Genomic DNA, 228,079 nt, shown 5'->3' with positions numbered 1-228,079 from the left:
GGCCGCCGCCGCCACGCTCGCCGAGCACGATGGGCAGCGGCGCGAAGCGCTGGCCGCCGTGCAAGCCATCGACGGACAGCTGCTGCAGGAACAGCGCGGACAACTGGAAAACCATGCGCGCCAGTTGAATGCGGCGGAAAAGACGTGGACGGAGCTGGCGCGCCAGCAGCAGGCGCTGGCGCACGGACAAGCGAGGGCCGCCCAGCTGGCGCAGGCCGCGCAGACGGAAAACGCGGCGCTGGCCGCGGCAGCAGCACAAACAGCGCTGCTGGAAGCGAGCCTGGCGCAGGCGGAAAAGTCCTTGAAAGGCGCGGAAGCGGCATGCGCGGCCAGCGTCGAGCAGCTGCGCGCCACCTTGCAGGACGAGCAGCCCTGCCCCGTCTGCGGCGCGCTGGAGCATCCGTACAGCCACGCCGACCACGCCTTGCAGGCGATGCTGGCCAGCTTGCAGGATGAGGTACTGGCTTGCCGCGCGCAGGCGCGCAGCAATCTGGAACGGCTGGCCACGCACAAGGCGGCGCTGGCCGCGACCGCGCGCGAACAGGCGCAGACGGATGCGGAACTGGCCGTCCTGCCGCCCGCCATCGACAGCCTGCACGCGCAATGGCAGCCGCATGCCGATACCCTGCATCTGCCGCCGGAAAACCAGCGCGCGCACTGGTTCGCGCAGCAGTTGACGGCCAATGCGGCAGCCCTGCAAGCGCTGGCGCAGCAGGAGGCGGCGCTGCGCCAGGCCAGCGCGCGGCGCGAGCAGGCGCAGGCGGCGCACGAACTGGCCGGCGCGGAACACGTGCGCTGCACAAGCGCCGTCGCCGAAACGCAGACACGGCTGGCGCAGTTGCAAGCGCAGCAGGCGGCCAGCGTGGACAAGGCGGAGACGTCGCGCAGCGCGCTTGACGGCTTGCTGGCGCAGCTCGATGCCGCGTTTGCCGACGTGGAAGGCGCCGAAGGCTGGAAGGACAACTGGCGCGCCGGCCCCGCCGCCTTCCGCGCGGCGCGCGAAACGGAAAGCCGGCAATGGCTGAAACAGCAGGCGGACCAGGACAATCGCGGTCACGCGCTGGCGACCCTGGCCGCGCAACTGGAAGCGGCGTTGCTGGCCGCCGGCAAGGCACAGCACACGGCGCAGGAAACCCACGCCGCCTTTGCCGCCGCCGACAAACAGCGCACGGCATTGCAAACGGAGCGTAACGCGCTATGGCAGGGTCAGAACGTGGCCGAGGTGGAACACAGCCTGGCTGGCGCCATCGCGCAGGCCAAGGAACTGCTGGCACAGCAGCAAACGGCGGCGCAGTCGGCCAGCCAGCAGCGCACGCGCCTCGATGAAGCATGCGTGCAGCTGGCACAGCGCCTGGCCGCCCTGCATGAACAGGAACGCGGCGCCACCGCCGCCCTGCACGACTGGCTGCAGCAGTTCCGGCAGCGTCACTCCGGCCATGCGCCCGCCACGCTCGACGAGCTGCGCGCGCGCCTGGCCATCGCGCCGGACGCCATGCGCGCCGAACGCGACGCCCTGCAGATGATCGCCGACCGCCACACGGCGGCCGTTTCCGTGCTGGCCGAGCGCCGGCAGCAACTGGCGGCGCATGTGCAACAGCCTCCGGAGGCCCTCGAAATGGACGAGGCCGTGCTGCAGGCGGCGCTCGACGCGCTTGGCGCCGAACGCCAGGCGGCCAACCAGGAAGCGACGCGCCTGCGCCTGGCCATCGCGCAGGACGACGCGCGGCGCCACAGCGCGCAAGCTATGCTGGCGCAGATCGAGGCGCAAGCCGTCATCGAGCGGCGCTGGGCCAGCCTGAATGAATTGATCGGCTCGGCCGACGGCAAGAAATTCCGCAACTATGCGCAGCAATTCACGCTGGAAGTGCTGCTGGGCTATGCCAATGCACACCTGAACCACCTGGCGCGCCGCTACCAGCTCGAACGCATCGACAACCCGAACAATCCGTCGCTGGGCCTGATGGTGCGCGACCAGGACATGGGCGGCGAGCTGCGCTCCGTGCACTCGCTGTCGGGCGGCGAATCGTTCCTCGTCTCGCTGGCCCTGGCGCTGGGCCTGGCCTCGCTGTCCTCGAACCGGGTACGCGTGGAATCGCTGTTCATCGACGAGGGCTTCGGCAGCCTGGACACGGAAACCCTGCGGGTGGCCATGGATGCGCTCGACGGCTTGCAAGCCATGGGCCGCAAGGTGGGCGTCATCTCGCACGTACAGGAAATGACGGAGCGCATCGCCACCCGCATCCTCGTGCAGCCTGGGTCCGGCGGCAAGAGCGTGGTGACGGTGCGCTGAGTCACTAGCGGCTGGCCGGCTCCCGGCACAGTCTGAGCATATCCCAGCCCAGTTCGCGGCGGATCTGCTCGGGGTCGGGCGGGGGCCGGCGCTGTTCCAGCTCCGCTTTCAGCCACTTCCTGACCAGCTCCTTGGCGGGCTGTACAGGCTTTTCCTTGTCATGCTTGTCCATGGTGCTACCTCTTCAATGGCGGTCAGACGACCTCCTATATACGTTCAACGTCACGGCGCGGATTCAGTTGACGTGCGCGTGGCGCAGATGCAACAACGTGTAACGATGGCCGGAGTACGTTAAAATCGCCGCCTTCGCGTAGACGAACTCTACGCCCCGCAACAGTTCAAGGAACCCCATGAAAGCCGCCCGCAGCCTCACCTTCAAGTGCGTAAAATGTCACAAATCCATGCAGGTTTACCTGCAAAAAGTCTCCGCCTGCTCGCATATCCAGCCGTACCAGGGCATTTGCGCATGCGGCGAACTCAAGCGTCACGCCACGGGCCAGGCCGATGCCGTCAAATCCTACCTGGAATCGGCAGACGGTAGCTGGTCGCACCACCACTGATGGTTAAAGAATGGGGCGATATTGCCGTTAATTCGACTATCCTCTCCATTTGAACCGACCATGTCCCAGCTCCCCGCCCTTGCCAGCCGTCAATCCGCCTCGAATACGCTGGCTGGCCAGCAGCCGTCCCGCACGGGCAGCAGCGCCACGGGCCTGGCCGCTTCGCCCCTGATGCAGCGCACGGCGCAAGACGTGGTGGCGCTGTCAAAGAATGGCCTGGACCTGTCGGCCAAGGGACTGTCGCAGCGGACCGATGCGCTGGGCAACGCGACCGTCGACGTGGCGCAGGATTTCCTCTCCACCATGACGCACCAGCTGTTCGGCGACGGCGCCAGCGTCGCCTTCGATTCGGTCGACTTGCAGGCCGGCTCCAGCTTCAGCAGTGGCAGCGCCAGCGTCTCGGGCGCTGGCGGCAGCAGCCGCGCGGCCGCCTTCAGCCTCGATGAAAACGCGCATTTCATCGGCAAGGGCAAGATCACGACGGCCGATGGCCAGACCTTCGACTTCGAAGTGGAAGTGCAATATCAATCGAACATCAGCGCGGGCGTCCTTGAGCAAACGCAGAATGCCGCCGAGGAAGCAGGCTCCGCCGATGACGCAGAGTTGCCCGCGAAAGAGTTGCCCGCCACGCACTTCGGCGGCAATCTGCACGACCTGTTCAAGCTGCTGAGCCAGCAATTGCAAAGCAATCTCTACCAGGGCACGTCCGATGGCGCCAGCGCCAGCGGCAAGGATGACGGCCTGGCAGGCAGCCTGAGCTTGCGCTTGCTCAAGCTGGTACAGCCGGACCATGCCACCGAGACCGCCAAAGCCGACAGGAAAGCCGTGGCAACCACGCCAGAAGAGCAGGCGCGCGCCCGCGCGCTGGCACTCGCCTACGGTACGGACACCGCTGGCAGCACGGCCAGCAACGTATAATGGAAGACGGCCTGCGCAGGCGACCATGCCGCGCGCCACCTTCTATCGATTGAATCCCATGTCCGACACTTCTTCACCTACCGTTCATCCGCAGATCCACTGGAGCGAAAACGGCGCCGAGCATTCGGCCCGCTGGCGCTCGGAAAGCGGCATGCCGCCGCCCAAGCGCGTCGTCATCGCCGATGACCGCACGACGGCCGACCAGGCTTACCGCCTGGCCTGCGAAGGCACGGCCATGCTGTGGCGCGGCGACTTCCAGAACGCGCGCCAGCTGCTGCAGGCGCTGGCGCGGCGCGCCGACCACAAGAACGACAAACCGAGCAAGAAGGCCAAGGCCGCCAAGCTGACGAAACCCGAACCGTCCGCCACGGAAGCCTTCCACTTGCACCGCCAGGCCCAGTCGCAACGCGCCCGTACCCTGGCCATGCTGCTGCTGCCTTTCGAGGCCGACTACACGATTCCGCTGCGCCGCGCGCCGGACGTGAAACTGGCGTGCAATGAAGCGTATGGCCGCGGCGAAGAACCGTTTATCGCCTCGCTGCGTGAATTGCTGGGCCTGATCGGCGCGCACGAATGGCGCCGCACGGGCGTGGAACTGCCGGCCCTGGGCCAGCGCATCCACCCGCATTACGGCGTGTTCGCGCCCATCCGCGGCGAATACGTGGGCCTGGTGGCGGAAGCGCCGCTGCCCGCGCGCGCCAAGCTGGCCTTCGATATCGGCACCGGCACGGGCGTGCTGGCCGCCGTGCTGGCGCAACGCGGCATCGAACGCATCGTCGCCACCGACCAGGACCCGCGCGCCCTGTCCTGCGCGCGCGAAAACCTGGCCCGCCTCGATTTGCTTGACAAGGTCGACGTGCTGCAGGCCGACCTGTTCCCTGCGGGCCGCGCGCCGCTCATCGTGTGCAATCCGCCCTGGCTGCCGGCGCGCCCAAGCTCGCCGATCGAATACGCCGTCTACGATCCGGACAGCCGCATGCTGCGCGGTTTCCTCGCCGGCCTGGCCGGGCACCTGGAAGCAAACGGCGAAGGCTGGCTGATTTTATCGGACCTGGCCGAGTACCTGGGCCTGCGCCCGCGCGCGCAATTGCTGGAATGGATACAACAGGCGGGCTTGAAAGTCATCGACCGCCTGGACGTGAAACCCACGCACCCGCGCGCGCAGGACGCCACCGACAGTCTGCACGCGGCCCGCTCGAAGGAAATCACCTCGCTGTGGCGCCTGGCGGCGGCGTAATCCAGGGTCTGAAACCCGGCCATTGCGCATTGCAGCAAACCCCGCTATAATTCGCCTGCGGGGTGGAGCAGTCTGGCAGCTCGTCGGGCTCATAACCCGAAGGTCACAGGTTCAAATCCTGTCCCCGCAACCAATATATGAAAGCCGCTGATTCTTGCAAAGGGATCAGCGGCTTTTTCATTCTCGCCCATTTTGTACAATCATGTTAAATTGAAACTTTAAATGTACAAGGGCCACGCCTTGAAAGCCTGCCGCACTATCACCCTGCTTGCCGTCCTGTGCTTTTCCGCCACGGCACAAGCCCAATCCCAGGCACAGAGAGATACCGAATATCTGCAAGAGTTCGTCGTTCCTTTGGCCAAGCTACAACTTGAAAAGCAAGGCCATTTCCTCCCGCTCGGCGCGGCCCTGAAGCAGGCCGACAAATTCGTCCTCATGCCCGCAAGCACAGCTGCGATGTCGCTACTGCCGGCCGACATCATCAAGCTGATACAGGAAGCCCTGGTGCAAGGCGCCGTCGACGGCGAATACAAGACAACCGCCCTCGTGTATGACGCCACCGTCCCCCTGCCCTCGTCCGGCAAACAATCAGATGCAATAGCCGTAGCGCTCGACCATCGCGATGGCTATTCAATCATCACCTTTCTGCCATACGAACTGCGCGGCAAGAAAGTCCATATGGGCACGCCGTTTACACGCCAGGGAACGGCCACGGTTTTCAAGCAACAGTAAGCGATGCGGCAGGCCTGACAAAGATCATTCCCGCAATGCAGCAAACTCGTATATAATTCGCCTGCGGGGTGGAGCAGTCTGGCAGCTCGTCGGGCTCATAACCCGAAGGTCACAGGTTCAAATCCTGTCCCCGCAACCAATACATAAAAACCGCTGACTCCCGCAAGGGATGCAGCGGTTTTTTCATTCATGCCTGCCCTGCCCCGCCTTTACGCGGTGACGCTGGCCCTGATCTGCCTGGCCGCCGCGTGCAGGCTGGCCGCCACTCGTTCCAGCTTGTCGGCTCCCGCCGTTTCGGCCAGGGCGGCAAACGCGCTGATATGAAACGTGGCCACCATCGCCGGCGACACTTCGAGTTCCAGCGCCGTCTTGCTCAGTTCCGTCGACGCCTCGAGGTAAGGCTCGCTGCCCGCCTCGAAAGCCTGCTTCGTTTCCAGCAACTCCTGGCCGCCCTCCGCCTTGGCCAGGCAAGCATCGACCTTTTGCTGGAAGGCCGGCAAGGTATCGCGCACGGGGCCAGCATCCGGCGCCGCTTCCGGTTCCGGCTCCGCGGGCGCAGGCGCAGCTGCGGCTGGCTTGTCCGCCGCCGGCATGTCGCGCAAAGTCAGCCAGCGCTCGACGGCGAGGAAATCGGCGAACGGCTCGGCCACCTTGGGATTCATCAGCCAGACCTCGCCCGTGCGCCAGTCGATCCTGGCGCCGCGCTCGTTTCTCGCCAATAAAATATCCTTGCCGCCATCGGCATTCGACACCCGGCCGATGTCGAGCCAGTTCATCAACTCCGCCTGGCGCGACATCGCGTTGACCCGGTGAAAGTAGGCCAACCATAAGAATCTGGCGACCAAGAGGACCAGGGCACCGCCAACCATCCACATCATTTTTCGCTCCGCTCCGCACCACATCGACAGCCCGCATTTTCTCACATGAAAGCTTGCGCCAAGGAAACTTTTACATCTGCCGTGCGGCAGCGCAAATCCGGCGCCGCGCGCGGTCCGGACACGCAGTCGCATTTCAGCAACGCCGCGTTTTGCTGATTGCCGGGTGCGCGCCGCTACGCTATTATGAGAACAATTCTCATTTAGATTAAACCAGACTGTACGCATGCTGTCCGCCCCTTCCCCGCCATCCGATTTCCAGGCCCTGTATGCCGAGCACCACTCCTGGCTGCTGCACTGGCTGAAACGCCGCCTGCACGATGCGGGGCTGGCGGGCGACCTGGCGCAGGATACCTTCATCAAGATCTTCGTTGCGCGCAGCAGTGCCGGGATCGCGCAGCCGCGCCCTTTCCTGGCCACCATCGCCAAGCGCCTGCTGGCCAATCACTGCCGGCGCGAAGAGCTCGAACGGGCCTACCTCGACGCCCTGCTGCACCAGCCGCAAGCCTGCACGCCTTCGCCGGAAGCGATGTCCATCCTGCTCGAATCGCTGCAACGGGTCGACCGCGCGCTGGACCAGCTCTCCGCCAAGGCCAAGGCCGCCTTCCTGCTGGCCCACCTGGACGGCATGACCTATGCCGAGATCGCCGCCGAACTGGGCACCACCACGCATTCCGTCAAAAAATACCTGAGCAAGGCCAATCTGCTGTGCTTTTTTGCCGTGCCCGATTTTGCCGCGGCCTGACATGCGCGGCGCCACCGTCTACGCACAGGGCCAGCCCATCGACCTGGCGATCGCCATGCAGGCGGCCGAATGGCTGGCCACCCTGATGAGCGGCGCAACCACGCCTGCGGAAAAAACGGCCTGGCAGCAGTGGCGCCAGGCGCATCCCGACCATGAGCGGGCGTGGAAACACATCGAAAGCGTCAGCGGCGGCTTGCGCGAACTCGATGCGCAGGCCAGCCGCAAGGCGCTGACACAGCGCTCCCGCCTCGCCTCGCCGATCTCGCGCCGCAACAGCCTGCAACTGCTGGCGTGGGTATCGGCCATCGGCATCACGGGCTGGTTCGGCGCGCGCTCGGAATATGCACCCGACGTGGCCCGCGCCGCGCTGGCCGACCTGTCCACGGGCGTGGGTGAGCGCCGCGAGCTGACCCTGCCCGACGGCAGCCGTTTGCACCTGAACAGCGGCAGCGCCGTGAATATCCGCTTTAGCGGCACGCAGCGCCTGCTGCAACTGGTCCAGGGCGAAGTCTTCATCGCCACCGCCCGCGAAACGGGCATGCCCTACCGCCCCTTCCTCGTCGAAACCGCGCATGGCCAGGCGCAGGCGCTGGGCACGCGCTACTCGGTGCGCCAGGCCGGCGGCAGCACTCTCGTGTCTGTCGAGGAAGGCGCCGTCCGGCTGATGCCGCGCCATGGCGATGGCAATCTGCTCATCCGTGCAGGCCAGGGCGGCGGCATGACAGCGCGGCAGCTCTTGCCCGCGCACGCCGTCTCGCCCGACATCTGGGCCTGGCGCCAGGGCTTGCTGCTGGCCGACGCCATGCCGCTGCGCGACTTCGTGCATGAACTGAGCCGCTACCGCCACGGCTTGCTGGGCTGCGACGATACCGTCGCCGGCCTGCGCATTTCCGGCGTCTTCCCGCTGGCCGACCTGGACGCCGTGCTGCTGTCGCTGCCCGACTCCCTGCCCGTCGATATCCGCCTGCGCACGCGCTACTGGGTACAGGTAGAGGCGCGCCAGCAGCGTTGAATATTTATTTAGACGCCAACGAAAAAAAGGTACCCGCTTTCGATTCTCGCGTGACCTGTGTAGGCAACGTTCTTTTTGACGACTACACCACAAGGTAACCATGTCTCCTGCCATTCATTCCAAGCCGCGCATCAAGCGCATGGCGTATGCCATCCAACTCGTCTTCATCGGTTCGGCCCTGCTGCTGAACGCCCGGGCGCCAGCCATGGCGCAGGAAAGCGCGGCAGCGCCAGCGGCCAGCCAGAACATCCAGGATTTCCAGGTACCGGCCGGCGACCTGGCGGCGGCGCTGCGCCAGGTCGCCAGCCAGTCCAGGGTCATCCTCAGTTTTACGCCGGAACAGACGCGCGGCAAGACGTCCGCAGGCTTGAGCGGCCGCCACGACGTGCTGGCCGCCCTGAACGGCGTGCTGCGCGGCACGGGCCTGAAGGCCGAGCGCAGCGCCAACGGCAGCTTTGTCCTGCGTCCGGCCGATGCGGCGGCGGGCGGCGAAGCGCTGTCGATGATGCCGGAAGTGTCGGTCAAGGCGCAGCAGGATGCGACGGAAGGCTCGGGCACATATGTCTCCACCCTATCGATCGCCACGGCCACGCCACTGGGCCTGTCGATCCGGGAAACGCCGCAGTCGGTCAGCGTCATCACGCAGCAGCGCATGCAGGACCAGGGCCTGAACACCATCGCGCAAGTCATGGCGCAAACGCCGGGCATCACCCTGTTCTCGCTGGGCAGCGAACGCTCCGGCTTTACTTCGCGCGGCTATGCGATTACCAACTACCAGCTCGATGGCGTCAGCACGCATTCGGAAAACCTGGGCCTCAATGCGATACCGTCGCAAAGCCTGGCCGACATGGCGCTGTACGACCGCATCGAAGTACTGCGCGGCGCCTCGGGCCTGATGACGGGCGCGGGCGACGCCTCGGGCGCCATCAACATGGTGCGCAAGAAGCCCACGGCGCAGTTCCAGGCGTCCGTCGAGGGCGAGCTGGGTTCCTACGATGAACGGCGCGCCATGGCCGACATCGCGGGTCCGCTGAACGAGGCGCGCACCGTGCGCGGCCGCCTGGTGACGCTGTACGAGGAAGGCGACGGCATCATCGACGGCTACAGCCGCGACAAGAAAGTGGTATATGGCGTGATCGAAGCGGACCTGTCCGCCGACACGAAACTGACAGCCGGCATCACGCACCAGCGCAAGCGCTCGAACGGATCCTTGTCCTACCTGGGCTTCCCCCTGTTCTACAGCAATGGCGCGATGACCAAGCTGCCCCGCTCCTTCAGCCCGGCGGCCAAGTCGAATCGCTTCGGCACCAATTCGACCGACCTCTTCGCCACCCTGGAACACGCGCTGGCAAACGACTGGAAGCTGAAAATCTCGGCCAACCGCGTGCAGTCTTCTCAGGAAGAGCGCTCCGTGTTCATGAACGTGAGTACCGCCTTTGCCGACCAGGCCACGGGCGATGGCCTGCGCATGAGCGCCGACTACCGCGATTACCAGTTGCAGGTCAACAGCGTGGACGTCAATGTGCGCGGACCGTTCAACGCGTTCGGCCGCCAGCACGAACTGGTGCTGGGCCTGGACTACAACGAATTCCAAAGCACGACGGATGGCCGCCGCGACAAGGACATCCAGGGCGCTCCCGTCAACCTGTACCGCTGGAATCGCATGGCAACGCCCGTGTTTGGCGGTACCTTCGTCACCTACGACAGCACGCGCCGCCAGGCCAGCGCCTACGCGGCCAGCCGCCTCAACCTCTCCGAGCGCCTGAAACTGATCGCCGGCGCAAAAGTACTGCGCTACAACGAAAATTACATCTCGGACGCGCCTGAGGCGCAATTTTTCAGCGCATCCCCGGCATCGGACAGCAGCGTCTTCACGCCATACGGCGGCCTGGTGTACGACATCGACGCCACGCACAGCGCCTACGCCAGCTACTCCACCATCTACCAGCCGCAAGCCTCGCAAGACCGCTACGGCAAGCTGCTGGCGCCACGCGAAGGAAAGACCTATGAAGCGGGCGTCAAGAGCGGCTGGTTCGATGGCCGCCTGAACACGTCCGCCGCGCTGTATCTGATCCGCCAGAAAAACCTGGCTGAAACGGACCCGGGCCACACCCTGCCCGGCTCCAACGATCCGGCGTTCCGCACCATCAAGGGCGCAGATACCAAGGGCATCGACCTGGAAGCGACGGGCGCCCTCACGCCAAACTGGAATGTGGCGGCGTCGTGGTCGTACAGCCAGACGGAAAATGCGGAGGGCAAGGCGATCCAGACCACCTTCCCGCGCCACCTGGTGAAACTGTGGACCACGTACCGCCTGCCCGGCGAGCTGAATCGCCTGACCATCGGCGGCGGCATGAACTGGCAAAGCCGCGTGTATTCGGACATCGACGCGTGGCAGATCAACAGTACCCTGCACTGGGAACAGAAGGCGTACTCGGTGGCCAGCCTGATGGCGCGCTACGACGTCAGCGACAAGCTCTCTGCCACCGTGAACGTGGCCAACCTGTTCGACAAGCAGTACACGGCTTCCGTGTCGGACTGGTGGTACTCGGGCATGTATGGCCCGGCGCGCAAGGTGTCGCTGAAGGTGCGTTATCAGTTCTAAGAGCGGCTGAATAGTTCACAGGGGCGCGGAGCCGGTGATACAATTTTCCCGCTTCACGGGCGTTGCCGGCGATTGCCGCCAACGCCCGTGCCCATAGAGACACCCAAGGAGAATGTGTGAAGGACCTCGCCCCCGCCCTGCCAGCCGATCCGGCCGACCAACCCGCCAATCCCTCGCGCCGGCGCATTTTCCAGGCCGCTTCCGCAGTCGGCCTGGCCGCCAGCATGCCGGCATTGGCCGACGCCGCGCCAGCCAGGAAGACCATCGCCAAAGGCTCGCTCGACGCGAAACTCAAGGCGCACGTCAAGAACGTGGTCGTGATCTACCTGGAAAATCGCAGCTTCAACAACCTGTTCGCCAACTTCCCCGGCACCAGCGCCCCCCTGTCCGCCGTCACGGCCGAACAGGCGCAGCAGCTGGACCGCGACGGCAAGCCGCTGGCTACCCTGCCGAAAATCTGGGGCGGCCTGGTGCCGAACCAGCAAAATATCGGCGGCATCGATTACCTGATCAAGGAAGACCAGATTTCCGGCCTGCCGAACGCACCCTACAAATTGAGCGATGCGGCCGGCAAGCCCCTGCCCGAGAGCATCATCACGCGCGACCTGGTGCACCGCTTCTATAACAACCAGATGCAGATCAACGGCGGCAAGAACGACGGCTTTGCCGCATGGGCCGACAGCGGCGGCCTGGTGATGGGCCATTACGGCGAAACGTCGAAAAACCTGAACCTGTGGCAGATCGCCGAACAGTACACACTGTGCGACAATTTCTTCATGGCGGCCTTCGGCGGCTCCTACATGAACCACCAGTTCCTCGTCACGGGCCGGGCCAACGAATACTTCAACGCGGCCGAGACGGCGGCAAAGAAAAAGATCGCCGTGCTGTCCGACGGCCCGCAAGGCGTGCGCCTGGCGATCTCGCCCGACTGCCCCGCCTCCGCGCTCGATGGCAAGCCGAAATACGTCAATGACGGCGCCCTCACGCCGGACGGCTATGCCGTCAACACCATGGCGCCGCCATACCAGCCCAGCTATATCCGCCCCGCCTTCGACGGCGACCCGCTGCACGCCGATCCGGCCGACGCGAATACCCTGCCGCCGCAAACCTACGACACCATCGGCGACCTGCTGTCGCGCAAGGGCGTCAGCTGGGCCTGGTATGGCGGCGGCTGGCAAGCGGCGCTCGACCACAAGGGCGGCGGCAGCAAGCCGAATTTCCAGTTCCACCACCAGCCGCTGAACTACTTCAAGCAGTTCGCACCCGGCACCGCCGCGCGCGCCGAGCACCTGCGCGACGGCGGCACGGGCGACAGCCCGATCTCGAACAAATTCCTCGCCGCCGCCGTGGCGGGCAAGCTGCCGTCCGTGACCTTCTACAAGCCGCAGGGTAACCTGAACCTGCACGCGGGCTATTCGGACATCGAGTCGGGCGACCAGCACGTGGCCAACGTCATCCAGCATCTGAAGGAGTCGCCGCAGTGGAAAGACATGATCGTGGTGATCACGTTCGATGAAAACGGCGGCTGGTGGGACCACGTGGCGCCGCCGAAAGGCGACCGCTGGGGTCCTGGCACGCGCATTCCCGCCATCGTCGTCTCGCCATACGCGAAGAAAGGCGCCGTCGACCACAGTTTTTATGACACCACGTCGATCCTGCGCCTGATCACGCGCCTGCACGACTTGCCGCTGCTCGACGGTCTGAAAGTGCGCAATGACGCCTTTGCGTCACGCGGCGCGCTGCCGCCGGGCGACTTGACGGGCGCCCTGAGCTTCCGCTGACACAACAACAGCGCATCCCACAATGCGGCACGCCTGTGATACACTGCGTGCCGCACTTTAATCCGCAGGTCTGCTTTTCCTGCCGATGATATTCACAATGAGCCCGACTCCTGTAGCCGGGCTTTTGTTTTGTGGATGAAGTTAAAGCGTATGGACATAGGCGGACAGCATGCTGCCCGCCCCTTGGCCTTCGCAGGCCAGGGACAGAGGTTATCAAATGAGAGATAAAAAAGACAACGCCACCATCGACTTGCCCGGTTTCGGCCCGCCGCCAGCGCACGATGCGCCAGAGCCGGCGCCGGAGCCACAGCGCCGCGCCCGCCCGCGCAAGGTGGCGCTGAAGCAAGTGCAGCTCGAATTGCTGGAGCCGACCGACGCCACGGGCCTGCCCGTGTGGACGCGCGACGCCGGCCTGGATCTCACCGGCTTGCCCATCTGGGCGCCCGACAATTAATACCACGCGCGGGCGGCCGTTTGCCGCCAGCTTCCACACCACCATCCGCACAAGGGCGTAGAACGCCTGTAGACTGTGCCCATCCACCCGCTTTTTACCGGCTCCGCCCCTATGAACACCACCACTGACACCACCACTTCCTTTGCCAGCCTGCCGCTGACGCCCGCCTTCCTGGCCAACCTGGACTCGCTCGGCTACCACGAGATGACCACCATCCAGGCGCAAAGCCTGCCGGCGGTGCTCGACGGCCGCGACCTGATCGCCCAGGCCAAGACGGGCAGCGGCAAGACCGCCGCCTTCGGCATCGGCATCCTGCACAAGCTCAATCCGGCCTGGTTTGCCGTGCAGGGACTGGTGCTGTGCCCCACGCGCGAACTGGCCGACCAGGTGGCCAATGAGCTGCGCCGCCTGGCCCGCGCGGCTGGCAACATCAAGATCCTGACCCTGACGGGCGGCGCGCCGATGCGTCCGCAAATCGCTTCGCTGGAACACGGCGCCCATATCGTCGTCGGCACGCCGGGCCGCCTGCGCGACCATCTGGGCCGCGGCACCATCAACCTGAATCACGTGCAGACGCTGGTGCTCGATGAAGCGGACCGCATGACGGACATGGGCTTTTACGAGGAAATCGCCGGCATCGTCAGCGCCTGCCCGGCGCGCCGCCAGACCCTGCTGTTCTCGGCCACGTATCCGGAAGACATCCGCCGCGCCACGGCCTCGTTCCTCGTCAATCCGCTGGAAGTGACGGTCGAGGCGCAGCACGACAACGACAAGATCGAGCAGCGCTTCTATGAAATCGGCTTCGACGAGCGTAACAGCGCCGTCGGCAAGCTGTTGAAGCACTTCAAGCCGGAATCGACCCTGGCCTTCTGCAACACCAAGGTGCATTGCCGCGAACTGGCCGAGGAACTGCGCCAGCAAGGCTTTTCCGCGCTGGCCCTGTACGGCGAGCTGGAACAGCGCGAGCGCGATGAAATCCTGGTGCTGTTTGCCAACCGCAGCTGCTCCGTGCTGGTGGCCACCGACGTGGCTGCGCGCGGCCTCGATATTTCCGACCTAGGCGCCGTGATCAACGTCGACGTGTCGAAGGACACGGAAGTGCACATCCACCGCATCGGCCGCACGGGCCGCGGCAGCAAGAAGGGCCTGGCCCTGTCGCTGTGCGCGCCGAACGAGAAAAAATGGGTCAAGCTGATCGAGCAGTACCAGAACAGCGCCGTCGAATGGCACGACCTGAAGGAACTGGCGGAAGATGACGGGATGGAGGCGCTGCCGGCGCCGATGGTCACCCTGTGCATCATGGGCGGCAAAAAGGACAAGCTGCGTCCGGGCGACTTGCTGGGCGCGCTGACGGGCGACGCTGGCCTCACCAAGGAACAGGTGGGCAAGATCAACGTGTTCGAGTTCATGACATACGTGGCGCTGGACCGCAAGGTGGCAGAAGCAGCCTTCAAGCGCCTGAACGCGGGCAATACCCTGGGCCGCGACTTCGGCAACATCAAGGGCCGCAGCTTCAAGATGCGCTTTATCGAGGCGTAAGCCGCTGCAATGCACGCAGGGCCGCCATGGCCCTGCACCCCGGATAATCCTCCCACACGGGGTGCTGCTTGCGGTAGTAACAGCTCCAGTAACTGACGGCGCGCCGCTGCAGCGTATCCACATACGCGGGGTTCTCCCGCAGGTAGCGCGCCAGCGCCTGCGCATTCCATCCCGGCAGCAGCGCGCCAATTGCCTCGACGATCTCCAGCACGTATTCGCCGCACAGGTGCACGACGAACGGCACCGTCCACGCCCGCTCCTGCAGCAACAGCTGCCTCACACACGCTTCGCGCAGATGGCCATCGTGGTGGCGCGTGCCCAGGCACAGGGCGATCACGCCCGCGTCGCCCGCCAGCCGCGTACAGGCCAGCAGCCGCTCGCGGTCGTAATAGGTGCGCGTCGGGATCAGCAAGGCCTCGCCATTCAGGCATACGGCAAATGGCGGGTGTGCCCGGCTGCTGCCCAGCGCGGGCAGCAGCTGCGCCACAGTGCCGGCCAGCGCCGCCGGAAAGGCATCCGCTTCAGCCATCGCTCCCCTCCCGGCACACTTTGCGCACGCCCAGCGCCGGCTTGTCCATCTTTTCAAAGATCACATTCGAGTACCATGCGGCCGGATCGCCTTCGGTGGGCTTGCCCAGCGAGATATAAAAACCGTCATGTGTGAACAGGGCCGTGGTTTCCTTGCCTGGCCTTGCGGTCTTCAAAAAGGCCGGCCAGGCCGCCTTGTCGACAGGCGCAAACCGCGCGGCCAGCAGCGCCAGCAAACGCGCATGCGAGGCCGGTGCATACGGGAACAGATACAGGTACTCGATCAGTTCGCCGCCGTCCGCCAGGCGCGTGACGGCGGATGTCGCCGCATCCACTTCACCGCCAAAACTGCACAGCACTCCGCCGCTGTAGGCGAAATCGATGACGGTCGCCGGCGCACACGCCTGCCGTTCGCGGTCCACAGCGGCGGGCGGCAGCGCGCGCACCTGCGCCAGCAGCGCCTCGCTCGATGTAGCCAGCGCGGGAAAACCGGGGCAGGCGCTGGCCGCCTGGACGGAGTTCGACAAGGCAAGGCAAAAACTCAATAGCAGCAAACGACGCTTCACGGCATCTCCAGTTTCATCAGGCGGCCATTATGCAGGACATCTTCACAAAGGCCGCGCCTGTTGCCCTTGCGGCGTATCGTCGATGTCATAACCGACCGCGCGCGCCAGGTCGCGCAAGCGGTCCGCCTCGGCCCACTGGCGCTGCGCGCGGGCGATAGCCCGTTCCGCCATCCACGCCTGCACTGGCTGCGGCACTGCCACCTGCGCCGGCTGCCAGGCCAGCAGATCGAGCCCCAGGGCCGCATCGAAGCGGGCCATGGTGGCCTTTTTCACGGCGTCCAGCAGCCCGCTTTTCAGCAGCTCCCAGGCCACCGCCAGCGCGCGCGGGTAGTTCAGGTCATCGTTGACGCAGCTCATGAAACGCTCATGCCATGCAGGATCGGCCTCGCCTTCCGCAGCACCCAGGCCATGCACGGCCACGCGCAGGCGCGCCAGGCCGCTGGCGGCACCACGCAAGGCATCGTCCGTGAAATTGAGGCTGCTGCGGTAATGGGCGCCCAGGCACAGGTAGCGGTAGGCCAGCGGATCGAAGCCCTGCTCCACCAGGCTTTGCAAACGCAAGAAGTCGCCCGTGGATTTCGACATCTTCGCATCCTGGGTCTTGAGGAACGCGCCATGCAGCCAGAAATTGGCCAGGCGCGTGCCGTGGCGCGCTTCCGTTTGCGCGATCTCGTTGCTGTGGTGGACGGCCACGTGGTCTTCACCGCCGCAATGGATGTCGAAATACGCGCCCAGGTGTTTTTCCGCCATCGCCGAGCACTCGATATGCCAGCCAGGGAAACCCAGGCCCCAGGGGCTGTCCCACTCCATTTGCCGCTGGCCCGGCACGCCGCTGAACTTCCACAGCGCGAAATCGCAGATGTCGCGCTTCTCGCCCAGGTCCACCCTCTTCCCCGCCTGCAGGCCGTCGCGGTTCAGACGCGCCAGTTTTCCATAGCTGTCCTGGCGCGTCGTGTCGAAATAGATGCCGTCGTCCGTGCGGTAGGTATAGCCCTTCGCTTCCAGGTCGAGGATGAATGCGATCTGCTCCGCGATGTGGTCCGTGGCGCGGCACCAGACGGTGGGCGGCAGGATATTCAGCGCGCGCAGATCGCCCTCGAACGCGCGCGTGAATTCGGCGGCGATATCCCAGGCCGACTTGCCGCTGCGGGCGCTGCGCGCCTCGATCTTGTCGTCGCCGCTGTCCGCATCCGACGTCAGATGGCCCACGTCAGTGATATTCATCACGTGGCGCACCTGCAAGCCGTTGAATTCAAGCGCCCGGCGCAAGCCGTCGACGAACAGATAGGTGCGCAGGTTGCCGATGTGCGCGTAATCGTAGACGGTGGGGCCGCACGCGTACATACCGGCATGGCCAGGGACGATGGTCTCGAAGGGCCGCAGGTTGCGGCTATACGTGTCGTACAAATGAAGTGTCATGCAGGACTTTCATGCGCGTTGCGGAAAAAGAAAATGGCCACAGGTTTTTCAACACTGTGGCCATCGGAATGAGGAGTAAAAAGTTTAACGGCGCCGGGCCGCATCCTCGCGAAGCCAGGTACACGGACACAGCGCAGCGGCGGCGCGGTATGCAAGGACTGGATGGAGGATGGAAGAGTTCATGAAGAGAATATCGCATGCGCGCGGGCGGGCCGTCAAGCCCTCCCGCGACGCTGGCCTACTTTTTCGCCTGCTCGATATGCGGCAGCAGCACCGTCAATATGCCCAGCAGCGGCAGGTAGGAGCAGATTTTATACACATAGGCGATGCCCGACACGTCGGCCAGGTGGCCCATCGCCGCGGCCGCGATGCCCGACACGCCAAACATCAGGCCAAAGAATATCCCCGCGATCATGCCAACCTTGCCCGGCACCAGTTCCTGCGCGAAGACGACGATGGCGGAAAACGCGGATGAAATCACGAAACCGATGATCACCGTCAATACAGCCGTCCAGAACAGGTCGACATATGGCAGCAGCAGGGTAAATGGCGCGGCGCCCAGGATGGAAATCCAGATCACGCGCTTGCGGCCGATGCGGTCGCCGATGGGGCCGCCCATGAAGGTGCCGGCCGCGACGGCGGCGAGGAACAGGAACAGGTACAGCTGGGCATCGCCGAGCGACAGGTGGAACTTGTCGATCAGGTAAAACGTGTAGTAGCTCGACAGGCTGGCCATGTAGATGTATTTGGAAAACACCAACAGGGCCAGCACGCCCAGCGCACCCATCACCTTGTTGCGCGACAAGTTAGGTCCATGGCCGCCCGCCTTCGGCTTGAAGCTGGCCAAGTGGCCGCTATACCAGTGGCTGACCTTGTACAACACGCCGATGGCCAGCACAGCGAGCAGGCTGAACCAGGCGACATTACCGTGGCCACGGTTCACGATGACGGCCGCCGCCAGCAGCGGACCCAGAGCGGAGCCGACGTTGCCGCCCACCTGGAACAGCGACTGGGCAAAGCCGTAGCGTCCGCCCGACGCCATGCGGGCCACGCGCGACGCTTCCGGGTGGAAGGTCGACGAGCCGACGCCGATCAGGCCCGAGGCGATCAGCAGGGTCGGGAAAGTCGAGACGATGGACAGCATCAGCACGCCCGCCAGGGTAAAGCACATGCCAACGGGCAACAAGAATGGCAGCGGACGGCGGTCCGTGTACAAGCCGATCCAGGGTTGCAGCAACGATGCCGTGCACTGGAACGTCAGGGTTATAAGGCCGACCTGGGTAAAACTGAGTGAAAACTCGGCTTTCAGCATCGGATAAATCGACGGCAATAATGCCTGGATCAAGTCATTAAGCAAATGCACGAAGGCGACGGCGCCCAGAATGTGCATGGCCAGACCGGATTGTTGTTGGGAACTGTGAAGCGAGGGAGCCGCCGGCACTGGCTTGGCCAGTGCTGGGGCAGGTGTGGTTGTGTGCATGTGTCATCCGCAATAATCGGGCACGGCAGGCGGCCCGGCAAAGAAGCCAGTATAGTATGGTCACTGAACTGACAACTTCCAATAATCGTCGCCCAAGTGACAACTAAGTGACAATCAGGTGACAATCCAACGACCCACATGTACACCCACCACCCCGCCCAGACCCACCCCGATGGCGTGCCGTTCAGCCGCAGCACCAGCTCGCACGATTACCAGCACGTGCCGCGCCCCGTGACGGCCATGTCCAGGCAATACGTGGCGGGCGACTACACGGCGCCGCACAGCCATGTGCGGGCGCAACTGCTGTATGCGACGGAAGGCGTGATGCGCGTCTCCACCGGACACGGCGTGTGGATCTTGCCGCCGCGGCGCGCCCTGCTGATCCCCGTGGGCGTCGTGCATGAAGTTCACATCTTGAGCGAACTGAGCATGCGCACCGTGTACATCGATGCGCAGGTAGCGGCCCAATATGGCGCCGATTGCAAGGTACTGGAAGTGAGCCGGCTGTTGCGCGAGCTGATCCTGGCCTTGCTGGCCGAACCGATCGAATATGCGCTGGCGGGACGCGGTGACTGGCTGGCGCATTTGATCCTGTCGGAACTGGCGGGGGCCGATACCGTCCCCCTCGCCATCCCCTGGCCGCGCGACCGCCGCCTGGTGGCCGTCTGCTCGGCCATCATGAGCGCGCCCGGCAGCCGGCGCAGCATCGAGGACTGGGCGCAGGACGCGGGCGCCAGCGCGCGCACCCTGATCCGTTTATTCCCCAAGGAAACGGGCTTGCACTACCGCCAATGGCTGCAGCAAGTCCACCTGGCCGAGGCCTTCTGCCGCCTGGATCGGGGTGAAGGCGTGGCGGCCATCGCCTATGCGCTGGGCTACGCCAGCCCCAGCGCCTTCAGCGCCATGTTCCGCCGCATCCTGGGCCGCACGCCGCAGCATTACCTGAGCGAGTGGCGCGGCGCCGATTAAATGAAAAAAGCAGCCCGCGGGCTGCTTTTTTACATGTTGAAGCCTACTCTTTTTCGCCTGCAATCAAGCGGTATGCCAGCGCGCCCAGCAAGGCGCCGATAATCGGTGCCAGCCAGAACAGCCACAGCTGGCTCGTCGCCCAATCGCCCACGTACAGGGCCACGCCCGTGCTGCGGGCCGGATTGACGGAGGTATTGGTGACGGGAATGCTGATCAGGTGGATCAGGGTCAGCGCCAGGCCGATCGGCAGCGGGGCGAAGCCGGCCGGCGCGCGCTTGTCGGTGGCGCCCAGGATGACGATCAGGAAGAACATCGTCAGCACAATTTCAATGACCAGCGCCGACAGCATCGAATAGCCGCCCGGCGAATGGGCGCCGAAGCCGTTCGAGGCAAAGCCCTTGCTGACATCGAAACCGGCCTGGCCGCTGGCGATCACGTACAGCACGCCGCCGGCCACGATGGCGCCCAGCACTTGCGCAATGATGTATGGCAACAGTTGATTGGCGGGGAAGCGGCCGCCGGCCCACAGGCCGATCGAGACGGCAGGATTCAGGTGACAGCCCGAGATGTGGCCGATGGCGTAAGCCATGGTCAGCACCGTCAGGCCAAAGGCCAGTGCTACGCCGGCAAAGCCGATGCCGAGGCCGGGAAAGGCAGCGGCCAGCACGGCGCTGCCGCAACCGCCCAGGACCAGCCAGAACGTGCCGAGAAATTCGGCGCCATATTGTTTCATGATGTATTCCTTTAAAGTGACGAGAAAACGTGCCAGGGACGACCAATCGGACCGCTCACCACCTTTGCCCCGCCAGGTAGCGACGGCAAAGCACAGCACCAGCAACGCACCGCTGCGTAAGCTGCAGAGCGCGCATAATGACATGATGTCATTATCAATGCAACATTATTGCGTACAATAATGTTAATAGTTCTCTTGACACCTAAAGGTTGTTTTGATAATTCTCACGCTGCAGGACGACGCATATACTTGTGTGGCGCCTCCAGTGGCGCAAAACCAAAGCTGGCATACAGGCCGTGCGCGTCATCGGTCCCCAGCATCCAGACGACATCGCGCACACGCGCATCGCCGAGCGCGGCGGCCACGATCTGCTTGCCATAGCCGCGCCCCTGGTATGGCGGCAGCACAAACACGTCGCGCAGGTAGGCAAAATCCGTGTAATCGGTGATGACCCTGGCGAACGCCACCTGCTGCCCATCCACATAGCCGCCGAAACACAGCGCGTTGGCGATCCCCTTGCGCACCGTTTCGATCGCCACGCCGCGCTTCCAGTACGATTGCTCGCTCAGGTAGCGGTGGATCATGGCCACGTCCAGCTCGCCGCGTTCGCTGGAGATGCGCAGTGGCGCGTGCATCAGTTCTTGAACAACAGGTCGGCTTCGGCGATGCTGGGTTCGCCGAAGTAGACAGTGCGCAAGCCGCCCTTGCCATCGCTGCCCATATACACACCCGTCATGCTGCGCTCGGCCGGGTCGTACAGGATGGAGTAGCGGTGGCCGCAATTGTGCGGTTCGCAGACACTGCTCAGCAGACGCGCCTTGCCGTCGATCTCGACGGGCTTGAGCGGGCTGGCCACGCCATCCGGCACCCAGCGCTGCCGCTTCAGGCCAGCTTTTTTCAAGCCCACATTGAAGGCCTTGCGAAACGCGTAGTCCGCCTTGTAGACGTCGGGGAAATACGGGCAGGTGTGGCCGCCGTCGCAGCTTTGCGCCTGCTCGATCAGCGACAGCCTGGGCGTACGCGCGTGCGCCGGCAGCGCGGCCAGCGCCACGGCGGCACCAAGGAACAGGGGGAACAGCAAACGTGCTGACATGCAATCTCCTAAAAGCATCATGTAATGCCGGCAGCATAGCAGAATGGCATGCTTGCGCACCGTCTCAGGGAGAACAGCGGATACCGACGACCCCGTTGACCTTGCCTTCCGGCCAGCCCGTCTCGCGCCAGCGGTACACGCCGGGCGCGACGATGATCAATTGCCATTCCACCAGCTTGCCAGCGGCATTGAGGCGGGTTTCATTGTCATAGCGTAACGTCAGGCTGTGCTCCGTTTCCGCCACCACCGTCGCGGCAAAGCGGTTGGTTTCACCCAGCTTGCTTTTCCACGTACGGTCGTTGAAGATCGCCAGCCGCTGATGATCGTCAGACAGCTGCATGCGCGTAAAGTGCCGCGCCTCTTCGCAAACACTGTTCGTATTGACGCTGTCGGACCAGCTGCCAGACAATTGCGCGGCGTCAAAAGGAGTCGGGGTGGCGGTCACGGCCGCACTCAGCAGCAAGGTTGCAAGCATAGTTTATCGAAAGAAAACGAAAAGAAAATTCATGGCTGGCGCAGCGCCAGGGTGATGCTCGCCGGCAGCGCGGGCGTGCGCCGGTGCAAAGTCGCCTGCTCATACGCATAGGCCATCGCAATGAGCTGCATGTCGCCGTGGGCCGGACCGATGAAGGACAAGCCGACCGGCGAGCCCCCGGCCACGCCGGCCGGCACAGTGATATGCGGCAAGGCCGCCGGCGCCTGCGATACGCCATGGCAGGTAGGCCCCACCAGCGCATCGAGCCCATGCGAGCCCAGCAATGCTTCGATGCCGCCAGGCCCGGGCGCGGGCGGCATCTCGATCAGTTCCGCGCCCTGGTCGCGCAGTACCAGCAGCGCCTGCCCGATCACGGCATCGGTCCCCGCGCACAGGCCGAACAGGCTGCGCGCCACGCCGATGCGGCGCCCATGCAAGCCGGCGGCATCAAGCACCACGCCATCGGCCAGGCGCTCGCCCCTCAGGGCGGCGAGCAGCCAGGCCGCCTCGCGCACGCTGGGAGCCATCGGCCCGGCCATGGCTGGCTCGCCGCCCTGCCCGCCAGCGGCCCTGCCCGTGGGCTTGATGGCGACCAGGCCGCAGTCTGAAGCAGGCGCGACGATGGAACCGTCCGCGGCGCTGTCGACGGCCAGGATGGTCAGCCCGGCCCAGCTGGCAGTGGCATGCGGCACGCTGACGGCAGCCCACTGGCGTAAATTGCTTTTGCCGATGATGACGGCGCCGGCCGCGCGCAAGCGCGCCGCCACAAAGGAATCGCAGCTGGCCTGCGTGGCCTGGGGGGCTTGCGTGCGCGTCTTCATGCGGTCGCCCGTGGCGATATTGTCGCGCAAGACGACGGGAATGCCATGCAAGGGGCCGCGCACCTTGTACACCTGCCGCTCGCGGTCCATTTCCAGGGCAATTTTCAACGCATCGGGATTGATTTCAATGCCGGGATAGGTCCGCGCGCCGATGCTGCACAGCGAGCGGATGCGCCCTAGGTACTGCGACGTCAGGGCATGGGAGCTGAGTTTGCCTGCCTGCATCATTTGCTGTTGCGGCAAGACGCCGGCATCGAGCAGATGGGCCATGGGGCTGGCGGGCGCCGAGGCACGGGCCAGCACGGGACGCGCCACGCCCCGGGACGCGCCACTGCGTAACATCTGACTGCGCTGCATGCTATCTCCAGGAAACTTCAATGTTTCTACCGCAATAATGTTCTAGCCATAGCATAGCAGTCCCTGCAACACAATTGTTGTTGAAGGGAATTATTTTTTAAGCAAAAAAAACGCCGCCCGAAGGCAGCGTTTCTTGATCATCCAGCACTGGAGCAAGCCAGGCCGGCGTATGCCGGGCCATGCGAGCGGCGCAGTGCAACGATCTATCAGTTGCGTACGACACGCTTGTATTCGTTGGTACGGGTGTCGATTTCGATGACGTCGTCCTGTGCCACGAACAGCGGCACTTGCACGGTGTGGCGGTGCGCGTCGATGGCGTTTTCGATCTTGGCTTCTTTCAGGACGTTGCCCGACGTGTTGCCCTTGACCGCTGGCTCCGAGTACACCACTTGACGGGCGATGGTCGTAGGCAGTTCAACGGAGATAGCTTTGCCGTCGTAGAAAATGGCTTCGCATTCCATGCCATCTTTCAGGTAGTTCAGCGCTTCGCCCAGGTTTTCTTCTTCGATTTCGTACTGGTTGTACTCAGTGTCCATGAAAACGAACAGCGGGTCGGCGAAGTACGAATACGTCACTGGCTTTTTATCCAGAACAACAACGTCGAACTTGTCGTCGCCGCGGAACACGTTTTCCATCGGGGTGTTCGTCAGAAGATTTTTCATCTTCCATTTGTAGGTGAAGCCCGTGCGGCTCGAACCGTTGACATCAGAACGCAACACGATCATTGGCTTGCTGTCGACCATGATGATATTGCCAACACGAATTTCTTTTGCGGGTTTCATAGGAATGTACGTAAAAAGTGGGTTGCATGAAGACCATCTGCCGCCTGTGCGCCATCAGCGCCGCAAGCTTGCGTTTGATCGGTTAAAAATACGTTAGAAATAACCGGGCATTTTACCTTAATTTTGAGCAAGCGCCTATCTCGTCGCGCCAGCGAACGCCAGCAGCTTACTTGCCAGATCGCCATTAGCCTGCATCTGCCGCTGCCAGTCCTGCGCGCGCGCCCTGATGCGCGGCAAATCGGCCTGCAATGCGGGCCACAGCTGCGACCACGGCAAGGCGTCCGCGCTGGCGCCATTCCAGGCCAGCGCCGCCTGCACCAGGCTGTCGATGGCGCCGTCCGCATCTGCCGCATAGCGCTGCAGGAAGGCGCGCAATTTCACGTGATGCAAGTTTTCATCCTGCAGATAGATATGCCAGAGAAACGGCTGGCCGGCCCATTGCGCGCGCACGAAGGAATCCTCGCCGCGCACGAAATTGACGTCGCAGGCCCACAGCAGGCGGTCGTAATCGTCTTGCGGCACGAAAGGCAGCACGCGCACGGTGAGCGCGCCGCGCGTGCGCGCCGCACCAGATACCGCCGCATCGTCGCCGATAAACGCTTGAACGGCATCGATCGCGACGCCTTCCGGCACCAGGCACGTCATGGGTTCGCTCCCTGCCTGCCAGGCCGCAAACAGCTCGGCGACCGGCGCGGACGGGTAGCAGAACAGCGATATTTTCAAGGCGCGCATTTCCGCCGCCGTCACGCCGAATTGACTCAGGAATGCCGCCATGGCGGGTGCATCGGCCTGGAACGCCAGCCTTTTCTCATCCAGCGCCGCTTCGCGCAGCAAGCCGCCCGTCTTGTTCGTGAAGCCGGGAAAGAAGAAATGCTTGATCATGCCGTGGCGCGGCGACGTCAGCGCGTGGCAGCCCTCGACCCACTCTTCCGCCGTCAAGCCTTCCAGGTTCAGCCACACGGGATGCGGCGCGCACTGCGCCATGGCGCTGATATAGCCGGGCGGAATGTCGCAGGCAAAGAATTCGATGACGATGTCGGCCACGTCGCCGGGCACGAACGCGCCATCCTGGCCGCGCCAGTGGCGTACCGTGACGCCGGAGACATGCTGCGCTTCGGCCGCCACGTCGATTTCCGGGCAGATGCGCCGGAAACTCGGCAAATCATCGACCCACAGGGTGACGGCCACGGCATGCTCGCCGCTCAACTGCCGCGCCAGGCGCCAGCAAATGCCGATATCGCCGTAGTTGTCGACGACTTTGCAGAAGATGGCCAGGGATGGTGCGCGATCGATAGGAAGTGGCATATTGAACGGAAAGAGAAAAACGTGGGCATGGCGACCCATAACAAAAAAGCCGCGCTGTTACCAGGCGGCTTTTTTGTTGGCTGATTCAGCCGGTCTGGCGTCCCCAAGGGGATTCGAACCCCTGTACTCACCGTGAAAGGGTGATGTCCTAGGCCTCTAGACGATGGGGACAGAAAATCTGTCCTGAATGCGCTGCTTTGCATCCCGACCTGTTACTACTTGCGAATCTGGCGTCCCCAAGGGGATTCGAACCCCTGTACTCACCGTGAAAGGGTGATGTCCTAGGCCTCTAGACGATGGGGACAGAAATCTGTCCTGAATGCACTACTTTGCATCCTGACCCGGTACTGCAGCAATATGGCAGAAACAAAAAAAGCCTGACTTGTCAGGCCCATTCAGCACTGCACTCTTACTTTACAACTAAATCCTGGCGTCCCCAAGGGGATTCGAACCCCTGTACTCACCGTGAAAGGGTGATGTCCTAGGCCTCTAGACGATGGGGACCTGTGCTGGCTTTACTCTCAGCGGACTCTTCGTTGAAGGCTTTGCTTAGCCCCTCAAAAAAGCGTGCGCGAAGTTTAACACGAAGCGATTCACGAAATCAACTGCTGGCCTTCTTATTTTCCACCTTTTTGCATCCCCCTTCCCTATGGAAACAAGATGATGGCAGGAAGATATGCAAAGCAACAGCACGCCAGGCATGCAGGAAAAACCGCGCCAACCTCCCGGCGCGGCAAAAGCACTCCTTAGCGCAAGATATCGTCCGTACTGGTGATGCGCACATCATGCATCTGGTTAAGATACGCCTCCAGATAGCCCTTGTGGGATGCGCCGACGATGACCAGCACGCGCATACCCGGGCGCGCCGCCATGATTTCACGGATATTCGACGCCATGCGCAAGTTGCGCACCTCCCAGGAGGCGACGTAGTTGCGGCCATACCGCTGCGGCGAAGGCTCTTCGAGCGCCGCGCCAAAATCGCCACGGAAGGCCAGATCCGCCTCGGCGTGTCCGTTATAGGCGCGATAGATCGCCAGCACACCGGCAGGCGTCGTCAATTGCTCCTCAAACCCGGCATGGATGCGCTTGCGCTCGGCCGAAAAGGAGTTATTCCAGGCCGCCCTGATCGCCTTGGCATACGCCTTTTCATCGTCAACAGGCATATCGGACGTATGGTCATCCATGCCATGCACCCGCTCGTGCCCGCTCTTCGCTGCCAGCACGGCAGCGATCTGATAGCTCTCGTTGCGCTGCATCAGCAGGGAATTGAGGTTTGCGGCCAAGGGCTCGCTCACGCCGTCACCGGCGCGCCGCTCATCCGCGGGCAGGCGCAGCCACTGCACCAGCGCCGATGCGCGCTCGCCACCGGCCAGGAACAGGGAGGCCAATGTACGCCGCTGCGCGGCAGACGGCGCCGCCGGCCAGGCGGCCAGCAAACCCTCCGCCTGCGCCGTGGCCGCGACCACATCGAGCCCCGTGGCGGCCTGCGCGGCGGAAGTGTCATAGCAATACGCTTTCACCGTATCGCCATAGCGCTGCGGATAGGCGCGCAGGTAAGCACACTGCAAACCGGAAAGCGCCTCGATCGCGATCGCATCCGGCCGCCAGTCCGCCAGGCGCTCATTGAGCAAGCTCAATTGAGACGGATCAAACGATTTTGGCAATTGCGCCAAATGGGGCGAACCGAGCACCAGCACGTCATTGAACGGGCCCTTTTGCAACTTCAGCGCACCGGGATCGAATTTCGCCGCAGGCGGCGCCTCCGCATGCGCGGGAACGTGCATAACGGCGGCAAGAAAAAAACTGGCAAAAAATACGCGGTGCATCCTGTCTCCTCAATGTGATGGTCCATTTTTTATCAGCAGGCTTGATGCAATCAAGCCGCCAGCTAAATGTAACCACTCCGTAAATCACTGTCAGTTATATCCATGCAACCAATAGGCACAAAAAAAGCCGCCGAGGCGACTTTGAATATCTTGTGACTTAATGCTATTGGCGGAGGTTGACGGCAGCTAACCACGACCACCTGCGAAGAAATCGACAGCACAAATAAAAAAAGCCGCTCGAGGCGACTTTGATTATCATGTGATTTCTGCGCTGTTGGTGGAGGTAAGCGGGATCGAACCGCTGACCTCTTGCATGCCATGCAAGCGCTCTCCCAGCTGAGCTATACCCCCCGGGCGCAGAAACACTGCTACTTCTTTACAACTACAACACCAGAATGAACTGGCGTCCCCAAGGGGATTCGAACCCCTGTACTCACCGTGAAAGGGTGATGTCCTAGGCCTCTAGACGATGGGGACCTCGGCACTACAGTTTTACCACCTTACTTCTGCGCTGTTGGTGGAGGTAAGCGGGATCGAACCGCTGACCTCTTGCATGCCATGCAAGCGCTCTCCCAGCTGAGCTATACCCCCCGGGCGCAGAAATAATAAAAGCCGCACTTGGCGACTTTGTTCCACTACTTGCTTTCCATCCAGATTCCGCTTTTTACGGGCCTGAATTTACAACAATCAGTACAAACAACTGCCACTACTATACCACAACTACCTGGCGTCCCCAAGGGGATTCGAACCCCTGTACTCACCGTGAAAGGGTGATGTCCTAGGCCTCTAGACGATGGGGACCGCGGAACTTCCAAACAACAACTGCACCACTTCAACGTCTAACAAAACCTGACTGCGATTTTGCTGCTGGTGGAGGTAAGCGGGATCGAACCGCTGACCTCTTGCATGCCATGCAAGCGCTCTCCCAGCTGAGCTATACCCCCGTTGGTGCAGAAACAAGAGTATAGCAAAGAAGTTTCACTCTGCAAATACCCTTTTTCGTCTATGAGCAACTTTTCATAGGGGCGGTTTCCGCACTCTCTTTTACGGCGATTTAATCGCGATGCTTACAACCACTTTGCCAGGCGCGCCAGCACGGCGTCGCGGCCGAACATCACCACTACCTGGTCGATGGCCGGGGTCTGCAACTGGCCCGTCAGGATCAGGCGCAAAGGCATGGCCAGCAGGGGCATCTTGATGGTGTTCGCGGCCAGCACTTCCTTGATCATGGCGGCGACGGCTTCCTTGCTCCACTCCACCGTGGCGATGCGCTCGGCAAACTGCGCCAGCACGGGCTTGATGGCATCCGTGATGTGCTGCGCGACCAGTTCCGCTTCCGGCTGCGGCTCGCGGAAGAACAGCATCGAGGCGGCAGCCAGTTCATTGACCGTGTTGGCGCGCTCTTTCATCATGCCCAGCACTTGCGCCAGGTCCGGCGCGCCTTCGAAGACGGCGCCGGCGGCGGCCATTTGCGGGCGCGCCAGGTCGGCCAGACGCGTGTTGTCGGCCTGCTTGATATAGTGGTTGTTCAGCCAGGCCAGTTTTTCATTGTTGAACTGGGCCGCCGATTTCGACAGATGGTTCAGGTTGAACCACTCGCAGAACTGCTCGGTCGAGAACACTTCATCGTCGCCATGGCTCCAGCCCAGGCGCGCCAGGTAGTTCAGCATCGCTTCCGGCAGGAAGCCTTGCGCCGGGTAATCCATCACGCTGACGGCGCCATGGCGCTTCGACAGCTTTTCGCCGTCCGCCCCGAGGATCATCGGCAGGTGGCCGTACAGGGGCAGCGGTGCGCCGATGGCGCGCAGGATGTTGATCTGGCGCGGGGTGTTGTTGACATGGTCGTCGCCTCGGATCACGTGCGTGATCTGCATGTCCCAGTCGTCGACGGCCACGCAGAAATTGTACGTCGGCGTGCCGTCCGGGCGGGCGATCACCAGGTCGTCCAGTTCGCGGTTCGAAATCGTGATCGTGCCCTTGACCACGTCATCCCAGGTCACGTCGCCATCGAGCGGATTCTTGAAGCGCACGACGGGCTTGCGGTCGGCAGGCACGGCCGGCAGGGTCTTGCCCGGCTCCGGGCGCCAGGTGCCGTCGTAGCGCGGCTTTTCGCCGGCGGCGCGCATGCGCTCGCGCATCGCTTCAACTTCTTCCGGCGACGAGTAGCAGTGATATGCAGTGCCTTCGGCCAGCATCTGTGCCACTACTTCGCGGTAGCGGTCCATGCGCTGCATCTGGTAGAACGGGCCCTCGTCGTGGTCCAGGCCCAGCCACTTCATGCCTTCGATGATGGCTTGCACGGCTTCCGGCGTGGAACGCTCCACGTCCGTGTCTTCGATGCGCAGCACGAACGTGCCGCCGAAGTGGCGGGCATACGCCCAGCTGTATAAAGCGGTGCGGGCGCCGCCCAGGTGCAGATAGCCGGTCGGGCTGGGAGCGAAACGGGTACGGACGGGAGTAGCGGTTGTGGTCATCGAAGTAATCAGGCTTGAATAAGTAAAACGCCATTTTACTCTGTTGACCGCCGCCGCTCCACAAGCGCCGTCACAGCTGCAGCAGCCGCCTTTTCACTTCGTCCGCCTGCGCATGCAGCGCCTGCTCGAACAGGGCGACAAGTTGCGACAGGGGTCGGTGCAAAGGTTTCACGAGATTCACCGTGAACGGCAGGGACACGGCGAAGCGGCGGATCTGCAAGCCCTGCCCCGCATAGTCGAAGGCCGTGAGCGGATTGACGATGGCCAGGCCCACGCCTTCGCGCACCATCGCGCACACGGAGGCGGCGCTGTGCGTGTCGAGCGCCATGCGCCGCTCCACGCCCGCCTGCGCGAAGATGGCGTCGATCTGCTGGCGGTAGGGGTCGACGGCGGCCAGGCTGATGAAAGGCTGGCCCGCGAAATCGGCCGGCTGCAGCACGGTCTTGCTGGCGAGCGCATGGCCGTCGGGCAGCACGCACACTTCATCGACGGACATCAGAGTGTCGAGCGCGGTGCCCGGCGGCGCATTGCCCACTTCCGTCAGGCCGATATCGTGCCGCTGCGCCGACAGCCACTCTTCCAGCAGCGGCGACTCCTGCGGCGTGATGCTGATGCTCACCTTGGGAAAATCGGCCACGAAGCGCTTGCACGCCTGCGGCAGCAGCGACTGGGAAAACACGGGCAGGCAGGCGATCGACAACTGCCCCTGGTCGAACTGGCGCAGGGCCGCCGCCGTGCTGACGATGCGCTCGAGGCCGAAATATGCGCGCTGCACTTCCTCGAACAGCTGCAGCGCCTGGGCCGTCGGACGCAACCGCCCCCGCTCGCGCTCGAACAGGATCAAGCCCGTCAAATGCTCGAGGCGCGCCAGTTCGCGGCTGACGGTGGGCTGCGACGTATGCAGCATGGCGGCGGCGGCCGTCACGCTGCCCGTCGTCATGACGGCGCGGAAGACTTCGATATGGCGCAGGGAGATAGTCATGGCCATATCATAAATGAATAAGGTAGGCCTAAATAGATATTTTATGTTTACAAAGAAAACCCGCATCATGGCCAGCATCGTAGGTCGGATTAGCGGGCAAAGCCCGCGTAATCCGACGCCACCCATCATATGACAAAGACCACACCATGAAACCAGTGCCAGACGCCACCCTCGCCCAACTCGCCCAGGAACACGGCACCCCCCTGTGGGTGTATGACGCGGCCACCATCCGCGCGCGCGTGGCGCAGCTGGCGCAGTTCGACACCGTGCGCTTCGCGCAAAAGGCCAACTCGAACATCCATCTGCTGACCTTGATGCGCGAAGCGGGCGTGCACGTGGACGCCGTGTCGCTGGGCGAGATCGAGCGCGCGCTGCAGGCAGGCTTTACGCCGGCGCAAACGAACGGCGCCGCCGGCGTGGTGTTCACCTGCGACCTGTTCGACCGCGCCACCCTGGCGCGCGTGGCGGCGGCGAAGATCGAAGTCAATTGCGGCTCCGTCGACATGCTGCGCCAGCTGGGTCCCGTGTCGCCCGGCCACCGCGTCTGGCTGCGCATCAATCCCGGCTATGGCCATGGCCACAGCAACAAGACCAATACGGGCGGCGAAAACAGCAAGCACGGCATCTGGCATGAAGAGCTGCCGGAGGCGCTGGCCGTCATCCGCGCGCATGGCCTGCACCTGGTGGGCCTGCACATGCACATCGGCTCGGGCGTCGACTACAGCCACCTGGAAACCGTCTGCGGCACCATGGTCGAGCTGGTCAAAAACATGGGCCACGATATCGAAGCCATTTCCACGGGCGGCGGCCTGTCCGTGCCCTACCGCGAAGGCGAGCAGCCCGTCGACACGGACCACTACTTCCAGCTGTGGGATGCGGCGCGCAAGCAGATCGAGGCGCACCTGGGCCATCGCGTGCACCTGGAAATCGAACCGGGCCGCTTCCTCGTGGCCGACGCGGGCTTGCTGGTGGCCGAAGTACGCGCCACCAAGCAAATGGGCGGCAACCATTTCACCTTGCTCGATACGGGCTTCAATGAACTGATGCGCCCTGCCATGTACGGCAGCTACCATGAAATGTCGGTGATCGCGCATGACGGCCGCGCGCTGGACACGCAGCGCGCCACCGTCGTCGGCGGCCCCCTGTGCGAATCGGGCGATGTGTTTACCCAGCGCGATGGCGGCGTGGTGGAAACCCGGCAGCTGCCGGCAGCACAGGTAGGCGACTACGTCGTGTTCGAGGGCGCGGGCGCGTATGGCGCGTCGATGTCGTCGAACTACAACAGCCGCCCCCATGCGGCGGAATACCTGGTCGACGGAGAACAATCCCGCTTGATCCGCCGCCGCCAGACGGTGGCCGAGCTGATCGCGCTGGAACAACTCTAAAACCGCGCCGCGTGCGGGCATGCGCATCTGCTAACATCGGGGCAACTCGATGAAAGCCCGCCATGCCCGCCACCACCCTTGCCCGCCGCAGCAGCAGTTCCCTGCTGCCCCTGCTGCTGTCCGCCGTCCTCGCCGGCTGCGCTTCACTGCCTTCGCTGGAGAGCCGCACTCCCTCCAGCGTCATCACCGATACGGCACATACCCAGCTGGCCACGGCCATTGCGCCCATGGCGGCGCAGCATCCGGGCGTGTCCGGCATTTATCCGCTGGTCGATGGGCGCGACGCCTTTGCCGCGCGCGCCCTGCTGGCCGCCGCAGCCCAGCGCAGCCTGGACGTGCAGTACTACATCTGGCACAAGGACATCACGGGCACACTGCTGTTCGACGCCCTGCGCCAGGCAGCGGAGCGGGGCGTGCGCGTGCGCCTGCTGCTCGATGATAACAACACGGCGGGCCTGGACCAGACCTTGAGCATGCTGGGCAAGCAGCAGAATCTGGAGATCCGCCTGTTCAACCCATTCATTCCCCGCGCGCCGCGCGCACTGGCCTTTGCCGCGGATTTTTCCCGCCTCAACCGGCGCATGCACAACAAATCGTTCACGGCCGATAACCAGGCCACCATCGTCGGCGGACGCAATGTGGGCGATGAATATTTTGGCGCGGCCGGCGATGTGCTGTTTGCCGACCTTGACGTGCTGGCCATCGGCCCCGTCGTTGACGACGTGTCGCAGGATTTCGACCGCTACTGGAACAGCGCCTCTGCCTACCCGGCCAGACTGCTGCTGACCAGCCCTGTCGAGGGCGACGCGGCCACCATCGCCGCCGAAGCGGACCGCATCGACGATACCAAGGCGGCCGAGGAATACGTGCAGGCGCTGCGCACCTCGCCCTTCGTCAAGCAGATGATGGAACGCACCCTGCCCTTCGAATGGGCCAAGACGCGCATGGTCAGCGACGACCCGGCCAAGGTGCTGGACAAGGCCCGGCCAGGCACGGGCGTGGCGGAAAACCTGCAAAACCTGCTGGGTGTGCCGGAAAAGGAAGTGGACCTGGTGTCGCCGTATTTCGTGCCCGGCAAATCGGGCACGCAAGCCTTTGCCGACCTGGCAAGAAAAGGCGTGGGCGTGCGCATCCTGACGAATGCGCTGGAAGCGACCGACGTGGCGGCCGTGCATGCCGGCTATGCGAAGTGGAGAAAGCCGCTGCTGGAAGCGGGCGTGCTGCTGTACGAGTCGCGCCGTTCGTGGGAACGGGGCGATGCGCGCGAACAGCCGGGCCGCTTCGGCAGCTCCGCATCGAGCCTGCATGCAAAGACCTTTGCCGTCGATGATAGGCGCATCTTTGTCGGCTCGTTCAACTTCGATCCGCGCTCGATCGAATTGAACACCGAAATGGGCCTCGTCATCGACAGCCCCGCGCTGGCCAGCCAGCTGGGGCAAGCCATGCGCACCACGATCCCGCAGCGCGCCTACCAGGTGCTGCTTGGCGACGACGGCGCGCTGTACTGGCTCGCGCGCGACGCCAGCGGCGCCACCACGCGCTACGACACGGAACCGGGCACCAGCGTGTGGAAACGCATGGGGGTGGCGATTCTGTCGGTGCTGCCGATCGACTGGCTGCTGTAAGCGGCTTGACCAACGATGTTGTCGGATTACGCGGCTTCGCCGCTAATCCGACCTACCGCACCGCTTCCGTCAAAACCCGCCCTTCCGACGCCGATGGCTGGCGTATGCGCAGCAGATGGGCCAGGGTCGGCGCGATGTCGACCACTTCCGCGTACTGGCCATACGCGCCCGGCTTGATCCAGCGCGGGCCGAAGACCATCAGCGGCACATTGGTGTCATAGGTATAGGGCGTGCCATGCGAGGTGCCGCCGCTGCCCTTGCCGAAGTACCAGGCAGGCTTTGTGACGACCATCAGGTCTCCCGACAACTGGCGGTTCCAGGCGCGGCGCATCAGGGTGTCCATGCGCGTGGCGACGGCTCCCGCTTCCATCTGCGTGCGCGTGTAGACTTGCGCCAGGCCGTCCTGCTGCAGCAGGAAGCGGGCCGCCGCGTCTTCCAGCGCGGCGCGATTGACGCCGCTCTTTTCCGCCAGCGCGTAATCGAGGTAGATATTCGGCAGCGACGACGTCGTCACCAGTTTATCGATGCCCAGGTTTGTCGCCAGGTGCCGGTTCAAGGCATCGACCAGTTTGGCGCCATCGATGCGTTTGGCGGAGAAGCCGCGCGTTTCGGCGAATTCCGGCACGTTGGCAAAGCCATGGTCGGCCGTCAGCACCACCAGCACGTTATCCATGCCGACTTTTTTATCGAGGTCGGCAAAGAAGCCGGCAAGCATGCGGTCCAGGCGCTGCAGGTGGTCGTGCGACATCTTGCTTTCCGGGCCGTAGGCATGGTTCACGTAATCGTGCGCGGACAGGCTCACGCCGAGAATATCGGGCACGCCGGCCGGGTTGCGGCCCAGGTTCTCGCCATCGATGGCGGCGCGGGCGAATTCCAGGGTCAGTTCATCGAGGAAGGGGCCGGACTTCAAGCGGCTGTAGTACTCGCCATCGAGCTTGCCGCTGTCGCTGTAGTAGGCGAACGGGAAGGTGTTGCGCGTGCCCGGCTTGGCCGCCACAAGATCATCACGGGCGTCCCGCGCATAGGCCGCATCGGCCAGCAGCGGCGTCCAGCTCTTGCCGTAGTAGCGGTCCTGCGGTTTGGCAGCCTGGTAGCGTTGCACCCATTGCGGATGCTGCTGCATGTAATAGGTGCTGCTGGCGAAATTGCCCGTCTTTTCCATGTACATATAGGCCGTGCCTGTTTTCCCGGCCAGCAGGATGGCGCCCCGGTCCTTGCCCGACACGGTGACGACCTTGGCCTGGTCGCCCGTGGAATAGCGCAGCTCGTCGCCCAGGGTGCTCACGCGCAGTTTCGTCGGCGCCGTGCCATCATCGGGCTGCGTGTCTTCGCCGATGTAATGGAAATTGCCATCTTCGGTGCAATACACGGATTTTTTCGTGACGGGATCGATCCAGTTATTGCCGATCACGCCATGCTGGTATGGATAGGCACCCGACAGCACGGCCGAGTGGCCGATGGCGGTAACCGTGATGCCATGCGCCTGGTGCGCATCGCTGAACCACGCGCCCTGCTCCAGCAGACGGCGGAAACCGCCCTGGCCGAACTGGTCGCGGTAGCGCGTCACCTGCTCCTGCGGCAAACCGTCCACCACCAGCACCACCACCAGCTTCGGCTGCGCCGCGGTATTGGGAACCGCCTTGGCCGCATGCGCCTGGCACGCCGCCACGCCAGCGACCAGCAGCAGCGCCTGCGCCAGTTGCCGGGAAAGGGAGAAATGTTTCGTCATATCCGCTCATCAAAAGTTAGGCCACCGGGCAGCATACGCCGACTATATGACGCAATGATGACAAAAAGCAATACCATAAAAAAGGCCGGGCTCCATCGCTGGAACCCGGCCTTTGCCGAAACAGATGAAAATGCCGGACTTACTTGACCGTCACCTTGATGCTTTTGCTCAACTCCGGCCCATACGACTGGTGCGCGCCATTGGCGAACTGCATGGTCAGGGTGTACTGGCCCGGCGGCAAGGTGACGTCCGTTTCCGTCTGCCCTTTGCCGAAATGCAAATGTTTTTCATCCATGGGTATCATCTCGCCCGCCTTCATCGGCCCCATATTGATGAGCAAATGATGGTGGCCCGTCTTTGCCGTCATGTCGCCGGCCGGCTTGACGTCCATGCCGCTGACGGCGAACTTGACCTTGAACGGGCTGGTCACTGTCGCGCCATCGACTGGCTCGACGAACGAAACGGATTGCGCAAACGCGCTGGCGGCCAGCAGGCTGCCGGCGATTACGGCTGCGGCTTGGCGCAGGAATACGGTGGTCAATTGCATGATGTCTCCTCTTGTTTAATAACAACACGGACTGCATGAAACCATATTCCTGCTGACACTGGCGCATGGGAGCGCCACATCCGACGTTTAATCGTTCTTGATGACGATGCTCGGGAACTTGCTGGTCATGTCCTTCGCCTTTTCCGCCACCTTGATCGCGATGGTGCGGGCGATCTGCTTGTAGATCACGGCGACGGGGCCTTCCGGCTCGGCCACGACGGTGGGCGTGCCCGAATCCGTCTGCTGGCGAATCGCCATGGTCAGCGGCAAGGCGCCGAGGAATTCCACGCCGAAGTCCGCGCACATCTTCGCGCCGCCGCCGGCGCCGAAGATTTCTTCCGCATGGCCGCAGTTCGAGCAGATGTGCGTGCTCATGTTTTCCACCACGCCGAGGATCGGGATGCCGACCTTCTCGAACATTTTCAAGCCCTTGCGCGCATCCAGCAGCGCGATGTCCTGCGGCGTCGTGACGATGACGGCGCCCGTGACAGGCACTTTCTGCGACAGGGTCAGCTGGATGTCGCCCGTGCCCGGCGGCATGTCGACGATCAGGTAATCGAGGTCGCGCCAGTTGGTCTGGTCGAGCAATTGCTGCAAGGCTTGCGTGACCATCGGGCCGCGCCACACCATCGGTTCGTCCGGATCGATCATGAAGCCGATCGACGACACTTGCAGGCCGTGGTTTTCCATCGGCTCCATGCTTTTGCCGTCCAGGGTCTTCGGCTGGCCGCTGATGCCCAGCATCATCGGCTGCGACGGGCCATAGATATCGGCGTCCAGCATGCCGACGGTGGCGCCTTCGGCCGCCAGGGCCAGGGCCAGATTGACGGCCGTGGTCGATTTGCCAACACCGCCCTTGCCGGAAGCGACGGCAATGATATTTTTCACGTTGCTCATCGGCTTCAAGCCGCGCTGCACCGTGTGCGAAATGATTTTCGACGACACGCCCACGCTGACATTGCCCACGCCGGGCAGCACGCGCAGGGCGGCCAGCACGGATTTGCGGATCAGGTCGATCTGGCTTTTGGCGGGGTAGCCCAGCTCGATGTCGAGGGAAATATCATCGCCATCGACTTTCAGATTCTTGACTGTTTTACTGGAAACGAAATCTTTATGTGTATTTGGATCAATAACCTGGGCCAGCGCGGCCTTGACGTCTTCTACTGTGATGCTCATGTAAATCTCCGTGTGTACTACATATGTGCAATACGCGCAGTCTAGCGCAAATTTGCAGGGCGCGATGGCGGCAAAAGCAGCACTTGCCGGCGCTGCATCTGCTCATATTGCCTTTCCGCTGTTAAAATGTCCTATTATCCATCCCAAAAGTGCATCAATCATGACTCGCAAGCTGTTCGTCACCACTGCCCTGCCTTACGCAAACGCCGCTTTTCACATTGGCCACATCATGGAATACATCCAGGCTGATATCTGGGTCCGGTTCCAGCGAATGCAACGCGATGGCGCAGCCGGCCGTGAAGTGCACTTTGTGGGCGCCGACGATACGCATGGCACGCCCATCATGATCGCCGCCGAAAAGGAAGGCATCACGCCGCAGCAATTCGTCGCCAATATCGCCGCCGGCCGCGCCCAGTACCTCGATGGCTTCCATATCGCCTTCGATAACTGGTACTCGACCGATTCGCCGGAAAACGTCGACCTGTCGCAATCGATCTACCGCAAGCTGCGCGATACGGGCCTGATCGTCACGAAAACCGTCGACCGCTTCTTCGATCCGGTCAAGGGCATGTTCCTGGCCGACCGCAACATCAAGGGCGAATGCCCGAAATGCGGCGCCAAGAACCAGTACGGCGACAATTGCGAAGTGTGCGGCGCGGCCTACCAGCCGACCGACCTGGTCAACCCGTTCTCCGTGTTTACCAATGCGACACCCGTGATGAAGCCGTCGGAACAGTATTTCTTCAAGCTGTCCGACCCGCGCTGCTTCGAGTTCCTCAAGGATTGGCTCAACACGCCAGGCCGTTTGCAGCCTGAAATGGTCAACAAGGTCAGCGAATGGCTGGGAGAAGCGGGCGAAAAGCTGGCCGACTGGGATATCTCGCGCGATGCGCCTTACTTCGGCATCCCGATTCCCGATGCGCCGGGCAAGTTCTTCTATGTGTGGATGGACGCCCCCGTCGGCTACCTGGCCAGCCTGAAAAACTATTGCGACAAGAAAGGCCTCGATTTTGACGCCTTGCTGAACGATCCTGCCACGGAACAGATCCACTTCATCGGCAAAGACATCGTTTCCTTCCATTTGCTGTTCTGGCCCGCCATGCTGAAATTCGCCGGCCATCCGGTGATCGACAAACTGAAGGTCAATGTGCATGGCTTCCTGACGGTCAACAACGAAAAGATGTCGAAGTCGCGCGGCACGGGTATCTCGCCGCTGCGCTACCTGGACCTGGGCATGAACCCGGAATGGCTGCGCTACTACATCGCCTTCAAGCTGAACTCGAAAGTGGAAGACTTGGACTTCAACGGCGAAGATTTTGTCGCCCGCGTGAACAGCGACCTGATCGGCAAATACGTGAACATCGCCAGCCGCTGCGCCGGCTTCATCGCCAAGCGTTTCGACGGCAAGCTGGCATCGACGCTGTCGGAAGGCGCGCAAAGCTGGATCAACCGCGCGCTGACGGTGGACGTCAACGGTGTCATCGTCGAGCGCCAGGCCAGCATCGCCGCGCACTTCGAGAACCGCGAATTCGGCAAGGCCTTGCGCGAGATCATGGAAATCGCCGACATCACCAACCAGTATGTCGATGAAAACAAACCGTGGATCCTGGCCAAGGACGCGGACAAGACGGCCGAACTGCACGACGTGTGCACCACGGCCCTGATCCTGTTCCGCCAGCTGACGATCCTGCTGTCGCCGGTCCTGCCGGGCGTGGCGAAGAACGTGGCCTCGTTCCTCAACGACGCCGAGTTTACCTGGGCCGATACGCAAGTGTTCGGCGACGCCGTCTCGAACAGCATGCTGGGCCGTACTATCGGCGCCTACAGCCACTTGATGACGCGCATGGATGCGAAGATGATCGAAGCGCTGTTTGACGCGCCGCAAGCGGCCGCCGCCATTGCCGCACCGGCTGGCGACGCCGCGAACGACGCCGCCGCGGTCGCTGAAACACCGGCCTCCGCCATCGAGGAACTGGCGCCCGAGATCAAGATCGACGACTTCCTCAAGGTCGACCTGCGCATCGCCAAGATCGTCAACTGCGAGCTGGTGGACGGCTCCGACAAGCTGCTGCGCCTGACCCTGGATGCGGGCGAAGGCCGCTTGCGCAATGTGTTTTCGGGCATCCGCTCGGCTTACCAGCCGGAAGAGCTGGTCGGCAAGCTGACGGTGCTGGTGGCCAACCTGGCGCCGCGCAAGATGAAGTTCGGCATTTCGGAAGGCATGGTCATGGCCGCCTCCGCCGCCGACGAAAAGGCGAATCCGGGCATCTACATCCTGAACCCGTGGCCAGGCGCCGAACCTGGCATGCGCATCCGTTAAGCCACCACAAGGACCGATGATGAATATCGTGGTGCGCGAAGCAACGAATGCCGATGCACAGCTGATGGCCGAGCTGACCCGCGCCGCGTGGGCCGGCAAGGTGGCCGCCTCGTCCAGTGGACACCACGAGACGGCCCAACAGGTGGAAGAGCAATTGCGCCACGGCGGCGGTTTTCTGTTGCTGATCGACGACATTCCAGCCGGTTCGCTGCGCTGGATGCCGCTCGACAGCGACCCCGCCATCTGGAAGATTTCGCGCATGGGCGTGCTGCCCGCCTACCGGGGCAGCCACGTTTCGCAGCACTTGCTGGAAGCCATCATTCATCACGGCCTGTCGTGCCAGGCCGAGGAATTGCGCCTGGCCGTGCGGCGCGACCAGCGCAAGCTGATCGATTTTTATGCGGCCTTCGAATTCGACCTGGCCGAAGAACTGGAATATTCGCACGCCAACCCCGCCGAACCGGCGCCGATGGTGATGCGGCGTTTGTTGCGTTATTGATTTTTAGCAATTTCGCCCCCGGACTTGCCGATACAACAACCCGCCAGGCGGCACGGCGCGGTAAAATACGGCCGGCTGACCTTACCGATAAGACACTCAGAAGAGAATATGAAACTGCCTGCAAAACACAACAACTACGTATCCGACCACACCTTGTTCATCGCTGAGCTGAAGGCCAAGAATCCTGGCATGGAAGCGGGCCAGCAAGCGGGCCGCGCCCTGCTGTGGGACAAGCCGGCCGTCAGCATCGACGAGCAGGAACGCCAGCTGGCGTCGGCCGTCAAGCAACAGGCTTACGTTTACCAGAACAAGAACTAAGATCTGGAACCGGCACGATGTTGCCTGAAGAGTCTGCAGTCACGCCGGAAGCCGATGCTCCCGGCGCCGGCGCAGTCATCGAGTCGCCCGAACCTGTCGCTGAAGGCGACGGCAGCGGCGACCCTGCAACAAAGGTAACGGACGCGGCGCCCGCCGCCGACCCGCTGGGCATCGCCCGCCTGTATGGCGAGCCGATGATGCGCATGCCGACGGATTTGTACATTCCGCCGGACGCGCTGGAAATCTTCCTCGAAGCCTTCGAAGGCCCGCTCGACTTGCTGCTCTACCTGATCCGCAAGCAAAACTTCAACATTCTCGATATTCCGATGGCGCAGGTAACCCTGCAATATCTGAAATATGTCGACCAGATCCGCGTGCGCAACCTGGAACTGGCCGCTGAATACCTGTTGATGGCGGCCATGCTGATCGAGATCAAGTCGCGCATGCTCTTGCCTTCGCGCAAGAGCGACGTCGAGGAAGATGGCGGCGACCCCCGTGCCGAACTGGTGCGCCGCCTGCTCGAGTACGAGCAGATCAAGCTGGCCGCCTACGACCTGAATGCCATCCCGCAGTTCGAGCGCGATTTCGTGCGCACGCAGATTTTCATCGAGCAAAGCCTGACGCCCACCTGGCCCGACGTGGAACCGGTGGACTTGCAGCAGGCGTGGCTCGACGTGCTGAAACGCGCCAAGCTGACCCAGCATCACCGCATCAGCCGCCAGGAACTGTCCGTGCGCGAGCACATGTCGAGCATCCTGCGCCACTTGCAGTCGTCGCGCTTCGTCGAATTCAGCGAACTGTTCGACATTGCCGGCGGCGTGCCCGTGGTGGTGGTCAACTTCGTGGCCCTGCTGGAACTGGCCAAGGAAACCCTGATCGAAATCACGCAGGCAGAACCGTTTGCCCCCATCTACGTCCGGCTGGCGTATTCGCCCGCCTGATATCCTTCCCTTTGTCACTGACCACCGTACAACGGGGTTTTAGCGAAAGCAATCCATGAAAATTATTTCCGACATCGAAGAATTGCGCGACCAGCTCAGCGGACAGCTGCGCACGGCGTTCGTCCCCACCATGGGCAACCTGCACGAAGGCCATCTGTCGCTGATGCGTCTGGCGCGCAAGCATGGCGACCCCATCGTCGCCTCGATCTTCGTGAACCGCCTGCAATTCGGCCCGAACGAAGACTTCGAGAAATATCCGCGCACCATGGCGGCCGACATCGCCAAGCTGGAAAAGGAAGGCGTGTACGTGCTGTTCGCCCCGACGGAAAAGGAACTGTACCCGGAACCGCAGGAATACCGCGTGCGTCCGCCTGATGACCTGGGCAATACGCTGGAAGGCGAGTTCCGTCCCGGCTTCTTCGAAGGCGTGTGCACGGTCGTCACCAAGCTGTTCTCGTGCGTGGGTCCGCGCGTGGCTGTGTTCGGCAAGAAGGATTACCAGCAACTGATGATCATCCGCAACATGGCGCGCCAGTTCGCGCTGCCGACGGAAATCATCGCCGCCGAAACCTACCGCGCAGACGATGGCCTGGCCTTATCGTCGCGCAATATGTATCTGTCTGAAAGCGAGCGGGCGGAAGCGCCGGAACTGTTCAAGGGCCTTAATTTCGTCGCCGAGGAAGTGCGCAAGGGTAACCTGGCCGTCGCTGAACTGGAACAGGCCAGCATGCAGCTATTGAACAGCCGCGGCTGGAAATCGGACTACATCGCCGTGCGCAAGCGCGCCAACCTGCAGGCGCCAAACGCCGCCGAACTGGCCGCCGGCGAACCGCTGGTGGTGCTGGCTGCCGCCAAGCTGGGCCAGACCAGACTCATCGACAACCTGGAAATTTAAGCGCCATCTCCAAGCGTCACCTCGACGGGGCCATTCGGCCCCGTTGCTTTTTCTTACTTCTCCATCCCCACCAGCTTGAGTTCCGCAAACAGCGGCTTGTTGCTGCCGCGTGCCGCTTGCAACATGTCATAGCTGGCCGCATCGAGCACGATTTCCTCTCCCGCCCACAGCTTGCGCTGGTGCGCAGGCAGCCTCAGGCTGCGCAGGATGGCCCGGACCTGGGCCGGATCGGCCGCCAGCAGGCGGATGGCGCGCGCATGGCGCTGCGTGCCCGTGAGTATCGGCAAGCCGCCCTCCGGGCCATTCTGGCTCAGGCTGACATAATCATGGCCGCCCACGCGGTGCAGATATGCATGCCGGCCATCAGCTTCGACAGGCAACGGCGCGGCCGGTTCCTGCATTTCGACAGACGCGACAGGCGTAACGGCGGTTTGTTCAAGGCTCACGCCACAGGCCGCCAACAGGGCCGTGCTCAGGGCAAAAAATAATACGGGTGCTCGGCGCATCGTGCGCTCCTTCTTGTCGGGGGCGGGGACAGAGGTGGAATACTGCAGCGATCATGGGCCAAATTATTTGACGTGTAAAGTTAACTTTAGGAAATATTTCATTCCTTTGCGCAATTACTTGTCGGCAGCGGGAGCTTGCCTGCCCATATCAGCCAGGCCCAGAACAATTGTTAATGAAATTTGCACACTGAAACCATCATCACTATCTTTATCCATGAATCAATAAAGATCACAATGGCTGCACTGGCTCGCAGCGACAGCATGCGGGCTTCCCACCACGACAGGAGAAACCCATGAACACAGCAACCATACCAGCCAAGGTCGCCATCGTCACAGGTGCCTCGCGCGGCATCGGCGCGGCCATCGCCCGCCGCCTGGCACGCGACGGCATGCAGGTCGTCATCAATTACGCCAGCGGCAAGGATGCGGCGGATGATCTGGTGGCGGCCATCGTGGCCGGCGGCGGCGCCGCCATCGCCGTCCAGGCCAACGTGGCTGACGCGGGCGAGGTGCAAGCGCTGTTCGATGCGGCAGAAGCAGCCTATGGCGGCATCGACGTACTGGTCAACAACGCCGGCATCATGCCGCCCGCGCTGCCGGCCCTGGCCGACACGGACGACGCCACCTTCGACAGCCTGTTCGCCATCAACGTCAAGGGCAGCTTCAACACCATGCGCCAGGCGGCGACGCGCTTGCGCCACGGCGGTAGCGTGGTCAACTTCTCCACCAGCGTGATTGGCCTGGCCCTGCCCGGCTATGCCGTCTACGGCGCCACCAAGGCGGCCATCGAAACGATGACAAATATCTTTGCCAAGGAATTACGCGGCAAGAACATCACCGTCAATGCCATCGCCCCCGGCCCCACGGCCACTGCCCTGTTCTTGAACGGCAAGACGGAAGAAACGATACAGCGCATGGGCAAGATGGCGCCATTGGAACGGCTGGGCACGCCGGACGATATCGCCGCCGCCGTGGCTTTCCTGGCAGGACCGGATGGCCGCTGGGTGAATGGCCAAACGTTACGCGCGAATGGCGGCCTGGTCTGAGTTTTTTGCGGACAAAAAAAACGCTGCCAATTCGCACTGGCAGCGTTTTTTTTGATAACGATCAAACCTGGATTAAGCGCCGGCTTTTTCCAGCTTCTCGAAAATCTTGTTCAGCTTTTCATCGAGGGTCGCGGCCGTGAACGGCTTGACGACATAACCGCTGGCGCCAGCTTGCGCGGCGGCGATGATGTTTTCTTTTTTCGCTTCGGCGGTCACCATCAGCACGGGCAGCTTGGCCAGTGCCGGATCGGCGCGAATATGCTGCAGCATCGTCAGGCCATCCATGTTTGGCATGTTCCAGTCCGAAACGACGAAATCGTACGATTCCGCGCGCAGCTTGGCCAGGCCCATCACGCCGTCTTCCGCCTCATCGACGTTGGCATAACCCAGTTCCTTCAACAGATTCCGGACAATGCGGCGCATCGTCGAAAAATCGTCAACGACTAAAAATTTCATCTTTGGATCAGCCATGAATAACTCCGTTGTTTCTGTAGCGGTTTGTTAATAATATCGACATGAATGCCGACATTATGGTCGACACTACGGCAGCAAGTTGTAGGATAGCATTTTCGTTGCTTTTAGGCGAACAAACTTGCCTCAGATCATATAAAACGTGGCTTACACGCGCAAAGCACGCATGCCATGCGCAGCCAGGTGTCCCAGCACCATGCCAGGCAACGCCGTCAAAGCGCCGACCTCATGCGTAGCACCGACAGCGATCGCCTCGCGCGGCATGCCGAACACCACGCAACTGGCTTCATCCTGCGCAAAATTATACGCTCCTGCGGCCTTCATCTCCAACATGCCTTGCGCGCCATCCTTGCCCATGCCGGTGAGGATCACGCCAACGGCATTTTTACCGGCCGATTGCGCGGCCGAACGGAACAGCACATCGACCGACGGGCGGTGGCGGTTCACCGGCTCGCCCTGGTCGATCTTGGTCATGTAATTGGCGCCGCTGCGCGTCAGAGTCAGGTGCGAATGGCCGGGCGCGATATAGGCGTGGCCCGGCAGTACCCGTTCGCCGCCTGCCGCTTCCTGCACCGAGATCTTGCACAGCGAATCGAGGCGGCGCGCAAACGAGCGTGTAAAGCCTTCCGGCATGTGCTGCGTGATCAGGATGCCGGGGCAATCGGAAGGCATCTGCATGAGAAATTCGCGGATCGCTTCCGTGCCGCCTGTGGACGCGCCCACGATGATCAGCTTTTCGCTCGACGTCAATGGGCTGCGCAGCGCAGGCAGCGGTGCAGCCACCTTGTCGCTGGCCGACGGCAGGGTGCGCGCGCGGATACGCGCCTTCGAGGCGGCGCGGATCTTGTCGGCGATCATGTCCGTGTACTCGCGCATGCCGCTCTGGATGGAAATCTTCGGCTTGGTGACGAAATCGACGGCGCCCAGTTCCAGCGCGCGCATGGTGATCTCAGAGCCGCGTTCGGTCAGCGACGACACCATCAATACCGGCATCGGACGCAAACGCATCAGCTTTTCCAGGAAATCGAGGCCATCCATCTTCGGCATCTCGACGTCGAGGGTCAGCACGTCGGGGTTGGTCTGCTTGATCATCTCGCGTGCCACCAGCGGATCGGGCGCCGCGCCCACCACTTCCATGTCGGGCTGGCTGTTCACGATTTCCGTCATCACGCTGCGGATCAGCGCCGAATCATCCACGATCAATACTTTGATCTTCATAGTTATCCTTCCAGGCCTTGCGGCCCTTATTCTTTATTAAATTAGTACACCGGACAAAACCATCGCAGGCCGCAAAGCACGACGCGCAGCAGGTTTGCTCTGGTGTTATCAGAACAGTTCGACCTCGCCGCCCACCGGCGCAACTTTCAAACGGCTGGCGTAATCGAGTTCGCGGCGTACCAGCGTATCGTTATGCGTCTGCATCAGCTTTTTCACCAGCACCTTGCCGCTGCGGGGGAAAAAATACACCTTGCGCGGGTGGATGTCGTTCAGGTCTTCCGCCACCACGCGCATCTTTTCCGCCTTCAGGTAATTGATGACGAAGGCCGCATTGCGCTCACCCACGTTGATCGCCGTGAAGCCGCGCAGCACGGCGCCGCCGCCGAACACTTTCGCTTCCATGTTCTCGCGCCGCGCACCGGCCTTCAGCAAATCGTTGATCAGGATTTCCATGGCGTAGGTGCCATAGCGCATCGACGCGGAAATCGGGCTATTCGGATCGCTGCCGCCATCGGGCAGCATGAAGTGGTTCATGCCGCCCAGGCCCGTGACGCGGTCGCGGATGCAGGCCGAGACGCAGGAGCCGAGCACGGTGACGATCAGCATGTCCTTGTTGGTAAAGTAATACTCACCAGGCAAGATCTTGGCGGCGTCACAATTGAACGTCCTGTCGTAATAGACGTTAGTGGCAAATTGCTCTTTGGATTCCAGGCTCATATTTCACTCTCATGTACGATGCGACGATGCCTTGGGCGCGGCGCCCCGAGGCTGATCGAGCTCATAGACTGTTTTACCGCGCAGCTTCAATGAATCCGACACGTACAGGAAATTCTCCGAATGGCCCGCGAACAGCAGGGCATCCGGCTTCATCAATGGCACAAAGCGCGACAGGATCTTGCGCTGCGTCGCCCTGTCAAAATAAATCATCACGTTGCGGCAAAAGATGACGTCGAACTGGCCCGTCAATGGCCAGCTGTCGGCCAGCAGGTTGAGCGGCTTGAAAGTGATCATCTGGCGCAGTTCCGGGCGCACCCGCACCTGTCCCTCGCGATCGCCCTTGCCGCGCAAGAAAAAGCGCCGCGCACGGTCGGCCGGCATCTTGTCGAGCCGGTCCAGGTTGTAGACGCCATTGGCGGCCGTGGCCAGCACGTTCGTGTCGATGTCCGTGGCGATGATGGTGACCGGCGGCGTGAGCGTATTGAACGCCTCGCACACCGTCATGGCGATCGAATACGGCTCCTCGCCGGTGGAACTGGCCGAACACCAGATGGTGATCGGCCCGCTCAGTTTTTTCACATGCTCGGCCAGCAGCGGGAAGTGATGCGCCTCGCGGAAGAACGACGTCAGGTTGGTCGTCAGCGCATTCGTGAACGCTTCCCACTCGTCGCCCATGCGGCCAGCTTCCAGGTCGTCCAGGTAACGGACGAACGAAGAAATGCCGGTCGCGCGCAGGCGCCGCGCCAGGCGGCTGTAGACCATCTCCTGCTTGCTGTCGGCCAGCGCGATGCCGGCCCGCTTGTAAATCATGGCGCGGACCCGTTCGAAGTCCTTGCCAGTGAAATCAAATTCCTTGACCGAATCCGTTTTAGTTTGCGGCATTTTGTTTTTACCTCTCTATGACTACTCTGACCAATGCCTTTGCAAGTATAACTAGCGGGACCGGGTTGGCGTCAGAACTCTTCCCAATCGTCGCCGCCGGCCGCCGCCAGCTTTTTCGCGGGCGGTGGCGTGCCGGCTTGCGCCGTCGTTGCCAACCGCCGTGTCGTTGCCGCCACGCTCGGCGCCGGCCGCGCCGCCGCCTTGACTACTGGCGCGGGCACGGGCACGGGCATGGCTGCCTGCGCCGCGCTCTCGCCATCGAGCTTGAAGATGCTGACGGCGTCGGCCAGTTTCTGCGCCTGGTCCTGCATGCTTTCAGCCGCCGCCGCCGCTTCCTCGACCAGCGCCGCGTTTTGCTGCGTCATCTGGTCCATCTGCGCGATGGCCTGGTTGACCTCTTCGATGCCATGGCTCTGTTCCTGTGTTGCCGCCGTGATCTCGCCCATGATGTCGGCTACCTGCCGGATCGACGTGACGATCAGGCCCATGGTCTGCCCCGCCTCGTCCACCAGGCGGCTGCCGGCATCGACCTTGTCGACCGAGTCGCCGATCAGGCCCTTGATCTCTTTCGCCGCGCCAGCGGAGCGTTGCGCCAGATTGCGCACTTCCGACGCCACCACCGCAAAACCGCGTCCCTGCTCGCCTGCGCGCGCCGCTTCGACGGCCGCATTCAAGGCCAGGATATTCGTCTGGAACGCGATGCCGTCGATGACGCCGATGATGTCGACGATCTTGCGCGAACTGTCCTTGATGGAACCCATGGTATCGACCACTTGCGCCACCACCTTGCCGCCCTGCTCCGCCACCGACGATGCCGACACGGCCAGCTGGTTGGCCTGGCGCGCGTTGTCCGCGTTCTGCTTCACGGTCGACGTCAGCTCTTCCATCGACGATGCCGTCTCTTCCAGCGAACTGGCCTGCGTTTCCGTGCGCGCCGACAGGTCCGCATTGCCGCTGGCGATCTCGCGCGACGCCACGGTGATGGTGTCCGTCCCATTGCGCACGTCGCTGACCGTCTGCACCAGGCTCTCGTTCATGTCCTTGAGCGCCTGCTGCAGCGCGCTCGTTTCATCCTTGCCTTCGACCACCACGCGCGACGTCAGCTCGCCGGCAGCGACCTTCTGCGCCACGGCCAGTGCGCCAGACAGCGGCACCGTGATCGAACGCGTGATGAAGATGGCGCACCAGGCGCCGATCGCCACCGCCGCGCCGCCCAGGATGAACAGTACCGTCATCAGGCGCGCATCGGCCGCCAGCGAGTCGTCCATGAAGCTTTGCTGCGCCACGTGCTGCAGGTCGAGCAGCTTGTTGATATCGGCCAGCGTCGTCTTGTTCAAGGGGTCGATGCGGGTGGCAATCACCTTCGCCGCGCCCTCGCTGTTAAACGCCAGCACCTGTCCCATCGCTTCCTTGAAGGCCGCATCGACATCGCCGTCGACCTTGGCGATATTGGCCAGCAGCGCCTTCTCGCCCTCGGACAGGCCCAGGCTGGACAGCTTGCCGCGCGCGCCGTCGTACAGCTTGCGCTGCTCGCGCACCTTGCCCTCTTCCGCCTGCATCAGCCCCACATCGCCCTGCAGGCCGATATTGCGCATGGCGATACCGGTTTCCAGCATCGCGCTTTTCATCAGCGATGCCTGCGTATTCTTTTCGCTTGCCAGCTCCAGGCCCGTGAGCAGCTGGGCCTTGTTACGGTAATTCAGTGCATTCGCCGAAACGATCACTACCACCAGGATGGCGAGGATGCTGCCAAAACCTATCCCCAGCCGGGTGCCTATCTTGAAATCGCGCAAACTCATTACAGTCTCCAATATTTATGTGAACGGCGCCCGTTCAACCGGACGGCGCCGTGTTGTGGCCTGGTCTCTGACGGACCTTGCAGCCTGCCGGCGCGCCTCTGCTCGCGCCGGTACATGCATATCTGTAGTGATTCTTTGCGTGCCAAAACGGCGGCGCACCGGGCGCCGCCTTGCTGCCATGCGGCCGTTTACGCCGCCAGCTTGTCGATCAGGCCCATCTCGCTGCTCGACATCAGCTTGTCGATGTCGACCAGGATCAGCATGCGCTCGTCGATGGTGCCCAGGCCGATCATGTAGTCGGTCGAGAAGGCGGTGCCCATTTCCGGCGCCGGTTTCACCTGCTCCGGCGTCAGGGTGGTGACGTCGGAAACGCTGTCGACCACCATGCCGACGATGCGGCCGCCGATGTTCAGGATGATCACGACCGTGAACTGGTCGTACACGGGCGTGCCCAGGTTGAACTTGATGCGCATGTCGACCACGGGGATGATGATGCCGCGCAGGTTGATCACGCCCTTGATGAATTCTGGTGCGTTGGCGATGCGGGTGACCGCTTCGTAACCGCGGATTTCCTGAACCTTCAGGATATCGATGCCGTACTCTTCGGAGCCCAGCGTGAAGGCCAGGAATTCACGGCCGGCGATGTCCTTGCCGTCGCCCGCATTGCTTCCGGATGTTTGTTGAGTATCTGACATGGTGCGTTTTCCTATCTTTATCTATCGGTATTACGAAAAAATGGACTCGTCGGCCAGCTGGCGAGAGGAACGGATCAGGGCGGCGACATCGAGAATCAGCGACACGCCGCCATCGCCCAGGATGGTGGCGCCGGAAATGCCCACCACCTTGCGGTAATTCGATTCGAGGTTTTTCACCACGACTTGCTGCTGCCCCACCAGGTCGTCGACGAACAGGGCCGCCTTGCGCCCTTCCGTCTCAAGGATCACGCAAATGCCTTCCGAGGGACTGGTAAAGCGCGGCGCGATGTCGAACATCTGGTACAGCGGAATCAAAGGCAGGTATTCGCCGCGCACCTTCACCACCTGGCCTTTACCGCTGATGTCCTTGATATCCTCAACGGCCGGCTGCAGGGATTCGATGACAAAGCCCAGCGGCAAAATATACACTTCGTCGCCGACTCTGATCGACATGCCGTCCAGGATGGCCAGGGTCAGCGGCAGCGAGATGGAAATCGTCGTGCCGAAACCCTTCGCCGAACGGATGTCGACGACGCCGCCCATGGCGCTGATATTGCGCTTGACGACATCCATGCCCACGCCGCGGCCCGACACGTCGGTGACCGCTTCGGCGGTGGAAAAGCCGGGCGCGAAGATCAGCTGCCACACGTCGGCGTCGCTCATCGTCTCGGACACGTCCAGGCCCTGCTGCGCGGCCTTGGCCAGGATGCGCTCGCGGTTCAATCCCGCGCCGTCATCGGACACTTCGATGATGATGTTGCCGCCCTGGTGGCTGGCCGAGAGGAACAAACGGCCCGCCTCGGTCTTGCCGGCTGCCACGCGGGCGGCCGGCATTTCCACGCCATGGTCGATGCTGTTGCGCACCAGGTGCGTGAGCGGATCGACGATGCGCTCGATGAGGCCCTTGTCCAGCTCCGTGGCGGCGCCGTTCGTGATGAAATCGACCTTCTTGCCCAGTTTCGTGGCCAGGTCGCGCACCATGCGCGGGAAGCGCGAAAAGACGAAATCCATCGGCATCATGCGGATCGACATCACCGCTTCCTGCAAGTCGCGCGTATTGCGCGTCAGGTGGCTGACGCTGTCGAGCAGCTTTTCATGCAGCATCGGGTCGAGCGCGCTGGCGCGCTGCTCGATCATCGCCTGCGTGATCACCAGTTCGCCCACCAGGTTGATCAGCTGGTCGACCTTTTCGATCGAGACGCGGATCGACGACGATTCGGCGCCGGCCTTGTCGCCCTCTTTCTTGGCCGGTTTCTTTTCCTGCTCCGCTTCGGCCACGGCGCTGGCCACGACCGGCGCGGCGGCGGCGCTGGCGTTGCCCGCCTTGGCGGCATCGGCGCGAATCTGTTCCAGGGGCTGGAAGAAACCATAGCCCTGTTCGGCGTCGCTCTGCACGCCGGCGGCGGCGCGGATATCCTCGAGCGGCTGGAAGAAGCCATAGCCAGGATCGGCTTGACCCTGCGCACCAGGCGCGCCTGGCAGCGGGTCGAAGAAGCCGTAGCCCTGGGCTTTTTCCTGCGCCGCGCGGACCGCATCGGCTTCGCCTGGCGCCAGTGGCGGCGCCTGCGTGATCACCATGTCGTCCGGGTTGAGCACGAACGAGCAGATGGCCAGGATATCGTCCAGGCTTTCATGCGTCGTCACTTCCAGCACCTTGCGCGCGTCGGGCAAGGTCGACACGGCGACGTCGCCCAGCAAGCCCAGTTCGGCCGCCAGCGCATCGACTTCGCGCGGCTCCATTGCCGGCAGTTCCAGGCGGATGCGATGGCCGCCGGCATGGCTGACGGCGGCCTTTTCCGCCGTATGGAAGGCCGGCGCGACGGGCGTGAGCGCGGCCACGGGCACGTCCTGCGAAAACGACTGCAGCATCATGCGCACATTGGCCACGGCATCCTGGTCGACGGCGCTGCCCAGGCGATGGCCGTCGAGCTGCATCTTGAGGATATCCTTGGCCGCCAAAAAGGCGTCGACGTGTTCCGCCGTCAGGGCCATCTGGCCCTGGCGGATGCGGTCGAGCAGCGACTCGAGGATGTGCGTCACCTCGCTCATGTCGGAGAGGCCGAACGTCGATGCGCCGCCCTTGATCGAATGGGCGGTGCGGAAAATGGCATTCAGGTCTTCGGCGTCGGGCGCCGCAATATCAACGGCCAGCAGCAGCCGTTCTTTTTCAGCCAGCAGTTCTTCGGCCTCATCGAAAAAGACCTGAAAAAACTGGCTAATATCGATGGTCATAGGGTGACTCCGTCAATTGCATCGTTGTGCTGCGCGGCTGGCATCAGCCGATCACCTTCTTGACCACTTCGATCAGGCGTTGCGGATCGAAAGGCTTGACCAGCCAGCCATTGGCGCCGGCGGCACGTCCCTTCGACTTCATCTCGTCCGACGACTCCGTCGTCAGCATCAGGATGGGTACCTTCTGGTAGGTCGGCAGTTCGCGCAGCAGCTTGATCAGCTCCAGGCCATCCATGCGCGGCATGTTCTGGTCCGTCAATACCAGGTCCACGGTTTGCAGCTTGGCTTTTTCCAGTCCATCCTGGCCGTCGACGGCCTCCACCACCTGGTAACCGGCGGCTTTCAGGCTGAACGCCACCATCTGGCGCAATGAGCTGGAATCGTCCACTGCAAGTATCGTTTTGGCCATCTTTGCTCCCACTTATTCCGGGCATCCTGCCCGAGTATTTGATTAATCAATCCATGCAACCACAAGCGTTCCGCACTGGCATGCTAGAACAGCTCGATGTCGCCACTTTCCAAATGCTGTTGACTGACAGCCTTGCGCAGCACGCTGCGCAACTCCAGGCTTTGAATCGCCAGCGCCATGCTGACCCGCCCCAGCAAGGCGACAATTTCTTCATTGTCGCTCTCCGGCAACATCTCCGCGCCATGCTCGCCCAGGGTTCCGAGGAACTCCCGCAAGCCCGTCACGCGCTTCAAGGTGCGCTCGATCAGCTGGCTGGTCATGTCCTGGAACTGCAGGCTGGTGATGGCGGCATTCACATAGCCCCCCACCTCATCCTGCAATGCCAGCAATTTTTCCCGCTGCTGCTCGGCTGGAATACCGCCGTCGAGCAACAGGGCGATGGTATCTTGCTGCGCAGCAACGGCCGCGTGTATCGCCATGAAATTGAAGGACAGCTTCTCGATCGCCTCTTCCAGCAAGATGCCGGTCTGCACCAGGTCGGTTTCCACCTCCGTCAAGTGCTTGCGGCCATGGTCCGACACGCCAGACAGCAGGCGCTTTACATGCGAGCCAAGTATTTTCTTTCTTGTCATAAAGGTCTCATTGTTTCAATACACCACGCGTCGACAGCCTTGCGTGTTATTTTTTCGCCGCTACCGGGCTGGGGGCTGGTGCCGCCGCGGGGGGCGCACCGGCCGCCAACCCGGAAGCGACAGCGGCGGAAGCGGCATCGGTCACCGGCAGCTCGATCGCCGAGCCATCGCGCAGGACATTTTCTTCCGTGCGTTTGTTCATGACGATGATGCTGATGCGCCGGTTGATCGGATTGAAGGGGTCGAGCTTGTCCAGGTGGGCGGCCGAGCCCAGTCCCACCACGCGCAATACTTTCTCTTCCTTCATGCCGCCAATCACCAGTTCGCGCCGCGACGCATTCGCGCGGTCGGCCGACAATTCCCAGTTGCTGTAGCCGGCATCGCTCATGTAGGGCGTCGAATCCGTATGGCCGGACAGGCCGATGCGGTTCGGCACTTCATTGAGCACGAAGCCGATGGCGTGCAGGATTTCCTTGGTGTACGGTTGCAGATTCGCATTGGCGAGCGCAAACATCGGACGGTTCTGCTCGTCGACGATCTGGATGCGCAAGCCCTCGCTGGTGATATCGAGCAGCAGCTGGTTCTTGTATTTTTTCAGCAGGGGATTGGCGTCGATGGTCGCTTCGATGCGCGCCTTGAGCGCCTGCAGGCGCTTGCCCTCCTCGCGTTCGAGCGCGGCCTTGGCGGAATTGAGGTCGAACGATTTGCGCTGCTGCTCTTCCTGCGCCTTGCGCACTTGTCCATCCTGGCGCGACAGGTCCTGGCCGCCGCCCTGGATGACGGAATTGCTTTCGCCGCTGCCGGAGCCGCCCGCCATCGCCACTTTCAAAGGCGTCTTGAAGAATTCGGAAATGCCGTTCAAATCGCCCTTCGAGGTGGAGCCCAGCAGCCACATCAGCAGGAAGAAGGCCATCATGGCCGTGACAAAGTCGGCGTAGGCGATTTTCCACGCCCCGCCATGGTGTCCGCCAGCCGTCTTCTTGATACGCTTGACGATAATCGGGCGCATGCCTTCATCGGCCATGGCGTCCCCCTTCCGTGTGCTGCAAATGACTCATGGTGTCCAGGCGTATATTCACTGCTTACTTCGTTTTCGATTTCTTGATGTGGTCTTCCAGCTCATTGAACGTCGGGCGCTCGGTCGAGAACAGCACCTTGCGGCCGAATTCCACGGCCAGCGCCGGCGCATAGCCGTTCAGGCTGGCCAGCAGGGTCACTTTCACGCACTGGAACATCTTGCTCGACTCTTCCAGCTTCTGCTCCAGCAGGCTGGCCAGCGGGCCGACGAAGCCATAGGCCAGCAAGATGCCGAGGAAGGTGCCGACCAGCGCGTGCGCGATCAGCATTCCCAGCTCGGCTGGCGGGATGCCCACCGATTCCATCGTGTGCACCACGCCCATCACGGCGGCGACGATACCGAAAGCGGGCAAGCCGTCACCCACCTTGGCGATCACGTGGGCCGGCACGGCGCCTTCGTGATGATGCGTCTCGATTTCGTTGTCCATCAGATTTTCGATCTGGAACGCATCCATATTGCCCGATACCATCAGGCGCAGGTAATCGGTCATGAATTCGATGATATGGTGGTCGGCCAGCACGGCCGGATACTTGGAAAACAGCGGGCTTTCTTCGGGCTTGTCGATATCGCCTTCGATCGACATCAAGCCTTCCTTGCGCACCTTGCTGAGCACTTCGAACAGCAGCGACATCAGTTCCATGTACAGCTCTTTGGTATAGCGCGAACCCTTGAACAGGCTGGGCAAGGCGGCGATCGTTGCCTTGATGGCCTTGTTATTGTTACCAACAAGGAAGGCGCCCAGGGCGGCGCCGCCGATCATCAGCAACTCCAGCGGCTGGAACAGCGCCGCCAGATGGCCGCCGGCCATTGCGAAGCCGCCAAAGACCGAGGCGCAGACGATGATGTATCCGATTATGACTAACAAGTGCCCTGACTCCCAATAATGGCCGGGGCTGTGTGCCCGGCATGTTCAAACCTGTTCCTGTCTTCTGGCGGCAGCGCCGCCGGCGGAGACAGCGGCAAAAAAAAGCAACCGGAAGTTAATTGAAATGCGCTGCTTTTCAATGCAATTCCGAGAAAATGCCGTGTGGAACTACAATAACGTGAGATTGCCCCACGGGCAAGCAAATAACGCAGACAATTGCTTAAAAGCACCATATGTAAAGTAAAGGGCCACCCTCTGTGGCGGCGATGGTCTTATCGGGCTCGCGTGCCGCAATCTGGAATTCGTAACTAAGAAGCATGCTACCGGGCAACATTTCCCTTTCCGCCTTGCTCCACAGGGCCGCCATCGCCGCCGGCGACAGGTAGGCAAACACGGCGTCGTAGCGGCCGAAATCGAGCGCTTCGTAGTCGCCGCGCAGGAAGCGCGCGCGGCTGCCCCCCAGCCATGCGCGCAAGCGACTTGCCAGCCACGGCAGCGGCGCCAGCTCGATGCCGGAAAACTGCCCGTCGGGGCGGCGCCGCGCCAGGTTGAGCACCAGGCCGCCCAGGCCGCTACCGATATCGATCAGCCGCACGCCGGGACGGTCCGCGATCAGCTCCGCCACCGCCTGCCATACCTTCGGCCCCGACGGGTAAAACGGCACTTGCGTGCGGAACGTGGACCAGTACAAACTCAGCAGGAAAACAAAGGCGACCAGGAACACGGCCGGAGGAAAATCGAGCCAGCTGGCCGCCAGCAAGGCGGGCGCAAACAGCAGGCCGATGGCGCACCACCAGCGCGCCAGTCCCGCTCGCCACGTGATGACAGCCGCCACCACGCCCTGCACCAGCGCCACGGCCGGCAGCGACATGGCCACGCCCGCGCGCGCCAAACCATATACCAATAGCAACATCAAGGGAAAGGCCAGCACCTGGATCAGGATGGCCTTGGGCGCGGGCGCGCGCAGGATCTGTTGCAGCATGGAATAACCAAAGGAGGAAAACGCCAGTGTAAGCGAAAGCAGCATGAAAAAGCCGGAGTGCGGTCAGGCGACCGGCTCCGGCTTGCACTCTGTCTTATATATATGTACGGCTCAGGCAACCACGCCCGGCACGGCAGCGGCCGCTTCATCGCGCGCTTTCTTGGTCTTGCCGGCACGCGAAGGCATGTGGCACAGGCCGCACACATAATCGGCGTTCAGGTCGAGGCAGTTGACGACAAACTTGCCGCCGCACTTGCCGCAGGGCGCCATGTCCAGCATCTTGCTGCTGAAAAAGCGCACCAGGGTCCAGGCCCGCGTCAGCGACAGCAGCGGCTCTTCACCCGCTTCGGGCGGCATTTGTTCCAGATACAGTTTATAGGCCTTCATCACGGCTTCGATGCCCGTGGCGCCGGCGTGGTCGACGAGGAATTTATGGATATTGATGAACAGCGAGGAATGGATATTCGGTTGCCAGGTAATGAACCAGTCGGTGGAAAATGGCAGCATGCCCTTGGGCGGCGAGACGCCCTTCAATTCCTTGTACAGATTCAACAGGCGTTCGCGCGACAGCGAGACTTCCGTCTCCAGCAGTTGCAAACGGGCGCCCAGCTGTATCAATTCGATGGCCAGCTGGATTTCCTGCGCTTCCGATACGACACTTTTTTTGGCCATGCTGTGTACTCCACTACTGACTGATACTGACTGATACTGCCTAACAAGGTTGCCAGAAAAATGTTCAGGGCAAGGCGCGTTGCAGACGACAGTACGAATGTACGGCGAGGCAATGCAACGCCGCCATGGACGTTTTGATGGGAAGCTTAGGCGATTTCTTCGACGCCCTGGCCGGCCATCAGGATGGCGGCATGCGATTGTGCCAGCGAGCGGTCTTTATTGTAGTTCGTCAACATGCCCAGAATGGCGCTGTCGTCGAAGCGGAAGCGGGCCAGCATCATGTTGCCGCCAGCCAGTTTCAGGATCTGCGCATTGCTCATGCCCTCGATCAGTTCGGCGATTTCGGCGGCAATGCCCAAACGGAAGATGGCCGTTACTTTGTCCGCACGAATCATTTGCTGGGCCAGCATCAGGTAGCTCAGGTTAGCGTCGCGAATCTCAGCCATCATGTCGTTAGCAGTCATTTCCATCTCCTCAATCCGTTGAATTCAGCTGGCGTTGTGTGTTGCCAGTGAGATACATTCTGCAGGAGCAACATTAAACGCAACAGAGGCGTAGCGCTGTATTTTTGGTCAGGGAATAGCGGATGGGATCGTAGGTGTTTGTCTGACAAACACTGCTCGATCATGGTCGCACGCCAGTAACGGCGCGGATGTGGGAGGTTGGCCCTGTGCCGGATTTGCCCGACTTTTGGCCTGTAAAAAATATCACTTTTTTACAACAACTTGATAAGAATCAAGCCTGTCTACTGAGATAACGGCCGCCCTGGCAGGAACTTTAGGGCTTTTTTAAAAAATATTTAAAATATTTCCAGCGCTGCCCTGACCGATTACCGGCGTTCATGTATGTGTTGTCGGCGGCGAATCGCAGAACTTTAGGGTTTTTTGAAAATATTTTTAAAAATCGTGATTTCTTTCGTTGACGCCCCACAAGCGGGCATTTTTCGCCGTCTTTCCATGCCCGGAACCGCGCTTCGCGGCAAGGATTTGCTACACTGCCACTTCCGCGTGATACTTTAAGCCTCAAGCAATATCATGCCATCCAGACAAGTATCAATATGAAAGCCACCATGATTTCTCGACAAGACTGCAGCGCGCGCGATCTCGATGATCCCCTCGCGCCCCTGCGCCAGCAATTCGATTTGCCGCAGGGCGTGATTTACCTCGACGGCAATTCCCTGGGTGCGCGGCCGAAGGCGGCGCTGGCCCGCGCCCAGCACGTCATCGCGGCCGAATGGGGCACGGACCTGATCCGCAGCTGGAATACGGCCGGCTGGTTCGACCTGCCCAAGCGCCTGGGCGATCGCCTGGCTCCGCTGCTGGGCGCCGGCACGGGCGAAGTGGTGATCACCGATACCACCTCCGTCAACCTGTTCAAGGCCCTGGCCGCCGCCCTGCAGATGCAAGCCAGCGATCCCGCGCAGGCCGCGCGCAGAATCATCGTCAGCGAACGCAGCAACTTCCCCACCGACCTGTACATGGCGCAAGGCCTGGCCGCCTGGCTCGACCGCGGCTACGAGCTGCGCCTGGTCGACAGCCCCGATGAACTGGCGCAAGCCATCGATACCGATTGCGCCGTCGCCATGCTCACGCACGTCAATTACCGTACGGGCTACCAGCACGACATGGCCGCCATCAGCAGCCATTGCCACGCGCAGGGCGCGCTGGCGCTGTGGGACCTGGCCCATTCGGCCGGCGCCGTGCCGCTGGACCTGAACGGCGCCGGCGCCGACCTGGCCGTCGGCTGCACCTATAAATACCTGAATGGCGGTCCCGGCTCGCCCGCCTTCATCTGGGTGCCGGAAAAACACCAGGCGCGCTTCCGCCAGCCTTTGTCCGGCTGGTGGGGCCACGCCACGCCGTTCGCCATGGAGCCGGGCTTCGCGCCCGCCGACGGCATCGCCCGCGCCCTGTGCGGCACGCAGCCGATACTCTCGCTGGCCCTCGTCGAATGCGGCCTCGATATCTTTGCGCAAACGAGCATGGAAGCCATCCGCCGCAAGTCGCTGGCCCTGACGGACCTGTTCATCGCGCTGGTGGAACAGCGCTGCGCCAGCCATCCGCTGGGCCTCGTCACCCCGCGCGAGCATGCGCGGCGCGGCAGCCAGGTCAGCTTCACGCACCCGCACGGCTATGCCGTGATGCAGGCGCTGATCGCGCGCGGCGTGATCGGCGACTACCGCGAACCGGCCATCATGCGCTTTGGCTTCACGCCCCTGTACACGGGCTTTGCCGACGTGTGGGATGCCGTGGAAATCCTGCGCGACATCCTCGACACACTAGCCTACGACATCGCCGCCAAGCGCGATGCGGTCACCTGAGCCATCCCATGAGCGACGACAAGAATATGAACAAGGAAAACACCAGCGGCTGCCCCATGCATGCCGGCGGCCAGGATGCGCAGTGGCATGGCGCACAGATGGATTTCAGCGAATCTATGAGCTACGGCAACTACCTGGCGCTGGACCGCATCCTCACGGCCCAGCATCCGCTGTCGCCGAACCACAACGAGATGCTGTTCATCGTGCAGCACCAGACGAGCGAATTGTGGATGAAGCTGATGCTGCACGAGATGCACGCCGTGCGCGCCAACCTGCAAAGCGGCGACCTGGCGCCCGCCTTCAAAATGCTGGCCCGCGTGGCGCGCATCATGGACCAGCTGGTGCATGCCTGGGACGTACTGGCCACCATGACGCCGCCCGAATACACGGCCATCCGCCCCTACCTGGGCGCCTCGTCCGGCTTCCAGTCCTTCCAGTACCGCGAAATCGAATTCATCCTGGGGAACAAGAACGCCGCCCTGCTCAACGTGCATACGACGGCGCCGGAAAACTACAAAGTGCTCGACGCCGCCCTGCGCGCGCCATCCGTCTACGATGAGTCGATCAAGCTGCTGGCGCGCAGCGGCTTGCCCATCTCCGCCGAGCGGCTGAACGCCGACTGGACCCTGCCGACCGCCTCCGACGCGTCGGTAAAGGCGGCGTGGCTGGAAGTCTACCGCGACCCGTCGAAACACTGGGCCCTGTACGAACTGGCCGAAAAGCTGGTCGACCTGGAAACGGCCTTCCGCTTCTGGCGCTTCCGCCATGTAACGACGGTCGAGCGCATCATCGGCTTCAAGACGGGCACGGGCGGCACGGCGGGCGTGAGCTATTTGCGCAAGATGCTCGACGTGGTATTGTTCCCGGAGTTATTCGCCTTGCGTACCGAACTTTAAGGAGCATCGATGTCGCCTCTCGTCCTGACCCTGGCCGGCCTGTGGAATTCCGGGCCGCAGCACTGGCAAACCCATTGGGAAGCGCGCCACCCGCAATGGTCGCGCGTGCCGCACCGGGAATGGCAGACGCCGGACAAGGACGAATGGGTGGCGGAACTCGATCGCGCCATCGCCGCCTGCGAGCGCCCACCCGTGCTGGCCGCGCACAGCCTGGCTTGCACGCTGGTGGCCCACTGGGCGGCCAGCGGCTCGCCGCACAAGATCGCCGGCGCCTTCCTCGTCGCTCCCAGCGATGTGGAAGCGCCCTCCTACCCGTCCGGCACGACGGGCTTTGCGCCGATGCCGCTGCAAGCCTTGCCGTTTCCCAGCCTGGTGGTGGCCAGCGGCGATGATCCCTACGTCAGCTTCGCGCGGGCACGCGCGTTTGCCGCCGCCTGGGGCAGCGATTTCACCATGATCGGCGACGCCGGCCATATCAACGGCGACGCCGGCTACGGCCCCTGGCCGGACGGCGAACAGCTGCTGCTGGATTTTTGCGCCGCGCACCAGCCGTGAACCAGGGCGCGCACGATAGGGGCGTATTTGCCCACAAGTAAGAACGCAGGCAGAATCGTGGCCTTTCCATTGCGGCGCCCCGGCGCCAGCCCCACGATGAAACGTCTGCTTCTGCCCTTGCTCCTCTGCTCCGCCCTGGCCCACGGCGCGCCCTTTTATGAAGGCAAGAGCCTCGCCCATCCGGCCATCAGCGCCTCGCAGGACAGCGGCCTCGATATCGCCTTCCTCAAGGAAAAAGAAGGCGTCAACGGCTATTACTGCGAGTGCAAGAGCGGCAGCGCGAAACCCATTTTGCTCGACCAGTTCGGCAACGCCGTCATCCGCTCCGTCTTCTACGCGTCGCTGGACCAGGAGACGGACGACAGCGTGCAAACCATGCTGGTGCTGCTGCGCCAGGGCGACAAGAACGGCTTGCGCGCCTACCGCTATCACCGCAGCTCCGGCAAATACCGGCGCCTCGATGGCTTGCAGCCAGCCTTGAACCGCATCGTGGCGCAAAGCAGTGCTCCCAACGCGGGCCAGGTCAAGGCCGCGCTGGCCAAGCTGGCGCCGATGGACTACAGCGTCCCGCGCGGCAAGAGCGGCAATGCGGACTTCGACGCCATCGACCATACGCAAGGCACCATCGTCGGCTACTACAGCGAGGACGGCAAGCCCGTGGCGGCCGGCGGCAAGGACGCCATCACCTACAAGAAAACCTTCCAGAAGAAAGGCGAGCGTTTTCTCACCGCCAGCTACACCCTGTACAGCGATGCGGGCGCGGGCATCCTGCCCAACTACCGCCTGTGGCAAGTGACGTGGGAAACGGCGCCGAAGCAATTCACGGGCAGCGCAGATGGCCCGTCCGTCATCTACAGCCTGGCCTGGGACGACGGCTCGGTGGTCGAGCGGGGAGAATACGTGAAAGGCAAGCGCCATGGACTGTGGGTGCGCGAAGGCATGCACGAAGGCAGCGAAAAAGGCCATTACGTCAACGGCCTGCAGGAAGGCATGTGGTACTTCAATTATCCCAGGCAGAGCGAGAGCGGCATGTACCGGGCCGGCAAGCGCGAAGGCCGCTGGACCGTCGTCAACTATGCCGATGCAGAAGAAGTGACGGGCTTCGACACCTACGCGGGCGGCCAGCTGAACGGCCCGCACGAACGCAGCATGGGCGGCAAGCTGCAAACGCGCGGCAACTACGTAAACGGCACGCGCCATGGCGCGTGGATCACGGAAGACGGCGACGGCAGCTTTATCGACGGCTTGCGCGACGGGCCGTGGAAGCTCAAGCTCAAGGACAAGGTCACGCAAAGCGTCACTTTCGTGCAAGGCAAAAAACAGGGCGAGGCCCTCGACAAGGATGCGCAAGGCGCGCTGCGCGTGCGCGACCATTACCAGGCGGGCGTGCTCGATGGCAGCCGCACCCGCTATCTGGGCCCGGCCGGCAAGGAATACGTGGTCTACACGGCTACCTACCGCAACGGCCAGCTCGATGGGCGCGAGCAGGCGTTCGACGACAGCGGCAAGATCCTGCGCCTCGATACCCTATGGGACAACGGCAAGAAGCAGGGCCTGGATGCGCGCTACTACCCGAACGGCAAGCCGGAACGCCTGGCTGTCATCGACCAGGGCCGCCTGCTCACGCACCTGCGCGAGTATTATGAGGACGGCCAGCTGCTCAACGACATCCACCGCTGCACCTTCAAGGAGTACGGCAGCACGCGCGACGACGTATGCGAGTACCACCACATGTACTACCCGGACGGCAAGCCGCAGTATTACTATGCATTCCAGTACGGCCAGCGCCAGGAAGGCTATTCGAACTACCCGAACGGCAAGCGCAAGGACGAACTGCTGGTCGACCGCGCCGCCGACACCTCCGTCGTCAACGCCTATTACGAAAGCGGCCAGCTCAAATGCACGGAGCCGCGCAGCGGCCACAGCACGCGCACGGTGAATGGCCAGACCATGATCAGCTATGGCTCGGCCGACCGCGACGGCGACAATATCTGCTACCACCCGAACGGCAAGGTGGCCAGCATCTACACCTTCCGCAAGCGCGTGCTCGTGGAGTGCGGCAAGCGCTACGACGACACGGGCAAGCAGACGTTCCCCGGGCCGGAAGGCTGCCCGCCCCCCAGGAAGGTGGACTACCCGATAGGACTATGACAATGACGCAAACAAGACAGCCGCAGTGCATCCAGAACCCCGAGCGCATCGACGCCGCGGCGATCCGCGCCGCCATCGCCAGCGGCCAGCAGGTGCTGGTGCAGTTCGATACCCTGGCCGAGCCGGGGCCGCTGCTGGCCGAACTCGACGCCCTGGCCGCCACCTGCGGCACGGCGCTGACCATCCGCATCTACGGCTATGACCCGAGGGTGTTCGATGCCCGCATCCTGCGCGCGCTGCCGCATGTGGCCAGCCTGTCCATCGATTGCCACTGGCAAGCCATCCATCTGGAAGTGCTGGGCGAGCTGCGGCATCTGAAGCGCCTGAGCCTGGGCGTCTACCAGCTGGCGGAGGGCGACATCCTGCAGCTGGATAATTTGCGCGGCCTCGAATACCTGAACCTGGGCGAATCGGCCAGGAACAATATCGACCTGGCGCCCCTGCGCCACTACGCGCACCTGGCCAGCCTGGTCATCGAGGGCCACAGCAAGCATATCGACACCCTGGCCGGCCTGCCGGCGCTGCACGAGCTGTCGCTGTACCGCATCAAGAACAAGGTACCGCTGGATTTCATCTCGGCGATGGACCGCCTGGACAGGCTGCTGTTGCAGCTGGGCGGCCGCGAATCGCTCGCGCACATCGAGGCGCCGCTGTTGAAGAAACTGGAAGTGATACGCGTGCGCGGCCTGGAAACGCTGGGCGATATCGGCCGTTTCCCGCTGCTGCAGGCGCTATGGGTGGAGGACCAGATCAAGCTGCGGCAGATCGCGCTGGGGGCCAATCCAGTGCTCGAACGCCTGAACCTGCACACCTGCAAGACACTCGACAGCCTGCCCGGCCTCGCCGCCCTGCCCGCACTGCGCCAGCTGTCGGCATCCGAGACCATGCTCGACGTCGACGCACTGCTGCAGGATATGCCCGCGTCGCTGACGCACGTGCGCCTGCGCACCGGCAAAAAAACACGCGACGACGACATCGCGGCGCAGCTGGCGGAGCGCGGCTACAGCAACGCGCGCCTGTAAGGCATCGCTCTTCTCGCACAGGAAGCACCCCATGTACCAGCCTCCCACCCAACACCGCATCCACCAGCCCGCGCGCATCGACGCGGCGGCCATCCGCACGCTCATCGGCAACGGCGAGCAAGTCATCGTCCAGTTTACGCAGAACCGCTTGCCGGCGCCGCTGCTGGCCGACCTGGACGCGCTGGCCGCCACCTGCGGGCCGGCGCTGGAAATCCGCTTTTTCGGCGCCAGTGCCGAACCGTTCGACGCCGACGTGCTGCGCGCGCTGCCGCATGCCGTCAACCTGTCGCTCGACTGCCACATGCGCGCCATTCACCTCGAACAGCTGGGCGAGCTAGGCCGCTTGAAGCGCCTGCGCCTGGGCGTGCATCACCTGGCCGAACTCGACATCCTGGCGCTGGACACCCTGCGCGGCCTGGAAGCACTGAGCCTGGGCGAAACGGGCAAGGGCCAGATCGACCTGGCGCCGCTGCGTCACTGGCCGCAGCTGGCGCAGCTGCACACGACGGGCCACGTGAAAAACATCGACGCCACCACGGCCCTGCCCGCGCTGACACAACTGTCGCTGTCGCAGGTCAAGAGCAGGGATGAGGTGGACTTCATCAGCGCCATACCGGCGCTGACGCGGCTGCGCTTCATCCTCGGTGGACGCGCATCGATCGCCCACATCACGGCGCCGCGGCTGGAGGAACTGGAAGTGGTACGCGTGCGCGGATTGGAAAATCTGGGCGATGTTGGCCGCTTTCCACTGCTGAAGCGGCTATCGGTGGAAGAGCAGATCAAATTGACGGAAATCAGCCTGGGCGCCAATCCAACGCTCGAATGGCTGGTTCTGCGCAACTGCAAGACGCTACAGCGCTTGCGCGGTGTCGCGGCGCTGCCTGCGCTACGCGCCCTGGCGGTGAGCCAGACGCAGCTCGATTTCGATATGCTGGTGGCCGACGGCTTGCCGCGCGCACTGCGACAGTTCAGCTTTGGGACGGGGAAAAGACGACGCGACGAGGAAATCGACGCGCAATTGACGCAGCTCGGCTACGCCAAAGCGCCCTACTATTGAAAACAGCGTGTTGAAAACGACGTTGAAATCAGCGGCCGGCCGCCAGCTTGCGCTGCCACAGCGCCACGTCGATCATCACGCCATCAGCGCCCGTGTTGCGGATGTAGACGCGGTAGCTGCCCTGCCCCATGTCGCCATCGAGGTAGGCCGTGCGCTCATTGCGCTGCAGCCTGGCGCCCTTGGCCAGCTGGCGGTAGCGCTCGACCACCGTGTCGAAGCTGGCATAGCTGCGCAGCGCCACTTCCAGGTCGCGCGGCGGGCGGCCTTCGGCATGGTCCAGCACATTGTTCTGTTTCTTGCCCTTCAGCGTGAGCGGATAGGCAAACACGCCAGCGCCGGCCGACGTCAGCACCGTGGATTTATCGAGCAGCAGCGGCAGCAGCGCCGGCGGATACGCGGGCGGCAGCTGGGCGCGGTTCCAGCCAGGCAAGGCCGGCTGCGCCAGCACATATTCGACGCTGGCGATCTTCTGCCCGTCGGCGCCCGCTTCCTTGTCGCCCGCGATCAGCGCCAGCATGGGCGGCAATTGCCGGGCCCAGGCCAGCAAGGGCGCCGCATCCCCGACCAGCATGCCCTTGCGGTGGAACACCGTCAGCACCGCATTCGGATCGGCATTGCAGACTTTCGCCAGCGGCTGTCCCTCCAGGCGGCAATGCCCGTTGACCAGGCCAAAGGCGATGATGGCGCCGCGCTTGTCGAGCAACATGGCACCCCGTTCGCGGCCCTGCTTGCGGTCATTCATCGAGGCCAGCAACTGGCGGCCATCGGCCAGCACGCTGCGCGTGGCGTCGCGCTTTTCGCTGATCGCTTCAAGCGCCTGCGCCAGCAGCAGTTCATCGTCTTCCGTGTAGCTGCCGCGCGCGTAACCGAAGAAATCGAACAGGGCGGCGCGCACTTGCGGGTCTTCGCTCAGGCGCGGCAAGGGGCCGCCTGTCAACAGGGAGGACAGGCTTTTCCCGGCCGGCGCCGAGGGTGCCGCCGTGGCGCGGGCAGGCTGGGAAAGGACGCAAGCCGCTGCCAGCAAGGCGCCGCCCAAGGTGCGGTAATTCGAAAAAATGATATGCATGTTTCTGTCTGTCGGTGATTTGACCGCGATTCCGGCCACGCATGGCGCGCCGGCGATTCTAGCATGGCGCCAGTCCCCATGCGGTGCGGCTGGCGGACGGCGCGTGTGCAGGCGCGGCTGTTATGATGGCCGCAATGACGATACCAACCCACGCCTCGCCCCTGCTTGTCCTCCTGCCCGGCATGGATGGCACGGCACGGCTATTCCACCGTTTTGACGCCGCCTTGCGCGCACAGGCCGCCATCGACACCCAAGCCATCGCCTATCCGGCCGCGCCACTCGATTACGCGGCGCTGGAAGCATTCGTGCGCGAGCGCTTGCTGCGGGACCGCCCCTTCGTCGTGCTGGCCGAATCGTTTTCGGGCCCGCTGGGCGCCGCCCTGCGCGCCGAGCCGCCGCCTGGCATGCGCGCCCTGGTCCTGTGCTGTTCGTTTGTGCGCAATCCGCGCCCGATGCTGGCGCCGCTGCGCCACCTGCTCGGCCTAGTGCCCTTTGGCGCCATGCCCGGCTTCGCTCTGCGCCAGGCGCTGCTGGCGCCCTGCTCCACGCCGCAGTTGCAGGATGAACTGGCAGCGGCGCTGGCGCAAGTGCCGCCCAGCGTGCTGCGCCAGCGCCTGCGCGCCGTGCTGGAAACAGACGCCTCGCGCAGCTTCGCGCGCGGCAGCCTGCCGGTGCTGTATCTGCGCGCCCGCCACGACCGCCTGGTGCCGCCCGCGAACGCCGTGCAGATACTGCGCCTGGCACCCGACGCGCAACTGGCCGACATCGCCGCACCGCACATGCTGCTGCAGGCGGCGCCGGAAGCGGCGGCCGTCGCCGTCACCGCCTTTCTCGCGGGCCTGTCAGCCGCGCAGGTATCCGCTTAAACGCGCGCTGGCCAGCACGGCCAGCCAGCTCACGCCGCCCGACAACACGCTGAAATAGATGGCCCGCAACGGATGGTGGGGCAGCAGGTACGCGAGCACGGCCGCACCCAGCAGACCGCACAGCGCAGGCTTCCACCAGCCGGGCGGCAGCAGCGCCAGCAACAGATTCGTGCCCGCATACACGTAAAACACCAGCAGCAGGGCCAGGCCGCCGGCCACGCCGCGCGAGCCCAGGCTGCCAAACAGCTGCGTGTAAAGGTAAAAACCCAGCCAGCTCAATGCGATAAACAGCAGGCAGCCCAGCGCATGCGCGCCCAAGCCGGCCATCAGGCGGATTTTCATGATGCTCCCTAAAAGAAAAAGCCGGCCCTTTCACGCAGAAAGGGCCGGCTTGCTTACGTCGACAGCCAGGCGTTTACTTCGCCGAATTGAGCAGCAATTCGTTGAGGCGTTTCACGAAGCTGGCCGGGTCGGCCAGCGAACCGCCTTCGGCCAGCATGGCCTGGTCGAACAGGATGTTGGCCCAGTCGCCGAACTTGCCGCCTTCGGCATCTTCGTATTTCAGGCGCGTCACCAGCGGGTGGTTCGGGTTGATTTCCAAAATCGGCTTCGATTCCGGCGCGCTCTGGCCAGCAGCTTTGAGCATGCGCAGCAGGTTGCCCGACAATTCGTTTTCATCGGCCACCAGGCAGGCTGGCGAATCGGTCAGGCGGAACGTCACGCGCACGTCCTTGGCCTTGTCGGCCAACACGGTCTTCATCTTGCCCACCAGGTCGGCGTACGAGGTTTCCGTTTCTTCGTGCTCTTTCTTTTCCGCTTCGTCTTCCAGCGCGCCCAGGTCCAGGCCGCCTTTTGCGACGGAGACCAGTTCCTTGCCTTCGAAGTCCTGGATAAACGACAGCATCCATTCATCGACGCGGTCCGTCAGCAGCAGCACTTCGACGCCCTTCTTGCGGAAGATTTCCAGGTGCGGGCTGTTCTTGGCGGCGGCGTAGTTGTCGGCCGTGACGTAGTAAATCTTGTCCTGGCCTTCCTTCATGCGCGCCACGTAGTCGGCGAACGAGGTGATTTGCTCGTCGCTGTCGTTGGCCGTCGACGCAAAGCGCAGCAGCTTGGCCAGGCGTTCCTTGTTGGCCGCGTCTTCACCGATGCCTTCTTTCAGCACCTGGCCGAATTCCTTCCAGAAGACGGCGTACTTGTCCTTCTTGTCCTGCTCGTCGGCGTTCGCCAGTTCTTCCAGCATGCCCAGCACGCGCTTGGTCGAACCTTCGCGGATCACCTTGACGTCGCGCGACTCCTGCAGGATTTCACGCGACACGTTCAGCGGCAGGTCGGCCGAGTCGATCACCCCGCGCACGAAGCGCAGGTAGGTCGGCATCAGCTGCTCGGCATCGTCCATGATGAAGACGCGCTTGACGTACAGCTTGATGCCGCCGCGCTTGTTGCGGTCCCACATGTCGAACGGCGCCTTGGCCGGGATGTACAGCAGCTGCGTGTACTCGCTGCGGCCTTCCACGCGGTTGTGCGTGTGCGTCAGCGGCGACTGGAAGTCGTGCGACACGTGCTTGTAGAATTCGTCGTACTGTTCCGGCGTGATGTCGGCCTTGTTGCGGGCCCACAGGGCGCTGGCCTGGTTGACGGTTTCGAATTCGTCCTTCAGGACGGTTTCTTTTTTCTCGTCGTCCCACTCTTCCTTCTGCATCACGATCGGCAGCGAGATATGGTCCGAGTATTTGCGGATGATGGACTTGATCTTCCAGCTCGACAGCAATTCGTCCTCGCCTTCGCGCAGGTGCAGGATGATGTCCGTGCCGCGCGACGGCTTGTCGATCGATTCGATGCTGTAATCGCCTTCGCCGGCCGACTCCCAGCGCACGCCTTCGGAGGCGTCCACGCCGGCGCGGCGCGTTTCGACGGTGATCTTGTCGGCGACGATGAAGCCCGAATAGAAGCCCACGCCGAACTGGCCGATCAGGGCCGCGTCCTGCTGCTGGTCGCCCGACAGCTTGCCGAAGAATTCCTTGGTGCCCGACTTGGCGATGGTGCCCAGGTGCGAGATCGCCTCGTCACGGGTCATGCCGATGCCGTTGTCGGAAATGGTGATGGTGCGCGCATCCTTGTCGAAGCTGACCTTGATCTTCAATTCGTGATCGTTGCCGTACAGGGCGTCGTTATCGATCGCTTCAAAGCGCAATTTGTCGGCCGCGTCGGACGCGTTCGAGATCAATTCGCGCAGGAAGATTTCCTTGTTCGAGTACAGGGAATGGATCATCAGGTGCAGCATTTGCTTCACTTCGGTCTGAAAACCCAGGGTTTGCTTTTCGGAGACAGCCATTTTTACCTCATAGTCTTGTGGATGGGACGGATTCTACGGAGTTGGGGATGGTACAAGCGATTTCAAGAGCCCCCGGCAAATGTGCTGTTTTAGCCCAGTGCGCGGGCAAAAAATGCCCAGATGCGCTCGTCCTGCACCGTGGCCAGGTTCAGGCGCATGCGGGTCGATGGCAGCTGGCGCGGCGAAAACAGGCTGCCCGGCGCCAGCACCAGCCCCTCGGCCAGCGCCTTCTCGGCCAGGACATTCGTGTCGCAGCCCGCATCGGCCCACACGAACATGCCGGCCGGTGCGGGATCGAAACGCAAGCCCGCCTGTTCGACCTTGCGGTACGTACACTCGCGCACCTTGTCGAGCCGCGCGCGCAGGCGCTCCGCATGCTTGCGGTACAGCCCCTGCGAGAGGATCTTATACACGACGCGTTCGCCGATGTCGCTGGTGGTCAAGGTGGCCAGCATCTTGCGGTCGGCCAGGCGCTGCGCCCGCTCCGGCGACGTGGCGATGAAGCCCACGCGCAGGTTCGCCGCCAGGCTCTTGGAAAAGCCGCCCAGGTAAATCACGCGGCGCAGCTGGTCCAGCGCGGCCAGGCGCGTGGCCGGCTGCACCAGACCGGCTGCGCCCGGGTGCATGTCGCAATAGATGTCATCCTCGACGATGAGGAAATCGTGCTGTTCGGCCAGGCGCAGCACCTGGAACGCCTTGGCTGCCGACAGCGAGGTCGAACTGGGGTTGTGCAGCACCGAGTTGATCACGTACAGCTTGGGGCGGTGCAGCGCCGCCAGCTCGGCCAGCACGGCGATATCGGGGCCGTCACCCAGGCGCGGGATGCCGATGACGTTCATGCCCATGGCGGCAAAGGCGCCGAACATCAGCCAGTACGCGGGATCGTCGACGAAAATGGTGTCGCCGGGGCGGGCGAACTCGCGCGCCACCAGGTCCAGCGCCTGCATCACGCCCACCGTGGTGACGATCTGCTCGGGCGGACAGGCGATTTCCAGTCCCGCCAGTTTCAGTTGCAACTGCTGGCGCAGGGGCAGGAAACCCTGCGGCGTGCCGTAGCCCAGCAGCAAACTGCCAGGCTGGCGGCTGACGTCGCGCAAGGCGCGCGCCACCAGGTCGCCATCGAGCCACTCGGCAGGCAGCATGCCGGTGCCGGGCGCGGGGATGGCCGGCGTCTGGCGGAACATGTTACGGATCAGCCACACCACGTCCATCGGCTGCGCCACCGCGTCCTGCGCGCCAGCGGGCGGCGCCGGCGTATTCAGGGGCGAGCGCTCGCGCACGAAAAAGCCGGCGCCGCGCCGCGATTCCAGGTAGCCGCGCGCCACCAGCTTGTCGTAGCTGGCCACCACCGTGGCGCACGACACGTCCAGGCTGGCGGCGCACTGGCGGATCGAGGGCATGCGCGCGCCGCCGCGCAGCAGCTTGTCGTCGATGCGCGCCGCCAGCGAGCGCGTGATCTGGTCGATCAGGGTTTCGCCCGAGGCACGCGACAACAAGGGAAGTGTATTGCTCATATGACCATGACAGTATGTGGAATTATGCGTGAAAGTGTATTTGTACTGTATTGCTATTGAGCCCTAGGATAGCAGTACCGGGCACATTCATCCACATCTGCCCGTTTTTATTCCACGCCACTCGCACCAGGACAGCCATGCCATCGCACGCCACCACCTCCCCCAGTTCCCTCCCGCGCCTCGGCGCCGACCGCACAGGCCTGTTGCTGGGCTTGATCGCCGTCGCCCTCTTCAGCCTGACCCTGCCCTTTACGCGGCTGGCCGTGGCCGAACTCGACCCCACTTTTGTCGCCCTGGGCCGCGCCCTGGTGGCCGCCGCCCTGGCCGGCCTGTGGCTATGGCAGCAGCGCGCGCCTATGCCGCGCCGCGAACAGTGGCTGCCGCTGGCGCTCGTGTCGCTGGGCTGCGTGCTGGGTTTTCCCTGGCTGACCTCGATCGCCATGCGCAGCCTGCCCGCCTCGCACGGCGCCGTGCTGGTGGGCATCCTGCCGCTGGCCACCGCCGTGTTTGCCGTGCTGCGCGGCAAGGAGCGCCCATCGCCGGGTTTCTGGCTGATGGCCCTGCTCGGCACGGCGCTGGTGGTCGCCTTCGCGCTGCGCCAGGGCGGCGGCAGCTTCCACCTGGCGGACTGGCTGATCTTTGCCGCCGTCCTGCTGGCTGCACTCGGCTATGCCGAAGGGGGGCGCCTGGCGCAAGCGATGCCGGGCCAGCATGTGATTTCCTGGGCCCTGCTGCTGGCCGTGCCTTTTGTCTTGCCCGTGGTACTGTGGAACGCCTGGCCGCAGCGCGCGCTGATGGCGCAGGCCAGCGGCGCGGCCTGGCTGGGCTTTGCCTACATTTCCGTGTTTTCCATGTTTATCGGCTTCTTTTTCTGGTACCGGGGCATGGCACTGGGCGGCGTGGCGCGCGTGGGACAAACGCAGCTGCTGCAGCCCTTCCTCACCCTGGTGGGCGCGGCCGTGCTGCTGAACGAGCCATTGACGGGCGAAAGCCTGCTGTTTGCCGGCGCCGTGATCGCCGTGGTAGGCATAGGACGCAAGCTGAAGTAAAGTGCCTTGACGCCCATTTGCAACGCCGTTGCGCGTGCGGATGGGCAGAGCAGCGTGCAAGCCGTACAATACCGCAGCACCATGGCGACGCCTATCCGGCGCCGCTTGCGCACGCACCGCCACAAGCGGGCCAACAAATCCAGCCGGCGCAGCTCGGCATCTTCTGTGAGACTCGTATGAAAATTGAAAATCCGAATCCGATCCAATGGCGCTTTGCCGAACGCGCGGAACAGCTGCAAAGCTCGTTCATCCGCGAAATCCTGAAGATCACGCAGCGTCCCGAGATCATCTCGTTTGCTGGCGGCCTGCCCTCGCCCGCCACCTTCCCCGTGGAAGAAATGAAGACCGCCTTCGACAAGGTCCTGTCGAACAATGGCAAAGTGGCCCTGCAATACGGCCCGACCGACGGCTACCTGCCGCTGCGCCAGTGGATCGCCGACTCGCTCTCCAGCAACGGCAGCACCATCATGCCGGAACAGGTGCTGATGACGTCCGGCTCGCAGCAGGCGCTGGACTTGCTGGGCAAGGTCCTGATCGACGAAGGCAGCAAGGTACTGGTGGAAACCCCCAGCTACCTGGGCGCCCTGCAGGCGTTTTCCGTCTACCGTCCCGAATTCGTTTCCGTCGACACCGATGACGAAGGCCTGGTGCCGTCGTCGGTCAACCCCGTCGCCGATGGCGCGCGCCTGCTGTACGCACTGCCGAACTTCCAGAACCCGACGGGACGCAGCCTGTCCGTGGCGCGCCGCGTGGAGCTGGTGGAAACCTGCGCCCGCCACGGCCTGCCGCTGATCGAGGATGATCCGTACGGCGCCCTGAGCTACAGCGGCGAGCCGTATCCAAAGATGATCAACATGAATCCGGACGGCGTGATCTACATGGGTTCGTTCTCGAAAGTGCTCACGCCGGGCATCCGCCTCGGCTACGTGGTGGCGCCGATGCCGCTGGTGCGCCGCCTGGAACTGGCCAAGCAGGCGGCCGACCTGCACACGTCGCAGCTGACGCAGATGGTCGTGCATGAAGTGATCAAGGATGGCTTCCTGGACCGCCATATCCCCAGCATCCGCAGCCTGTACGGCAACCAGTGCCAGGCCATGCTGTCGGCGCTGGAAGAGCACTTCCCGGCCGGCGTTACGTGGACCAGACCGGAAGGCGGCATGTTCATCTGGGTCACCCTGCCGAAGCACATCGACGCGATGACATTGCTCGATGAAGCCATCGCCAACAAGGTCGCCTTCGTGCCGGGCGCGCCGTTCTACGCGAACACGCCGGAAACGCACACCTTGCGCCTGTCATTCGTGACGGTGCCGCCGGAACGCATCCGCGAAGGCATCGCCATCCTGGGCAAACTGATCGCCGCAAAAATGTAACTCGCCTCTTCACGCCCCGCTGCCGCGGGGCGTGTCACTGCTGCCCCCAGCGCCAGAGGGCACGCATCTTTTCCGCTAAAAACCGCCTTCACGATGGCAACTGCGTGTATTTATTCATAAAAATATTAAAATAATAATATTTTACCGCCTCGTGCACCATCGATTTTTCCACCCAAAAAATTAGCAAAGCGGTATGATTTGACCGCTGTATCCGATTTGAACCCAGTCAGCATCACTTAAAGTGCAGCAAACGCTGGCATCGCAAAGTACATCGAGAAGGCCGGAAGCAATGAGTCCAGGCAGTGTGGAGCATTCCCAGAGGCGCAACGCCGCCATTTTGATTGTCGATGATGCGCCGGCCAACCTTGAGCTGCTGCGCAAGCTGATGAGCGAACAGGGTTATCAAACCTATGTCGCCACGTCCGGCGAGCGGGCGCTGGCGATCGCCCAGCGCGCCCACCCGGACCTGATCCTGCTCGACGTGCTGATGCCGGACATGGACGGCATCGAAACGTGCCGCCGCCTGAAGCAGCATCCGCTGACGCAGCGCATTCCCGTCATCTTCATGAGCGCCAAGACGGAAACGGAAGACGTGGTGGCCGGCTTCGACTGCGGCGCCGTCGACTACATCAGCAAGCCGCTGCGCATGGCCGAAGTGTGCGCGCGCGTGCGCGCCCAGCTGCAAATCCGCAGCAACAATGAAAACCAGCAGGAACAGGCCGAGCGCCTGCGCACCATCGTCAACAACATGGCCGAGGGTTTGCTGATCATCGAAGCCGATGGCCGCATCCAGTACACCAACCCGGCTTGCGACCAGTACCTGGGCTACCGCGAAAACGAACTGGCCGGACGCTCCATCGGCGAACTGCTCAGTCCCCTGGTGACGCAGGAATACCTCGATTACTTCGCCATGTACGCGGCCAATCCCGAGAAGGCGCACAACCACGGCACGCGCGAAGTGGCGATCCGCCACCGTAACGGCGAGACACTGTGCATGGACCTGACCCTGACGCCCATGTATCTGCGCCAGCCCCTGTATATCGGCCTGCTGCACGACATCACGCACCACAAGCAGTCGGAAGACGCCTTGCAGCGCGCCGCCTACCTCGATCCGCTGACAAAAATCGCCAACCGCCGGCATTTCGACAGCTTCCTGGAAAAGGAATGGCAGCGCGCCGTGCGCGGCGGCGGCGCCCTGTCGCTGGTGGTGCTCGACGTCGACCACTTCAAGCTGTACAACGACAGCCTGGGCCACCCGGCCGGCGACAGCTGCCTGCAGCAGGTGGCGCAGGCCATCGCCTCGCACGCCGCCCGCCCGGGCGACCTGGCGGCCCGCTACGGCGGCGAGGAATTCGTCCTGCTGTTCGCCGACACGGATGCCGAAAGCGCCCTGCACCTGGCCGAAGCCATCCGCGTGCACATCGAGGCACTGCAATTGCCGCACCCCCGATCTGGCACCTCGCCATGGATCACCGTCAGCATCGGCGTGGCGACCATCCACCCGCACCAGCTGGACGACCGCAAGGTGCTGTTCGTCGCCGCCGACCGCGCCCTGTACGTGGCCAAGGAAGAGGGGCGCAACCAGGTGCGCGCCACGCAGTCGGGCAGCACAGCCTGGGAAACGGTCAAGGCGCTCGTTTTACGTTAGAACTTTCTCGACACGCTCAGTTTCGCATTGCGCCCCACGCCCGTCACGGCTTCACTCAGGTACGGCATGTAGTTGCGGTTGAAGACATTATCGACCGTCAAGCGTACTTCCGTGCCGCGCCACACTCCCTGCCTGCCATGCCACGAAGCGAACAGAGTGTGCAGCGCATAGCCTTTCGATGGCGGCAGGCGGTAGACATTCCCCACCGGCAGGACGCGGTCCTGCTTCGCCACGAAGCGGCCCTGCCAGCCGATGCTGGCCCCGAGGTCGGGCATGCGCCAGCCCAGGCCCGCCATCAATTTATCCGGCGCGATGGTCGACACGGGTTCGTCCTGGCCCCACGGGTCGCGCTGGGAACCGGTGCGCGTGCCGCGCTGCTTCGACAACGAAGCGCTGGCAAACAGGCGCGGCGAGTTGTAGTAGGACTCGACTTCCACGCCCTGCGTGTGGAAACCGGCCAGATTGCGGTAGGACGACAGGGCTGGCGGCACCTTGCCCGATCCCGGCACATAGCCTTCGATCAGGATGCCCAGGCGCGGGCCGATATTGTCGCTGACCTTGTTGCGGTACGCCGTCAGGCGCAGCTGCACGTCGTCGCGCTCCATGAATACGTTCTGCCGGTGCAGCATGACGCCCGTGCGCACAGCCGTCACCCGCTCGACGGCCAGGTCGCGGCTGGTGCCCGGCGTCGATGAACCGAGCCTGGACGACACATAGTATTCGTTCGAATACATCTCGTCGATCGTCGGCGCGCGCCAGGTGCGGCTCAAGTCGCCGAACAGCGCCACGCTGCCCGACGCCTTCCAGAACAGGCCCAGGCGGGGAGACCAGTCCTCGTGCGTCTTTTCGCTGAAGTCGTGGCCAGCCGCCGCCAGCGGGCTGTTGTAGCGCGACGCCTTGTTCGGCACGCCCTCGGAAACGACCCGGTCGTGGCGCAGCGCCGCCGTCACCGTCAGGTCGCCATACGTCATCGCATCCTGCAGATACAGGCCCGTGGTTTCCTGGCGCCCGGCCGGCATGTAGTAGGGCTGGAAGTAGCCGTAGTTGTAGCTGGGATCCTTCAGCGCCGTCGACGACGGGTAGTACATCAGGGTGTCGCGCACGTTCTTGTGCCATTGCAGGCCCGTTAGCAGCACGTGCGAAATGGCGCCCGTCGCAAACACGCTTTCGTTGCGCACCTCCGCAATGCGGTCCACGTACGAGGCCCAGCTCTCGTTGCCCAGGGATCCCAGGTAGGAGCCCAGCGAAGCGGACGGCAGGCGCTTGTCATGCTGGTCCGTGTGCGAATAGCCGGCGCTGGCCGTCAGCTTGATCCATGGATTGTCCTGCGGCGCGTACTGCCACTTCACGGAATACGTATCGTCGTCCTGGTCGCGGTATACGGCCTTGCGCTGCCACGCCTCTTCCAGTCCGTACTTCCGGATCTCCGCCTCGGTCGGCGTGGGCACGTCCTCGCCCATGGCGGCGAACGGGCCCCAGCCCGTGCTGCCGCTCTTCATCGCCGTCAGGGTCAGGAGCTGTTCCGGCGTCAAACGGATATTCAGCTTGGCCAGGCTCGATGGCGCGTCGATGGCGGAAAAGCGGAATGGCTTGCCATCTGGTTTGCGCAAATCGTCGGACTTGCGCTGCGTGGTGAAGGCCATCGCATCGAAGCGACCATCTTCCGTGCGGCCGTAGACGGCCACGGTGGCGTCGTTTTCCGCATTGTTCGAGTGGCGCGAGTACTTCACCATGGCGCCCACTTTCTCGCCGCCTTCCAGCAAGTCTTGCGCATCCTTGGTCTCGACCGTGATGACGCCGCCGAAGCCGCCATTGCCGTACAAGCTCGTATGCGCGCCCTTGTTCACCTCGATCTGCTTGATCAGTTCCGGCTCGATGAAGATGGAACCCTGGCGGTATTTTTCAAAGCCCTTGGGCACGCCGTCGAGGATGACTTTCACGTCCTGGACTTTATTGAAGCCCCAGATATTGAGACTCTGGCCGCTGGGACGTGCCGTGCCGGCCAGGTCCACGCCAGGCAAGGTGTCGAGCAAGGATGCGACATTGTCGGCCTGCTGGCGTTCGATATCGGCGCTGTTGATGTACGAACGGCCGGCCGTGCCGGCGCTGATGGCGTCGCCAAACACGCTGATGGCGGGCATCTGCACGGCGTCGGCCTTGTCGGCCATCGCCGCCGCCCACGCATGGCCGTGCGCTCCGCCCAATGCCAGCGCCAGCGCGGCGGCCAGCGGGGTCAATCCATTTTTGCTGCTCTTCATCGCTATCCTTGCCTGGGTTTGCTTACTGCTTGATGCTTCTGGAATGAAAAAATGCTGGGGCAGAGGAAGGCGGTGCACGATCAAGCGGCGGCGTTGAAGGAAGCGTTGCGGCGAACTCTGCCCGCGCGGACACGCCGCCGGCGCATGGCCGGCGGCGCATTGCAGTCACCGGGATAAGTTGCCTTAGTGAAATGCGGAACACATCATATATCAAAATGCGAATGATTCGCAATACGATTTAATGCGTAGTTATTCCGGATAGCCTGTGATGTCGGCGATCTCGCGGTACAGGGGCTGCAGCCGCGCATACATCTTGCGGTACACGCGCCGGTACAGCTGTTCGTAGATCTTGCGGTGCTCGGGATGCGGCTGGAATACCTTGCCCTTGCGCGTCATCGCCTGCACGGCGGCGGGAAAGTCCGCATGCCAGCCCAGGCCCACGGCGGCGGCGATGGCCGCGCCCAGGCCCGAACTTTCATACACGTGGGCGCGCGCGGCCGGCAAGCCGAAGATGTCGGCCGTCAGTTGCATGGCAGAGTCGCTTTGCGAACCGCCGCCCGCGATGCGCAGCTCCGTGATGGCGATGCCGCTGCGCTGCTCGATGCGCTCCATGCCTTCGCGCAGCGCATACGCGAGGCCTTCGAGGATGGCGCGGTAGATGTGCGCGCGCGTGTGCACGTCGCCAAAGCCGATCATGGCGCCCTTCGCTTCCGGGCCCGGCACCTTGATGCCGGGACTCCAGTAAGGCTGCAGCATCAGGCCCATCGATCCGGGCGGCACGGCGTCGACCAGGCGGTCGAACAGCGCTTCGGCGGACAGGCCCGTGCCGTCTTCGGCGGCGGCCGCCCGTTCGCGGTCGCCGAACTGCTCCTTGAACCAGTTGACCATCCAGTAGCCGCGGAAGATCTGCACTTCCGTGCTGTAGGCGCCCGGCATGGCGGCCGGATACGGCGGAATGAAGCGCGTCACTTCCACGTACTTGCGGTTGGTGGTGTTGATCGTGGCCGTGGTGCCGTAGCTCAGGCACGCCACATGCGGCTCGACGCAGCCGGCGCCCAGCACCTCGCACGCCTTGTCGGCGGCCGCCGCCAGCAGGGGCGTGCCTTCCGGGATGCCCGTCGCCGCGGCGGCGGATGCCGTGATGGCGCCCATGCGCGTGCCCGGCGTCACCAGCTCGGGCAGCATGGAGCGCTTGATCGCCAGCGCCTGCCACTTCCAGTCGAAGCGCCCGGCCCACGCATGGCGCTTGTAGTCGAACGGGATGTACGCCACTTGCGAGCCGGTCGAATCGGCGTAGCACCCGCAGAGGCGATGGTTCAAGAAGCCCGACAACAGCAGGAATTTGTGCGTGCGGCGCCAGATGTCGGGCTGGTGCGCGCTGATCCAGTTGATCTCGGCCTCGCGGCGGAAGTACGCGATCGTGCCATCGAGGCGCGTGGCGCGGAAGGCGGCGCGCCACCATGGCGCCAGTTGCGGGATGTCGCGCGTGCTGCGCTGGTCCAGCCAGGTGATGGCGGGCCGCAAGGGCTGCCCCTCCTCATCTACATTGACGACCGTGCCGCGCTGCGTGGTCACGGCCACGCCGGCCACCGAGGATCGATTGATGTCCGTGCCGCGCCACAGCTGCTGGCATGCTTCGCACACGGCTTGCCAGTAGCCGTCGGCGTCATGCTCGGCCCAGCCGGGGTGGTCGGAATAGTACGCTTCCAGGAACACTTGCGCCTTGGCCGCCAGCTTGCCGTCCCGGTCGAACAGCAGCGCGCGCACGCTTTGCGTGCCATTATCGATGGAGAGGATATACGGACCATCGTCCGCCAGGGAAGCCATGGCTTATGCCACGCTGGCCAGCGCGGCGCGCAACGCTTGCAGCAGCGCCTGCGGATCCTTGTCAGGCTGCGCGCTGAACACGGGCGCTTCCCAGTCCTGTCCCCGCACGGCCACCACGCGCAGGCGTCCCTGCTCGCTCCATGCCGGATACCAGCCCACATCGACGATGTCGCCATTCGCGCAGGTGATTTGCAGCAGGTCTTCGCCCAGGTCATCGAGCAGGACGTCCACGGGCTGGCGCAAGTCCAGCGGCGACAGGCTGTCGTAGGTGATGCGGGCGTCGCCCAGCGCCAGGGGCTGGCCAAACAGGGTGGTTTCGATGATGTTCTCCTCTTTTATAGTTTTTATCGTTGCTTCATGCGCCTTGCGGCACGCTGTAATGGCGGCGCCACAGGGCAAGGTAACGCTGCCGCTCTTCCTCCCAGCGCGCGTCATCCCAGCCCAGTTCATGCTGGCAGATGGCACGCAAGCGCGGCATGATAGCAAGCGCGCCGCCAGCCAGCTGCAAACCGAGGCGCGTGCGCCGCAGCAGCAAGTCGTCCAGATGCTGCACGTCTTCCATGCGCGCGCCCCAGCGCAGCTGCGCCCACAGGGTCTGCGTGCCGGGAATCGGCGCCAGTTCGCCGTCCTGCGCCGCATCGCACAGCGCCTGCGCGGCAGCGCCATGACGGCCCAGCAGGCGTTCGCGCTGTTCGCCATCGAGCGCCAGGGCCTTGCCCGACAAGGGCGGCGTGGCGTCAAAAATCGGCAGCGGACGCAAATCCGCCTGCCAGCCCGGCAGCAGCGGGGCCGCGCGGCGCAAGGCGTCGAGGGCGATCACGCGGAACGTCGTCAATTTGCCGCCCGCTACCGTCAGCAAGCCGTTTTCCAGCCATAGCGCATGTTCGCGCGCTTCCTTCGACGGGTCAAGCTGGCCGCTGCCGATCACGGGGCGCACGCCGGCAAACGTGGCCAGCACATCGCCTTCGCCCAGCGCCAGCTGCGGGAACTGCCACTGCAATGCGGCCAGCAGATATGCGAGTTCGCCGCGCGTGATGGCCGGCTCCAGGTCCAGGCCGGCGCCATGGTCGACATCGGTGGTGCCCACCAGGGTCACGCCCTCCCACGGATACGCAAAGACAGGGCGGCCATCGTGCGGATGCATCAGGCTGACGGCTTGCGCCAGCGGCAAACGCCACGCGGGCAGCAGCAGATGGCTGCCGCGCAGGGGCCGCAGTTTCGGCTTTTCTCCCACCTGGCCGCGCAAGGCGTCGGCCCAGGCGCCCGTGGCGCTGATCACCAGGCGCGCACGCACGGTGGATACCGTGCCATCGAGCGCATCGTTCAACGTGGCGCCGGCGACCTTGCCGTCGTCATGCAGCAGCGATGCCACGCCCAGGAAATTGACGGCCACGCCGCCATGGCGGCGCGCTTCCTGCAGCACGCGCAGCACCAGGCGCGCATCGTCCGTCTTGGCGTCCTGGTACAGCATGCCGCCCCGCAGCCCATCGCGGTTGACATGCGGCGCCAGCATGGCAAAGTCGGACGCATCGACATAGCGGCGCGCGCGCCGCCCCGCCATCACGTCATAGATGGCCAGGCCCAGCATGAACTGGCGCCGCCCCGGCTTCCTGCCCGTGTAGTCGCCAAAGGCAAAACCCTGCGGTTCGACCAGCCCCGCCGCATCCGTCAGCAAGGCTTGCCGCTCATGCACCGACTCGCGCGTCATCGCGAACTGGCCCTGCTTAAGGTAGCGCAAGCCGCCGTGCACCAGCTTCGACGAGCGGCTCGACGTGCCCCAGGCGAAATCGCGCTGCTCCACCAGCAGCGCCGTCAAGCCGCGCCGCGCCGCTTCCAGCAGGATGCCGGCGCCCGTGATGCCGCCGCCGACGATCAAGATATCCCACTCGCGCGCCAGGATCCCAGGCAAATCCCCCCTGTTCACGATGGGCCTCCGGCGTCAGGCAGCAGTTTGCCGGGGTTCATCATGCCCTGCGGGTCGAACTGGCGCAGCAGCGCGCGCATGGCGGCGATGCCCAGTTCTCCCTTTTCCGCCGCCAGCCAGGGCGCGTGGTCCGTGCCCACGCCATGCTGGTGGCTGATGGTGCCGCCGTTGGCGACGATGGCCGCGCTGGCCGCGTCTTTCAAAGTACGCCAGCGCGCCATGTTGTCTTCAAAGGTCGGCGCCAGCCGGTACACATACGTGGTGTAGACGCTGGCCCCCTGCGCATACACGTGCGACAAATGCGTGTAGGCGTGCACCTGCTCGCCGTGCGCCGCCAGCGCATTGGCGCCCGCCTGCTCCAGCGCCGCCATCATCGCCGTGACGCGCGGCCAGTCGACGGCCGTTTCCACCGTATCGATGACATAGCCATGTTCCCAGGCGCCGTTGCGCAAGTAGACGTTGCGAAAGCGCCCCTGCTTCCACTTGTCGCCCATGTGGCGTCCCACGTGCACGCCCTTGTGCCGCCGCGCCAGCGCCAGGGCGCCGCGCAAGGCCGCGCGCGCCGGTTTTTCTTCTCCGCTGACGCCCACCATCAGCATGCATTTTCCCTCGCCGCAGCCGCGCAGGGACAAATAGCGTTCCAGCAGCCCCACCAGTTTTTTATGCCCGGCCAGGGTCAGCATGGTTTGCGCTTCCAGCGCATTCGACAGGCGCAGCATGCACAGCGGAAGGCGCGACTGGGCCAGCGCCCGCACGGCCTCCTGCGCCTGGCCCCAGTCGGCGAAAAACACGGCGTGGAATGCTTCATAAGGGGGCAGCGGCGAGACGCGCACCGTCGCCTGCGTCACGATGCCCAGTCGGCCCTCGGAGCCGAGCACCATTTCGCGCAGGTCGATGCCGGCCGCCGAAGCGGGAAACGTGGGGATGCTCAGGGTGCCGGCCGGCGTTTCCACTTCGCCGCCCGCGAACAGCTGCTCGATGCGGCCATAGCGCAAGGATTGCTGGCCCGACGAGCGCGTGGCGATCCAGCCGCCCAGGGTCGAGTACTCGAACGACTGCGGGTAGTGGCCCAGGGTGTAGCCGTGCGCGCGCAGCTGCGCTTCCAGGTCGGGGCCGTACACGCCCGCGCCGAACGTGGCCAGCTGCGCCTCGCGGTCCAGGTGGCCCAGCGCGCACAGGCGCGCGAGGCTGAGCGCCAGCACGGGGCGCGGCCCCGCCGCCACCGTCAAATGCCCGGCCACGCTGGTGCCGCCGCCGTGGGGAATCACGGCCACGCACGCCTGGCGCGCATACGCGAGCAGCTGGCGCACCTGCAGTGCGCTGTCGGGAAAGGCCACGCCATCGGGCACGGCGCCGATGCGGCCATGGCGTAATTTAAACCAGTCGGGCAGGCTTTGACCGAGCGCATGGCGCACCCGCGTGGCAGGCTGGGTGTCGATCAGCGGATGCGGCGCCAGGCGCGAAGCGGGCACTTGCGCACAGGCATCGTCGAAGGTGGCGTCGACAACGGCGCTGCCCGGTCCCAGGCGCGCGCGCAAGAAAGCCAGCGCATCCTCGCTCAGCGCATACGTGATGCTCTCGTCTCCCCAGCCATTCCAGCGTTGCATCGACATCCCCTGTGTTCGGCCAGTTGCGCGCCACGGCGGCTTGCTATACTGTTCTTGCCTGATTTTCTTGCTAGATCAATAGCATATGCCGCCACAGACGAAGGGTATTGGTTTTTCATGACAATCGCATTGTTCCATCATGACAAGTACTGACGGCCGGGTCGCCGGCGCCTATCTGCAGCCGCTGCTCGAAGCGGCCGGCGCGCACGGCATCGCGCCTGCCAGCCTGGCGCAGGCGGCCGGCGTGGCGCCGCACAGCCTGGAAGCATCCGCGCCCAGCCTCGCCGCGCGCGACTACGTGCGCCTGCTCGATGCGGGCGCGCAACTGGCGGGCGATGCGCATTTCGGCCTGCACGTGGGGCAGCGCGTGCGCATGGGCACCTACAGCGCGTATGGCTTGATTTTGCTCAGTTGCAGCAACGTGGGCCAGGCGCTGGAACAGACGGCCCGCTATGAACGGCTGGCGCACGACCTGGGCCGCTCGACACTGCAGCGCGATGGCGCCGTCGCCCATTACCGCTGGACCAGCAATTATCCGGGCGCCAGCCGGCACCTGGTCGACAGCGTCTTTGCCGGCATCCGCGTCTGCGGCGACTGGCTGGCGGGCATGCCGCTGCCGCCGGCCCAACTGGCGTTCAGCCACGATGGCGGCGGCGACCTGCTGCGCCACGCGGCGCACCGCGACGAATACCTACGCGTGCTGGGCAGCCTGCCCGCCTTCAACTCCCCCGCCAACACGGCCACCTTCGATGCGCAATTGCTGGACTGGCCCGTGCCGAACGCCGACGTCAGCCTGTACCCCGTGCTGTGCCAGCATGCGGAACAACTGCTGGCGCAGCGCGAAGCTGAAACAGACACTGGCGGCGCCATCGACGCGCAAGTGCACGCGGCCATCGTGGCGGGTTTGCGCCAGGGTTCGGCGCGGCTGGCCGCCGTTGCCGCCGCCCTGGCTGTCACGCCGCGCACCTTGCAGCGCAAGCTGGCCGACGCGGGCACCAGCTTCCAGGCCCTGCTGGACCAGGCCAGGTACGGCCTGGCGCGCGACTATCTGCGCGAGCCGGATTTGTCGCTGGTCGACATCGCCTTCCTGCTCGGCTACCAGGAACAAAGCGCGTTCAATCACGCGTTTCGCACCTGGGCGGGCACCAATCCCGGCGCCTGGCGGCTACAGGAAATGCTTGACAAGCGGCTTGACAAGCAGCAAGCCCCTTAGGCGTGCGCGGGGCATGCGCGGCCCGTTTTCTCGCTATACTGGCGCAGTCAGATTTTCCACGATCACTCCAACCCGCAATGCAAAGGATTAATATGCAACTCAAAGACAAAGTCGCACTGATTACCGGCGCCGCCAGTGGTATCGGCAAGGAAATGGCCATCGAATACGCGAAACAAGGCGCCAAGGTCGTTATCGCCGACCTGGCCCTGGAAGCGGCCAGCAAGACGGCCGAGGAAATCAAGCAGTCGGGCGGCCAGGCGTTTGCCGTCGCCATGGATGTCTCCAGCGAAGAACAAGTCGACAAGGGTGTGGCGGATGCGGCGGCCCACTTCGGCGGCATCGATATCCTGATCAGCAATGCGGGCATCCAGATCATCAGCCCCGTCGTCGACTACCCGTTCGATCAATGGAAAAAGATGCTGGCCATTCACATGGACGGCGCCTTCCTCACCACGCGCGCCTGCATGCGCGAAATGATCAAGGCCGGCCGCGGCGGCGCCATCATCTACATGGGTTCCGTGCACTCGCACGAAGGCTCGCCATTCAAGAGCGCCTACGTGGCCGCCAAGCACGGCTTGCTGGGCCTGGCCAAGGTGGTGGCCAAGGAAGGTGCGAAAGACGGCATCCGCGCCAACGTCATCTGCCCCGGCTTCGTGCGCACGCCGCTGGTCGACAAGCAAATCCCCGAACAGGCGGCCCAGCTCAACATCAGCGAGGAAGACGTGATCAAGAAAGTGATGCTGAAAGACACCATCGACGGCGAATTCACCACGACGCAGGACGTGGCGCAAACGGCCGTGTTCCTGGCAGCGTTCCCGTCGAACGCCCTGAGCGGCCAGTCAATAGTAGTGAGTCACGGCTGGCACATGCAATAAACAGGTAATGTATCCGGCAGGCGGCGCCGTCCGCCTGCATCACCGCATCTGAAAGTTCCCAATTGCAAGACAACACTTACCGCCACCCGCGCGCGGGCTGGCCAGGGCGCCTGTTTGCCGCGCTCGCCAATTCCACTCGTTTCGCCAACCTGCGCCAGGCCGTCATGTCGCGCCTGCCCTTCCTGACCCTGCACAGCGACGTGCGCGACGTCGTCTACGTGAGCTGGCTGGTCGACGCCGCTGCCGCGCAGCAACTGCTGCCCGCCGGCGCGACCTTGTGGCAGCGCGACGGCAAGACGCCATTTACCGTGCTGACCTACCGTCACGGGCATTTCGGTCCTGCCCTGCCGGGTCCGCTGCGCAAGCTGCTGCCATCGCCCCTGCAAAGCAACTGGCGCTTGTACCTGGACCACACGCCTCCGGGCGCGCCGGCCGTGCCCTGCGTGTACTTTTTGAAAAACATCATGGACAGCTTGCCGCATGCACTGGGCACGCGGCTGTTCAGCGACATCCTGCCGACCCACCTGGCCGACGGCATGACGCTGGAAGTCACGCCCACGCAAGCCCGCTGCAGCATTGCAGGCGGCGCCGGCAGCGCGCCATCGCTGGACGTTCAGGCGGACATCGTGGCCGACCATACCCTCGATGCCGACTGGCAAGCGCTGTTCGGCAACTGGCGCGACGCCGTCGCCTTCCTCGCTTGCCAGGATGCGGCCATTGCCCACGTGCCGCGCAACGGCAAGCTGGTCTTCGGCGAAATCGACTTGCCCGTTGACGTGGATCAAGTGCAAGCGCTGACGGCCTTGCGCGCCGACTGCGGCTTGCTGGGGCAGTTGCCACCCGTCTCGAAGCCGTTCGCCTTTCTCGTCCCCAAGGTTCCCTTCAAGGCCCTGTCAGAGCGGCTGCTGTAGCGCGGTGGCGACGCGACGCTCTGGCGCCCGCACGGGCGTAGCCGGGCCGCCGCGCCGCCGCTCCAGCTTGAACAGGGCCATCGCCTGCTCCAGCTGCAAGGTCTGGTCTTGCAGCGAGGCCGAGGCGGCCGCCGATTCCTCGACCAGCGCCGCGTTCTGCTGCGTCACTTCATCCATTTGCGTGACGGCCATGTTGACCTGGCCGATGCCGTGGCTTTGCTCGCGCGAAGCCGAGGCGATCTCTTCCATGATGCCATGCACGCCCTGCACGGCGCCCAGCATTTCGGCGCTGCTGGCACCCGCCTGCTGCGCCAGCTTCGCGCCCGCCTGCACCTGCGCCAGCGACGCCGTGATCAATTGCTTGATTTCCGTGGCCGCCGCCGCGCTGCGGTGGGCCAGGCTGCGCACTTCGCCCGCCACCACGGCAAAGCCGCGCCCCTGGTCGCCCGCGCGCGCCGCTTCCACGGCCGCGTTCAGGGCCAGGATATTCGTCTGGAAGGCGATGCCTTCGATGATGCCCGTGATGTCGCCGATCTTCTTCGATGAAGCGTCGATGTCCGCCATCATGTTGACCATCTGGCCGACGATCTCGCCGCCGCGCCCTGCCAGGCCGTGGACCTTGCCCGCCATGTCGCTGGCCTGCACGGCGTTGCCGCTGTTTTGCTGCACCGTGGCCGCCAGCTGCTCCATGCTCGACGCCGTCTGCTGCAGGGCCGACGCCTGCGCTTCCGTGCGGCCCGACAAGTCCATATTGCCGGCGGCGATTTCCTGGCTGGCCATGCTGATGCGCAAGAAATTGCCGCGCACGTCGCCAACGATGGAATGCAGGTTCACGCGCAACTGGCGCAGCGAGCGCAGCAACTGCCCCATCTCGTCGCGCCGTGTGGTGTCGAGCTCGCCCGTCAGGTCGCCGCCCGCCATCACGTCGCAGGCCTGGCGCGCCCGCTGCAAGGGTTGCAGCACGGCACGATGCAAGCTGTGCCAGAAATACAAGGTCGCGCACAGGGCCACCACGGACAGGCCCGTCAGCCAGCCGCCCGCACCGGCCGGCAACGCCCCCGCATTCCACGCCAGTTGCAGCAGCAATACCAGGCTGAGCAAACCCAAATTCCAGCCGATGCGCTCGCCCAGCGGCAGGTCGCGCAGGCTCGCCAGCCTGGCCAGCCAGCCAGTCCGCACGGCAGCGCCCTGGCTGATGACGATGCCATCGGCCTGCCCCGCCTTGATGCGCGCGTACAGGGCGGATGCTTGCGCCACCTGCTGGCGCGTAGGCTTGGTGCGCACGGACATGTAGCCGACGGCCACGCCGTCTTCCACCACCGGCGTCACGTTCGCCAGCACCCAGTAGTAATCGCCATTCTTGCAACGATTTTTCACCATGCCGCTCCATGAGCGGCCCGAGCGGATGGTGGCCCAGAAATCGGCGAACGCTTCGACCGGCATGTCCGGATGGCGCAGGATGTTTTGCGGCGCGCCGATCAATTCTTCCGCGCTGTAGCCGCTGACGGCGATGAAATACGGGTTCGCATACGTGATATTGCCTTGCAAGTCGGTAGTCGAGACGATGGTCTCGGTATCGCTCAGGTTGATCTCGGTATCACTGACGGGAAGATTGAGTCGCATGGTCGGATCCTTGGCTGTAGCCCGTGCGGGAGCGGGAAAGAAGCAAAACGCCGGACAACGCCGCGCCGGCGGCAGTCCGCATCGATACATTAATTTTAATATTTAATTATTAATTTAAATGGGCAATTTTTACTGGCGAAATTGCCTTGCGAATCTGCAAAGATTGCAGATGGCGGCGTGGCCGCTGGGGAATGGCGGGAGCGATGCCGGAACAGCGTGACTGTCCCGGCGGCAAACAGCGTAGCGTTTAGCGTGGCACGTAACGCCAGTTGCCGTTTTCCAGCATGAACGTCAGTTCCGTCTTGATGCCTTCTGGACGGCTCGGCACGCTCAATTCCGTATCGCATACGAGATAGCCCGTCTTGCGCTTGACGTCGCACTCATTGACGGCCTTGACCTGCATGGTCGTCTGCGCTTCCTGCATCTGCACATCCTTGGCCGCTTCCGGATTGCGCGCCACTTCGTCCTTGGCCCAGCTTCGGATCATGGCTTGCGCCTCGGCCGGCGACGGTCCCGCGAACTTGGCGTCCTTGCGCTCGACGCCCACCCAGCTACCGTTCTCGTTACGCAGCGGCAGCACCATGAAAGCATCGCGCATGCCGGCGCTCATGGCGACCAGGCACACCACTTCGCCCGGCACTTCCTGCGAATCCTGGCAGCCGGTCAAGCTGGTGACCTTGACGGCGATCGGTACCGGCACAGTCGATTGCATTTTGGCCCGGGTCTTGGCTACGCCCGCCTGCACGGCGGCGTGGATTTGTTCGAGCGTCGGCATGGTGGCCGCCTGGGCCGGCAAGGCGGCAAACAGGGCGGCGGCGGTCAGGGCGAGGGAAGTCAGGCGCATGGGTGTCGAGAGTAGTGATCAAAGGCCGGCAGTCTAGCACTTTGCATCAAATCAGCTGTTTCTATAGGGAATTATTCACCGCATCGGGCGCGAGAAAGGCGCCGCCCGCATCGGCCTGCCCGCGCAGGCGCAGGCCGATGCCCCGCAGCATTTCGACGAGTTCGCGCAAGCGCAAGCCCTCGTCCGTCAGTTGGTACTCGACCTTGACGGGCACTTCCGCGTAGATCGTGCGCGTCAGCAAGCCCGCCTCTTCCAGCGCGCGCAAGTCCAGGGTCAGCATGCGCTGGGAAATGTTCGGCACGGCGCGGCGGATTTCGCTGAAGCGCTTCGGCCCCGCCATCAGATAGCTGAGCAGCACGACCCGCCAGCGCCCGCCCAGCAGGCGCATGGCTTCTTCCACGGCGCAGCCGGAGACATTCTGTTTCATGATGGCGATCTGGTATAAAAAATGTACCTATACCACATTATTCTGCCTTCTTCCAAATAATAACCATAGCAGCTAGACTGCCCTTCCCTCAACCGACATGGAGTGTCGACTTGGAAACCACCCTGATCTACAGCGTGCCCTTCGGCTGCTCGTTTGCCGCCATCGCCGCCCTCGAATGGAGCGGCTTGCCGTATCGCCTGGCCCGCGTGGAAGCGCGCGACCCGGCCAGCAAGCAGCATCCCGCCTTTCTCGCCATCAATCCGCTGGGCCAGACGCCGGCCCTGCTCACGCACGCGGGCGCGCCGCTGCTGGAAAGCATGGCGATCCTGCTACACATCGCCGCCCGCACGCCGCACACAGGCTTGGGCTTTGCGCAAGGCACGCCGCAATACGACCGCCTGAACAGCGTGCTGTCCTTTTTGCACACGACCTTCCATGCCGCCTTCATGCCCGCCTTCCAGGCATCGCGCGCGGCACCGGACGATGCGCGTGCGGCCGTGTGGCGCGAGATGGCCGTCGACAAGGTCAACAAAAGCCTGGCGCACCTGGAGCGCCTGCTCGCTGGCCGCGCCTGGCTGGCCTCGGACACGGCACCGACCATCGCCGACGCCTACCTGGCCGCCACGGCGCGCTGGGCCGAACCGCTGCAGCTGGCCAGCCTGGCCCATTATCCGCACGTGGCGCGCCTGCTGGCCACGCTGGAACAGGACCCCGGCATCCGCTTTGCCCACGCCATCGAGGCGGGCTTGCCGGCCACCAGCCAGGGCGGCTTCCTGAGCCATGTGGCGCTCGACCAACTGGCACTGCCGGCCGGCTAACCGGCGGTCAACTCCCGCAGCAAGCGCGTCTTTATTGCTATGATGTCGGGCTGCCGGCGGTACAGCCGGCCACGTCAATACCATATCGATAACGTCGTCATAAGAATCGGGAGTTTGAATGAGTTTACGTCTGCTGCTCTTGGGAGCATTCAGTGCCGCCATGGCCACCACCGCAGCCATCCCTGCGCTGGCCGCGCCGCGCGGTTTCACCGTGGAAGACATGGTGGCCATGGAACGTGTGGGCAGCCCCGTGCTGTCGCCGGACGCCACGCGCGTCGTCTACACGGTGCGCACCACCAACCTGGACAAGAACCGCGGCAACACGCAGCTGTGGATGATCGACCTGCGCGCGCCGAACGCGGTGCCGCGCCAGCTCACGCGCGGCGATGCCAGCGCCAGCGACCCGCAATGGTCGCCGAACGGCGACGCCATCTACTTCCTCTCTGGCCGCTCCGGCTCCTCGCAAGTGTGGCAACTGCCCCTGAACGGCGGCGAAGCGGCCAAGGTCACCGACCTGGCGCTGGACGTCGACACCTACCGCTTGTCGCCGCAGGGCGACCGCCTGGCCTTCAGCATGGGCGTCTTCCTCGATTGCGCGGACATCGCCTGCACGAAGAAGCGCCTCGATGAAAAAGCAAAAAACAAGGCGACCGGCATGGTCTACGACCAGATGTTCGTGCGCCACTGGGATACCTGGGCCGATGGCCGCCGCAATGCGCTGTACTCGGCGCCGATCGACGCCACCGGCAAGGTCAGCGCCACGCCCGTGAGCTTGAGCGGCACCCTGGACGGCGACGCCCCATCGAAACCGTTCGGCGACAATGGCGAATACCATTTCAGCCCGGACGGCAAGACGGTGGCCTTCTCCGTGCGCGTGGCCGGCCGCACGGAATCGTGGTCGACCAACTTCGACGTCTACACGATTCCTGCCGCTGGCGGCCAGGCGCCACGCAATCTCACCGCCGACAATCCGGCCTGGGATGCCAAAGCCACCTACTCGCCCGATGGCCGCACCCTGGCCTATGTCGCCATGACCAAGCCGGGCTTCGAAGCGGACCGTTTCCACCTGGTGCTGATGGATGTCGCCACCGGCAAGAAGCGCACCGTGGCCGATGACTGGGACCGTTCCGTGGCCGACTTCCGCTGGACGCCTGACAGCAAGGCTTTCCTCGTCGCCGCCGATGACGTGGGCCAGCACCGCCTGTTCCACATCGACGCGGCCAGCGGCAAGGTCGCTGCGCTGACGGGCAAGGGCGCCGTGGGCGACTTCGACGTGCGCGGCAATACCATCGTGCTGGCGCAAGCCAACCTGGCCTCGGGCGCGCAGCTGTACACGCGCAAGCTCGACGCCAAGTCGGAAAACGCGCCGATGGTCCAGCTGACGAAGCAGAATGCGGCAGCCCTGGCCGACGTGCGCTTCGGCGAATATGAGCAGTTCTCGTTCGCGGGCGCGAATGGCGAAACCGTCTACGGCCACGTGATGAAGCCATGGAATGCCAAGGCCGGTGAAAAGTATCCGGTCGCTTTCCTCGTCCACGGCGGCCCGCAAGGCAGCTTTGGCAACAGCTGGAGCTACCGCTGGAATCCGCAAGTGTATGCGGGCGCCGGCTACGCCACCGTCTTTATCGACTTCCACGGTTCGACCGGCTATGGCCAGAAGTTCACGGATTCCATCAGCGGCGACTGGGGCGGCAAGCCGCTGGTCGACTTGCAGAAGGGCCTGGAAGCGGCCACCAAGAAATTCCCGTGGCTGGACCGCGAACGCAGCTGCGCGCTGGGCGCGTCGTACGGCGGCTACATGATGAACTGGATCGCCGGTAACTGGCCGGACGGCTTCAAGTGCCTGGTCAACCACGACGGCGTGTTCGACAACCGCGGCATGGCTTACGCAACGGAAGAACTGTGGTTCACGGAATGGGAAAACGGCGGCCCGTACTACGATGCGCCAGCCAAGCACGAGCAGTTCAATCCCGTCAACTTCGTGAAGAACTGGAAGACGCCGATGCTGGTGGTCCAGGGCGACCTGGATTTTCGCATCCCCACCGCGCAAGGCCTGGGCACCTTCACGGCACTGCAGCGCCAGGGCATCCCGAGCAAGCTGCTGGTCTTCCCGGACGAGAACCACTGGGTACTGAAACCGGCGAACTCGCTGCTGTGGCATCACACGGTGCTGGACTGGCTCAATACCTACACCAAGAAGTAATCGGATGAATGTCGGATTACGGCCTTTGGCCTCGGCGGCCCCGCCTAATCCGACCTACGTTCGCTCTTCATAACAAAAAAGCCGCACGGTGCATCCCAGCACCGCGCGGCTTTTTCCATGCATAGGTCGGATTAGCGGCACGCGCGCCGCGTAATCCGACACATCCACCATCGTTCAATACGCAGTGAGCGCCTTGGCAAACTTCACGATCCACAAGCGGCTTGGGCGTTCGCGGTCGTCGCCGCGCGCCACGCGGATGGTGTTGGCGGCATTGCAGCCGGCGGCGGCGCTGGTGACGATAGTACCGCTGGCATCGACCGTGCACTTGGTCACGTCGGCATCCGCCACTTCCACGCCGTTCGCGTCAAAGATCTTCGTCTTCAGGCCGAAGTCGTTGTCGTTGGCCAGCGCGATGGTGGAGTCGTCGATCAGGGTCAGGCCTTCCGCCTTTTCCGCCGCCCAGCCGATGGCATTCAAGTCCAGCAGCAGGGTTTTCTTCAGCGGCGTGACGGCGGTCCAGTCGGCGCCGTTGACGGCCGCGCCGCCCATGCTGCTTTTTTCCAGGTCCGAGGTCGTCGCGTTGAAGGCAGCGGCCGAGATATCGGTGGCGCCCTTCAATTCGACCAGCATCAGTTTATTGAACACCTTGCCCGACGGCGCGGCGCCCTGCTCGATGACGAGGAACTTGCCGCCGCCCAGCGCCACCATGTCGCCCAGCTTGGCGTTGCCCGTGCGGCTGTCCTGGTAGTCGGCCGCATTCAGCGGATAGGCGAACATCTTGCCGCTGGTGCCCGTCACCGGGTCGAATTCGATCCAGCGCGTGAAGCGGGCGAAGCGCTCGACCTGCTCATTCTTCTTCGTCACCGTGTATGGCGCCGTGCCGTCGGACAGGGGGCTTTGCAGGAAGGCGTACAGCTTGTCGTTGCTCGTATCGAGGGTCATGCCCTCCATGCCGCGGTTCGCGCGGCGCTTGGCGAACAGGGTTGGCAAGCCCTTGCCCGGTTCGTACTTGGCCTGGATGATGCCGGTGGCCGCATCGATCTTGATGATGAAGGGGCCGTATTCGTCCGAGACCCACAGCGCATTGCGCTTCGCATCGACGACGATGGCTTCCGAATCGAGGCCGCCCGCGTTGAAGACAGCCTTGCCGGCCGCATCGAACTTCATCGCATCCATGACGGGAATCTCGGCCGAATTGCCGACCGCGCCCACGGGCACGGGCAAGCCCGAGCTGTTGACGGTGGCCGACACCTTGATCGGCGTGCTCGACGCCAGCACGGCGCCGTTCTTGCCCACCGTGAGCACCCCGAACGAAGGCGTGAAGCTGGGCGACGGGAAGATTTTGCTGCCGATGGTGCCCTTGCCAGATGGATCGGGCACCAGCGGGCCGTCGCCGTTCGGGCCGCGGTCCGTCAAGCCATAGAATTCCAGGTCGCCGGCCGCATTCTTGCCCTTGTAAGCCAGGCCCGAGCCGTACGACGGCAGGAAGCCGTTCGGGAATTCGCCCTTGATCTTGGCGTTGGCGCCTTCGTACGGCACGTAGAATTTATCGGCCGCCTGGATCTGGTAGCGCGTCACGGTGACTTTCACTTCGCCGACCGGATTGGCTTGCGTCAGCGCCTCGTTGACGGGCGCGCCCGCTTTCGAGGCCAGGGTGTCTTCGAAATGCTCGCGCACGAGGGCGCGGCGCTCCGCATCGACCGTGCGGCCTGCGAATTTCCCGCCCACCGCTGCCAGATGCGCGGCCAGCGCCGCGTTGAAGACGGCCGGGGCGGCGGCAAAGTCCAGCGTCTTGCCGGCCAGCGCCGCCTTCACTTCGGCCGTCAGCTTGATGCCGTTCGACGGATCGCTGTCGTCATCGAGCAATTGCAGCGCCAGCAGGCGGTTGACGACCTTGTCGTCCGCCACGTTGGTGCTGGCGGCCAGCGCCAGCGGCGTGACGACGGCGCCGCATGGCGCCGAGCCCAGGGCCAGGCCGCCCACGCTGAAGGCGACCGTATCGCCCGGGTTGCACATGAATTCGCCCTTGGCATTGGTGCTGGCCTTGGCCGCGCTGCCCGCCACGTAATCGAGTCCTTCCACCGCGCCATCGAGGAACACGCCCGTCTGCGCCACGGGCTTGGAAGGCTCCGCCGGCGGATTGTCGCTGCCGCCGCAAGCGGCCAGGGTCAGGCCGGCGGCGATGGCCAACAGGGTCAGTTTCGGGATCGACGTTACAGCAGTGTTCATGCATTCCTCGGCTAAGGTGGGTGGGATAGCCGTGGAGCATAACCAGTCAAAGTGACAAGCCCGTGACAGTCGTCAGGCCTGTGGCATATCCGCCACGGGCCCGCCGATGCCGCCAAAGCGGCCATCTGCCTGGCGCCGGAATTCCTTGGGCGTGACGCCCTTCACCTGCAAGAAGCGGCGGTTGAAATTGGCCACGTTCTGGAAACCCACGTCGTAACAGACGTTCGACACATAGTGATCCGTATCCATCAGCAACTGGCACGCCTTGTTGATGCGCAGGCGGCTGATGAAATCCGTGAAGCTGTTACCCGTCGCCTTGCGGAAGAAGCGCGAGAACTTACTCAGCGACATGCCCACCTGATCGGCCAGCATTTCCGCCGAAATCGGCTCGCGGTAATTGTCCGTGATGTAGTTGAGCACGGAGTTGACCTTGGCCAGGGTGGCGTCATCGTCGTACGAGCGCAAGGAGGCGGTCGACAGCAAACGGTAATTGGCCGTGCGCGCCAGCTTGCTCATCATCTGGACGAATTCGGCGAAGCGTTCGGCGCCATGCGTGGCGCGGATACGCGCCAGGTGCTGCTCGGCCTCGTGGCCCATGTCGAAAAACTCCACGCCATAGCTGGAGCGCTCGAGCAGCGGCAGCAGTTCGCGCAGTTCGGGGATGACGCGCGCGGCACCGGCCAGCGGCGCATGGGCAAATTGCACGATCATATCGCGTAAGGCCACGCCGCCTTCGGGCATCACGTTGGAAATCCAGTTGTGCGGCAATCGCGGGCCCGTCAGCACCAGGTGGCCAGGCGAGAATTCGCCGATATAGTCGCCCACGAACAATCGTCCGCTGGTGGCGACGATCAGGTGCAGCTCATATTCCTCGTGACAGTGCCAGCGCACGCGCGAACTGGGATAGCCGTGTTCCAGGTAATTGATGATGCCATCGTAGCTTTCCCGTTCCAGCTCGGGCGCCTTGCGCTCGCTGTCCTTCTGCCATAGGTGTTCCATGCTTGTCTCTCCCAGGCTGTCCCCGCCTGTGCCATCCAATGTACCTCAAAAAGCCTCAGGCGCCAAAACGGCCCAGCGCCTGCTGGCGAAACTCCTTCGGCGTCATGCCCTTCAATTCCAGGAAGCGCCGGTTGAAATTGGCAACATTATTGAATCCCGCCTCGTAGCAGATGTTGCTGACATAGCGCTCCGTCTCCATCAGCAGCTGGCAAGCCTTGTTGATGCGCAGGCGGTTGACGAAGTCCGTGAAGCTGTTGCCCGTGGCGCTGCGAAAAAAACGCGAAAACGTCCGCTCGGGCATGTCCACCTGCTCGGCCAGCTGTTTCAGCGAAAACTGGCTGCTGTAATTGTGCACGATGAAGTTGATGGCCGAACTGATGCGCGCCAGGGCCACGTCGTCGTCGCTCGACTGCATCGGCACCGTCGACAGCAGCTGGTAATCGCTGGTCTGCGCCAGTTCGCCCAGCAGTGTCAAAAATTCGATGAAGCGCGGCAGGCCATTGCTGTCGCGGATGCGCTGGAAACGCCGCAGCGACTGTTCGCTGACGCCAAAAAATTCCACGCCGTGCAAGGCGCGCTGCAGCAGCGGAAAAATATCCTTCAATTCGGGAATGGCGGTGGCCATCGACGCCAGCGGCGCATGCGAAAACTGGACCACCATGTCGCGCAAGGCCACGCCTTCCGGCGGCGTGTCGAGCGAGACCCAGTTGTGCGGCACGCGCGGTCCCGTCAGCACCATGTGGCCGGGCGTGAACTGGCCGATGTAGTCGCCGACAAAGACCTTGCCGCTGCTTTCGACGATCAGGTGCAGCTCGTACTCGTCGTGGTAATGCCAGCGCACCAGCGAATTCGGAAAGCCGTGCTCCAGGTAGCGGATGAAGCCAAAACTGCCTTTCGGCTCGAAGCCTGGCGTGGCGTCGCGCTGCTGTTCCAGCTCCATCTGCGGCAGTGAGGCATCGGCTTTGCGTGGCATGGCGCGCCCTCCCCCGTCAGGCGACGATCTGTTCCAGCGCCGCGCGCGCACCCATCCCATACAGGCTGGCCAGCGACTGCCCCACCGCCTGCGTAAAGGCTGGCGTGTCGCTCAACTCGCCGAACAGCTCGCGCAGCGACAGCAAGGCCGTCGCGTCCGCCCCGCCCTGCAGCGCCAGTGCGCGCAGGCGCGCCGCATACGGGTCGTTCAAGGGCATCTCGCGCCCCTGCTCGTCGTGGCCTTCCAGGTAGCGGAACCAGCACGCCACGGTAAACGCCAGCAGCTTGATGGCGCCGTCACGGGCCAGTGCTTCGCGCACGGATGGCAGCACGAATTTCGGGATGCGCGCCGAACCTTCCGTGCCGATGCGCGCCAGCTGGTCGCGCACGGCAGGATTCGAAAAGCGCTCGATCAGGGTAGCCTTGTACCGCTCCAGGTCGATGCCTTCCACTACATCCAGCAAGGGCGTCACTTCCTCATCCATCATGCGGCGCACGAGCAGGCGGATGCCAGGATCGTTCATCGCTTCGTGCGCAAACGTGTAACCGAGCTGCATGCCGATGTAGCACAGGGCCTGGTGGCTGGCATTCAATAGGCGCAGCTTCATCTTTTCATATGGCAGCACGTCGTGCGTCATCTGCGCGCCCACCAGCTCCCAGGCTGGCCGCCCCTGCGGGAAGTCGTCTTCGATGACCCACTGGCGGAACGGCTCGCACACGACCGGCCAGGCGTCGATGATGCCAAAGCTGTCGCGCACCAGCGCCCGGTGTTCATCGGTGGTGGCCGGGGTGATGCGGTCGACCATGCTGTTGGGGAAGCTGCCATGCATGGCCAGCCAGCGCGCCAGCTCCCCGTCGCGCAGGGAGACAAAGGCCAGCAGCATCTTGCGCGTCACGTCGCCATTGTTTTGCAGGTTATCGCAGGACATGATGGTAAACGGCGCCAGGCCCCGCTGGTGGCGCACGGCCAGCGCCGCCGCCAGATAGCCGAACGAGCAGCGCGGCGCCTGCGGGTGCGCCAGTTCATACACGATATCGGCATGACCGGCGTCGAATTCGCCCGTGCCCTGGTTCACATAGTACCCCCCCTCGGTGATGGTCAGCGCGACGATGCGCGTGCCAGGGTCGGCCAGCTTTTCCAGTACGGCTTGCGGCTCGTCGGGTGCATACAGGTATTCGCCGATGCAGCCGATGATGCGCGCGCTGTCGCCGGCCGCGCTGCGCTCGACCACCGTGTACAGGCCATCCTGCGCCCGCATGGCGTCGCGCATGGCCGCGTCATGCGCCAGCAAGCCCACGCCGCAATAGCCCCACTGCGCGTGCTCATGGCCCTGGCCCTGCAGCGCCAGCAAGTCGTCGAGGTACACGGCCTGGTGGGCGCGGAAAAAGCCGCCCACGCCGATATGCACGATGCTGGGCACGAGCGCGCCGCGCGCATACGCGGGCACGGTTGCGTCCACCGGCAGCTTGGCCAGGTTCGCCTGGTTCAATGCGATGGCGTCCATTACAGCGCTCCTTTCGCCGCCGCGTAGGTCTTGCCGGCGCGGTCAAAATAATGGACGAAGCCCGGCTCGAACGTCAAATGCGTCTGCTGGCCCGGCTGCAGGCTGCTGCGCTCCGCCCCGCGCGACACCACCTGCACATTATTCGGCAAGCGCACATAGGTCAGGGTTTCCACGCCCAAGGACTCCACCAGGTCGACCGTGACGGGCACGCTGCCCGGCTGCGCCGCGCCCAGGTGCACGTGTTCGGGGCGGATGCCGACGAAGCCGTCCGCCTGCGCAGCGCTGCCCGCCTGCGCCAGCAGCTGCGGCGCCGCGTCAGCGGGCACCACGTTCATGCTGGGCGTGCCGATGAATTGTGCGACAAAGCGGTTGGCGGGACGGTCATACAGTTCCAATGGCGAGCCATGCTGCTCGATCTGGCCGTCGCGCAGCACCACCACGCGGTCCGCCAGGGTCATCGCCTCCACCTGGTCGTGGGTCACATAAATCGTGGTGGCGCCCAGTTCGCGGTGCAGCTTGGCGATCTCGATGCGCGTCTGCACGCGCAAGGCCGCATCGAGGTTCGACAGCGGTTCGTCGAACAGGAACACTTTCGGGTCGCGCACGATGGCGCGGCCGATGGCCACCCTCTGGCGCTGCCCGCCAGACAATTCTTTGGGCGTGCGTTCCAGGTAACGCCCAAGGTCGAGGATGGCGGCCGCCTTGTCGACTTTTTCGCGGATGATGGCCGGATCGACGCCGGCCAGTTTCAGCGCGAACGACATGTTCTGGAACACCGTCATGTGCGGATACAGCGCATACGACTGGAACACCATCGCCAGGTCGCGCTTGGACGATGGCAGCGCCGTGATGTCGCGCCCGTCGAGCGACAGATTGCCGCCGTCGATCGGTTCCAGGCCCGCGATCAGGCGCAGCAAGGTGGATTTTCCGCAACCAGACGGACCCACGAAGACGACGAATTCGCCCTGCCGGATCTCCAGGTCGATGCCCTTGATGGCGCGGTGCTCGCCAAAGAATTTTTCGATATTGCTCAGTTGAAGGTAAGCCATGATAGTCTCATTTCTGATTTGTTTTCGATGCTACTTGACGGCGCCAAAGGTCATACCCTGGACCAGTTGTTTTTGGCAGAACCAGCCCAGCGCCATGATGGGCGCGATGGCCATCAGCGAAGCGGCCGACAATTTCGCCCAGAACAAGCCTTCCGGGCTGGAATACGAGGCGATGAGCCAGGCCAGGGTGCCCGCGTTGGAGGCGCCCAGGTTCAGCGACCAGAACGACTCATTCCACGACCACACCATGCACACGAGGGCCGTGGAAGCGATGCCGCCCACGGACAGGGGCAGCACGACGTGGCGGAATTCGTCCCACACGGTGGCGCCATCCATGCGCGACGCTTCCAGAATTTCGCGCGGCAGCTCCTTCATGCTCGTGTACAGCAGCCAGATCATGATGGGCAGGTTCATCAGCATGAACATGATGGTCAGGCCGATGCGCGTGTCGAGCAGGCCGAAGTACTGGTAGCAGATATAGATCGGCATCAGGGCGCCCACGCCGGGCATGTAGCGCGAGCTGAGCATGAATTTCAGCAAGCCGATGGTGCCGCCCGTGGGAAAGAAGGCCATCGAATAGGCGGCCGGGATGGCGATCAACAGGCCGATGGCCGTCGAGAGCACGCTGGTAAACAGCGAGTTCCACGCGTAGCCGAAGTAATTGTCGCGTGCCAGCACTTCGCGGAAGCTGTCGAGCGTGGGCGTGAAAAACAGCAGCGGCGGCGTGGAAATGGCTTGTCCTTCCGTCTTGAAGGCCATCAGGCCCAGCCAGAAGATGGGAAAGAACAGCAGCAGCGCGAACAGCCAGGAGGCGGCCGTGCGGCCATACAGATTGAGTTTGCTATGCATCAAGGTCTCCTTATTTCGACAGATTCTTGCCGATGACGCGCATCAGGAAGAAGGCGGCGATGTTGGCGATGAGCACGGCGAACAGGGCACCGGCCGAGGCCGCTCCCACGTCATAGGACAGCAGTGCCTGCTGGTAAATCATGAAGGTGATGGTGGTCGTATCGAAGCCGGGACCGCCGCCCGTGGTGGTAAATATTTCCGCAAAGATCGACAGCAAAAAGATCATCTCGATCATCAGCACCACCGAGACGGCGCGGCCCAGGTGGGGAATGTAGAGGTAGCGCAGCTGCTGCAGATAGGTGGCGCCATCCATGCGCGCCGCTTCCAGCTGTTCCCGGTCCATCGACTGCAGGGCCGTCATGAAGATCAGGCAGGCGAACGGCAGCCATTGCCACGAGACCATCATGATGATGGAAAACAGGGGATGGGCCGACAGCCAGTCGACGGGCGTGGCGCCAAAGAAAATGCTGATTTGCGCGAACAGGCCGTAGATCGGATTGAGCAGCATGTTCTTCCACATCAGGGCATTCACGGCCGGCATGATGAGAAACGGCGAAATCAGGAGCACGCGCACGATGGCGCGTCCCGGGAACGCTTCATTGATCAGCAAGCCCAGCGCCGTGCCCAGCACCACCGTGACCAGCATGACGGAAAACAGCAGGGTAAACGTGTTCTGCAGGGCTGGCAGGAACGAGGCATCCGTAAAGAAAAAGTGGAAATTGGCCAGGCCATGGAAAGGATGGCCGCTCGGATCGAGCATGGAATAGCGCACGAACGAGTAATACAGGGTGATCAGCAGCGGGATCACGGAAATGACGGAGACGGCGACCACGGCCGGCGTCAGCAAAGTCCGGGGGATAATGCGTTTCATAGGATACTCTTGGGACGTGAGGGAGTGACGGCCCGCTGAACAGCAAGGCCGATCACATCACCTGTTGACAAAGCAAATGGCACAGCAAGACCGGAGACGTCTTATTTGTAGTACCCGCCTTTACGCATTTCTCTTTCCGCCGTCTGCTGCGACAATTCCAGCGCCTGGTCCACCGTCACCTTGCCCAGCAGCGCTGCCGCCATCTGCTGGCCGGCTGCCACGCCGATCACCTGGAATTCGGGAATCGAAGCAAATTGCACGCCCACGTAAGGCGACGGCGGCAAGGTGCTTTGCACGGCGCGCGTGGTGGCCAGGGCCTTGCCTTCGGCGGCGGCAAATTTCGCCACTTTCTGGAACTCGGGGCTGGCATAGGTCGACTTGCGCGTGCCGGTCGGCACGTTGGCCCAGCTCGTTTCCTTGGCTACCAGTTTCACGTAGTCGGGCGACGTGGCCCAGTTGATGAAGCGCTGTGCTTCATTCGGGTGCTTGGAACTCGCGGGGATGGCGAGCGACCAGATCCACAGCCAGTTCGCGCCCCGCTCCGTCACGCCGATAGGCGACTGGGCAAACGCCACCTTGTCGGCCACCTTGCTTTGCTTGGGGTCCGTGATGAAGGAGGCGGCAATCGTCGCATCGATCCAGATGCCGCACTTGCCCTGGTTAAACAGCGCCAGGTTTTCATTGAAGCTGTTGGCGGCCGCGCCCGGCGGGCCGTATTTCTTCATCAGGTCGACATACATGGTGACCGCGTCCTTCCATGGCTTGCTGGTAAATTGCGGCTTCCATTTCATGTCGAACAGCTGGCCGCCATAGGAATTGGCCATGGTGGTGATGAGTGCCATGTTGTCGCCCCAGCCCGGCTTGCCGCGCAGGCAGATGCCGTACACGCCGTTGGCCGGATCGTGCAGCTTGGCCGCCACGTCGCGCAACTGGTTCCAGGACGGACGGTCCTCGATCGTCACGCCCGCCTTTTTGACCAGGTCGCTGCGGTACATGATCATCGAGCTTTCGCCATAGAACGGCGACGCATACAGCTTGCCGTCGCCGGAGAGCCCTTCGCGGATGGCCGGCAGCAAGTCGTCGATATCGTATTTGGCGTCCGGCTTGATGGGGATCAGCCAGTTTTTCTTGCCCCAGATGGGCGTTTCATACAGGCCGATGGTCATCACGTCGAACTGGCCGCCCTTGGTGGCGATATCGGTGGTCATGCGCTGGCGCAAGACGCCCTCTTCCAGGGTCACCCATTTGAGCTTGATGTCAGGATTGGCTTGCTCGAAGAACTTGCTGAGCTTTTGCATTTCGATCATGTGGCCGTTGTTGACAGTCGCGATGACCAGGTCGGTGGCGGCAAAAGCGGACGAGCTGAGGCAGCCGGCGAACAGCGCGGCGATGGCGTAACGTTTCATTGTATGTCTCCAGTGTTTTTGTCGTTGGCAATGCTCAGGTACTTGGCACCACGACCACAATGTAGCACCGGACTTTGATACTTTCTGATACTCCAAAACCGCAATTCGATACTCTTTTGCAAGCCCGCTATGCGCAAGAGTATCGATATGTAGCAAAAACAACACTCTGAAAGAAAGTATCAGCACTTGCACGTTTTGTATCAGGGTGGTTAAAAAAGCGCTGCTAGACTTGGTTTTCGGCATTAGACCGCGTGCGGTGGTCGCCTTCAGGGGCGCCACCGCTACCACTTACATTCTTCTGGAGACCGCATGAACCGTACTGCATTGAAAACTTTACCTGCCCTGATCCTGGCCATCGCCAGCGCTTCCGCCATGGCCGACCCCATGTACCCAAGCGACGCCGAAGGCTTCCACGGCTACCTGCGCGCTGGCGCCGGCAGCAATACTTCGGGCGACGGCGGTTCGCAAGGCTGCTTCGGCCTGGGTGGCAATACCATGAAATATCGTCTGGGCAATGAGTGCGACGCCTACACGGAATTCGGCTACACCAAGTCTGTTGCCAAGTCCGGCGGCGTGAACTACCTGGCCACCATCTGGGTCAACGCTTACGCGCCAAACTCGGATTTCGGCGACAACAAGCTGGGCATCGTCAAGGCCTATGTCGAAGCGCAGGGGCTCGATTTCCTGAACGGCGGCACGGCCTGGATCGGTAAACGCTTCTACTACCGTCCTGACATCCACATGCTGGATCTGCAATACATCAACATGAACGGCACGGGCGCCGGCCTGGACCGCATTCCTGTTGGCCCGGGTAAATTCTCGTATGCCTTCTTCAAGGACAACGACATCAATGCCCGCGACAAGAACACTGGCGCCATCACCGGCACCCGTTCCGCCGTGCGCCAGAACTTCATCTATGGCGAAATTCCCGTCAATGAAAACGGCACCCTGGACCTGGCCGCGACCATCATCACGGCCGAAGGCAAGGACAACGACATCTACGGCCCGAAACATAACGGCTGGCAACTGTCGGCATTCCACCGTCAAGGCAAAGTCTTCGGCGGCGGCAACACCTTCGGCGTGCAGTACGGCGTCGGCCCTGGTGTTGGCGGTGACGGCAACGGACAGTTCGGCGCCTCGGGCAGCACTTCCTACGGTTCTGACCGCAAGCGCACGCGCGTCTTCAATGACATGGCGATCCAGCCGATGGAAAACTTCGGCATGGAATTCGTCGCCCTGTGGCAAAAAGACGAATCGACCGCCGCCGGTTCCTCGACCTGGACCTCGGTCGGCGTGCGTCCTGTGTACGCATTCACCAACAACTTCAAGCTGGTGGGCGAACTGGGCACGGACCGCGTGACGCAGTCGGGCGGCCAGCCAGCCAAGCGCCTGACCAAGCTGACCATCGCGCCGACGATCTCGGCCGGTCCTGGCCTGTGGTCGCGTCCTGAACTGCGCGCTTTCGTGACGTACGGCAAATGGAACGATGCGGCCACCGCCTCGGTCAACGCGTCGAACAACGGCGGCCCGATCTACAACAACAATACCAGCGGCACGTCCTACGGTTTCCAGGTAGAAACCTGGTTTTAAGCCAGCTTAGCTAACGCCAGAAACTAAAAAGGGCGGAACCGCGGTTCCGCCCTTCGCTGTTTACACTACCGGATTCAACTTATGGCAAGGCTACTGGCAATTCCGGATACTCCTGCGTCAGCGCATACTTGGTGCCGCCCACGGTGACCGTGTAGTTGGCCGGTCCCGAGATCGGCAAACGGTAATTCAAGGTCAGCGCCACGGAGCCGCCCGGCGCCAGCGATTGCCAGGCGGGAATCGCGAAGCGGGCCCGGTTGTAGTTCTTCGTGAAGCCGCCGATATTGTTCGGCCCCGTGTAGCCGGCATTGATCACCGTCAAACCGAAGCCTGACTGGTCGCTCATGTCCGATGGTGCCGAGACGGGATAGTCGAACTCCACCACGGTGCCGCCCGGCAGGGTCGACGCCGTATTGTTCTTCACCGTCATCACCGGGTTGATGGGGAAGTTGTTGTCGCCCAGCTTCCAGCCGCCCAAAGTGATGCTGACGTTGGCCGCCGTGCCCGGCATGGCGATTTCGGCGCGCTTGTTGCCATACACGCCAGCCGTGCGGAAGGCCTGGTACAGCACGTCCGTCAGGGTGGTGCCCATGAAATACTCGCCCTTGCCGCCGTTGCGCGTGGCATCCCAGGCATAGTCGCCCGCCATTTCCCAGATCATCACGCCGCCGATATTGTTGTTGACGATGTATTGGGCCTTGGCCGCGATCGACTGCGTGGTTTCCGTGGAAATGAACACTTTCTTGGTCGCATTCCACAGCCACGGCGCCACCATGGTGCTGCTGTAATGCGGCACATAGGTGCCCACCAGGGCCTTGTCCGTGACTTTATAGGCGTCCAGGTAGCTCGGCACGATACCGCTCTGCAAGTTCAGCGCATGCCAGATGGGGTTGCCGCCGCCTGGCGTGGGTTTACCCTGCGAGTCCAGGTCGTACCAGACGTTGTCGATGCCGGTGGCGCCCGTGCCGCACGTCTTGGTGCCGGCGCAGGTGACCGTGGAACTGATCAGTGGCGTCGTGCCCCACAAGCCATTCGTGCCACCCGTCACATCCTTCCAGCCCCGCGTGTAGAACGGCACGCCGATATTGATGCGCCCCGCCTGCATGGCACCGCGGTAGTAGCGGTAGGCCCAGTCCGTGTTCAGGTAGCCGATGTTCTGGAACTGGTAGGCGTTACCGGCACGCAATTCACCATCGTTGCCATCGTCAAACAGCGCCGCGTTCGGCCCCACATACTGGTTCCACGCGCCGTGCAAGTCGTAGCTCATCAGGCTGGCGTAATCGAGATATTTCAATCCCGACATGTTTTCCTCCCCGCGCAAGACCCAGCCCGAGGCGGAGCCGGCGATGGTGAGCAGATAGTATTTATTGTCCTGCACGGCCGCCTCGTCGAGCTTCTGGCGCAGCACTTTCAGCAGCAGGTTGTAGCTCGTCATCAGGCCCGCCAGGCGCGGCTTCGAGACGGCGAAGTCGTTCGGATTGCCCGCTTCATTATTGGTGGTCGGATGTTCGTAATCGACATCGACGCCATCGAAGAAGTTGTACTGGCGCACGAAGGCCACCATGGAATCGGCCAGGGTGTTGATGCCGGCCGTGTTGATGCTGCCGTCCGCATTCGTCGTGGCCGTGTAGAAGCCGCCGCTGCCGGCCCAGCCACCCACGGAAATCATCAGTTTCACGCCCGGATACTTCTTCTTGTATTGCGACAGCAAGTTGAAGTGCCCCTTGTACGGCAAGGATGGGTCCATGGCGGCGGCTGGCACGTTCGGCCACGTAAGGCCCGTGTCCGGATTGGCCGCGCCGCTGCCGATGGCGATTTTCGAGGTTGCCGGATCGACGGAAGCGAACGCATAGTTCAGGTGGGTGATCTTGTCCCACGGCAGATTGTTTACCAGATAGGTGGGGCTGCCATCGACACCGGTGCGCCAGCTGGCGAAGTAGCCGACGATGCGCCGGTTCAAGCCATTGCTCAGCACTTCGCGGCCATTCGCGTCGTACACCTTGCAATACGGCACATTCGGCACGGCCGAGATCAAGCCGTCCGGGCGGCAAGCCGTGGGCGTCGGGGTCGGTGTCGGGGTTGGCGTATCCGTCACGGCCCATGGGCCCCACTGGTCGGCGGCACTGGGGACATTGCCCTGCGTCCACCACTTGGCCTTGTAAGTAACGCCCTGGTAGAGCACGCACTGGCCGCCCGTGTAGACGGTGGCGGCGTCCCAGACGGCGCACGCTTCGACGGCGGCGAGCAAGGTGTTCGGGGTGGCGGTCGTACCGTCTTGGCCACCGCCGCCGCAAGCGACGAGTACGCCGCTGAGCAGGGCCATCAATAATGCATTCGATTTCATGTTGTATTGGTCTCCGTTATGGTTGTACAGGTTGTACGTTGTGAGCTGTTGCAGGCCCCTGAAGGGGCTCTTGTCAACTGTTATCCCTGGCCGGCTATTCCTGCATTTACTGCTACTGCAACTTCACATTCCAGTTGGCTTCCACGCATTTCACGTAGTTCCCGGCCTGCAAGGCGCTGTACGGGGTTTGATAGCTGACCAGCTGGCATTGGTTGTCGCCACCGGCGCTCCAGTTCTTTTCCCAATAGATGTTGTAGGAAGCGGAACTGGCCGGGGTGAAGCGTTGCATGTTGGCGCAAGACAATTGTTCGCCGGAATAATCCCAGCCCATGTCGGCGGCAAATTGCTTGTAGTAATCGATGCGGTTTTGCGCGGCCTGCTTTTCCGTGCCCTGCCCGCATTCGGCGTTGATGATCATGATGGTGGTGGCGAAATTATTGCCCGCGCCAGCCGTCGTATCGGCCGCGTTCGGCACCCACGTGCCGTCGAGCACATGCAGCATCGACGGCTTCGGCGGTTGCGGATAGACAAAGAAGAACGTGGCCGAGGCCAGGTTCAGCCAGGTCGAGGCCACCAGGTCCGGGTTCTTCAGCAGCACGGACTGGTCGCCGTCATGCATGGCTTGCGAGAATGGGCCGTAATTGTAGTTGTACGACAGCTGCTTGGCGCCGCGGCCGAAATACTTCTTGAAGCTGCCATCGGCGTTCTTGCCGCAGGTCCAGACCTTGTTGAAGACGGGATCGGCGCACTCGACGTTGTAGCCGCAGCCGGCGCCCGTCTCGTCGCAGCCCAGCTCGCGCAAATACTTCAAGCCCTGGCGCCATTGCGGCAGCGGGCTGCTGGCGTTATGGTCGCCCGTTTCCTGTACGAAATGCGCGAACATGGTGGCCAGGCTGTGGCGGCAGATGGCGTCCGCATTGCGCCCGTCGCTGTAGTCGTCGCACACGGCGGGGAACTTGGCTACGGCTTGCAGGAAACGCTGATAGGTATAACTGGTGTCGCGCGCGGCAAAATAGTAATCCCACTTTGCCGCCGGCAGCAGGCGCTCGACCCGCTTGACGTTGAGCGGATTGCTGGCCAGGCCGGGCTGCACGGCCTCGACGGCCGTATTGCCCAGGGTGCGGATCGACGCCTTGACCTTGCGGAAGAAATCGTTGTTCGTCAGCGCCGCCTCGTTGGCCTCGGCCTGGGCTTTGGTGGGGATGCCGGGCGTTGGCGTCGGGGTGGGCGTTGGCGTTGGCGTCGGCGTTGGCGTCGGTGTCGGGGTGGGCGTCGGCGTCGGGGTGGCCGTATCGAGACTCCACGGTCCCCACTGGTCGTTGTTCGGCGCCGTGCCCTGCACCCACCATTTGGCGCGGTAGACCTTGCCGTCATACACGGCGCACTGGCCCGCCGTATAGACGGCAGCGGCGCTCCAGGCCGCGCACTGATCGCTGGCGGCCGTGGCGGCCAGCAGGGTCGATGGGGGTTCGGTGGTGGAATTGCCGCCGCAAGCGAGCAGCGCGCTGCCCAGCAGGCCAGCCATCAAAGGCGAGGCCAGCCGGCTAATTTGCCGTGTCTTCACAATGTCTCCTGAACGTTATACGAAAACTATCGAAGTAGCTTTTTATGTTGTACGTAAAGAAAGCACAGCGAAGCGTCGGCTTTCTGCAGAGAGAATGCGACGCTCTAAATTGGTAGTCAAGTGGTTTTATATAACGGTGTTTTTTACAATACCAGTGCTGGCGATCGCTGCGTTGGCAAGCGATGCGGTGGCGAATGGGACAAGTAAAAAAAGGCCCGCTGCATGATGGCAGCGGGCAATACCGCGCTGGATGGGTGGCGGCAAGTGGTATTAAGGGTTGTTGCGCGTCCGGGACGAACTTATCTGTTCAGCACGTACTTCGCCAGGCTCGCCGCATCCGCTTCGCTCAGCTGGCTGAATGGCGGCATGGGCACGGGGCCCCATTTGCCCGCGCCGCCACTGCGGATGTTGGCCGCCACGGCAGCGACACCGTCCTTGCCCTTGTACCTGGCTGCCACCTCGGTAAAACCAGGGCCGACCACCTTCTGGTCGAGCGCATGGCAAGCCATGCAGCCATTCGCCGCCAGCAGGGTCTTGACATCCTTGCCGCTGGCGGCCGGGACAGCGGCTGCCACGGGTTTGGCGACGGCCGCGCCCGTTGCTGCCGCGCCCCGCTCCACGCCATAGGTTTTCACCAGGTAATCGACCATGGCCGGCATGTCCACGTCGTCGAACTGCGCGCCAAACGGCTTCTTCATCTTCTTGACGGTGGCTTCCCAATAGGCGCGCGGAGAGGCCGGGGGCTGGCTCGACGCATACTGGGCCGCGTGGCACGTCATGCAGTTGCGCTGCACCAGCTGGTAGCCGGGCAATTCGCTGGGTTTGTATGTCGCCGTTTCCGGCGGCAAGTGGATTTCCAGCGCGCACGCACCACCCGCCGCCAGTGCCAGCGCGGCAATCAATATTTTCATTCGCATGTGAATCTCCTCAGACTGCCTGGATGCGCGTGGTTTCCACCACGTTGCGCATATAACCCATGGGATTCCACAGGGCTTTCATGGGCTGGCTCTGGCCGATGCGGTTGACGGCGCGCACCATCAGCACGTGGCTGCCCTTGCGCGGCGCCTTCATGAGCATGGTCCATACACGGAACGAGTAGCGTCCCAGGTCCTTGCCCAGCTTCGCTTCCTGCCACGTCTGGCCGCCGTCAAGCGACACGGTCACCTCGCTGATGCCCTGGCCGCCATCAAAAGCGATGCCGCGCAGGGCCAGGTCGCGCCCCGCCTTCACTTGCGCGCCATCCTGCACGCTGGTGATGAAAGAGCGCACGTTGAGGCGGCTGATCGGCGTCGTCTTGCCCACGGGTGCGCCCGGCTCGATGAAGCCGGAGCCGTTGTCGGGGATACGGTAGCCCGTGCTCATCCAGAAACCGTCGAATGGCTTGTCCAGCACGGTGATGTCGCTCAAGTGCTTGACCCAGTAAGTGCCGTAATAGCCTGGCACAATCAGGCGCAGCGGATAGCCGTTGAGGAAAGGAATGTCTTCGCCATTCATGGCCCAGGCCAGCATGACGTCGCCCGCCATGATGTGCTCGACGGACAAGGCTTTTTGGAAGTCGGGACCATCGCCCACTGGCGGCGCTTCCAGGCCATTGAAGGCTACTTGCACGGCGCTGGCCGCGATACCGGCCTTTTCCAGCACGGTCTTCAGGGGGATGCCCGTCCAGCGGGCATTGCCCATGGCGCCATTGCCCAGCTGCCCGCCATTCGCGCGCGGGGCAAAGAAGCCGCGGCTGTTACCCGAGCATTGCGTCACGGCCACCACGTCGACCGGCTCGGCCAGCTGTTTCAGTTCCGCCAGCGACAGTTCCAAGGGAGTCTTCACCAGGCCGGCGATGCGCAGGCGGTAGCTGTCGCCATCGATGCTGGTAGGCAAGCCACTCCAGTGGTAGCGCACGAAAAACGCATCGTTGGGCGTGATCGCGCCTTCATTGAACACGCTGAACGGCGTTTCCAGCTGGGGAGGACGGCTGGTCAGCAGGATCAGCGGGCGCTTTTGCGGAAAGGCCACCAGTTCGCGCTCGCCATTTTCAAATGGCAGGGTAACGGAGGCAGAGGCGGCCAAGGCTGGCCCCGCCACTGCGGCGGCGCCCAGGGTGGCCGTCGTACGCAGGAAGCGGCGCCGGCCGGCGGGCAACAAGGTCGTGTCAGACATGTTTGAGCTCCACTTTGGCTTCGTTGTCGCCGTTGCGGTCGTCGTTGACGAGCTTCTTGATGTAGTACATGACGCTCATGATGACCACGCTCAACAGGCCGAACCAGAACGACACGCGCTGCTCCGTATCGGACGACACGCTCATGGCACCGAGGATCACCAGCATGGCGATGATGGTGAAATACGTCAGGTAAGGGAACAGCCACATGCGCACCTTGATGCGTTCCGGGCATTCGCGCTCCAGGCGGCGGCGCAAACGCAATTGAGATATCGCAATGAGCAGGTACACAAACAGGATCAGGATACCGTAGGAATTGACGATGAAGGGGAACACCAGGTCGGCCGATACATACGATACGGCAATGGCGAAATAGGCGAACAGGGTGCTGAACAAAATGGCGCGGATGGGCACGCCGTTCTTGCTCAGCTTGACCAGGCCCGTGGGCGCATCGCCGCGGCGCGTCAGCGCAAAGATCATGCGCGACGAAGCGTACAGGCTGGAATTCAAGGCCGACAGCACGGCCGTCAAAATGATGGCGTTCATGATGTGGGCCGCGTACGGGATGTTCATGACGGTCAGGGCGCTGACGAATGGCGTGGCGATGGCCGGCGAATCCCAGGGCACGATGCAGACGACGACAAACATGGACCCCACATAGAACATCAGCACGCGCGTGATGACGGAATTGGTGGCGCGGGCGATGGCCTTGGCCGGGTCCGACGTTTCGGCGGCGGCGATGGTGACGATTTCGGCGCCCGAATAGAAGGCCGTGGCGGCGACGGCGCCACTGAGCACTGGTCCCCAGCCGTGCGGCATGAAGCCGCCGTTGCTGGTCAAGAAACCCAGAGTCGGGATGCTGTTGGGCAAGCTACCCGTGATGAACAGGGCGCCGACAAACAGGAAGACGATGATGGCGACGACCTTGATCGAGGCGAACCAGAATTCGAATTCGCCGAAGGCCTTGACCGAGAACAGGTTAAGGATGGTCATCGAGACGAGGAGCACCAGGCTGATAGCCCACGACGGTACGTCCGGCAGCCAGAAGTTGACCAGCTTGGCGCCGGCGATGGCTTCCAGGGCCACGACGACGACCCAGAAATACCAGTACATCCAGCCGCTCATGAAGCCGAGGAATTTCGAGACTTTCGGCTTGTCGTCGAAGGCCAGGCGCGCATATTCGTAGAAGGAGCCGACCACGGGCAGGGATGAAGCCAGCTCGCCCAGCATGCGCATGATCAGGACGACGAGGCCGCCCGTGAGCAGGAAGGAAAGGATGGCGGCCGGGCCGGCGGCCTTGGCGATGACGCCGCTGCCGACAAAGAGGCCGGCGCCGATCACGCCGCCGATGGCGATCATGCTCATGTGGCGTTGCTTGAGCGAGTGCTGCAAGCCGGTACTGTTATGCGATTCGCTAATCATGTTTTGTCTCCTGAAAATCTCTGAAGCTCGGTGCGCCCTGCCTGCTGCGGCTTGTTCTTGCCGCGCGGCTTTGTTTTATTTAGGCAACACCGTCAAGCAGCATCGATACATCGTGTGAATCAGTCTGGTTGGCCGCATTCCATAAGTCAATCTGGAAATGCAGCGGCCCGGCGCGGTGCCCAAGGGGCAAGCGCGCTGGAGAGTAAGTACGGGGTATTGCTGAGTTATTGCTGCTTAAAAAATGGGAGCGGCGGCAACACTTGTGGCGTGCGCGCCACTCCCGGGAACGTCTTACACCTTGCCCTTCCATGGCACGAGGGTACGTTCGAGGTAACGCATCATCAAATCAAACAGGAAAGCGAAGAAGCCGATCACGATAATGCCCATGATCACCACATCGCTGGCCAGGAACTCGGAAGCGCTCAGCACCATGTAGCCGAGACCGCGCGTGGCCGCCACCATCTCGCCAGCCACCAGGGTGGTCCAGCCCACGCCGATGCCGATGCGCATGCCGGTGAGGATTTCCGGAATCGCGGCCCGCAGGATCACGTGCACGATGACCTGGAAACGCGTGGCGCCCATCGAGTACGCCGCGTGGATTTGCTCCAGCGATACGGAGCTGACGCCGGCGCGGGCCGCGATCGCCATCGGCGCGAAGATGGCCAGGAAGATCAGGTAGACCTTCGAAAACTCGCCGATGCCGAACCAGATGATGACCAGTGGCAAGTAAGCGAGCGGCGGCAACGGACGGTAGAACTCGATCAAGGGATCGAAGATGCCGCGCGCCACGCGGTTCACGCCCATCATCACGCCGATGGGAATGGCGAACAGGCAAGCCAGGCCAAAGGCGCCAAACACGCGCACCAGACTGGCGACGGTGTGTTCCCACAGGGTGGCGCCGCCGAAACCCGTGGTGGCCGCCATGATGAATTTTTCATACACGGCTTGCGGCGACGGCAGAAACAGCGGCTTGACCATGCCGCTGGCCGTCACGCCAAACCACAGCAGCAGTACGGCGATGACGGTGACGGTGGCGATGCGGCTGGAATTGCCCTGCCCCGGCGCGCCGAACGCTTCGCCGGGCATGGCGCAACGGGGAGCGAACAGGCGCGAGAAAAAGCCGGCGCGCTTGGCGGTGGTGGGAGGAAATCCCACGACGGATGGGCTATGCATGGGACACCTCCAGCTCTTTATTGACGGCGCGTTCGTCGCCATAAATGATGTTGAGCACCGTTTCGCGCATCTTGATGAAGTCCGGGCTCGATTTCACGGCGCGCGCATCGCGGCACTCGAGGAAGCGCTTGTTGAAATCGAGTTCATACGTATGCGTGATGCGGCCCGGACGGGGCGACATGACGATCAGCCGGTTCGCCAGGAACAGCGCCTCGTCGACGCTGTGGGTAATGAAGAAGAACATGGTGCTGGACTTGGCCCAGATATCGAGCAGCAATTCCTGGATGGTTTCGCGCGTCAACGCATCGAGCGCCGCCATCGGTTCATCCATCAGCAGCATGGCCGGATTGCTGGTCAGGGCGCGGGCGATGCCCACCCTTTGCTGCATGCCGCCCGACAACTGATAAATCATATTGTCGTGAAAATCCTTCAAGCCCACCAGCGCCAGATTTTTTGCCGCCTGTTCGCGCCGCACGGCCTTCGCCACGCCTTGCAGCTTGAGGCCGAATTCCACGTTTTCCATCACGTTCAGCCATGGCAGCAAGGCATGTTTCTGGAACACGACGCCCCGGTCGGCGCCCGGCCCCTCGACCTTGTTGTCGCCGAGCATGATCTCGCCCTTGGAGGGGGCGATAAAGCCCGCCATCAGACTCAGCAAGGTAGTCTTGCCGCAGCCCGAGGCGCCCAGGGCGACGACAAAGTCGCCGCTATTGATGGTCAGGTTGATATTATTTAAGGCATGTACGCGTTCACCGGCCGTCTTGCCCGGATAAATCACGCTGACATCCTTGACGTAGAGATTTTCCATCGTGTGCCCCGCATAGGTGTAGTCACTTCAGTTCAACGCATTCTGTTCAGTCAGCGCGCCCGCAGGCGCGCCATTGCACAACGTTTACTTCAGCAGGCCGGCGGCCTGTGCATACCTGGGTGTCACATATTTGGCGTAATCGGTAGCCAAGGTGTCGATCTTGCCTTCGCCCTTCAGGAATTGCGCCGTGGCCAGCAAGGCTTGCGCCACACCGCCCTTCGCGCCGCCGCCGAGCCAGGCCGGCGAGGCCTGCTCCTGCAGAGATGGATAGGCGTACAGGGCCACGGAAGCGGCCACGTCCTTGGCGGCCGCGCCCGAATGCTTGACGTTGGCTTTCACTTGCGGGGAGTCAATGGTCCACGCCTTGGGATTGGCGCGGTAGTCGGCGTCGGCGGCGGCCATCACCTTGACGAACTTGGCCATGAAGTCCGCGTTCGCTTCGCCCCAGGCGCGCTCGACGGCCATGCCGTCAAACGTGGCCTTGCCCTTCTTGCTCAGTTCGCCGGACGTGACGAGGACCTTGCCGTTTTGCTTGAGTTTGCTCAAGGCCGGGTCCCACACGAAGGCGGCGTCGATGTCGCCCCGCTCCCAGGCGGCGGCGATCTGGTTAGGCTGCATGTTCAGCAATTTCACTTCCGTGGGCTTGATGCCCCACGTTTCCAGCGCGAACATGGTGTGGAAGTGTGTGGTGGACACGAAAGGCACGGCGATCTTCTTGCCGCGCAAATCCGCCGGCTTGGTGATGCCGGCGCCATTGCGGGCCACCATCGCTTCGGCTTCATTGATGTCGTCGATGATCCAGAACAGCTGCAGATCGACGCCGCGGCTGACGGCCGCCGTCAGGGGGCTGGAACCGATGACGCCGATCTGCACGTCGCCGGAAGCCATGCCGGTAGCCACCTTGGCGCCCGAATCGAACTTGCGCCAGTTGATTTTATAGCCGGTGGTTTTTTCCACTTCGCCGCTGGCGATGGCCACCAGGAAGGGACCGTTGATTTCCTGGTAGGCAATCGTCACTTCCTTGCCTTGCGCGAAGGCGGTACCGCTGGAAGCAAGGGTAACGCCCAGTACCAGGGTGCCGAGGACGGCGCGGCGCATCGTTGAAAAAACCGTGTTTTTGCTCGTATTTGTGTTCATGTCTCACTCCAAGTTATTGTTATGTGTGAACGTGCGGGCAATCTCATCCCTCGCGGGAGGCGCCGCTGGTCGATCTATGTCAACGCATGCGGCGGCTTAGTACGGCTACTGCTATTTAAAACACTTCATCCTTCAAGTGATACCAGCGGTACAGGAAGCGCTGGCCCAGGCGGCGGAACGGGGCGAACGCTTGCGACTCGACCAGTTCCATCATGTTGGGATACGGCAATTTGGAATTGAAGATCGGCAAGCCCGTATCGCTGGCCTTGCCGGCGATACGCTCGGCCATGCGCCGGCCCGCCTGCGCCGAGTACATGACGCCGTTGCCGCCGTAGCCGAGCGAATAGAAGATCGATTGCTTCGGGTCCGGTTGCACGATGCGCGGCATCATGTCGTGGCTGACGTCGACCCAGCCCCACCACGAATAATCGATGGCGATCCCGGTCAGCGCGGGGAACTTGCGGTGCAGATCGTTGATCAAAAACTGTTTGTACTTGTCGTCCGGCGCGTCGGCGCCCGTGATGGCGCTGCGGCTGCCGATCTGCACGCGGTTGTCCGGCATCAGGCGGTAGTAGTGGCGCAGGATGCGCGTATCCGTGATCACCTGGTGGGTGCGGAAGTTGCACGCCTCGATTTCCGCCGGGGTCAGCGGACGCGTGACGAGCGAATTCGACAGAATCGGCAGCAAGCGGTTCTTCACTTGCGGATGCAGGTGCGGCGAGGTGTAGCCGCCCGTGGCCACGGCGACGGATCGGGCACGCACTACGCCGCCCGGCGTTTGCAGATAATGCACGCCGTTGCGCGTTTCCCAGCCCATCACGGGGCTGGACGGGTGCACCTTGGCGCCCAGCGCGCGCGCCTTGCGCAGGTAGCCGAACGCCAGCTTGCCTGCATGGATGCCGATGCCTTCCGGCTCGTGCAGCGCGCCGGCCGCTTCCTTGTCGTCGACGAATTCGCGCTTGACGGTGTCGGCGTCGAGGATGCGGGCGTCGTACTTGAAGATCTCGCGCATGACCTTGGCTTCTTTTTCCAGCGCGGGCATGGCTTTCGCTTTGTGGGCGATGTACAGGTGGCCGCCCGGCTGCGGGTCGCAATCGATGTCGGCCGTGATCTTCTTGAACGTTTCCATCGCATCGCACACTTCCGCGTGCAGTTTCAGGGCCGTGTCCAGCCCATAGCGGTCTATCCACTGCGAGCGTTTCAGGCGGCCCGTCGTGCATTGCGCCTGGCCGCCGTTGCGCGTGCTGCAGCCCCAGCTGACCCGGTTCGCTTCCAGCACGGTGGCCTTGATGCCGTGTTCCTGGGCCAAAAAGATGGCGCAGGACAAGCCCGTGAAGCCGGAACCGATGATGGCCACGTCGACGTCGATGTCATGCGTGATGGGGCCGTCGTCGGCGGGCGGCTCGCCGGCCGTGCCGATCCAGTAGGTGGGCGCGTAGGCATTGCCGTGGCCGGGGCGCTGGGCCACCAGCGGATCGAAGGCGGGATCGTAGGGCGTGCGGGCGGCGGTGCTGTTGTTGCCCATTACGCCAGGCGGGGTGTCGACAGGTTTGTTCATGGTCATTCCTGGTGAACGTGCTGGCTCAGACTGTGACGACGGGTGGGCGATCCTTGCGGAAAGCATTCTTGACGGCGATCTTGCCATCGCGGAAGGTGAAGATATCGACCATGCGCGCTTCGATGCGCGTGCCGTCCGCCTTGGTGCCGGCAAAGGTCGACTCCGTCACGCCCCGTTCGCCGCTGACGAAATGCACGGGGTTAAGCCAGGCGGCGTCGGGGAAGGTTTGCCAGGCCAGCTCGAAGCCGGCGCGCACGGCGTCGCGGCCGATGAAGCTCTTGCCCAGAAGCTCGGGACCGGCGACGGCGTGGAATTCGCAATCGTCGGCCATGGCGGCCATCAGGGCCTCGATATCGTGGCGGTTCCATGCATCGCCGAATGCTTGCAGGAAGTCCGTGGTGACGGCGTCAGTGTGCGGTACAGGGTGGTTCATGGTTGTCTCCGTAAATCGTTTTTGATACGCTACGTTCCGTTTTTTGTCTTTTATTGAATTTAAGCCTTAAGCATGGCCTTGTCAAATCAAATAATTCAAAAAACGGGACGCCTTGTATTCTTTAATGAAATTATGATGCTTTCGTGACAATCTGTGAGAATTTGGTCACAGCGCTGTGTCGGATTACGCCGGGCTTGCGCCCGGCTAATCCAACCTACGCCAGCACCACGCGTCAATTGCGTAGGTTGGATTAGCCCGCCAGGGCGTAATCCAACAACACCATCACATCAAACATAGTCTTTATATTTATCCAGGTGACGCACAGGTTTGCTCAGCGCATCGCGGCGGAACGGGTCGCCCAGCTCGCGCGTGCACATGATTTCGATGATGGTGGTCTTGCCTTCATTCATCTGCATGTCGATGGCCTTCTTCAAGGCCGGGCCCACGTCTTCCAGCTTGTCGACCGTGATGCCTTCGGCGCCCATGGCGCGCGCAATTTCCGCGAAGCTCTGGTTGTCGAGCTCACCGGCGACGAAGCGGCGGTTGTAGAAATCGACCTGGTTTTTCTTTTCCGCGCCCCACTGGCGGTTGTGGAAGACCACAGCCGTGACGGGAATGTTGTGGCGCACGCAGGTCATCGTTTCCATCAGGCTCATGCCCCAGGCGCCGTCGCCCGCATACGACACGGCCGGACGGTGCGGTGCGGCCACTTTCGCGCCGATGATGGTCGGGAAGGCATAGCCGCAGTTGCCAAAGCTCATCGCCGCAAAGAAGCTGCGCGGCTTTTCAAAGCGCAGATAGCTGTTCGCCACCGAGTTGATGTTGCCGATGTCGGTCGACACCATCACGTCTTCCGGCATCGCTTTTTCCAGCTCGCGCAAGACCTGGCGCGGGTGCAGATAGTTGCCCGGCTCTTTCTTTTGCTCTTCGATCATGTCCAGGCTGTACGCATCCTTTTCATGCGTCCAGTTGGTCAGCTCTTCTTCCCACGCGGCCTTTTCCGCTTGCACGGTGGCGTAGCGCTCGTCGCGCGTGGCGTCGCAATCGAGCGTCTTGCCATCCAGGCGGGCAATAATCGCCTTGGCGGCCGCCTTGGCGTCGCCGCAGATGCCGACCGAAATCTTTTTTACCAGCCCGAGCATCTTGTTGTCCGCGTCGATCTGGATGATTTTCGCGTTTTTCGGCCAGTAATCCATGCCGTGCTGCGGCAAGGTGCCGAACGGTCCCAGGCGCGAACCGAGGGCCACGACGACGTCGGCCTGGGCGATCAGTTTCATGGCTGCCTTGGAACCCTGGTAGCCGAGCGGGCCGCACCACAGCGGATGGCTGGCAGGGAAGGAGTCGTTATGCAGGTAGCTGTTGACGACGGGCGCGCCCAGGCGTTCGGCCAGCGCCTTGCACTCTTCGATGGCTTCGCCCATGACGACGCCGCCGCCCGAGATGATCACAGGGAACTTGGCCTTGGCCAGCAATTCCGCCGCATCATTGAGGCTTTGCTCGCCGCCGGCGCCGCGATCCAGGCGGTTCGGCTTCGGGATTTCCGCCTTGATTTCACCATAGAAATAGTCGCGCGGGATGTTCAATTGCGTCGGGCCCATTTCCGACATGGCGCGATCAAAACAACGGCCCGTGAATTCCGCCATGCGGGCCGGATTCGTCACGTGGCCTTGATATTTCGTGAATTCCTCGAACATCGGCAACTGGTTCGCTTCCTGGAAGCCGCCCAGGCCCATGCTCATCGTGCCTGTCTCCGGCGTGATGATGACGACGGGCGTATGCGCCCAGTAGGCGGCGGCGATGGCGGTCACGCAATTGCTGATGCCGGGGCCGTTCTGCCCGATGACCACGCCATGGCGGCCCGAGACGCGGGCATAGCCGTCGGCCATGTGGCCGGCGCCCTGCTCGTGCACGACGGGAATCAAACGGATGCCGGCCGGGGCAAAAATATCCATCGGGTCCATGAAGGCCGAGCCCATGATGCCGAACATGTCGGTCACGCCATTGGCGGCCAGGGTTTCCACGAACGCTTCGGAAGGCGTCATCTTTTGCGGTCCGGTGGGGATGGCCGCTGCGGCGGCGGCTTTTTGCTCGGTCATGTCATTCATGGGTGTCTCCTGGTCTGTGGTGATTGAAGCTGTTGAAATTATCAACTCATTTATTAAAAATCGGTATATTTTGTTCCGAAATTTGATATACAATTCAATTTAAGCGTTCAGCAATCAAAAGTCAAACAGATTTTCAAGGAAACGGTACAATTTGAGTTCGAAAATGAAATAAGCTGAAGTAACACTCATAGCTACCCAACCGAGGCCACCATGGACATGATTTCATCCCCAAAACTTGAGCCGGAAAAACTGGAAGGCGACACGCCCACGATGCGTTTGTTTGCCTTGCTGGAAGTGATTGCCGAAAAAGACCAGTTGCTGTCGCTGCAAGCGCTGGTGGAAGAAACGGGGCTGCCCAAGCCGACCCTGCACCGCATGCTGCAACAGCTGGAAAGCGTGGGCGTGCTGCAGCGCGAAAGCGATGGCCGCCACTACAGCACGGGCGTGCGCCTGCGCCGCCTCGCATCGAACCTGCTGATTAACAACACTTTCCATGGCGCCCGCCGCATGGTCTTGCGCCAGCTGGTCGAGGAAGTGGGCGAAAGCTGCAACCTGACGGCCTTCAGCGGCAGCGAAGTGGTGTACCTGGACCGCGTGGAAACGGCGGCCCCGCTGCGCTTCTACCTGCATCCCGGTTCGCGCGTGCCGGCCCACTGCTCGTCCAGCGGCAAGCTGTTCCTGGCGCAAATGACGCCCGTGCAACGGCGCCGCCTGCTGGGCCACATGGAATTGACGCGCTTTACGGACAAGACGGAAACGGACCCCGTCAAGCTGGAACGCGAACTGGAACTGGTGCGCCGCAATGGCTATGCGCTGGACGACGAAGAATTCCTGCCCGGCCTGCTGTGCGTGGCCGTACTGGTGCCGAACCCGAACGGCCGCTCGAACCTGGCCGTGGCCATCCAGGCGCCCATCATCCGTTTAACGCACGACAAGGCTTTACATTTCTTGCCAGCATTGCAACGCGCCGCGCAAGCCCTGGCCGCCATCGAATCGGAAACCATGCCGACGACGGGCGGGGACGACGACGCATTGCAAGCCGGTCACTCATAACCGCCGTAGCGCCCATGCTGCGGTTTCACAGGAGAACAAGGTGCCAGATTCACGCCAACATCCCCCCGCCGCAGCGGCGCAAACCTTGCAGTCCGTGCGCAGCCTGTTCAATATCGACAGCGACCTGCGCGTGCCCGTCTTCACGGAACGCGATCCGCACGTGCCCGACATCGATCCCGCCTACCGCTTCAACCAGGACGTGACCCTGGCCATCCTCGCCGGCTTCACCCACAACCGCCGCGTGATGGTGCAGGGCTTGCACGGCACGGGCAAGTCCACGCATATCGAGCAGGTGGCGGCGCGCCTGAACTGGCCTTGCGTGCGGGTCAACCTGGACGGCCACATCAGCCGCCTGGACCTGGTCGGCAAGGACGCCATCGTGCTGCGCGAGCAGCAGCAGGTGACCGAATTCCAGGAAGGCATCGTGCCCTGGTCGCTGCAGCGTCCCGTGGCCCTGATCTTCGACGAGTACGACGCGGGCCGCCCCGACGTGATGTTCGTCATCCAGCGCATCCTCGAGCGCGACGGCAAGTTCACCCTGCTCGACCAGAACCGGGTCATCACGCCGCATCCCCACTTCCGCCTGTTCGCCACGTCGAATACGGTGGGACTCGGCAACCTGAACGGCATGTACCACGGCACGCAGGTGCTCAATCACGCGCAGATCGACCGCTGGAATATCGTTGCTACCCTGAACTATTTGCCGCAGGCGGAAGAAACGGAGATCGTACTGGCCCGTGTTCCCGCCATGAACGACGAGGCGGGCCGCCAGCTGGCAGCCGCCATGGTGGCCGTGGCCAGCCTCACGCGCCACGGTTATGCGGCGGGCGACCTGGCCTGCCTGATGTCGCCGCGCACGGTGATTACCTGGGCCGAGAATTGCCAGATCTTCCGCGACCCGGCGCTGGCTTTCCGCCTGTCCTTCCTCAACAAATGCGACGAGGCCGAGCGGCCCATGGTGGCCGAGTATTACCAGCGCTGTTTCAATGAGGAATTGCTGGCGAGCCAGGCATGAGTACGGAAGCGACCGCGCCTGCCGCCTACACGCGCGAACAGCAGGAAACGGACGAGTTGTGCGCGGGCGCCATCCGCGCGCTGAGCGGCGTGTCTTCCATCCGCTACCGTGGCCGGCGCCTGCACGATGGCCACCGCCCCCTGCCCATCCACGCAGCCCATCTGCAGCCCGATGCGGCGCTGCAGGATTTGCCCTCGCTGCGCGGCGCGGCAGACAGCGTCGCCCTGCGCCTGCTGCACACGGACGCCGCCTTGCACAAGTCGCTCTGCCCTGCCGAGCCCGTGGCTCGCCTCGTGTTCGAGCTGCTGGAACAGTTAAGAGTGGAAACGCTTGCGCCCGAGCACCACGCTGGCGTCATCGGCAACCTGCGCCACCGTTTTACTGCATGGTCGCATGCGTTCTACGATTCCGGCCTGGCCGAGGGCGCCTCGGGCTTGCTGTTGTACACGGTATTCCAGATGTGCTGGTCGCGCCTGACGGCGCGGCCCGTGCTAGAAAAGACGGAAGATTTCATCGAAGCGACGCGCTGGTCCATCTCTTCGCAATTGAGCGGCGACCTGGCCGGATTGCGCCGCCACCGCATGGACCAGGCGGCCTTTGCGCGCCACTCTCTGGCCATCGCCCACGCCGTCGACGCCATGCTGCAAGATGCGCAAACGGCGCGCGACGGCAGCCAGGACGAGGCCGGCGATGCCAAGGCGCAGGCAGCCTTCAAGCTGCTGCTCGATTTCGACAGCGAGAATGACAACGTTCCCGATAGCGCACCGCTGGGCGAAAGCCGCGCCTTCAGCGACGGCGATGGCGCCTACCGGATTTACAGCACGGCGTACGACCGCGAAGAAAAAGCGGGCGAGCTGGTGCGCCGCGCCCTGCTGCTCGAATACCGCGAACGCATGGATGCGCGCATTGCCAGCCTGGGCATCAACACGGCCCGCCTGGCGCGGCGTTTCACGCAACTGCTGGCCCTACCCGAGCGCGACGGCTGGTCGTTCGGCGAGGAAGAGGGCACTATCGATGGCCGGCGCCTGGCGCAGCTGATCAGCTCGCCGTCCGAACGCAGGCTGTTTCGCAAGGAACAATTCCTGCCGCAGGCCGATTGCCTCGTCACCTTTCTCGTCGACTGCTCCGGCTCCATGAAGACGCATGCGGAATCCGTGGCCGTGCTGCTCGACATTCTGCTGCGCGCGCTGGACCAGGCCGGGATCAGCACGGAGTTACTGGGCTTTACGACGGGCGCGTGGAACGGGGGACGTGTCAGGCGCGACTGGATGCGCGCCCGTTCGCCCGCCAACCCGGGCCGTCTGAATGAACTCGTGCACATGGTCTTCAAGGATGGCGATACGAGCTGGCGCCGCGCGCGGCCCGACATCGCGGCCCTGCTGAAAGCGGACCTGTACCGCGAAGGCGTCGATGGCGAAGCCGTGGACTGGGCGTGCAGCCGCATGCTGGCGCGCCCGGAACGGCGGCGCATCCTGCTCGTCGTGTCCGACGGCTGCCCGATGGATACGGCCACGAATCTGGCCAACGACGAGTTTTACCTGGCGCAACATCTGAAACAAGTGGTGGCGCGCCGCGAAGCGCAGGGCGCCATTGAGATTTGCGGGCTGGGCCTGGGCCTGGACCTGGGCGCCTACTACGGCCGCAGCCTGGCCACCACCCTGCCCGCCTCGCTGAACAATGAACTGTTCAGCGAAATCGCCCAGCTGCTCGCCGGGCGCGGGAAACGCTGATCACACCATGGACTTGCGGCGGCGCGTCATCACGCCGGCCAGCGCCAGCCCTGTCAGCAGCATCACATACGTTTCCGGTTCCGGCACGGCGCTGATGTATTCATACGTCACTGCCACGCGGCCGGAAGCGGCCGTCTGGAATTGGGTCAGCAAATTACCGGAACCGCTGCCCGTCGAGGAACCGATGGCGTTCAGGCCCAGCTGGATCAAGCCACCGCCGGCCGAGGAAAACAGGGCAAAGTCGCTGGCACTGCCGCTCGTGTAGGAGTTGGCGCCCGTGCTGGACCGGGGTCCTGTATTGGCACCCGAGGTGCCTGCAAAGTCGATGCTGCCATCGAAGGCGCTCAGGGCGAACGTCTGCGTGAACAGTGGGTTAGCCACCAGCAAGGTGGAATTGTCGGGACGGTACAAGGTCAGCAGCGACGCCAGGCTCAGGGTCACGTCGGAGGCGCTGGCGTCAAGGCTTTCCGCCTTGCCGCTGCCCTGTACGGCGCCTTCCAGGTGGAACTTGATCGAGGTCAAGGTACCGAGGTTGCTGTCGAACTTGCCCAATCCCAGGGTGTCTGACCAATTGGTGGCACCCAGGGCGCGGTCGGCGCTGAAGGTGATGGTCTCGGTAGCCGCCTGTGCGGAAGACATGGCGCCAAAGCCAACCATGGCGGCTGCGGCCAATGCGATGAGAGATTTGTGCATCGATGACTCCTGTTCATTCAATGAGGGGGACGTGGATCAGCCAGTGATTCACACGGGAAACGCGAGGCTAGCCCCTCGCGCCGCAGCCCGGCAATGCGGCTATCCAGGCAATTCATTGTAATAAATGAAAAAGTCGCAATATACTCACTTTGTTGCAATTTTAAAAATAAGTGTTGTTATTTTGATTTCCCCGGAAACGATCAAACAGCCGGCCGAATGAAGCGCCGCACCTTTGCTGGCGCCTCAAGCGACACAGTAACGCACGGCATGCGCTTCCATCGGCAAGGGGATTTCCCAGTTCCACAGCATCGACTGCAGCTTCTTGTTACTGAGCGATGTGTCGCGCTGGCCATTGCGCCGCAATAACTCCTTGCGTGGCTGCTCCAGGTACACGAGTTCCACCTGCGCGTGGTATTTATACAGCAGGTTGAGCGTCTTTTCGCGCATCAGTTTTGACAGATGCGTGGCGTTCCACACGAACGGTTCGCCCTTGCGCAGCAGTTCGCGCGCCCGCTCTTCCGCATAGTCGCCCACCTGCCCTTCGTTCTTGCCGTGCTTCAAGCCCAAGGCCATCCGCGCATCGTCGAAGGACACGACGGGCAGGCGCGGATGGTGCTTCTCCACCCACGTATTCTTGCCCGAAGCAGGCAAGCCCGACATCACGATCACGTGCGAACCCGGCTCCTGGAACAGGGGGTAGTCGGGATGCGCCTCGGCGCCGCGAAAATATTTGACGCGCGTGTGATCATCGACAAAGGCCTTGCGCTGGCCGTAGCAACCCTCCTCGCGCGCCAGTTCGCGGAACAGCTCGATGGCGTCGAGTATGCGCTGCGGATCGGGACAGATCCGTCCACGGATATCGGCTTCGGCCAGCATGGCCAGCAAGCGGATATCGACCTGCCACGACAGTTCGCGCACGGTAAATTCCGGCGTGACGCCGCGCCGCGACGTTTCCAGCGCAAAGAAGGGCACTTGATGTACGTTAATCAGGCGGCAGATTTCCTCGCGCGCGGCAAACGGCACGTCGCAATCCCACAGGGCGATGCGCGCATCGAGGGCGCCCTTGCGCGAGTGGCCGGGCTGGCCGATGGCGCCCGTCACCGGGTCGATCACCGTGGTGCTGCACTTGGCCACGTCGTGCAGCAAGGCGGCGAGGAACACGATTTCCTGTTCCGCCCGCGTCGCTTGCTGGTAATCGGGCATGGCCAGCAGGGATTCCACCACCATCATCGTATGCGTCCACACATCGCCTTCCGCGTGATACACGGGGTTTTGCGGCGTCGTTTTCGCCAGTTCCAGCTGCGGGAAGGCGGCCAGGCAGGCATTGAAATCGGGCGACTGGCCCGCTGGCGGCACCAGTTGTTGTAACTGTTTCCAGTTCATCTTGTACTCCTTGAGAAGGTTGCCAGTTCATCGAGCGACTGGCAGGTGTGCAAGCCCAGGCTTTCCCACGTCACCAGCGGCTGCGGCGCGTACAGGTCCACGCCTTCGGCCAGCTGGTTCGGGATCAAGGGCCGCGTGCTGTGGTGCGAACCGCTGTCGAGGATGGTTTGCGTAAAGTCATGGCGTACCAGCTTGTAGCGGGCCAGCACTTGCTCGTCGTCTTCCACTTTCAGGTACAGGCCTTCCGCGTGGTCGGACTTGTCCGTCTGCTTCCAGCACAGGTCCAGCGGCAGGCGTTCGCGTGCCACCGCGGTTTCAAAAGCGTCGCGCCACAGTTGGGACTTGGCCAGCGAATGGCGCAGCAACTGCCACAACTGTTTGGGCGACGAGGGCATCTTGCCCGCATACAGCACGGGGACGGAGAGCACGGGCGAGCCGGCCAGCATGACGTGGCGGCGCGCCGTGGACAAAAACATCTGGGTGCGGCGGCAATACACGTCGAACTCGTTGAAGTAATGGGGCAAGCGATCGTAAAACACGGAATGCTTGCTGTACGACCATTCGCCAAACAGCACATACTGGTCTTCCAGCAGATGCAGCAAGGCGTGTTCATGCGCGTGCGCCCACGGTTTCAACAGGTTGAACTGGCGTTCGCTGCCGCCGCCCGCCAGGTAATGGCCGCGCGACTGCAGCAGCACCTCGCCCGCATCGCTGAACGACACGGCAGAGTTGGCGCCATCGATTTTTTCCTCGATGACGACGTACTGGCCGGCCAGCTTTTTCAGGGGCATCTGGTCGGAACCGTCATCGCCGTCCTGCAGGCGCGAGCCTTCCAGGTGCGGCGTGCGCGGGTATTTGAATAAGGGTAAAGATTGTAAAAACATAGCGTCCCACGCCGCGTTCACCGGGGCGTGTCCATACAGGGTCAGGGGTGCTGACGACGTGTTCGGGCGTGGACGATCGAGACTAGCGTCTCGGATACGTGTGCGGAGGGAGCAGTGCCGCAGCAATCGGGGGCGTCAACGCGCCGAACGATGCTGCAGAGAGCATTTCGTCAGCGTTAGCAGGTGATGGCGAAGAAGCGAGGCACTTTTGGCTCCAATAAGGAAGAGGTTCGAGAAAGAACCGCGAATATAAAGGCTGTTTGATTATTTTGCAAGTGGCTCCGCGTATTGTGCGCGCTCTTGCGCGCACTGTCGGCACCGGCGGCTTTGCAATCCGCACAAAGTTTGCTAAGCTGGCGGCACTTCCTGTCGCTGCTGCGTGGAAAACAAACATGGCCCTTGCAAAAGGGCCGTGCATTCGTTATTTCCGGAGCAGAATCGTGTTTCCCCTATCCAGATTACAAAAAGCCCTGCGCCGCCAGGGCATCGCTGTCGCCTATGCCGACGGCATTTATACACTCAGCAATCCGCACGCGCAGGCGTCCGTGCTGCTGCCCCACAACTTTCCGCTCGAGGAAAAAGCCGTGCGCCAGCTGATGGAGTTTGCCGCCGTCAGCGTGCCCGGCCAGGATGGCCATGTGTGCAAGGCATGCGCCACGCCCGACTTCCACCCGGGCAGCATCGCCCCCGTGGGCAGCATCGTTGCCACCAGCCCCGACATGGTGATCCCCGCCATTCCCGGCACGGACATCGCCTGCGGCATGCGCCTGATCACGACGGGCCTGAGCCTGGCGCAGTTCGAGGCGCGCAAGCCGCAGCTGCTGGGCAAGCTCAAGCATGTGCTGCTGGAAGACGGCCGCAACGTGCCGCTGCGCTCGAAAGCGTTTGCCGCCCTGTTCGACGTGGGGCCGGAAGCGTTCATCGACAGCCTGCACAATGAGGGCTTGTGGCCCCGCGTCGACAAGCAACGCCTGCTGCGCGAGCTCGACGATTGCATCGCGTTGCGCGAACTGGGCGGCGGCTTGCGCCATGCGCCCGAAGCGCTGGTGGGCACGCGCGAAGTAATACGCGACCCCAGCCTGGGCACCACGGGATCGGGCAACCATTTCGTGGAAATCCAGCTGGTCGATGCCGTCATGGACCGCCATGCCGCGTACCGGCACGGGCTGGTGCCTGGCGAAGTGGTCGTCATGATCCACAGCGGCAGCCGCGACGTGGGCTTTTTCGTCGGCAGCCGCTGGATGGACCGCGCCAAAGAGGCCTGGCCGAAAGGCGTGCGCCACCCGCAGTCCGGCCTGTACGGCTTGACGGGCGAACTGGCCGGCGAATACATGGACGCCATGGGCGTGGCATCGCGCTATGCCTGGGTCAACCGCATGGTCCTGGCCGAGCTGGTGCGCGACAGCCTGTCGCAGGTGTATGCGCACGATGCCTCTCGCCTGGTGGTGGACGTGCCCCACAACGTCATCCTGCGCGAGCACGGCATGAACATCCACCGCAAGGGTGCCACGCCAGCGCGCGAGGGCAACCTGGCGCTGATCCCCGGTTCCATGGGCGATTACTCCTATGTGGCAACGGGCATGGGCAATCCGGACTGGCTGTGGTCGTGCTCGCATGGCGCGGGGCGCAGCATCCGCCGCCAGGCCATGCGCGCCATGCGGCCCACGGTGGGCGGCGACGAGATGGCGTTCCAGTGCGTGACTTTGCGCGAAGAACGCCGCGTCGAGGAAGCGCCGATGGCGTACAAGAAGATCGGTCCCGTCATCGCCGCGCAGGAGGAAGCGGGCTTGCTGCAATCGGTGGCCCGCTTGAAGCCCCTGCTGACGTTCAAGGCCTGAGCAATTGCGGCACGGCGGCCGCCATCAATGAAATACCGATGGCGGTCAGCACGGCAAACGCGATACGGCGCATGCCGCGCTGGGCGATCGGGGGCGGATAGCGCTTGCCGGCCATCGTGGCCAGCACGCCAACGGGCAAGGCCAGCGCGCACAGCAGCAAGACTTTCGCGTCGAGCTGGCCCTGGCTGCCCGCCATCAGCGAGCGTCCGCCCGCGCTGATGGCGAACAAAAAGATCAGGCTGTAGCGGATGGTTTTCAAACTCATTTCCTGGCGATAAAACTGGTACACGAGCGGCGGTCCCGCCAGCGAAAACAGGCCCGAGAACAGGCCGCCGCACACGCCGCTAATAAAAAAGCTGCGCTTGTCCGCCGCGCCCGGTCCCGGCGGCGCCTGCAGCAGGATGCTGACGCCGCCATACACGATGGCCGCGCCCAGCAACAGTTTCAGCAGGGGCGCATACGCCTGGTCCAGGTATCCCAACAACAAGACGCCGGCCGCCATGGCTGGCAGCAAGCCGATGCTGGCCGCGCGGATGGCGCGCCAGTCCAGGTGGTGCAAGGCGCCCGGCAAGGCCACCAGGCAATTCGCCAAGGACAACAAACTGACGAGGGCCGCCAGCGCGGGCACGGGCGCCAGGCCCAGGCCGCTGGCCACGCCCATGACGATCATGCCCAGGCCAAAACCCGTGACGGTCTGAAAATACGTGCCCGCCGCCACTACGCCCAGCAGCGCCAGCACGGGCAGGCTGAACAACTCAGCGCCCACCCTGGGCCTGCACGGACGTGACCGCAATCACGTTATACACGTCGTCGGCGCTGCAACCGCGCGACAGGTCGTTGGCGGGCTTCTTCAAGCCTTGCAGCAGAGGGCCGATGGCGACGGCGCCGCCCATGCGTTCGGCCAGCTTGTAGCCGATATTGCCCGCGTCGAGGTTCGGGAACACCAGCACGTTCGCGCGGCCGTTGACGACGGAATCCTTGACTTTTCTTTGCGAAATCTCGGCCACGATGGCCGCATCGAGCTGCACGTCGCCATCGATGGCCAGCAGCGGACGCTGGGCCTTGACCCGGTCTGTTGCCGCATGCACCTTGTCGACGGCCGCGTGGTGGGCGCTGCCGCTGGTGGAAAACGACAGCATGGCCACGCGCGGTTCTTCCATCAGCAAGGCTTGCGCGCTGTCGGCAGCGGCCATGGCGATGTCGGCCAGTTCCTCGGCCTTCGGGTCGACAACGAGGGCGCAGTCGGAAAAGATGAAACCGCCCTTGAGGCTGTGGAAGGGTTCGCACAGCATCATCAGGAAAAAGCTCGACACCAGCTTGAAGGCCGGATCGACGCCGATGATCTGGATGGCGCTGCGCACTACGTCGGCCGTCGTGTGCACGGCTCCCGCCACGCAGCCGTCCGCGTCGCCCAGGCGCACCATCAGGTTGGCATAGCACAGCGGATCCTGCACGGCTATCCTCGCCTGCTCCACCGTCATGCCCTTGGCTTGACGCAGCACAAACAATTGCTGGGCATAGTGTTCCGACTCGCTGGACTCGGCCGGGTCGATCAGGCGCACGCTATCCAGGTCCAGCGCATGTTCGCGCGCCAGGGCCAGGATGGCGGCCGGCTTGCCGACGATGGTGATGTGCGCCAGGCCTTCGCTTGCCGCCCGCGCGGCCGCCTGCAGCACGCGCACATCGTCGCCCTCGCACAAGACGATGTTCTTCGGCACGGTGCGGGCTTGCTCGATGATGCGGTGCAGGGCTTTCATGGCGACTCCAATTCGGTAAAAAAAGTGCCGGAACCATGGAAGCATGAAGCAATGGCTCCGGCACATAAAACCCGGCAAGCCGGGGTCATACAAGGATCGGTCAGACTGTGTAGGTTGGGTAGGTTGGATTAGCCCAGAGGGCGTAATCCAACAACACCAGCAAATCAGACGTAGTCTTTATATTTGTCCAGGTGACGCACGGGTTTGCTCAGCGCATCGCGGCGGAACGGGTCGCCCAACTCGCGCGTGCACATGATTTCGATGATGGTGGTCTTGCCTTCATTCATCTGCATGTCGATCGCCTTTTTCAGGGCCGGGCCCACGTCTTCCAGCTTGTCGACCGTGATGCCTTCGGCGCCCATGGCCCGCGCAATCTCGGCAAAGCTCTGGTTGTCGAGCTCGCCGGCGACGAAGCGGCGGTTGTAGAAATCCACCTGGTTCTTCTTTTCCGCGCCCCACTGGCGGTTGTGGAACACCACGGCCGTCACGGGAATGTTGTGGCGCACGCAAGTCATCGTTTCCATCAGGCTCATGCCCCAGGCGCCGTCGCCCGCATACGACACGGCCGGACGATGCGGCGCGGCAACTTTCGCGCCGATGATGGTCGGGAACGCGTAGCCGCAATTGCCAAAGCTCATCGCTGCAAAGAAGCTGCGCGGCTTTTCGAAGCGCAAATAACTGTTCGCCACCGAGTTGATGTTGCCGATGTCGGTCGACACCATCACGTCTTCCGGCATGGCTTTTTCCAGCTCGCGCAAGACCTGGCGCGGGTGCAGATAATTGCCCGGCTCCTTCTTTTGCTCTTCGATCATGTCCAGGCTGTACGCATCCTTTTCATGGGTCCAGTTGGTCAATTCCTCTTCCCACGCCGCCTTCTCTGCCTGCACGGTGGCATAGCGCGCGTCGCGCGTCGCGTCGCAATCGAGCGTCTTGCCATCCAGGCGGGCAATAATCGCCTTGGCGGCCGCCTTGGCGTCGCCGCAGATGCCCACCGAAATCTTTTTCACCAGGCCCAGCATCTTGTTGTCCGCGTCGATCTGGATGATCTTGGCGTTTTTCGGCCAGTAATCCATGCCGTGCTGCGGCAAGGTGCCGAACGGTCCCAGGCGCGAACCGAGGGCGACGACGACGTCGGCCTGGGCGATCAGTTTCATCGCCGCCTTGGAACCCTGGTAGCCGAGCGGGCCGCACCACAGCGGGTGGCTGGCGGGAAACGAGTCGTTATGCAGATAGCTGTTGACGACGGGGGCGCCGAGGCGCTCGGCCAGGGCCTTGCACTCCTCGATCGCTTCGCCCATGACGACGCCGCCGCCCGAGATGATCACGGGGAACTTGGCCTTGGCCAGGAGCTCCGCCGCATCGTTGAGGCTTTGCTCGCCGCCGGCGCCGCGGTCCAGGCGGTTCGGTTTCGGGATTTCCGCCTTGATTTCGCCATAGAAATAGTCGCGCGGGATGTTCAATTGCGTCGGGCCCATTTCCGACATGGCGCGGTCGAAGCAGCGGCCCGTGAATTCCGCCATGCGAGCGGGATTGGTGACGTGGCCTTGATATTTCGTAAATTCCTCGAACATGGGCAGCTGGTTCGCTTCCTGGAAGCCGCCCAGGCCCATGCTCATGGTGCCCGTTTCCGGCGTGATGATCACGACGGGCGTATGCGCCCAGTAGGCAGCGGCAATCGCCGTGACGCAATTGCTGATGCCGGGGCCGTTCTGGCCGATGACCACGCCATGGCGGCCCGAGACGCGGGCATAGCCGTCGGCCATGTGGCCGGCGCCCTGCTCGTGCACGACGGGAATCAAGCGGATGCCGGCGGGCGCGAAGATATCCATCGGGTCCATGAAGGCCGAGCCCATGATGCCGAACATGTCGGTCACGCCGTTGGCGGCCAGGGTTTCCACGAACGCTTCGGAAGGCGTCATCTTTTGCGGGCCTACTGGAATGGCAGCGGCGGCGGCTTTTTGGTCGGACAAATCGGTCATGGCTCAGTCTCCTTACGGTTTTATGAAAAATCGGTATATTTTGTTCCGATATTTGAAATACGTATTCAATTTAACGGTTGCGAAATGCGCTGTCAATGAAATTTCATGAAAAATCGGACTGTTTCATTCCTGAATCCGGAATCCGTGACTTTGCCCCACTCCTGAAACAACAATGGCGGCTTATCCGCAACAGACAAGCCGCCATCCCTCGCTGCGCCGTCGTGCTTAGAACTTCAGGCGCATGCCGGCCGTGAAGGCGCTCGAGTTATGCCCAGGCAAGGGCACGCTGCCGCCGCTCGATGCATCGCCGACGAAGTTGGTACCCGCGCCATCGTTGCTGATGCGGCCGTACGAGGTGTACAGATTCGTGCGCTTGGACAAGGCATACGTGTAGCCGATGGCCAGCTGGCGCCCGCCGCGGCGCGCATTCGTGCGGTCATCCTTGCGGATGTACGAAGCCATCACGCTGCCGGCCGCGCCCACGGGGGCCGATGCGCCCAGCATGTAGTTGCGGAAATCCGTGCCCGCGTCGTCCTTGTCCGTCTCATACGCGGCGTGCAGCTTGGCGGGACCGAAGTCGTAGGTGCCGCCCAGCAAGGTGACTTTCGCCGTGTTCAGCGGCGTATCCTTGCGGTTGTCGTGGGCCAGGGTCAGCACGAGCGGGCCGTTGGCGTAGTCGATGGAAAAGTCGATGGTGCGTCCCAGGGTATTGCTGTCCGGCTTTTCGCCCAAACCATACATGATGGCGGCCGACAAGCCGTTCACCTTCGGCGTCTCGTACATGATGGAATTTTTCGTGCGCAGGCTGGCCACGCTCATCAGGTTGATCGAGGCGCCCGTCATGCCCGTCTCGAAGGGGTCGATATTGTCCAGCGCGGTGAACAGCGGATTGTGCTGCAAGCCCAGGTTCACGGCGCCGAAGCCGCCCGACAGGCCCACGTAAGCCTTGCGCCCGAACAAGGCGCCCTGGCGGTTGGCGCCCGTGTCCACGTCGAGGCCGTTTTCCAGCAAGAAGTTGGCCTTTAAATTGTTGCCCAGGTCTTCCGTGCCCTTGAAGCCGATGCGGCTGCCCGACTGCACGCCGGTGGCCAGTTTGGTGACGGAACCGTCCGCGCCGCCGTGTTCGGACGTCAGGCCCGCGTCGAGCAAGCCGTACACGGTGACGGACGATTGGGCGCTGGCGTTGCCGGCAAGGAAGGAGGCCAGGATGGCTGCCGCTACGAGTGTGTGTTTCATGTCATCTCCAGGTATTGTGGTTTTTATAAACGCTTGAAACGATATCAACTACGGTGCTGCAAACTGCGGTCAATGCGGCCACTCAGGCGATCAGCCCGGCCATGGGTGACGAGGGCGAAGCGCTCATGACGCCCGCTCTCCGGGGCATGCGTCCGGCCAGGTAGGCCTCGCGTCCGCCCTGCACTGCCAGTTTCATGGCGCGCGCCATGCGGATCGGCTCGCGCGCCGCCGCGATGGCGGTATTCATCAAAATGCCGTCGCAACCGAGTTCCATGGCGATGGCCGCGTCCGACGCCGTGCCCACGCCGGCGTCGACCAGCACGGGCACCTTGGCTTGCTCGATGATCAGCGACAGATTCCAAGGATTCAAAATGCCCATGCCCGAGCCGATCAGTGACGCCAGCGGCATGACGGCGATGCAGCCGATGTCTTCCAGCATGCGCGCCTGGATGGGGTCATCGCTGCAATACACCATCACCTGGAAGCCGTCGCGCACCAGCTGTTCCGCCGCTTTCAAGGTTTCCGGCATGTTCGGGAACAAAGTCTTTTCATCGCCCAGCACTTCCAGCTTGCACAACTGGTGGCCGCCCAGCAACTCGCGCGCCAGTTGCAGGGTGTAGACGGCGTCGCGCGCGTTGTAGCAGCCGCCCGTGTTGGGCAGAATCGTGTATTTCGACGGCGGAATGAAGTCGAGCAAGTTCGGCTCGCCCTTTTCCTGGCCGATATTCACGCGCCGGATGGTGACGGTGACGATCTCGGCGCCGCTCTCTTCGATGGCGAGGCGCGTTTCCTCGAAATCCTTGTATTTACCGGTGCCTACCAGCAGGCGCGACCGGTAGGTGGTGCCGGCCAGGGTCAGGCCGCCGGGGGTATGGCTGGGGGTGGCGTCGTCTCTCATCGTGGTGCTCTCCTAAGTTAAAGCTGGGGTCAGACCCGGCGGGTCTGACCCCGGAACTCCTCTGCCGCAGACTGCGGTGCCAAGCGTTGCCCGCAAAACGCAAAATCGACGTCGGGTCGCCGTCCCGACACGAGGTCGGCGATCGCCCGGCCCGCGCCGCAGCCCATGGTCCAGCCCAGGGTGCCGTGGCCCGTGTTGAGGAACAGCTGGCGGTAGCGCGTCGCGCCGATGTAGGGCACGTTCGACGGCGTCAGGGGGCGCAAGCCGGCCCAGTAGACGGGGGCGCCGTAATCGCAGGCGTGGGGAAACAGGGCCTGCACGCGGCGCGTGATGGCGGCGCAGCGCACGGGATTGAGTTCGCGCGTGTAGCCGTTCAGCTCGCACGTGCCCGCCACGCGCAGGCGCGATCCCAGGCGCGAAAACACCAGCTTGTGGCCGTCGTCCGTCAGCGATACGCTCGGTGCACTGACGGGGTCGATGATCGGATACGTGGCGGAATAACCTTTACCCGGATACAACATCAGGCGGATGCCCAGCGGCTGCAGCAGCGGCGCGGAAAAACTGCCCATGGCCACCACCACGGCGTCCGCGTATTCCAGGCGGTGGCGGCCCTGCGCATCGATGCATTCCACGCCCGCGATGCGCTCGCCATCGGCCAGCAGCCGCGTCACCGTGGTGCCGTACTGGAAATCCACGCCGGCAGCGGCGGCGCGGGCGGCCAGCGCCGTGGTAAACAGGTGCACATCGCCCGACTCGTCGCTGGCCGTGAAGTCGCCGCCGACGATGCGGCTGCGCGCGTGGCGCAAGGCCGGTTCCAGCCGTATCACTTCATCGGCGCTGACGGTGTTGCGCGGGCAGCCCAGTGCGCGCAGGAGCGCGGCGCCCGTTTGCGATTTGTCAAACTCCTGCTGGTCCGTATAAAAATGCAGAATGCCCCGCTCGAGGTGATCATAGGTAATCCCCGTCTCGCGCCGCAAGGCTTGCAGGCTCTGGCGGCTGTACTCGGCCAGGGCGACGATCTGGCGCATATTGCGCGCCACCCGCGACGGCAGGCATTCGCGCAGGTAGTGCAAGGCCCACTGCCATTGCAGCGGATCGAGGCGGGGACGGAACAGCAGCGGCGCGTCGTCCTTGCCCAGCCAGCTCAAGACCTTGCGCAGGGTGGCGGGATTGGCCCACGGTTCCGCATGCGAGACGGAAATCTGTCCGCCGTTGGCAAAACTGGTTTCCTGCGCCGCGCCCGCCTGGCGCTCGAGCACGCGCACGTCGTGGCCCGCCTGGCGCAAATACCAGGCCGATGCCGTGCCGACCACGCCGGCGCCGAGGACTAGGATTTTCATGGCGGGCCCGGTTCGCTCAGCGCGTCAGCAGGACGGCGATGGCGACGAAGGTGGCGATCCACACCGTTTCCATCACCAGCATGATCACGGGACGCCAGCCCAGCGAGGCCAGCGACTGGAACGAGGTTTTCACGCCCAGCGCGGCAATGGCGATGACGAGGCAGGCGCGCGAGGCATTGTTGATCCAGCCATTCACTTCCTGCGGGATCAGGCCCAGGCTGTTGGTAATGACGAGCCAGACAAAGCCGATCAGGAAGAAGGGCACGAGCGGCGGCGCATCGACCTCGCTCTTGCCATCCTTGCGCTTGAACATGATTGACAGGCCCAGCACGACGGGCACGAGGCACGCCACGCGCGTCAGTTTCACGAAGGTGGCCACGTCGCCCGTATGGTTGCTGACCAGATAGCCGGCGCCCACCACTTGCGCCACGTCATGAATCGTGCCGCCGATGAACACACCCGCTTCCGTCGGGTCAAAGCCCAGCAGCTTGACCAGCAGCGGGTAGACGATCATGGCCAGGGTCGACAGCGACGTCACGCCCACCACCGTCAGCAAGGTGAACTTTTCGTTTTCCTTGGTTTGCGGCAACACGGCCGAGATGGCCAGCGCGGCCGAGGCGCCGCAGATGGCCACGGAGCCGCCCGACAGAATGCCTTCCGTGATGGGGCGTTTCAGCCATTTGGCCAGCAGGTAGCCAAAGCCCAAAGTCGCCACCAGGCCGCCGACGACGATCAGCAGGGGCGTCACGCCCACGGAAGCGATCTGGTTGAAGGTGATGCGCGCACCCAGCAGGGCCACGCCCGTGCGCAATAAAATCTTGCTGCAAAACTCGATGCCGGGCTTGCAGGTGGGGTCGGACGCGAGAAAGTGGAAGGCCAGGCCAAAGAACAGCGCGTACAGCAACTGGGGCCCGCCGTAATTGCTGGAAATAAAGGTGGCCGACAGGGCGATCACCAGCGCGATGGCCACGCCGGGCCAGCTGCGCAGCACGGCGCGGGGGCGCCAGATGGCGACGGCGGAAGACAAATAGGGGATGTTCTTGTCGACAACGCGTGTTATCGCTGAGGAGTTAGTTTTCATACTGGTCCGCTCATAATGTTTTAAAAATTGGGACATTTCATCTCGTTTTTTAATAATACACGATGAGCTAGTGAAGTCCATGCTTTTCCATGAAAATCGAAACCGGATGTTCCGGAAACTGACGTTTTTTACTTTCCACCCCCGTAAACGACAAGCGGCGCGGCCCTTCGCAGGGACGCGCCGCCGTTACTGGTGCTTGAAAGATTACTTTTTGTTCAGGCGGGTGATCAGGCTGGAGGTATCGTAGCGGTTGCCGCCCGCCTGCTGCACTTCGCCATAAAACTGGTCCGTCAAGGTCGTCACGGGCAAGTCGCTGCCGTTGCGTTTCGCTTCGGCCAGGCAGATGCCCAGGTCCTTGCGCATCAGGTCGACGGCGAAACCGAAGTCGAACTTGCGCTCTATCATGGTCTTGCCCCGGTTTTCCAGCTGCCACGACTGCGCCGCGCCCTTGGAAATCACGTCCACCACCAGCGCCGCATCGAGGCCCGCGTTTTCCGCGAAGGCGATGCCTTCGCTCAAGGCTTGCACGAGACCCGCGATGCAGATCTGGTTGACCATTTTCGTGAGCTGGCCGGAACCGGAAGCGCCCATATAGGTGACGGCGCGCGAGAACAGGGCGATGACGGGCTCGGCGCGTGCATACGCCTGCGCGTCGCCGCCCACCATCACGGTCAGCTTGCCGTTTTCCGCACCGGCCTGGCCGCCGGACACGGGCGCGTCGAGGAAGAACACGCCCTGCTCTTGCGCTGCCGCATGGATGGTGCGCGCCGCTTCGGCCGAGGCCGTCGTATGGTCGATCAGGATGCTGCCCGGCGCCATGGCGGACAGCAAGCCGCCCTCTTCCAGGATGACTTGATACAGATCATTATCGTTGCCGATGCACGTAAACACGAACTCGGCGCCGGCAGCGGCGGCGGCCGGCGAGGCGGCGCTGCTGCCCTTGTGTTGCTCCAGCCAGGCGGCCGCGCGGGCCGGATTGCGGTTGTACACGGTGACGTCGTGCCCGCCCGCCGCCAGGTGACCTGCCATGGGGAAACCCATGACGCCCAAACCGATGAATGCCACTTTTGCCATATTGTCCGTCCTGTCGATGAATGAATCCGATTATTGTTGCACAAATGGCCCGTGGCGGCAGCATGGCGCGGCCCTACGCGACGTTTGGCGTACACGGAGTTGTGATTGGGAAACATCCGCTTTTCAGCTATACAAGACGAAAATTATCATAAAGAACTTTATATTGCATTTTTTTCTAGTTAATATTATATTGAATTGGCATTATAAATAAGTAAACTTTTGCCGCATCCTTTTCCCAACCCTTGTGAAGGAGTCGATCTTGCAAACTGCATTCTCCCGCCTGAAAATCATGAGCGCCGCCGCCCTGCTGCTCGCCGCCAGCGCCGCACACGCAGACATCACGGTGTTTACCAGCCAGTCCGCCTATCTGGCAGCGGTCGGCAATACCGGCGTCGACACCTTTGATGATTTGCCCATCGATGCGCTCGACGGCCCGCTGAACCGCAACGCGGGCAGCTATGCCTACACGGTCAGCAGCGTTGGCGCCTCGCCCATCCTGTATGGCGCAGGCACGGGCAGCGACAACTGGCTGAGCACGAACGACCGCAACGACAGCGTGGTGTTCTCCAACTTTTCCAGTGCCGTACGCGGTGTGGGGGGATTCTTCTTCGGATCAAACTTTGCCGGCGAATATGCCAATGGCCAGAGCATCACGCTGACGGCGCGCAATGCGCTGGGCGAGCTGCTCAGCTATGATCTGGCCCTGCCGACGCAAGCTTCGTTTATCGGCTTCGTGTCGTCGGGCGCGTTCTCCGACCTGGCCGTCAGCACAGCCGGACAGATCGGTATCTGGCCAACCATCAATAACCTGTCCGTGTCGGCCGTACCGGAGCCAGCCACTTACGGCATGCTGCTGGGCGGCCTGGGCTTGCTCGGCTTCATGGCGCGCCGCCGCCGAGTCAGCCAGCAGTAAACAAACTGGCGCCTGGTACGGCTGCCGGCAGCCGTACCAGGCCTGCCATCACGACAATATCTCGCGCAACGCCGCCATCAAGGCTGCGCACTCGCCCACATTACCAATGCTGATGCGCAAATACTGGCTGATGCGCGGCGCATTGAAGTGGCGCACGATCACGGAGCGGGCACGCAAGCCGGCGGCCAGTTGCGCCGCGTCATGCTGCGGATGACACGCAAAGACAAAGTTGGCCACCGAGGGCAGTACCTCGAAGCCCAGCGCCGCCAAGTCCGCCGCCAGCTGTTCGCGGGTGGCAATAACGGCCTGGCGCGTCTGCTGGAAATACGCTTCGTCGTGCAGCGATGCGACGGCCCCGGCCAGCGCCAGCCGGTCCAGCGGATACGAGTTGAAACTGTTCTTCACTCTTTCCAGCGCCTCGATCAAGTCCGGATGCCCGAATGCACAGCCCACGCGCAAGCCGGCCAGCGAGCGCGATTTCGAGAACGTCTGCACCACCAGCAAGTTCGGATACCGCTCCACCAGGGCCACGGCGCTCTCGCCGCCGAAATCCACATACGCTTCATCGACCACCACCACGGCATCGGGATGGGCGCGCAGCAAGGTTTCCACGCCGGCCAGCGGCAAGTCCACGCCCGTGGGGGCGTTAGGATTGGGGAAGATGATGGCGCCGCACGGCCCCTGGTAGTCTTCCGGACGGATGCGCATGGCATCGTCGAGCGCCACCGTGCGGTAATCGATGCCGTACAGCTTGCAATACACGGGGTAGAAGCTGTAGCTGATGTCCGGGAACAGCAGCGGCGCATCGTGCTTGAGCAAGGCCATGAAAGCCAGCGCCAGCACTTCGTCGGAGCCATTGCCGACGAACACTTGATTGCTGTTCAAGCCGTGGTAGTCGGCCAGGGTTTGCTTCAGTTCGCTGGCGGACGGATCAGGGTAGAGGCGCAGGCTGTCGTTGGCTGCTTCGCGCAGTGCGGCGAGCACCTGCGGCGACGGGCCGTAGGGATTTTCGTTGGTGTTGAGTTTGACCAGGTTGGGCAGTTTGGGTTGCTCGCCCGGGATGTAGGGGGTCAGCTCGCTGACGATATTGCTCCAGAATCGGCTCATTGTTTGGGTATGGGGACAGGATGGGGATACGGTAGATTACCATAGGGTGAGCGGGGTCAAGGCGGACACTATCGGCGAGGAGTAGCGTGGGCGGCATCGGCCCCAACGTGAAGAGGACGCAGCATGAACGGCATGCACAAGCTGAGCGATACGCAAATGCGGCATGGCGCGCTGGCGCAACAGTCACGCCAGCGCAAGATCGATGCGTGGCTACAGGTCGCAGCCAGTCTCAGCGAGCAGATCACCGTCGAATTGCAGACTGCCACGGAGCAGCTACAGGGCGAAGGAATGGCCGACTTGCAGCGCGTGACGGCGCTGGCGCAACGCCTGGCAAGCAATAGCAAAGCCATGCGCGATACCCTCGGGACACTGTTTGACAGCGGTGAAAAAAGCGAGGAGCATGCAGTGACAAGCACGGAGGATTGCGCCATGGACGAGCAAGTCAACACGCCGGGAAAGGACATGGCCAGTGTGAAACTGGACGTAAAGGATGTAAAGGCCGATGTGACTGACATCAAAGTCGATGTTGCGGACTTGAAAACCGATGTTGCGGACATCAAGGTGGATGTTGCCGGCCTGAAAACGGATGTTACTGCTCTCAAGACCGATGTCGGCGTTCTCAAGACGGATGTCAGTGGCTTGAAACTGGACCTCGCTGTGGTGCGCTCCAATTATGCGACCAAGTCCGATGTGGCTGAGGCGAAGTCGACTGTCATCCTGTCGTGTGTGGGGACGATCATTGCCATGTCGGGCGTCGCGTTTGCAGTGGCGAGGCTAGTGCATTAGATTGCGTTTGTGGGAACGCTGGCTTTCAAAGCCTGAATGGAGGAAAAAACGCCTTGCGCTGCGCGCTTTGGGGTTTTTTTCTACCTGGGTTTGATGCGCTGGTGGCTGGCATCTGTTCTGGGCATAAAAAAAGCTCCCTTGCGGGAGCTTCTCTTATGTATTCTGGCGGAGAGGGTGGGATTCGAACCCACGGTACGATTTAACGTACGCTTGATTTCGAGTCAAGTACATTCGACCACTCTGCCACCTCTCCGTTTACTGCGGTCTATTCGTTCAAACTGGCGTGCCTGTTTGAACGAGGCGCTATTTTAGCATGGGGATTGTTGGGTTGGGTAGGGGTTTTATTGGCGATTTGCAACTGAGGGCTGGTAGCCAAACCAAAAAACCAATTGGTCGATTCGGGGAGCCTCGTACAAGGCGCGGCTCGCCTTTGTAGACGCCACCTTGGCGCACGCGTGAAAACCAATTGGACGATTCGGGGAGCCTCGCGCGAGTACGCGCTCGTCTTCGAATCCCACGCGCAAGGCGCGCAGGAGCCTTGCTCCTCTTCGCCGCCACAAATAAAAAAAGCTCCCTTGCGGGAGCTTTCTCTATTTGTTCTGGCGGAGAGGGTGGGATTCGAACCCACGGTACGATTTAACGTACGCTTGATTTCGAGTCAAGTACATTCGACCACTCTGCCACCTCTCCATTTGCTGCGGTCTTTCCCGCATTGCTGCGAGAAGGCAAGATTATAGCAGCCCGCGGCGAAAAGAAAAGGACTATTTTAGGCCTTCAGATGCGTCAGGCCACCCATGTACGGGCGCAGCACGGCCGGGATCTCGACGCTGCCGTCTGCCTGCTGGTAGTTTTCCAGCACGGCCACCAGGGTGCGGCCCACGGCCAGGCCTGAACCGTTCAGGGTGTGGGCCAGTTCCGGCTTGCCGGCGGCGTTACGGAAACGCGCCTGCATGCGGCGGGCCTGGAAGGCTTCGCAGTTCGACAGGGACGAGATTTCGCGGTAGGTGTTTTGCGCCGGCAGCCACACTTCCAGGTCGAAGGTCTTGGTGGCGCCGAAACCCATGTCGCCCGTGCACAGCGACATCACGCGGTATGGCAGGCCCAGGCGTTGCAAAATCGTTTCCGCATGGCCGACCATTTCATCGAGCACCTGGTACGACGTGTCCGGATGCACCACTTGCACCATTTCCACCTTGTCGAACTGGTGCTGGCGGATCATGCCCCGCGTGTCGCGGCCGTAGCTGCCCGCTTCCGAACGGAAGCATGGCGTATGGGCCGTCATTTTCAGGGGCAGTTGATCCAGCGCGAGGATTTCATCGCGTGCGATATTGGTCAGCGACACTTCCGACGTCGGGATCAGGTAGAAGGTCTCGCCCTCGCCTTCCGCGCCGCCTTTTTTCACCGAGAACAGATCGGCTTCGAATTTCGGCAACTGGCCCGTGCCGCGCAGCGAATCGGCGTTGACCATGTACGGCGTATAGCATTCCGTGTAGCCGTGCTCGTCCACGTGCGTGTTGAGCATGAATTGCGCCAGCGCGCGGTGCAGGCGGGCGATGCCGCCCTTCATGACGGAGAAGCGCGAACCGGTCAGCTTGGTGGCCACTTCGAAATCGAGGCCCAGCGGGCCGCCCACATCGACGTGATCCTTGACTTCAAAGTCAAAAGTGCGTGGCGTGCCGACCTTGCGCACTTCCACGTTGCCCGACTCGTCCGTACCCAGAGGCGACGATTCGTGCGGCAAATTCGGCACGGCCATGATGAAGTCGCTCAGCTTGGCTTGCACTACGCTCAGGGCAGCTTCATCGGCTTTCAATTCATCGCCCAGGCCGGCCACTTGCGCCATCACGGCCGAGGTGTCTTCCCCCTTGCCTTTCAACATGCCGATTTGCTTGGACAGCGCATTGCGCTTGCCTTGCAGCTCTTCGGTGCGCGTCTGGATCGCCTTGCGTTCGGCTTCGAGGGCATTGAAACCTGCCACGTCGAGCTGGAATTTGCGCGTCGCCAGGCGTTCTGCGACGGTGGCGATGTCTTTACGGAGAAGTTGGATATCTATCATGGGTGGATGGCGGTGCCGATGTATCGAAAGCACTCATTGTACCAAGACCCGTTCAGTTCTTTATGAGTTTTGCACATGGCCAACCATCGTCATGGCGGCATAGCCGGGCACTCGCACCCGCTTTACATTGTCTGCTTGGCTTATTGCTTAAATGAACGCGGCTTTTTCGGCAGCGGTCAGGCGGCGGGCGCTGACGGTAACGACAGGCATCGTACTGTCGGCAGCCTGAGCGATCACGGTGCTGCTGGCGCTCACTTCCACCGTATTCGCGCCGGCGGTGGCGAAGCTGGCGCCGATGGCGATGATGGCGGCGGCGACAAAGGTGATTTCCATGTTTTTCAGTGCGTTCATGATGTTACTCCTGGTTAGTTTGTTTCGTTGACTGCTGCTGGTATGGTGGTACTTTAGCCAACGGCCGCGAACAACGCCACCGGCTTGCGACCAGCGGCGAAAAACAGGGAGCGAACGGTGAAAAACGGGGACTGAAGGGAAAACGAGGGAATGAACAACGCCTGACAAAACCGTAGCGAGCGGCAGTGATTTGTGGCTAAGAAGCGCAACTGTGCTGTAGCACAGTGAGCATCGCAGGCCGCAAAGCGCGCCGCGCAGTAGGTTTTGACAGGCGTTCTACAAGGCGTCCTTGACCAGACGTCCCAGGCGGCCGATGGCCTGCTCGATGCGCGGCGTCCACGCATTGCCGCAATTGAGACGCAGATAATTGCCGAACTTGCCCGAGGCCGAGAACAGCTGGCCCGGCATATACGCCACGCCTTCCGCGATGGCCTGGCCGTGCAGTGCCAGCGCATCGATTTGCGGCGGCATCTGCACCCACAGCACGAAACCGCCCTGCGGCTCGGACAGCATGCAGTCCGCCGGGAAGCTGGCCGCCACGGCGTCGGACATGCGGGCGATGCGCTGCACCAGGGTGCGCCGCATCTTGCGCAGCTGCTGGTCATAACTGCTGCCTTCCAAAAAGTCGGCCAGCACGGCTTGGAAGAAATGGCTGGTGGCACCGCTCGACACGGTTTTGAGCAAAGCCACTTCCTGCGCGAAACGCCCGGCCAGCACGTAGCCGACGCGCGACGCGGGCGTGATGGCCTTGGAAAACGAGGAGCACAGCAGCACATTGCCGCTCGTATCGTAGGCTTTCACGGGCCACGGCCGCTGCGGTGCAAAGCACAGGTCGCCATACACGTCGTCCTCCACCAACGGAATATTGAATTCCGACAGCAGGCCCGCCAGCCGTTTCTTGTTTGCTTCCGGCATGACGCAGCCGAGCGGGTTGTTCGCGTTCGGCACGAACAGGCACGCTTGGACGAGTCCGGCACGCAGGGCCAGCTCGAGCGCGTCGAGCGACGGCCCCGTCTTCGGGTCGGTGGGAATTTCCAGCGCCTTCATACCCAGGCTTTCGATCATCTGCAGCAGCACGAAATACGTGGCCGACTCGATGGCGATGGTGTCGCCCGGCTTGGCGACGGCGCGCAGGCACAGGCTGATCGCTTCCGTGCAGGAATTCGTCACGACGATCTCGTGCGGGTCCAGCTTGCCCCAGTCCAGCGCCCTGCGCGCAACCTGGCGCAGGAAATTGCCTTCGCTGACGTCGTAGCAGCTGACCTTGCTCAATAAAGCGGGTTCGCGCCGCGCCACGGCGCTGATGGTGCGCTGCATGCGCTTGATGGGCAGTATCTCGTCGGGCGGCCAGGCCGTGCCCAGCTGCACGATATTCGTCGTCTCGTTGTCCTTCAGCACGCGCATCAACAGATTGTTGATGCCGACGAAGGCCGGCTCCTTCAAATGCTGGGCGTCGGCACTGCACGGGCGGCGCGGCGCCCGGTGGCGCACGAAATAGCCGGACTGGGGCCGCGCATCGACCTGCCCCCGGTCTTCCATCAAGCGCAAGGCTTGCATCACGGTACTGATGGAGATGCGCTTTTGCTGCGCCAGGTGGCGGATCGACGGCAGGCGGTCGCCGGGCGCAAATACGCGCGAGTCGATCAAGGCGCCCAGCTCGTTGGCCAAGTGCTCGTACAGATTCAAATGCGCGCTCATGTTCATCCTTTCAGTATGCGGCTGCCGCGCGTCGCCGGCACAGATACAGTTGCCGAGTTTTTTGATAAGCACAGTCTACGACAAGGGACACTGTATTCATGACAATTTCGTTTTCCTGCATCTGTCATGGTTCATTGCAAGGGCCTAAGCTGTTCCTGTCAGCACAACAGGAGCGATCCCATGCATACCGACCACGAATTACGCAGCGAACGGCCTTTACGCCTGGAAAAAGCGCATGCCAAGGTCATCGAATGCCTGTCCGGCACGGCGTGGATCACGGCCTACGCCCAGCTCGAGGATTGCGTGCTGCGCAGCGGCGAACGCTATACGATACCGAATGACGGCCTGGTGCTGGTCGAAGCCGTGGGCAGCGGACACATCCGCGTGCATGGGACTGCCGCACCCCGCCCCGCCCTGCTGCGCTGGCTGAACCTGGCACTGCCTCACACCTTGAATATTAGGAATACATGACTCAAGCACCACCACTGCGCGTCCTCGTCACGGGCGCCGCTGGCGTTATCGGCACCGTTTTCTGGAAGAGCCGGCACAGGGAATTCTCCCTGCGCCTGGCCGACCTGCACACAGGCAAGCTGGCCGAAGCGCCCTGCCCATCCATTCAACTCGACGTGGCCGACTATGCCGCCTGCCTGGCCGCCTGCACCGATATCGATGTGGTACTGCACCTGGCCGGCGTGCCGCACGCCAGCGCCGATTTCGATGCGCAACTGCTGCAGCCGAATATCCTCGGCACGCACAACATCTTCCGCGCGGCACAGGCGCAGGGCGTGAAAAGAGTCGTGTTTGCCAGCAGCGCGCAAGCCATCGAAGGCTATCCGCTGGATATGCAAGTGCAGGAAAACATGCCGGCGCGACCCGCAAACATGTATGGCGCCAGCAAGGCCTTCGGAGAAGGCGTGGCCTCCGCGTTCGCGCACCAGCATGGCATGACGGCGATTGCGGTGCGCATCGCCAACGTGGCCAACTTTGCGCCAGGCCAGCAGCACAGCGCGCGCGACGTGGCCGCCTTCATCAGCGAACGGGACGTGGTGCAATTGCTGGCCCGCTGCGTGGCGGCGGACGTGCCGGCCGGCTACCACGTCGTGCATGGGGTGTCGGACAACCGCTACAAGCGGCTGTCCATCGCGGCGACGCGCCAGCTGGTGGGATACGCGCCGCAGGACGACGGTTTTACCTTGCTGGGCCTGTAGCCTCAGCCCTTGCTGGCTGGTTTTCCCGCTTTGCGGTCCAGCTCGCGCAGCCAGGCCAATTTATCGGCGATCTTGCTTTCCAGGCCGCGCGGCACGGGCTGGTACCAGCCCGGTTCGGCCATGCCGTCCGGAAAATAGGTTTCGCCGGCCGCGTAGGCATCGGGCTCGTCGTGCGCATAGCGGTAGGCGTGGCCGTAGCCCAGTTCCTTCATCAGCTTCGTCGGCGCATTGCGCAAGTGCACGGGCACTTCCTTGGATTTATCTTTCTTGACGAAAGCCATGGCCGTATTGAACGCGTTATAGCCGGCATTGCTTTTCGCGGCAATCGCCAGGTAAATCACGGCCTGGCCCAGCGCCAGCTCGCCTTCCGGCGAACCGAGGCGTTCATACGTTTCCGCCGCGTCATTGACCATGGTCAAGGCACGGGGATCGGCCAGGCCGATGTCTTCCCAGGCCATGCGCACGATGCGCCGCGACAAATAACGGGGGTCGGCGCCGCCATCGATCATGCGGCAAAACCAGTACAGGGCCGCGTCCGGGTTCGAGCCGCGCACGGATTTATGCAGTGCGGAAATCTGATCATAGAAATTGTCGCCACCCTTGTCGAAGCGGCGCGAATTCAAGGTCAGCGCATTGTCGACAAAGGCCGCGTCGATCTTCGTCGTGCCCGTCGAACTGGCGGCCGTCTCGGCCTGCTCCAGCAAATTCAGGAAGCGCCGCGCATCGCCATCCGCGTAGCCGATCAGGGTATCGGCCGCCGCCTCGTCGAAGGTCAGGTGCGTCAGCGCGGAACTTTGCGCCTTGGCCAGCAACTGCTTCATCTCGTCTTCGTTGAGCGATTTCAATACATACACTTGCGCGCGCGACAGCAGCGCCGAGTTCACTTCAAAGCTGGGGTTTTCCGTCGTGGCGCCAATGAACGTCACCAGGCCCGATTCCACGAAGGGCAGCAAGGCGTCCTGCTGCGACTTGTTGAATCTGTGGATTTCGTCGACGAACAGCAGGGTGTGCTTGCCGAACTGGTCCAGGCTGTGGCGGGCCTGGTCCATGGCTGCACGGATATCTTTTACGCCAGCAAACACGGCTGACAGGGCGATGAATTCGCTGTCGAAGGCGTTCGCCATCAGGCGCGCCAGGGTCGTCTTGCCCACGCCGGGCGGCCCCCACAAGATCATCGAGTGGGCCTTGCCCGCCTCGAACGCCAGGCGCAGCGGTTTGCCCACGCCCAGCAGGTGCGTCTGGCCGATGACTTCGTTCAGTGTGGCCGGCCGCAAGGCTTCAGCCAGCGGCTGGCGCGGTGCGGTGGAAAAGAGATCCGCCATAATGAGTTACCTAATAAGAATGCAAAAGCCCCGCATTGCTGCGAGGCCGGCTCATACGCAAGGCGCGACAGTCTTAATTATTAATGACGTCGGCGCCCTTGGGCATGACAAATTTAAAGTGATTGGCCGAAAGCGCCGGATTTTTCTGGAAGTTCTTGAACGCCAGCACCGACGTCTGGCCGAACGAATCACGCAACTCCATCGCTTCCGGCACGCCGTTGCGCAAGCCGATGGTGATTTCATCAAACGTCGTGTCCTTGGCTTTCGGCGTGGCCTTCAGCCATTCCAGGCCATCGCGCGTGCCCGCTTCGGCCAGGGTGAAATTCTTTTCCAGGTCGTTGCTGCCAAACAGGATGGCGGCTGGCGAGGAGCCGAGCGCGTCGCCCAGTTTCTTCACCGTCACCTGGCTCAAGTCCTTGTCGTAGATGTACAGCTTGTCGCCGTCCGCTTGCAGCAGCTGCTCGTACGGCTTCAGATACGTCCAGATGAACTTGCCCGGACGGGCAAACTCGAACGTGCCGCTGGCCGGCGTCGACACTTTCGCCTTGCCGCTGGCATCCGCCTTTTTGACTTGCCGCTGCACGAACTCGCCCTTTGCCGACTTGGTGCCGGCCGCAAAGCTCTTGAATTGCTCGAGGGCGCTGGCCGAGGCGCTGGCCGCGAACAGCAGGCTACAGGCAACGCTGGCTGCGCCAATCATCATTTTTGCTGCGAAAGTCGTGTTCTTCATTCTGTTTACCCTTGTTCACTACTGGCCGCCGGCACCAGGATTTCCCGGTTGCCATTGGATTGCATGGTTGAGACCACCCCGCTCTGCTCCATCTGCTCAAGCAGACGGGCGGCGCGGTTGTAGCCGATGCGCAAATGACGCTGCACCAGCGAAATCGAGGCGCGGCGGTTTTTCAGCACCACCGCCACCGCCTGGTCGTACAGGGCATCGGCCTCGCCGCCGCCCTCGCCCGGCGCGCCGCCTTCGGCGCCATCGCCTTCCAGGGTGCCGCCTTCGAGGATGCCCTCGATGTAATTCGGTTCGCCCTGCAGCTTGAGATGGCTGACAACGCGGTGGACTTCTTCATCGGAAACAAACGCACCGTGAACGCGCATCGGCAAGCCGGTGCCGGGCGGCATGTACAACATGTCACCCATGCCCAGCAGGGTTTCCGCGCCCATCTGGTCGAGAATGGTGCGCGAGTCGATCTTCGACGATACCTGGAAGGCGATACGCGTCGGGATATTTGCCTTGATCAGGCCCGTGATCACGTCTACAGATGGGCGCTGCGTGGCCAGAATCAAGTGCAAGCCGGCGGCGCGCGCCTTTTGCGCGATACGCGCGATCAATTCCTCGACTTTTTTACCCACCACCATCATCAGATCGGCCAGCTCATCGATGATGATGACGATGGTCGGCAGTTTTTCCAGCGGCTCCGGCGAATCCGGCGTCAGGCTGAACGGATTCGGGATATGTTCCTCGCGCTTTTTCGCCTCGGCAATCTTCGCGTTATAGCCAGCCAGGTTACGCACGCCCATCTTGCTCATCAGCTTGTAGCGGCGTTCCATCTCGTTCACGGCCCAGTTCAGCGCATGGCCAGCCTGGCGCATGTCCGTCACGACGGGCGCCAGCAAGTGCGGAATGCCTTCATACACGGACATTTCCAGCATCTTCGGATCGATCAGGATCAGGCGCACATCGAGCGGATCGGACTTGTACAGCAGCGACAAAATCGTCGCATTGATGCCGACCGACTTACCGGAACCGGTGGTGCCGGCCACCAGCAAGTGGGGCATCTTGGCCAGATCCGCCACGACGGGCTTGCCGGCGATATCCTTGCCCAGCGCAATCGTCAGGCTGGACACGCCATCGTTGTAGACCTTGGAGCCGAGGATTTCCGTCAGGCGCACGATCTGGCGTTTACTATTCGGCAGTTCCAGCGCCATGTAGTTCTTGCCGGGAATGGTTTCCACCACCCTGATTGACGTCAAGGACAGCGAACGGGCCAGGTCGCGCGCCAGGCCGACGATCTGACTGCCCTTGACGCCCGTGGCCGGCTCGATTTCATAGCGCGTCACCACCGGGCCGGGGTAAGCGGCCACTACCTTGGCATCCACGCCAAAGTCGGACAATTTCTTTTCGATCAGGCGGCTAGTAAACTCCAGGGTTTCCACGGAGACTGTTTCCACCACGGGCGGCGCTTCATCGAGCAAGGACAGCGGCGGCAGCTTGCCGTCGCCGGGGGTTTCAAACAAATGCGCCTGGCGTTCCTTTTCCACGCGCTCCGATTTCACCACCGTCACAACCTGCGGCTCGATCTTCATGGGTGGCGCGGCCACATGTTTCTCCACGTGCTTGGCCCGCTCGATTACCACCACCTCGTCGCGGCGCACGGCGGCCACTTCGCCCTGGCGGCGGTCTTCGCGGTCCTGGTAGCGCAGCACGAACCAGTTGAAGGCGTCTTCGATGGCGCCGCCGATGCGCTCGGCCACTTGCAGCCAGGACACGTGGAAGAACAGACTGAAACCCAGGCCGAACAGCAGCAACAGCAGCAAGGTCGCGCCCGTAAAACCGAAGGCCACGTGGGCCGAGTGCCCCACCAGCTGGCCCAGCACGCCGCCCGGATCGCGCGGCAGCTGCACGTGCAGACTTTTCGCCATGCGCAGGTATTCCAGGCCCATGCTGCCGATCAGCATGATGGAGAAGCCGACGATGCGGATCAGCATCTCGACATGGTGCTCGCGCTCCACCTCTTCCTCTTCCAGCAGGAAGCGCTTACTCAACCGGCGATAGCCATGCCACACCGTGCGCAGCAGCCACACGCACCACCACCAGGCGGAAAAGCCGAAGATATACAGCAACAGATCGGAAAAGGTCGCACCGAGCTTGCCGCCCAGGTTGGCCACCTTGTCGACGTTGGTGGCGTGCGACCAGCCGGGGTCGAGCTTGTTGAAGCTGGCCAGTATCAGCACGAAATACAGGGCAAACGCGGCCAGCGCGAACCAGCGCGCCTCGGACAGCAGCCGCACCAGCCGGTTGGGCAAGGGCCGGCGTTCGACCGGTTTTCGGGTGTAGCTATTTTGATTGGCCTGGGCTGGTTTAGTCATTCTGGGAAGCGCTGCAAGGTGATAAATGTTTCTGAAAGGGAATTTCCCATAATAAGGAAGTATTCTAAGCCATATATGCCCCGGACGGCCCCACGATTCGTCGCTACAGGCGGCTTGGTCTATAATCGTGGATTGCTTGCACAAGCGCAATACGCCCTTGTTCTTCGCGCGTATGCCCCCAATTCGGATAGACCCCACTCATAGAGAAGCCTCATTATGACCACTACCAAACACGCCCGCGTTTTGATCCTCGGCTCCGGCCCAGCCGGCTACAGCGCCGCCGTCTACGCCGCCCGCGCCAACCTGAACCCGATGCTGGTCACCGGCGTGGAACAAGGCGGTCAATTGATGACCACCACCGACGTGGAAAACTGGCCTGGCGATCCGATGGGCGTGCAAGGTCCGGACCTGATGCAGCGCCTGTTGCAGCACGCCGAGCGTTTCAATACGGAAATCGTGTTTGACCACATCCACACCACCTTCCTGAATGAAAAACCGATCCGCCTGAAGGGCGACAGCCACGAATATACGTGCGACACGCTGATCATCGCCACAGGCGCGTCCGCGCAATACCTGGGCCTGCCATCGGAAGCGGAATTCATGGGCAAGGGCGTGTCCGCCTGCGCCACCTGCGATGGTTTCTTCTACCGCAATCAGGAAGTGGCTGTCGTCGGCGGTGGCAACACGGCCGTCGAGGAAGCGCTGTACCTGTCGAACATCGCCAATAAAGTCACGCTGATCCACCGCCGCGACAAGTTCCGCGCCGAAGCGATTTTGATCGACCGCCTGAACGCCAAGGTTGCCGAAGGCAAGATTGTGTTGAAATATAACCACACCCTGGACGAAGTGACGGGCAACGAAGGCGGTGTGACGGGCCTGAACATCAAGTCGACCATCGACGGCAAGGTCGAAGCGTTGAGCGTGCACGGCGTGTTCATCGCCATCGGCCACAAGCCGAACACGGGCATCTTCGAAGGCCAGCTGGAAATGCACAACGGCTACATCAAGACCAAGACGGGCCTGGAAGGCATGGCCACCGCCACCAGCGCGCCGGGCGTGTTTGCGGCTGGCGACGTGCAAGACCACATCTACCGCCAGGCCATCACCAGCGCCGGCACGGGTTGCATGGCAGCACTGGACGCCCAGCGCTACCTGGAAGGCCAGGAGTAAGCGGCGCATGGCGTCGATGAAAGACTTTGCCGACCTGAAAGCGGTCAGCAAGCAGCTCAAGGAGCAGGCCGATGCGCGCGCGCAAGCTGCGGCTGAGCGCGCGCAGCAGGTGAAAGTGCAGGCCGTGGAGAGCAATCTGTTCAAGGCCAGCATCGGCGGCGTCAAGCGCCTGCCCGAGTCGGACCGCTACGTGCCCAGCCTGCCCAAGGCCGGTGCCATGGCGGCCCAGCAGCCGGCCCGCAAGCTGTCTCCGGAAGAGGACGATGCGGCCGTGCTGCGCGAATCGCTGTCGGACTTGTTCGAGGTCGACCACTACCTGGAAAACGATCCGGCCCTGAACTACGCCCGCCCCGGCGTGGGCCCGGACGTGATCAAGAAGATGCGCAAGGGCCACTGGCCCATCCAGGATGAGCTGGACTTGCACGGCTTGCGCCGCGACGAGGCGCGCGACGGCATCGGCGCCTTCCTGAACCAGGCGACAAGGCGCAAGCTGCGCTGCGTGCGCGTGATCCACGGCAAGGGTTTGGGCTCGAAAGGCCAGGAACCGGTCTTGAAATCGATGGTGCACAGCTGGCTCGTGCAAAAGGATGAAGTCATCGCCTTTTGCCAGGCGCGCCGCTCCGAAGGGGGCGATGGCGCACTGGTCGTATTGCTTTCTTCCGCACTGCAGCTCATCCGCTAGCCTTACAGCAAGATCACAATTCAATAACAAGTTCCGCACTGCACACGGCCCCGTTTGTCACCATTCGGGGCCGTGTCATGTTAACCTGTGACAATTATTTCCTGCTCAAACGCTCCACCCATGATGCCACCCCAATTGCCGCCTGGCTCGCTGATCAAGATCATTGAGGTCATCGCCATCCTGGTGGGCGCGTTTTCCGGCTTCATCGAAGCGCGCCGCAAGCGCATGGACCTGGTCGGCGTGTTCGTCGTGGCCTTCATCACGGCGTTTGGCGGGGGGACTTTGCGCGACATCCTGCTCGACAAGCGGCCCCTGTTCTGGGTGTCGCACCAGGAATACGCGATTCTCATCTTCGTGCTGGCCCTGACGGCCGCGCCCCTGATCCAGCACTTGCGCCAGATCGTCTCGGAACGCCTGATCGTCATCGCCGACGCCATCGGCCTGGGCATGTTCGCCATCGCGGGCGTGGCCGAAGCCATGCGCGCCGGCATGCCGATTTTTATTGCCTCGATGATGGGGGTGATTACGGGGATTTTCGGCGGCGTGATGCGCGACATCGTCTGCAACGAAGTGCCGATGGTGTTTCGCGACGGCAAACCGTACGCCATCTGCGCGTTTTTCGGCTGCTGGGCCTACCTGCTGCAAATGCACTTCGGTGCCGAGCACGACTTCGCGCTGTGGACCAGCGCCAGCGGCATCACGATTCTGCGCCTGATATGCTGGAAATTCGACATGCGGCTGGGGCGCTGAACCGCGCCGGGGCGTAATCCAGCAATATTATTCGCAACTCATGTCGGATTACGCGCACGCGCTAATCCGACCTACGGTCTGCTGAAGAACATCTACATAGCGCCTGCCAGAAGCGTAGCGAGCGGCAGCGATTTGTGGCTAAGAAGCGCAACCGTGCTGAAGCACGGTGAGCATCGCAGGCCGCAAAGCACGACGCGCAGTAGCTTATGGCTGGTGCTAGACCGCGTCCGGGCCGGTTTCGCCGGTACGGATGCGGATCACCTGCTCCACGTCGCGCACGAAGATCTTGCCATCGCCAATCTTGCCCGTGCGGGCCGCCTTGATGATGGCGTCGACCACCAGTTCCGACACGCTGTCGTCCACCACCACTTCGACTTTGACTTTCGGCAAGAAGTCGACCACGTACTCGGCGCCACGGTACAGCTCGGTATGCCCCTTCTGGCGGCCAAAGCCCTTCACTTCCGTCACGGTCAAGCCCGTCACGTTCACATCGGCCAGGGCCTCGCGCACTTCGTCGAGCTTGAATGGTTTGATGATGGCGGTAATCTGTTTCATGGCTACTCCTTAAAATTGTTGGATTGTGGACAGATGGCTGCTTATTCGTAAAACTTTGACGTGATGGGGTAGCGCCAGTCGCGGCCGAAGCCACGGTGCGTGACGCGGATGCCCACCGGCGACTGGCGCCGCTTGTATTCATTGATCTTGATCAGGCGCGTGACCCGGGCCACATCGGCCGGCGGGTAGCCAGCCTCGATAATCTCGGCGATCGGCCGGTTTTCTTCCATGTACAGCTGCATGATGCCGTCGAGCACGTCATATGGCGGCAAGGAATCCTGGTCCAGCTGGTCGGCGCGCAGCTCGGCCGACGGTCCGCGCGTCAGGATGCGCTCGGGAATCACGTCCGACACGCTGTTGCGCCAGGCACACAGGCGGTACACCAGGGTCTTGGCGATATCCTTGATGACGGCAAAGCCGCCAGCCATGTCGCCATACAGGGTGCAATAACCGACGGCCATCTCGCTCTTGTTGCCGGTCGTTAGCACGATGCTGCCATGCTTGTTCGACAGGGCCATCAGCAAGGTACCGCGGATGCGCGCCTGGATGTTTTCTTCCGTCGCGTCTTCCGCCAGTCCGGCGAACTCGTCAGCCAGGGTGGCGCGGAAAGCGTCGAAGGTTTGCTTGATCGGAATTTCATCGTAGCGCACATTGAGGCGTTTTACCATGTCGCGCGAATCGATCCACGAGATATCGGCCGTAAATTGCGACGGCATCATGACGGCGCGCACCTTGTCGGCGCCCAGCGCATCGACGGCGATGGCCAGGGTCAGGGCGGAATCGACGCCGCCCGACATGCCGATCAGCACGCCCGGGAAGCCGTTCTTGCCGATATAGTCGCGCACGCCCAGCACCAGCGCCTGGTACACCTGCGCTTCCGTCGTCAATGGCGCGGCCAGCGCTTGCGGCACGGGCGTGGCGCCGTCGAAGTCGACGACCTGCAAGTCTTCCTCGAAATGGCGCAGCTGGGCGCAGATCGTGCCGGCCGCATCCATGACAAACGAGTCGCCGTCGAAGATCAGCTCATCCTGGCCACCGACCAGGTTGGCGTAGACGAGGGCCATGCCTTGCGCGCTGACATTTTTGCGCATCGTTTCATAGCGCAGATGCTGCTTGTTCATGTGGTAGGGCGAGCCGTTCGGCACCAGCAGCACTTGCGCGCCGGCCGCGCGGGCGCGCATCGGTGCATGCTCGAACCACGTGTCTTCGCAGATATTGATGCCGAAACGCACGCCCTTCACGCCAAACACGAAAGCCTGGTCGGACGACGTAAAGTAACGCTTTTCATCAAACACGGTCGTATTCGGCAAATCGTGCTTGCGGTAGGTACCCAGCACTTCGCCGTTCAGCAGCACGGAGGCGGCATTGTGGCGTACGCCCTTCTCGTCTTGCAGGGGCAAGCCCACCACCACGTGCAAATCCTTGAACTGGGCCAGGTCGGCAGCCAGCCCGGCAAACGCTTCCTGCGTTTTTGCGTAGAATGCATTGCGCAGCAACAGGTCCTCGGGTGGATAGCCGACCAGCGACAGTTCCGGCGTGAGCACGATATCGGCGCCCGCCTCAAAGGCGCGGCGGGAAAGATCGAAGATCTTGGCACGGTTGCCGGCCAGATCGCCGACCGTACTATTCATTTGAGCAATTGCGACTTTGACTGTCATGATGATGATGGATATTTTCGTTCTATTAAACAAGACAGGGGCGCGCGGGCCGATGGCGGCGCCCCGAGAGTGATGAATGCACACTACAACAATGAATTATCGCACGGCTATCGTCACTACCCTGGCTGAAATTGGTGAAGCGGCCTGGTCTGAACTGCTGGCAAGCCAGGCGGAGGCCACTCCCTTCCTTTCCTACGCTTTTTTGCACGCGCTGCACGAGTCCGGCTGCGCCAGCGCGGACACGGGCTGGCAGCCGAATTACCTGGTGCTGTGGCAAGGCGATGTGCTGGCCGCCGCCCTGCCCCTGTACCTGAAAATGCACTCGTATGGCGAGTACGTGTTCGACTGGGCCTGGGCCGAGGCCTATCAGCAACATGGTCTCGAATATTACCCGAAACTGTTGTCCGCCATTCCGTTTACGCCCGTGAGCGGCACGCGCTTGCTGGCCCGCGATGGCGAGGCGCGCGCGGCCCTGCTGGCCTTCCTGCAAGCGCAGCAGCAAGCCAGCGAGGTGTCGTCCTGCCACATCCTGTTCCCGCCGGAAAGCGAAGCGCGCCAGCTGGCGCAAGCTGGCTATCTGATGCGTAGTGGCGTGCAGTTTCACTGGCTCAATCCCGGCTACACGGATTTCGAGCAATTCCTCGCCACGCTGGAACACAAGAAGCGCAAGAATATCCGCGCCGAGCGGCGCAAGGTGCGGGAAGCGGGCGTCACCATGCGCCAGGTGCGCGGCGTGGATGCTGTTGAGGCCGACTGGAAGCTGTTCCACCGCTGCTACAGCAATACCTATGCGGAACACCGCTCGTCGCCTTATCTGAGCCTGGACTTCTTCCGGCGCATAGGCGCCAGCATGCCGCAGAACATTCTATTGGTCATCGCCGAGCGCGAAGGCCGGGCCATTGCCGCCTCGCTGGTGATCCACACGGCCGACACCCTGTACGGCCGCTACTGGGGCGCGCTCGAGCACGTGCCCTGCCTGCATTTCGAGACGGCGTATTACCAGCCGCTGGAGTTTTGCATCGCGCAAGGCATCGCCACCTTCGAAGGGGGCGCCCAAGGCGAGCACAAGATGGCGCGCGGCTTCCTGCCGCAAAAGACCTGGTCCGCCCACTGGCTGGCGCACCCGGCCTTTGCGGACGCCGTGCAGCGCTTCCTCGAGCGCGAACGGGGCGGTATCGACGCCTACCTCGATGAATTGAACGAGCACAGTCCGTTTCGCGCATAAAAAAACGCTCCCGGCCATGACTGGCGGGGAGCGTTTTTTACTGGGTATTCTTAGGCTTTGGCAGCGTCAGTCTTGAAAGCGGCAACGCCGTTCAGGATTTCTTCCTTGGCCACTTCAGGACCATACCAGCCGTCGATCTTGACCCATTTGCCTTTTTCCAGATCTTTGTAGTGCTCAAAGAAATGCTGAATCTGGCGCAAACGCAGTTCGTTCAAGTCTTCCGGCTTTTGCCAGTGGCTGTAGATCGACAGGACCTTGTCGACTGGCACGGCCAGCACTTTCGCGTCTTCGCCCGACTCGTCGGTCATTTTCAGCACGCCGATAGGACGGCAGCGCACGACCACGCCCGGAATCAGCGGGAATGGGGTGATGACCAGCACGTCAACCGGGTCGCCGTCCGGCGACAGGGTGTTCGGCACATAGCCGTAGTTGCACGGGTAATGCATGGCGGTACCCATGAAGCGATCGACGAAAATCGCGCCGCTTTCCTTGTCGACTTCGTACTTGATCGGATCGGCGTTCATCGGGATTTCGATGACGACGTTGAAATCGTTCGGCAGGTCGCGGCCGGAAGAGACGTTATTCAAACTCATGGGGTTCCTCATTAGCGGATGGTGTTTTAACCGCGTAATTATAGCGAAGTACAGGCACCTTGTGCGATGCAGCAGCGGCCCGCCGGCATTTTGCACGTCACGCCAGCAACAGTGGCGTGCATGGCCCGCCGGCGCGCGCAACTGGCCATCGAGAGAATAAATAAACCATCGGCAATAATAAGTATAAACACCTAAGCAATACTACCGACACCTTGAATTAATGCCGATTGGATATCTGCGTATTTTCATTTGAATATCGCCACACACCAGGCATGGTTATTATAATCCGCATTGCATTTTTTGCAGCCACTTATAACAACAGTTTTATTCTCATTCATTCCGCGGCACCCCTGCATTATTGCGCGGCCACCCCGCCCTCTCCCCTCCAGGCGGCCTGCCAGCCCGGCAAAACCGTTATCCAGCATAATATTTGTTCTTATTTGAAGTGTTTATTTGATTCAAACAAGAGCCCCGCCAAAAAATGGCACTACCGGAAGACAATCATCAATTCTGATAAACTATCACATTCTGGTGATTCCAAACTTTGTATATTCTGCAATCGACGCCTTCCCTGAAATCAATATGGCGCAGCAACGCGCCACCGATAAATCCTTGCAAAAAGGAATATGATGATTCCCTCTTTCCGGCCCGGTCCTTTATTAAAGGTCACCGGCGTTATTTTCATTCTGTTTGGCCTCGCCCTGCTGGGCGGCGGCATCTGGCTGGCCACGCTTGGCGGCTCCTGGTACTACTTGCTGGCCGGCATAGGCATGCTGGTCGCAGGCGTGCTCGTCTTCAAAGGCAAGCGCAGCGCGCAACCGTTCATGGCGCTGCTGCTGACCGCCACCCTCATCTGGTCCGTCATTGAAGTGAAATTCGACTGGTGGCAATTGCTGCCGCGCCTCGATATCTGGTTTGCCGCCGCCGTCTGGCTGCTGCTGCCCTTCGTCAGCCGCCGCCTGGCGCCACCCGCCGCAGCAAAACAGGGGCAGGCGGGCAGGACGGCCCTCTCCGCCGCCGTGGCCCTGACCGTCATCGCCGGCGTCATCGCCCTGTTCCAGGATTACCATGACCTGCATGGCGACGTGCCTGCCGAAAACATGGCCGCCACCGCCAGCGGCGATCTGTCGCCCGGCGTCGAGCACAACGACTGGTCCGCGTATGGCCGCTCCGGCTATGGCGACCGCTACGCACCCGCCGCGCAGATCACGCCGGCGAATATTTCCGGCTTGAAAGAGGCCTGGACCTACCACACGGGCGACTTCAAGGGTCCGAACGACCCGGGCGAGATCGCCAACGAAGTCACGCCGCTGAAGGTCAATGACATGCTGTACCTGTGCACGCCGCACAATATCGTCATCGCCCTGAACCCGGACACGGGCAAGGAAATCTGGCGCCACGATCCGAAGATCAACCGCGACGCGGCCAGCTACCAGCACATGATCTGCCGTGGCGTGGCGTACTGGGACGTCAACGCGGGCCGCGCGAAGAACAATCCCGCCCCTGAAGCTGCCAGCATGGAATGTCCGCGCCGCATCCTGGCGCCGACCATGGACGGCACCATGATCGCCGTCAATGCCGATACGGGCGAGTCGTGCAAGAGCTTTGGCAACAACGGCGTCGTCAACCTGTATAAAAACATGGCCATGATCAAGCGCGGTTTCCTGATGCCAACGTCGCCGCCGGCCGTATCGCAGAAAATGGCCGTGATCGCCGCCAGCGTGACGGACAACCATTCGACGGAAGAGCCATCGGGCGTGATCCGAGGCTACGATCCCGTCACCGGCAAGCTGATGTGGAACTGGGACCCGGCCACGCCGGAAGATACGGCGCCCTTCCCTGAAGGCAAGAACTACACCAACAACTCGCCCAATTCGTGGGGCGTGGCCAGCATCGATGAAAAGCTGGGCATGGTGTACATTCCGATGGGCAATGAAACGCCCGACACCTGGGGCGGCAACCGCAACAAGAATGGCGAGAAATTCAACAGCGCCATCGTCGCGCTGGACCTGGCGACGGGCAAAGTACGCTGGGTGTACCAGACCGTCCACCACGATATCTGGGACATGGATATCGGCGGCCAACCGTCGCTGGTCGACATCGACACGCCCAAAGGCAAGGTGCCATCCGTCGTGGCTACAACAAAACGCGGCGACATCTATGTGATCGACCGCCGCGACGGCAGCCTGGTCGTGCCGGCGCCGGAAAAACCCGTGCCGACGAGCAATCCAGCTGCCGGCGACACCCTGTCGCCCACGCAGCCGTTCTCGGCCCTGACGTTCTTGCCTGAGCGCAATATCAGCGAAGCGGACATGTGGGGCACGACGCCGTTCGACCAGCTCGCTTGCCGCATCATCTTCAAGGAACGCCGCTATGAGGGCCCGTTCACGCCGCAAACGGCCGGCAAGGGCGCCGTCATCTCGCCGGGCCCGCTCGGCATCTTCGAATGGGGTGGCGCGGCCATCGACCCCGTGCGCCAGTTGTTGATCGTCAACCCTGACTACATGGGCTTCCTGGAAAAACTCGTGCCGCGCGCGGAAACGACGGCCAAGGGCGGCACGGGCGGCGAAATGGGCTTGCAGCCGCAGACGGGCGTCCCGTTCGCCGTGGAAATCAAGGCATTCCTGTCCCCGCTGGGCTTCCCATGCCAGGCACCGCCGTGGGGCTATGTGGCCGCCGTCGACTTGCGCACCATGAAAAAAGTGTGGATGCACAAGAACGGCACCACGCGCGACAGCGGCCCCGTGCCGATTCCCTTGCCACTGGGCGTGCCCAGCCTGGGCGGCATGGTCACCACCGGTGGCGGCGTGACCTTCCTCAGCAGCACGCTCGACTACTACATCCGCGGCTACGACGTCAGCAACGGTAAAGTAATCTGGAAAGCCCGCCTGCCGGCCGGCGGCCAGGCTACGCCGATGAGCTACGTGTCGAACAAGTCGGGACGCCAGTTCGTCGTCGTCATGGCCGGCGGCCACGGTTCGCTGGGCACGAAGATGAGCGACACCCTGGTCGCATATGCCTTGCCGGAAGGCACTGCGGTAGCGAAGAAGTAAGTTAGCCAGGTAGCAGCGCACTCCGCCATGGGGTGCGCACAAAGAAAAAGCCGTTCAGTCTGCACTGAACGGCTTTTTTACGTCCGAGGAAATGATCTACTAGGCTTACAGGATGGTCGCCAGCGCGCACTGCCGGTAATGCGCTGCAGCCTGTTCCGTCTGCTGCAAGGCGTCGTGCATCTGCGCCAGCTTCAGGTGGGCGTCGCGCACCATCTGCGGCTCGTTCGCGTCGGACAAGGCCTGCTCCAGGTGGCGCTGGGCCTTGCCCCACAGTTTTTGCTTGAGGCACAGGGTGCCCAGGGTCAGCGCCAGTTCCGCATCCAGCGGACGCTGTTTCATCCATTGCTCGCAATGCTCGATCTGCAGCAGCAGGGCCGGCGTGCCGCTCGGGGCCGCCGCTTCGCGGTAGGCGCGCACGACGCGCTCGTCCCAGTCGGCGGCCAGCGACTCTTCGCACACGAGGCGCGCTTCGTCGTGCAAGCCGCGCGCATTCAGGGCCGTGGCGGCGCGGCAGGCGATATACGGCTTGACCCGGTCCGCGCTCGGCACGGTGGACCACACGCGCATCAGCGATTCGGCGTCATGCGACGGGTCGGACAGCAAATGGTCGTAAGCCAGTTCGCGCAGGCGCGACGACAGGGCCGGATGCAGGGCGCGGTGCTTGTCGAGCGAACGCACGAGGCGCAGCACTTCCGGCCAGTTCTTCGCCTGCTGCTCGGCCTTGAGCGACCATTGCAGCGCGTGGATATGGCGCGTGCCGCTGGCATTGAGTTCGCGCACGGCGGCTAGTGCCGCTTCCGGCTGGTGGTCGTCGACCAGCAATTCCGTCACCGTCATCAGCCGCGCCGTCTTCAGGCTGGCATCGCCTTCGACGCGGGACAGCCAGCTGTCGCGGCGTTCGGACTGGCGCATGCGGTGCGCGGCGCGCGCGCCGATCAGCGCGGCCAGGCCGGCGTTTTCTTCCAGCTCGGCGGCGCGCAAGGCAGCCTTCTCGGCATGGCCGAAACGGCCTTCGAACAGGGCTTTCAAGGCTTCGCGCAAGCCCTTGTTGCCGTCGCGCTCACGCTTGCGCTGGCGATAGGCCGCCACTTGCGCCGGCATGCGCACGGTGGCGCGCACGGCGCGCACCAGCAGGTACAGCAGCACGAACAGCACGACCTGCAGCAGCAGGAAGAAGTTCAGCGACAAGTCGATGCGGTACGGCGGATAGAACAGCACCACGTTGCCGGGATTGAAACGGGCCGTCACGGCGATACCGATCGCCGCGGCCATCAGGGCGAGTAACCAGAGAAATAGACGCATGGGCTCAGGACTTCGCTTTGTAGTTGCGCACAGCCGTCAAGCTGTCGGACAAGGTTGGCATCTCGATGGCCAGGTTGCTGCCCTGCACCTGGCGCAGCAGGGCTTGCGCCGTCTGCGTGCTCTTGGCGCGGGTGTCGAAATACTTGGCCAGCGCGTCCTGCGCCGCGATCAAGTCGTTGCGGAAGGCCGTTTCATTGCGCGACAACAAGGCCATGCGGGCATTGAGCAGGCGCAGCTTGACGTTTTCACGCAAGAAATATGATTGCGTCGGCGACAGCATCAGCGCTTCCGGCGTATCGACGCGGCGGATGCGGATCAATTGACGCACGTCGGCCCACATGTCGCCGCTCCAGGTATTCCAGCCGTCGCGCACTTTTTGCAGCAGCGGTTCCGGCGCAGGCGGTCCCATCAGCTTGCCGCTCGCATCGCGCACGGGCTTGGCCTTGCCCGGTTTTTCCGGCGCGGCCGGCAAGGCCGGCGTTTCGTCGGACAGCATCGGCAGGGAGTCGACCTGGGCGATCACGGCATCGAGGCGCAGGGCCACGCCCGTCGAATCGACGCTGGGCAGGGCCTTGAGTTTTTCCATGTCGCGCCCGATGGCGCGGCGGATGGTGATGAATTGCGGCTTGTCGGAACGCGACAGGCTGCGGTCCGCGTTTTGCAGGGCGATCAGCGCGCCGGGCACGTTGCCGGCCAGCTGCAGCTGCTGGCTGGCCGTCGACAGCACTTGCTCGATTTCCGTCAGCGCCCACTCGTCGCGGTTCTTCGACAAGTCGTTGTACAGTTGTTCCAGGGCCAGCTGCTGGCTTTGCGTTTCGCTCTGGCGGTTTTCCAGCGCGCCCACCTTGATTTCCAGCTCTTTCGTGCCTTCTTGCACGTTGCGCGCCAGCACGCCCGTTTCGGCGTTGCTGACATCGCCCTTTTGCAGGCGCTTGGCCACTTCTTCGCGCAGGTTGCGGATCTGCTTGCTGGTCGACCAGCTTTGCGCAGCCAGCAGCACGGCCAGCACGATGACGGCGATGCTCATGGGCTTTTGCAGCTGTTCGAGCAGGGTCGGCGCGCGGCCGGCAGGTTGGTCGGCCGCCTGCGGCGCCGTCTTCACGGCGCTGCCAGGCGTTGCATTCGGTTCGGAGAGTGTAGGCATTTCGTTCATGGTCGTGATTGTAACGCGGCGAGCACTCCTGCGTCGCCTGATCCTGTCAAGGTGACACGGGCAAAACCCAGGGCCGCCGCCGTTTGTGCAATGCGGGCGTGCGGCACGATCAGATGCTGCTGTTGCATTTTCACAACAACTGTCTTTTCAGCATCCATTTCGCCCAGCAGCGCCAGCAGACCGCGCAGCGCTTCCGAGCTGGTGATGATCCAGTCATTATTATGCTGCAACAGATTTTCCAGGGTCGCCCGCAAGGCTGGCGTCAGCCTTGGCACCTTGCGGCGGTAGGCCGTGACGAACTCGACTGCGGCGCCCGCGGCGCGCAAGCCGTCGGCCAGATAATCGCGTCCGCCATCGCCGCGCACGATCAGCACGCGCTTGCCGCGCAGGGCCGGCAAGTCCAGCGCCAGCAACAGATGTTCGGAATCGCTGCGCGCCGTATCGAGCGGACTCGTGATGGTCGCGTTGGCGTCCGTCACCCCATGCGCGCCCAATGCCATCCTGCTGCCCTCGCCCACCACGGCCAGCGGCAGGCCGGGCGGCCAGGCGGGCAAGTGCGCAAAGACGCAGTCGATGGCGTTGGGCGAGACGAACGCCACCAGGTCATATTCGGCCAGGCGCGCCAGCACGGCTTGCAGCTGCGCGCATTCCTCTGCGCCGTCAAGCGCATGGATTTCCAGCAGCGGCAGCAGTTGCACGGACAAGCCCAGCGCCGCGATTTTGGCGGCCAGCGGCCCCGCTTGCGCCGCGGGCCGCGTGATCACCACGGTGTCAGGCATGCGGCGCCAGGCCTTCATGGTTGTCGGGTGTGACGGCGCACGAGGCGAGGATGCCGGCGGCATCTTGCCCGCGCAGCAGTTCGGCCACCTGCTCGCCCAGCTGTTCCGGCGCACCGGCCGGGCCACTGACGTCGGCGCTGGCCATGCGCGCGCCGTCCGGCGTGGCGACCATGGCGCGCAAGCGCATGTTGCCACCGTCGACTGTCGCGAACGCGGCCAGCGGAATCTGGCAGCTGCCGCCGAAGATCTTCGACACCTTGCGCTCGGCCGTGACGGCTTGCGCCGTATCGGTGTGGTTCAGCGGCGCCAGCAGGCGCACCAGGTCGGCGCCGTCCGCGCGCCCGCTGCGGATTTCGATCGCCATGGCGCCCTGGCCGGCGGCCGGCAGGCTGTCTTCCGGCGCCAGCACGGCGCGGATGCGCGACGCCAGGCCCAGGCGTTTCAAGCCGGCGGCGGCCAGGATGATGGCCGCGTAGTCGCCACGGTCCAGCTTGCCCAAACGCGTATCGAGGTTGCCGCGCAGCGGTAAAATCGTCAGGTGCGGATAGCGCGCGGCGATCAGCGACTGGCGGCGCAGGCTGCTGGTGCCGACGACGGCGCCATGCGGCAGCTCGGCCAGGCTGGCGTAGTCGTTCGAGACGAACGCATCGCGCGGGTCTTCGCGTTCGAGGATGGCAGCCAGGGCAAAGCCTTCCGGCAACTCCATCGGCACGTCTTTCAGCGAATGCACGGCCAGGTCGGCGCGGCCTTCTTCCATCGCCACTTCCAGCTCCTTGACGAACAGGCCCTTGCCGCCTACCTTGGACAGGGCGCGGTCCAGAATCTGGTCGCCGCGTGTGGTCATGCCGAGAATTTCAACGCTACACTGCGGATACAGGGCGGCCAGGCGGGCGCGCACGTGTTCAGCTTGCCACATGGCAAGACGGCTCTCGCGCGTGGCGATCACCAGGCGGGCGGGAATCTTCGGCGTCAATTCGTTCACGGGCAATTCATTCGGGGTCAATTCGGATGCTTTCAAAACAAGTTCTTTCGCTGTGGCTGTCGTTGTCATTATCGTTGCCATTTGGCCCGTCCGATATCAATTTGTATCGAAAAGGCGCCTGGCGTCGCTATAATCGTTATCCCTTGGCCTAGAAGGCCAAGTCAGGCTAGCGTCCATGTTGAAGACCACAAATTTTATCATGCGCCCCCTCCCCTCTGCGGCCAAACGCCCGGTGCGATCCACATTCCCTTGCTTTTACACTTACTTTGGTTCTTTATTATGCTCAATGACGCAGTAGCACCAGAAATAGTTCCAGCGGCCGGCTCCGACAAGGACGCGCCACTGAAAGAAGACATCCGCCTGCTGGGCCGCCTGCTGGGCGACGTGCTGCGCGAACAGGAAGGCGACGCCGTCTTCAATGTGGTGGAAACCATACGCCAGACTTCCGTGCGCTTTCGCCGCGAAGCGGACGCGGGCGCCGCGCTGGAACTCGACGCCATGCTCAAGGAACTGAGCCGCGAACAGACGATTTCCGTCGTGCGCGCCTTTTCCTACTTTTCGCACCTGGCCAACATTGCGGAAGACCAGCACCACATCCGCCGCCGACGCGCCCATTTGCTGGCCGGCTCGCCGGCGCAAAAGGGCAGCGTCAGCTTCGCGCTGAAAAAACTGCGCGCCGCCGGCGTGCCGCGCAAGACCGTCGACACCTTCTTCCAGGACGCCCTGATCGCCCCCGTGCTGACGGCCCACCCGACGGAAGTGCAGCGCAAGAGCATCCTCGACGCCGAGCACGACATCGCCCGCCTGCTGGCCGAGCGCGACTTGCCGCAGACGCCGAAAGAGCGGCACGCCAACATGCAGCTGCTGCGCTCGCGCGTGGCCACCCTGTGGCAGACGCGCATGCTGCGCTATTCGAAGCTGACGGTGGCCGACGAAATCGAAAACGCCCTGTCCTACTACCGCATCACCTTCCTGCGCGAACTGCCGGGCCTGTATGACGATATCGAGGACGACATCGCCGCCGAGTACCCGAACGGCAATGGCACCATCGAACCGATCAATGCCGCCTACGTACAGATGGGCAGCTGGATCGGCGGCGACCGCGACGGCAATCCGAACGTCAACGCGGGCACCATGCAGCACGCGCTGGCGCGCCACGCCACCACCATCCTCGACTTTTACCTCGACGAAGTGCACGCGCTGGGCGCGGAATTGTCCGTCTCGACCCTGATGGTGGGCGTGAGCGGCGAACTGCAGGCGCTGGCCGACCAGTCTCCGGACGCCTCGCCGCACCGCAGCGACGAACCGTACCGCCGCGCCCTGATCGGCATCTATGCGCGCCTGGCCGCCACGGCCCGCGCCCTGGGCGCCACCAACATCCTGCGCAAGGAGGTGGGCGCCGCAGCCGCCTACCCTGACGCGGCCGCCTTTGTGGCCGACTTGCGCACCATCGTCGCCTCGCTCGAGTCCCACCACGGCGCCGCCCTCGTGCGCCCGCGCCTGGCCACCCTGGCGCGCGCGGCCGACATCTTCGGTTTCCACCTGGCCTCGCTCGACATGCGCCAGACCTCAGACGTGCACGAACGCGTACTGGCCGACCTGTTCGCGAAAAGCGGCGTGGCCGCCGATTACGCGGCCCTGTCCGAGGAAGATAAGCAAGCGCTGCTGCTGAACGAACTGGCCCAGCCGCGTTTGTTGTACTCGCCCTACATCAGCTACGCTGCGGAAACGGATTCCGAGCTGGCGATTCTGCGCGCGGCGCGCGACATCCGCCAGCGCTACGGCGCGCGAGCCATCCGCAACTACATCATCTCGCACACGGAAACCGTGTCCGACTTGCTGGAAGTATTGCTGCTGCAAAAGGAAACCGGCTTGCTGCGCACCGACTGGCAAACTGGCGACAGCACCTGCGAGCTGATGGTCATCCCCCTGTTCGAAACGATACCCGACCTGCAGCGCGCGGCCGGCATCATGAGCCAGGTCATGGCCTTGCCCTTGGTCAAGCAATTGATCGCCAAGCAGGGCCAGTTGCAGGAAGTCATGCTCGGCTATTCCGATTCGAACAAGGATGGCGGTTTCCTTACCTCCAACTGGGAACTGTACAAGGCGGAACTGGCGCTGGTGTCCGATTTTCAAAAGGCCGGCGTCAAGCTGCGCCTGTTCCATGGCCGCGGCGGCACGGTGGGCCGTGGCGGCGGCCCCAGCTACGAAGCCATCCTGGCCCAGCCGCCGGGCACCGTCAACGGCCAGATCCGCCTGACGGAGCAAGGCGAGATCATCGCCTCGAAGTTTTCCAACGCGGAAATCGGCCGGCGCAACCTGGAATTGCTGGTCGCCGCCACCCTGGAAGCGAGCCTGGCGCCGCAGGAAGCCAATCCGGCCCGCAACAGCCAGCTGGCGCAGTTCGAAGCCGTGATGGCGGAACTGTCGGACCTCGCCTACCACGCCTACCGCCACCTCGTGTATGAAACGCCGGGTTTTACGGAGTATTTCTTCTCGGCTACGCCGATTGCGGAAATCGCCGAACTGAACCTCGGTTCGCGCCCCGCCTCGCGCAAGGCCAACCAGCGCATCGAAGACTTGCGCGCCATTCCCTGGGGCTTTTCCTGGGGCCAGTGCCGCCTGCTGCTGCCGGGCTGGTTCGGCTTTGGCAGCGCCATCGAAGCCTGGATCAGGCAGGCCGACGGCGCCGCGCAGGATGAAAGGATCGCCACCCTGCGCGCCATGCATGCCGAATGGCCATTCTTCGCCACCCTGCTGTCGAACATGGACATGGTGCTGGCCAAGACGGACCTGGCGATTGCCTCGCGCTATGCGGAACTGGTGGCGGACCAGGACTTGCGCGAACGCATCTACAAGCGCATCACGGACGAGCATGGCAACACCTTGCGCTGCCTGGAGCTGATCACCGGCAATACCGAGCGCCTGGCGGGCAATCCCCTGCTGGCCCGCTCGATCCAGAACCGCTTCGCCTATCTCGATCCGCTGAACCACTTGCAAGTGGAATTGATCAAGCGCAACCGCGCCCTGTCGGCGGAAAGCCGGATCGATGAAAGGGTGCACCGCGGCATCCAGCTGTCGATCAATGGCGTGGCGGCCGGCCTGCGCAATACGGGCTGATAGAGTCACATTACCATCGGCAGGCAGGGGCCGGCACCGCAAGGGCCGGCCCTTTTGCTTGCTCAATGGAAAAATATTCTCAATAAAACAACATTTGGTATTACACTAGCGTCAGATACTTTTCCCTCTTCGGCGCCAGGCGCACCGCAGCGGCCAACCATGACGCCAGGGACGCGGATGAGCAAATGGTCGATTGAAACGCTGAGTACGGCATGCGCCGCCCTCATCCTGATCATGCTGGGCTGGCTGGCAGGCGCAGCCTGGCAGGCACTCGACTTCTGGGAACATGTCTGGCTGGCCCTGCTGCTGACGGCCGCCGCCTGCATCGCCATGTGGCTGATGCGCACGCTGCGCGCCCACCTGGCCAGCACGCGCCAGCAGCTCGATGCCAGCGCCATGCGCTACCGCGACCTGAGCGAAGCGGCGCAGGACGGCATGTGGCAAACGGACGCGCACGGCCGCATCCTGCACGTCAACCAGCGCCTGTGCGACATGCTGGGCCTCCCCGCCGAGCTGCTGCTGGACCATACCATGGAGGAATTCCACGACGAGGCTACCTTGCTGCGCCTGTGTCCGCTGCGCCAGACAGCCACGGATAGCTGCATGGGAGAACTGCATTACCGGCACAGCGATGGCTCGGAACGCTGGGCCATGATCAGCGGCCGCTGCCTGTACGACCCCCAAGGCAGCCTGACGGGCGCCCTCGTGCTGGCCAGCGACATCACGGAACACAAGCGGGCCGAACACGCGCTGAGCGTCGCCCATGCGGAACTGGAAAACCGCGTGGCCCTGCGCACGGCCCAGCTGCTCGATGTCAATCTCCAGCTCTCCGCGGAAATCGCCATGCGCGCACAAACGGAAGCGGCACTGGCGCGCAGCGAAGAGCGGCTGCAGGACATCATTTCCATGATGCCCCTGTCGCTGTTCCTGAAAGACGCCGATTCGCGCATGCTGCTGATGAACCAGGCCTGCGAGCAGCAATGGGGCGTGCTATTCCAGGATATCGCCGAGGGACGCGACGTGCAGCACTTTCCCTCGGACCAGACCCAGGCATTCCATGCGGCGGACCAGGAAGCGTTTGCCAGCCGCCAGGTGGTGATCCGCGAAGAATTGGTATGGAATGCGCGGCTGCAGGAAAACCGCCTGCTGCAGACGCATAAAAAACCCATCTTCGACGCGCAAGGCCGGCCGCAGATGATCATCGCCATGGGCATCGACATCACGGAAAGCAAGCGCAACGAGGAGAACCTGCAGCGCACCCTGGCCCAACTGCGCGAACTGACCGACCACCAGCAGACCATCAAGGAAGAGGAAAGGCGGCGCATCGCGCTCGACATTCATGACGACCTGGGCCAGAACCTGATGGTGCTGCGCATCGATGTGTCGCTGCTGCATGCGCGCACGGCCAAGACCCACCCGCGCCTGCACCGCCACGCCCAGCGCGTGCTCGACACCATCGACGCCACCATCCGCTCGGTGCGCACCATCATCAATGACTTGCATCCCAGCACCCTGGAGCTGGGCCTGGGCCCGGCGGCCGAATGGCTGATACGCCAGATGGAAAGCCGCGGCGCCATCCGTTACCAGCTATCGCTCGACAGCGAGGTGCCCGACCTGGGCCTGGACCAGCGCCAGACGTCGGCCATCTTCCGCGTGCTGCAGGAATCGCTGTCGAACATCGTGCGCCACGCCCAGGCCAGCGAAGTGAAGGTGGCGTTGGCGCAGGATACGGACGCCATCGTGCTGCGCATCAGCGACAACGGCATCGGCATGCAGCCGGACGATCACGGCAAGAAGGCCGCCTTCGGCCTGAAAAGCATACGCGAACGCGTCCACGCGCTGGGCGGCGAACTGCGCATCGACAGCCAGGCGGGCCAGGGCACGGTGCTGGCCATCCACCTGCCGCAGGCGAGGAAAGGCGCGCCAGCCGGGCATGATGAAATACAGGAATTATCAAAAACAGTAGCAAATTAAGTATGTATTCTCAACATTAAAAAGTATAGTAAGTTTTTTCTTTGAGGAAACTATCATGCCGCCACGGTTCTCCCGCTTCCACGCCCCACTGCTCGGCCTGTGCCTGCTGGCCGCCGTCCCTACCGCCAGCGCCACCCTCTATGCCGAACGCGGCTTTGGTGAAAGGGATGGCAACGGCAGCATCGCCTCCGACCTGAATCCGGCGGGCCTGGTGGCCGGCATCATCATGGAGCAAGAAGGACGGCGCCGCGCCGTGACGTATCAGCATGGCCGCATCCGCGAGCTGGGCACCCTGGGCGGTGATGAAGGTTTCACCAAGGCCATCAATATTCATGGCGTGGTGGTCGGTTCGGCGCAGACGGCCAGCGGCGCCTGGCACGCCTTTCACTACGACGCGGCGAGCGGCATGCGCGACCTGGGCACCCTGGGCGGCACCAGCAGCTATGCCACGGCCATCGCGCGCGGCGGCCAAGTGGCCGGCTATGCCGATACCAGCGGCGGCGATTTCCACGCTTTTGTCACGAAAGCCGACCACAGCCTGCAAGACCTGGGCACCCTGGGCGGCGCCAGCAGCTATGCCAGCGGCCTGAACAACCATGGCGTGGTGGTGGGCACGGCCCAGCGCGGCGACGGCTTCCGCCGCGCCTTCGTCTACCGCCCCGGCGCGGGCATGCAGGAAATCGGCACCCTGCCCGGCGGGCGCATCAGCTCGGCCACCGCCATCAATGACGCGGGCCTGGTCGTGGGCGCTTCGGAAACGGAGAAGCGCCGCTGGCACGCCTTTGCCTGGGACGGCAAGCGCATGCTCGACCTGGGCGCCCTGATCGGCCAGGGCGACAGCTACGCCACGGCCGTCAACGCGGCCGGACACGTGGTCGGCAGCGTCAGCATCAACGGCTTTGAACCGATGACCTTTGTCTACAAGGATGGCGTGATGACGGTGCGCCGGCGCGACGATGGCCTGTACCTGACCAACAAGATCACGGATGGCGGGCTGGTGGTGGGCGCCATTTATACGGGACATAAATTCCAGGCCTTCGCCGTGCCGTCGCAAGCGTCGCCACCGCCGCCACCGCGCCGCACCCCGCTGGACTGGCTGCTCATCACCTTCATCCTCGGCGCCAGCGGCGTGGCGCTGTACCAGCTGCGGCGCCGTCACCGCGCCGGCGTGTCGGGCCAGCGCATGCATTTCCTGTAAGGCCGCGCGCGGCACGGGCGTAAAAAAAGGAGGCTCACGCCTCCTTTTTTATTGCCTGCTGACTACTTAATTTTGAGTCAAGAAGGTTTTCAGCTTGTCCGAACGCGAAGGCTGGCGCAGCTTGCTCATGGCTTTCGCTTCGATCTGGCGGATACGCTCGCGCGTCACGTCGAACTGCTTGCCCACTTCTTCCAGCGTGTGGTCGTTCGACATTTCCACGCCGTAACGCATACGCAGCACTTTCGCTTCGCGCGGCGTCAGGGAATCGAGTACTTCCTTGATCACGTTGCGCATCGACGCGTGCAGCGCGGCGTCCAGCGGCGCCAGGGTCGTGTTGTCTTCGATGAAGTCGCCCAGTTGCGAATCGCCATCTTCGCCCATCGGCGTTTCCATGGAAATCGGCTCTTTCGCGATCTTCATGATCTCGCGCACCTTGTTTTCCGGCATTTCCATCTTGACGGCCAGGGTCGCCAGGTCCGGCTCGCTGCCTGTTTCCTGCATGATCTGGCGCGAGATGCGGTTCATCTTGTTGATCGTTTCGATCATGTGCACCGGCACGCGGATGGTACGGGCCATGTCGGCGATCGAACGCGTGATGGCCTGGCGGATCCACCAGGTGGCGTAGGTCGAGAACTTGTAGCCGCGGCGGTATTCGAACTTGTCGACGGCCTTCAGCAAGCCGATGTTGCCTTCCTGGATCAGGTCGAGGAATTGCAAGCCGCGGTTGATGTATTTCTTGGCGATCGAGATCACGAGGCGCAAGTTGGCCACCGTCATTTCGCGTTTCGCGTGACGGGCACGCTTTTCGCCGGCAGCCATCTGCTTGTTGATCTTGCGCAAGTCAGCCAGCGGCAAGGCCACGCGGGCTTGCAGGTCGATCATCTTCTTTTGCAGTTCCTTGACGGCGGGCACGTTGCGGCTGAGGATGGCGCTGTACGGATACTTGCAATCGACTTCGCGGTCGACCCATTCCAGATCGCATTCATTGCCCGGGAACACCTTGATGAAGTGGGCGCGCGGCATGCCGCATTTGTTCACGCACAGTTCCAGCACGGCGCGCTCGATATGGCGCACTTCTTCCATCTGGCCGCGCAGGGTGTCGCACAGCTTTTCGACGACCTTGGCCGTGAAGCGGATGCCCAGCAATTCCTGCGAAATGGCTTCCTGCGCCTTGACGTAGGCTTTCGAGTTGTAGCCCTCGGGCGCCTTGCGCATCTTGTCGTACTGCGTCGAAATGACGTTGAATTTCTCCAACGCATTCTTTTTCAGCTGGGCCAGCTGTTCGCTGGAGAAACCGGCCGCGCCGCCATTGGCGTCGCCGTCTTCTTCCTCGGCTTCTTCTTCCTCTTCCTCGTCGTCACCGCTGGCGGCGGCAGGCGCGGGGGCAGCGGCGGGCGCCGGGGCATTGCTTTCGTTCAAGTCGACAAAGCCGTCGACCACTTCATCGACCTTGATTTCGTCGCGCGCGATTTTTTGCGACAGCGCAACGATTTCGCCGATGGTGGTCGGGCAGGCGGAAATCGCCTGGATCATGTCCTTCAGGCCGCCTTCGATGCGCTTGGCGATCTCGATCTCGCCTTCGCGCGTCAGCAGCGCCACGGCGCCCATTTCACGCATGTACATGCGCACGGGGTCGGTGGTGCGGCCGAAGTCGGAGTCGACGGTCGACAGGGCGGTCGCGGCAGCCGCTTCCACTTCATCGTCGCTGGTGACGGTGGCGACGTTGTCAGTCAACAACAGGCTTTCCGCGTCAGGGGCGCGCTCGTAGACGGCGATGCCCATGTCGTTGAAGGTGGCGATGATGCCTTCGATCGCTTCCGGATCGATGATGTTTTCCGGCAATTGGTCATTGATCTCGGCATAGGTCAGGAAACCGCGTTCCTTGCCCATGTTGATCAAGCCCGTGATCTGCTTGCGGCGGCGTTCCAGGTCCGCTGCCGATGCTTCCGGATCGCCCAGTGCGTCCGCCAGGCCGCCCTTGGCCTTGCGGTCGCGCGCTTTCGACACGGCCTTCAGTTCGGCGCGTTCGACGGCGTTCAGCGCTGCCACTTCATCGTTTTCCGGCGTGAATTCGCTCGGTTTGCGGCCACGGCGGCCCGGCACCTTGACGGTGGGCAGGAAGTAATTCGAGGTATCGATGGCGGCCAGGGCATCGGCGTCCGTGGTCTTGCTGACCACTTGCGCGCCGGTGATGATGGTCACGGGCGCCGCTTCAGGCTTGGCGCGCACGACTTTCGAACGGGCTGCCGTCACCACCTTGTTCGTGGCGGCGCTTTCGCTGACCTTGCGCGGCGCGGCCGGGGCCTTGGCGCCGGGAGCGATCTTCACGCTTGGGGTTTTCGCCGGTGCGGCTTCGGCGGCCTCGGCCACGTCGACAACAGCTTCGGCGGCCGGTGCGCTGACGGCCGCTTCCGCAGCCGACTCGGCCGGTGGCACTGCAGCCAGGCGCGAGCGGCTTTTCTTCACCACGGTGACGACGGTCGGCGCCGTCGTGACGGTGGCTTCCGGATTCGCTTGCGCATTATCGATGAAGTAAGATAAAGTCGTTTTGGGTACGGCAAGTGGCGCCGCAGCTGGGCGTGGCGCCTTGGCGGACAACGTTAAAGTTTTTGGCGTATTCTTCATGAGATATCTCTTAATGCGAGACCAGATGGTGTCGGCGCGAAGTGAATGATTCCACCTAAGCCTGCGAAACCGGACTCGATGGAGCGTATTGTTGCGGCTGCCGTGTTAACGGCAGCGGCGCCTGTCTATCGGGACGTTCAAAGCCCGCGCATCCGTCATGGGGAGCGGCGGACCGTACGGCGAGGCCGGAGCCGGGTCAGATAAATAAGCGATGTACATTGCGGAATGAAAAAAAGCCCGTACCAGAACGGGCTTGAATCTATTGTTGTTCAGTGAAGACACAGCGGAGAGCAAGATTATGCACGAAGGCCAGTTATCTGGATAATTGATAAACAAAATATCTGATATCAAAAATATCAATAATCGTGGCCCTGCACCGCACTGCTCCTATCCCCTGCACACCTGAGCCAGACCGTCAAATACGGGGTCCAGTCATCAGCGCAAGCCGACATTATACACATTTCCCGCATTTCGCGCTTGGCACGGCCAGCCACGCGCAGGCAGATCGCAGCGCAAGTTGCCAAAAAAGACAATGCACTTGCCTGTGGCGCGTGCTATGCTCCCCTTTTATAGCCCAACCAATGATGTCGATGACCAGCTCCACGCCAGACCAGCAAGCCACCACTCCTGACACGCCAGTCGATGCAGCCCCAGCGGCGGCACCGGCCGCAGCGACCACGCCGGCACCTGCCGGCCTGACCGCGCGCGCCCTGCTGAAGCAGTTCCAGGAGCAATTCCCGCCATTCCGCGATTGCCTGCCCTTGTCGATCGGTATCGACAAGCAGATCCTGGCGCGCCTGCCGGACCTGGACCGCAAGCTGATGCGCACGGCGCTGGGCATCCACACGGGTTCGCTGCGCTACCTGCGCGTGATGGAAAAAGCCAAGGTACGCTACGACCTCGACGGCACCGCCGGTGCGGAAGTGACGCAAACCCACCGCGACCACGCCACGCAAGTATTGCAGCAACGCTTCAAGAAGGAAGCCGAGCGCAAGAAAGCCGAGCGCGACGCGGCCGCCGCGGAAGAAGCGAGCCGTTTGCGCCTGGAAAAACTGAATCAGCTGACCGCGAAATTCTCGCGCAAAGGCTGATCCGGTTTCATGGACACAGCTGCCGCACCGCCACTGCCCCCCTATCAAGGCATTGCCCTCGACCACGTCAAGCTGGTACGCACCAGCGATGATGCAAAAGCGGCCATGGCCGCCCTGCTGGCAGCGGACGCCATCGGCTTCGATACGGAATCGAAGCCGACTTTTGTGAAGGGCGAGTCCTCCACGGGCCCCCATCTGATCCAGCTGGCCACCGACGACATCGCCTACCTGTTCCAGGTGGGCAGCACGCCGGCGCCGGCCCTGGCCGAACTGAAAGCCATCCTCGAATCGACCACCACCCTGAAAGTGGGTTTTGGCCTGTCCGACGACGTCAAGCGCCTGCGCAACAAGCTGGGCATCGCCCCGGCCCAGGTGCTCGACCTGTCCGTCGCCCTGCGCGGCGGCCAGCGCAACGACCTGGGCGCGAAGACGGCCGTGGCGAAGTTCTTCGGCCTGCACCTGCAGAAATCGAAAAAGATCTCCACCACCAACTGGGCCACGTCGCGCCTGACGGAAAAGCAGATCCTGTACGCGGCCGACGATGCGCAAGTGGCCCTGCGCGTGTACCGCCGCTGGATCGCCGACGGCGGTAAAGTGGCGCCGCAAAAAGCCCCGCGCGCCAGCACGCCACCGGCCCCGCCACCCATCGCCGCCTGAGCAGGCGCGCCTTCCGCAGCATGAACAAGAGCAAGTCCATCGGCACCACGCTTGACGCGATCGCCGCCGCCGAACAGGCGCTGGGGCGCGAACTGCCAGCGTCCCATGTGCAATGGTTATTGGCGAACAATGGACGCGCACTGGGCGCCTTGACTGTATTTCCCGTCTACGACGCGGACCATGCGCGCAAGACATGGGAATCGATCACGCGCCACTACCGCGAAGGCTGGCAGGAATGGCTGGAGAGTAGGGGCGACAGCGGCAACGACGCCAGTAGCCTGCTGCCCTTCGCCCAGTTCGGCACGGGCGATTACTATTGTTTTGACTATGCACAAACGGGGCCGACCGGTGAACCGGTGGTCGTGCTGTGGTCGCACGAAACAGGCGCCGCCACCGCGGTGGCGCCCGGCTTTGCCGCATTCCTGATACTGCCCGGCCGACCGGGCTGAAACCCGGCGGCCGGCGCAGTCTTATTTGACGAGCCGCAAGGTCAGGGGATAACGGTAAGTGACTCCGTTGCTGGCCTTCACGGCCGCGACGATCGAGCACACCAGGTTGGCCAGCGCCACGATCCAGAACAGGAACAGGCCGATCAGCACGAACGACAGGATGAAGCAGGCGAAATACCAGATGATCAGGGTGATCTGGAAATTCAGCGCTTCGCGGGCGTTCTCGGCCGAGAATTTATCCGCATCGTCCTTCTTGATCAAATAAATGATCAGCGGCGCCACCCAGCTGGTGAACAGGCCGCCAACATGGGACAGAATGGCGATCGTCGTATCTTGCGTACGACCCACTTCCGGCTGCGTGTTATCCATTATCATTCCCATCATTAGTTATAGATACACCAATATAACAGCAATATTTCTTTTTGGAATGAAACACTTGCTGTCGCCAGGGACTTTTTTTCTTCTAAGCTATGCCGCCGCCAGCGCCAGCCGCCCCAGGGTGGCGATGGCCTCTTCCAGCTGCGGGCTCCAGGGGTGGCCATAATTGAGGCGGATACAGTGGCGAAACGCGCGCGTGGCGGAAAAAATGGGGCCGGGCGCGATGCTGATGCCGGCCGCCAGCGCGCTGCGGTGCAGGGCCAGCGCATCGATACCGGCAGGCATTTCCACCCAGACGAAATAGCCGCCCTGCGGCCGCGTGACCCGCGTGCCGGGCGGAAAATGCACGGCAATGGCTTGCAGCATGGTACTTTGCTGCGCCGCGAGGGTCAGCCGCAACTGGCGCAAATGGCGGTCGTAACCGCCCTGCGCCAGGTAGTCGGCCAGCGCCATCTGCAGCGGTATCGGCGCCGACAGGCTGGTGGTCAGTTTCAAGCGCTCGACCTGGCGCGCGTAGCGGCCCGCCACGGCCCAGCCCAGGCGAAAGCCGGGCGCCAGGGTCTTGGAAAACGAGCTGCAATGCATCACCAGACCCGCGCCGTCATGGCTTTTCGTCAGGCCTGGACGCTGCTTGCCAAAGTACAGCTCGCCATACACGTCATCCTCGATCAGCGGCACGCCATGGCGCGCCAGCAGTTCGACCAGCGCGCGCTTCTTTTCCGGCGGCATCAGGCTGCCCAGGGGATTCTGGAAATTCGTCATCAGCCAGCACGCCTTGGGCTGGTGGCGCTGCAGCAACTCTTCCAGCGCCGCCAGGTCGACGCCGTCGCGCGGGCTGGTGGCAATTTCCACCGCCTTCAGTTCCAGCCGTTCCAGCGCCTGCAGGCACGCATAGAAGCTGGGCGACTCGATCAGCACCGTGTCGCCGGGCCGCGTGACGGCTTGCAGGCACAGGTTCAGCGCTTCCAGCGCGCCATTCGTGATGACGATGTCGTCGCTGGACACGAGCACACCGTCGAGCTGGTAGCGCAGGGCGATCTGGCGGCGCAGCTCCGCATTGCCCTGTGACAAATCCGTGACGGTGCTCCACGGATCGAGGCGGCGCATGCTGGCCGACACGGCCCGTGCCAGCCGTTCCATCGGAAACAGATGCGGGCTGGGAAAAGCCGAACCGAAGGGCACGATATCGCGCGCGCCCACGGCGCCCAGCACCTCGAACACAAGGTCGCTGACATCCACGGTGGTGCTGGCGTCGAGCGGATGGGAACTGTCCGGTTCGGGCGCCAGCGCGGCGCGCTGCGGCGCCACGTAGTAGCCGGAGCGGGGCCGCGAGACGATCATGCCGCGCGCTTCGAGCAAATAGTAGGCCTGGAACACCGTCGACGGGCTCACGCCCCTGCGCGCATGCTGCTGGCGCACGGAGGGCAACTTATCGCCAGGCAGCAACAACTGCGCACTGATCATGGCGGCGACTTCTTCCGCCAATTCCTCATATCGTTTCAACCCTGCTCCTCAAACTGATCCGTAGTTTTATTGCACAACTGATCCTGTCACAGTGACAGCACCCGGTATATGCTAGGGTAACAACATCCGGGCAGCAACACCGGCACGCCATCCCGACCGACGAGACAGCTCATTTCCCATGCCATTTCCCATGCGACTTTCCATGCTACTGCATTTCCCCCTCGTGCCGGTGCTGACCCTGGCCCTGGCCGTCGCACTGCCCGGCATGACGCTGGCCGCGCCCGCCGCCATCTCCGCCAGCCACGACAGCCTGGAACAGCGCATCAAGGCGTGCACGGCCTGTCATGCGCAACAGGAGCGCCACGATGCCTTCTTTCCCCGCATCGCCGGCAAGCCGGCCGGCTACCTGTACAACCAGCTGCTGAACTTTCGCGAGGGACGGCGCCAGTATCCGCTGATGAACTATATGGTCGAACACTTGCCGGACGATTACCTGCGCGAAATTGCCGAGTATTTTGCAGCACAGCACCCGGCCCCGCCGCCGGCCCAGCCCAGCAGCGCCGGCACGACGGCCCTGGCGCGCGGTAGACAATTGGTGCTGCAAGGCGATGCCGGCAAAAAGATTCCCGCCTGTATCGCCTGCCATGGCCAGCAGCTGGCTGGCGTGGCGCCCGCCATCCCCGGCTTGCTGGGCTTGCCGCGCGACTATATCAACGCCCAGCTGGGCGCCTGGAAGAACGGCATCCGCCGCGCCCATGCGCCCGACTGCATGGCGCAAGTGGCGCAGCGCCTGTCGGACGCGGACGTGGGCGCCGTCTCGGCCTGGCTGGGCACGCAAGTGGCATCGGCCGACGCGCGCCCCGCCAGCAGCATCGCCCTGCCCTTGCCGCTGCATTGCGGCGGCGTGCCGGGCTCCGCCGCGCAGGTGGCGCCATGAAAAAATGGATGATCGCAGCCGCCATCGCGGCCATCGTCGCGGCCGGCGCCAAATTCGTGCTGTACCCTGACGACGATCCGGGCCCGCCCGCCGTGGCCAGCACCCTGAACCAGGAACAGCTCGTCGCGCGTGGCGCCTACCTGGCCAAGGCGGGCGACTGCATGGCTTGCCACACGACGCGCGGCGGTGTGCCGTATGCGGGTGGACGCGCCTTGCAGACGCCGTTCGGCAAGGTGCTTTCGCCCAACATCACGGCCGACAAGGAAACGGGCATCGGCAGCTGGACGGCCGACGATTTCTGGCGCGCCATCCACAACGGCAAGTCGAAGGATGGCCGGCTGCTGTATCCGGCCTTTCCCTACACCAGCTACACCAAGGTAAAGCGCGAGGACAGCGACGCCTTGTATGCGTATTTCCAAAGCGTGCCGCCGCACAAGCAGGCGAACGCGCCGCACGCGCTACGCTTCCCCTACAACCAGCAGATCGCGCTGGCCGCCTGGCGCGCGCTGTACTTCAAGCCGGGCGTGTACCAGCCGCTCACGACGCAAAGCATGGAATGGAACCGCGGCGCCTACCTGGTACAGGGCCTGGGCCACTGCAGCGCCTGCCATAGCAGCCGCACGACGCTGGGCGGCAGCGACGACGGCCTGTCGGGCGGCCTGATCCCCGTGCTGGGCTGGTACGCGCCGTCGCTGACGTCGGATGCGGAAGCGGGCCTCGGCGACTGGGACACGGCGCATATCGTGGCATTGCTGCAAACGGGCGTGTCGCCGCGCGCCACCGTCTTCGGCCCCATGGCCGAAGTCGTGCGGCAAAGCTTGCAGCACATGAGCACGGCCGACGTGCAGGCCATGGCCGTCTACCTGAAAAGCCTGCCCGGCCCCGCGCAGCCCGCACGACGGGCGCCGCGCGACACGTCGGAGCAAGCCCGGCAGCAACTGGCCCTGGGCGCGAAACTGTATGAGGCGCAATGCGCGAGCTGCCACCAGGCCGACGGCAAGGGCGTGCCGCCCGGCTACCCGCCGCTGGCCGGCAACCGCGCGTTGACGACGGAGTCGGCCGTCAATGCCATCCGCCTCGTGCTCAACGGCGGCTTTGCGCCCGGAACCCGCAGCAACCCGCGCCCCTACGGCATGCCGCCGTTCGGCCCCGTCATGGATGATGCGGAAGTGGCCGCCGTGGTGACCTATCTGCGCGCGTCGTGGGGCAATGATGCGCCGGCCGTGTCGGCCCTGGAGGTGAACAAGTACCGCAGCGTGCCGCTGGAGTAGCGCCGTTTGACGATTATCTCAAATTGAGATAATCTGTACATCACGATATCACTTCGTCACAGCATCGCTTTGGCATATGCGCATCGTCGCCAACAAGGCTTTGATGGATTTCGCCAGAAAACACCCGCTGGCGGGCGAACCCATGCAAGCGTGGCGCAAGGTCATCGAATCGCGTCCGTTTGCCAATTTCGCCGTGCTGAAGTCGACATTTAACGCCACCGATCGCGTCGGTGATTACTATGTTTTTAATATCGGCGGCAATAAGTACCGGATCATCGCCGCGATTCACTTCAATCGCCAACTGCTATTCATCCGGGAAGTATTGACGCATAAGGAGTACGACGCATGGAAACCTTGATGCATCGTGAAATGATTACGGAAATCACTGTCCACTATCAAGCCCTGTCCAAGCTCGTTCCTCTGCAGGCAATTCCTGATGCGGCCGCTTATGAACAGGCTGTCAGCGTATTGCATCATCTGTTGGACGCCGGGGCGGCCGATGAACAGCATCCGCTGGCCGGTCTGGTTGACAGTATCGGCCGGCTGATCGGCGACTACGATCAGGAGCATTTTCCGCCTGCCGCCGTGTCGCCTGCCGCGACACTGCGCCTGTTGATGGAACAGCATGCGCTGACGCAATCCGACCTGCCGGAAATTGGCACCCAGGGCGTCGTCTCTGAAATACTCAGCAGCAAGCGCGCATTGAATGTGCGGCAGATCAAGGCCCTGACACAACGGTTCAATGTTCCCGCCAGTGTGTTCATGGCGTAAGCCAATAAAAAAACCGGCCAGCGCCGGTTTTTTTTATGTCAGGCAGCAATTCTCAGCGGAACTTGCTCTTGTGCCCTGTCTTCAAATCCAGCGCATAGCGCACGCCGTTGTCCGTCAACATGACTTCATCGGGCGGCTCTTCCCCGGCCAGGGCGCCGTCGATCAGGGGCAAGCCTTCGCCCTTGCGCATCAGGTCGTCGCAGCGCTCGTACACGTTCACGCAACCGGTGGACGCCATCAGCGATTGCACGATGGCCACTTTCCACGCATCGACGCCGCCGGCGTTGAATTCGCAGATCAGGTAGCCTTGCACGCCGCCGAACAGCTGCACCACCAGGCCGGGCAAGCCCTCGTCTTCGCCCTTGATCAGGGTCAACAGCTGGTTTTCGCCCGCCTTCTTGATGGCTGGCAGTTTTTTCTCGATGGCGGCCTTGACGCGGCGCTTGATCAGCGCGTGGTCGACAGGTTCGTCTTCCTTGAAGCTCCAGATGCGCGCGCGGATCTGCGACTTCGAATTGTAGGCGGCACGGGCGATGAACTGCTTCGACGAGCTTTGCACGATGGCCGTCGAGCCCGGCTTCATTTTTTCCTGCGGCTTGCCCTCGACTTTTTCTATCGCGGACGCGTAGATCCACGATTGGCCCAGCAAGCTCTTTTCCTTGCCCTGTTTGATGGTGATGATCAGCATGTAATTCCAGTAGTGTGAGCGGCGCGAGCCGGTCGTCGTATGTCCAATACCGGCATGATACCTCATGCCATCCTGTCGCATCCTCCTGCATTCCATGCCGCTGCCGGTGCAGTCTGTCGCAGCGCGGTACGCAAGCCTGGCCGGCTGGCATACCATGCACACAGTCCAATTCCAAACAGGGAGCAAGAATGACACACGCAATTTTCCAAGCCCGCCATGCCCGCGCCGTGACCACCCTGCTGCTGGCCGCCTGCGCGCTGGCCATCCCGGCAGCGCCGGCGCTGGCGTCGCCGCTCGACTGGATTTCCGGCAACAGCATCCAGGGCAGCGGCAAGCTGCAAAAGCAGACGCGCGAAGTGGGCAGTTTCCATGCCGTGGCGCTGAACGTACCGGGCACGGTCGAATTGCGTATCGGCAACACGGACAGCGTCACCGTCGAGGCCGACGACAATATCCTGCCGCTGATCGAGACGGCCGTGGAGAACGGCACCTTGCGCATCCGCCCCGCCAAGCGCAACGCCAACTTCCGCCAGAGCAGCCTGACCATCGTCATCCAGGCGCGCCAGGTGGAACGCATCAGCGTGGGCGGCTCGGGCAACGTCACGGCCACGGGCTTGCGCGCCGAGAATCTGCGCTTCGACGTGGGCGGCTCCGGCTCCATCCACGCGCGCGACCTCGACAGCCGCCAGGTCTCCGTGGCCATCGGCGGCAGCGGCAACTTCAAGGCCAGCGGCAAGACGGAGCAACTGACGGCCTCCATCGGCGGCTCGGGCAATATCCAGGCGGGCAAGCTGGCCGCACGCGAGGTGCAGGTGAGCATCGGCGGCTCGGGCGAGGCGCAGGTGTGGGCCAAGGATGACTTGACCATCAGCATCGGCGGCTCGGGCGAAGTCAGCTACTACGGCGATCCGCGCATCAGCCGCAGCATGCAGCGTTCGAGCAGCATCAAGCGGCTGGGCAGCGCGCCGAACTAAGCGCCCGCAATGAAAAAAGCCCGGAGCGATCCGGGCTTTTTGCGTTGCAAACGGTAAAAATCAGCGGGCCGGCTTCACCGGTTCGCGGTCGATCAGGACCGTGTTGACGCTGTCCGTCAGCCAGATCTGGCCATCCTGGATCGTGCATTGCAGCTGCATGCTGCGCTGCGCCAGCTTGCTCATGTCTTGCGCCGCCTCGGATGGCAGGTTGATCACGGTCAAGTTCTTCGCCCGTTCCAGTTTATTCGCGATCTGCTTCCACCAGATGTGGCTGGTTGCGCCATAGCTGTAGACGATCACCTGTTCCGAACGACCGCAGGCCTTCAGGATGCGCTTTTCGTCCGGCTGGCCCACTTCGATCCACAGCTGGATGGCGCCCGTCAAGTCTTTCTGCCACAGGTCGGGCTCTTCCGTATCGAACAGGCCCTTGGTAAACGTCAGCGCCTCGTCGGCGTGGATGGCGAACGCCAGCAGGCGCACCATCATGCGCTCGTCCGTTTCGGACGGGTGGCGCGCCAGGGTCAGCGCGTGATCCTGGTAGTAATTGCGGTCCATGTCGGCGATCTGCAGATCGGCTTTGAAAATTGTTGCTTTGAGGGCCATCGTGTTTCTGTCTCGGTAAAGTGGATGTCAATATTGTACGGGCGAAGGTATCAGCGGAAAACCACGGTCTTGTCGCCATTTTTCAGGATGCGGTGCTCGACGAACCATTTCACGGCGCGCGCCAGCACCACGCACTCGACGTCGCGGCCGATGGCCGTCAGGGTTTCGGCATCCATCGCATGGTCGACGCGCTCGACGTCCTGCTCGATGATCGGGCCTTCATCCAGGTCGCCCGTGACGAAGTGGGCCGTCGCGCCGATCAGCTTGACGCCGCGGTGATGCGCCTGCGCATACGGCTTGGCGCCCTTGAAGCTGGGCAGGAAGGAATGGTGGATATTGATGGCGCGGCCATCGAGCGCCTGGCACAGGCCCGGCGACAGGATCTGCATGTAGCGGGCCAGCACCACCAGGTCGATCTTGTGCGTGTCCATCAAGTCGATGATCTTCGCTTCCTGCGCCAGCTTGGCCGCTTCCGGCGCGCCGGCCGCCAGCGGCAGGTGATGGAAGGGAATATTGTAGCTGGCCGCCAGCTGGTAGAACTCCATGTGGTTCGACACGATGGCGGGAATTTCCACGTTCAGCAAGCCGCTCTTGTAGCGGAACAGCAAATCGTTCAGGCAATGGCCGATCTTCGACACCATCAGCATCACGCGCGGCTTGACGCGCGCATCGTGCAACTGGCCGTGGAAGGGGCCGTTCAATTGCATGGCTTGCGACAGGTCGGCGAAGTCGCTGCGCAACTGGGCGTCGCTGACGGCACCGTCTTCCAGCGCGAAATGCACGCGCATGAAGAACAGCTGGGATTCCTGGTCGCCGAACTGGGCGGAATCGAGGATGTTGCAGCCGCGTTCGGCCAGGAAGCCGGACACGCGGTGCACGATGCCGCGCTGGTCCAGGCAGGACAGGGTCAGGATGTATTCGGGATGCGTCATGGTCGCGGAATAAGGCAAAAAAGGTGGGCTATGCTCGGCTCAGCCACGCGCGCCGGCCATCGGCTGCGCTGCCGCGAGCCGGCTATTGTCGCACGGCCGGGCCTGTAAACCTGCATTTTCCACACAAGCAGCATGGCTGCCGGCGGCGGCAAGCTGATTCACGTTCATTTGATCTGGCGCAAAACCATCGCGTTTTTCCCCCATCCAGGCCCCATTCTCGCGCCAAACCGGCATCTGGCGTGGAACCTGGCACACCATCCGGCGTCTATCCCTTTGCTTGTTGCACCATACGCCGCATCCGGTACACCGGGTGTTTCCTGGATCCGCTTTTCATTGAGGTAGAACATGTTCACAACCAGTATGTCCCCCAGTTTCAGCCCCGCCCTGAAGTCCCATCTGGAGGCCCAGTGCAATTTCGCCACGGAACTATCGCGCAAGATGTTCGATACGGCGCAGCAACTGAGCGAGCTGCATCTGCGGCTGGCGCAAGACTTGCTGCAGGAATGGAGCAACGCCAGCCAGCAACTGCTGTGCGCGCGCGACACGGGCGAGTTCATGTCGCTGGCTGCTGCGCAGCTGCAGCCGGGCAGCAACAAGCTGCGCCAGTACCAGCAGCAACTCGGCAACCTCGTCGCCAACGCCAATGTCGAGATGAACCGCACGGCAGAGAACCACCTGCCCGAAGCGAGCCGCACGGCCGTGGCCTTCGCTGACGAAGTGGTGCGCAAGACGGCCGAGGAAACGGAAAAAGCCACGCAGCGCCAGCGTGAAATGATCGAAAAAATGCACGCCACGGGCCACCGCGATGGCGCCGGCCACAGCCGCGATACCGGCAGGCAATCCGATCAGGCGCATTGAAGACTTGAGTTAAACACGTGAGTTGAACACTGGACCCCCACTCGATAGCAAGGAGAGCGACATGGCTAACAATCAAGGTAATGAGCAGGGCAAAGGCGCTGGCAGCAGCCAGAAAGCCAGCGAATCGGGCAGCGCCAAAGGCACGAGCAAACGCGGCTTTGCCGCCATGAACGAGGAACAGCAACGTGAAATTGCCAGCAAGGGCGGCCAGGCAGCCCATCAAAAGGGCACGGCGCATGAATTCGACTCGGAAGAAGCACGCCGGGCCGGGCAGAAAGGCGGCGAAGCCGTCAGCCGCAACCGAGAACACATGGCGGAAATAGGCCGCAAGGGTGGCGAAAGCCGGCAATCGGCCCAGCGCGCCAATGAAAACCGCGGCGGCACGGCGGCGCGCAGCGGCAACACTGGCCGGCAGGGTGGCAAGGAAGAAGACGACAAGGGCTGATCCGGGCTGACGGGCTGACCGGGATTACCCGGCAGCGCGGCTTGACGAAGGCACAGGACGGCCCCGGCGGCCCCGCGCAAGGGCTGGCGCAGCGCGGGGCGCGGCGGTATGGTACATTCTCGGCTTACCGACACCTCCGCGCCCCGCCCCGCCCTTCCCCGCATGCAGCCATCCCTGAAATACCTGAGCGCCTATTCCGAACAAACGCAAGCGCAAGTGCAGCAACTGATCGCGCAAGACAAGCTGGGCGACGTCCTGTTGAAACGCTATCCTAACGCGCACGATGTGCGCAACGACAAGGCGTTATACCAGTATGTGCAGGACTTGAAGAATGAATTCCTGCGCAATGCCGAACCCATCAACAAGGTGGCGTTCGACAGCAAGATCCATGTGATCCAGCATGCGCTGGGTTTGCATACCTCGATCTCGCGCGTGCAGGGCGGCAAGCTCAAGGCCAAGCATGAAATCCGCGTGGCCACCATGTTCAAGGAAGTGCCGCTGGAATTCCTGCGCATGATCGCCGTGCACGAACTGGCGCATGTGAAAGAAAAGCAGCATGACAAGGCGTTCTACAAGCTGTGCACGTATATGGAACCGCAATACCACCAGTATGAATTCGACGTGCGCCTGTACCTGACCCAGCTCGACCTGTCAGGCCAGCGCCTGTGGTCATGACGTCAGGGTCATGAAGTCCACGTAACAATGCCGCCCGGCATCCACTGGGCGGCATTGTTACGTATGCGCCGGCATGGCCGGCACCATGTTCAGGCTCAGGCGGAGTTCTTGCGGCGAAGCATGAAGCCCAGCAGGCCCAGTCCGCCCAGCAGCATGCCGTAGGTGGCCGGTTCCGGTACGGCGCTGACAGTGGCGGAGATATTGTCAACCTGGAAGGTGTGCAAGGCGCCTTCCTTCCACGATGCCGACAGCAGATTGCTGAAACCCGTAAACGTGTAATCGGCAAAGGTGTGGCCGCCGCCAAGGCTGAAGGTCTGGGTCACCGTGCCGCCGCCCACTTGGTGGCCGACAAAGGTCACATCGAAGGAACCAGGCAAGCTCACGAAATCGGCCAGGCTGATCGAGCTCAGCGAGAAAGCGGCGCCATCGGCGCGCGACAAGGTCGTTGTCGACAGGGCTGTCGCACCCAAGCCAGCCGAGCCGGCATAGGCGAAGCTATCCTGATGTGCCGAGCTCAACAGGCCCAGGAAGCTGCTGTCAAAGTTATAGCCGCCTTCGGAGTAGGAATTGAATACGGAACCAAAGTAGCCGGGATGTTCGAGCGAATCGAAGCCGATCGTCGTCGTCTGCGCCTGAGCACCGCCAGCGGCTGCAAGAATGGCGGCGACAGCGGTCGCGCGCAAGAGGGTCATAGGTTTCAAAATAGCATCCTTTCGAGATGATGAAGTAGCGTGGCTGTGGCAACTTGAAATGGCTCGGCACCGTTTTTTAGGAGTCTTGTCGCGCTCACGGGTGTCCGATAGTCCTAACTTTTGAACAGGACAAGTAGACCACAACCATAATTAAAAAGCATCTTCATTTTCAAAATAACATGCATCTAGAGAAATATTATGGACATATATTTATCAATTGAATCATTGAGCGCGATCAATTTTCCCGTGTGGAAATAAAAAAAGCCATGCACTGCGCAGTGCATGGCTCCCTATCAATTTCCATGAAGAAAGATTAAGGCGCGCACTCCTTCAGGCGCTGCACCAGCGCGGCAGGATCGGCGTCGGCATTCAGGAACGCCGCGTGCTGCGGGCGGATAAAGCCCTGTTCCTTGCCGTTTTGCACGAAAGCGATCAAGCCATCATAGAAACGGTCGACATTGAGCAAGCCGATGGGCTTGGCGTGCAAGCCCAGCTGGGCCCACGTGAGCATCTCGAACAGCTCTTCCAGGGTGCCATAGCCGCCGGGCATGGCGATGAAGGCGTCAGACAGGCTGGCCATCATCGCCTTGCGCTCATGCATGTCCTTCACGATGAACTGGCGCGTCAAGCCCGTGTGGCCCACTTCGCGCTCGACCAGCTGGGTGGGAATCACGCCCGTCACTTCGCCGCCCAGGCGCAGCACTTCATCGGCGATCACGCCCATCAGGCCCACCTTGCCGCCGCCATATACGAGCGAGATATTTTCCGCCACCAGCACGCGCGCCAGTTCGCGCGCCGCCACGGCATAGTCCGGCGAGACGCCCGCATTGGCGCCACAGTACACACATAAAGCCTTGATCACAGTAATCCCTACCCTTTCAATTCATCGATCGCCGCCTCGACCTCGAGGCGCTCCTTGGCGTCCAGTGCCTCGCACTCGGCCGCCTTTTCATACAGTGCCAGCGCTTCCGCCAGCTTTTTCTTTCCGTCGAGCATATTCAAGGCGCGCGCATATTCGCTGTGCGCCAGCGCCGAATACGGCGTCAGGGCCAGTGCCGTCTTGAAGTGCTGATAGCCGTCTTCCTTGTTGGCGCCGTAGGTCAGGCTGCCTATCATGGCGCCGACCTTGTCGATAATTTCCGTATGATAAATCCCAAACGCGATATGCGCTTCCGCATGCATGGGCGCCACCGTCATCGTCCGGTCCAGGCTGTTGCGCACGCGCGCGCCCATACCCTGCGCCAGGGCCTTGACGACGGACGTGCCCAGCGCATAACGGCCCAGGCTGTAGGCATGCCAGTAGTAGCCGGCCGGATTGTCCGGCTGCTCGCTCTGCTGGCGCTCGCAGCGCTCCGCGACTTCTTCGTACATGTCGAGTTTCCGGCTGTCGTCCACTTCCAGGTGCGTGGCGTAGATGCAGGTCGCCTTGTGCGCCACCGCATAACCGGGCACGCCGACGGCCAGGCCCAGCTTCACGGCGCGCTCGAAGTCGCCCGCATGGAAGGCCAGCCAGGCTTGCACCAGCGCAGAGTGCGTGGGAAAGGGTTCCACGTCGCCCGCATGCAGGCGCGCCCAGGCCGCTTCCAGGGTTTGCGGCGTGTAGACATATGCCTCGTCCGGATAGGGGAATTGTTTCCAAGCCATATATCTCTCCTGTAAATAGCGACGTGGCGCCAGCAGCCGCGTCAGTCGTTCTTGAGTTTCGTCACATACTCTTCCGACAGTTTGCGAAACAGCAAATGCGTTTCATTGCGCAGATACGGGCCGATCAGGGACAGCACCTGGTAGCAGCCGCGCGCCAGCGCATCGGACATCGATTGCTGCTCGCTGTACTTGCGCGGGTTGCGCACATACTCGTACGACAGCCAGTAGGTGGCGACAACCACCATATTCGTCGCCATCGCAGCAATTTCCATGTCCGACGCTTCCAGCGACTGTTCGCTGCGCAAGTCTTCGCACAGCTGTGTGGCCACCTTGATCTTGTGCGCCAGGATCAGCTTGAAGTGCAATTCCAGTTTGCGGTTGCGCGACAGCAAATCATTGAGGTCGCGATAGAAAAAGCGGTAGCGCCAGATCAGTTCGAACATCAGGTGCAAATACAGCCAGACATCCTCGATATTCGAGCGGCGACCGTCGGGCACGGTCAGGATGCGTTCGATTTCCGCCTCGAACTGGACGAAGATCGAATTGACGATGTCGTCCTTGTTACGGAAGTGGTAATACAGGTTGCCGGGCGAAATGTTCATCTCTTCGGCAATCACGGTCGTCGTGATATTCGGCTCACCAAACTCATTGAACAGGCGCAGCGACAACTCCAGGATGCGTTCGCGGGTACGGCGTGGTGCTTTTTGTAGCATGGCGGGCAATCTCTCTGTGTTCTGCCTCAAGCATACCACCTAAAATAGCCATAATGAAACACTCCGCCCCTGGCCGCCGGCGAAAAACGCAGGCAAAAAAAAGCCTGCGCGAGCAGGCTGGAGGAATGCGGCGCCAGCTCAGGCGGCCGGCGCTTTTTTCTTCGCCGCCGGTCTCGCCGCCGGTTTGCTCAGCGGCTTGCTCACCGGTTTGGCTGCGGCGCGCGGCGCGGCCTTGGCTGCCGGCTTGGCCGTGGCCTTGGCGACGGCCGCTTTCGGTGCGGTTTTTGGCGCGGTTTTCGGTGCGGCTTTCGGCGCCGCCTTCACGGCGGGCTTGGCCGCAGCCTTCGGCCTGGGCGCCGGCGCGGCCTTGGCCGACAGCGCCGCCACTTGCCGGCTCAAGGCATCGATCTGCGCGTGCAGCGCGGCGAGGTCCTGTTGCGTGGGCACGCCGATGGTGGCCAGGGCGCGCGCGACGCGCTCTTCAAACACCTGTTCCAGCTTGTCCCAGGAGCCGCTGGCCTGCTTGCCCACGCCATCGGCCAGCTTGCTGACACTGTCGCTGACACCGGCCACCTTGTCTTCGGCGCGCTTCTGGAATTCCGTGCCTTCCTTTACCAGCTTGGAAAACACGCGCCCGCCCTCTTCCTGCGCCTTGGCAAAGGCACCGAGGCCCGCTTGCCAGATCTGCTGCGCGGACGAGCGCACGGCGCTTGCCAATTCCTTGTCTTCCGTCGGTTCCTTCAATTTCTTCACCATCGCCAGCTCCCGTCATGTGAAAGGCCATGCCACTTCATGGATGCATTTTATTCTAGTGAGCAAAACTAGAGACGGGGGTCTAATTCGATAGAAAACGGCTGCTCAAGGTGCGCCAGCGCACGCGGCGGCCAGAACCTAGGCCGCCGCCTTCACCTGGCCATGCAGCAGCTTGTGCAGGCGGAAGCCTTCGCGGATATTCTCGCGCAGCACGGCACCTTTCCACGGCTTGGTATAGAAGCGGTCGACGGCGCCGCGGTTGATGGCCGCCATGATGGGCGTCAGGTCGGCAAAAGCCGACAGCATGATGCGGAAGGTGTCAGGACACAGGTGCTTGACCCGCTCCATGAATTCGGTGCCGCTCATGAGCGGCATGCACTGGTCGCACAGGATCACCTGCACCTTGTGGCGCGCCAGGATGTCGAAGCCTTCGGCGGCCGTCTGCGCCGTGAGGATGCGGTAGCCGTCCTGCGCCAGGAAGTCGCTGAGCACGTCGAGCATGAAGACGTCGTCGTCGACGATCAGCAAGGTTTGCTGCTCTTCGCCACCGGCATCCTGCGGCGCCTGCAACAGCTTGCCGCCCATCAGCATCTGTTCGAATTCCTCGTGCGGCACGGGACGGCTGAAGTAATAACCCTGCATCTCGTCGCAGCCGTGGCGCCGCAAATAGGCCAGCTGCGCATCGTTTTCCACGCCTTCGGCGATCACTTCCAGCTTCATGCTGTGCGCCATGCTGATAATGGCCAGCACGATGGCCGCGTCGTCCGGATTGCTGGTCACTTCGCGCACGAAGGCGATGTCGATCTTCAGCTTGTCGATAGGGAAGCGCTTCAGGTAGGCCAGGCTGGAATAGCCGGTGCCGAAATCGTCGATGGAAATCTGGATGCCCAGCGCCTTCAGGTTGCGCAGCACGGCGATGGTTTCCTCGGCGTTCGACATGAGCGAGCTTTCCGTCAGCTCCAGCTCCAGCAGCTCGGGCGCGATATCGTATTTGCGGATCGCCTTGAGCACCTCCTCTTCCAGGCCGCCGACGAAAAACTGGATGCCCGACACGTTGACCGACAGGTGCACGGGCCCGATGCTGCTGGCGCCCCACTCGCTGATCTTCCTGCACGCTTCGTCGAGCACCCAGTTACCGACGCGCACGATCAGCCCCGTTTCTTCCAGCAGGGGGATGAACAGGGCTGGCGAGACCATGCCGTGGCCGGGGCGGCGCCAGCGTATCAGCGCCTCGGCGCCGCTGATGCGTCCCGAGATGATATTCACCTTGGGCTGGAAGAACAGCACGAATTCCTCGTTGTCGATGGCGCGCCGCAGGGCGTTTTCCATGTCCAGCCGCGCCATCGACTGCGCATTCATTTCCGCCGTGAAGAAGCGGAAGGCGTCGCGGCCCGCTTCCTTGGCGCGGTACATGGCCGTGTCGGCATATTGAATCAGCGTGTCCGCATCGATGCCATCGTCGGGGTACACGGATATGCCGATGCTGACCGTCACCGTCACCTCGTGGCCCTGCAAGTCGAAGGGCTTGCGCATCGCCTCGCGGATCTTGTCGACCACGCCCACGGCATGCTGGGCGCCATCGGGCAGTACCAGGATGGTGGCAAATTCATCGCCGCCAAAGCGGCCGATGGTATCGCGCACGCGCAGGCAATCGACGAGCCGGCTGGAAAACTGGCGCAGCAGATCGTCGCCGATGGTGTGGCCCAGGGTGTCGTTGATATTCTTGAAGCGGTCGATATCCATGAACAGCACGGCCACGGCCCACTGGTGCTCGGACGCCTGGGTCAGCGAATGGGTCAGCGAGGCGTAGAACTGGCTGCGGTTCGGCAAGCCCGTCAAGGTATCGAAATGCGCCAGCTTCATCAGGCGGTGCTCGGCATCCTTGCGCTCGGTGATGTCGCGCGCCACGGCCACCAGGATCCAGCTCTGCCCCGAGCGCAGGGTACGCCGCTGCACTTCCACCGACAGCGGCGAACCGTCCTTGCGCTGCAGCTGCAATTCCGTCATCGGGCCGCCCTGGTCGCCGGCCAGCAGCTTGTTGTACAGCTCTTCCAGCTGGGATTCGCCCTCGTGCGCGCGGCCCGGCCCCACGCGCAGGAAATCCTCGCGCTCGAAACCGAGCATGCGGCAAGCCGTCTGGTTGACGTCGACGAAGCACATGCCGGCACGGTCGACGAGGAAAATCGCGTCGGCCGTGGCATCCATCGCCAGGCGGAAGCGGCGCAAGTCTTCATCGAGGCGGATGCGCGCCGCCATGTCCAGGGTCAGCTGCTCATGGTGGCGCTTGATTTCGTCGTACAGCAGCAGGTTATCGTAGGCGACGGCGATCTGCGCCGCCACCGTGGCGGCGACGCGCTCGTCGACTTCGGAAAATTCATTCGCGCCCAGCTTGTCGACCAGGTACAGCCAGCCGTGGCTGCGCTCGCGCGAGGCGATGGCCACGCCCAGAAAGGAATGCACGGGCGGGTGCGTGTCGGGCAGGCCCAGCGCGCCGGGGTCGCCCTTCAAGCCGTTGACCCGGTAGGGCTGGCGCTGTTCCAGCAAGCGGTTCAGGATGCCCGTGCGCGGTGTGCTGGCGATGCGCTCGAGGTTTTTCTCGGCGCCGCACGAGGAAAAATAGCTGAGCTTTTCAGCGCCCTCTTCCAGCATGCCGATGCAGGCGTACTTGGAGACGCAGATATTCTGCGCCACCTTGCAGCCTGCCTCGATCAGGGCGCGCGGATCGCGTTCGGCGCCCAGCTCGATGCCCAGTTCGATCAGGGCCGTGAGGCGCAGGCTCACCGCCTGCAGGCTCGACAGCGAGCGCGACAGGCGCTCCGTCATGACGCCCAGGTCTTCGGGGATGACGGCCTGGCCCTCGCGCTGGCTGGCCAGCTGCGAAATCTGCTGGCTGCTCGATTCGAGTTCGTCGAGGTAGCCGCTGACCTGGTGCTCGATGCCGGCCAGCTTGCCCGTGGCGGGAGGCGCCGCGGCGCCGCTGGCCTCCGGCGCAGCCGGCACCTGGGCCGCCGCCGGCATCAGTCCCAGCGCCTCGTTCACGGTGCGCACGATGACTTCGGGGTCGGACGGTTTGGGCAGCACCCAGCGCACGCCGCACGCCTGCGCCAGCAAGATCGCTTCCTGTTCGCGGTAGGTGGCCGTATAGAAAATGATGGGCACGTCGGTCAGCACGGGATCGGCATGCACGCGCGTGACGAATTCGTAGCCGTCCATGTTCGGCATGAGGATGTCGGAAATGATCAGGTCCGGCCGCTCGGTGCGCAGGATTTCCAGCGCATCGGCGCCGTTCGCCGCTTCCAGCAGGCGGTGGCCGCCGTAACCGAGCAAAGCGGTCAGGAATTCGCGGTTCAGCACATGATCATCGACGATCAGGATGGTGGCTATGTCGTTTTTAACTGGCGTCGACGGCGCCCCGGGTAAAAAAGATTCCAGCTCCGCGACGAACAGGTCGGGCTCGATCGGCTTGCCGATGTAGCCATTGAAACCCGCTTCAAGCAGACGTTCGCGGTCGCCCACCATGGCCAGCGCCGTGACGGCCAGGGCCGGGATATTGCGCAGCTGCGGATCTTTCTTCAGCTCGGCCACCACGCCATAGCCATCGAGCTTGGGCAAATGCACGTCGCAAATGATCAAGTCCGGCAATTCGCTGCGCGCCATGCGCACGCCCTCTTCGCCGTCATAGGCGGCCAGCGGCGTGTACCCGAAGGCACGCAGCAAATACACCATCAATTCCATATTGGTGGCGTTATCTTCAATAATCAGGATACGTGCGGACAATTAGCGCCCCCAATAAAAACTGCATGGACTCATTTTCTGCCTGCGTTCAACTTTTCGCATGCGCGGGCTACATAACAATCCTACAATATCTTGCCATAGATCCTGAGAAAAATCTGGCCGCCGGACGTCTGCAGAACAGCGCAAGCGGCCTCAGGAACAATTTTTCCCGCTGCCCTTCTGACCTTAGCTTAATACAGTACGCCAGCGGAAAACAGCATTATCTGCCCATGGCGTTGTTAAACAGGGGCAACAGCAGAGTCAAAACAGACAGTCTTGCCATGCAGACAAAACACAACAGGAGTCAGGAAAAATGCGGGCAAGACGGAGGCTGGGCGACTTCGTTCTTGATAGTGATTTCTTCCAGCAGCTGACGCAGCACGCGCGCATCGCTGGCCAGCGCCACGTGGCCGATGCCGCCGAAGGCCAGATTGCGCGCGCCGGGCAGCTGCGCGGACGACTGCGGTGCGACGATATTGTCGTGATGCGAGTACATCGAGGTGATCAGGGCGCGCGTTGCCGGCGTCTCGCTGGCGGCCAGCTGCGCCAGCCAGGCGTCCGGGGCGCCATGGATACGGCTCATCTGCCGGGCATTCGCGCCTGCCGCCAGGTTGGCCAGCGCCGTGCCGTGGTGCGGCGTGCCGATGGTGATGATGCGCGCCACGCGGGCCGCGCCGTAATGGCGCAGCCAGGCGCGCGCCACCAGGCCGCCCATGCTGTGGGCGACGAGAATCACGCGGTCGCTGCCCGTGCGGGCGCGCAGCGCCTCGATGGCCTGCTCCACCTGCGGCACGCAATCCTCGATGTCGGCGACGATGGGTTCCAGGTCGACAGCGTCATGCGCGACGCCGGCCCGCGCCAGCTGGCGGCTCAGTTGCGCCCAGTAGCCGCGGTTGCACACATAGCCGTGTATCAGCAGCACCGGCAAGCCCCGGGAAGCCGTGGCGGCGTCCAGCGCATGCAGGCGCGGACGCAGCATGCCCCATGACGAGGCCCACAGGGTGGCGCGCAGTTCGCCCAGGAACAGCCGCGCGGCACCCCGCACACTCAATTGATATTCCTGTGGCACGGGGCTACCCAGCCGCCGGCTCTGCCAAAAATTGCGCGCCACGACCAGCGCGCGCACGGCCAGCAGCATGGCCAGCGCCAGCAACACGGCCTGCACCGGCGAAGCCACTCCCCACGCCTGCATGGCCAGGTACGCCAATCCCAGCACGGCCAGCACCTGCAGCAGCATCAGCCACTTGAGTATGCGTGCGATCATGCCGGCGCTGGAACGGGCACGGGTGCCGGTTTGCCCGTCAGCTCCCGCGCCAGGCCGCTGGCCAGGCGCGCGGCCAGCGCATACAGCGTCAATTGCGGATTGGCGCCTATCGACGTGGGCAGCAGCGAGCCGTCGTGCACGGACAAATTGCGCACGCCGTGGTAGCGGCCATCGGCACCCGCCACGCCCAGGCGCGCATCGTCCGACATGGCGCAGCCGCCCATCACGTGGGCCGACACCACCCGCGCCAGCAGCACCTTCATCGGCAAATCGCCGATGGCCTGCTTCGCCTGCGCCCAGCTGGTGTAATGGCTGGCCAGCTCGTGCACGGGATACACGCTCCGCGCGCCGGCCGCGAACTGGATTTCCGCCATCGACAGCAGCGCGCGCCGCACGCCATCCCACATAAAAGGCGTGAGCGGATAGTCGAGCACGGGCGCACCGAAACTGTCGATCGATACCGTGCCGCCCGCCGAATCATGGTGAAAGCCGTCGCGCAGCAGGGCCAGCAAGCCATGCGCATGGGGGAATTCGCGCATGGTGCGCGCGTGTTCATCGCCGAAACCGCCCATGGTGGTGGCCATCAGCAGCGGATGCAGCGGCGGCGCTTCGAGCTTGTAGCCGATGGGACCATCGATGGGCGCCGTGTGCAGGAAATGGTCGGAATAAATCGTCTGCGGCGCGCCCGCATAGGCGTCGACGCGCTGCGGGAACAGGCCCGCCGAGATCACCGTCGGATGCAGGAAGGTGCGCCGCCCCAGCAAGCCATGCGGATCCGGCGCCTGCGAGCGCAACAGCAGCGCCGGCGAATTGATGGCGCCGCCGGCCAGCACGAAGTGTCTGGCGCGCAAGGTGAGGCGCACACCCGTCGGCGCCTGCCCGGCGGCGTCGAGCGCCGTCACCTGCAGGCTGTCGATGCGCTCGCCCTTGAAGCTGAAACGCTCGGCGCGCGCATGCACGAGCAGGCCCGCGCCCAGCGCCAGCGCCGACGGGATCGTCGTCACCAGCATCGACTGCTTGGCGTTGGTCGGGCAGCCCATGCCGCAATAGCCGAGGTTCCAGCAGCCGTTCACGTTGCGCCGGATGGCGGCCGTGGGGATGCCCAGCGCCGTGGCGCCACGACGCAATAAATCGTTGTTTTCATTGGGCGGCGCGGCCCAGTCGCTCACGTGCAGGCGCTTTTCCATCATGGCGAACCACGGCGCCATGGCATCGACGGAATAGCCGGACAAGCCAAAATGCTTGCGCCAGTATTCGAGGGTGCCGGGCGGCGTGCGGAAGCTCGAGGTCCAGTTGACGGTGGTCGAACCGCCCACTGTGCGCCCCTGCAGGATATTGATCGCCTTGTCGCGCGTCTTGCGCGCGGCCGATTCCTGGTACAGCGCGGGATAGGCGTCCGCTTCGCGCATCTTGAAGTCTTGCGAGGACTTCAAGCCGCCCTCTTCGACGATCAGCACTTTGAGGCCGGCCAGCGCAAGGATTTCCGCCGTCACGCCGCCGCCGGCGCCGCTACCGATGATGACGACATCCGCCTCGAAGCTGCGGTCGGCGGCCACGGTGCTGGCGTCGGTGACGTTCCAGCCGCTGGCCACGCCGATGGCGATGGGGTCAAGAATGGGAGATGTGCTCATGGATGCCTTATGCGCTCAGTTCGGGCAGCGGCCCCGGATAGCCGATGGCGGCCCAGTGGGCGGCATCGGCATACCAGGCGCCGAGGATCAGATCGTGCAGGGCCAGGTAGGCCGTCTGCAAGGTGGCCAGGCGGTGCGTGCGCCACGACTGCAGAAAGGCGGCCACCTGGGCGGGATCGGCTTCGCGCCAGCCGCCATGCACGCCGGCGACGAAGCGCCGCGCGGGGGCCAGCGCCAGCAGGCCAAACAGGTCCTGCACCTCCTGCTGCGCCGCCAGCGGCAAGCCACGGATGGCCGTATCCACACCGGCGATGGCGCCATCGAGCGCCGCGGCCCGCGCGGGGGCTTCCCGCGGCAGCGCGCTGCCCAGCATGGCCGGCACGATGGCCGCCAGCGCCGCGCGCGCCGCGCCATCGAGGACGAAGCGGCCTGGTGGCGCCGGCCCGCGCACCAGGCGATAGGCCGCCCCTCCGGCGGCCAGCGCGCAGGCGCCGAGCACGCCCAGTTTCAGAAACGATCTGCGTTGCATACCCCTGTCCCCTTGTTTTATACCGCCTTTTGCAGGCCAGTGTACGCCAAAGGCAGTGGGCGTTTGAACGCAAAAACTAGAGCGGAGAGTCTAGTTTTTGCGCCTGAAACAATAGCAACAGCATGGCCAGCAGCGCCGCCAGCGCGCCGCCGATGGCAATGCTGGGCAAGCCAAAAGCGACGATCAGCGCACCTCCCAGCGCGCCGCCAAAGGCCGTGCCCGCATTGAAGGCGGCGATATTCAGGCCCGCCGCCACGGCGTCGCTGCCCGGGCAATGCCGTTGCGCCAGGCGTAGCAGCCGCATGGTAGACAGGGTGACGAGGGCAAAGAACAGCAAGCCCAAAGTGCCGCACAGGGCCAGCATGGCCAGGGGCTGGGCGCGCAGCAGATAAAACCCCAGCAGATTGAGCGCCAGCGCGGCCAGGGCCAGCACGGTGGAGCGCAGCGCCTGGGGACGGTCGGCGCACCAGCCGCCCAGCAGGTTGCCGCCGATGGCGCACGCGCCAAAGCACAGCATGGCGGCGCCCAACCAGCCCGCATCGAGCCCGCCCAGCTGCAGCAGGAAAGGCGAGACATACGTGAAAAAGCTGAAGGTAGCCACGCTGACCAGCGCCGCCACGCCGGCCGCCAGCAGCAGGGGCGGCTGCAGGATGGCGCGCAGGCTGGCCAGCGCCGATGCGGCGGCGGCCTGCTGGCGCGCTGCCGGCATGGCCAAGCGCAGGCCGGCGCCGCCGCACAGGGCCAGCACGCCGATGGCCGCGAAAACCCAGCGCCACGACGAGACGGCGCCCAGCCACGTCCCCAGCGGCACGCCGCCGGCCAGCGCCAGGGTCAGGCCCAGCCAGACGATGGACAGCGCGCGTCCCGCGCGGGACGGGTCGACCAGGCTGGTGGCCGCATGCGACGCCACCGCCATGAACACGCCATGCGCGAGGCCGACGGCAAAGCGCACCCCCAGCAGCGCGCCCAGCGCTGGCGCGGCCGCCATGGCCACGCTGCCGGCCGCCAGCACGAGCATGGTGGCCACCAGCACCTGGCGCACGGGCCGGCGCGCCAGCATGGCCGTCAGGATGGGCGCGCCGATGGCCGCCCCCAGCGCGTACGCGGCGATGGCGCCGCCGGCCGCCGCCACGCTGGCGTGCAAGTCGCGCGCCATGGGGGTCAACAGGCCGGCGGCGATGAATTCGCACAAGCCGAAGGCAAAGCTGCACAGGGAGAGCAGGTAAATGGAGAGTGGCAGCGTGGCGGACGGCAGCACAGTGCGCGAGGACATGGTGGACATGGCAGTTCCTGACAATCAAAACGCCATGCTGGCCCCTCGTTCACCATCTGTAAAATATCTTATTTATCTTGAAACGAGACTTTGAAAGTCTCAATAGGCGGAAAAGTGCCGCAGCTGCGCCAGCAGCCGCTCGCGCACGAGGGATGTGCGCTGCGGATCCCATGCCATGTACAGGTCAAGCTGGCGCAACGGTTCGGGCGCATCGCTGTGCAGCGGCAGCATGACGACGCCCGCTGGCGCGCAGGCGGCCAGGCTGGCTGGCAGCAGCGCCACGCCGAAGCCGGCAGCCACCAGTCCCAGCACCGTTTGCAAACGGCGCGCCTGCTGCGCCACGCGCGGCACGAAGCCCGCGTGCAGGCACAGGCTGGCCAGCTGGTCGTGGAAACCCTGGCCCAGGTCGCGCGGCGAAGCGACGAAATCGTCGCCGGCCAGGTCCGCCAGATCCACGCGCGCCTGGCCCGCGCAGCGGTGGTTCGACGGCAGCGCGATCACGATGTCTTCGCCGGACAGGCGCTCGAAGCGCAAGCCCGGCGTGCTGCGTCCCGGCGCGCGCAGCAGGGCGATATCGACCTCGCCTTTTTCCAGCCACTCGACCTGCTGCTGCGTCGACGCTTCGCGCAAGGTGAACTGCACGGCGGGCGAAGCGGCGCGAAACGCGCGCAAGGCATTCAATACGTGGGCATACGGCGTGATGTGGATAAAGCTCAGGCGCAAGTGGCCCTCGATGCCCTGCGCCACGCGGCGCGTGGCCGCCACGCCCTCTTCCAGGCTGGCCAGCACCTGGCGCGCCGTGGCCAGGAAAGCCATGCCGGCCGGCGTCAAGCTGACCTTGCGGTTCGTGCGCTCGAATACGGGATAGCCGAGCGCTTCTTCCAGCCGCAATATCGCCTGCGACAACGGCGGCTGCGCCATGTGCAGCCGCTCGGCCGCGCGGCGGAAATTGAGTTCCTCGGCGACGGCGATGAACTGGCGCAGCAGCCGGGTCTCTATCATGGGCCTTTTTTCGCCACCGCCAGGATATGCCGCGCGATGCCGCGCAGGATATTGACTTCTTCCGTTTCCAGCCCCGTGCGCGAAAACAGGCGTTTCAGCCTTGGCATGAGTTTTTTCGGGTTGTCCGCGTCGAGGAAGTCGATGGCCACCAGCGCCTGCTCCAGATGCGCGTACATGCCGTCGACCTGCGCCAGGCTGGCCGCGTCGCCATGGAAACCGACGGGACTGGCGATCTGCCCGTCGCCGAGGGCCGCCACGCGGCATTCATAGGCGACGACCTGCGCCGCCTGCGACAGGTTCAGCGAGGAATACTCGGGGTTGGCGGGGATGTTGATCAGCACATTGCACTGCTCGACGATCTCGTTGGGCAAGCCGAAGCGCTCGTTGCCGAAGATGACGGCCGCGTGCAAGTCTTCGCTGGCCGCCAGCTGGGCCGCGATGGCGCGCGGGGCCGTGACGGGCGGAGAAAATTCGCGCAGGCGGGCTGAGACGGCCGCCGCGTAATTGCAGCCTTCGAGCGCCTCGGCGATGGAGCCGACGATGCGCGCGCCGGACAGGATATCCTGCGCGCCGCTGGCGAAGGCCACCGCTTCCGCGTCCGTCAAGGCATCGGGAAAGCGGGGATTGACCAGCACCAGATCGGAAAAACCCATCGTTTTCATGGCCCGCGCGACGGCGCCAATGTTGCCAGAGCGACTAGTTTCGACAAGAATAAATCGCAGGCGTTTGAAAAGAGACGTGTTGATTTCGGGCAGATTCATTTAAAATAGCGCTATTGCGCGGTATCGATACAGGAAATTTCGGGAAACGGAGTCACAAAACGCTGACTCCAGGCCGGGATTTTAACCACTTCGGCACCGCTCCGCTCTTTAATTCATTCTTGCACTCTATCGTACCGGCGCCGAAAGGCGACGCTGGGCGGTCGCGTGCTTTTAACGGAAGCTCACATGCACCCAATGCTCAACACGGCGATCAAAGCCGCCCGCCGCGGCGCCGCCGTCATCAATCGCGCCTCTTTTGACCTCGACCGCGTCGTCGTCACGGAAAAACAACATAACGATTTCGTCACCGACGTCGACCAGGCGGCCGAACAAGCCATCATCGAGGTGCTGTCCAAAGCCTACCCGGACCACGCGTTCCTGGCTGAGGAATCGGGAGCTTCCGCCAACTCGCACGACGAGAATGAGTATCAGTGGATCATCGATCCGCTGGACGGCACCACCAACTTCATCCACGGCTTCCCCCAATACTGCATCTCGATCGCCCTCGCGCATCGCGGCGTCGTCACGCAAGCCGTCATCTACGACCCGGTGCGCAACGACCTGTTTACGGCCACCAAGGGCGCCGGCGCCTACCTGAACGAAAAACGCATCCGCGTCACCAAACTGGACCGCATCTCGAACGCCCTGCTGGGCACCGGCTACGTGGCCGGCAGCGCCCGCGCGCTGGACGAATACCTGAAGATGTACGCGATCATGGGCGAACGCAGCCAGGGCGTACGCCGCGCCGGCTCGGCCGCGCTGGACCTGGCCTACGTCGCTTGCGGCCGCCTGGACGGCTTCTACGAAAAAGGCTTGAAGCCTTGGGATATCGCCGCCGGCGCCCTGATGATCACGGAATCGGGCGGCATCGTTGGTGAATTTTCCGGCGAATCGGACTACCTGTACAAGGGCGACGTCATCGCCGCCAGCCCGAAGATCTTTGGCCAGATGATCACCCTCTTGACGCCATTCGCCTGATTGCCAGGCGCGGTCTGACGTAACAAAAGCTGCCGGAGGCGACTCCGGCAGCTTTTGTTTCGGCCCGGCCAGCCCTCAGCTGCCCCGCATGGCCGGCAGCAGCACGCGGTAAATCTGCAGGAACGCCGGTCCCATCAGCACGACCATCAGCGAGGGGAAGATAAAAAAGATCAGCGGAAACAGCAGCTTGAGGGCGATCCTGGCCGCCGTTTCCTCGGCCCGCTGGCGCCGCTTGGTGCGCAGCTGGTCGGATTGCACGCGCAGCGACGCGGCGATGCTCGTGCCGAAGCGCTCGGCCTGGATCAGCAGGGTCACCAGCGCGTCCACATCCTCCACTCCCGTGCGCAAGGCCAGATTGCGCAAGGCCTTGTCCTTGGCGCTGCCGGCGCGCAGCTCCAGGGTCACCAACTGCAGCTCTTCGGCCAGGACGGCGCTTTTCAGGCCGATTTCCTGCGCCACGCGCGCCAGCGCCGCATCCATCGCCAGCCCCGCTTCGACACACACCGTCATCAGGTCCAGCGCATCGGGAAAGGTCTCGAACACTTCGCGCTGACGCTGCTTCAGGCAGTGCGACAGCCAGACATTGGGCAGGTAGTAACCGAGGGCTGCCGCCGCGACCAGCCACAACAGCATATTGTGCCCGCCCTGGCGCAGCAGAACATATGCCAGCAGCGGCAAGCCCACGAACAAGCCTGTCTTGGCCGCGTAAAACAGCGCGGGCGCGGCCTGGCTGCGCCAGCCGGCATGGACGAAGCGGCTGCGGATGGGCGAACTTTCCCAGCCTTCGTCCGGCAGCGACAACCTGGCCAGCGGACGCGTCAGGCTGACGGCGTGCACCAGCCAGCGCCGCCTGGCATGGCGCCCGCCATCGCCAGCGGCGCCGGCATCGCCCAGCGCCTGCAGCCGCTCCTGCACGGCACTGCCAGTGAGCAGGCGCAACACCAGCAAGGCCAGCGCGAAGACAATCAGGAACAGCAGGCCCAGCAAAGCCAGCTGCGCCGCACTCATCGTGCCCATCGTGTCTTTTCTTTCATCTTATACCCGGATATTGATAATTTTTCTGATGCAGATCACGCCCAGCATCAGCAAGCCCAGCGATACGCCGACCATCTTGCGCCCGCCCCCATCCGTGTACAGCACGGCAATAAACTGCGGATTCATCAAATGCATCATCAGCGCCGCGCCGAACGGCAGCAAGCCCAGGACCCAGGCCGACATGCGCCCTTCGGCCGACAGCACGCGCACCTGGCCCAGCAATTTCAGGCGGTCGCGGATGATGGCGCTGATGCTGCTCAGCAATTCAGTCAGGTTGCCGCCCGTTTCGCGCTGGATCAGCACGGCGATGACGAAATAGCGCAAGTCCGTGCTGGGCACGCGCGCGGCCAGGTTGCCCAGCGCATCGGCCATCGCGACGCCGAAACTGACTTCGTCGAACACGGCGCGGAACTCGTCGGCCAGCGGTCCCGTCATTTCCTCGCCCACCATTTTCAGCGCGGTGGGAAAGGCGTGGCCGGCGCGCATGGCGCGGCTCATCAGGTCGAGCGCGTCCGGCAGTTGCTGCTCGATGCGCACCAGCCGCTTGCTCCTGGCGCGGCGCACCAGCAGATACGGCAGCGCGGCGCCGCCCACGCCCAGGCCCAGGCGCACATACCATGGCAGGGGCAGCGCGCCGGCCAGCAGCAGACCGGCCGCCCCGCCAAGTGCGCAATAGCCCAGAAAAGTGGCCACGAACCAGCGCATGCCCGCCTGCAGCAGCAGCCGATCGAGGCGCCGCGCGCCGGGCAAGCCTTCCAGCACGCCGTGCAGGAAGGCATGGGCGCTCAGCGGCCGCTGCTTGGTGATCGACAGCGCCTGTTCGCCATCGCTGGCCGTGTACATGCCCTGCAGGCGCCGCGCCACCCGCGCCGCGCCCGCCCCCCGCGCCGCTTGCCACGCCAGCCAGGCGCCAGCCACCAGCAGCAGCACGGCCAGGAAGAGGAACAGATAGACCAGATAGACCAGATAGGAAAGCATGATGGATCAGCGCCCCGCCGCAGTGGGTTCGAACAGGGCGGCCGACACGCCGATGCCAAAGCTGTTCAGGCGATCGAGGAAGCGCGGGCGGATGCCGCTGGCCGAGAAATGCCCGACCACCGCGCCGCCCTCGGCCACGCCCGTCTGCCGGAAACTGAAGATTTCCTGCATCGTGATGACCTCCCCTTCCATGCCCGTGATTTCCTGGATCGACGTGACCTTGCGCTTGCCGTCGATCAGGCGCGACACTTGCACCACCACCGACACGGCCGAGCTGATCTGCTGCCGGATGGCCTTGCCGGGCAGGTTGGCGGCCGCCATGCTGATCATGTTTTCCAGCCGCGTGATGGCGTCGCGTGGCGTATTGGCGTGGATGGTGGCCATCGAGCCTTCATGGCCCGTGTTCATCGCGCCCAGCATGTCGAGCGCCTCGGCGCCGCGCACCTCGCCCAGGATGATGCGGTCGGGGCGCATGCGCAGCGCATTGCGCACCAGCGCCCGCTGCGTCACTTCGCCCTTGCCTTCGATATTCGCGGGCCGCGTTTCCAGCCGTACCACGTGCGGCTGCTGCAATTGCAGCTCGGCCGCGTCTTCCACCGTGACGATGCGTTCCGTCTGGCCGATAAAGCCGGAAATCACGTTGAGCATGGTGGTCTTGCCGCTGCCCGTGCCGCCGGAAATGAGGATATTCATCTTCGCCTTGCCCAGGCCCTGCAGCACTTCGGCCATCTCGGCCGTCATGCTGTGGTAGGCGACCAGGTCGGCCAGGCGCAGCGGATCGACGGAGAAGCGCCGGATCGACATCACGGGGCCGTCGATGGCCAGCGGCGGGATGATGGCGTTGACGCGCGAACCGTCGGGCAGGCGCGCATCGACCATGGGGCTCGATTCGTCGATGCGCCGGCCCACGCGCGAGACGATCTTGTCGATGATTTTCATCAGGTGGGCGTCATCGTCGAAGCTGACGTCGGTCAGCTCCAGGCGGCCGCCGCGCTCCACATAGACCTGCTTGTGGCCATTGACCAGGATGTCCGACACGCTGGCATCCGAGAGCAACGTTTCGAGCGGCCCGAAGCCCAGCATCTCGTGCTGGATGTCGCGCGTCAGGCTCTTGCGCTCGGCGTCGTTGATGACCACCGCCTCTTCCTCCAGCAAGCGCTCGACCAGGCCGCGCAATTCTTCGCGGATGCGCTCCTGCGACAGGCGCTGCATGCTTTCCAGGTCGACCCGTTCGAGCAGCAGCCCATGGATGCGCAGCTTGAGGTCGCGGTAGCCATGGTTGTCGATGGCGGCCATGCGTAGCGGCGCGAGCGCGGCGATCTTGGCGCTGCCGAGCCGTTCGCGGATGGACAAGGCGGCGATGGGGGAACTAGCCATGAAATGCTCCTGTTCTGGGATGGGGATCAGCGCGTGGATCAAGCGCGCCGCAGGACGCGGCCGAACCAGCCCTGGCGCGCCGTGCTGGCCGCGCCGCCGGCCAGGCTGGCGGCGAACTCCTGCAGCGAGCGGGTGATCGGGCTGGCTTTGTCGAGCTGCAGGATAGGCACGCCCTGGTTGACCGAGGCGGCCGCCGAGGCGTAATGATTCGGCACCGTGCGGTAGACCGCCGTGCCGTACGCCGCTTCCAGGTCGCGCAGGCGGATTTCGCCGCCCTTGTCGTGGCGGTTGACGATGATGTGCACCTTCTCCTTCGCGTATTCGAGCGAGCGGAACATGCCCAGCAGGCGCTTGCCATCGCGGATATACGGCAAGGTCGCCTGCAGGACGGGAAAGATCATGTCGGCGTGGTCCAGCGCGCGCACGCTGACGGCGTCGAGGTTGCGGCCCACGTCGAGCACGATGAAATCGTACTGGCGCCTGGCTTGCCGGATGATGGCGTCGATGTGTTCGGGCGCCACTTCGCTGGCGTGAGCCGGATCCTCGGGCGCGGCCAGCACGCTGTAGTTGGGCGTGATGTGCAGCATGCTCGATGCCAGGAACGAGGAATCGAGCCGGTGGATGTCGCGCGTGACGTCGGACAGCGTGGCCAGCGGCTTGTTCTCGGACACGAAGAGCGAGGCGTCGCCAAAATGCAGGTTCATGTCGATCAGGGCAACGCGCTGCTGGCCGCCGGCGGCCAGCGCATAACCGAGGTTGCTGGCGATGAAGGTGGCGCCGCTGCCCCCCTTGCAGGAGATGAAGGCCAGCACCTTGCCGTTGCCATGTTCGCGCCGCTCCAGCTTTTCCTCGATGCGTTCGAGCGCCGCATACAGGCTGGCCGGCGCGGCGGGAAACGGCAGCACGTCGCGCACGCCTGCACGCATGGCCTGCAGCAGAAATTCAGGCGCCTGCTGGTGGCACAGCACGATGAAGGCCATGCGCGGATGCTGGTTGCTGAGGCGCTCGATGGCGGCCAGGTCGGCGCCGTCGTTCGACGGGCGGTCGAAGATCAGCACGTCGGGCAGCGATTGCGCCGCCTGCAGCGGTTCCAGCGTTTCGCCGCCCGCGTTGATCTCGTCGAGCCGGTTGCGGCTGCGCAGCAGCAGGCCCAGTTCGGACAGCGTTTTTTGATCAGTGGAATGGATGGCGATTTTCACGATATGCCTTGCTGGTTCTGTGGTGACGATGCCAGGCTCACTGGCGCGCCCCGACGCCGATGGTCAAGGCGGCCCCTTGCGGTGCGGGCGCGGCAAAGCTTTTCTGGTATGCCGTATAGGCGGCCTGGGCGGCCTTGCCATCCATGCCGGCCACGGGGTCGCGGTTCGCGCCCGCCTGCGGCGACAGCACTTGCCGCAGGCGCAGTTGCTGAACGCTGGCGCCGAACTGGCGGTCCAGGTTCGGCGTGGCGGCGCAGCCGCTGGCGGCCAGGGCGGCCAGCAGCATGGAAAGGGAAAGGGAATGCTGCATGCTGTGCTCCTAGTGAGTGTCCGGGATGGCGGGCGCCGTCTGCGTGGCCGCTTCCTGCCGTGGCCGTGGCGCGCCAGCGCCTTCCATTTTTCCTTGCAAGAAGAACTCGCCGCGGCTGGGCGCCACGTAGGCGTCGGTGGGCAAGACGATATCGCCGTCAAGCGTGCCGTCGAGCGGCTTGACCAAATGCGGCGTGATGATGAACACCAGCTCCGTGCGGTCGGTCTGGAAATCGCTGCTGCGGAACAGCGCGCCCAGCACGGGAATCTCGCCCAGGAAGGGCAAGGCCTTGATATTGGTCGTCACATTGTTCTTGATCAAGCCGCCAACGGCAAAACTCTGGCCATCAAACAGCTGCACCGTGGTGGTGGTGCGCCGCGTGGTAAAGGCCGGCAGCACGGCATTGGCGGTGGCGCCACCGCCGGTGGTGATGCCGATGCCTTCGCGGTTCAGCTCCGACACTTCCGGCGCCACCTTCAGGTTGATGCGTCCGCCCTCCAGCACGGTGGGCGTGAACTTGACGGCAATGCCGAATTCCTTTTCTTCCAGCGTGATCTTGTTGGTGGTGCTGTCTTGCGCGACCGGAATGAAAATCTTGCCGCCCGCCAGGAAACTGGCTTCCTGGCCGCTGATGGCCATGATGTTCGGTTCGGCCAGCACCTTGACCAGGCCGTCGCGCTTTTGCGCATCGAGCGTCAGCCCGTTGCCATTCTTGCCGTGCACGGCGCCCAGCTGGCTGGGGTTGCCGCTGAGCAGGTTCGACAGCAGGCCATACGTCCAGTTGCCGCGCGTGCCACTGATGCCCACGCTGGCGCCCAGCTGATCGACCAGGGTCTTCGATACTTCGGCGATTTTCACTTCCAGCATGACCTGTTGCGGCGCCGCGATCGACAGCATATTGATGACCTTGACGCCGCCGGCCGCACTGGCCGCGCCTTCGGCCGGCGCGGCAGCTTCGCCGGCGCCGCGCTGCGCATAGGCCTGCGCCATCTCCAGGATCTGGCTGGCCTTGACGCTGTCGCTCACCTGCCCCGACAGCACGATGCTGCCGCCGGCCGCACCGGCCTTGACGGCGCGCTCGCCGGGGAAGACATAGGCCAGCTGCGCCTGCAAGCCTTCGACATCGACCTCGACTTCAATATCGACGATCACGGGGCGCTGCTGCCGGTCCCACAGGATCAGGTTGGTGCTGCCCGGCGCCAGGCCCCAGACGAACAGCTGGCTGGACGTGCCCAGCATCCTGGCGCCGGCCACCCGGGGATCGTTGACGGCGATCTGCGACACAGGCAGGCTCAGGTTGCGCAAGGTAGACTTGCCCACGGCGATGCGCACGGGCGCGCCCAGGCGGGCGATATCGGCGCCCAGCGACATGGCTGGCGCCGCGACGGGCGACATGACGGCCTGCCTGGCCGGCGCCGCCGCGCTGGCGCTGACCGGCCAGGCCATGCCTGCCGCCGCGCTGCCCAGCATCAGGGCCAGGCGCATGCCCGCACCCGCAGCGTGCTTACGAAATTTGTTCATCGATCATCCTTGCTTGCCTGCTGATTTAAAATTGCTGGACGCTCGTATCCATGCCCTTGATGACGGTGATGCTGTCGCGCGCGGGAGCGCGTGCCGGGGCCGCCTGGCGCCGCGGTGCGCGCACCGGCGCGGCCGCCGGCGCCTTCAGTTCCAGCAGCGACTCCTTGGTGGCGCCGCCCGTGGTGACGGGCGCCGGATCGACCTGGTTGCGCAGCACCAGCGACAAGCTGCCCACGCTGCGCGCCAGGTCCAGCTTTTCCACCTGCTCCGGCGTCAGCTCAAGGGTCACGGCATTGACCACCTTGGGCTTGTTGTCGTCGCGGCCGGACTCTTGCGCCACGGCCAGCACCAGGATGCGTTCCAGCACGATCTTGGAAATGGCCAGCGGCCCGCCGCCCGCCGGCCGGGCCCGGTCATCCTGCGTATGCACGAGAATGTCGACGAAATTGCCCGGCAGGGCGAAGCCGGCCACGCCCACCACGTCATTGACGCGCACGGTCATGGCGCGCTTGCCGGCAGCCACGATGGCCGACAGGCCGCCGGTGGCGCCGGGCGGCGCAAGCTTGCTTTCCAGCACAGGCTCGCCCCTGCTGACGGCCGTGCGCGTGATGCGCCCGTCCACCGCGCCGGTATCGCCAAACGCCCCCGGCGGCATGGCGCCCGCCGGCCAGTCCATGCCGCGCAGCATGGCTGGTGTCACCTTCGCGCCCACGCCGATATCGACCAGCGCGACCATCACCGTCTGGCTGGCCGGCGCGCCTTGTCCCGACATCCAGCGCGCCGCCGCCAGCACGGCGCCCCCCGCCATCAGCAGCGCCAGCAGCAGCACGATCGCAACGCGGCTATTTCTCATGATTTTTCCTCTTGGTAAAACTTGGGTTTCCGGACGCGCACATCATGCATGGCCGCCGGCCGCCAGGGCCAGCCAGATGGCGGTGCCGGCGGCAATGGCGATCGCGTACGGCAGTTTGCCGCCCGGCACGGCGGGCGCATCGACCCGCGGTACTTCCCCTGCCGCGGCGCGCAGCCAGCCTTGCAGCAGCAATTGCCGGGCATTCGCCAGCGCCTGGCGCAGCGTGCCCTGGCACAGGGCGACGGCCAGCGCCAGCACGCCGCCAGCGAGCAGGCTGCACAGCACCGCAAACACGGCGGGACCGGGACCGAGAAAAGCTCCCACCATCGCCATCAGCTTGACGTCGCCCGCGCCCAACGCCTTCATCGCATACATGGGCAGCAGCAAGCCCAGGCCGACGGCCAGGCCGCCCAGCGCCAGCCACGGCCCGGCCGGCGTCACCCCGGGCAGCGCCAGGCTGTTGAGCAGCACGCCAAGCAAGGCGCCGGAAAACACCAGCCGGTTGGGAATGCGCCGGCGGCGCACGTCATGCCAGACCGCCGCGGCAAGCAGCCCCCACAAGACCATGGCGGGGCTGAACGTCCAGAAAGAATGAGGGTCCATCGTGTACCTGATGCAAGCCGATGGCATGACGGCATGCGCATCGTTGGGCGGGAAGTCGACAGGCCGGTGCGCAAGGGCAGCCGGCCTGCCGGGGTGCAGCGCGGTGGACAGGCGCCTTAGATCGCCGCGCCCGTCAGCTTGGTGCCGATCGCCTTGAAGGCGCCATCGAGGCCGGTGGTGAAATAGCCGACGGCCGTGACCAGCGCCGCAGCCACCAGCGCAGCGATCAGCGCATATTCGATGGCAGTCACGCCATCTTCTTCGGCGATAAAGTTTTTAATGAAATTCATATTATTCCCTTTCAGGTCAAGTTTTAAACATGATAAAAACTGAAAATACAGTCTGAAAATAAAAACATTATCCTTGTTTTTATTTGCCATTTTCTGATGCGTGTATTTTATATAAACAAACATTAAATCGAATCAGAGAAAAGTCATTTTGTGCGCAGTACAAAACATCTTAATTTTTTACCTATAATCAGGACATATGTACTGTCATTCCGCATGGACGGGCTCGGCCAGGCGGTTGCGGGTGGCGTACACATATAATTCCAGGCGGTTGGTGACATCGAGCTTGCTGTAGATCGATGTCAGATGATTACGCAAGGTTTGCTCCGAGATAAAAGCCCGCTGGGCTATCGCACGGTTCAGCGCGCCATTTCCTTCCACCATCATGGCCACGATCTTGCGCTCCTTCAGCGTCAACCTGGCAATCCGCTGCTCTTCCGGGTCGGGCGCCGCTTCCGGCTTGTTCAGCACGCCCAGCATGCTGTCGAGCAGCGCCGGATCCAGGCACAATTCGCCTTGATGCAGGCGGGCGATGGCGTCGATCAGTTGCTTGACGGACGTTTCCTTGCCCAGCACGGCGCGCGCGCCGCTGCGTACGGCCCGCCCGCACTCTGCCTGGTCCTGCGTGCCGCTGAACAGCAGCACCCGCGAGACGCCATTGCCCAGCAGCTGCGGCAGATAATCGATGGCGCAGGCGCCGCCGCAGCCAAGATCGGCGTCGAGCACGATGACGTCGGGACACAGGGTGCGCGCCAGCAGCAGCGCGCTGTCGATCTCGGTGGAGCTGGCCACCACCTGCATCGCGGGCTGGGCGCCGGCGAGCAACTGCTCCAGGCCCCACAGCCAGGTCTTGTGGTCCGACACCAGCATGACGCGTATGACATTATTTGTTGACATGCTTTACCTCTTTACTTGTAGCCCACTCCCTTCGGGGGAAGGTGGTTGATCCGAATCGGGTTGCCTGCCTCATCCGCGCGCGCCTTCTGCTGCCGCGCACGGGGGAAAGAAGTCATGGGGGCACGAAGGAAGAGGCGTTGGGCCGGCACGCGCAAACGCGGTGCGTGCCCCACGGCAGCGGTCGCCGCATGCCGGGCGTGTGCCGATGGATGGGCAGCGTGGCCAGGGCGGACGCGCCGCTGGCGCGCCATCGCTGCTGCCACCGCTGCTGTTGCTTACATTGCAGCATTTTTGTTGCATCACCTTGCAAAACAAGTCCTTGCCTGCACGCAGGACAATCCTGACACCAGGCCTGTTTTCATACCCGCGCATATTACTCCCGGCCCTGTAGCGACGGGGCCGGCACGTTTGAAATAACGCAGTTAATTGCGATTATCTTGACCTGTAATAATTTAAATGGCGGACACGCCATTGAAAATCGATATAGAATAATTGCCAGTCAAATGGCGCAATGCCATCCGCCCGACATTCGTCATCGCGGACCTTAACCGGATTATTCCCATGCGCTTAAAACAGGCCGATTCCCGCATATTCCGCAAGCACAGCGGACAGGCTGGCGCCACCCTGGTCGAATTGGCCCTGATAACACCGGTCTTTCTCATGCTGATAATCGGCATCATTGAATTGAGCATGGCTTATTTTGCCAATATGACCATGCAGCACGCGGTGCGCGAAGGGGCGCGCTATGCCGTCACGGGGGCCAAGGACCTCGACCCCGACAGCGCCAACCAGCAGCGCTACCACGCCGTCATGCAAAAGATACGCGACAGCTCCATGGGCATGTATGACAAGGTCAGCCCCGTGATCTCCGTCAACGGCAGCGATGCGGTGGGCGCCGCCATGTTCGGCCAGGCCGGCGATATCGTCGTCATTTCCGTCGATTGCCGCTGGGCGTTTGCCACGCCTTTGATCCGTGCCCTGTTCCGCGACGGCCAGGCGCATTTCGTGGTGGCCGCCACCATGCGCAATGAAAGCTTTGGCGGCCTGTGATGCGCGCGCCCACTCCCCGTTTTCCGCGCCGCGCCGCGCGTGGCATCGCCGCCATCGAATTTGCCATCGTGCTGCCCTTGCTGGCCTTGCTGCTGTTCATGCTGGTTGACCTGTCGCGCGCCATCCAGGCCAAGACTATCCTGCTCAATATCAGCCGCGAAGGCGCCAACCTGTCCGCGCGCGCCACGTCCGACCTGAGCGGCTCCAGCCAGGGCATCATGAACGCGCTGGCCGCCAGCACGCCGCCGCTGGACATGCACGGGCGCGGCATGATCTACATCACCAAGATCATGGGCTACACGGCGCAGAGCGGCTTGCGCAATATCGTGCTGGAACAGTACCGCTGGGACGCCGGCGCAAAGGCCAGCGGCTACCTGCCCGCCAGCCAGGTGTGGCAATGCGGCAGCTGGCGCGATGGCACGTGCACCGGCATCGCCAAGGACGAATACGCCCCGACGGTGTCATTGATGCAGAGCCAGCTGGCCGATGGCGAACTGATCTACGCCGTGGAAACTTTCTACAATTTCGACATGCTGTTCGGCACATTGAAATTTGGCAACAGCACGACGCCCGTGCTGGCGCCCAACCTGACTTCGATGACGGTATTCTGATGCGCATTCCACACCAGCGGCAAGGCGGGCAAGTACTGGTCATGGTGGCGCTGTCGACCGTCGTCCTGATCGCCTCCGTGGGGCTGGCCATCGATTCGGCCCTAGGCTACTTCGTCAAGGCCAAGCTCAACGCGGCCGTCGACGCGGCCAGCCTGGCGGCGGCGCGCGGCGTCACTGCGGGCAACTCGGAAGAAGAACAGCGGACCAGGGCGCGCCAGTCGGCAAGGGATTTTTTTGAAGTCAATTATCCGGACCACTTCCTGCTGTCGACGCCGACCCTCCATCCCGTCGACGTCACGTTCGACAAGGGCACCGTCACCATCGACGTCTCGGCCAGCGCCTCGCTGCCCGTCTCGCTGATGGGCGTACTCGGCTTCAAGACCCTGGAGGTGGCCGCCAGCGCGCAAACCATCCGCAAGGACCTGGACATGGTGCTGGTGATGGATACGTCGCGTTCGCTGGAACACAATGCGGACGCCGTGCGGGCGGCGGGCAAGTCCTTCCTGAACAAGTTCAACGCCACGGTCGACCGGGTCGGTTTGCTGCACTTCGCCTCGGAAGCGCAAATCGACGTCCCGATCAGGCAGATCGAGCGCGGCTTCGACCGCGGCGGCATGACCATGAAAGGTGGAAAGATCGATCAATTCGCCTTTGTCGGCGGCACCAACTCTTCCGCCGGCATGTTCCAGGCGCGCAAACAGCTGAACGACATCGAGCAGGTCAACCGCTCCAGCCTGCGCGTCATCGTGTTTTTCTCCGATGGCTCGCCGGCGGCGTTTTCCTCGTACTTTCCCAATGCCGGCGGCAAATGCCAGACGGCGGGCGGGCTCGCCACCTTTCCGAAACTGCAAAACCCGGCGCTGGCAGGCCTGTACCGGATGAAAGTGAGCGACACGCTCCAGTACGGCGATTGCGCCGCCAGCCAGATCACCGCGCTTCCCGCATGGTATAACGCGACGAATGACGCCGCCCACGCCAACGACGCGGCGCTGCGCGAGTTTCCCATCGTCACCAACTCGCCCCGCGTCGTGACCGCTTCCACCGCGACGGCGCAGGCGCAATGGACGAATGTGCACCGCGCCTCGCGCAACCTGGTCGAAGCGATGGCGGCAAAAGCGCGCCAGGAAGGCATTTTCGTCTTTACCCTGGGCATGGGCGCCTCGCTGAAAACCAAGGAAGGGCCGGACAACGAGCTGGGCGAAGACTTGCTGCGCTGCCTGGCCAATACCACCGATGCGAAAGCGGCTTGCCGCAAGCCGGCCGAACCCGTGGGCCTGTACTGCTATGCGGCCAGCGACAGCGACCTGAGTCCCTGCTTCACCCGGCTGGCCTCGGCCATTCTGCGCATTTCCAAATAACGCCTGGCCAGCCGCTAAAAGGCGAAACAGCTGCAGCCCAAGGTGCCCCAGAAACCGGAAAAATCGCTGATCGGCACGGCCGATGTGCGCGCCCGGTCGTGGGCATGCGCATGCACGCCGCAGGCGCCCGCGCACTGGTGCGGCAGCATGGCTTGCGCTTGCGCCGGCCTGGCCACGGGACGGTAGTGTCCCGGCACCGTGCGCACGGGCGACCATTCGGGCAGCACGGGAATCAAGGGCGGCGCAAGATGGGTAAATTCCGCCTGGCCGTAGACGATCTTGCCGCCCACCATGGTCAGCACGGATTCGATGGACTTGATCGCTTCTTCCGGCACGGCGAAGTAATCGGCCGACAGCACGCTCAAATCGGCCAGCATGCCCTCGCGGATGCGCCCCTTCTTGCCTTGCTCGCTCGAGAACCAGGCGCTGCCCGCCGTCCACAGTTCCAGCGCCGTATCGCGCGACAATCTGCCCGCCGCATCCGTCAGGGCCAGGCCGCCCACGGTGCGCCCCGAGACCAGCCAGTACAGCGCCGTCCACGGGTTGTAGCTGGCCACCCGCGTGGCATCCGTGCCACCGCCCACGGGCACGCCCGCGTCCAGCATGCGCTGCACGGGCGGCGTGGCTTTCGCCGCATCGGGGCCATAGCGCTCGACAAAATATTCGCCCTGGAACGCCATACGGTGCTGGATGGCCAGGCCGCCGCCCAGCGCCCTGACCCGGTCGATATTGCGGGGGCTGATGGTTTCCGCGTGGTCGAACAGCCAGTGCAGGCCGCCGAACGGCGTGTCGCGGTTGACCTTTTCAAACACGTCGAGCATGCGGCTGATCGATTCGTCATAGGTGGCGTGCAGGCGGAACGGCCAGCGCTGCTCGACCAGGTGGCGCACGACCTTTTCCAGCTCGTCTTCCATGCCGGCCGCCAGCTCGGGACGCGGTTCGAGGAAATCCTCGAAGTCGGCGGCGGAAAACACCAGCATTTCGCCGGCGCCGTTGTGGCGGTAAAAGTCCGTGCCGTCGCCCGGCTTGATCATGCCCGTCCACTTCTGGAAGTCCTGCAATTCCGCGCCCTTGTTTTGCGTAAACAGGTTGTAGGCGATGCGTATCGTCAGCTGCTCTTTTTGCGCCAGTTCGTCGACGACGGCGTAATCCTCGGGATAATTCTGGAAGCCGCCGCCCGCGTCGATGGCGCTGGTGATGCCGAGCCGGTTCAACTCGCGCATGAACTGGCGCGTGGAGTTCACCTGCAATTCCAGCGGCAGCTTGGGGCCTTGCGCCAGGGTCGCATACAGGATCATGGCGTTCGGGCGGGCGATCAGCAAGCCGGTGGGGTTGCCGGCCCCGTCGCGCACGATTTCGCCGCCCGGCGGGTTCGGCGTGTTCCTGTCGTAGCCGACGGCGCGCAGGGCGGCGCGGTTCAGCAGGGCGCGGTCATACAAGTGCAGGATGAAGACGGGCGTGTCCGGCGCGGCCGCGTTGATTTCATCAAGCGTGGGCATGCGCTTTTCCGCGAACTGGAATTCCGTCCAGCCGCCCACCACGCGCACCCATTGCGGATTCGGCGTGCGCAGCGCCTGTTCTTTCAGCATGCGCAAGGCGTCGGCCAGCGAAGGCACGCCTTCCCAGCGCAATTCCAGGTTGTAGTTCAAGCCGCCGCGGATCAGGTGCAGGTGCGAGTCGTTCAGGCCGGGAATCACCGTGCGGCCAGCCAGGTCGATCACCTGCGTGGCGGGGCCGCGATGGCGCATCACGTCTTCAACGTCGCCCACGGCGAGAAATTTGCCATCGGCGATGGCGACGGCGGACGCCAGCGGCTGCGCCCTGTCGACCGTATGGAAACGGCCATTGAGCAAGATCGTGTTTACGTGCATGGGAACTCCCGAATCAGGTGAAAACACGGTCCCGCCGGCAGGCGGCGGAACCGGAGTCAGTGAACAATCAATGGCCTTCGCTGGCGTTGAACATGGATTTGGCGTAGATCAGGCCCAGGCCATAGCCGCCGCCGTGCGCCACGGCCGTCGCCACCGTCTCGTTGTAGGTCTCGCCACGGGCCCAGTCGCGCTGCAGTTCCAGCAAGTATTGCACGGACGTCATCGGCTGCGCACCCGCCTGTATCATGCGCTGCATGGCCATCGCATGCGCTTCGTCGGAGACGTCGCCGCTGGCGTCGGCGATCACGTAGACCTCGAAGCCCTGCTCCAGCGCCGACAGGGCTGGTCCCACGATGCAGACGGAGGTCCACAGGCCGGCCAGCACGATCTTGCCCTTGCCGTAGCCATTCACCTTGTCGGCGATGCGCGCATCTTCCCAGGTATTCATGCTGGTGCGGTCGATCGGCGCCTGTTCGGGGAAGACGGACTGGATTTCGTCAAAAATAGGGCCGGAGAACGATTTGGCTGCCACCGTCGTCAGGATCGTCGGCACCTTGAATTCCGCCGCCGCCTTGGCCACCAGGGCCGCATTGTTGCGCAGCAGGGCCAGGTCGATGGAACGGGTGGCGAACGCCATCTGTGACTGGTGGTCGATCATGATCAGGGTATGATCGTTCGGGGTCAGCAGTTTTTGTGCGGCTTGGGCGGTGGCGATAGGCATGATGGTTTCCTTAGTGAAAATAATTGAACATGAAAAAAGATGTCGTTGCATGATGTTTCTGCTCCTGCCCTTGCGTCACGCTGTGTGTGCCGGGCCAGTGCTATGCAGTATGGACGAGATACTTTGAAAACAAAAACGGAAAGAATGCGAAGTTATATTCGATTTCTTCGATGATGAAAAATAACCGCGGCGGCAGCCCGCGCATCCAGGAGAAAACATGGGATTTGAATTCAGGGTCACGGCCAGCCTGACGCCGGAACAGCGCCAGCACATCGCACCGCTGCTGGCGGCGCTGCCGCCGGCATCAGGCGCCATGCCGGACACGGACGCCAGGCTGACGGACGCCGGCCTGTATATATGCCAGCACCTGCGACCGGACCCGTGGCACGGCCTTGAAGCCCTGCGCGCCTGGCTCGATGCGCAGGGCGTGCGCTACACCGTCGACGAGATCGACGACTAGGCACCCTTTTCTTTACTTGCGGCATTGCAAAGCTGAAACAAAACAGGCGCGTTTTTGCCAGGCTGTTATACTTCGCGTGTGCGGCACATATGACCAGTCCCCTTGCCGCTGTCTTTCGACCCCTAATCTGATTGCCTGCGACTGGCGCCCCACGATGGCGACAGGCCGATCTCACAATAAAGTTACCATGTCCTTTTCCTCCCTCGGATTGTCCGACGCTATCGTACGTGCCGTTACCGAACACGGCTACACCGTGCCGACCCCGATCCAGTCGCAGGCGATTCCCGCCGTGCTGGCTGGCGGCGACTTGCTGGCCGGTGCACAAACCGGCACCGGCAAGACGGCCGGCTTTACCCTGCCCGTGCTGCACCGCCTGTCGACGGACGCCAATGGCGCGTCCATCACCAGCAACACCTCGACGCGCCCGATCCGCGCCCTGATCCTGGCCCCGACGCGCGAACTCGCCGCGCAGGTCGAGGAAAGCGTGCGCGCCTACAGCAAATACACCAAATTGAACTCGACCGTGATCTTCGGCGGCGTCGGCATCAACCCGCAAATCAAGCAGCTCAAGCATGGCGTCGACATCCTCGTCGCCACGCCGGGCCGTTTGCTGGACCATATGGGCCAGGGCACCGTCGACCTGTCGAAAGTGGAAATCCTGATCCTGGACGAAGCCGACCGCATGCTGGACATGGGCTTCATCCGCGACATCAAGAAAGTGCTGGCCGTGCTGCCGCCAAAACGCCAGAACCTGCTGTTCTCGGCCACGTTCTCGGAAGAGATCAAGGCCCTGGCCGACGGCTTGCTGAACAAGCCAGCCATGATCGAAGTGGCGCGCCGCAATTCGACCGTCGAAGTGATCAAGCAAAAGATCCATCCGGTCGACCGCGACAAGAAACACCCGATGCTGTCCTACCTGATCAAGTCGAACAACTGGACGCAAGTGCTGGTATTTACGCGCACCAAGCATGGCGCCAATAAACTGGTCGAGCAACTGGGCGCGGACGGCATCGGCGCCTTGGCCATCCACGGCAACAAGAGCCAGTCGGCACGCACGCGCGCGCTGTCCGAGTTCAAGGATGGCACCTTGCAAGTGCTGGTCGCCACCGACATCGCCGCGCGCGGCATCGATATCGACCAATTGCCGCACGTCGTCAACTACGACTTGCCGAACATTCCGGAAGACTATGTGCACCGTATCGGCCGCACGGGCCGTGCCGGCGCCAAGGGCGAAGCCGTGTCGCTGGTCTGCGTGGATGAGCACGAAATGTTGAAAGACATCGAAAAGCTGATCAAGCAAACCCTGCCGCGCGAAGTCATCCCGGGCTTCGAGCCCGACCTGAACGCCCGCGCCCAGCCTGTGCAATTGCGCAGCGGCACCGGCGGCCACCGCAACAACAGCCGCGCGCCAGCCGGCGCCGTCGTGCGCGTGAAAACCGGCGGCAGCGGCGCCAAGCCACGCAGCGCCGGCCCATCGGGCGGCGGTGGCGGCGGCAACCGTTCGGGCAATGCGCCGCGTTCGGCGGCGAACCACAGATCCGGCGGCCGCGGCCGCTAAAACGCGGCCTGAAAGCTACTGCGCGGGGCGCTATTGCGTTTGCGTTGCTCGCCGTACTCTTGTACGGCTGCGCGACTCGACGCAATATCACTCCCGCTCGCTACGCTTTCAGGCAGCGTTTGTCTTTATCAAAAAGACGATAAAAACCGTTCCAGGACTTGCTTCTGGAACGGTTTTTTTATGCACGCCACCATTTGCCGATTTGGGCTAGGATAGTATCCATCGTCCTCACCTGCGTGCTGCCATGCCGAACTTCGCTGCCAACCTCAGCATGATGTTTACCGAACTGCCCTTCCTCGACCGCTTTGCCGCCGCCAGGCAAGCGGGCTTCGATGCCGTCGAATTCCTGTTCCCCTATGCCGTCGAGGCGCGGCAGATCGCCATGCGGCTGGAACGCCACCAGCTGCAGCTGGCCGTCTTCAACTTCCCGCCAGGCGACTGGGAGCACGGCGAGCGGGGCATTGCCTGCGATCCGCGCCGGGGCGAGGAATTCCGCGGCAACGTGCAACTGGCGCTCAACTATGCGCTGGCGCTGGGGGCGAAGCAGTTGCACTGCATGGCCGGCATCGTGCCGCCCGGCATGAGCCTGGAGCGGGCGCGGCAAAGCCTGATCGGCAACCTGCAATTTGCGGCCGACGCCTGCCGTCCGCATGGCATCAACGTGTTGATCGAGCCCATCAACCGCTACGACATGCCCGGTTACTTTCTGAACCATAGCCAGCAGGCGGCCGACATCATCGCCGACTGCCAGCGCAGCAATATCTTCCTGCAATACGACGTTTATCACATGCAGCGCATGGAGGGCGAGCTGAGCAACACCATCCGCGCCATGCTGCCCCTGATCCGCCATATCCAGATCGCCGATACGCCGGGCCGCCGCGAACCGGGCACGGGCGAGATCAACTACCGCCATGTGTTCAAGCTGCTGGACCAGGTCGGCTACGCAGGCTGGGTCGGCTGCGAATACCGCCCCGCCAGCGATACCGTCGCGGGACTGGGTTGGCGCGAGCAATTGACGGGCACAGCGGGCACGCTGGGCGCCTGATCGCAGCGCGCTTGCGCCCGCACAAGGCGGGCGGCGCAAGCCGGCACGACAATACCTTTCCATACAGTATTTCCTGTCGAGAGGTGCCGTGTCCACCCTGCCCGCCCGCCATCGCCGCGCCCTTTGCCTGAAGCTGTACCTGAGCCTCTTCCTGGCTGCCGTGCTGTGCGGCTGCACCACTTCGCGCCCCGAGCTGGCGCAAGTGCGTGCCCTGGCCGCCGGCACCGATGCCTTGACCGCCTTCAACGAACTGTCGCAGCGCCACGTGGACACTTACCAGCGCGCCCGCCCCTATCTGTCGCCCGCCGAAGATGCGCGCGAACGCCTGCTCGATGCGCAGCGCCGCGCCGCGCAGGCGGACGTGGCGCGTCTGGCGCAGGCCGTGCGCCTGTACCTACAGGCGCTGGGCCGGCTGGCCAATGCCGATGCGTATGACGTGCAGTCCGAACTGGCCGGCGCCGGCGCCGCCATCCGCGCCTGGCCAGGCAGCGGCATCGACGACCGCCATATCAGCGCCTATACCTTGCTGCTGCAGCAACTGTCGCGCCTGGGCGGCGCGGCCAGCCAGCAGGCGCACCTGGCGCAAGTGCTGCACGAGGGCGACGCGCCGCTGCAAGCCCTGCTGGCCGCGCTCGACAGCTTGCTGGCGCTGTACGACAAAAGCGGCGATAACGAGCGCGACATGGTGCTCGGCTTGCTCGACGTGGAAATCGCCTATGCGGACACGCCGCAGCAACGCCTGCTGGCCGTGCTGGAGAAAAACATGCAGCAAAGCAAAACCGAGGAATACCGCCTGGTTGGCCTGCGCCATACCCTGGCGCGCCGGCAACTGGCGGCACTGGGTCGCGAACACGCGCAGCTCGCTGCCACCCTCACCACCACGGAGGCAAGATGGACGGATCGGTAGGCAGCAGCAGCGAACGCCGCGAAGCGGCTCTCAGCAGCGCCATGCGCGTCGAGCAACTGGCCGACAGCCTGTCGCAGGCGGCCGTCACCTTGCACGGCGCCGTCATGCGCGCCATCCGCAAGCGCGCCAGCCAGGGCGCCAATGGCATCAGCCACAGCCAGGCGCAAGCCGTCTTCGCCCTGGAAGTGGCCTTGCGCCAACAAGCCAACCAGCTGTATGCCGATGCCGCAGGACACACCGTGGCGGGCCTGGAAACGGCGCAGCGCCAGCTCAGCGGCCTGCTCGACACGGTGCGCCTGCGCATCGCCCGCAACGACGACGTGCGGCACTGGATCAGCCTGGCGACGAGCTTGTTGCACCTGGGCAGCGCCGTCCTCGCCGGCAACCCCGAGCGCATCCTCGCCACTCTGGGCAGGGTGCGTGAGCGGCTGCAAGAGATGGCGCCGGACTGATTGAAATCGGCCGGCAAGCGCCTATACTGGGACGGCCCCGCCTGGCAATCGTGCCTGCGGGGCGATGACCAGAGGAGACCAACATGCGTATCGAACCGTATTTGCAATTCGATGGAAACTGCGCGCAAGCGCTGGAATACTATCGCCAGCACCTGCATGGCACGGACCTGTGCCTGATGCCGTATCGGGGCAGCCCGGGCCAGGACCAGGTCAAGGAAGACTGGTATGACAAGATCATGCACGGCTCCGTGCAGCTGGGACCCACCATGCTGATGGGCTCGGACGGCGGCTGCAGCGAAGATGGCGCCAAGGGCATGAGCGGCAGCGCGATCTGCCTGACCGTCGATACGCCGGAAGAGGCGGAACGGGTCTTCGACGCGCTGGCGCGTGACGGCAACATCCAGATGCCCCTGGAAGTAACGTTCTGGGCCAAACGCTTCGGCATGCTGAAAGACCAGTTCGGCGTGGCCTGGATGGTCAACTGCCTCAAGGAACCAGCATAGAACGGCCGCTGCCAGCCTGCGCCGCGTCAAACGCGGCGCGGGTGGTAGCGCAAGCAGAGTCGCCAATCTTGGACTACCATGATGGAAGTAACCTCTACCGGGTGACAACCATGAATGGATTGCCGCAAGACCAGCTGCAGCGTCTGCAGGGCGTGCTGGAGCAACGCAAGCTGGCGTTGCTGGAACAGATCGAGAATGAAACGGCGGAAGCGGATGCGCGCGCCTCGCTGCTCAATGAAATCGAAGCCTCGCCGGCCGACAACGCCAGCGTGCGCACCTTGAACGCCCTCGTCAGCGAAGCGGCCGAACACAACCTGGCGCAGCTGGCCATCATCAAGCACGCGCTGGCCAAGTTTGCCGACGGCAGCTACGGCCTGTGCGACAACTGCGGCGAAGCCATCGGCCTGTCGCGCCTGAACGCGCGCCCCGAAGCACGCCTGTGCATCGATTGCCAGACGCGGCTGGAAAAAACCCAGCGCTGAGTAGCGTGGCAGTGCCATGACGGCTGCGCCACGACAAAGGGCAAGGCATCGCTGCCCTGCCCCCTGTTTTCCAGCGTGACGACCATGCTGCCAGCCGCCCCCGCCAGCGTCTGTGCGCCGGCTGGATGGACGGGTCTCCTCTACTGCCATTGCCCTGCTTCACGTATCCAGCTGCACGCGGGATCAACTCATGTGCTGTCCGCCATTGATGGCGATATTCGCGCCCGTGACAAATGCCGCCTCGTCGGACGCCAGATAAGCGACCAGGGCCGCCACCTCGTCCGGTTCGCCCAATCGGCCCAGGGGAATCTGCGGCAGGATCTTCGTTTCCAGGATCTCGGCCGGCACGGCCGTCACCATCTGCGTGCGCAGATAGCCGGGCGACACCGTGTTGACGGTGATGCCGTGGCGCGCCACTTCCAGCGCCAGCGCCTTGCTGAAGCCATGCACGCCCGCCTTGGCCGCCGCGTAGTTGCACTGGCCAAACGCGCCCTTCTGGCCATTGACGGACGAGATATTGATGATGCGGCCCCAGCGGTTAGCCAGCATCGGCTCGAGCACCTGCTTGCTCATGTTGAACAGGCTGTCGAGATTGGTGCGCATGACCTCGGCCCAGTGCGGCAATTCCATCTTGCGCATGCTCTGGTCGCGCGTGATGCCGGCGTTGTTGACCAGCACGTCGATCCGGCCGAACTGCGCCAGCACGCTTGCCACGGCCTCGCTGCAGGCATCGAAATCGCCCACGTCGATGGCCAGCGGGTGAAAATAATACTGCTGTGACCGCTGCTTGTCGAGCCAGCTTTCCACGCGGGCATTGCCCGGCGTATGCGCCGCCACGACGGCAAAGCCCGCCGCATGCAGGCGGCGGCACAAGGCCGTGCCCAGGCCGCCCATGCCACCCGTGACCAGCGCTACTTTTTGTTCATTCATTGCTGTCTCTCCCGCTTGTTATGGATGTTCTGCGTGGGATCAAGTGTAAGTGGCACTTTTGAAAGCGGCATTGCGCCATATCAAAGGCTGAGCCCGCATATAGCAGCGTCTGCCTGCGCTGCATCCACGCATGAAAAATTGTCAAAATTACACTCAGCCGTGAGGTGATGGCACCTCGACAGGCAAGCCGTGCAGACTTTGCTTGAAGGTAAGACTCACAAGGAGAGCGCGATGGAAATCCAGGACGACACAGAAGCATTGAGGGACTTGTTCAACGACATCAATCCCGGCATGAGCGACGTGGAATCGGTGCATCAGGCGGAGCTCGATCCACAGCATGCGCTGGCCCTGATGGCCAATCCGAAAGCGGCGCTGAAAGCCATGGGCATCCCCGTCAGCGATGCCTCGCAAGTGCAGGTGACGATGAAGAACCGCGCCAGCCGCGCCATGGCGGAGGTGGCGCAAAAGGCGGCGCAATTGCGGCGCATCATCGTCATCGTGATTCACTACCGTAACTGCGACGCCGACATCATCATCATCGCCATGAGCTGAGGCGGCAAGCGCCGGCCGCAGTCGTGCGCGGCCGGCACCCCGGACTGTGCCAGAATGATCCCTACTGCACAGCGAGAGGACAGGCCATGACGTACAAGACCGTATTGCTCCACATCGACGACAGCGCCGGGCGCGCCGCCCGCATCGAAGCGGCGGCCAGCATCGCCCAGGCGTGCGGCGGCCACCTGACGGGCGTGGCGCTGACGGGCGTGTCGCGCCTGCTGTACCAGAACCAGCCCGACCTCGATGCGGATCCGAACCTGAGCTTGCATTTGAATTTCCTGCGGGAACGGGCGACGCGCGCCCTCGACGGTTTCGAGGCGCAGGTGCGCGCGGCCGGCGTCGCCTCGTTCGAGCAGCGCGTGCTCGACGACGAGGCGGCGGGCGGCATCAGCCTGCTGGCCCGCTATGCTGACCTGGTCGTCATCAGCCAATACAATGCCAAGGATAAATCGCCGTCCGTGATGCGCGACTTTCCCGCCTATGTGCTGCTGCATTCGGGCCGTCCCGTGCTGATCGTGCCGTATGCGCCGCCGCTACCCCTGCTGGCGCCGCCGGCAGCGGCGCGCAATGTGCTCATTTCCTGGAATGCCAGCAAGGAAGCGAGCCGCGCCGTGAGCGCCGCCCTGCCCCTGCTGCAACGCGCCGGACAAGTCCACGTGGCCATCTTCGATGCCCAGGTGCACGCGGCCGAACATGGCGAACAGCCGGGCGCGGAACTGACGCACTACCTGGCGCGACACGGCGTGGAAGCACGGCTGCATTTGCTCGATGGCGGGGGCGTGCGGCGCGGCGATATCGGCGAAGCGCTGCTGTCGCAGGCAGCCGACCTGTCGGCCGACTTGCTGGTGATGGGAGCGTATGGCCATTCGCGCCTGCGCGAAACGATTCTCGGCGGCGTCACGCGCACGATCCTGCAAAGCATGACCATCCCCGTGCTGATGGCGCACTAGGGACGAGTGAAAGCGGCGGGCTAGCCGCCCTGCCATGGCAGACTGCGGATCTTCGCCACCTGGCGCTGCGCCAGCCACTGCCACAGTTGCAGGGCGTCGCCCTGCGGCAGGGCCGACATGTGGCGCGGACTGGCGAGGGCGATTTCGCAATCGCGGTCCGACCATTCCTCGAAAGTGACTTCGCCTCCGCTAGCGACTTCGACCTGATACATCAAGCCATCGTCGTAGCCAAAGCGCAACAGGACGGCGGCCGGGCTGCCGTCCGGCGCGACGCCGCCACCGCGGTAGACCTCGGCCAGCGCATCGGCCAACTGTGCCGGCGAGGGCGCACAGATGTCGCGCCCATCGGCCCGTGTCAGAATGAACCATGCCTGTGTCATGACGCGACCTCCTATCCATACTCGTTAGCATGCGAGGCAAGTACTACAGGCAGTCACCTTGGTCCAGTGTCACTTCGGGCGCGCGGAAACTATCCCTGTCGGCATTGTTTACCAATAATTACGAATACTAACAAGGATCATACCTAAATTTCATGCAGCGCGGCATTTATGCATATTGCACGGCTGGCGCGCCGATTCACGCCACCAGCACGGGAATGCTGAGCGGATCGAAATCATGCCAGTCGCCATTGGCGATCGTGCCTTCCGCTTCCTCGATATGCTCGGCGCCGAGCCGGTGCAGCGCCTCGAGCGCCCGTTCGCGCTCGTCGAGGCCGCCCAGCGCCACGGCGATCAGCATGCCCGGATGGCGTGGCTGGCGGCGGTTTTCGCCATTGCTTTCGCCATTCTTTTCGGCTTCGCCCGCGTCCTTCATCTTATTGAAACTGTAGAGCGAACCCACGTGGGCGCCCACCAGCGCCCCCACCACCGGGCCCAGCGGCCCCGTCGCCAGGGTGGTGACCGCGCCGATGCCCGCGCCCACGGCGGCCCCGACGGCCACGCCTTCCACCACGCCCTCCGGCGTCTCTTTGGCGCCCGGCGACATGTCGCGGTCGCCGCCAAGCGCATGCAGATCATGCTGCCCCGGCTGGTTGACAAAAAAGGCGCTGATGCGGCTGTCGGAAAAGCCCGCCTGGTTCAGCGCGGCGCGCGCGACGTCGATCTGCTCCTGCAACTGAAAATGACCTGCGATGATGCGTGACATGATACGGCCCTCCTCGTCGGCTGCTGGCGCACCATGCGCCGCCTCGATAGCGTGCGCCAGACAACGCCAGGATACCGTTCGCTTACGCACACAGCCGCTTACTCCCATGCCCAATCATATGCTCACTCAAGCAGACGCGCTGAAGGGGCTGCGGATATCCGACAGGAATTGCTGTGCGCGCGCATGTTGCGGCCGCGCAAAGAATTCGTCGGGCGTGGCCCGTTCCAGCACTTGCCCATGGTCCATGAACCAGACCCGGTCCGCCACTTCGCGCGCAAAACCCATTTCATGCGTCACGCACACCATCGTCATGCCGCCCTGCGCCAGGTCGCGCATCACTTGCAGCACCTCGCCCACCATTTCCGGGTCCAGCGCGCTGGTAGGTTCGTCGAACAGCATCAGCGGCGGCTGCATGGCCAGCGCTCGGGCGATGGCCACCCGCTGTTGCTGCCCGCCCGACAGGGCTGACGGCATGGCGCGCGCCTTGTGCGCCAGACCCACCCGTTCCAGCAGGGCCAGCGCCCGCTCTTCCGCTTCGCGCCGGGTCAAGCCGCGCAAGCGCTGCGGCGCCAGCGCGCAATTGTCCAGCACGGAAAGATGGGGAAACAGGTTGAATTGCTGGAAAACAAATCCGATATGCGAACGGAAGGCATTCACGTCCAGCCCCGGCGCATAAATGTCCTGGCCCGCCACCGTGATGCGGCCCGAAGCGATCGGTTCCAGACGGTTGATGGTGCGGATCAGGGTCGACTTGCCGGAGCCGGACGGCCCGCACACGACCAGCACCTCGCCCTTGGCGACTTGCTCATTGATGCCGCTCAAGGCGTGATAGTCGCCATAGTATTTGTTGACGTTGTCAAAGGTGATCATGCAGCCGCTTTCAAGAGACGCGCCTGGCGCCGCTCGAGCCAGAAGGCCGCGCGCGACAGGCTGAAACACAAGACAAAATAGGTCATGCCCAGCAGGAAATACACTTGCACGGGTTTCGTCAGCACCAGGCCGTTCACTTGCGAAGCGATGAACGACACTTCGGCCAGGCCGATGATGTATCCCAGCGAGGTTTCCTTGATGGTCGAGACGAACTGGTTGACCAATGACGGCAGCATGTGGCGCAGCGCCTGCGGCAGGACGACCTGGCGCATGCTGTCCAGATATGTCAAGCCCAGGGAACGGGCCGCCTCCACTTGCCCCTTGGGCACGGCTTGCACGCCGGCGCGCACGATTTCCGCCAGATAAATGCCGTCAAAGATGACGAGGGCCGCCAGCATGGTGCCGAACTGACCGCTTTCGTGACCCGTGATGCTGGGCAGGAAGAAATACGCCCAGAAGATCACCAGCAGCAAGGGAATGCCCCGCACCACGTGGATCAGCGCGGCGACGGGCCAGCGCAGCAGCCGCCAGGGGCTCAGACGCGCCAGCCCCAGCAGCAAGCCGAACGGCAGGCTGAGCACCAGCGCCAGGCTGGCCAGCAGCACCGTCAGCGCGAGGCCGCCCAGCGGTCCCTCGGGATAGCGGCCGACGAGGAAATACAGCCAATAATCGTGGATCAGTTCCAGCATCAGGACACCTTCTTTTGCAGCAAGGTCGCCAAGCCCGCGATCACCAGCGAAACGGCAAGATACGCCGCGCTGGCGAAGACGAACGCTTCCACGCTGCGGAACGAGGCCGCTTCCACGCGCTGCGTCTGGTACATCAGCTCGGCCACGCCGATGACGGTGGCGATGCTGGTGTTTTGCCACAGATTCAGGGTTTGCGACAGTAGCGGCGGCGCGGCCAGCCGCAGCGCCTGCGGCACGATGCACAGGCGCATGGTGGCGAGAAAGCTGAAACCCAGCGCCCTGCCCGCCTCGAATTGCTGGGCGGGTATGGCGCGGATGCCGCTGCGGATGTCTTCCGCCATGTAGGCGGCCGTATATAAAGTCAGGGCCGTGATGGCGCTGACGGCTTCGATATTGCCGGCATACAAGCGCTCCTTCCAGGAGTCCGGCAACAATTCGGGCGCGCCGAAATACCAGAACAGGAAGTGGGCCAGCAAGGGCACGTTGCGGATCAGCTCGACATACGCGGCGCCCAGCCCCTTGAGCAGGCGCGACGGCGCCAGGCGCAGCATGGCTACACCGCACGCCAGCGGCAGGGAAAAGAGCAAGGTAATGCCCATCAGTTGCAATGACAGCAGCAGGCCGGACAGCAACCAGTCGCGGTAGTCGCCAGCCAGCAAAAAGTTCAGATCAAATTGGAGCATGATGGTGAAATATCATTGATGCCTAAGAAAACCGTAGCGAGCGGCAGTGATTTGCGGCTAAGAAGCGCAACCGTGCTGGAGCACGGTGAGCATCGCAGGCCGCAAAGCGAGCCGCGCAGTAGGTTTGCTTAGGCGTCGATCTTGTCCGATTCAATTTTAAATGTGCGTTTCTGGAATTTCACATTGCTCGTCGGGCCATACCATTTGAAGAACAGTTTTTCTGCCTCGCCCGACTTTTCCAGGCCGCGCAGCACCTGGTCGACGGCTGTTTTCACGCCCGTCTCGCCCTTGCGGATGCCGAAGGCAAACACTTCCTGGCTGATGTTTTGCGGCAGCACAATGTAATCCTTTTGCGCGGCGCCCAGCTTGGCGTAGTTATTCAGCAAGGAGACTTCATCGTCGACATAGCCGACGCCCTTGCCCTGCTGCAAGCCCAAGTAAGCCTGGCCCGCCGTCTCGAACGTCACCACATCCACACCGGGCACGGCCTTGCGGATATTCGGTTCCTGCGTGCCGCCCTTGACGGTCAGCACTTTCTTGCCGGCCAGGCCAGCAACCGTCGTGATATTGCTGCTTTTTTTGACCAGCACGCGCTGGCCCGTGTAAAACGTGGACAGGGAAAAGTCGATCAGCGCTTCGCGTTCCTTGTTATGCGTCAGCGATGCCGTCAGGATATCGATGCGGCCCTGCTGCAATTCAGGAATGCGGGCGGCCACGGCCAGCTGCTTGATCACCGGTTTGACGCCCAGGCCCTGGGCGATGGCGCGGCACAGGTCCACTTCATAGCCGACCAGCTGGCGCGATTTGGCGTCGATAAAACTGTTCGGTTCATCCGTGCCCAGAGTGCCGCAGACCAGCTCGCCCTTCGCCTTGATACTGGCCAACTGGTCCGCTTGCGCCACCTGGGTGAAGGCGATGGAGGTGAAAAGAAGCGCGGCGAAATGAAGACGGGTCTGCATGGAATTCCTCTGGTGAATAATGAATGCCGCCATTAGACCGCGGCACGCTTATTTCCAAAAAGGAATCTTTTCACCCATGTTTATGCAGAATTCATCTAAGGCATCAGCGAAGACATCAACTAAGGCGCCAGCGCCTTCGTCTCGCCGCCCAAGCGAATGATCGCCGCCTTTGCCCCCACGGCGCCCGGATAGCGGGGGTCGAGCTGCAGCGCCTGGCGATAGGCGGCCACCGCCTGTGGGCGCAAGCCTTGCTCCACATAAAACTCGGCCAGGCTATCCTGCAGATTCGCGTCGCGCGGATGCAGGCTGACGGCCGCCTGCAGCACGGCCATGCCTTGCGACACGGCGCCGCTACCTTTCAAACGGTAGGCTTCCAGGTTCAGCGCCGCAGGACTGGCCGCGCCCAGCGGGTCGCGCTCCAGCGCCAGGCGCAGGGCGGCGAGGGCAGGCTCCGTCTTGCCGGCGCGCAGCAAGGTCAAGCCTTGCAGCGCATGCGCGCGGTCGCTGAGCGGATACAGCTCCACGGCCAGGCGGCTGGCCGCCAGCGACGTATCCGTCTCGCCGCGCGCGGACGACGCTTGCGCCAGTTCCTGCAGTTCGGGCACGAAATCGGGATAGGCGCGCTGGCCGCGGAAGGCCGCGCGCAGCTGGCTATCCAGGGCGGCGATGGATGCCGAGGCGGGTGCGGCCGGCCAGGCGATGGCGGCCGTGCGATCCCAGCTGCTGGCCAGGGCCACGATGGCTTGCTCGAAGGCGGCGTCGAAGCGCGGCAAGGCACCGGCCTTTGTACCTTGCGACAACAGGATATAGTCGCGCGCAAATGCCAGCGCGCCGCCGCGCGAGTATTGATTCAGGTCGATGCCCGCCTCGCGCAGCTGCCTGGCCATGCTGGCGCCAGCCGTGAGAAACACGCGGCCGCCTGCGGGATGGCGGGCCGCATCGATGTAGGCGCGCGCCGCCTGGGCGTCCGGCGCCAGCGCTTGCAGATTGATTTGCGTAAATGCCTCGCGCGTGGCGGCCGCATCGGCATATGCCTGATCCGTGCGCTCGGCATGCGCCCTGCCTTCCTCGAACAGGCCTTGCGCCACCCGGTAAGCGCGCTGCGCGCCCGCATCGGCAATATACGTGTTCAGCTGCCACGGTTCGCCCGTGACCACTTCGAACAGGCGCTGCACGAAGGCCTCGGGATTGACGCGCTCGAGATTGGCGGCGACGGCGATGGTGAGCTTGCGCGAAGGAAAGCTGTACAGGTAGGTGACGGTTTCCGGCTGCTGGCCGCTGTGGGCGATGGCATAGCGCCCGCCCGTCGGCAGGATTTCCCAGCCCATGCCGTAATTCGTCAAGCGGCCCGCGCGCGTGGCCATCGGCTGCACCATGGCGGCCACGCTGGCCGCCGACAGGATCTTGCCGTCGTGGACGCCCCGGCCGAAGGCCAGCATGTCGGGCACGCTGGCGCGCGTGCCGCCGGCGGAAAAGCGGCTGCTGATGTCGACGAATTCGGAATTCTTCAACTCCTTGCCGGCCAGCCGGTAGCCGCGCACGCGGTGTGCGATCACGGCGTCCGGGTCATCCAGCACGGTGGCGTCCATGCCCAGCGGCCCCCACACGTGGCGCCGCATGTAGCCGCCATAATTTTCGCCCGAAGCGCCCTCGATGACGGCGCCCAGCAAGTTGTAGCCATAGCTGGTGTAGCGGAAGCGCGTGCCCGGTTCGGCGATCAGGTCGAACTGTTCGAAGACGGCGATGGACTGGCGCGTGTCCTTGTGTTCCTTGAAATGCTGTTCCACTTTGCTGTCGCGGTAGGCGTCGATGCCGCCCAGGTGGCCCAGCAGCTGGCGCACCGTCACGGGAAACGGCTTGACGGGGAAATACGGCACATAGGTTTGCACGGGTACATCCAGGTCGATCTTGCCCTGTTCCACCAGTTGCAAAATGGCCACCGCCGTCATGGGCTTGGTGACGGACGCCAGCCGGTAGCTGGACTGGGCCGTGGCCGGCACGCGGTTTTCCAGATCGGCATAACCGTAACCCTTCACCCATTCCACGTCGCCCTGGCTGAAACCGACGGTCACGCCCGGAATGCGTTCCGCGCCCATGCGCCGGGCCGCCCAGCCATCGAAATCCGCCAGGCGCGCGGCCAGCCCAGCGGAGGGAGCGGAGGCGGCTTGCGCCATGCCGCAGAACAGCGCCAGCGCGCCGGCGAAACCGTAGTATTTGCTGCTTTGCATAGTCATGATTCCATGGTGAGGGCCGTGTGCACAGCACGGCGCTGATGCATGGTAAATGTCTTTCACACACCGTTGGCGGGCCGTGCACGAAATGCACGCAGCCCGCACGAACGGCACCGGCGTTGATGAAAATGTTGCAAAGGGGTAGCACATGAGCAGCTACAATGCCCGCCATGCCCTCCTTCTTCCGCTCCCTGCTGCGGTACTGCCTTGCTTGCTGCCTGGCCGTGCCCTCTTTCGCCTGCGCCATGCATCCGCTCTGGCTGGACGAAGGCTGGCGCACCTGCGGCAACACCCCGTCCGCACCCGCCTCGCTGCAGCAGCTGGTCCAGCCGGGCCTGTTGCTGTGCGTGGAGCGCGAGGTCAACCTGGCCGCCACGCCGTCGTCGACGCAGTTGCTGGTGCTGTCGGCGCTGGCTTCCAGCGAACTGTGGCTGGATGGTGTCTTGATCGGCAGCAATGGCCAGCCGGCCCGCCAGGCCAGCGGGGAACGCGCGGGCGACATCGATTTCGCCATCCACCTGACGCCACAACAATTGGCCATGGGCAAGCACCACCTGCGCCTGCTGCTGTCGACGCAGCACGTGCCGGCCCACCTGGCGTCGCCATTTTATGCGCTGTACCTGGTCGACCGGCAAGACTACCGCGCGGGCCTGGCCTGGTACCGGCTGCCGCCACTGCTCCTGGCCGGGGCGCTGGGCGCCGTCGCAGCGCTCTTCCTGGCCCTCACGGCGCTGTACCAGCGGCAGCGTCACTGGGCCATGTTTGCCGCGCTGTGCCTGGTGGCGGCGCTGCTGCTGGTGGTGGAACTCTGGCGCAGCTTGACCGGCTATGCCTATCCCTGGCACATGCCGCGCCTGTATGCCGTCAGCGCCCTGACGTGGCTGTTTTCCGCCTTGCTGCCCCTGTATTTCTATACGGCTTACCGCCTGCCGCGCTGGCCGCTGGCGGCGGCGGTACTGCTGGCGGGCATCGCGCTGGCCGGCGCGCTGCACGTGCATTTCGACGCGCGCTGCTGGCTGATGTTCCTGACGGGCCTGGCAGCGAGCCTGGCGCTCAACCTGGGCGCCCTTTGGCGCCGCCTGCCGGGCAGCCGCGGCGGCACCTTGATCGCGCTGGCCTCGTGCGCGCTGTTCCTGCTGACGGGCAGCCAGTTTGCCGAAGGCGGCTTCGCCCTCGTCGTGTGCTTCCTGCTGCTGCCCCTGTGCGCGCAATTGCTGGCCCAGCTGCTGCGCGAGCGCAGCAAGGCGGCACGCGCCCAGCAGCTGGAAAACCAGCTCCTGCGTAAAAGCATGCAACCGCATTTCCTGATGAATTCCCTCAGTCTGATCAGCGAACTCAACGCACAATCGCCGCAGTCAGCCGAAACCTTCATCGAGGCGCTGGGCGCCGAGCTGCGCATGCTCAACGAATTCGCGCAGCAGCCCAGCATTGCCCTGACGCAGGAACTGGCCCTGTGCGCGAATTACCTGAGCATCATGGGCACGCGGCTGCAGCAGCCGTGCAGCCTGCAACTCGATGGCGAGGCGGCGGGCATCACCGTGCCGCCCGCCATGTTGCTGACGGCACTGGAAAATGCGTTCAGCCACAACCGCTACCGCCACGGCGCCCTGTTTGTCCTGCGCATCGCACAACATGCGCAAACGCATGTGCTTACCCTGGCCCTGCCCGCAGGCGAGGCGCGCCCGCACGCGGGCGGCGGCGTGGGCGAACAATACATCCGCGCCAGCC

205 protein-coding genes and 12 tRNA genes (2 of these 217 running past the window's edge) are annotated in these 228,079 nt (G+C 63.2%); 79 read left to right on the top strand and 138 right to left on the bottom strand.

The genetic code is table 11. The annotated features are described in order from the left end of the window. On the top strand, positions 1-2,290 hold the 3' portion of the coding sequence (locus CSQ91_RS01880; RefSeq protein ID WP_099387212.1) for an AAA family ATPase. It extends 1,469 nt beyond the left edge of the window; 2,290 of the gene's 3,759 nt are visible here — the last part of the coding sequence; the start codon falls outside the window, past its left edge; its stop codon occupies positions 2,288-2,290. Between the two features lie 4 nt (positions 2,291-2,294). On the opposite strand, the gene CSQ91_RS28830 is transcribed toward CSQ91_RS01880, so the two are convergent. Next, entirely contained in the window at positions 2,295-2,462 is a 168-nt protein-coding gene (locus CSQ91_RS28830; RefSeq protein ID WP_162835746.1) for a hypothetical protein, read from the bottom strand. Positions 2,463-2,640: 178 nt separating this feature from the next. Between CSQ91_RS28830 and CSQ91_RS01875 the strand changes: the two genes are divergently transcribed. The 6 genes from CSQ91_RS01875 to CSQ91_RS01850 all read left to right on the top strand — a co-directional run bounded on the left by CSQ91_RS01875 (position 2,641) and on the right by CSQ91_RS01850 (position 5,876). Then, positions 2,641-2,850, top strand: coding sequence for a hypothetical protein (locus tag CSQ91_RS01875; protein WP_034755039.1), 210 nt, complete (start codon positions 2,641-2,643; stop codon positions 2,848-2,850). A gap of 60 nt (positions 2,851-2,910) precedes the next feature. Further along, a complete protein-coding gene (locus CSQ91_RS01870; RefSeq protein WP_099387211.1) occupies positions 2,911-3,768 on the top strand; it encodes a hypothetical protein in 858 nt (285 codons plus the stop codon). Between the two features lie 58 nt (positions 3,769-3,826). Then, positions 3,827-5,005 carry a methyltransferase gene (locus CSQ91_RS01865; RefSeq protein WP_143450918.1) on the top strand — a complete coding sequence of 393 codons (1,179 nt, stop codon included), beginning with the start codon at positions 3,827-3,829 and terminating at the stop codon, positions 5,003-5,005. 56 nt (positions 5,006-5,061) lie between these two features. Further along, positions 5,062-5,138, top strand: a tRNA-Met gene (locus CSQ91_RS01860). 89 nt (positions 5,139-5,227) lie between these two features. After that, positions 5,228-5,737: a hypothetical protein gene (locus tag CSQ91_RS01855; RefSeq protein WP_099387209.1), complete on the top strand. Its 510-nt coding sequence runs from the start codon at positions 5,228-5,230 to the stop codon at positions 5,735-5,737. A gap of 62 nt (positions 5,738-5,799) precedes the next feature. After that, positions 5,800-5,876 (top strand) — tRNA-Met (locus tag CSQ91_RS01850). A 70-nt stretch (positions 5,877-5,946) separates the two neighbouring features. Here the strand turns inward: CSQ91_RS01850 and CSQ91_RS01845 are convergent. After that, on the bottom strand, positions 5,947-6,513 hold the full coding sequence (locus tag CSQ91_RS01845; RefSeq protein WP_070280460.1) for a hypothetical protein: 567 nt from the start codon (positions 6,511-6,513) through the stop codon (positions 5,947-5,949). A 325-nt stretch (positions 6,514-6,838) separates the two neighbouring features. Here CSQ91_RS01845 and CSQ91_RS01840 point away from each other — a divergent pair, with 325 nt between their 5' ends. The 6 genes from CSQ91_RS01840 to dbpA all read left to right on the top strand — a co-directional run bounded on the left by CSQ91_RS01840 (position 6,839) and on the right by dbpA (position 14,748). After that, positions 6,839-7,357: a sigma-70 family RNA polymerase sigma factor gene (locus CSQ91_RS01840; RefSeq protein ID WP_092610191.1), complete on the top strand. Its 519-nt coding sequence runs from the start codon at positions 6,839-6,841 to the stop codon at positions 7,355-7,357. 1 nt (position 7,358) lies between these two features. Next, positions 7,359-8,369 (top strand): FecR domain-containing protein, encoded by a 1,011-nt coding sequence (locus CSQ91_RS01835; protein WP_099387208.1) that lies wholly within the window; start codon positions 7,359-7,361, stop codon positions 8,367-8,369. A gap of 100 nt (positions 8,370-8,469) precedes the next feature. Further along, positions 8,470-10,974: a TonB-dependent siderophore receptor gene (locus CSQ91_RS01830; RefSeq protein WP_099387207.1), complete on the top strand. Its 2,505-nt coding sequence runs from the start codon at positions 8,470-8,472 to the stop codon at positions 10,972-10,974. Positions 10,975-11,090: 116 nt separating this feature from the next. Continuing rightward, positions 11,091-12,755 (top strand): acid phosphatase, encoded by a 1,665-nt coding sequence (locus CSQ91_RS01825; RefSeq protein WP_099387206.1) that lies wholly within the window; start codon positions 11,091-11,093, stop codon positions 12,753-12,755. A gap of 217 nt (positions 12,756-12,972) precedes the next feature. Further along, the gene (locus tag CSQ91_RS01820) at positions 12,973-13,209 is read left to right on the top strand and encodes a hypothetical protein (protein WP_034778081.1); all 237 of its coding nucleotides are present in this window, start codon (positions 12,973-12,975) and stop codon (positions 13,207-13,209) included. Positions 13,210-13,320: 111 nt separating this feature from the next. After that, a complete protein-coding gene (dbpA, locus tag CSQ91_RS01815) occupies positions 13,321-14,748 on the top strand; it encodes an ATP-dependent RNA helicase DbpA (RefSeq protein WP_099387205.1) in 1,428 nt (475 codons plus the stop codon). Here the strand turns inward: dbpA and CSQ91_RS01810 are convergent. From CSQ91_RS01810 to CSQ91_RS01795, 4 genes are all read right to left on the bottom strand, one after another. Continuing rightward, positions 14,735-15,277, bottom strand: coding sequence for a hypothetical protein (locus tag CSQ91_RS01810; RefSeq protein WP_099387204.1), 543 nt, complete (start codon positions 15,275-15,277; stop codon positions 14,735-14,737). The genes dbpA and CSQ91_RS01810 overlap by 14 nt on opposite strands. Continuing rightward, positions 15,270-15,842 carry a hypothetical protein gene (locus CSQ91_RS01805; protein ID WP_139144567.1) on the bottom strand — a complete coding sequence of 191 codons (573 nt, stop codon included), beginning with the start codon at positions 15,840-15,842 and terminating at the stop codon, positions 15,270-15,272. Before CSQ91_RS01805 ends, CSQ91_RS01810 begins: the two co-directional genes overlap by 8 nt. A gap of 42 nt (positions 15,843-15,884) precedes the next feature. Further along, positions 15,885-17,261: a cysteine--tRNA ligase gene (gene cysS / locus CSQ91_RS01800; RefSeq protein ID WP_099387202.1), complete on the bottom strand. Its 1,377-nt coding sequence runs from the start codon at positions 17,259-17,261 to the stop codon at positions 15,885-15,887. A gap of 238 nt (positions 17,262-17,499) precedes the next feature. After that, a complete protein-coding gene (locus tag CSQ91_RS01795) occupies positions 17,500-18,651 on the bottom strand; it encodes an MFS transporter (RefSeq protein ID WP_034778072.1) in 1,152 nt (383 codons plus the stop codon). A 228-nt stretch (positions 18,652-18,879) separates the two neighbouring features. Between CSQ91_RS01795 and CSQ91_RS01790 the strand changes: the two genes are divergently transcribed. Next, positions 18,880-19,710 (top strand): AraC family transcriptional regulator, encoded by an 831-nt coding sequence (locus CSQ91_RS01790; protein ID WP_052139850.1) that lies wholly within the window; start codon positions 18,880-18,882, stop codon positions 19,708-19,710. A gap of 43 nt (positions 19,711-19,753) precedes the next feature. Here the strand turns inward: CSQ91_RS01790 and aqpZ are convergent, their stop codons facing one another. The 18 genes from aqpZ to CSQ91_RS01700 form a co-directional block, all read right to left on the bottom strand. Further along, entirely contained in the window at positions 19,754-20,443 is a 690-nt protein-coding gene (gene aqpZ / locus CSQ91_RS01785) for an aquaporin Z (RefSeq protein ID WP_034778070.1), read from the bottom strand. Positions 20,444-20,667: 224 nt separating this feature from the next. Continuing rightward, positions 20,668-21,078: a GNAT family N-acetyltransferase gene (locus tag CSQ91_RS01780; protein WP_070253439.1), complete on the bottom strand. Its 411-nt coding sequence runs from the start codon at positions 21,076-21,078 to the stop codon at positions 20,668-20,670. Then, a complete protein-coding gene (locus tag CSQ91_RS01775) occupies positions 21,078-21,536 on the bottom strand; it encodes an Ivy family c-type lysozyme inhibitor (protein WP_167468645.1) in 459 nt (152 codons plus the stop codon). Before CSQ91_RS01775 ends, CSQ91_RS01780 begins: the two co-directional genes overlap by 1 nt. Before the next feature lie 64 nt (positions 21,537-21,600). Continuing rightward, complete coding sequence (locus CSQ91_RS01770; protein ID WP_034778064.1) at positions 21,601-22,011, bottom strand: hypothetical protein; 411 nt, start codon at positions 22,009-22,011, stop codon at positions 21,601-21,603. A 29-nt stretch (positions 22,012-22,040) separates the two neighbouring features. Further along, the gene (locus CSQ91_RS01765; protein WP_099387201.1) at positions 22,041-23,189 is read right to left on the bottom strand and encodes an amidase family protein; all 1,149 of its coding nucleotides are present in this window, start codon (positions 23,187-23,189) and stop codon (positions 22,041-22,043) included. A gap of 206 nt (positions 23,190-23,395) precedes the next feature. Continuing rightward, positions 23,396-23,971 carry an elongation factor P gene (locus tag CSQ91_RS01760; RefSeq protein WP_034758247.1) on the bottom strand — a complete coding sequence of 192 codons (576 nt, stop codon included), beginning with the start codon at positions 23,969-23,971 and terminating at the stop codon, positions 23,396-23,398. 135 nt (positions 23,972-24,106) lie between these two features. Continuing rightward, entirely contained in the window at positions 24,107-25,276 is a 1,170-nt protein-coding gene (earP, locus tag CSQ91_RS01755; RefSeq protein ID WP_099387200.1) for an elongation factor P maturation arginine rhamnosyltransferase EarP, read from the bottom strand. A 95-nt stretch (positions 25,277-25,371) separates the two neighbouring features. Then, positions 25,372-25,447, bottom strand: a tRNA-Glu gene (locus CSQ91_RS01750). A 57-nt stretch (positions 25,448-25,504) separates the two neighbouring features. Further along, positions 25,505-25,580, bottom strand: a tRNA-Glu gene (locus CSQ91_RS01745). A gap of 124 nt (positions 25,581-25,704) precedes the next feature. Continuing rightward, positions 25,705-25,780, bottom strand: a tRNA-Glu gene (locus tag CSQ91_RS01740). A gap of 242 nt (positions 25,781-26,022) precedes the next feature. Beyond that, the gene (locus CSQ91_RS01735) at positions 26,023-26,967 is read right to left on the bottom strand and encodes a DUF5694 domain-containing protein (protein ID WP_257217190.1); all 945 of its coding nucleotides are present in this window, start codon (positions 26,965-26,967) and stop codon (positions 26,023-26,025) included. A 410-nt stretch (positions 26,968-27,377) separates the two neighbouring features. Further along, positions 27,378-27,453, bottom strand: a tRNA-Ala gene (locus tag CSQ91_RS01730). A 50-nt stretch (positions 27,454-27,503) separates the two neighbouring features. Next, positions 27,504-27,579, bottom strand: a tRNA-Glu gene (locus CSQ91_RS01725). Between the two features lie 38 nt (positions 27,580-27,617). Beyond that, positions 27,618-27,693: transfer RNA gene (locus CSQ91_RS01720), tRNA-Ala, on the bottom strand. A 134-nt stretch (positions 27,694-27,827) separates the two neighbouring features. After that, a tRNA-Glu gene (locus CSQ91_RS01715) sits at positions 27,828-27,903 on the bottom strand. A gap of 67 nt (positions 27,904-27,970) precedes the next feature. Beyond that, a tRNA-Ala gene (locus CSQ91_RS01710) sits at positions 27,971-28,046 on the bottom strand. Between the two features lie 123 nt (positions 28,047-28,169). After that, positions 28,170-29,576, bottom strand: a complete 1,407-nt coding sequence (gltX, locus tag CSQ91_RS01705) for a glutamate--tRNA ligase (RefSeq protein ID WP_099387198.1) — start codon at positions 29,574-29,576, stop codon at positions 28,170-28,172. A 70-nt stretch (positions 29,577-29,646) separates the two neighbouring features. Further along, positions 29,647-30,558, bottom strand: a complete 912-nt coding sequence (locus CSQ91_RS01700) for a LysR family transcriptional regulator (protein WP_099388527.1) — start codon at positions 30,556-30,558, stop codon at positions 29,647-29,649. 146 nt (positions 30,559-30,704) lie between these two features. On the opposite strand from CSQ91_RS01700, the gene lysA reads away from it, so the two are divergent. Further along, entirely contained in the window at positions 30,705-31,943 is a 1,239-nt protein-coding gene (lysA, locus tag CSQ91_RS01695; RefSeq protein WP_099387197.1) for a diaminopimelate decarboxylase, read from the top strand. A gap of 62 nt (positions 31,944-32,005) precedes the next feature. After that, the gene (locus CSQ91_RS01690; RefSeq protein ID WP_099387196.1) at positions 32,006-33,568 is read left to right on the top strand and encodes a phospholipase D family protein; all 1,563 of its coding nucleotides are present in this window, start codon (positions 32,006-32,008) and stop codon (positions 33,566-33,568) included. A 52-nt stretch (positions 33,569-33,620) separates the two neighbouring features. Here CSQ91_RS01690 and CSQ91_RS01685 read toward each other — a convergent pair whose 3' ends face one another. From CSQ91_RS01685 to apbC, 3 genes are all read right to left on the bottom strand, one after another. Continuing rightward, complete coding sequence (locus CSQ91_RS01685) at positions 33,621-35,297, bottom strand: alkaline phosphatase family protein (RefSeq protein ID WP_099387195.1); 1,677 nt, start codon at positions 35,295-35,297, stop codon at positions 33,621-33,623. A gap of 139 nt (positions 35,298-35,436) precedes the next feature. Further along, positions 35,437-35,844, bottom strand: a complete 408-nt coding sequence (locus CSQ91_RS01680; RefSeq protein ID WP_099387194.1) for a DUF4399 domain-containing protein — start codon at positions 35,842-35,844, stop codon at positions 35,437-35,439. 87 nt (positions 35,845-35,931) lie between these two features. Further along, positions 35,932-37,020: an iron-sulfur cluster carrier protein ApbC gene (gene apbC, locus CSQ91_RS01675; RefSeq protein WP_034758315.1), complete on the bottom strand. Its 1,089-nt coding sequence runs from the start codon at positions 37,018-37,020 to the stop codon at positions 35,932-35,934. A 160-nt stretch (positions 37,021-37,180) separates the two neighbouring features. Here apbC and metG point away from each other — a divergent pair, with 160 nt between their 5' ends. From metG to panC, 5 genes are all read left to right on the top strand, one after another. After that, positions 37,181-39,340 (top strand): methionine--tRNA ligase, encoded by a 2,160-nt coding sequence (gene metG, locus CSQ91_RS01670; RefSeq protein ID WP_034778043.1) that lies wholly within the window; start codon positions 37,181-37,183, stop codon positions 39,338-39,340. A gap of 19 nt (positions 39,341-39,359) precedes the next feature. Then, complete coding sequence (locus CSQ91_RS01665) at positions 39,360-39,839, top strand: GNAT family N-acetyltransferase (RefSeq protein WP_034778216.1); 480 nt, start codon at positions 39,360-39,362, stop codon at positions 39,837-39,839. A 108-nt stretch (positions 39,840-39,947) separates the two neighbouring features. Then, entirely contained in the window at positions 39,948-40,157 is a 210-nt protein-coding gene (locus tag CSQ91_RS01660) for a DUF3460 family protein (protein WP_034778041.1), read from the top strand. Between the two features lie 17 nt (positions 40,158-40,174). After that, the gene (locus CSQ91_RS01655) at positions 40,175-41,098 is read left to right on the top strand and encodes a segregation and condensation protein A (protein WP_070278820.1); all 924 of its coding nucleotides are present in this window, start codon (positions 40,175-40,177) and stop codon (positions 41,096-41,098) included. Between the two features lie 55 nt (positions 41,099-41,153). Continuing rightward, complete coding sequence (panC, locus tag CSQ91_RS01650; RefSeq protein ID WP_099387193.1) at positions 41,154-41,993, top strand: pantoate--beta-alanine ligase; 840 nt, start codon at positions 41,154-41,156, stop codon at positions 41,991-41,993. 53 nt (positions 41,994-42,046) lie between these two features. Here the strand turns inward: panC and CSQ91_RS01645 are convergent, their stop codons facing one another. Next, the gene (locus tag CSQ91_RS01645; protein ID WP_143450917.1) at positions 42,047-42,499 is read right to left on the bottom strand and encodes a hypothetical protein; all 453 of its coding nucleotides are present in this window, start codon (positions 42,497-42,499) and stop codon (positions 42,047-42,049) included. 293 nt (positions 42,500-42,792) lie between these two features. On the opposite strand from CSQ91_RS01645, the gene CSQ91_RS01640 reads away from it, so the two are divergent. Next, the gene (locus CSQ91_RS01640) at positions 42,793-43,545 is read left to right on the top strand and encodes an SDR family oxidoreductase (RefSeq protein WP_099387192.1); all 753 of its coding nucleotides are present in this window, start codon (positions 42,793-42,795) and stop codon (positions 43,543-43,545) included. A gap of 72 nt (positions 43,546-43,617) precedes the next feature. Here the strand turns inward: CSQ91_RS01640 and cheY are convergent, their stop codons facing one another. The 14 genes from cheY to flhD form a co-directional block, all read right to left on the bottom strand. Continuing rightward, complete coding sequence (gene cheY / locus CSQ91_RS01635; RefSeq protein ID WP_010396677.1) at positions 43,618-44,016, bottom strand: chemotaxis response regulator CheY; 399 nt, start codon at positions 44,014-44,016, stop codon at positions 43,618-43,620. 147 nt (positions 44,017-44,163) lie between these two features. After that, positions 44,164-45,234, bottom strand: coding sequence for a protein-glutamate methylesterase/protein-glutamine glutaminase (locus CSQ91_RS01630; protein WP_034778028.1), 1,071 nt, complete (start codon positions 45,232-45,234; stop codon positions 44,164-44,166). Positions 45,235-45,342: 108 nt separating this feature from the next. Further along, positions 45,343-45,951: a chemoreceptor glutamine deamidase CheD gene (gene cheD / locus CSQ91_RS01625; protein ID WP_034758343.1), complete on the bottom strand. Its 609-nt coding sequence runs from the start codon at positions 45,949-45,951 to the stop codon at positions 45,343-45,345. Between the two features lie 9 nt (positions 45,952-45,960). Continuing rightward, the gene (locus CSQ91_RS01620) at positions 45,961-46,833 is read right to left on the bottom strand and encodes a CheR family methyltransferase (protein WP_099387191.1); all 873 of its coding nucleotides are present in this window, start codon (positions 46,831-46,833) and stop codon (positions 45,961-45,963) included. Positions 46,834-46,904: 71 nt separating this feature from the next. Continuing rightward, positions 46,905-48,632, bottom strand: coding sequence for a methyl-accepting chemotaxis protein (locus CSQ91_RS01615; protein ID WP_099387190.1), 1,728 nt, complete (start codon positions 48,630-48,632; stop codon positions 46,905-46,907). A gap of 188 nt (positions 48,633-48,820) precedes the next feature. After that, positions 48,821-49,327: a chemotaxis protein CheW gene (locus tag CSQ91_RS01610; RefSeq protein WP_034758356.1), complete on the bottom strand. Its 507-nt coding sequence runs from the start codon at positions 49,325-49,327 to the stop codon at positions 48,821-48,823. Between the two features lie 30 nt (positions 49,328-49,357). Then, on the bottom strand, positions 49,358-51,559 hold the full coding sequence (gene cheA / locus CSQ91_RS01605) for a chemotaxis protein CheA (protein WP_070257756.1): 2,202 nt from the start codon (positions 51,557-51,559) through the stop codon (positions 49,358-49,360). 43 nt (positions 51,560-51,602) lie between these two features. Continuing rightward, entirely contained in the window at positions 51,603-51,968 is a 366-nt protein-coding gene (locus tag CSQ91_RS01600) for a response regulator (RefSeq protein ID WP_034758362.1), read from the bottom strand. An 83-nt stretch (positions 51,969-52,051) separates the two neighbouring features. Beyond that, complete coding sequence (locus CSQ91_RS01595) at positions 52,052-52,600, bottom strand: hypothetical protein (protein ID WP_034758366.1); 549 nt, start codon at positions 52,598-52,600, stop codon at positions 52,052-52,054. A 46-nt stretch (positions 52,601-52,646) separates the two neighbouring features. Beyond that, positions 52,647-53,624: a flagellar motor protein MotB gene (gene motB / locus CSQ91_RS01590; protein WP_034778017.1), complete on the bottom strand. Its 978-nt coding sequence runs from the start codon at positions 53,622-53,624 to the stop codon at positions 52,647-52,649. A gap of 58 nt (positions 53,625-53,682) precedes the next feature. Next, positions 53,683-54,543: a flagellar motor stator protein MotA gene (gene motA, locus CSQ91_RS01585; protein ID WP_034778015.1), complete on the bottom strand. Its 861-nt coding sequence runs from the start codon at positions 54,541-54,543 to the stop codon at positions 53,683-53,685. A 220-nt stretch (positions 54,544-54,763) separates the two neighbouring features. Beyond that, positions 54,764-55,570 carry an SAM-dependent methyltransferase gene (locus CSQ91_RS01580; protein ID WP_257217189.1) on the bottom strand — a complete coding sequence of 269 codons (807 nt, stop codon included), beginning with the start codon at positions 55,568-55,570 and terminating at the stop codon, positions 54,764-54,766. Between the two features lie 66 nt (positions 55,571-55,636). Next, on the bottom strand, positions 55,637-56,197 hold the full coding sequence (flhC, locus tag CSQ91_RS01575) for a flagellar transcriptional regulator FlhC (RefSeq protein ID WP_034778011.1): 561 nt from the start codon (positions 56,195-56,197) through the stop codon (positions 55,637-55,639). Positions 56,198-56,343: 146 nt separating this feature from the next. Beyond that, complete coding sequence (flhD, locus tag CSQ91_RS01570) at positions 56,344-56,661, bottom strand: flagellar transcriptional regulator FlhD (RefSeq protein WP_034758381.1); 318 nt, start codon at positions 56,659-56,661, stop codon at positions 56,344-56,346. Positions 56,662-57,266: 605 nt separating this feature from the next. On the opposite strand from flhD, the gene kynU reads away from it, so the two are divergent. From kynU to CSQ91_RS01540, 6 genes are all read left to right on the top strand, one after another. Continuing rightward, positions 57,267-58,517, top strand: a complete 1,251-nt coding sequence (gene kynU, locus CSQ91_RS01565) for a kynureninase (protein ID WP_099387189.1) — start codon at positions 57,267-57,269, stop codon at positions 58,515-58,517. Between the two features lie 8 nt (positions 58,518-58,525). Continuing rightward, on the top strand, positions 58,526-59,413 hold the full coding sequence (gene kynA, locus CSQ91_RS01560) for a tryptophan 2,3-dioxygenase (protein ID WP_034778007.1): 888 nt from the start codon (positions 58,526-58,528) through the stop codon (positions 59,411-59,413). Positions 59,414-59,422: 9 nt separating this feature from the next. After that, positions 59,423-59,968: an RBBP9/YdeN family alpha/beta hydrolase gene (locus CSQ91_RS01555; RefSeq protein WP_034778004.1), complete on the top strand. Its 546-nt coding sequence runs from the start codon at positions 59,423-59,425 to the stop codon at positions 59,966-59,968. A 96-nt stretch (positions 59,969-60,064) separates the two neighbouring features. Beyond that, positions 60,065-62,119, top strand: a complete 2,055-nt coding sequence (locus CSQ91_RS01550) for a toxin-antitoxin system YwqK family antitoxin (protein WP_143450916.1) — start codon at positions 60,065-60,067, stop codon at positions 62,117-62,119. Positions 62,120-62,121: 2 nt separating this feature from the next. Next, the gene (locus tag CSQ91_RS01545; RefSeq protein WP_099387187.1) at positions 62,122-63,141 is read left to right on the top strand and encodes a hypothetical protein; all 1,020 of its coding nucleotides are present in this window, start codon (positions 62,122-62,124) and stop codon (positions 63,139-63,141) included. 31 nt (positions 63,142-63,172) lie between these two features. After that, positions 63,173-64,198, top strand: coding sequence for a hypothetical protein (locus CSQ91_RS01540; protein WP_099387186.1), 1,026 nt, complete (start codon positions 63,173-63,175; stop codon positions 64,196-64,198). 28 nt (positions 64,199-64,226) lie between these two features. Here CSQ91_RS01540 and CSQ91_RS01535 read toward each other — a convergent pair whose 3' ends face one another. After that, on the bottom strand, positions 64,227-65,264 hold the full coding sequence (locus CSQ91_RS01535; RefSeq protein WP_099387185.1) for a hypothetical protein: 1,038 nt from the start codon (positions 65,262-65,264) through the stop codon (positions 64,227-64,229). A gap of 134 nt (positions 65,265-65,398) precedes the next feature. Between CSQ91_RS01535 and CSQ91_RS01530 the strand changes: the two genes are divergently transcribed. Beyond that, on the top strand, positions 65,399-66,130 hold the full coding sequence (locus tag CSQ91_RS01530; RefSeq protein WP_099388525.1) for an alpha/beta fold hydrolase: 732 nt from the start codon (positions 65,399-65,401) through the stop codon (positions 66,128-66,130). Here CSQ91_RS01530 and CSQ91_RS01525 read toward each other — a convergent pair. The 3 genes from CSQ91_RS01525 to CSQ91_RS01515 all read right to left on the bottom strand — a co-directional run bounded on the left by CSQ91_RS01525 (position 66,107) and on the right by CSQ91_RS01515 (position 69,979). After that, on the bottom strand, positions 66,107-66,472 hold the full coding sequence (locus tag CSQ91_RS01525) for a hypothetical protein (protein ID WP_143450915.1): 366 nt from the start codon (positions 66,470-66,472) through the stop codon (positions 66,107-66,109). The two genes, CSQ91_RS01530 and CSQ91_RS01525, sit on opposite strands and share 24 nt — an antisense overlap. 73 nt (positions 66,473-66,545) lie before the next feature. Next, positions 66,546-68,465 (bottom strand): molecular chaperone HtpG, encoded by a 1,920-nt coding sequence (htpG, locus tag CSQ91_RS01520; protein WP_070257762.1) that lies wholly within the window; start codon positions 68,463-68,465, stop codon positions 66,546-66,548. Between the two features lie 89 nt (positions 68,466-68,554). Beyond that, complete coding sequence (locus CSQ91_RS01515; RefSeq protein WP_071653291.1) at positions 68,555-69,979, bottom strand: aminotransferase-like domain-containing protein; 1,425 nt, start codon at positions 69,977-69,979, stop codon at positions 68,555-68,557. A 137-nt stretch (positions 69,980-70,116) separates the two neighbouring features. On the opposite strand from CSQ91_RS01515, the gene CSQ91_RS01510 reads away from it, so the two are divergent. The 3 genes from CSQ91_RS01510 to CSQ91_RS01500 all read left to right on the top strand — a co-directional run bounded on the left by CSQ91_RS01510 (position 70,117) and on the right by CSQ91_RS01500 (position 74,046). Next, entirely contained in the window at positions 70,117-71,028 is a 912-nt protein-coding gene (locus CSQ91_RS01510; RefSeq protein ID WP_034777990.1) for a DMT family transporter, read from the top strand. Positions 71,029-71,204: 176 nt separating this feature from the next. Beyond that, positions 71,205-72,398: an aminotransferase-like domain-containing protein gene (locus CSQ91_RS01505; RefSeq protein ID WP_070278801.1), complete on the top strand. Its 1,194-nt coding sequence runs from the start codon at positions 71,205-71,207 to the stop codon at positions 72,396-72,398. A gap of 289 nt (positions 72,399-72,687) precedes the next feature. Next, positions 72,688-74,046: a diguanylate cyclase domain-containing protein gene (locus tag CSQ91_RS01500; RefSeq protein ID WP_070278799.1), complete on the top strand. Its 1,359-nt coding sequence runs from the start codon at positions 72,688-72,690 to the stop codon at positions 74,044-74,046. On the opposite strand, the gene CSQ91_RS01495 is transcribed toward CSQ91_RS01500, so the two are convergent. The 5 genes from CSQ91_RS01495 to CSQ91_RS01475 all read right to left on the bottom strand — a co-directional run bounded on the left by CSQ91_RS01495 (position 74,043) and on the right by CSQ91_RS01475 (position 81,662). Then, complete coding sequence (locus CSQ91_RS01495) at positions 74,043-76,304, bottom strand: TonB-dependent hemoglobin/transferrin/lactoferrin family receptor (protein WP_099387183.1); 2,262 nt, start codon at positions 76,302-76,304, stop codon at positions 74,043-74,045. The genes CSQ91_RS01500 and CSQ91_RS01495 overlap by 4 nt on opposite strands. Positions 76,305-76,553: 249 nt before the next feature. Next, positions 76,554-78,131, bottom strand: coding sequence for an FGGY-family carbohydrate kinase (locus CSQ91_RS01490; protein ID WP_180278313.1), 1,578 nt, complete (start codon positions 78,129-78,131; stop codon positions 76,554-76,556). Between the two features lie 3 nt (positions 78,132-78,134). Next, positions 78,135-78,530 carry a hypothetical protein gene (locus tag CSQ91_RS01485; RefSeq protein WP_092610078.1) on the bottom strand — a complete coding sequence of 132 codons (396 nt, stop codon included), beginning with the start codon at positions 78,528-78,530 and terminating at the stop codon, positions 78,135-78,137. Beyond that, positions 78,487-80,055 carry a glycerol-3-phosphate dehydrogenase/oxidase gene (locus tag CSQ91_RS01480; RefSeq protein WP_099387182.1) on the bottom strand — a complete coding sequence of 523 codons (1,569 nt, stop codon included), beginning with the start codon at positions 80,053-80,055 and terminating at the stop codon, positions 78,487-78,489. The genes CSQ91_RS01485 and CSQ91_RS01480 overlap by 44 nt, the downstream gene beginning before the upstream one ends. Beyond that, on the bottom strand, positions 80,052-81,662 hold the full coding sequence (locus CSQ91_RS01475) for an FAD-binding oxidoreductase (protein ID WP_099388523.1): 1,611 nt from the start codon (positions 81,660-81,662) through the stop codon (positions 80,052-80,054). Before CSQ91_RS01475 ends, CSQ91_RS01480 begins: the two co-directional genes overlap by 4 nt. 139 nt (positions 81,663-81,801) lie before the next feature. Here CSQ91_RS01475 and CSQ91_RS01470 point away from each other — a divergent pair, with 139 nt between their 5' ends. From CSQ91_RS01470 to CSQ91_RS01460, 3 genes are all read left to right on the top strand, one after another. Then, complete coding sequence (locus tag CSQ91_RS01470) at positions 81,802-82,875, top strand: AraC family transcriptional regulator (RefSeq protein WP_099387181.1); 1,074 nt, start codon at positions 81,802-81,804, stop codon at positions 82,873-82,875. 92 nt (positions 82,876-82,967) lie between these two features. Beyond that, positions 82,968-83,750, top strand: a complete 783-nt coding sequence (locus tag CSQ91_RS01465) for a 3-hydroxybutyrate dehydrogenase (RefSeq protein WP_034777971.1) — start codon at positions 82,968-82,970, stop codon at positions 83,748-83,750. A 62-nt stretch (positions 83,751-83,812) separates the two neighbouring features. Continuing rightward, positions 83,813-84,661, top strand: coding sequence for a DUF2071 domain-containing protein (locus tag CSQ91_RS01460; RefSeq protein WP_099387180.1), 849 nt, complete (start codon positions 83,813-83,815; stop codon positions 84,659-84,661). On the opposite strand, the gene CSQ91_RS01455 is transcribed toward CSQ91_RS01460, so the two are convergent. The 3 genes from CSQ91_RS01455 to CSQ91_RS01445 form a co-directional block, all read right to left on the bottom strand. Continuing rightward, positions 84,644-86,284, bottom strand: a complete 1,641-nt coding sequence (locus tag CSQ91_RS01455) for a methyl-accepting chemotaxis protein (protein ID WP_099387179.1) — start codon at positions 86,282-86,284, stop codon at positions 84,644-84,646. The genes CSQ91_RS01460 and CSQ91_RS01455 overlap by 18 nt on opposite strands. Before the next feature lie 247 nt (positions 86,285-86,531). Continuing rightward, entirely contained in the window at positions 86,532-87,128 is a 597-nt protein-coding gene (locus CSQ91_RS01450; protein WP_099387178.1) for a hypothetical protein, read from the bottom strand. A gap of 61 nt (positions 87,129-87,189) precedes the next feature. After that, a complete protein-coding gene (locus CSQ91_RS01445) occupies positions 87,190-87,555 on the bottom strand; it encodes a winged helix-turn-helix transcriptional regulator (RefSeq protein WP_099387177.1) in 366 nt (121 codons plus the stop codon). A gap of 110 nt (positions 87,556-87,665) precedes the next feature. On the opposite strand from CSQ91_RS01445, the gene CSQ91_RS01440 reads away from it, so the two are divergent. Next, positions 87,666-88,373: a glutathione S-transferase family protein gene (locus CSQ91_RS01440; protein WP_099387176.1), complete on the top strand. Its 708-nt coding sequence runs from the start codon at positions 87,666-87,668 to the stop codon at positions 88,371-88,373. A gap of 118 nt (positions 88,374-88,491) precedes the next feature. Beyond that, a complete protein-coding gene (locus CSQ91_RS01435) occupies positions 88,492-90,576 on the top strand; it encodes a S9 family peptidase (protein WP_099387175.1) in 2,085 nt (694 codons plus the stop codon). 174 nt (positions 90,577-90,750) lie between these two features. On the opposite strand, the gene CSQ91_RS01430 is transcribed toward CSQ91_RS01435, so the two are convergent. From CSQ91_RS01430 to CSQ91_RS01395, 8 genes are all read right to left on the bottom strand, one after another. Further along, positions 90,751-92,805 (bottom strand): esterase-like activity of phytase family protein, encoded by a 2,055-nt coding sequence (locus CSQ91_RS01430; protein ID WP_099387174.1) that lies wholly within the window; start codon positions 92,803-92,805, stop codon positions 90,751-90,753. Between the two features lie 72 nt (positions 92,806-92,877). Further along, the gene (locus tag CSQ91_RS01425; protein ID WP_070253873.1) at positions 92,878-93,804 is read right to left on the bottom strand and encodes a helix-turn-helix domain-containing protein; all 927 of its coding nucleotides are present in this window, start codon (positions 93,802-93,804) and stop codon (positions 92,878-92,880) included. Positions 93,805-93,859: 55 nt separating this feature from the next. Then, on the bottom strand, positions 93,860-94,777 hold the full coding sequence (locus CSQ91_RS01420) for a helix-turn-helix domain-containing protein (RefSeq protein ID WP_099387173.1): 918 nt from the start codon (positions 94,775-94,777) through the stop codon (positions 93,860-93,862). A gap of 16 nt (positions 94,778-94,793) precedes the next feature. Next, the gene (locus CSQ91_RS01415) at positions 94,794-96,281 is read right to left on the bottom strand and encodes a mannitol dehydrogenase family protein (protein WP_099387172.1); all 1,488 of its coding nucleotides are present in this window, start codon (positions 96,279-96,281) and stop codon (positions 94,794-94,796) included. Continuing rightward, complete coding sequence (locus tag CSQ91_RS01410; protein WP_099387171.1) at positions 96,281-97,330, bottom strand: ABC transporter ATP-binding protein; 1,050 nt, start codon at positions 97,328-97,330, stop codon at positions 96,281-96,283. The genes CSQ91_RS01415 and CSQ91_RS01410 overlap by 1 nt, the downstream gene beginning before the upstream one ends. Positions 97,331-97,360: 30 nt before the next feature. Then, positions 97,361-98,179, bottom strand: a complete 819-nt coding sequence (locus CSQ91_RS01405; RefSeq protein ID WP_099387170.1) for a carbohydrate ABC transporter permease — start codon at positions 98,177-98,179, stop codon at positions 97,361-97,363. Between the two features lie 10 nt (positions 98,180-98,189). Beyond that, complete coding sequence (locus CSQ91_RS01400) at positions 98,190-99,050, bottom strand: carbohydrate ABC transporter permease (RefSeq protein WP_034777943.1); 861 nt, start codon at positions 99,048-99,050, stop codon at positions 98,190-98,192. Positions 99,051-99,151: 101 nt separating this feature from the next. Next, a complete protein-coding gene (locus tag CSQ91_RS01395; protein ID WP_034777941.1) occupies positions 99,152-100,456 on the bottom strand; it encodes an ABC transporter substrate-binding protein in 1,305 nt (434 codons plus the stop codon). Positions 100,457-100,765: 309 nt separating this feature from the next. Here CSQ91_RS01395 and CSQ91_RS01390 point away from each other — a divergent pair, with 309 nt between their 5' ends. Then, a complete protein-coding gene (locus tag CSQ91_RS01390) occupies positions 100,766-102,046 on the top strand; it encodes a maltoporin (RefSeq protein WP_099387169.1) in 1,281 nt (426 codons plus the stop codon). Between the two features lie 79 nt (positions 102,047-102,125). On the opposite strand, the gene CSQ91_RS01385 is transcribed toward CSQ91_RS01390, so the two are convergent. The 11 genes from CSQ91_RS01385 to xsc (CSQ91_RS01335) all read right to left on the bottom strand — a co-directional run bounded on the left by CSQ91_RS01385 (position 102,126) and on the right by xsc (CSQ91_RS01335) (position 116,730). Continuing rightward, complete coding sequence (locus CSQ91_RS01385; RefSeq protein ID WP_099387168.1) at positions 102,126-104,387, bottom strand: chitinase C-terminal domain-containing protein; 2,262 nt, start codon at positions 104,385-104,387, stop codon at positions 102,126-102,128. Positions 104,388-104,499: 112 nt separating this feature from the next. Continuing rightward, positions 104,500-105,951: a glycoside hydrolase family 19 protein gene (locus tag CSQ91_RS01380; RefSeq protein ID WP_257217188.1), complete on the bottom strand. Its 1,452-nt coding sequence runs from the start codon at positions 105,949-105,951 to the stop codon at positions 104,500-104,502. A gap of 299 nt (positions 105,952-106,250) precedes the next feature. After that, the gene (gene sorB, locus CSQ91_RS01375) at positions 106,251-106,868 is read right to left on the bottom strand and encodes a SorB family sulfite dehydrogenase c-type cytochrome subunit (RefSeq protein WP_099387166.1); all 618 of its coding nucleotides are present in this window, start codon (positions 106,866-106,868) and stop codon (positions 106,251-106,253) included. Between the two features lie 10 nt (positions 106,869-106,878). Then, positions 106,879-108,105 (bottom strand): SorA family sulfite dehydrogenase catalytic subunit, encoded by a 1,227-nt coding sequence (gene sorA, locus CSQ91_RS01370; protein WP_099387165.1) that lies wholly within the window; start codon positions 108,103-108,105, stop codon positions 106,879-106,881. Continuing rightward, positions 108,098-109,525 (bottom strand): amino acid permease, encoded by a 1,428-nt coding sequence (locus CSQ91_RS01365; RefSeq protein WP_070254562.1) that lies wholly within the window; start codon positions 109,523-109,525, stop codon positions 108,098-108,100. The genes sorA and CSQ91_RS01365 overlap by 8 nt, the downstream gene beginning before the upstream one ends. Before the next feature lie 291 nt (positions 109,526-109,816). Then, a complete protein-coding gene (locus tag CSQ91_RS01360) occupies positions 109,817-110,611 on the bottom strand; it encodes an ABC transporter permease subunit (RefSeq protein ID WP_051959683.1) in 795 nt (264 codons plus the stop codon). A 79-nt stretch (positions 110,612-110,690) separates the two neighbouring features. Next, a complete protein-coding gene (locus CSQ91_RS01355) occupies positions 110,691-111,506 on the bottom strand; it encodes a taurine ABC transporter ATP-binding protein (RefSeq protein ID WP_034788398.1) in 816 nt (271 codons plus the stop codon). A gap of 84 nt (positions 111,507-111,590) precedes the next feature. Next, positions 111,591-112,643 carry a taurine ABC transporter substrate-binding protein gene (gene tauA / locus CSQ91_RS01350; protein WP_373630402.1) on the bottom strand — a complete coding sequence of 351 codons (1,053 nt, stop codon included), beginning with the start codon at positions 112,641-112,643 and terminating at the stop codon, positions 111,591-111,593. A 115-nt stretch (positions 112,644-112,758) separates the two neighbouring features. After that, on the bottom strand, positions 112,759-114,168 hold the full coding sequence (locus CSQ91_RS01345; protein ID WP_034788412.1) for an NAD(P)/FAD-dependent oxidoreductase: 1,410 nt from the start codon (positions 114,166-114,168) through the stop codon (positions 112,759-112,761). A gap of 58 nt (positions 114,169-114,226) precedes the next feature. After that, positions 114,227-114,634, bottom strand: a complete 408-nt coding sequence (locus CSQ91_RS01340) for a nuclear transport factor 2 family protein (RefSeq protein WP_034788413.1) — start codon at positions 114,632-114,634, stop codon at positions 114,227-114,229. 287 nt (positions 114,635-114,921) lie between these two features. After that, the gene (gene xsc, locus CSQ91_RS01335; protein WP_099388521.1) at positions 114,922-116,730 is read right to left on the bottom strand and encodes a sulfoacetaldehyde acetyltransferase; all 1,809 of its coding nucleotides are present in this window, start codon (positions 116,728-116,730) and stop codon (positions 114,922-114,924) included. Positions 116,731-116,955: 225 nt separating this feature from the next. On the opposite strand from xsc (CSQ91_RS01335), the gene CSQ91_RS01330 reads away from it, so the two are divergent. From CSQ91_RS01330 to CSQ91_RS01320, 3 genes are read left to right on the top strand one after another with little or no spacing between them, the layout of a single operon-like run. Then, positions 116,956-117,792 (top strand): IclR family transcriptional regulator, encoded by an 837-nt coding sequence (locus CSQ91_RS01330; RefSeq protein WP_370452797.1) that lies wholly within the window; start codon positions 116,956-116,958, stop codon positions 117,790-117,792. Between the two features lie 40 nt (positions 117,793-117,832). Then, positions 117,833-118,807 (top strand): AAA family ATPase, encoded by a 975-nt coding sequence (locus CSQ91_RS01325; protein ID WP_244517775.1) that lies wholly within the window; start codon positions 117,833-117,835, stop codon positions 118,805-118,807. Continuing rightward, positions 118,804-120,537, top strand: a complete 1,734-nt coding sequence (locus CSQ91_RS01320) for a cobaltochelatase CobT-related protein (RefSeq protein WP_099387164.1) — start codon at positions 118,804-118,806, stop codon at positions 120,535-120,537. The genes CSQ91_RS01325 and CSQ91_RS01320 overlap by 4 nt, the downstream gene beginning before the upstream one ends. Here CSQ91_RS01320 and CSQ91_RS29110 read toward each other — a convergent pair whose 3' ends face one another. The 3 genes from CSQ91_RS29110 to CSQ91_RS01305 all read right to left on the bottom strand — a co-directional run bounded on the left by CSQ91_RS29110 (position 120,538) and on the right by CSQ91_RS01305 (position 123,497). Continuing rightward, the gene (locus CSQ91_RS29110) at positions 120,538-121,230 is read right to left on the bottom strand and encodes a choice-of-anchor E domain-containing protein (protein ID WP_083299541.1); all 693 of its coding nucleotides are present in this window, start codon (positions 121,228-121,230) and stop codon (positions 120,538-120,540) included. A 243-nt stretch (positions 121,231-121,473) separates the two neighbouring features. Then, positions 121,474-122,613 carry an AAA family ATPase gene (locus tag CSQ91_RS01310; protein ID WP_099387163.1) on the bottom strand — a complete coding sequence of 380 codons (1,140 nt, stop codon included), beginning with the start codon at positions 122,611-122,613 and terminating at the stop codon, positions 121,474-121,476. Next, a complete protein-coding gene (locus tag CSQ91_RS01305) occupies positions 122,610-123,497 on the bottom strand; it encodes an RNA ligase family protein (RefSeq protein WP_099387162.1) in 888 nt (295 codons plus the stop codon). The genes CSQ91_RS01310 and CSQ91_RS01305 overlap by 4 nt, the downstream gene beginning before the upstream one ends. Positions 123,498-123,937: 440 nt before the next feature. Between CSQ91_RS01305 and CSQ91_RS01300 the strand changes: the two genes are divergently transcribed. Next, positions 123,938-125,335: an RtcB family protein gene (locus tag CSQ91_RS01300; RefSeq protein WP_180278312.1), complete on the top strand. Its 1,398-nt coding sequence runs from the start codon at positions 123,938-123,940 to the stop codon at positions 125,333-125,335. Here the strand turns inward: CSQ91_RS01300 and CSQ91_RS01295 are convergent. From CSQ91_RS01295 to CSQ91_RS01260, 8 genes are all read right to left on the bottom strand, one after another. Continuing rightward, the gene (locus CSQ91_RS01295) at positions 125,325-126,089 is read right to left on the bottom strand and encodes a sulfite exporter TauE/SafE family protein (RefSeq protein WP_249153465.1); all 765 of its coding nucleotides are present in this window, start codon (positions 126,087-126,089) and stop codon (positions 125,325-125,327) included. The genes CSQ91_RS01300 and CSQ91_RS01295 overlap by 11 nt on opposite strands. Before the next feature lies 1 nt (position 126,090). Further along, positions 126,091-127,092 carry a phosphate acetyltransferase gene (pta, locus tag CSQ91_RS01290; protein WP_099387159.1) on the bottom strand — a complete coding sequence of 334 codons (1,002 nt, stop codon included), beginning with the start codon at positions 127,090-127,092 and terminating at the stop codon, positions 126,091-126,093. 164 nt (positions 127,093-127,256) lie between these two features. After that, complete coding sequence (gene xsc, locus CSQ91_RS01285) at positions 127,257-129,071, bottom strand: sulfoacetaldehyde acetyltransferase (protein ID WP_180278311.1); 1,815 nt, start codon at positions 129,069-129,071, stop codon at positions 127,257-127,259. Positions 129,072-129,296: 225 nt separating this feature from the next. Further along, positions 129,297-130,307: a porin gene (locus CSQ91_RS01280; RefSeq protein ID WP_099387158.1), complete on the bottom strand. Its 1,011-nt coding sequence runs from the start codon at positions 130,305-130,307 to the stop codon at positions 129,297-129,299. Positions 130,308-130,389: 82 nt separating this feature from the next. Next, positions 130,390-131,205: a thiazole synthase gene (locus CSQ91_RS01275; protein ID WP_099387157.1), complete on the bottom strand. Its 816-nt coding sequence runs from the start codon at positions 131,203-131,205 to the stop codon at positions 130,390-130,392. 29 nt (positions 131,206-131,234) lie between these two features. Beyond that, a complete protein-coding gene (locus CSQ91_RS01270) occupies positions 131,235-132,545 on the bottom strand; it encodes a D-amino acid dehydrogenase (RefSeq protein WP_099387156.1) in 1,311 nt (436 codons plus the stop codon). 16 nt (positions 132,546-132,561) lie between these two features. Next, a complete protein-coding gene (locus CSQ91_RS01265) occupies positions 132,562-133,626 on the bottom strand; it encodes a YeiH family protein (protein ID WP_099387155.1) in 1,065 nt (354 codons plus the stop codon). 204 nt (positions 133,627-133,830) lie between these two features. Further along, positions 133,831-134,700 (bottom strand): NAD(P)-dependent oxidoreductase, encoded by an 870-nt coding sequence (locus CSQ91_RS01260; protein WP_099387154.1) that lies wholly within the window; start codon positions 134,698-134,700, stop codon positions 133,831-133,833. A 259-nt stretch (positions 134,701-134,959) separates the two neighbouring features. Here CSQ91_RS01260 and CSQ91_RS01255 point away from each other — a divergent pair, with 259 nt between their 5' ends. Further along, entirely contained in the window at positions 134,960-135,613 is a 654-nt protein-coding gene (locus CSQ91_RS01255; RefSeq protein WP_257217187.1) for a PEP-CTERM sorting domain-containing protein, read from the top strand. Between the two features lie 48 nt (positions 135,614-135,661). Here CSQ91_RS01255 and hisC read toward each other — a convergent pair whose 3' ends face one another. After that, the gene (hisC, locus tag CSQ91_RS01250; RefSeq protein WP_099387152.1) at positions 135,662-136,720 is read right to left on the bottom strand and encodes a histidinol-phosphate transaminase; all 1,059 of its coding nucleotides are present in this window, start codon (positions 136,718-136,720) and stop codon (positions 135,662-135,664) included. 123 nt (positions 136,721-136,843) lie between these two features. Here hisC and CSQ91_RS01245 point away from each other — a divergent pair, with 123 nt between their 5' ends. Further along, positions 136,844-137,506 carry a hypothetical protein gene (locus CSQ91_RS01245; RefSeq protein ID WP_143450914.1) on the top strand — a complete coding sequence of 221 codons (663 nt, stop codon included), beginning with the start codon at positions 136,844-136,846 and terminating at the stop codon, positions 137,504-137,506. Between the two features lie 163 nt (positions 137,507-137,669). Here the strand turns inward: CSQ91_RS01245 and CSQ91_RS01240 are convergent. The 5 genes from CSQ91_RS01240 to CSQ91_RS01220 all read right to left on the bottom strand — a co-directional run bounded on the left by CSQ91_RS01240 (position 137,670) and on the right by CSQ91_RS01220 (position 141,611). Then, positions 137,670-137,759: transfer RNA gene (locus CSQ91_RS01240), tRNA-Ser, on the bottom strand. Positions 137,760-138,106: 347 nt separating this feature from the next. Beyond that, a tRNA-Ser gene (locus CSQ91_RS01235) sits at positions 138,107-138,196 on the bottom strand. 76 nt (positions 138,197-138,272) lie between these two features. After that, positions 138,273-139,562: a serine--tRNA ligase gene (gene serS, locus CSQ91_RS01230; RefSeq protein ID WP_070254932.1), complete on the bottom strand. Its 1,290-nt coding sequence runs from the start codon at positions 139,560-139,562 to the stop codon at positions 138,273-138,275. Positions 139,563-139,709: 147 nt separating this feature from the next. Next, positions 139,710-139,913 (bottom strand): hypothetical protein, encoded by a 204-nt coding sequence (locus CSQ91_RS01225; protein WP_034786145.1) that lies wholly within the window; start codon positions 139,911-139,913, stop codon positions 139,710-139,712. A 276-nt stretch (positions 139,914-140,189) separates the two neighbouring features. Beyond that, positions 140,190-141,611 carry an aminotransferase-like domain-containing protein gene (locus CSQ91_RS01220; protein WP_099388519.1) on the bottom strand — a complete coding sequence of 474 codons (1,422 nt, stop codon included), beginning with the start codon at positions 141,609-141,611 and terminating at the stop codon, positions 140,190-140,192. Between the two features lie 180 nt (positions 141,612-141,791). On the opposite strand from CSQ91_RS01220, the gene CSQ91_RS01215 reads away from it, so the two are divergent. After that, positions 141,792-142,082 (top strand): DUF2917 domain-containing protein, encoded by a 291-nt coding sequence (locus CSQ91_RS01215; RefSeq protein ID WP_180278310.1) that lies wholly within the window; start codon positions 141,792-141,794, stop codon positions 142,080-142,082. After that, entirely contained in the window at positions 142,079-142,819 is a 741-nt protein-coding gene (locus tag CSQ91_RS01210; protein WP_099387149.1) for an NAD-dependent epimerase/dehydratase family protein, read from the top strand. The genes CSQ91_RS01215 and CSQ91_RS01210 overlap by 4 nt, the downstream gene beginning before the upstream one ends. Positions 142,820-142,821: 2 nt before the next feature. Here CSQ91_RS01210 and CSQ91_RS01205 read toward each other — a convergent pair whose 3' ends face one another. The 3 genes from CSQ91_RS01205 to CSQ91_RS01195 all read right to left on the bottom strand — a co-directional run bounded on the left by CSQ91_RS01205 (position 142,822) and on the right by CSQ91_RS01195 (position 147,237). Further along, positions 142,822-144,141 carry a replication-associated recombination protein A gene (locus tag CSQ91_RS01205; RefSeq protein ID WP_099387148.1) on the bottom strand — a complete coding sequence of 440 codons (1,320 nt, stop codon included), beginning with the start codon at positions 144,139-144,141 and terminating at the stop codon, positions 142,822-142,824. Positions 144,142-144,214: 73 nt separating this feature from the next. Beyond that, positions 144,215-144,871: an outer membrane lipoprotein chaperone LolA gene (gene lolA, locus CSQ91_RS01200; RefSeq protein WP_034786149.1), complete on the bottom strand. Its 657-nt coding sequence runs from the start codon at positions 144,869-144,871 to the stop codon at positions 144,215-144,217. Positions 144,872-144,876: 5 nt separating this feature from the next. Then, a complete protein-coding gene (locus tag CSQ91_RS01195) occupies positions 144,877-147,237 on the bottom strand; it encodes a DNA translocase FtsK (protein WP_099387147.1) in 2,361 nt (786 codons plus the stop codon). A gap of 216 nt (positions 147,238-147,453) precedes the next feature. On the opposite strand from CSQ91_RS01195, the gene trxB reads away from it, so the two are divergent. The 3 genes from trxB to CSQ91_RS01180 all read left to right on the top strand — a co-directional run bounded on the left by trxB (position 147,454) and on the right by CSQ91_RS01180 (position 149,839). After that, positions 147,454-148,407 carry a thioredoxin-disulfide reductase gene (gene trxB / locus CSQ91_RS01190; RefSeq protein ID WP_034786153.1) on the top strand — a complete coding sequence of 318 codons (954 nt, stop codon included), beginning with the start codon at positions 147,454-147,456 and terminating at the stop codon, positions 148,405-148,407. A 7-nt stretch (positions 148,408-148,414) separates the two neighbouring features. Further along, positions 148,415-149,089 carry a Smr/MutS family protein gene (locus CSQ91_RS01185; protein ID WP_099387146.1) on the top strand — a complete coding sequence of 225 codons (675 nt, stop codon included), beginning with the start codon at positions 148,415-148,417 and terminating at the stop codon, positions 149,087-149,089. A gap of 120 nt (positions 149,090-149,209) precedes the next feature. Beyond that, positions 149,210-149,839: a trimeric intracellular cation channel family protein gene (locus tag CSQ91_RS01180; protein WP_034786156.1), complete on the top strand. Its 630-nt coding sequence runs from the start codon at positions 149,210-149,212 to the stop codon at positions 149,837-149,839. A gap of 216 nt (positions 149,840-150,055) precedes the next feature. Here the strand turns inward: CSQ91_RS01180 and CSQ91_RS01175 are convergent, their stop codons facing one another. Both CSQ91_RS01175 and CSQ91_RS01170 read right to left on the bottom strand, forming a co-directional pair. Continuing rightward, entirely contained in the window at positions 150,056-150,394 is a 339-nt protein-coding gene (locus tag CSQ91_RS01175; protein ID WP_034758685.1) for a P-II family nitrogen regulator, read from the bottom strand. Positions 150,395-150,435: 41 nt separating this feature from the next. After that, positions 150,436-152,052, bottom strand: a complete 1,617-nt coding sequence (locus tag CSQ91_RS01170; protein WP_099387145.1) for an NAD+ synthase — start codon at positions 152,050-152,052, stop codon at positions 150,436-150,438. Positions 152,053-152,143: 91 nt separating this feature from the next. Here CSQ91_RS01170 and CSQ91_RS01165 point away from each other — a divergent pair, with 91 nt between their 5' ends. Continuing rightward, positions 152,144-153,277, top strand: a complete 1,134-nt coding sequence (locus CSQ91_RS01165; protein ID WP_099387144.1) for a GNAT family N-acetyltransferase — start codon at positions 152,144-152,146, stop codon at positions 153,275-153,277. Positions 153,278-153,327: 50 nt separating this feature from the next. On the opposite strand, the gene ppa is transcribed toward CSQ91_RS01165, so the two are convergent. Continuing rightward, entirely contained in the window at positions 153,328-153,870 is a 543-nt protein-coding gene (gene ppa / locus CSQ91_RS01160; RefSeq protein WP_034786159.1) for an inorganic diphosphatase, read from the bottom strand. Between the two features lie 629 nt (positions 153,871-154,499). Here ppa and CSQ91_RS01155 point away from each other — a divergent pair. Continuing rightward, entirely contained in the window at positions 154,500-156,923 is a 2,424-nt protein-coding gene (locus CSQ91_RS01155) for a membrane-bound PQQ-dependent dehydrogenase, glucose/quinate/shikimate family (RefSeq protein WP_099388518.1), read from the top strand. Positions 156,924-157,028: 105 nt separating this feature from the next. Here the strand turns inward: CSQ91_RS01155 and CSQ91_RS01150 are convergent, their stop codons facing one another. From CSQ91_RS01150 to hemC, 4 genes are read right to left on the bottom strand one after another with little or no spacing between them, the layout of a single operon-like run. Next, positions 157,029-158,225 (bottom strand): heme biosynthesis protein HemY, encoded by a 1,197-nt coding sequence (locus CSQ91_RS01150; protein ID WP_071653290.1) that lies wholly within the window; start codon positions 158,223-158,225, stop codon positions 157,029-157,031. A 4-nt stretch (positions 158,226-158,229) separates the two neighbouring features. Next, positions 158,230-159,378 carry a uroporphyrinogen-III C-methyltransferase gene (locus tag CSQ91_RS01145; RefSeq protein ID WP_034786161.1) on the bottom strand — a complete coding sequence of 383 codons (1,149 nt, stop codon included), beginning with the start codon at positions 159,376-159,378 and terminating at the stop codon, positions 158,230-158,232. Beyond that, entirely contained in the window at positions 159,375-160,157 is a 783-nt protein-coding gene (locus CSQ91_RS01140) for a uroporphyrinogen-III synthase (protein WP_099388517.1), read from the bottom strand. Before CSQ91_RS01140 ends, CSQ91_RS01145 begins: the two co-directional genes overlap by 4 nt. After that, positions 160,150-161,175 (bottom strand): hydroxymethylbilane synthase, encoded by a 1,026-nt coding sequence (hemC, locus tag CSQ91_RS01135; protein WP_257217186.1) that lies wholly within the window; start codon positions 161,173-161,175, stop codon positions 160,150-160,152. Before hemC ends, CSQ91_RS01140 begins: the two co-directional genes overlap by 8 nt. Before the next feature lie 243 nt (positions 161,176-161,418). Here hemC and ppc point away from each other — a divergent pair, with 243 nt between their 5' ends. The 3 genes from ppc to CSQ91_RS01120 all read left to right on the top strand — a co-directional run bounded on the left by ppc (position 161,419) and on the right by CSQ91_RS01120 (position 167,431). After that, on the top strand, positions 161,419-164,259 hold the full coding sequence (ppc, locus tag CSQ91_RS01130; protein WP_070278703.1) for a phosphoenolpyruvate carboxylase: 2,841 nt from the start codon (positions 161,419-161,421) through the stop codon (positions 164,257-164,259). Positions 164,260-164,436: 177 nt separating this feature from the next. Continuing rightward, entirely contained in the window at positions 164,437-166,233 is a 1,797-nt protein-coding gene (locus CSQ91_RS01125) for a PAS domain-containing sensor histidine kinase (RefSeq protein WP_070278701.1), read from the top strand. A gap of 55 nt (positions 166,234-166,288) precedes the next feature. Beyond that, the gene (locus CSQ91_RS01120) at positions 166,289-167,431 is read left to right on the top strand and encodes an HAF repeat-containing protein (RefSeq protein WP_099387143.1); all 1,143 of its coding nucleotides are present in this window, start codon (positions 166,289-166,291) and stop codon (positions 167,429-167,431) included. A gap of 66 nt (positions 167,432-167,497) precedes the next feature. Here the strand turns inward: CSQ91_RS01120 and rpoD are convergent, their stop codons facing one another. Further along, a complete protein-coding gene (rpoD, locus tag CSQ91_RS01115) occupies positions 167,498-170,056 on the bottom strand; it encodes an RNA polymerase sigma factor RpoD (RefSeq protein WP_099387142.1) in 2,559 nt (852 codons plus the stop codon). Between the two features lie 581 nt (positions 170,057-170,637). On the opposite strand from rpoD, the gene CSQ91_RS01110 reads away from it, so the two are divergent. From CSQ91_RS01110 to CSQ91_RS01100, 3 genes are read left to right on the top strand one after another with little or no spacing between them, the layout of a single operon-like run. Continuing rightward, positions 170,638-171,147, top strand: coding sequence for a ProQ/FINO family protein (locus tag CSQ91_RS01110; RefSeq protein ID WP_034786166.1), 510 nt, complete (start codon positions 170,638-170,640; stop codon positions 171,145-171,147). 9 nt (positions 171,148-171,156) lie between these two features. Then, a complete protein-coding gene (locus CSQ91_RS01105) occupies positions 171,157-171,804 on the top strand; it encodes a 3'-5' exonuclease (protein ID WP_070254960.1) in 648 nt (215 codons plus the stop codon). A gap of 20 nt (positions 171,805-171,824) precedes the next feature. Continuing rightward, positions 171,825-172,253: an SMI1/KNR4 family protein gene (locus CSQ91_RS01100; RefSeq protein WP_099387141.1), complete on the top strand. Its 429-nt coding sequence runs from the start codon at positions 171,825-171,827 to the stop codon at positions 172,251-172,253. A gap of 21 nt (positions 172,254-172,274) precedes the next feature. Here CSQ91_RS01100 and CSQ91_RS01095 read toward each other — a convergent pair whose 3' ends face one another. Continuing rightward, positions 172,275-172,622 (bottom strand): DUF4870 domain-containing protein, encoded by a 348-nt coding sequence (locus CSQ91_RS01095; RefSeq protein ID WP_034786172.1) that lies wholly within the window; start codon positions 172,620-172,622, stop codon positions 172,275-172,277. A 99-nt stretch (positions 172,623-172,721) separates the two neighbouring features. Continuing rightward, the gene (locus tag CSQ91_RS01090; protein WP_099387140.1) at positions 172,722-174,134 is read right to left on the bottom strand and encodes an aminotransferase-like domain-containing protein; all 1,413 of its coding nucleotides are present in this window, start codon (positions 174,132-174,134) and stop codon (positions 172,722-172,724) included. A gap of 163 nt (positions 174,135-174,297) precedes the next feature. Between CSQ91_RS01090 and CSQ91_RS01085 the strand changes: the two genes are divergently transcribed. The 4 genes from CSQ91_RS01085 (at position 174,298) to CSQ91_RS01070 (ending at position 177,074) form a co-directional block, all read left to right on the top strand. After that, a complete protein-coding gene (locus CSQ91_RS01085; RefSeq protein WP_257217185.1) occupies positions 174,298-175,032 on the top strand; it encodes a c-type cytochrome in 735 nt (244 codons plus the stop codon). Beyond that, positions 175,029-176,303, top strand: coding sequence for a cytochrome c (locus CSQ91_RS01080; RefSeq protein WP_099387138.1), 1,275 nt, complete (start codon positions 175,029-175,031; stop codon positions 176,301-176,303). The genes CSQ91_RS01085 and CSQ91_RS01080 overlap by 4 nt, the downstream gene beginning before the upstream one ends. A 76-nt stretch (positions 176,304-176,379) precedes the next feature. After that, positions 176,380-176,661 (top strand): type II toxin-antitoxin system HigB family toxin, encoded by a 282-nt coding sequence (locus CSQ91_RS01075; RefSeq protein WP_092612591.1) that lies wholly within the window; start codon positions 176,380-176,382, stop codon positions 176,659-176,661. After that, positions 176,649-177,074, top strand: coding sequence for a helix-turn-helix domain-containing protein (locus CSQ91_RS01070; RefSeq protein WP_092612588.1), 426 nt, complete (start codon positions 176,649-176,651; stop codon positions 177,072-177,074). Before CSQ91_RS01075 ends, CSQ91_RS01070 begins: the two co-directional genes overlap by 13 nt. A gap of 52 nt (positions 177,075-177,126) precedes the next feature. On the opposite strand, the gene CSQ91_RS01065 is transcribed toward CSQ91_RS01070, so the two are convergent. Continuing rightward, entirely contained in the window at positions 177,127-177,762 is a 636-nt protein-coding gene (locus CSQ91_RS01065) for an SAM-dependent methyltransferase (protein ID WP_070224987.1), read from the bottom strand. Positions 177,763-177,950: 188 nt separating this feature from the next. Between CSQ91_RS01065 and CSQ91_RS01060 the strand changes: the two genes are divergently transcribed. Next, positions 177,951-178,736 carry a head GIN domain-containing protein gene (locus CSQ91_RS01060; protein WP_099387137.1) on the top strand — a complete coding sequence of 262 codons (786 nt, stop codon included), beginning with the start codon at positions 177,951-177,953 and terminating at the stop codon, positions 178,734-178,736. 60 nt (positions 178,737-178,796) lie between these two features. Here CSQ91_RS01060 and CSQ91_RS01055 read toward each other — a convergent pair whose 3' ends face one another. Both CSQ91_RS01055 and purU read right to left on the bottom strand, forming a co-directional pair. Then, complete coding sequence (locus CSQ91_RS01055) at positions 178,797-179,339, bottom strand: YaeQ family protein (protein WP_034786185.1); 543 nt, start codon at positions 179,337-179,339, stop codon at positions 178,797-178,799. A 50-nt stretch (positions 179,340-179,389) separates the two neighbouring features. After that, positions 179,390-180,271 carry a formyltetrahydrofolate deformylase gene (gene purU, locus CSQ91_RS01050; protein WP_034786194.1) on the bottom strand — a complete coding sequence of 294 codons (882 nt, stop codon included), beginning with the start codon at positions 180,269-180,271 and terminating at the stop codon, positions 179,390-179,392. Positions 180,272-180,616: 345 nt separating this feature from the next. Between purU and CSQ91_RS01045 the strand changes: the two genes are divergently transcribed. From CSQ91_RS01045 to CSQ91_RS01035, 3 genes are all read left to right on the top strand, one after another. Continuing rightward, positions 180,617-181,129 (top strand): phasin family protein, encoded by a 513-nt coding sequence (locus tag CSQ91_RS01045; protein ID WP_099387136.1) that lies wholly within the window; start codon positions 180,617-180,619, stop codon positions 181,127-181,129. Positions 181,130-181,190: 61 nt separating this feature from the next. Continuing rightward, positions 181,191-181,574: a KGG domain-containing protein gene (locus tag CSQ91_RS01040; RefSeq protein WP_070254975.1), complete on the top strand. Its 384-nt coding sequence runs from the start codon at positions 181,191-181,193 to the stop codon at positions 181,572-181,574. Between the two features lie 162 nt (positions 181,575-181,736). Continuing rightward, positions 181,737-182,249, top strand: coding sequence for a YgjP-like metallopeptidase domain-containing protein (locus tag CSQ91_RS01035; protein WP_034758768.1), 513 nt, complete (start codon positions 181,737-181,739; stop codon positions 182,247-182,249). Between the two features lie 95 nt (positions 182,250-182,344). On the opposite strand, the gene CSQ91_RS01030 is transcribed toward CSQ91_RS01035, so the two are convergent. The 12 genes from CSQ91_RS01030 to CSQ91_RS00975 all read right to left on the bottom strand — a co-directional run bounded on the left by CSQ91_RS01030 (position 182,345) and on the right by CSQ91_RS00975 (position 196,285). Next, the gene (locus CSQ91_RS01030; RefSeq protein WP_099387135.1) at positions 182,345-182,941 is read right to left on the bottom strand and encodes a PEP-CTERM sorting domain-containing protein; all 597 of its coding nucleotides are present in this window, start codon (positions 182,939-182,941) and stop codon (positions 182,345-182,347) included. A gap of 313 nt (positions 182,942-183,254) precedes the next feature. Then, positions 183,255-183,800, bottom strand: a complete 546-nt coding sequence (locus CSQ91_RS01025) for a TIGR00730 family Rossman fold protein (RefSeq protein ID WP_034786386.1) — start codon at positions 183,798-183,800, stop codon at positions 183,255-183,257. An 11-nt stretch (positions 183,801-183,811) separates the two neighbouring features. Beyond that, on the bottom strand, positions 183,812-184,585 hold the full coding sequence (locus tag CSQ91_RS01020; RefSeq protein WP_034786202.1) for a hypothetical protein: 774 nt from the start codon (positions 184,583-184,585) through the stop codon (positions 183,812-183,814). 41 nt (positions 184,586-184,626) lie between these two features. Beyond that, positions 184,627-185,298, bottom strand: coding sequence for a TetR/AcrR family transcriptional regulator (locus tag CSQ91_RS01015; RefSeq protein ID WP_034786204.1), 672 nt, complete (start codon positions 185,296-185,298; stop codon positions 184,627-184,629). A gap of 138 nt (positions 185,299-185,436) precedes the next feature. Beyond that, positions 185,437-186,054: a phasin family protein gene (locus CSQ91_RS01010; RefSeq protein WP_099387134.1), complete on the bottom strand. Its 618-nt coding sequence runs from the start codon at positions 186,052-186,054 to the stop codon at positions 185,437-185,439. A gap of 135 nt (positions 186,055-186,189) precedes the next feature. Beyond that, positions 186,190-189,828: an EAL domain-containing protein gene (locus CSQ91_RS01005; RefSeq protein WP_099387133.1), complete on the bottom strand. Its 3,639-nt coding sequence runs from the start codon at positions 189,826-189,828 to the stop codon at positions 186,190-186,192. Positions 189,829-190,129: 301 nt separating this feature from the next. Continuing rightward, positions 190,130-191,089, bottom strand: coding sequence for an esterase/lipase family protein (locus CSQ91_RS01000; protein ID WP_099387132.1), 960 nt, complete (start codon positions 191,087-191,089; stop codon positions 190,130-190,132). After that, positions 191,086-192,720 (bottom strand): GMC family oxidoreductase, encoded by a 1,635-nt coding sequence (locus CSQ91_RS00995; RefSeq protein ID WP_099387131.1) that lies wholly within the window; start codon positions 192,718-192,720, stop codon positions 191,086-191,088. The genes CSQ91_RS01000 and CSQ91_RS00995 overlap by 4 nt, the downstream gene beginning before the upstream one ends. 7 nt (positions 192,721-192,727) lie before the next feature. Beyond that, positions 192,728-193,249 (bottom strand): hypothetical protein, encoded by a 522-nt coding sequence (locus CSQ91_RS00990; RefSeq protein WP_034786226.1) that lies wholly within the window; start codon positions 193,247-193,249, stop codon positions 192,728-192,730. A gap of 76 nt (positions 193,250-193,325) precedes the next feature. Continuing rightward, positions 193,326-194,531, bottom strand: coding sequence for an MFS transporter (locus CSQ91_RS00985; protein WP_257217183.1), 1,206 nt, complete (start codon positions 194,529-194,531; stop codon positions 193,326-193,328). A gap of 90 nt (positions 194,532-194,621) precedes the next feature. After that, entirely contained in the window at positions 194,622-195,524 is a 903-nt protein-coding gene (locus CSQ91_RS00980) for a LysR substrate-binding domain-containing protein (protein WP_070278663.1), read from the bottom strand. Further along, positions 195,521-196,285, bottom strand: a complete 765-nt coding sequence (locus CSQ91_RS00975) for an RNA methyltransferase (protein ID WP_070254993.1) — start codon at positions 196,283-196,285, stop codon at positions 195,521-195,523. The genes CSQ91_RS00980 and CSQ91_RS00975 overlap by 4 nt, the downstream gene beginning before the upstream one ends. A gap of 195 nt (positions 196,286-196,480) precedes the next feature. Between CSQ91_RS00975 and CSQ91_RS00970 the strand changes: the two genes are divergently transcribed. Next, on the top strand, positions 196,481-197,263 hold the full coding sequence (locus CSQ91_RS00970) for an inositol monophosphatase family protein (RefSeq protein ID WP_034758799.1): 783 nt from the start codon (positions 196,481-196,483) through the stop codon (positions 197,261-197,263). A gap of 75 nt (positions 197,264-197,338) precedes the next feature. On the opposite strand, the gene CSQ91_RS00965 is transcribed toward CSQ91_RS00970, so the two are convergent. From CSQ91_RS00965 to CSQ91_RS00920, 10 genes are all read right to left on the bottom strand, one after another. Then, on the bottom strand, positions 197,339-198,271 hold the full coding sequence (locus CSQ91_RS00965) for a type II secretion system F family protein (protein ID WP_099388514.1): 933 nt from the start codon (positions 198,269-198,271) through the stop codon (positions 197,339-197,341). A gap of 27 nt (positions 198,272-198,298) precedes the next feature. After that, positions 198,299-199,276, bottom strand: a complete 978-nt coding sequence (locus CSQ91_RS00960; RefSeq protein WP_099387130.1) for a type II secretion system F family protein — start codon at positions 199,274-199,276, stop codon at positions 198,299-198,301. Between the two features lie 6 nt (positions 199,277-199,282). Beyond that, a complete protein-coding gene (locus CSQ91_RS00955; protein WP_373630470.1) occupies positions 199,283-200,629 on the bottom strand; it encodes a CpaF family protein in 1,347 nt (448 codons plus the stop codon). Between the two features lie 62 nt (positions 200,630-200,691). Then, positions 200,692-201,852: an AAA family ATPase gene (locus CSQ91_RS00950; RefSeq protein ID WP_099387129.1), complete on the bottom strand. Its 1,161-nt coding sequence runs from the start codon at positions 201,850-201,852 to the stop codon at positions 200,692-200,694. Positions 201,853-201,889: 37 nt separating this feature from the next. Next, positions 201,890-202,162 carry a pilus assembly protein gene (locus CSQ91_RS00945; RefSeq protein WP_099387128.1) on the bottom strand — a complete coding sequence of 91 codons (273 nt, stop codon included), beginning with the start codon at positions 202,160-202,162 and terminating at the stop codon, positions 201,890-201,892. Positions 202,163-202,171: 9 nt separating this feature from the next. Next, positions 202,172-203,683 (bottom strand): type II and III secretion system protein family protein, encoded by a 1,512-nt coding sequence (locus CSQ91_RS00940; RefSeq protein ID WP_099387127.1) that lies wholly within the window; start codon positions 203,681-203,683, stop codon positions 202,172-202,174. A 25-nt stretch (positions 203,684-203,708) separates the two neighbouring features. Beyond that, a complete protein-coding gene (cpaB, locus tag CSQ91_RS00935) occupies positions 203,709-204,536 on the bottom strand; it encodes a Flp pilus assembly protein CpaB (protein ID WP_099387126.1) in 828 nt (275 codons plus the stop codon). A gap of 42 nt (positions 204,537-204,578) precedes the next feature. Beyond that, the gene (locus CSQ91_RS00930; protein ID WP_052140477.1) at positions 204,579-205,139 is read right to left on the bottom strand and encodes an A24 family peptidase; all 561 of its coding nucleotides are present in this window, start codon (positions 205,137-205,139) and stop codon (positions 204,579-204,581) included. A 116-nt stretch (positions 205,140-205,255) separates the two neighbouring features. Then, positions 205,256-205,429, bottom strand: a complete 174-nt coding sequence (locus tag CSQ91_RS00925) for a Flp family type IVb pilin (RefSeq protein ID WP_071650303.1) — start codon at positions 205,427-205,429, stop codon at positions 205,256-205,258. 204 nt (positions 205,430-205,633) lie between these two features. Continuing rightward, on the bottom strand, positions 205,634-206,323 hold the full coding sequence (locus CSQ91_RS00920; protein ID WP_034786248.1) for a LuxR C-terminal-related transcriptional regulator: 690 nt from the start codon (positions 206,321-206,323) through the stop codon (positions 205,634-205,636). Positions 206,324-206,884: 561 nt separating this feature from the next. Here CSQ91_RS00920 and CSQ91_RS00915 point away from each other — a divergent pair. The 3 genes from CSQ91_RS00915 to CSQ91_RS00905 are packed head-to-tail and all read left to right on the top strand — an operon-like array spanning position 206,885 to position 209,342. Continuing rightward, positions 206,885-207,373: a TadE/TadG family type IV pilus assembly protein gene (locus CSQ91_RS00915; RefSeq protein ID WP_034786390.1), complete on the top strand. Its 489-nt coding sequence runs from the start codon at positions 206,885-206,887 to the stop codon at positions 207,371-207,373. Continuing rightward, positions 207,373-207,984: a TadE/TadG family type IV pilus assembly protein gene (locus CSQ91_RS00910; RefSeq protein ID WP_034786251.1), complete on the top strand. Its 612-nt coding sequence runs from the start codon at positions 207,373-207,375 to the stop codon at positions 207,982-207,984. Before CSQ91_RS00915 ends, CSQ91_RS00910 begins: the two co-directional genes overlap by 1 nt. Beyond that, entirely contained in the window at positions 207,984-209,342 is a 1,359-nt protein-coding gene (locus tag CSQ91_RS00905) for a VWA domain-containing protein (RefSeq protein WP_099387125.1), read from the top strand. Before CSQ91_RS00910 ends, CSQ91_RS00905 begins: the two co-directional genes overlap by 1 nt. Before the next feature lie 14 nt (positions 209,343-209,356). Here CSQ91_RS00905 and CSQ91_RS00900 read toward each other — a convergent pair whose 3' ends face one another. Continuing rightward, positions 209,357-211,213, bottom strand: a complete 1,857-nt coding sequence (locus tag CSQ91_RS00900) for an amidohydrolase (RefSeq protein ID WP_099387124.1) — start codon at positions 211,211-211,213, stop codon at positions 209,357-209,359. A gap of 67 nt (positions 211,214-211,280) precedes the next feature. Continuing rightward, positions 211,281-211,934: a hydrolase gene (locus tag CSQ91_RS00895; protein WP_092718713.1), complete on the bottom strand. Its 654-nt coding sequence runs from the start codon at positions 211,932-211,934 to the stop codon at positions 211,281-211,283. Positions 211,935-212,151: 217 nt separating this feature from the next. Between CSQ91_RS00895 and CSQ91_RS00890 the strand changes: the two genes are divergently transcribed. From CSQ91_RS00890 to CSQ91_RS00860, 7 genes are all read left to right on the top strand, one after another. After that, positions 212,152-212,394 carry a hypothetical protein gene (locus tag CSQ91_RS00890; protein WP_070278636.1) on the top strand — a complete coding sequence of 81 codons (243 nt, stop codon included), beginning with the start codon at positions 212,152-212,154 and terminating at the stop codon, positions 212,392-212,394. Between the two features lie 187 nt (positions 212,395-212,581). Next, positions 212,582-213,952: a DEAD/DEAH box helicase gene (locus tag CSQ91_RS00885; protein WP_034786262.1), complete on the top strand. Its 1,371-nt coding sequence runs from the start codon at positions 212,582-212,584 to the stop codon at positions 213,950-213,952. A 244-nt stretch (positions 213,953-214,196) separates the two neighbouring features. Then, positions 214,197-214,997: a 2-oxo-tetronate isomerase gene (otnI, locus tag CSQ91_RS00880; RefSeq protein ID WP_099387123.1), complete on the top strand. Its 801-nt coding sequence runs from the start codon at positions 214,197-214,199 to the stop codon at positions 214,995-214,997. 88 nt (positions 214,998-215,085) lie between these two features. After that, positions 215,086-215,904: a hypothetical protein gene (locus CSQ91_RS00875; RefSeq protein WP_099387122.1), complete on the top strand. Its 819-nt coding sequence runs from the start codon at positions 215,086-215,088 to the stop codon at positions 215,902-215,904. Further along, a complete protein-coding gene (locus tag CSQ91_RS00870) occupies positions 215,889-216,356 on the top strand; it encodes a hypothetical protein (protein WP_052140479.1) in 468 nt (155 codons plus the stop codon). Before CSQ91_RS00875 ends, CSQ91_RS00870 begins: the two co-directional genes overlap by 16 nt. A gap of 83 nt (positions 216,357-216,439) precedes the next feature. Next, the gene (locus CSQ91_RS00865) at positions 216,440-216,859 is read left to right on the top strand and encodes a VOC family protein (RefSeq protein WP_034786265.1); all 420 of its coding nucleotides are present in this window, start codon (positions 216,440-216,442) and stop codon (positions 216,857-216,859) included. A 110-nt stretch (positions 216,860-216,969) separates the two neighbouring features. Continuing rightward, a complete protein-coding gene (locus tag CSQ91_RS00860; protein ID WP_070278630.1) occupies positions 216,970-217,341 on the top strand; it encodes a TraR/DksA family transcriptional regulator in 372 nt (123 codons plus the stop codon). A gap of 183 nt (positions 217,342-217,524) precedes the next feature. On the opposite strand, the gene phbB is transcribed toward CSQ91_RS00860, so the two are convergent. Next, complete coding sequence (gene phbB, locus CSQ91_RS00855; protein ID WP_099387121.1) at positions 217,525-218,271, bottom strand: acetoacetyl-CoA reductase; 747 nt, start codon at positions 218,269-218,271, stop codon at positions 217,525-217,527. Between the two features lie 231 nt (positions 218,272-218,502). Here phbB and CSQ91_RS00850 point away from each other — a divergent pair, with 231 nt between their 5' ends. Both CSQ91_RS00850 and CSQ91_RS00845 read left to right on the top strand, forming a co-directional pair. Then, positions 218,503-218,823 carry a hypothetical protein gene (locus tag CSQ91_RS00850; protein ID WP_034786271.1) on the top strand — a complete coding sequence of 107 codons (321 nt, stop codon included), beginning with the start codon at positions 218,503-218,505 and terminating at the stop codon, positions 218,821-218,823. 86 nt (positions 218,824-218,909) lie between these two features. Then, positions 218,910-219,776, top strand: coding sequence for a universal stress protein (locus tag CSQ91_RS00845; protein ID WP_034786273.1), 867 nt, complete (start codon positions 218,910-218,912; stop codon positions 219,774-219,776). A 20-nt stretch (positions 219,777-219,796) separates the two neighbouring features. Here the strand turns inward: CSQ91_RS00845 and CSQ91_RS00840 are convergent, their stop codons facing one another. The 7 genes from CSQ91_RS00840 to CSQ91_RS00810 form a co-directional block, all read right to left on the bottom strand. After that, complete coding sequence (locus tag CSQ91_RS00840; protein ID WP_034786275.1) at positions 219,797-220,156, bottom strand: hypothetical protein; 360 nt, start codon at positions 220,154-220,156, stop codon at positions 219,797-219,799. A 196-nt stretch (positions 220,157-220,352) separates the two neighbouring features. Next, entirely contained in the window at positions 220,353-220,919 is a 567-nt protein-coding gene (locus CSQ91_RS00835; RefSeq protein ID WP_070278622.1) for a glycine zipper domain-containing protein, read from the bottom strand. Between the two features lie 126 nt (positions 220,920-221,045). Then, positions 221,046-221,789 (bottom strand): amino acid ABC transporter ATP-binding protein, encoded by a 744-nt coding sequence (locus tag CSQ91_RS00830; RefSeq protein WP_099387120.1) that lies wholly within the window; start codon positions 221,787-221,789, stop codon positions 221,046-221,048. After that, positions 221,786-222,478, bottom strand: coding sequence for an amino acid ABC transporter permease (locus CSQ91_RS00825; protein WP_034786282.1), 693 nt, complete (start codon positions 222,476-222,478; stop codon positions 221,786-221,788). The genes CSQ91_RS00830 and CSQ91_RS00825 overlap by 4 nt, the downstream gene beginning before the upstream one ends. Continuing rightward, positions 222,478-223,161 carry an amino acid ABC transporter permease gene (locus CSQ91_RS00820; RefSeq protein ID WP_099387119.1) on the bottom strand — a complete coding sequence of 228 codons (684 nt, stop codon included), beginning with the start codon at positions 223,159-223,161 and terminating at the stop codon, positions 222,478-222,480. The genes CSQ91_RS00825 and CSQ91_RS00820 overlap by 1 nt, the downstream gene beginning before the upstream one ends. 128 nt (positions 223,162-223,289) lie before the next feature. Further along, on the bottom strand, positions 223,290-224,120 hold the full coding sequence (locus CSQ91_RS00815; RefSeq protein WP_034786287.1) for a transporter substrate-binding domain-containing protein: 831 nt from the start codon (positions 224,118-224,120) through the stop codon (positions 223,290-223,292). A 119-nt stretch (positions 224,121-224,239) separates the two neighbouring features. Further along, the gene (locus tag CSQ91_RS00810) at positions 224,240-226,348 is read right to left on the bottom strand and encodes a serine hydrolase domain-containing protein (protein WP_180278309.1); all 2,109 of its coding nucleotides are present in this window, start codon (positions 226,346-226,348) and stop codon (positions 224,240-224,242) included. Between the two features lie 164 nt (positions 226,349-226,512). Between CSQ91_RS00810 and CSQ91_RS00805 the strand changes: the two genes are divergently transcribed. Then, positions 226,513-228,079, top strand: the 5' portion of a protein-coding gene (locus tag CSQ91_RS00805; RefSeq protein WP_099387117.1) for a histidine kinase. It continues 92 nt past the right edge of the window; the window shows 1,567 of its 1,659 coding nt (coding positions 1-1,567); its start codon is at positions 226,513-226,515; the stop codon falls past the right edge of the window.

The organism is Janthinobacterium sp. BJB301 (assembly GCF_002735685.1).
Lineage (GTDB): Bacteria > Pseudomonadota > Gammaproteobacteria > Burkholderiales > Burkholderiaceae_D > Janthinobacterium > Janthinobacterium lividum.
This window is presented reverse-complemented; position numbering and strand designations above follow the sequence as displayed.

What these genes read in the sequence shown, in the direction of transcription:
- CSQ91_RS00900 (WP_099387124.1), bottom strand. Translation starts at nt 211,213, where the DNA reads ATGCACGTAAACACGATCTTGCTCAATGGCCGTTTCCATACGGTCGAC.
- CSQ91_RS00925 (WP_071650303.1), bottom strand. Translation starts at nt 205,429, where the DNA reads ATGAATTTCATTAAAAACTTTATCGCCGAAGAAGATGGCGTGACTGCC.
- purU (WP_034786194.1), bottom strand. Translation starts at nt 180,271, where the DNA reads ATGACGCATCCCGAATACATCCTGACCCTGTCCTGCCTGGACCAGCGC.
- CSQ91_RS01180 (WP_034786156.1), top strand. Translation starts at nt 149,210, where the DNA reads ATGATGCCACCCCAATTGCCGCCTGGCTCGCTGATCAAGATCATTGAG.
- cysS (WP_099387202.1), bottom strand. Translation starts at nt 17,261, where the DNA reads ATGACACTTCATTTGTACGACACGTATAGCCGCAACCTGCGGCCCTTC.
- CSQ91_RS01555 (WP_034778004.1), top strand. Translation starts at nt 59,423, where the DNA reads ATGTCGCCTCTCGTCCTGACCCTGGCCGGCCTGTGGAATTCCGGGCCG.
- CSQ91_RS01185 (WP_099387146.1), top strand. Translation starts at nt 148,415, where the DNA reads ATGGCGTCGATGAAAGACTTTGCCGACCTGAAAGCGGTCAGCAAGCAG.
- CSQ91_RS00975 (WP_070254993.1), bottom strand. Translation starts at nt 196,285, where the DNA reads ATGAATCTGCCCGAAATCAACACGTCTCTTTTCAAACGCCTGCGATTT.
- cpaB (WP_099387126.1), bottom strand. Translation starts at nt 204,536, where the DNA reads ATGAGAAATAGCCGCGTTGCGATCGTGCTGCTGCTGGCGCTGCTGATG.
- CSQ91_RS00830 (WP_099387120.1), bottom strand. Translation starts at nt 221,789, where the DNA reads ATGATCACCTTTGACAACGTCAACAAATACTATGGCGACTATCACGCC.
- CSQ91_RS00825 (WP_034786282.1), bottom strand. Translation starts at nt 222,478, where the DNA reads ATGCTGGAACTGATCCACGATTATTGGCTGTATTTCCTCGTCGGCCGC.
- CSQ91_RS01580 (WP_257217189.1), bottom strand. Translation starts at nt 55,570, where the DNA reads ATGCTGCTTTCGCTTACACTGGCGTTTTCCTCCTTTGGTTATTCCATG.
- CSQ91_RS01015 (WP_034786204.1), bottom strand. Translation starts at nt 185,298, where the DNA reads ATGCTACAAAAAGCACCACGCCGTACCCGCGAACGCATCCTGGAGTTG.
- CSQ91_RS00835 (WP_070278622.1), bottom strand. Translation starts at nt 220,919, where the DNA reads ATGTCACGCATCATCGCAGGTCATTTTCAGTTGCAGGAGCAGATCGAC.
- earP (WP_099387200.1), bottom strand. Translation starts at nt 25,276, where the DNA reads ATGCCACTTCCTATCGATCGCGCACCATCCCTGGCCATCTTCTGCAAA.
- CSQ91_RS01455 (WP_099387179.1), bottom strand. Translation starts at nt 86,284, where the DNA reads ATGCGACTCAATCTTCCCGTCAGTGATACCGAGATCAACCTGAGCGAT.
- CSQ91_RS01345 (WP_034788412.1), bottom strand. Translation starts at nt 114,168, where the DNA reads ATGGGCAACAACAGCACCGCCGCCCGCACGCCCTACGATCCCGCCTTC.
- lolA (WP_034786149.1), bottom strand. Translation starts at nt 144,871, where the DNA reads ATGAAGAACACGACTTTCGCAGCAAAAATGATGATTGGCGCAGCCAGC.
- CSQ91_RS01175 (WP_034758685.1), bottom strand. Translation starts at nt 150,394, where the DNA reads ATGAAACAGATTACCGCCATCATCAAACCATTCAAGCTCGACGAAGTG.
- serS (WP_070254932.1), bottom strand. Translation starts at nt 139,562, where the DNA reads ATGATAGATATCCAACTTCTCCGTAAAGACATCGCCACCGTCGCAGAA.
- CSQ91_RS01420 (WP_099387173.1), bottom strand. Translation starts at nt 94,777, where the DNA reads ATGCCACGCAAAGCCGATGCCTCACTGCCGCAGATGGAGCTGGAACAG.
- CSQ91_RS00845 (WP_034786273.1), top strand. Translation starts at nt 218,910, where the DNA reads ATGACGTACAAGACCGTATTGCTCCACATCGACGACAGCGCCGGGCGC.
- xsc (WP_099388521.1), bottom strand. Translation starts at nt 116,730, where the DNA reads ATGACCGAGCAAAAAGCCGCCGCCGCAGCGGCCATCCCCACCGGACCG.
- otnI (WP_099387123.1), top strand. Translation starts at nt 214,197, where the DNA reads ATGCCGAACTTCGCTGCCAACCTCAGCATGATGTTTACCGAACTGCCC.
- CSQ91_RS01155 (WP_099388518.1), top strand. Translation starts at nt 154,500, where the DNA reads ATGATTCCCTCTTTCCGGCCCGGTCCTTTATTAAAGGTCACCGGCGTT.
- CSQ91_RS00915 (WP_034786390.1), top strand. Translation starts at nt 206,885, where the DNA reads ATGCGCTTAAAACAGGCCGATTCCCGCATATTCCGCAAGCACAGCGGA.
- CSQ91_RS28830 (WP_162835746.1), bottom strand. Translation starts at nt 2,462, where the DNA reads ATGGACAAGCATGACAAGGAAAAGCCTGTACAGCCCGCCAAGGAGCTG.
- CSQ91_RS01355 (WP_034788398.1), bottom strand. Translation starts at nt 111,506, where the DNA reads ATGGAAAATCTCTACGTCAAGGATGTCAGCGTGATTTATCCGGGCAAG.
- hisC (WP_099387152.1), bottom strand. Translation starts at nt 136,720, where the DNA reads ATGAGCCGATTCTGGAGCAATATCGTCAGCGAGCTGACCCCCTACATC.
- flhD (WP_034758381.1), bottom strand. Translation starts at nt 56,661, where the DNA reads ATGACTGCTAACGACATGATGGCTGAGATTCGCGACGCTAACCTGAGC.
- CSQ91_RS01065 (WP_070224987.1), bottom strand. Translation starts at nt 177,762, where the DNA reads ATGCTGATCATCACCATCAAACAGGGCAAGGAAAAGAGCTTGCTGGGC.
- CSQ91_RS01600 (WP_034758362.1), bottom strand. Translation starts at nt 51,968, where the DNA reads ATGGCCAAAACGATACTTGCAGTGGACGATTCCAGCTCATTGCGCCAG.
- CSQ91_RS01680 (WP_099387194.1), bottom strand. Translation starts at nt 35,844, where the DNA reads ATGCAATTGACCACCGTATTCCTGCGCCAAGCCGCAGCCGTAATCGCC.
- CSQ91_RS01105 (WP_070254960.1), top strand. Translation starts at nt 171,157, where the DNA reads ATGGACACAGCTGCCGCACCGCCACTGCCCCCCTATCAAGGCATTGCC.
- CSQ91_RS01660 (WP_034778041.1), top strand. Translation starts at nt 39,948, where the DNA reads ATGAAACTGCCTGCAAAACACAACAACTACGTATCCGACCACACCTTG.
- CSQ91_RS01310 (WP_099387163.1), bottom strand. Translation starts at nt 122,613, where the DNA reads ATGAACTGGAAACAGTTACAACAACTGGTGCCGCCAGCGGGCCAGTCG.
- CSQ91_RS01225 (WP_034786145.1), bottom strand. Translation starts at nt 139,913, where the DNA reads ATGAACGCACTGAAAAACATGGAAATCACCTTTGTCGCCGCCGCCATC.
- CSQ91_RS01265 (WP_099387155.1), bottom strand. Translation starts at nt 133,626, where the DNA reads ATGAAAACTAACTCCTCAGCGATAACACGCGTTGTCGACAAGAACATC.
- CSQ91_RS01840 (WP_092610191.1), top strand. Translation starts at nt 6,839, where the DNA reads ATGCTGTCCGCCCCTTCCCCGCCATCCGATTTCCAGGCCCTGTATGCC.
- CSQ91_RS01205 (WP_099387148.1), bottom strand. Translation starts at nt 144,141, where the DNA reads ATGGCGGATCTCTTTTCCACCGCACCGCGCCAGCCGCTGGCTGAAGCC.
- phbB (WP_099387121.1), bottom strand. Translation starts at nt 218,271, where the DNA reads ATGAATGAACAAAAAGTAGCGCTGGTCACGGGTGGCATGGGCGGCCTG.
- CSQ91_RS01280 (WP_099387158.1), bottom strand. Translation starts at nt 130,307, where the DNA reads ATGAAACACACACTCGTAGCGGCAGCCATCCTGGCCTCCTTCCTTGCC.
- CSQ91_RS01525 (WP_143450915.1), bottom strand. Translation starts at nt 66,472, where the DNA reads ATGAAAATCCGCCTGATGGCCGGCTTGGGCGCGCATGCGCTGGGCTGC.
- CSQ91_RS01470 (WP_099387181.1), top strand. Translation starts at nt 81,802, where the DNA reads ATGACAAGTACTGACGGCCGGGTCGCCGGCGCCTATCTGCAGCCGCTG.
- CSQ91_RS01845 (WP_070280460.1), bottom strand. Translation starts at nt 6,513, where the DNA reads ATGAACTGGCTCGACATCGGCCGGGTGTCGAATGCCGATGGCGGCAAG.
- CSQ91_RS01035 (WP_034758768.1), top strand. Translation starts at nt 181,737, where the DNA reads ATGCAGCCATCCCTGAAATACCTGAGCGCCTATTCCGAACAAACGCAA.
- CSQ91_RS01645 (WP_143450917.1), bottom strand. Translation starts at nt 42,499, where the DNA reads ATGCGCCGAGCACCCGTATTATTTTTTGCCCTGAGCACGGCCCTGTTG.
- CSQ91_RS00970 (WP_034758799.1), top strand. Translation starts at nt 196,481, where the DNA reads ATGCTCAACACGGCGATCAAAGCCGCCCGCCGCGGCGCCGCCGTCATC.
- CSQ91_RS01810 (WP_099387204.1), bottom strand. Translation starts at nt 15,277, where the DNA reads ATGGCTGAAGCGGATGCCTTTCCGGCGGCGCTGGCCGGCACTGTGGCG.
- CSQ91_RS01865 (WP_143450918.1), top strand. Translation starts at nt 3,827, where the DNA reads ATGTCCGACACTTCTTCACCTACCGTTCATCCGCAGATCCACTGGAGC.
- apbC (WP_034758315.1), bottom strand. Translation starts at nt 37,020, where the DNA reads ATGAGCATCACAGTAGAAGACGTCAAGGCCGCGCTGGCCCAGGTTATT.
- metG (WP_034778043.1), top strand. Translation starts at nt 37,181, where the DNA reads ATGACTCGCAAGCTGTTCGTCACCACTGCCCTGCCTTACGCAAACGCC.
- CSQ91_RS01630 (WP_034778028.1), bottom strand. Translation starts at nt 45,234, where the DNA reads ATGAAGATCAAAGTATTGATCGTGGATGATTCGGCGCTGATCCGCAGC.
- cheA (WP_070257756.1), bottom strand. Translation starts at nt 51,559, where the DNA reads ATGACCATCGATATTAGCCAGTTTTTTCAGGTCTTTTTCGATGAGGCC.
- CSQ91_RS00885 (WP_034786262.1), top strand. Translation starts at nt 212,582, where the DNA reads ATGTCCTTTTCCTCCCTCGGATTGTCCGACGCTATCGTACGTGCCGTT.
- kynU (WP_099387189.1), top strand. Translation starts at nt 57,267, where the DNA reads ATGATTTCTCGACAAGACTGCAGCGCGCGCGATCTCGATGATCCCCTC.
- CSQ91_RS01150 (WP_071653290.1), bottom strand. Translation starts at nt 158,225, where the DNA reads ATGCGTCTATTTCTCTGGTTACTCGCCCTGATGGCCGCGGCGATCGGT.
- CSQ91_RS01140 (WP_099388517.1), bottom strand. Translation starts at nt 160,157, where the DNA reads ATGCCTGACACCGTGGTGATCACGCGGCCCGCGGCGCAAGCGGGGCCG.
- CSQ91_RS01790 (WP_052139850.1), top strand. Translation starts at nt 18,880, where the DNA reads ATGTACACCCACCACCCCGCCCAGACCCACCCCGATGGCGTGCCGTTC.
- CSQ91_RS00980 (WP_070278663.1), bottom strand. Translation starts at nt 195,524, where the DNA reads ATGATAGAGACCCGGCTGCTGCGCCAGTTCATCGCCGTCGCCGAGGAA.
- CSQ91_RS01075 (WP_092612591.1), top strand. Translation starts at nt 176,380, where the DNA reads ATGCGCATCGTCGCCAACAAGGCTTTGATGGATTTCGCCAGAAAACAC.
- CSQ91_RS01770 (WP_034778064.1), bottom strand. Translation starts at nt 22,011, where the DNA reads ATGCTTGCAACCTTGCTGCTGAGTGCGGCCGTGACCGCCACCCCGACT.
- CSQ91_RS01070 (WP_092612588.1), top strand. Translation starts at nt 176,649, where the DNA reads ATGGAAACCTTGATGCATCGTGAAATGATTACGGAAATCACTGTCCAC.
- CSQ91_RS01000 (WP_099387132.1), bottom strand. Translation starts at nt 191,089, where the DNA reads ATGATCGCACGCATACTCAAGTGGCTGATGCTGCTGCAGGTGCTGGCC.
- CSQ91_RS01530 (WP_099388525.1), top strand. Translation starts at nt 65,399, where the DNA reads ATGACGATACCAACCCACGCCTCGCCCCTGCTTGTCCTCCTGCCCGGC.
- CSQ91_RS01445 (WP_099387177.1), bottom strand. Translation starts at nt 87,555, where the DNA reads ATGAAACAGAATGTCTCCGGCTGCGCCGTGGAAGAAGCCATGCGCCTG.
- motB (WP_034778017.1), bottom strand. Translation starts at nt 53,624, where the DNA reads ATGGCCGATGAAGGCATGCGCCCGATTATCGTCAAGCGTATCAAGAAG.
- CSQ91_RS01640 (WP_099387192.1), top strand. Translation starts at nt 42,793, where the DNA reads ATGAACACAGCAACCATACCAGCCAAGGTCGCCATCGTCACAGGTGCC.
- CSQ91_RS00995 (WP_099387131.1), bottom strand. Translation starts at nt 192,720, where the DNA reads ATGAGCACATCTCCCATTCTTGACCCCATCGCCATCGGCGTGGCCAGC.
- CSQ91_RS01665 (WP_034778216.1), top strand. Translation starts at nt 39,360, where the DNA reads ATGAATATCGTGGTGCGCGAAGCAACGAATGCCGATGCACAGCTGATG.
- CSQ91_RS01395 (WP_034777941.1), bottom strand. Translation starts at nt 100,456, where the DNA reads ATGAAACGTTACGCCATCGCCGCGCTGTTCGCCGGCTGCCTCAGCTCG.
- CSQ91_RS01700 (WP_099388527.1), bottom strand. Translation starts at nt 30,558, where the DNA reads ATGACTATCTCCCTGCGCCATATCGAAGTCTTCCGCGCCGTCATGACG.
- CSQ91_RS00810 (WP_180278309.1), bottom strand. Translation starts at nt 226,348, where the DNA reads ATGCAAAGCAGCAAATACTACGGTTTCGCCGGCGCGCTGGCGCTGTTC.
- CSQ91_RS01055 (WP_034786185.1), bottom strand. Translation starts at nt 179,339, where the DNA reads ATGGCCCTCAAAGCAACAATTTTCAAAGCCGATCTGCAGATCGCCGAC.
- CSQ91_RS01215 (WP_180278310.1), top strand. Translation starts at nt 141,792, where the DNA reads ATGCATACCGACCACGAATTACGCAGCGAACGGCCTTTACGCCTGGAA.
- CSQ91_RS00860 (WP_070278630.1), top strand. Translation starts at nt 216,970, where the DNA reads ATGAATGGATTGCCGCAAGACCAGCTGCAGCGTCTGCAGGGCGTGCTG.
- CSQ91_RS01245 (WP_143450914.1), top strand. Translation starts at nt 136,844, where the DNA reads ATGAACGGCATGCACAAGCTGAGCGATACGCAAATGCGGCATGGCGCG.
- CSQ91_RS01510 (WP_034777990.1), top strand. Translation starts at nt 70,117, where the DNA reads ATGCCATCGCACGCCACCACCTCCCCCAGTTCCCTCCCGCGCCTCGGC.
- CSQ91_RS01595 (WP_034758366.1), bottom strand. Translation starts at nt 52,600, where the DNA reads ATGACAAGAAAGAAAATACTTGGCTCGCATGTAAAGCGCCTGCTGTCT.
- CSQ91_RS01830 (WP_099387207.1), top strand. Translation starts at nt 8,470, where the DNA reads ATGTCTCCTGCCATTCATTCCAAGCCGCGCATCAAGCGCATGGCGTAT.
- trxB (WP_034786153.1), top strand. Translation starts at nt 147,454, where the DNA reads ATGACCACTACCAAACACGCCCGCGTTTTGATCCTCGGCTCCGGCCCA.
- CSQ91_RS01125 (WP_070278701.1), top strand. Translation starts at nt 164,437, where the DNA reads ATGAGCAAATGGTCGATTGAAACGCTGAGTACGGCATGCGCCGCCCTC.
- CSQ91_RS01145 (WP_034786161.1), bottom strand. Translation starts at nt 159,378, where the DNA reads ATGAACGAAATGCCTACACTCTCCGAACCGAATGCAACGCCTGGCAGC.
- CSQ91_RS01610 (WP_034758356.1), bottom strand. Translation starts at nt 49,327, where the DNA reads ATGTCAGATACTCAACAAACATCCGGAAGCAATGCGGGCGACGGCAAG.
- xsc (WP_180278311.1), bottom strand. Translation starts at nt 129,071, where the DNA reads ATGACCGATTTGTCCGACCAAAAAGCCGCCGCCGCTGCCATTCCAGTA.
- CSQ91_RS01820 (WP_034778081.1), top strand. Translation starts at nt 12,973, where the DNA reads ATGAGAGATAAAAAAGACAACGCCACCATCGACTTGCCCGGTTTCGGC.
- CSQ91_RS01775 (WP_167468645.1), bottom strand. Translation starts at nt 21,536, where the DNA reads ATGTCAGCACGTTTGCTGTTCCCCCTGTTCCTTGGTGCCGCCGTGGCG.
- CSQ91_RS01795 (WP_034778072.1), bottom strand. Translation starts at nt 18,651, where the DNA reads ATGCACATTCTGGGCGCCGTCGCCTTCGTGCATTTGCTTAATGACTTG.
- gltX (WP_099387198.1), bottom strand. Translation starts at nt 29,576, where the DNA reads ATGACCACAACCGCTACTCCCGTCCGTACCCGTTTCGCTCCCAGCCCG.
- CSQ91_RS00940 (WP_099387127.1), bottom strand. Translation starts at nt 203,683, where the DNA reads ATGAACAAATTTCGTAAGCACGCTGCGGGTGCGGGCATGCGCCTGGCC.
- CSQ91_RS00850 (WP_034786271.1), top strand. Translation starts at nt 218,503, where the DNA reads ATGGAAATCCAGGACGACACAGAAGCATTGAGGGACTTGTTCAACGAC.
- CSQ91_RS01100 (WP_099387141.1), top strand. Translation starts at nt 171,825, where the DNA reads ATGAACAAGAGCAAGTCCATCGGCACCACGCTTGACGCGATCGCCGCC.
- CSQ91_RS01270 (WP_099387156.1), bottom strand. Translation starts at nt 132,545, where the DNA reads ATGAAAATCCTAGTCCTCGGCGCCGGCGTGGTCGGCACGGCATCGGCC.
- CSQ91_RS01540 (WP_099387186.1), top strand. Translation starts at nt 63,173, where the DNA reads ATGTACCAGCCTCCCACCCAACACCGCATCCACCAGCCCGCGCGCATC.
- CSQ91_RS01505 (WP_070278801.1), top strand. Translation starts at nt 71,205, where the DNA reads ATGAAAATTGAAAATCCGAATCCGATCCAATGGCGCTTTGCCGAACGC.
- CSQ91_RS01465 (WP_034777971.1), top strand. Translation starts at nt 82,968, where the DNA reads ATGCAACTCAAAGACAAAGTCGCACTGATTACCGGCGCCGCCAGTGGT.
- CSQ91_RS01400 (WP_034777943.1), bottom strand. Translation starts at nt 99,050, where the DNA reads ATGAAACGCATTATCCCCCGGACTTTGCTGACGCCGGCCGTGGTCGCC.
- panC (WP_099387193.1), top strand. Translation starts at nt 41,154, where the DNA reads ATGAAAATTATTTCCGACATCGAAGAATTGCGCGACCAGCTCAGCGGA.
- CSQ91_RS01780 (WP_070253439.1), bottom strand. Translation starts at nt 21,078, where the DNA reads ATGCACGCGCCACTGCGCATCTCCAGCGAACGCGGCGAGCTGGACGTG.
- CSQ91_RS01010 (WP_099387134.1), bottom strand. Translation starts at nt 186,054, where the DNA reads ATGGTGAAGAAATTGAAGGAACCGACGGAAGACAAGGAATTGGCAAGC.
- ppa (WP_034786159.1), bottom strand. Translation starts at nt 153,870, where the DNA reads ATGAGTTTGAATAACGTCTCTTCCGGCCGCGACCTGCCGAACGATTTC.
- CSQ91_RS01080 (WP_099387138.1), top strand. Translation starts at nt 175,029, where the DNA reads ATGAAAAAATGGATGATCGCAGCCGCCATCGCGGCCATCGTCGCGGCC.
- CSQ91_RS00890 (WP_070278636.1), top strand. Translation starts at nt 212,152, where the DNA reads ATGGGATTTGAATTCAGGGTCACGGCCAGCCTGACGCCGGAACAGCGC.
- CSQ91_RS01040 (WP_070254975.1), top strand. Translation starts at nt 181,191, where the DNA reads ATGGCTAACAATCAAGGTAATGAGCAGGGCAAAGGCGCTGGCAGCAGC.
- CSQ91_RS01110 (WP_034786166.1), top strand. Translation starts at nt 170,638, where the DNA reads ATGATGTCGATGACCAGCTCCACGCCAGACCAGCAAGCCACCACTCCT.
- CSQ91_RS01305 (WP_099387162.1), bottom strand. Translation starts at nt 123,497, where the DNA reads ATGTTTTTACAATCTTTACCCTTATTCAAATACCCGCGCACGCCGCAC.
- CSQ91_RS01275 (WP_099387157.1), bottom strand. Translation starts at nt 131,205, where the DNA reads ATGAGAGACGACGCCACCCCCAGCCATACCCCCGGCGGCCTGACCCTG.
- CSQ91_RS00965 (WP_099388514.1), bottom strand. Translation starts at nt 198,271, where the DNA reads ATGAGTGCGGCGCAGCTGGCTTTGCTGGGCCTGCTGTTCCTGATTGTC.
- CSQ91_RS01165 (WP_099387144.1), top strand. Translation starts at nt 152,144, where the DNA reads ATGAATTATCGCACGGCTATCGTCACTACCCTGGCTGAAATTGGTGAA.
- CSQ91_RS01330 (WP_370452797.1), top strand. Translation starts at nt 116,956, where the DNA reads ATGATTTCATCCCCAAAACTTGAGCCGGAAAAACTGGAAGGCGACACG.
- CSQ91_RS01450 (WP_099387178.1), bottom strand. Translation starts at nt 87,128, where the DNA reads ATGCGCCTGACTTCCCTCGCCCTGACCGCCGCCGCCCTGTTTGCCGCC.
- CSQ91_RS01405 (WP_099387170.1), bottom strand. Translation starts at nt 98,179, where the DNA reads ATGCATAGCAAACTCAATCTGTATGGCCGCACGGCCGCCTCCTGGCTG.
- CSQ91_RS00865 (WP_034786265.1), top strand. Translation starts at nt 216,440, where the DNA reads ATGCGTATCGAACCGTATTTGCAATTCGATGGAAACTGCGCGCAAGCG.
- CSQ91_RS01835 (WP_099387208.1), top strand. Translation starts at nt 7,359, where the DNA reads ATGCGCGGCGCCACCGTCTACGCACAGGGCCAGCCCATCGACCTGGCG.
- CSQ91_RS01515 (WP_071653291.1), bottom strand. Translation starts at nt 69,979, where the DNA reads ATGAGCAATACACTTCCCTTGTTGTCGCGTGCCTCGGGCGAAACCCTG.
- CSQ91_RS01030 (WP_099387135.1), bottom strand. Translation starts at nt 182,941, where the DNA reads ATGACCCTCTTGCGCGCGACCGCTGTCGCCGCCATTCTTGCAGCCGCT.
- CSQ91_RS01390 (WP_099387169.1), top strand. Translation starts at nt 100,766, where the DNA reads ATGAACCGTACTGCATTGAAAACTTTACCTGCCCTGATCCTGGCCATC.
- CSQ91_RS01500 (WP_070278799.1), top strand. Translation starts at nt 72,688, where the DNA reads ATGAGTCCAGGCAGTGTGGAGCATTCCCAGAGGCGCAACGCCGCCATT.
- CSQ91_RS01495 (WP_099387183.1), bottom strand. Translation starts at nt 76,304, where the DNA reads ATGAAGAGCAGCAAAAATGGATTGACCCCGCTGGCCGCCGCGCTGGCG.
- CSQ91_RS01415 (WP_099387172.1), bottom strand. Translation starts at nt 96,281, where the DNA reads ATGGACGCCATCGCATTGAACCAGGCGAACCTGGCCAAGCTGCCGGTG.
- CSQ91_RS00920 (WP_034786248.1), bottom strand. Translation starts at nt 206,323, where the DNA reads ATGTCAACAAATAATGTCATACGCGTCATGCTGGTGTCGGACCACAAG.
- CSQ91_RS01535 (WP_099387185.1), bottom strand. Translation starts at nt 65,264, where the DNA reads ATGCATATCATTTTTTCGAATTACCGCACCTTGGGCGGCGCCTTGCTG.
- sorA (WP_099387165.1), bottom strand. Translation starts at nt 108,105, where the DNA reads ATGTCTGACACGACCTTGTTGCCCGCCGGCCGGCGCCGCTTCCTGCGT.
- rpoD (WP_099387142.1), bottom strand. Translation starts at nt 170,056, where the DNA reads ATGAAGAATACGCCAAAAACTTTAACGTTGTCCGCCAAGGCGCCACGC.
- CSQ91_RS01620 (WP_099387191.1), bottom strand. Translation starts at nt 46,833, where the DNA reads ATGCCGCAAACTAAAACGGATTCGGTCAAGGAATTTGATTTCACTGGC.
- CSQ91_RS01095 (WP_034786172.1), bottom strand. Translation starts at nt 172,622, where the DNA reads ATGGATAACACGCAGCCGGAAGTGGGTCGTACGCAAGATACGACGATC.
- CSQ91_RS01435 (WP_099387175.1), top strand. Translation starts at nt 88,492, where the DNA reads ATGAGTTTACGTCTGCTGCTCTTGGGAGCATTCAGTGCCGCCATGGCC.
- CSQ91_RS01615 (WP_099387190.1), bottom strand. Translation starts at nt 48,632, where the DNA reads ATGAGTTTGCGCGATTTCAAGATAGGCACCCGGCTGGGGATAGGTTTT.
- CSQ91_RS01320 (WP_099387164.1), top strand. Translation starts at nt 118,804, where the DNA reads ATGAGTACGGAAGCGACCGCGCCTGCCGCCTACACGCGCGAACAGCAG.
- CSQ91_RS01045 (WP_099387136.1), top strand. Translation starts at nt 180,617, where the DNA reads ATGTTCACAACCAGTATGTCCCCCAGTTTCAGCCCCGCCCTGAAGTCC.
- CSQ91_RS01085 (WP_257217185.1), top strand. Translation starts at nt 174,298, where the DNA reads ATGCTACTGCATTTCCCCCTCGTGCCGGTGCTGACCCTGGCCCTGGCC.
- CSQ91_RS01220 (WP_099388519.1), bottom strand. Translation starts at nt 141,611, where the DNA reads ATGAGCGCGCATTTGAATCTGTACGAGCACTTGGCCAACGAGCTGGGC.
- CSQ91_RS01260 (WP_099387154.1), bottom strand. Translation starts at nt 134,700, where the DNA reads ATGGCAAAAGTGGCATTCATCGGTTTGGGCGTCATGGGTTTCCCCATG.
- CSQ91_RS00930 (WP_052140477.1), bottom strand. Translation starts at nt 205,139, where the DNA reads ATGGACCCTCATTCTTTCTGGACGTTCAGCCCCGCCATGGTCTTGTGG.
- CSQ91_RS00985 (WP_257217183.1), bottom strand. Translation starts at nt 194,531, where the DNA reads ATGTCCACCATGTCCTCGCGCACTGTGCTGCCGTCCGCCACGCTGCCA.
- CSQ91_RS00815 (WP_034786287.1), bottom strand. Translation starts at nt 224,120, where the DNA reads ATGCAGACCCGTCTTCATTTCGCCGCGCTTCTTTTCACCTCCATCGCC.
- CSQ91_RS01195 (WP_099387147.1), bottom strand. Translation starts at nt 147,237, where the DNA reads ATGACTAAACCAGCCCAGGCCAATCAAAATAGCTACACCCGAAAACCG.
- CSQ91_RS01425 (WP_070253873.1), bottom strand. Translation starts at nt 93,804, where the DNA reads ATGGAACACCTATGGCAGAAGGACAGCGAGCGCAAGGCGCCCGAGCTG.
- CSQ91_RS01120 (WP_099387143.1), top strand. Translation starts at nt 166,289, where the DNA reads ATGCCGCCACGGTTCTCCCGCTTCCACGCCCCACTGCTCGGCCTGTGC.
- CSQ91_RS01360 (WP_051959683.1), bottom strand. Translation starts at nt 110,611, where the DNA reads ATGCCCGGCGAAGCGTTCGGCGCGCCGGGGCAGGGCAATTCCAGCCGC.
- CSQ91_RS01690 (WP_099387196.1), top strand. Translation starts at nt 32,006, where the DNA reads ATGCCCGCCACCACCCTTGCCCGCCGCAGCAGCAGTTCCCTGCTGCCC.
- CSQ91_RS01655 (WP_070278820.1), top strand. Translation starts at nt 40,175, where the DNA reads ATGTTGCCTGAAGAGTCTGCAGTCACGCCGGAAGCCGATGCTCCCGGC.
- CSQ91_RS00840 (WP_034786275.1), bottom strand. Translation starts at nt 220,156, where the DNA reads ATGACACAGGCATGGTTCATTCTGACACGGGCCGATGGGCGCGACATC.
- CSQ91_RS01210 (WP_099387149.1), top strand. Translation starts at nt 142,079, where the DNA reads ATGACTCAAGCACCACCACTGCGCGTCCTCGTCACGGGCGCCGCTGGC.
- CSQ91_RS01875 (WP_034755039.1), top strand. Translation starts at nt 2,641, where the DNA reads ATGAAAGCCGCCCGCAGCCTCACCTTCAAGTGCGTAAAATGTCACAAA.
- CSQ91_RS00990 (WP_034786226.1), bottom strand. Translation starts at nt 193,249, where the DNA reads ATGCAACGCAGATCGTTTCTGAAACTGGGCGTGCTCGGCGCCTGCGCG.
- CSQ91_RS00945 (WP_099387128.1), bottom strand. Translation starts at nt 202,162, where the DNA reads ATGCAGCATTCCCTTTCCCTTTCCATGCTGCTGGCCGCCCTGGCCGCC.
- lysA (WP_099387197.1), top strand. Translation starts at nt 30,705, where the DNA reads ATGAAACCAGTGCCAGACGCCACCCTCGCCCAACTCGCCCAGGAACAC.
- htpG (WP_070257762.1), bottom strand. Translation starts at nt 68,465, where the DNA reads ATGGCTGTCTCCGAAAAGCAAACCCTGGGTTTTCAGACCGAAGTGAAG.
- CSQ91_RS01060 (WP_099387137.1), top strand. Translation starts at nt 177,951, where the DNA reads ATGACACACGCAATTTTCCAAGCCCGCCATGCCCGCGCCGTGACCACC.
- sorB (WP_099387166.1), bottom strand. Translation starts at nt 106,868, where the DNA reads ATGCGAATGAAAATATTGATTGCCGCGCTGGCACTGGCGGCGGGTGGT.
- CSQ91_RS01170 (WP_099387145.1), bottom strand. Translation starts at nt 152,052, where the DNA reads ATGACAGTCAAAGTCGCAATTGCTCAAATGAATAGTACGGTCGGCGAT.
- CSQ91_RS01430 (WP_099387174.1), bottom strand. Translation starts at nt 92,805, where the DNA reads ATGAACACTGCTGTAACGTCGATCCCGAAACTGACCCTGTTGGCCATC.
- CSQ91_RS01475 (WP_099388523.1), bottom strand. Translation starts at nt 81,662, where the DNA reads ATGCAACGCTGGAATGGCTGGGGAGACGAGAGCATCACGTATGCGCTG.
- CSQ91_RS00960 (WP_099387130.1), bottom strand. Translation starts at nt 199,276, where the DNA reads ATGCTTTCCTATCTGGTCTATCTGGTCTATCTGTTCCTCTTCCTGGCC.
- CSQ91_RS01765 (WP_099387201.1), bottom strand. Translation starts at nt 23,189, where the DNA reads ATGCAGCGCAGTCAGATGTTACGCAGTGGCGCGTCCCGGGGCGTGGCG.
- CSQ91_RS01545 (WP_099387187.1), top strand. Translation starts at nt 62,122, where the DNA reads ATGACGCAAACAAGACAGCCGCAGTGCATCCAGAACCCCGAGCGCATC.
- CSQ91_RS01490 (WP_180278313.1), bottom strand. Translation starts at nt 78,131, where the DNA reads ATGGCTTCCCTGGCGGACGATGGTCCGTATATCCTCTCCATCGATAAT.
- CSQ91_RS01870 (WP_099387211.1), top strand. Translation starts at nt 2,911, where the DNA reads ATGTCCCAGCTCCCCGCCCTTGCCAGCCGTCAATCCGCCTCGAATACG.
- cheD (WP_034758343.1), bottom strand. Translation starts at nt 45,951, where the DNA reads ATGAGCCTGGAATCCAAAGAGCAATTTGCCACTAACGTCTATTACGAC.
- CSQ91_RS01340 (WP_034788413.1), bottom strand. Translation starts at nt 114,634, where the DNA reads ATGAACCACCCTGTACCGCACACTGACGCCGTCACCACGGACTTCCTG.
- CSQ91_RS01855 (WP_099387209.1), top strand. Translation starts at nt 5,228, where the DNA reads ATGTACAAGGGCCACGCCTTGAAAGCCTGCCGCACTATCACCCTGCTT.
- tauA (WP_373630402.1), bottom strand. Translation starts at nt 112,643, where the DNA reads ATGAACACAAATACGAGCAAAAACACGGTTTTTTCAACGATGCGCCGC.
- CSQ91_RS01685 (WP_099387195.1), bottom strand. Translation starts at nt 35,297, where the DNA reads ATGACGAAACATTTCTCCCTTTCCCGGCAACTGGCGCAGGCGCTGCTG.
- cheY (WP_010396677.1), bottom strand. Translation starts at nt 44,016, where the DNA reads ATGGCTGATCCAAAGATGAAATTTTTAGTCGTTGACGATTTTTCGACG.
- CSQ91_RS00905 (WP_099387125.1), top strand. Translation starts at nt 207,984, where the DNA reads ATGCGCATTCCACACCAGCGGCAAGGCGGGCAAGTACTGGTCATGGTG.
- pta (WP_099387159.1), bottom strand. Translation starts at nt 127,092, where the DNA reads ATGAAAGCCCTGCACCGCATCATCGAGCAAGCCCGCACCGTGCCGAAG.
- CSQ91_RS01550 (WP_143450916.1), top strand. Translation starts at nt 60,065, where the DNA reads ATGAAACGTCTGCTTCTGCCCTTGCTCCTCTGCTCCGCCCTGGCCCAC.
- CSQ91_RS01365 (WP_070254562.1), bottom strand. Translation starts at nt 109,525, where the DNA reads ATGATTAGCGAATCGCATAACAGTACCGGCTTGCAGCACTCGCTCAAG.
- flhC (WP_034778011.1), bottom strand. Translation starts at nt 56,197, where the DNA reads ATGGCCAAAAAAAGTGTCGTATCGGAAGCGCAGGAAATCCAGCTGGCC.
- CSQ91_RS01410 (WP_099387171.1), bottom strand. Translation starts at nt 97,330, where the DNA reads ATGGCTTACCTTCAACTGAGCAATATCGAAAAATTCTTTGGCGAGCAC.
- kynA (WP_034778007.1), top strand. Translation starts at nt 58,526, where the DNA reads ATGAGCGACGACAAGAATATGAACAAGGAAAACACCAGCGGCTGCCCC.
- ppc (WP_070278703.1), top strand. Translation starts at nt 161,419, where the DNA reads ATGCTCAATGACGCAGTAGCACCAGAAATAGTTCCAGCGGCCGGCTCC.
- CSQ91_RS29110 (WP_083299541.1), bottom strand. Translation starts at nt 121,230, where the DNA reads ATGCACAAATCTCTCATCGCATTGGCCGCAGCCGCCATGGTTGGCTTT.
- CSQ91_RS00895 (WP_092718713.1), bottom strand. Translation starts at nt 211,934, where the DNA reads ATGCCTATCGCCACCGCCCAAGCCGCACAAAAACTGCTGACCCCGAAC.
- CSQ91_RS00910 (WP_034786251.1), top strand. Translation starts at nt 207,373, where the DNA reads ATGCGCGCGCCCACTCCCCGTTTTCCGCGCCGCGCCGCGCGTGGCATC.
- CSQ91_RS00870 (WP_052140479.1), top strand. Translation starts at nt 215,889, where the DNA reads ATGGACGGATCGGTAGGCAGCAGCAGCGAACGCCGCGAAGCGGCTCTC.
- CSQ91_RS01385 (WP_099387168.1), bottom strand. Translation starts at nt 104,387, where the DNA reads ATGAAATCGAATGCATTATTGATGGCCCTGCTCAGCGGCGTACTCGTC.
- CSQ91_RS01760 (WP_034758247.1), bottom strand. Translation starts at nt 23,971, where the DNA reads ATGAAACCCGCAAAAGAAATTCGTGTTGGCAATATCATCATGGTCGAC.
- aqpZ (WP_034778070.1), bottom strand. Translation starts at nt 20,443, where the DNA reads ATGAAACAATATGGCGCCGAATTTCTCGGCACGTTCTGGCTGGTCCTG.
- CSQ91_RS01020 (WP_034786202.1), bottom strand. Translation starts at nt 184,585, where the DNA reads ATGGCTTGGAAACAATTCCCCTATCCGGACGAGGCATATGTCTACACG.
- CSQ91_RS00820 (WP_099387119.1), bottom strand. Translation starts at nt 223,161, where the DNA reads ATGCTCCAATTTGATCTGAACTTTTTGCTGGCTGGCGACTACCGCGAC.
- dbpA (WP_099387205.1), top strand. Translation starts at nt 13,321, where the DNA reads ATGAACACCACCACTGACACCACCACTTCCTTTGCCAGCCTGCCGCTG.